Source organism: Halodesulfurarchaeum sp. HSR-GB (assembly GCF_031432215.1).
In the GTDB taxonomy this organism is placed as follows: Archaea; Halobacteriota; Halobacteria; order Halobacteriales; family Halobacteriaceae; genus Halodesulfurarchaeum.
On the sequence record NZ_JAVKGN010000001.1, the window covers coordinates 1,663,081 to 1,883,546 of the forward strand.

235 protein-coding genes, 5 tRNA genes and 2 pseudogenes (2 of these 242 only partly in view) are annotated in these 220,466 nt (G+C 61.9%); 125 read left to right on the top strand and 117 right to left on the bottom strand.

Going from position 1 to position 220,466, the window contains the following annotated elements:
• Window positions 1-438: the 3' portion of a MarR family transcriptional regulator gene (locus RH831_RS08795; protein WP_310553823.1), read on the top strand. Its footprint begins 1,194 nt before the window's first position; the window shows 438 of its 1,632 coding nt (coding positions 1,195-1,632); its start codon lies off the left edge, out of view; its stop codon occupies window positions 436-438.
• A 258-nt stretch (window positions 439-696) separates the two neighbouring features.
• On the opposite strand, the gene RH831_RS08800 is transcribed toward RH831_RS08795, so the two are convergent.
• From RH831_RS08800 to RH831_RS08890, 19 genes are all read right to left on the bottom strand, one after another.
• Window positions 697-1,137 (bottom strand): hypothetical protein, encoded by a 441-nt coding sequence (locus RH831_RS08800; protein ID WP_310553824.1) that lies wholly within the window; start codon window positions 1,135-1,137, stop codon window positions 697-699.
• A 35-nt stretch (window positions 1,138-1,172) separates the two neighbouring features.
• Complete coding sequence (locus RH831_RS08805) at window positions 1,173-1,583, bottom strand: hypothetical protein (RefSeq protein ID WP_310553825.1); 411 nt, start codon at window positions 1,581-1,583, stop codon at window positions 1,173-1,175.
• 67 nt (window positions 1,584-1,650) lie between these two features.
• Window positions 1,651-3,135, bottom strand: coding sequence for a hypothetical protein (locus tag RH831_RS08810; RefSeq protein ID WP_310553826.1), 1,485 nt, complete (start codon window positions 3,133-3,135; stop codon window positions 1,651-1,653).
• Window positions 3,132-3,260: a hypothetical protein gene (locus RH831_RS08815; RefSeq protein ID WP_310553827.1), complete on the bottom strand. Its 129-nt coding sequence runs from the start codon at window positions 3,258-3,260 to the stop codon at window positions 3,132-3,134. The genes RH831_RS08810 and RH831_RS08815 overlap by 4 nt, the downstream gene beginning before the upstream one ends.
• Complete coding sequence (locus RH831_RS08820) at window positions 3,260-3,502, bottom strand: hypothetical protein (RefSeq protein ID WP_310553828.1); 243 nt, start codon at window positions 3,500-3,502, stop codon at window positions 3,260-3,262. The genes RH831_RS08815 and RH831_RS08820 overlap by 1 nt, the downstream gene beginning before the upstream one ends.
• Entirely contained in the window at window positions 3,499-3,750 is a 252-nt protein-coding gene (locus RH831_RS08825) for a hypothetical protein (protein WP_310553829.1), read from the bottom strand. Before RH831_RS08825 ends, RH831_RS08820 begins: the two co-directional genes overlap by 4 nt.
• A 5-nt stretch (window positions 3,751-3,755) precedes the next feature.
• Window positions 3,756-4,517, bottom strand: coding sequence for a hypothetical protein (locus RH831_RS08830; RefSeq protein WP_310553830.1), 762 nt, complete (start codon window positions 4,515-4,517; stop codon window positions 3,756-3,758).
• 386 nt (window positions 4,518-4,903) lie between these two features.
• Complete coding sequence (locus RH831_RS08835; protein WP_310553831.1) at window positions 4,904-5,197, bottom strand: hypothetical protein; 294 nt, start codon at window positions 5,195-5,197, stop codon at window positions 4,904-4,906.
• Between the two features lie 2 nt (window positions 5,198-5,199).
• The gene (locus RH831_RS08840) at window positions 5,200-8,634 is read right to left on the bottom strand and encodes a surface glycoprotein (protein WP_310553832.1); all 3,435 of its coding nucleotides are present in this window, start codon (window positions 8,632-8,634) and stop codon (window positions 5,200-5,202) included.
• Window positions 8,631-8,885: a hypothetical protein gene (locus RH831_RS08845; protein WP_310553833.1), complete on the bottom strand. Its 255-nt coding sequence runs from the start codon at window positions 8,883-8,885 to the stop codon at window positions 8,631-8,633. The genes RH831_RS08840 and RH831_RS08845 overlap by 4 nt, the downstream gene beginning before the upstream one ends.
• Before the next feature lie 207 nt (window positions 8,886-9,092).
• Window positions 9,093-10,451, bottom strand: a complete 1,359-nt coding sequence (locus RH831_RS08850) for a hypothetical protein (protein ID WP_310553834.1) — start codon at window positions 10,449-10,451, stop codon at window positions 9,093-9,095.
• Complete coding sequence (locus RH831_RS08855) at window positions 10,448-11,263, bottom strand: hypothetical protein (protein ID WP_310553835.1); 816 nt, start codon at window positions 11,261-11,263, stop codon at window positions 10,448-10,450. Before RH831_RS08855 ends, RH831_RS08850 begins: the two co-directional genes overlap by 4 nt.
• Window positions 11,256-12,893 (bottom strand): hypothetical protein, encoded by a 1,638-nt coding sequence (locus RH831_RS08860; protein ID WP_310553836.1) that lies wholly within the window; start codon window positions 12,891-12,893, stop codon window positions 11,256-11,258. The genes RH831_RS08855 and RH831_RS08860 overlap by 8 nt, the downstream gene beginning before the upstream one ends.
• The gene (locus RH831_RS08865) at window positions 12,890-13,552 is read right to left on the bottom strand and encodes a hypothetical protein (RefSeq protein ID WP_310553837.1); all 663 of its coding nucleotides are present in this window, start codon (window positions 13,550-13,552) and stop codon (window positions 12,890-12,892) included. The genes RH831_RS08860 and RH831_RS08865 overlap by 4 nt, the downstream gene beginning before the upstream one ends.
• Before the next feature lie 60 nt (window positions 13,553-13,612).
• On the bottom strand, window positions 13,613-13,891 hold the full coding sequence (locus tag RH831_RS08870; protein WP_071932988.1) for a hypothetical protein: 279 nt from the start codon (window positions 13,889-13,891) through the stop codon (window positions 13,613-13,615).
• Window positions 13,888-14,325: a hypothetical protein gene (locus RH831_RS08875; RefSeq protein ID WP_071932987.1), complete on the bottom strand. Its 438-nt coding sequence runs from the start codon at window positions 14,323-14,325 to the stop codon at window positions 13,888-13,890. Before RH831_RS08875 ends, RH831_RS08870 begins: the two co-directional genes overlap by 4 nt.
• Window positions 14,325-14,672, bottom strand: a complete 348-nt coding sequence (locus RH831_RS08880; protein WP_071932986.1) for a hypothetical protein — start codon at window positions 14,670-14,672, stop codon at window positions 14,325-14,327. The genes RH831_RS08875 and RH831_RS08880 overlap by 1 nt, the downstream gene beginning before the upstream one ends.
• A 36-nt stretch (window positions 14,673-14,708) precedes the next feature.
• Entirely contained in the window at window positions 14,709-15,086 is a 378-nt protein-coding gene (locus RH831_RS08885) for a hypothetical protein (RefSeq protein WP_071932985.1), read from the bottom strand.
• Window positions 15,087-15,092: 6 nt separating this feature from the next.
• Window positions 15,093-16,691, bottom strand: coding sequence for a hypothetical protein (locus RH831_RS08890; RefSeq protein ID WP_310553838.1), 1,599 nt, complete (start codon window positions 16,689-16,691; stop codon window positions 15,093-15,095).
• Between the two features lie 365 nt (window positions 16,692-17,056).
• Between RH831_RS08890 and RH831_RS08895 the strand changes: the two genes are divergently transcribed.
• The 4 genes from RH831_RS08895 (at window position 17,057) to RH831_RS08910 (ending at window position 18,609) form a co-directional block, all read left to right on the top strand.
• On the top strand, window positions 17,057-17,278 hold the full coding sequence (locus RH831_RS08895) for a hypothetical protein (protein WP_310553839.1): 222 nt from the start codon (window positions 17,057-17,059) through the stop codon (window positions 17,276-17,278).
• Window positions 17,271-17,699 carry a hypothetical protein gene (locus RH831_RS08900; protein ID WP_310553840.1) on the top strand — a complete coding sequence of 143 codons (429 nt, stop codon included), beginning with the start codon at window positions 17,271-17,273 and terminating at the stop codon, window positions 17,697-17,699. Before RH831_RS08895 ends, RH831_RS08900 begins: the two co-directional genes overlap by 8 nt.
• Window positions 17,700-17,903: 204 nt before the next feature.
• On the top strand, window positions 17,904-18,389 hold the full coding sequence (locus tag RH831_RS08905) for a hypothetical protein (protein ID WP_310553841.1): 486 nt from the start codon (window positions 17,904-17,906) through the stop codon (window positions 18,387-18,389).
• Window positions 18,382-18,609, top strand: coding sequence for a hypothetical protein (locus tag RH831_RS08910; RefSeq protein WP_310553842.1), 228 nt, complete (start codon window positions 18,382-18,384; stop codon window positions 18,607-18,609). The genes RH831_RS08905 and RH831_RS08910 overlap by 8 nt, the downstream gene beginning before the upstream one ends.
• A gap of 264 nt (window positions 18,610-18,873) precedes the next feature.
• On the opposite strand, the gene RH831_RS08915 is transcribed toward RH831_RS08910, so the two are convergent.
• Window positions 18,874-19,101 (bottom strand): hypothetical protein, encoded by a 228-nt coding sequence (locus tag RH831_RS08915; RefSeq protein ID WP_310553843.1) that lies wholly within the window; start codon window positions 19,099-19,101, stop codon window positions 18,874-18,876.
• A 57-nt stretch (window positions 19,102-19,158) separates the two neighbouring features.
• Here RH831_RS08915 and RH831_RS08920 point away from each other — a divergent pair, with 57 nt between their 5' ends.
• Both RH831_RS08920 and RH831_RS08925 read left to right on the top strand, forming a co-directional pair.
• Window positions 19,159-19,416: a hypothetical protein gene (locus RH831_RS08920; RefSeq protein ID WP_310553844.1), complete on the top strand. Its 258-nt coding sequence runs from the start codon at window positions 19,159-19,161 to the stop codon at window positions 19,414-19,416.
• A 59-nt stretch (window positions 19,417-19,475) separates the two neighbouring features.
• Window positions 19,476-21,047, top strand: a complete 1,572-nt coding sequence (locus tag RH831_RS08925; protein WP_310553845.1) for a hypothetical protein — start codon at window positions 19,476-19,478, stop codon at window positions 21,045-21,047.
• Window positions 21,048-21,191: 144 nt separating this feature from the next.
• On the opposite strand, the gene RH831_RS08930 is transcribed toward RH831_RS08925, so the two are convergent.
• Complete coding sequence (locus RH831_RS08930) at window positions 21,192-21,440, bottom strand: winged-helix domain-containing protein (protein WP_396275441.1); 249 nt, start codon at window positions 21,438-21,440, stop codon at window positions 21,192-21,194.
• A 563-nt stretch (window positions 21,441-22,003) separates the two neighbouring features.
• Between RH831_RS08930 and RH831_RS08935 the strand changes: the two genes are divergently transcribed.
• The 5 genes from RH831_RS08935 (at window position 22,004) to RH831_RS08955 (ending at window position 23,967) form a co-directional block, all read left to right on the top strand.
• Window positions 22,004-22,177 (top strand): hypothetical protein, encoded by a 174-nt coding sequence (locus tag RH831_RS08935; protein ID WP_310553847.1) that lies wholly within the window; start codon window positions 22,004-22,006, stop codon window positions 22,175-22,177.
• Window positions 22,174-22,476: a hypothetical protein gene (locus RH831_RS08940; protein WP_310553848.1), complete on the top strand. Its 303-nt coding sequence runs from the start codon at window positions 22,174-22,176 to the stop codon at window positions 22,474-22,476. Before RH831_RS08935 ends, RH831_RS08940 begins: the two co-directional genes overlap by 4 nt.
• 93 nt (window positions 22,477-22,569) lie before the next feature.
• Complete coding sequence (locus RH831_RS08945; protein WP_310553849.1) at window positions 22,570-22,713, top strand: hypothetical protein; 144 nt, start codon at window positions 22,570-22,572, stop codon at window positions 22,711-22,713.
• Window positions 22,706-22,900 (top strand): hypothetical protein, encoded by a 195-nt coding sequence (locus tag RH831_RS08950; protein ID WP_310553850.1) that lies wholly within the window; start codon window positions 22,706-22,708, stop codon window positions 22,898-22,900. The genes RH831_RS08945 and RH831_RS08950 overlap by 8 nt, the downstream gene beginning before the upstream one ends.
• Window positions 22,897-23,967 (top strand): site-specific integrase, encoded by a 1,071-nt coding sequence (locus RH831_RS08955; protein ID WP_310553851.1) that lies wholly within the window; start codon window positions 22,897-22,899, stop codon window positions 23,965-23,967. The genes RH831_RS08950 and RH831_RS08955 overlap by 4 nt, the downstream gene beginning before the upstream one ends.
• 174 nt (window positions 23,968-24,141) lie before the next feature.
• Here RH831_RS08955 and RH831_RS08960 read toward each other — a convergent pair whose 3' ends face one another.
• Together RH831_RS08960 and RH831_RS08965 are read right to left on the bottom strand one after the other, a co-directional pair.
• On the bottom strand, window positions 24,142-27,153 hold the full coding sequence (locus RH831_RS08960) for a PAS domain S-box protein (protein WP_310553852.1): 3,012 nt from the start codon (window positions 27,151-27,153) through the stop codon (window positions 24,142-24,144).
• Window positions 27,146-28,633 (bottom strand): ATPase domain-containing protein, encoded by a 1,488-nt coding sequence (locus RH831_RS08965; protein WP_310553853.1) that lies wholly within the window; start codon window positions 28,631-28,633, stop codon window positions 27,146-27,148. The genes RH831_RS08960 and RH831_RS08965 overlap by 8 nt, the downstream gene beginning before the upstream one ends.
• 353 nt (window positions 28,634-28,986) lie before the next feature.
• Between RH831_RS08965 and RH831_RS08970 the strand changes: the two genes are divergently transcribed.
• The 3 genes from RH831_RS08970 to RH831_RS08980 all read left to right on the top strand — a co-directional run bounded on the left by RH831_RS08970 (window position 28,987) and on the right by RH831_RS08980 (window position 30,655).
• The gene (locus RH831_RS08970) at window positions 28,987-29,841 is read left to right on the top strand and encodes a ZIP family metal transporter (RefSeq protein ID WP_310553854.1); all 855 of its coding nucleotides are present in this window, start codon (window positions 28,987-28,989) and stop codon (window positions 29,839-29,841) included.
• Between the two features lie 212 nt (window positions 29,842-30,053).
• Window positions 30,054-30,308: a hypothetical protein gene (locus RH831_RS08975; protein WP_310553855.1), complete on the top strand. Its 255-nt coding sequence runs from the start codon at window positions 30,054-30,056 to the stop codon at window positions 30,306-30,308.
• A gap of 167 nt (window positions 30,309-30,475) precedes the next feature.
• On the top strand, window positions 30,476-30,655 hold the full coding sequence (locus tag RH831_RS08980; RefSeq protein WP_310553856.1) for a hypothetical protein: 180 nt from the start codon (window positions 30,476-30,478) through the stop codon (window positions 30,653-30,655).
• 12 nt (window positions 30,656-30,667) lie between these two features.
• On the opposite strand, the gene guaB is transcribed toward RH831_RS08980, so the two are convergent.
• Window positions 30,668-32,170: an IMP dehydrogenase gene (guaB, locus tag RH831_RS08985; RefSeq protein WP_310553857.1), complete on the bottom strand. Its 1,503-nt coding sequence runs from the start codon at window positions 32,168-32,170 to the stop codon at window positions 30,668-30,670.
• Window positions 32,171-32,477: 307 nt separating this feature from the next.
• Here guaB and RH831_RS08990 point away from each other — a divergent pair, with 307 nt between their 5' ends.
• The 3 genes from RH831_RS08990 to RH831_RS09000 all read left to right on the top strand — a co-directional run bounded on the left by RH831_RS08990 (window position 32,478) and on the right by RH831_RS09000 (window position 34,171).
• Window positions 32,478-33,353, top strand: coding sequence for a DUF5794 domain-containing protein (locus RH831_RS08990; RefSeq protein WP_310553858.1), 876 nt, complete (start codon window positions 32,478-32,480; stop codon window positions 33,351-33,353).
• A gap of 46 nt (window positions 33,354-33,399) precedes the next feature.
• Window positions 33,400-33,572: transfer RNA gene (locus RH831_RS08995), tRNA-Trp, on the top strand.
• A 227-nt stretch (window positions 33,573-33,799) separates the two neighbouring features.
• Entirely contained in the window at window positions 33,800-34,171 is a 372-nt protein-coding gene (locus RH831_RS09000) for a hypothetical protein (RefSeq protein WP_310553859.1), read from the top strand.
• 193 nt (window positions 34,172-34,364) lie between these two features.
• Here RH831_RS09000 and RH831_RS09005 read toward each other — a convergent pair whose 3' ends face one another.
• On the bottom strand, window positions 34,365-34,649 hold the full coding sequence (locus RH831_RS09005) for a pro-sigmaK processing inhibitor BofA family protein (RefSeq protein ID WP_310553860.1): 285 nt from the start codon (window positions 34,647-34,649) through the stop codon (window positions 34,365-34,367).
• Between the two features lie 76 nt (window positions 34,650-34,725).
• Window positions 34,726-35,562, bottom strand: coding sequence for a hypothetical protein (locus RH831_RS09010; protein WP_310553861.1), 837 nt, complete (start codon window positions 35,560-35,562; stop codon window positions 34,726-34,728).
• A gap of 444 nt (window positions 35,563-36,006) precedes the next feature.
• Between RH831_RS09010 and RH831_RS09015 the strand changes: the two genes are divergently transcribed.
• Window positions 36,007-36,201, top strand: a complete 195-nt coding sequence (locus RH831_RS09015; protein WP_070364829.1) for a cold-shock protein — start codon at window positions 36,007-36,009, stop codon at window positions 36,199-36,201.
• 40 nt (window positions 36,202-36,241) lie between these two features.
• Here RH831_RS09015 and RH831_RS09020 read toward each other — a convergent pair whose 3' ends face one another.
• Window positions 36,242-37,651, bottom strand: a complete 1,410-nt coding sequence (locus RH831_RS09020) for a hypothetical protein (RefSeq protein WP_310553862.1) — start codon at window positions 37,649-37,651, stop codon at window positions 36,242-36,244.
• A 114-nt stretch (window positions 37,652-37,765) separates the two neighbouring features.
• On the bottom strand, window positions 37,766-38,053 hold the full coding sequence (locus RH831_RS09025; protein WP_310553863.1) for an amphi-Trp domain-containing protein: 288 nt from the start codon (window positions 38,051-38,053) through the stop codon (window positions 37,766-37,768).
• 91 nt (window positions 38,054-38,144) lie between these two features.
• On the opposite strand from RH831_RS09025, the gene RH831_RS09030 reads away from it, so the two are divergent.
• Entirely contained in the window at window positions 38,145-38,801 is a 657-nt protein-coding gene (locus RH831_RS09030; RefSeq protein ID WP_310553864.1) for a TrkA family potassium uptake protein, read from the top strand.
• 5 nt (window positions 38,802-38,806) lie between these two features.
• On the opposite strand, the gene RH831_RS09035 is transcribed toward RH831_RS09030, so the two are convergent.
• The 7 genes from RH831_RS09035 to RH831_RS09065 are packed head-to-tail and all read right to left on the bottom strand — an operon-like array spanning window position 38,807 to window position 45,916.
• Window positions 38,807-40,702 carry a molybdopterin biosynthesis protein gene (locus RH831_RS09035; protein WP_310553865.1) on the bottom strand — a complete coding sequence of 632 codons (1,896 nt, stop codon included), beginning with the start codon at window positions 40,700-40,702 and terminating at the stop codon, window positions 38,807-38,809.
• Window positions 40,699-41,922, bottom strand: a complete 1,224-nt coding sequence (gene glp / locus RH831_RS09040) for a gephyrin-like molybdotransferase Glp (protein ID WP_310553866.1) — start codon at window positions 41,920-41,922, stop codon at window positions 40,699-40,701. Before glp ends, RH831_RS09035 begins: the two co-directional genes overlap by 4 nt.
• A gap of 45 nt (window positions 41,923-41,967) precedes the next feature.
• A complete protein-coding gene (tsaA, locus tag RH831_RS09045; protein WP_310553867.1) occupies window positions 41,968-43,005 on the bottom strand; it encodes a tRNA (N6-threonylcarbamoyladenosine(37)-N6)-methyltransferase TrmO in 1,038 nt (345 codons plus the stop codon).
• Window positions 43,002-43,802, bottom strand: coding sequence for an ABC transporter ATP-binding protein (locus RH831_RS09050; RefSeq protein ID WP_310553868.1), 801 nt, complete (start codon window positions 43,800-43,802; stop codon window positions 43,002-43,004). Before RH831_RS09050 ends, tsaA begins: the two co-directional genes overlap by 4 nt.
• Window positions 43,799-44,635 (bottom strand): ABC transporter permease subunit, encoded by an 837-nt coding sequence (locus RH831_RS09055; RefSeq protein ID WP_310553869.1) that lies wholly within the window; start codon window positions 44,633-44,635, stop codon window positions 43,799-43,801. Before RH831_RS09055 ends, RH831_RS09050 begins: the two co-directional genes overlap by 4 nt.
• Entirely contained in the window at window positions 44,628-44,882 is a 255-nt protein-coding gene (locus tag RH831_RS09060; protein WP_310553870.1) for a DUF2061 domain-containing protein, read from the bottom strand. Before RH831_RS09060 ends, RH831_RS09055 begins: the two co-directional genes overlap by 8 nt.
• A 5-nt stretch (window positions 44,883-44,887) precedes the next feature.
• Window positions 44,888-45,916: an ABC transporter substrate-binding protein gene (locus RH831_RS09065; protein WP_310553871.1), complete on the bottom strand. Its 1,029-nt coding sequence runs from the start codon at window positions 45,914-45,916 to the stop codon at window positions 44,888-44,890.
• 199 nt (window positions 45,917-46,115) lie between these two features.
• On the opposite strand from RH831_RS09065, the gene RH831_RS09070 reads away from it, so the two are divergent.
• Together RH831_RS09070 and dinB are read left to right on the top strand one after the other, a co-directional pair.
• The gene (locus tag RH831_RS09070; protein ID WP_310553872.1) at window positions 46,116-46,883 is read left to right on the top strand and encodes a GTP cyclohydrolase IIa; all 768 of its coding nucleotides are present in this window, start codon (window positions 46,116-46,118) and stop codon (window positions 46,881-46,883) included.
• A 47-nt stretch (window positions 46,884-46,930) separates the two neighbouring features.
• A complete protein-coding gene (gene dinB / locus RH831_RS09075; protein WP_310553873.1) occupies window positions 46,931-48,154 on the top strand; it encodes a DNA polymerase IV in 1,224 nt (407 codons plus the stop codon).
• Here dinB and tpiA read toward each other — a convergent pair.
• Genes tpiA through hisC form a run of 5 tightly spaced genes read right to left on the bottom strand, consistent with a single transcriptional unit; the run spans window position 48,144 to window position 51,559 of the window.
• Window positions 48,144-48,782 carry a triose-phosphate isomerase gene (gene tpiA, locus RH831_RS09080; RefSeq protein WP_071932951.1) on the bottom strand — a complete coding sequence of 213 codons (639 nt, stop codon included), beginning with the start codon at window positions 48,780-48,782 and terminating at the stop codon, window positions 48,144-48,146. The genes dinB and tpiA overlap by 11 nt on opposite strands.
• Before the next feature lie 43 nt (window positions 48,783-48,825).
• Window positions 48,826-49,347 (bottom strand): multiprotein bridging factor aMBF1, encoded by a 522-nt coding sequence (locus tag RH831_RS09085; protein WP_071932950.1) that lies wholly within the window; start codon window positions 49,345-49,347, stop codon window positions 48,826-48,828.
• A gap of 42 nt (window positions 49,348-49,389) precedes the next feature.
• Complete coding sequence (locus RH831_RS09090; protein ID WP_310553874.1) at window positions 49,390-49,989, bottom strand: CDP-alcohol phosphatidyltransferase family protein; 600 nt, start codon at window positions 49,987-49,989, stop codon at window positions 49,390-49,392.
• Complete coding sequence (locus RH831_RS09095; RefSeq protein ID WP_310553875.1) at window positions 49,986-50,492, bottom strand: AAA family ATPase; 507 nt, start codon at window positions 50,490-50,492, stop codon at window positions 49,986-49,988. Before RH831_RS09095 ends, RH831_RS09090 begins: the two co-directional genes overlap by 4 nt.
• The gene (hisC, locus tag RH831_RS09100) at window positions 50,489-51,559 is read right to left on the bottom strand and encodes a histidinol-phosphate transaminase (protein WP_310553876.1); all 1,071 of its coding nucleotides are present in this window, start codon (window positions 51,557-51,559) and stop codon (window positions 50,489-50,491) included. Before hisC ends, RH831_RS09095 begins: the two co-directional genes overlap by 4 nt.
• 427 nt (window positions 51,560-51,986) lie before the next feature.
• Here hisC and RH831_RS09105 point away from each other — a divergent pair, with 427 nt between their 5' ends.
• Window positions 51,987-52,586 carry a hypothetical protein gene (locus RH831_RS09105; protein ID WP_310553877.1) on the top strand — a complete coding sequence of 200 codons (600 nt, stop codon included), beginning with the start codon at window positions 51,987-51,989 and terminating at the stop codon, window positions 52,584-52,586.
• A 46-nt stretch (window positions 52,587-52,632) separates the two neighbouring features.
• Here the strand turns inward: RH831_RS09105 and RH831_RS09110 are convergent, their stop codons facing one another.
• From RH831_RS09110 to RH831_RS09150, 9 genes are all read right to left on the bottom strand, one after another.
• The gene (locus RH831_RS09110) at window positions 52,633-52,782 is read right to left on the bottom strand and encodes a hypothetical protein (RefSeq protein ID WP_310553878.1); all 150 of its coding nucleotides are present in this window, start codon (window positions 52,780-52,782) and stop codon (window positions 52,633-52,635) included.
• An 82-nt stretch (window positions 52,783-52,864) separates the two neighbouring features.
• Complete coding sequence (locus tag RH831_RS09115; RefSeq protein WP_310553879.1) at window positions 52,865-54,229, bottom strand: SipW-dependent-type signal peptide-containing protein; 1,365 nt, start codon at window positions 54,227-54,229, stop codon at window positions 52,865-52,867.
• 296 nt (window positions 54,230-54,525) lie between these two features.
• On the bottom strand, window positions 54,526-56,340 hold the full coding sequence (locus tag RH831_RS09120) for a SipW-dependent-type signal peptide-containing protein (protein WP_310553880.1): 1,815 nt from the start codon (window positions 56,338-56,340) through the stop codon (window positions 54,526-54,528).
• Window positions 56,341-56,633: 293 nt separating this feature from the next.
• A complete protein-coding gene (locus RH831_RS09125) occupies window positions 56,634-58,202 on the bottom strand; it encodes a SipW-dependent-type signal peptide-containing protein (protein WP_396275463.1) in 1,569 nt (522 codons plus the stop codon).
• A 406-nt stretch (window positions 58,203-58,608) separates the two neighbouring features.
• Window positions 58,609-60,492: a VWA domain-containing protein gene (locus RH831_RS09130; protein ID WP_310553882.1), complete on the bottom strand. Its 1,884-nt coding sequence runs from the start codon at window positions 60,490-60,492 to the stop codon at window positions 58,609-58,611.
• A gap of 346 nt (window positions 60,493-60,838) precedes the next feature.
• Window positions 60,839-62,089, bottom strand: a complete 1,251-nt coding sequence (locus RH831_RS09135) for a transposase (RefSeq protein ID WP_310553883.1) — start codon at window positions 62,087-62,089, stop codon at window positions 60,839-60,841.
• 203 nt (window positions 62,090-62,292) lie between these two features.
• Window positions 62,293-63,843 carry a SipW-dependent-type signal peptide-containing protein gene (locus tag RH831_RS09140; protein WP_310553884.1) on the bottom strand — a complete coding sequence of 517 codons (1,551 nt, stop codon included), beginning with the start codon at window positions 63,841-63,843 and terminating at the stop codon, window positions 62,293-62,295.
• Between the two features lie 152 nt (window positions 63,844-63,995).
• Window positions 63,996-66,389, bottom strand: a complete 2,394-nt coding sequence (locus tag RH831_RS09145; RefSeq protein ID WP_310553885.1) for a PKD domain-containing protein — start codon at window positions 66,387-66,389, stop codon at window positions 63,996-63,998.
• Between the two features lie 518 nt (window positions 66,390-66,907).
• Window positions 66,908-67,360 (bottom strand): hypothetical protein, encoded by a 453-nt coding sequence (locus RH831_RS09150; protein WP_310553886.1) that lies wholly within the window; start codon window positions 67,358-67,360, stop codon window positions 66,908-66,910.
• 75 nt (window positions 67,361-67,435) lie between these two features.
• Here RH831_RS09150 and RH831_RS09155 point away from each other — a divergent pair, with 75 nt between their 5' ends.
• On the top strand, window positions 67,436-67,987 hold the full coding sequence (locus RH831_RS09155) for a hypothetical protein (protein WP_310553887.1): 552 nt from the start codon (window positions 67,436-67,438) through the stop codon (window positions 67,985-67,987).
• Here RH831_RS09155 and RH831_RS09160 read toward each other — a convergent pair.
• Entirely contained in the window at window positions 67,984-68,781 is a 798-nt protein-coding gene (locus RH831_RS09160; RefSeq protein WP_310553888.1) for a hypothetical protein, read from the bottom strand. The two genes, RH831_RS09155 and RH831_RS09160, sit on opposite strands and share 4 nt — an antisense overlap.
• 193 nt (window positions 68,782-68,974) lie before the next feature.
• Between RH831_RS09160 and RH831_RS09165 the strand changes: the two genes are divergently transcribed.
• On the top strand, window positions 68,975-69,523 hold the full coding sequence (locus RH831_RS09165) for a hypothetical protein (protein ID WP_310553889.1): 549 nt from the start codon (window positions 68,975-68,977) through the stop codon (window positions 69,521-69,523).
• A 39-nt stretch (window positions 69,524-69,562) separates the two neighbouring features.
• Here RH831_RS09165 and RH831_RS09170 read toward each other — a convergent pair whose 3' ends face one another.
• The 4 genes from RH831_RS09170 to RH831_RS09185 all read right to left on the bottom strand — a co-directional run bounded on the left by RH831_RS09170 (window position 69,563) and on the right by RH831_RS09185 (window position 74,122).
• Window positions 69,563-71,170 (bottom strand): hypothetical protein, encoded by a 1,608-nt coding sequence (locus tag RH831_RS09170; protein ID WP_310553890.1) that lies wholly within the window; start codon window positions 71,168-71,170, stop codon window positions 69,563-69,565.
• Window positions 71,167-72,090: a signal peptidase I gene (locus tag RH831_RS09175; RefSeq protein ID WP_310553891.1), complete on the bottom strand. Its 924-nt coding sequence runs from the start codon at window positions 72,088-72,090 to the stop codon at window positions 71,167-71,169. The genes RH831_RS09170 and RH831_RS09175 overlap by 4 nt, the downstream gene beginning before the upstream one ends.
• Complete coding sequence (locus RH831_RS09180) at window positions 72,087-73,061, bottom strand: hypothetical protein (RefSeq protein WP_310553892.1); 975 nt, start codon at window positions 73,059-73,061, stop codon at window positions 72,087-72,089. Before RH831_RS09180 ends, RH831_RS09175 begins: the two co-directional genes overlap by 4 nt.
• A gap of 329 nt (window positions 73,062-73,390) precedes the next feature.
• A complete protein-coding gene (locus RH831_RS09185) occupies window positions 73,391-74,122 on the bottom strand; it encodes a fumarylacetoacetate hydrolase family protein (protein WP_310553893.1) in 732 nt (243 codons plus the stop codon).
• A gap of 107 nt (window positions 74,123-74,229) precedes the next feature.
• Between RH831_RS09185 and RH831_RS09190 the strand changes: the two genes are divergently transcribed.
• From RH831_RS09190 to RH831_RS09200, 3 genes are read left to right on the top strand one after another with little or no spacing between them, the layout of a single operon-like run.
• Window positions 74,230-74,943, top strand: a complete 714-nt coding sequence (locus RH831_RS09190) for a metal-dependent hydrolase (RefSeq protein ID WP_310553894.1) — start codon at window positions 74,230-74,232, stop codon at window positions 74,941-74,943.
• Between the two features lie 42 nt (window positions 74,944-74,985).
• Entirely contained in the window at window positions 74,986-75,288 is a 303-nt protein-coding gene (locus RH831_RS09195; RefSeq protein ID WP_070364798.1) for a DUF5779 family protein, read from the top strand.
• Window positions 75,289-75,338: 50 nt separating this feature from the next.
• On the top strand, window positions 75,339-75,998 hold the full coding sequence (locus RH831_RS09200) for a hypothetical protein (RefSeq protein WP_310553895.1): 660 nt from the start codon (window positions 75,339-75,341) through the stop codon (window positions 75,996-75,998).
• On the opposite strand, the gene aglJ is transcribed toward RH831_RS09200, so the two are convergent.
• The 4 genes from aglJ to RH831_RS09220 form a co-directional block, all read right to left on the bottom strand.
• Window positions 75,987-76,922 carry an S-layer glycoprotein N-glycosyltransferase AglJ gene (aglJ, locus tag RH831_RS09205; RefSeq protein WP_310553896.1) on the bottom strand — a complete coding sequence of 312 codons (936 nt, stop codon included), beginning with the start codon at window positions 76,920-76,922 and terminating at the stop codon, window positions 75,987-75,989. The two genes, RH831_RS09200 and aglJ, sit on opposite strands and share 12 nt — an antisense overlap.
• A gap of 43 nt (window positions 76,923-76,965) precedes the next feature.
• A complete protein-coding gene (gene glmU / locus RH831_RS09210; RefSeq protein ID WP_310553897.1) occupies window positions 76,966-78,153 on the bottom strand; it encodes a bifunctional sugar-1-phosphate nucleotidylyltransferase/acetyltransferase in 1,188 nt (395 codons plus the stop codon).
• Between the two features lie 72 nt (window positions 78,154-78,225).
• Entirely contained in the window at window positions 78,226-78,615 is a 390-nt protein-coding gene (locus RH831_RS09215; protein ID WP_310553898.1) for a PIN domain-containing protein, read from the bottom strand.
• Window positions 78,612-78,821 carry an antitoxin VapB family protein gene (locus RH831_RS09220; protein WP_310553899.1) on the bottom strand — a complete coding sequence of 70 codons (210 nt, stop codon included), beginning with the start codon at window positions 78,819-78,821 and terminating at the stop codon, window positions 78,612-78,614. Before RH831_RS09220 ends, RH831_RS09215 begins: the two co-directional genes overlap by 4 nt.
• 124 nt (window positions 78,822-78,945) lie before the next feature.
• Here RH831_RS09220 and RH831_RS09225 point away from each other — a divergent pair, with 124 nt between their 5' ends.
• From RH831_RS09225 to RH831_RS09235, 3 genes are read left to right on the top strand one after another with little or no spacing between them, the layout of a single operon-like run.
• A complete protein-coding gene (locus tag RH831_RS09225; protein WP_310553900.1) occupies window positions 78,946-80,115 on the top strand; it encodes an NAD-dependent epimerase/dehydratase family protein in 1,170 nt (389 codons plus the stop codon).
• Window position 80,116: 1 nt separating this feature from the next.
• Complete coding sequence (locus RH831_RS09230; RefSeq protein ID WP_310553901.1) at window positions 80,117-81,058, top strand: NAD(P)-dependent oxidoreductase; 942 nt, start codon at window positions 80,117-80,119, stop codon at window positions 81,056-81,058.
• Window positions 81,055-82,050 (top strand): NAD-dependent epimerase/dehydratase family protein, encoded by a 996-nt coding sequence (locus RH831_RS09235; protein ID WP_310553902.1) that lies wholly within the window; start codon window positions 81,055-81,057, stop codon window positions 82,048-82,050. The genes RH831_RS09230 and RH831_RS09235 overlap by 4 nt, the downstream gene beginning before the upstream one ends.
• Window positions 82,051-82,104: 54 nt before the next feature.
• Here the strand turns inward: RH831_RS09235 and RH831_RS09240 are convergent, their stop codons facing one another.
• Window positions 82,105-82,359: an antitoxin VapB family protein gene (locus tag RH831_RS09240; protein ID WP_310553903.1), complete on the bottom strand. Its 255-nt coding sequence runs from the start codon at window positions 82,357-82,359 to the stop codon at window positions 82,105-82,107.
• A 65-nt stretch (window positions 82,360-82,424) separates the two neighbouring features.
• Window positions 82,425-83,264, bottom strand: a complete 840-nt coding sequence (locus RH831_RS09245; protein ID WP_310553904.1) for a helix-turn-helix domain-containing protein — start codon at window positions 83,262-83,264, stop codon at window positions 82,425-82,427.
• 79 nt (window positions 83,265-83,343) lie between these two features.
• Here RH831_RS09245 and RH831_RS09250 point away from each other — a divergent pair, with 79 nt between their 5' ends.
• The 5 genes from RH831_RS09250 to RH831_RS09270 all read left to right on the top strand — a co-directional run bounded on the left by RH831_RS09250 (window position 83,344) and on the right by RH831_RS09270 (window position 87,235).
• On the top strand, window positions 83,344-83,490 hold the full coding sequence (locus tag RH831_RS09250) for a hypothetical protein (protein ID WP_310553905.1): 147 nt from the start codon (window positions 83,344-83,346) through the stop codon (window positions 83,488-83,490).
• Between the two features lie 70 nt (window positions 83,491-83,560).
• Entirely contained in the window at window positions 83,561-84,712 is a 1,152-nt protein-coding gene (locus RH831_RS09255; protein WP_310553906.1) for a sugar phosphate nucleotidyltransferase, read from the top strand.
• Window positions 84,712-86,511 (top strand): glutamine--fructose-6-phosphate transaminase (isomerizing), encoded by a 1,800-nt coding sequence (gene glmS, locus RH831_RS09260; RefSeq protein ID WP_310553907.1) that lies wholly within the window; start codon window positions 84,712-84,714, stop codon window positions 86,509-86,511. Before RH831_RS09255 ends, glmS begins: the two co-directional genes overlap by 1 nt.
• A 95-nt stretch (window positions 86,512-86,606) precedes the next feature.
• Complete coding sequence (locus RH831_RS09265; RefSeq protein WP_310553908.1) at window positions 86,607-86,858, top strand: AbrB/MazE/SpoVT family DNA-binding domain-containing protein; 252 nt, start codon at window positions 86,607-86,609, stop codon at window positions 86,856-86,858.
• Window positions 86,855-87,235 (top strand): PIN domain-containing protein, encoded by a 381-nt coding sequence (locus RH831_RS09270; RefSeq protein WP_310553909.1) that lies wholly within the window; start codon window positions 86,855-86,857, stop codon window positions 87,233-87,235. Before RH831_RS09265 ends, RH831_RS09270 begins: the two co-directional genes overlap by 4 nt.
• Before the next feature lie 21 nt (window positions 87,236-87,256).
• Here RH831_RS09270 and RH831_RS09275 read toward each other — a convergent pair whose 3' ends face one another.
• The 5 genes and pseudogenes from RH831_RS09275 to RH831_RS09295 form a co-directional block, all read right to left on the bottom strand.
• Complete coding sequence (locus RH831_RS09275) at window positions 87,257-89,050, bottom strand: ABC transporter ATP-binding protein (RefSeq protein WP_310553910.1); 1,794 nt, start codon at window positions 89,048-89,050, stop codon at window positions 87,257-87,259.
• 75 nt (window positions 89,051-89,125) lie between these two features.
• Window positions 89,126-90,424: a UDP-glucose 6-dehydrogenase AglM gene (gene aglM, locus RH831_RS09280; RefSeq protein WP_310553911.1), complete on the bottom strand. Its 1,299-nt coding sequence runs from the start codon at window positions 90,422-90,424 to the stop codon at window positions 89,126-89,128.
• Between the two features lie 139 nt (window positions 90,425-90,563).
• Window positions 90,564-90,905: a type II toxin-antitoxin system PemK/MazF family toxin gene (locus RH831_RS09285; RefSeq protein WP_070364784.1), complete on the bottom strand. Its 342-nt coding sequence runs from the start codon at window positions 90,903-90,905 to the stop codon at window positions 90,564-90,566.
• Window positions 90,902-91,261, bottom strand: a complete 360-nt coding sequence (locus tag RH831_RS09290; RefSeq protein WP_070364783.1) for a helix-turn-helix domain-containing protein — start codon at window positions 91,259-91,261, stop codon at window positions 90,902-90,904. The genes RH831_RS09285 and RH831_RS09290 overlap by 4 nt, the downstream gene beginning before the upstream one ends.
• A 140-nt stretch (window positions 91,262-91,401) precedes the next feature.
• Window positions 91,402-91,704 (bottom strand): annotated as a pseudogene (locus tag RH831_RS09295) (hypothetical protein); the annotation flags it as partial.
• A gap of 135 nt (window positions 91,705-91,839) precedes the next feature.
• On the opposite strand from RH831_RS09295, the gene RH831_RS09300 reads away from it, so the two are divergent.
• The 5 genes from RH831_RS09300 (at window position 91,840) to RH831_RS09320 (ending at window position 93,840) form a co-directional block, all read left to right on the top strand.
• Entirely contained in the window at window positions 91,840-92,382 is a 543-nt protein-coding gene (locus tag RH831_RS09300; protein ID WP_310553912.1) for a hypothetical protein, read from the top strand.
• A 3-nt stretch (window positions 92,383-92,385) separates the two neighbouring features.
• Window positions 92,386-92,838 carry a hypothetical protein gene (locus RH831_RS09305; protein ID WP_310553913.1) on the top strand — a complete coding sequence of 151 codons (453 nt, stop codon included), beginning with the start codon at window positions 92,386-92,388 and terminating at the stop codon, window positions 92,836-92,838.
• A 108-nt stretch (window positions 92,839-92,946) separates the two neighbouring features.
• Complete coding sequence (locus RH831_RS09310) at window positions 92,947-93,123, top strand: type II toxin-antitoxin system VapC family toxin (RefSeq protein WP_148661799.1); 177 nt, start codon at window positions 92,947-92,949, stop codon at window positions 93,121-93,123.
• A gap of 31 nt (window positions 93,124-93,154) precedes the next feature.
• Entirely contained in the window at window positions 93,155-93,406 is a 252-nt protein-coding gene (locus RH831_RS09315; RefSeq protein ID WP_310553914.1) for an AbrB/MazE/SpoVT family DNA-binding domain-containing protein, read from the top strand.
• Window positions 93,406-93,840 carry a PIN domain-containing protein gene (locus RH831_RS09320; RefSeq protein WP_310553915.1) on the top strand — a complete coding sequence of 145 codons (435 nt, stop codon included), beginning with the start codon at window positions 93,406-93,408 and terminating at the stop codon, window positions 93,838-93,840. Before RH831_RS09315 ends, RH831_RS09320 begins: the two co-directional genes overlap by 1 nt.
• Window positions 93,841-93,888: 48 nt before the next feature.
• Here RH831_RS09320 and RH831_RS11875 read toward each other — a convergent pair.
• Window positions 93,889-94,257, bottom strand: a pseudogene (locus RH831_RS11875) (hypothetical protein); the annotation flags it as partial.
• A gap of 116 nt (window positions 94,258-94,373) precedes the next feature.
• Between RH831_RS11875 and RH831_RS09330 the strand changes: the two are divergent.
• From RH831_RS09330 to RH831_RS09350, 5 genes are all read left to right on the top strand, one after another.
• Window positions 94,374-94,805: a type VII toxin-antitoxin system MntA family adenylyltransferase antitoxin gene (locus RH831_RS09330; RefSeq protein ID WP_310553916.1), complete on the top strand. Its 432-nt coding sequence runs from the start codon at window positions 94,374-94,376 to the stop codon at window positions 94,803-94,805.
• 54 nt (window positions 94,806-94,859) lie between these two features.
• Window positions 94,860-95,132, top strand: coding sequence for a HepT-like ribonuclease domain-containing protein (locus RH831_RS09335; RefSeq protein WP_396275464.1), 273 nt, complete (start codon window positions 94,860-94,862; stop codon window positions 95,130-95,132).
• 77 nt (window positions 95,133-95,209) lie between these two features.
• A complete protein-coding gene (locus tag RH831_RS09340; RefSeq protein WP_310553918.1) occupies window positions 95,210-96,457 on the top strand; it encodes a transposase in 1,248 nt (415 codons plus the stop codon).
• An 88-nt stretch (window positions 96,458-96,545) separates the two neighbouring features.
• Window positions 96,546-96,749: a hypothetical protein gene (locus RH831_RS09345; RefSeq protein ID WP_310553919.1), complete on the top strand. Its 204-nt coding sequence runs from the start codon at window positions 96,546-96,548 to the stop codon at window positions 96,747-96,749.
• Entirely contained in the window at window positions 96,749-97,219 is a 471-nt protein-coding gene (locus RH831_RS09350; protein ID WP_310553920.1) for a type II toxin-antitoxin system VapC family toxin, read from the top strand. Before RH831_RS09345 ends, RH831_RS09350 begins: the two co-directional genes overlap by 1 nt.
• Window positions 97,220-97,245: 26 nt before the next feature.
• On the opposite strand, the gene aglF is transcribed toward RH831_RS09350, so the two are convergent.
• On the bottom strand, window positions 97,246-97,980 hold the full coding sequence (gene aglF, locus RH831_RS09355) for a UTP--glucose-1-phosphate uridylyltransferase AglF (RefSeq protein ID WP_310553921.1): 735 nt from the start codon (window positions 97,978-97,980) through the stop codon (window positions 97,246-97,248).
• Window positions 97,981-98,136: 156 nt separating this feature from the next.
• Window positions 98,137-99,588: a flippase gene (locus RH831_RS09360; protein ID WP_310553922.1), complete on the bottom strand. Its 1,452-nt coding sequence runs from the start codon at window positions 99,586-99,588 to the stop codon at window positions 98,137-98,139.
• 198 nt (window positions 99,589-99,786) lie between these two features.
• Between RH831_RS09360 and RH831_RS09365 the strand changes: the two genes are divergently transcribed.
• From RH831_RS09365 to RH831_RS09385, 5 genes are all read left to right on the top strand, one after another.
• Window positions 99,787-100,761, top strand: a complete 975-nt coding sequence (locus RH831_RS09365) for a hypothetical protein (protein ID WP_310553923.1) — start codon at window positions 99,787-99,789, stop codon at window positions 100,759-100,761.
• A 136-nt stretch (window positions 100,762-100,897) separates the two neighbouring features.
• Window positions 100,898-101,602, top strand: coding sequence for a CatB-related O-acetyltransferase (locus RH831_RS09370; protein ID WP_310553924.1), 705 nt, complete (start codon window positions 100,898-100,900; stop codon window positions 101,600-101,602).
• A gap of 77 nt (window positions 101,603-101,679) precedes the next feature.
• On the top strand, window positions 101,680-102,540 hold the full coding sequence (locus tag RH831_RS09375) for a hypothetical protein (RefSeq protein ID WP_310553925.1): 861 nt from the start codon (window positions 101,680-101,682) through the stop codon (window positions 102,538-102,540).
• Window positions 102,541-102,604: 64 nt separating this feature from the next.
• On the top strand, window positions 102,605-103,729 hold the full coding sequence (locus RH831_RS09380; protein WP_310553926.1) for a hypothetical protein: 1,125 nt from the start codon (window positions 102,605-102,607) through the stop codon (window positions 103,727-103,729).
• A complete protein-coding gene (locus RH831_RS09385; protein ID WP_310553927.1) occupies window positions 103,729-104,592 on the top strand; it encodes a glycosyltransferase in 864 nt (287 codons plus the stop codon). Before RH831_RS09380 ends, RH831_RS09385 begins: the two co-directional genes overlap by 1 nt.
• Before the next feature lie 147 nt (window positions 104,593-104,739).
• Here RH831_RS09385 and RH831_RS09390 read toward each other — a convergent pair whose 3' ends face one another.
• Window positions 104,740-105,927: a glycosyltransferase gene (locus RH831_RS09390; RefSeq protein ID WP_310553928.1), complete on the bottom strand. Its 1,188-nt coding sequence runs from the start codon at window positions 105,925-105,927 to the stop codon at window positions 104,740-104,742.
• Window positions 105,928-106,121: 194 nt separating this feature from the next.
• Here RH831_RS09390 and RH831_RS09395 point away from each other — a divergent pair, with 194 nt between their 5' ends.
• Window positions 106,122-107,075: a hypothetical protein gene (locus RH831_RS09395; RefSeq protein WP_310553929.1), complete on the top strand. Its 954-nt coding sequence runs from the start codon at window positions 106,122-106,124 to the stop codon at window positions 107,073-107,075.
• A gap of 27 nt (window positions 107,076-107,102) precedes the next feature.
• Here the strand turns inward: RH831_RS09395 and RH831_RS09400 are convergent, their stop codons facing one another.
• Window positions 107,103-107,783: an FkbM family methyltransferase gene (locus RH831_RS09400; RefSeq protein ID WP_310553930.1), complete on the bottom strand. Its 681-nt coding sequence runs from the start codon at window positions 107,781-107,783 to the stop codon at window positions 107,103-107,105.
• Window positions 107,784-108,172: 389 nt separating this feature from the next.
• Between RH831_RS09400 and RH831_RS09405 the strand changes: the two genes are divergently transcribed.
• Window positions 108,173-109,063, top strand: a complete 891-nt coding sequence (locus RH831_RS09405; protein ID WP_310553931.1) for a glycosyltransferase — start codon at window positions 108,173-108,175, stop codon at window positions 109,061-109,063.
• On the opposite strand, the gene aglG is transcribed toward RH831_RS09405, so the two are convergent.
• Entirely contained in the window at window positions 109,053-109,997 is a 945-nt protein-coding gene (gene aglG / locus RH831_RS09410) for a glucosyl-dolichyl phosphate glucuronosyltransferase (RefSeq protein WP_310553932.1), read from the bottom strand. The two genes, RH831_RS09405 and aglG, sit on opposite strands and share 11 nt — an antisense overlap.
• A 116-nt stretch (window positions 109,998-110,113) precedes the next feature.
• Between aglG and RH831_RS09415 the strand changes: the two genes are divergently transcribed.
• Together RH831_RS09415 and RH831_RS09420 are read left to right on the top strand one after the other, a co-directional pair.
• Entirely contained in the window at window positions 110,114-113,245 is a 3,132-nt protein-coding gene (locus RH831_RS09415; protein ID WP_310553933.1) for an oligosaccharyl transferase, archaeosortase A system-associated, read from the top strand.
• Complete coding sequence (locus RH831_RS09420) at window positions 113,245-114,171, top strand: DUF368 domain-containing protein (RefSeq protein WP_310553934.1); 927 nt, start codon at window positions 113,245-113,247, stop codon at window positions 114,169-114,171. Before RH831_RS09415 ends, RH831_RS09420 begins: the two co-directional genes overlap by 1 nt.
• 8 nt (window positions 114,172-114,179) lie before the next feature.
• Here RH831_RS09420 and RH831_RS09425 read toward each other — a convergent pair whose 3' ends face one another.
• Genes RH831_RS09425 through glpA form a run of 3 tightly spaced genes read right to left on the bottom strand, consistent with a single transcriptional unit; the run spans window position 114,180 to window position 119,833 of the window.
• Window positions 114,180-115,565, bottom strand: coding sequence for an ATP-binding protein (locus tag RH831_RS09425; RefSeq protein ID WP_310553935.1), 1,386 nt, complete (start codon window positions 115,563-115,565; stop codon window positions 114,180-114,182).
• Between the two features lie 30 nt (window positions 115,566-115,595).
• Complete coding sequence (locus tag RH831_RS09430; protein WP_310553936.1) at window positions 115,596-116,867, bottom strand: anaerobic glycerol-3-phosphate dehydrogenase subunit C; 1,272 nt, start codon at window positions 116,865-116,867, stop codon at window positions 115,596-115,598.
• Window positions 116,864-119,833 (bottom strand): anaerobic glycerol-3-phosphate dehydrogenase subunit GlpA, encoded by a 2,970-nt coding sequence (gene glpA / locus RH831_RS09435; protein ID WP_396275465.1) that lies wholly within the window; start codon window positions 119,831-119,833, stop codon window positions 116,864-116,866. Before glpA ends, RH831_RS09430 begins: the two co-directional genes overlap by 4 nt.
• Here glpA and RH831_RS09440 point away from each other — a divergent pair.
• The gene (locus tag RH831_RS09440) at window positions 119,832-120,053 is read left to right on the top strand and encodes a hypothetical protein (protein ID WP_310553938.1); all 222 of its coding nucleotides are present in this window, start codon (window positions 119,832-119,834) and stop codon (window positions 120,051-120,053) included. The two genes, glpA and RH831_RS09440, sit on opposite strands and share 2 nt — an antisense overlap.
• 27 nt (window positions 120,054-120,080) lie before the next feature.
• Here the strand turns inward: RH831_RS09440 and RH831_RS09445 are convergent, their stop codons facing one another.
• Window positions 120,081-120,524 (bottom strand): acyl-CoA thioesterase, encoded by a 444-nt coding sequence (locus tag RH831_RS09445; protein ID WP_310553939.1) that lies wholly within the window; start codon window positions 120,522-120,524, stop codon window positions 120,081-120,083.
• 84 nt (window positions 120,525-120,608) lie between these two features.
• On the opposite strand from RH831_RS09445, the gene RH831_RS09450 reads away from it, so the two are divergent.
• Both RH831_RS09450 and RH831_RS09455 read left to right on the top strand, forming a co-directional pair.
• On the top strand, window positions 120,609-121,904 hold the full coding sequence (locus tag RH831_RS09450) for a TraB/GumN family protein (RefSeq protein ID WP_310553940.1): 1,296 nt from the start codon (window positions 120,609-120,611) through the stop codon (window positions 121,902-121,904).
• Window positions 121,901-122,491, top strand: coding sequence for a metalloprotease (locus RH831_RS09455; protein WP_310553941.1), 591 nt, complete (start codon window positions 121,901-121,903; stop codon window positions 122,489-122,491). Before RH831_RS09450 ends, RH831_RS09455 begins: the two co-directional genes overlap by 4 nt.
• A 52-nt stretch (window positions 122,492-122,543) precedes the next feature.
• On the opposite strand, the gene RH831_RS09460 is transcribed toward RH831_RS09455, so the two are convergent.
• Window positions 122,544-123,656 carry a glycosyltransferase family 4 protein gene (locus RH831_RS09460; protein ID WP_310553942.1) on the bottom strand — a complete coding sequence of 371 codons (1,113 nt, stop codon included), beginning with the start codon at window positions 123,654-123,656 and terminating at the stop codon, window positions 122,544-122,546.
• Window positions 123,657-123,818: 162 nt separating this feature from the next.
• Between RH831_RS09460 and RH831_RS09465 the strand changes: the two genes are divergently transcribed.
• From RH831_RS09465 to purM, 8 genes are all read left to right on the top strand, one after another.
• A complete protein-coding gene (locus RH831_RS09465) occupies window positions 123,819-124,220 on the top strand; it encodes a hypothetical protein (protein WP_310553943.1) in 402 nt (133 codons plus the stop codon).
• 102 nt (window positions 124,221-124,322) lie between these two features.
• On the top strand, window positions 124,323-125,093 hold the full coding sequence (locus tag RH831_RS09470) for a CDP-alcohol phosphatidyltransferase family protein (RefSeq protein ID WP_310553944.1): 771 nt from the start codon (window positions 124,323-124,325) through the stop codon (window positions 125,091-125,093).
• A 60-nt stretch (window positions 125,094-125,153) separates the two neighbouring features.
• Window positions 125,154-125,699: a phosphatase PAP2 family protein gene (locus tag RH831_RS09475; RefSeq protein ID WP_310553945.1), complete on the top strand. Its 546-nt coding sequence runs from the start codon at window positions 125,154-125,156 to the stop codon at window positions 125,697-125,699.
• A gap of 240 nt (window positions 125,700-125,939) precedes the next feature.
• Window positions 125,940-126,962, top strand: a complete 1,023-nt coding sequence (locus RH831_RS09480) for a zinc-binding alcohol dehydrogenase (RefSeq protein ID WP_310553946.1) — start codon at window positions 125,940-125,942, stop codon at window positions 126,960-126,962.
• On the top strand, window positions 126,959-127,354 hold the full coding sequence (locus tag RH831_RS09485) for a 6-carboxytetrahydropterin synthase (RefSeq protein WP_310553947.1): 396 nt from the start codon (window positions 126,959-126,961) through the stop codon (window positions 127,352-127,354). Before RH831_RS09480 ends, RH831_RS09485 begins: the two co-directional genes overlap by 4 nt.
• The gene (locus RH831_RS09490) at window positions 127,351-128,202 is read left to right on the top strand and encodes a class I SAM-dependent methyltransferase (protein ID WP_310553948.1); all 852 of its coding nucleotides are present in this window, start codon (window positions 127,351-127,353) and stop codon (window positions 128,200-128,202) included. Before RH831_RS09485 ends, RH831_RS09490 begins: the two co-directional genes overlap by 4 nt.
• Before the next feature lie 75 nt (window positions 128,203-128,277).
• Window positions 128,278-128,457 carry an AbrB/MazE/SpoVT family DNA-binding domain-containing protein gene (locus tag RH831_RS09495; RefSeq protein ID WP_310553949.1) on the top strand — a complete coding sequence of 60 codons (180 nt, stop codon included), beginning with the start codon at window positions 128,278-128,280 and terminating at the stop codon, window positions 128,455-128,457.
• A gap of 55 nt (window positions 128,458-128,512) precedes the next feature.
• On the top strand, window positions 128,513-129,493 hold the full coding sequence (purM, locus tag RH831_RS09500; RefSeq protein WP_310553950.1) for a phosphoribosylformylglycinamidine cyclo-ligase: 981 nt from the start codon (window positions 128,513-128,515) through the stop codon (window positions 129,491-129,493).
• 1 nt (window position 129,494) lies between these two features.
• Here the strand turns inward: purM and RH831_RS09505 are convergent, their stop codons facing one another.
• Window positions 129,495-130,034, bottom strand: a complete 540-nt coding sequence (locus RH831_RS09505) for a CBS domain-containing protein (RefSeq protein WP_310553951.1) — start codon at window positions 130,032-130,034, stop codon at window positions 129,495-129,497.
• Window positions 130,035-130,073: 39 nt separating this feature from the next.
• Window positions 130,074-130,433: a DUF555 domain-containing protein gene (locus RH831_RS09510; protein ID WP_310553952.1), complete on the bottom strand. Its 360-nt coding sequence runs from the start codon at window positions 130,431-130,433 to the stop codon at window positions 130,074-130,076.
• A 249-nt stretch (window positions 130,434-130,682) separates the two neighbouring features.
• Between RH831_RS09510 and RH831_RS09515 the strand changes: the two genes are divergently transcribed.
• Complete coding sequence (locus RH831_RS09515) at window positions 130,683-130,853, top strand: hypothetical protein (RefSeq protein ID WP_310553953.1); 171 nt, start codon at window positions 130,683-130,685, stop codon at window positions 130,851-130,853.
• A gap of 60 nt (window positions 130,854-130,913) precedes the next feature.
• Window positions 130,914-131,702 (top strand): VOC family protein, encoded by a 789-nt coding sequence (locus RH831_RS09520; RefSeq protein WP_310553954.1) that lies wholly within the window; start codon window positions 130,914-130,916, stop codon window positions 131,700-131,702.
• On the opposite strand, the gene RH831_RS09525 is transcribed toward RH831_RS09520, so the two are convergent.
• On the bottom strand, window positions 131,699-132,847 hold the full coding sequence (locus RH831_RS09525; RefSeq protein ID WP_310553955.1) for a PAS domain S-box protein: 1,149 nt from the start codon (window positions 132,845-132,847) through the stop codon (window positions 131,699-131,701). The genes RH831_RS09520 and RH831_RS09525 overlap by 4 nt on opposite strands.
• Before the next feature lie 124 nt (window positions 132,848-132,971).
• On the opposite strand from RH831_RS09525, the gene psmB reads away from it, so the two are divergent.
• Complete coding sequence (gene psmB / locus RH831_RS09530; RefSeq protein ID WP_310553956.1) at window positions 132,972-133,706, top strand: archaeal proteasome endopeptidase complex subunit beta; 735 nt, start codon at window positions 132,972-132,974, stop codon at window positions 133,704-133,706.
• On the opposite strand, the gene RH831_RS09535 is transcribed toward psmB, so the two are convergent.
• From RH831_RS09535 to RH831_RS09550, 4 genes are all read right to left on the bottom strand, one after another.
• Entirely contained in the window at window positions 133,703-135,232 is a 1,530-nt protein-coding gene (locus RH831_RS09535) for a hypothetical protein (RefSeq protein ID WP_310553957.1), read from the bottom strand. The two genes, psmB and RH831_RS09535, sit on opposite strands and share 4 nt — an antisense overlap.
• 46 nt (window positions 135,233-135,278) lie before the next feature.
• On the bottom strand, window positions 135,279-135,929 hold the full coding sequence (locus RH831_RS09540; protein ID WP_310553958.1) for a glycosyltransferase family 2 protein: 651 nt from the start codon (window positions 135,927-135,929) through the stop codon (window positions 135,279-135,281).
• A 61-nt stretch (window positions 135,930-135,990) separates the two neighbouring features.
• Window positions 135,991-137,073, bottom strand: coding sequence for a DNA topoisomerase IV subunit A (locus RH831_RS09545; RefSeq protein ID WP_310553959.1), 1,083 nt, complete (start codon window positions 137,071-137,073; stop codon window positions 135,991-135,993).
• Window positions 137,070-139,457, bottom strand: coding sequence for a DNA topoisomerase VI subunit B (locus RH831_RS09550; RefSeq protein WP_310553960.1), 2,388 nt, complete (start codon window positions 139,455-139,457; stop codon window positions 137,070-137,072). Before RH831_RS09550 ends, RH831_RS09545 begins: the two co-directional genes overlap by 4 nt.
• 139 nt (window positions 139,458-139,596) lie before the next feature.
• Here RH831_RS09550 and gyrB point away from each other — a divergent pair, with 139 nt between their 5' ends.
• The 3 genes from gyrB to RH831_RS09565 all read left to right on the top strand — a co-directional run bounded on the left by gyrB (window position 139,597) and on the right by RH831_RS09565 (window position 144,970).
• On the top strand, window positions 139,597-141,516 hold the full coding sequence (gene gyrB / locus RH831_RS09555) for a DNA topoisomerase (ATP-hydrolyzing) subunit B (protein WP_310553961.1): 1,920 nt from the start codon (window positions 139,597-139,599) through the stop codon (window positions 141,514-141,516).
• A complete protein-coding gene (gyrA, locus tag RH831_RS09560) occupies window positions 141,516-143,978 on the top strand; it encodes a DNA gyrase subunit A (RefSeq protein WP_310553962.1) in 2,463 nt (820 codons plus the stop codon). The genes gyrB and gyrA overlap by 1 nt, the downstream gene beginning before the upstream one ends.
• Before the next feature lie 65 nt (window positions 143,979-144,043).
• Window positions 144,044-144,970, top strand: coding sequence for an ArsA family ATPase (locus tag RH831_RS09565; RefSeq protein ID WP_310553963.1), 927 nt, complete (start codon window positions 144,044-144,046; stop codon window positions 144,968-144,970).
• A 6-nt stretch (window positions 144,971-144,976) separates the two neighbouring features.
• On the opposite strand, the gene RH831_RS09570 is transcribed toward RH831_RS09565, so the two are convergent.
• Window positions 144,977-145,903, bottom strand: coding sequence for an NAD-dependent epimerase/dehydratase family protein (locus tag RH831_RS09570; protein ID WP_310553964.1), 927 nt, complete (start codon window positions 145,901-145,903; stop codon window positions 144,977-144,979).
• A 97-nt stretch (window positions 145,904-146,000) separates the two neighbouring features.
• Between RH831_RS09570 and RH831_RS09575 the strand changes: the two genes are divergently transcribed.
• Genes RH831_RS09575 through RH831_RS09585 form a run of 3 tightly spaced genes read left to right on the top strand, consistent with a single transcriptional unit; the run spans window position 146,001 to window position 147,642 of the window.
• Complete coding sequence (locus RH831_RS09575) at window positions 146,001-146,534, top strand: Rrf2 family transcriptional regulator (RefSeq protein ID WP_070364731.1); 534 nt, start codon at window positions 146,001-146,003, stop codon at window positions 146,532-146,534.
• Between the two features lie 52 nt (window positions 146,535-146,586).
• The gene (locus RH831_RS09580; protein WP_310553965.1) at window positions 146,587-147,060 is read left to right on the top strand and encodes an SRPBCC family protein; all 474 of its coding nucleotides are present in this window, start codon (window positions 146,587-146,589) and stop codon (window positions 147,058-147,060) included.
• A 27-nt stretch (window positions 147,061-147,087) separates the two neighbouring features.
• Window positions 147,088-147,642 carry an FAD-dependent oxidoreductase gene (locus RH831_RS09585; protein ID WP_310553966.1) on the top strand — a complete coding sequence of 185 codons (555 nt, stop codon included), beginning with the start codon at window positions 147,088-147,090 and terminating at the stop codon, window positions 147,640-147,642.
• Window position 147,643: 1 nt separating this feature from the next.
• Here RH831_RS09585 and RH831_RS09590 read toward each other — a convergent pair whose 3' ends face one another.
• The 6 genes from RH831_RS09590 to RH831_RS09615 form a co-directional block, all read right to left on the bottom strand.
• On the bottom strand, window positions 147,644-148,066 hold the full coding sequence (locus RH831_RS09590) for a CBS domain-containing protein (protein WP_310553967.1): 423 nt from the start codon (window positions 148,064-148,066) through the stop codon (window positions 147,644-147,646).
• Between the two features lie 50 nt (window positions 148,067-148,116).
• Window positions 148,117-148,743, bottom strand: coding sequence for an HAD hydrolase-like protein (locus RH831_RS09595; RefSeq protein ID WP_310553968.1), 627 nt, complete (start codon window positions 148,741-148,743; stop codon window positions 148,117-148,119).
• A 41-nt stretch (window positions 148,744-148,784) separates the two neighbouring features.
• On the bottom strand, window positions 148,785-149,780 hold the full coding sequence (locus tag RH831_RS09600) for a cytochrome d ubiquinol oxidase subunit II (RefSeq protein WP_070364726.1): 996 nt from the start codon (window positions 149,778-149,780) through the stop codon (window positions 148,785-148,787).
• Window positions 149,777-151,159, bottom strand: a complete 1,383-nt coding sequence (locus RH831_RS09605) for a cytochrome ubiquinol oxidase subunit I (protein ID WP_310553969.1) — start codon at window positions 151,157-151,159, stop codon at window positions 149,777-149,779. The genes RH831_RS09600 and RH831_RS09605 overlap by 4 nt, the downstream gene beginning before the upstream one ends.
• A gap of 575 nt (window positions 151,160-151,734) precedes the next feature.
• Window positions 151,735-151,807, bottom strand: a tRNA-Arg gene (locus RH831_RS09610).
• Window positions 151,808-151,840: 33 nt separating this feature from the next.
• Window positions 151,841-152,104, bottom strand: coding sequence for a twin-arginine translocase TatA/TatE family subunit (locus RH831_RS09615; protein ID WP_310553970.1), 264 nt, complete (start codon window positions 152,102-152,104; stop codon window positions 151,841-151,843).
• Window positions 152,105-152,201: 97 nt separating this feature from the next.
• Between RH831_RS09615 and RH831_RS09620 the strand changes: the two genes are divergently transcribed.
• Window positions 152,202-152,999, top strand: coding sequence for an HD domain-containing protein (locus RH831_RS09620; RefSeq protein WP_310553971.1), 798 nt, complete (start codon window positions 152,202-152,204; stop codon window positions 152,997-152,999).
• Here RH831_RS09620 and RH831_RS09625 read toward each other — a convergent pair whose 3' ends face one another.
• The 5 genes from RH831_RS09625 to RH831_RS09645 form a co-directional block, all read right to left on the bottom strand.
• The gene (locus RH831_RS09625; RefSeq protein WP_310553972.1) at window positions 153,000-153,749 is read right to left on the bottom strand and encodes a hypothetical protein; all 750 of its coding nucleotides are present in this window, start codon (window positions 153,747-153,749) and stop codon (window positions 153,000-153,002) included. It abuts the gene before it with no gap.
• Between the two features lie 319 nt (window positions 153,750-154,068).
• Window positions 154,069-154,139: transfer RNA gene (locus RH831_RS09630), tRNA-Gly, on the bottom strand.
• Window positions 154,140-154,176: 37 nt separating this feature from the next.
• Window positions 154,177-154,815, bottom strand: coding sequence for a class I SAM-dependent methyltransferase (locus RH831_RS09635; RefSeq protein ID WP_310553973.1), 639 nt, complete (start codon window positions 154,813-154,815; stop codon window positions 154,177-154,179).
• On the bottom strand, window positions 154,812-156,869 hold the full coding sequence (locus RH831_RS09640) for a type II secretion system F family protein (protein ID WP_310553974.1): 2,058 nt from the start codon (window positions 156,867-156,869) through the stop codon (window positions 154,812-154,814). The genes RH831_RS09635 and RH831_RS09640 overlap by 4 nt, the downstream gene beginning before the upstream one ends.
• A 5-nt stretch (window positions 156,870-156,874) precedes the next feature.
• Complete coding sequence (locus RH831_RS09645) at window positions 156,875-158,542, bottom strand: type II/IV secretion system ATPase subunit (RefSeq protein ID WP_310553975.1); 1,668 nt, start codon at window positions 158,540-158,542, stop codon at window positions 156,875-156,877.
• Window positions 158,543-158,642: 100 nt separating this feature from the next.
• Between RH831_RS09645 and RH831_RS09650 the strand changes: the two genes are divergently transcribed.
• The 6 genes from RH831_RS09650 (at window position 158,643) to RH831_RS09675 (ending at window position 165,625) form a co-directional block, all read left to right on the top strand.
• Window positions 158,643-159,113: a DUF5793 family protein gene (locus RH831_RS09650; protein WP_310553976.1), complete on the top strand. Its 471-nt coding sequence runs from the start codon at window positions 158,643-158,645 to the stop codon at window positions 159,111-159,113.
• Window positions 159,114-159,161: 48 nt separating this feature from the next.
• Window positions 159,162-160,553: a phosphomannomutase gene (locus RH831_RS09655; protein ID WP_310554146.1), complete on the top strand. Its 1,392-nt coding sequence runs from the start codon at window positions 159,162-159,164 to the stop codon at window positions 160,551-160,553.
• Window positions 160,554-160,626: 73 nt separating this feature from the next.
• Window positions 160,627-161,730 carry a BMP family protein gene (locus tag RH831_RS09660; RefSeq protein WP_310553977.1) on the top strand — a complete coding sequence of 368 codons (1,104 nt, stop codon included), beginning with the start codon at window positions 160,627-160,629 and terminating at the stop codon, window positions 161,728-161,730.
• A 12-nt stretch (window positions 161,731-161,742) separates the two neighbouring features.
• Window positions 161,743-163,305 (top strand): ABC transporter ATP-binding protein, encoded by a 1,563-nt coding sequence (locus RH831_RS09665; protein ID WP_310553978.1) that lies wholly within the window; start codon window positions 161,743-161,745, stop codon window positions 163,303-163,305.
• A complete protein-coding gene (locus RH831_RS09670) occupies window positions 163,302-164,555 on the top strand; it encodes an ABC transporter permease (RefSeq protein WP_310553979.1) in 1,254 nt (417 codons plus the stop codon). The genes RH831_RS09665 and RH831_RS09670 overlap by 4 nt, the downstream gene beginning before the upstream one ends.
• A 23-nt stretch (window positions 164,556-164,578) precedes the next feature.
• Window positions 164,579-165,625 (top strand): ABC transporter permease, encoded by a 1,047-nt coding sequence (locus RH831_RS09675; protein ID WP_310554147.1) that lies wholly within the window; start codon window positions 164,579-164,581, stop codon window positions 165,623-165,625.
• Here RH831_RS09675 and RH831_RS09680 read toward each other — a convergent pair.
• Window positions 165,604-166,257 (bottom strand): HAMP domain-containing sensor histidine kinase, encoded by a 654-nt coding sequence (locus tag RH831_RS09680; RefSeq protein ID WP_310553980.1) that lies wholly within the window; start codon window positions 166,255-166,257, stop codon window positions 165,604-165,606. The genes RH831_RS09675 and RH831_RS09680 overlap by 22 nt on opposite strands.
• Between RH831_RS09680 and cdd the strand changes: the two genes are divergently transcribed.
• Genes cdd through RH831_RS09695 form a run of 3 tightly spaced genes read left to right on the top strand, consistent with a single transcriptional unit; the run spans window position 166,201 to window position 168,756 of the window.
• Entirely contained in the window at window positions 166,201-166,713 is a 513-nt protein-coding gene (gene cdd / locus RH831_RS09685; RefSeq protein WP_310553981.1) for a cytidine deaminase, read from the top strand. The genes RH831_RS09680 and cdd overlap by 57 nt on opposite strands.
• Before the next feature lie 39 nt (window positions 166,714-166,752).
• Window positions 166,753-167,577 carry a nucleoside phosphorylase gene (locus RH831_RS09690; RefSeq protein ID WP_310553982.1) on the top strand — a complete coding sequence of 275 codons (825 nt, stop codon included), beginning with the start codon at window positions 166,753-166,755 and terminating at the stop codon, window positions 167,575-167,577.
• 42 nt (window positions 167,578-167,619) lie between these two features.
• Window positions 167,620-168,756, top strand: coding sequence for an aminotransferase class I/II-fold pyridoxal phosphate-dependent enzyme (locus tag RH831_RS09695; RefSeq protein ID WP_310553983.1), 1,137 nt, complete (start codon window positions 167,620-167,622; stop codon window positions 168,754-168,756).
• Between the two features lie 35 nt (window positions 168,757-168,791).
• Here the strand turns inward: RH831_RS09695 and lrpA1 are convergent, their stop codons facing one another.
• The 4 genes from lrpA1 to RH831_RS09715 all read right to left on the bottom strand — a co-directional run bounded on the left by lrpA1 (window position 168,792) and on the right by RH831_RS09715 (window position 173,363).
• Window positions 168,792-169,220, bottom strand: coding sequence for an HTH-type transcriptional regulator LrpA1 (lrpA1, locus tag RH831_RS09700; RefSeq protein ID WP_310553984.1), 429 nt, complete (start codon window positions 169,218-169,220; stop codon window positions 168,792-168,794).
• Between the two features lie 64 nt (window positions 169,221-169,284).
• A complete protein-coding gene (locus tag RH831_RS09705; RefSeq protein ID WP_310553985.1) occupies window positions 169,285-170,220 on the bottom strand; it encodes a thiamine pyrophosphate-dependent enzyme in 936 nt (311 codons plus the stop codon).
• Window positions 170,217-172,115: a 2-oxoacid:acceptor oxidoreductase subunit alpha gene (locus RH831_RS09710; RefSeq protein WP_310553986.1), complete on the bottom strand. Its 1,899-nt coding sequence runs from the start codon at window positions 172,113-172,115 to the stop codon at window positions 170,217-170,219. Before RH831_RS09710 ends, RH831_RS09705 begins: the two co-directional genes overlap by 4 nt.
• A 171-nt stretch (window positions 172,116-172,286) precedes the next feature.
• Window positions 172,287-173,363, bottom strand: coding sequence for an Mrp/NBP35 family ATP-binding protein (locus RH831_RS09715; RefSeq protein ID WP_070364702.1), 1,077 nt, complete (start codon window positions 173,361-173,363; stop codon window positions 172,287-172,289).
• A gap of 255 nt (window positions 173,364-173,618) precedes the next feature.
• Here RH831_RS09715 and moaA point away from each other — a divergent pair, with 255 nt between their 5' ends.
• The 19 genes from moaA to RH831_RS09810 all read left to right on the top strand — a co-directional run bounded on the left by moaA (window position 173,619) and on the right by RH831_RS09810 (window position 186,867).
• Complete coding sequence (gene moaA / locus RH831_RS09720; protein ID WP_310553987.1) at window positions 173,619-174,635, top strand: GTP 3',8-cyclase MoaA; 1,017 nt, start codon at window positions 173,619-173,621, stop codon at window positions 174,633-174,635.
• Between the two features lie 119 nt (window positions 174,636-174,754).
• Window positions 174,755-174,837, top strand: a tRNA-Ser gene (locus tag RH831_RS09725).
• Between the two features lie 16 nt (window positions 174,838-174,853).
• Window positions 174,854-175,357, top strand: a complete 504-nt coding sequence (locus RH831_RS09730; protein WP_310553988.1) for a 30S ribosomal protein S13 — start codon at window positions 174,854-174,856, stop codon at window positions 175,355-175,357.
• Window positions 175,357-175,869: a 30S ribosomal protein S4 gene (locus RH831_RS09735; RefSeq protein ID WP_310553989.1), complete on the top strand. Its 513-nt coding sequence runs from the start codon at window positions 175,357-175,359 to the stop codon at window positions 175,867-175,869. Before RH831_RS09730 ends, RH831_RS09735 begins: the two co-directional genes overlap by 1 nt.
• Before the next feature lie 6 nt (window positions 175,870-175,875).
• Window positions 175,876-176,262, top strand: coding sequence for a 30S ribosomal protein S11 (locus tag RH831_RS09740; protein ID WP_070364699.1), 387 nt, complete (start codon window positions 175,876-175,878; stop codon window positions 176,260-176,262).
• A gap of 1 nt (window position 176,263) precedes the next feature.
• Window positions 176,264-177,010, top strand: coding sequence for a DNA-directed RNA polymerase subunit D (locus RH831_RS09745; protein WP_310553990.1), 747 nt, complete (start codon window positions 176,264-176,266; stop codon window positions 177,008-177,010).
• A gap of 128 nt (window positions 177,011-177,138) precedes the next feature.
• A tRNA-Leu gene (locus tag RH831_RS09750) sits at window positions 177,139-177,223 on the top strand.
• Between the two features lie 24 nt (window positions 177,224-177,247).
• On the top strand, window positions 177,248-177,601 hold the full coding sequence (locus RH831_RS09755) for a 50S ribosomal protein L18e (RefSeq protein ID WP_310553991.1): 354 nt from the start codon (window positions 177,248-177,250) through the stop codon (window positions 177,599-177,601).
• Entirely contained in the window at window positions 177,598-178,035 is a 438-nt protein-coding gene (locus RH831_RS09760) for a 50S ribosomal protein L13 (protein ID WP_310553992.1), read from the top strand. Before RH831_RS09755 ends, RH831_RS09760 begins: the two co-directional genes overlap by 4 nt.
• On the top strand, window positions 178,029-178,427 hold the full coding sequence (locus RH831_RS09765) for a 30S ribosomal protein S9 (RefSeq protein ID WP_070364695.1): 399 nt from the start codon (window positions 178,029-178,031) through the stop codon (window positions 178,425-178,427). The genes RH831_RS09760 and RH831_RS09765 overlap by 7 nt, the downstream gene beginning before the upstream one ends.
• Before the next feature lie 7 nt (window positions 178,428-178,434).
• Window positions 178,435-178,635 (top strand): DNA-directed RNA polymerase subunit N, encoded by a 201-nt coding sequence (locus tag RH831_RS09770; RefSeq protein WP_070364694.1) that lies wholly within the window; start codon window positions 178,435-178,437, stop codon window positions 178,633-178,635.
• 1 nt (window position 178,636) lies between these two features.
• The gene (locus RH831_RS09775) at window positions 178,637-178,819 is read left to right on the top strand and encodes a DNA-directed RNA polymerase subunit K (RefSeq protein WP_310553993.1); all 183 of its coding nucleotides are present in this window, start codon (window positions 178,637-178,639) and stop codon (window positions 178,817-178,819) included.
• Window positions 178,816-180,015: a phosphopyruvate hydratase gene (eno, locus tag RH831_RS09780; RefSeq protein ID WP_310553994.1), complete on the top strand. Its 1,200-nt coding sequence runs from the start codon at window positions 178,816-178,818 to the stop codon at window positions 180,013-180,015. The genes RH831_RS09775 and eno overlap by 4 nt, the downstream gene beginning before the upstream one ends.
• Window positions 180,012-180,707 (top strand): 30S ribosomal protein S2, encoded by a 696-nt coding sequence (gene rpsB / locus RH831_RS09785; RefSeq protein WP_310553995.1) that lies wholly within the window; start codon window positions 180,012-180,014, stop codon window positions 180,705-180,707. Before eno ends, rpsB begins: the two co-directional genes overlap by 4 nt.
• A gap of 44 nt (window positions 180,708-180,751) precedes the next feature.
• Window positions 180,752-181,738, top strand: coding sequence for a mevalonate kinase (gene mvk, locus RH831_RS09790; RefSeq protein ID WP_310553996.1), 987 nt, complete (start codon window positions 180,752-180,754; stop codon window positions 181,736-181,738).
• Window positions 181,735-182,496 (top strand): isopentenyl phosphate kinase, encoded by a 762-nt coding sequence (locus RH831_RS09795; RefSeq protein WP_310553997.1) that lies wholly within the window; start codon window positions 181,735-181,737, stop codon window positions 182,494-182,496. The genes mvk and RH831_RS09795 overlap by 4 nt, the downstream gene beginning before the upstream one ends.
• Window positions 182,497-182,666: 170 nt before the next feature.
• Window positions 182,667-184,013, top strand: coding sequence for an RNase J family beta-CASP ribonuclease (locus tag RH831_RS09800; RefSeq protein ID WP_310553998.1), 1,347 nt, complete (start codon window positions 182,667-182,669; stop codon window positions 184,011-184,013).
• Between the two features lies 1 nt (window position 184,014).
• Window positions 184,015-185,067: a polyprenyl synthetase family protein gene (locus tag RH831_RS09805; RefSeq protein ID WP_310553999.1), complete on the top strand. Its 1,053-nt coding sequence runs from the start codon at window positions 184,015-184,017 to the stop codon at window positions 185,065-185,067.
• Window positions 185,068-185,112: 45 nt separating this feature from the next.
• Complete coding sequence (locus RH831_RS09810; protein ID WP_310554000.1) at window positions 185,113-186,867, top strand: glutamate--tRNA ligase; 1,755 nt, start codon at window positions 185,113-185,115, stop codon at window positions 186,865-186,867.
• Here RH831_RS09810 and tmcA read toward each other — a convergent pair.
• Window positions 186,864-189,107, bottom strand: a complete 2,244-nt coding sequence (tmcA, locus tag RH831_RS09815; RefSeq protein ID WP_310554001.1) for a tRNA(Met) cytidine acetyltransferase TmcA — start codon at window positions 189,105-189,107, stop codon at window positions 186,864-186,866. The genes RH831_RS09810 and tmcA overlap by 4 nt on opposite strands.
• Window positions 189,108-189,288: 181 nt before the next feature.
• On the opposite strand from tmcA, the gene rpl7ae reads away from it, so the two are divergent.
• The 10 genes from rpl7ae (at window position 189,289) to RH831_RS09865 (ending at window position 196,751) form a co-directional block, all read left to right on the top strand.
• Window positions 189,289-189,651: a 50S ribosomal protein L7Ae gene (rpl7ae, locus tag RH831_RS09820; RefSeq protein ID WP_070364684.1), complete on the top strand. Its 363-nt coding sequence runs from the start codon at window positions 189,289-189,291 to the stop codon at window positions 189,649-189,651.
• A 2-nt stretch (window positions 189,652-189,653) separates the two neighbouring features.
• Window positions 189,654-189,878, top strand: a complete 225-nt coding sequence (locus RH831_RS09825; RefSeq protein ID WP_070364683.1) for a 30S ribosomal protein S28e — start codon at window positions 189,654-189,656, stop codon at window positions 189,876-189,878.
• Entirely contained in the window at window positions 189,878-190,057 is a 180-nt protein-coding gene (locus RH831_RS09830) for a 50S ribosomal protein L24e (RefSeq protein ID WP_310554002.1), read from the top strand. The genes RH831_RS09825 and RH831_RS09830 overlap by 1 nt, the downstream gene beginning before the upstream one ends.
• Complete coding sequence (ndk, locus tag RH831_RS09835; protein ID WP_310554003.1) at window positions 190,054-190,509, top strand: nucleoside-diphosphate kinase; 456 nt, start codon at window positions 190,054-190,056, stop codon at window positions 190,507-190,509. The genes RH831_RS09830 and ndk overlap by 4 nt, the downstream gene beginning before the upstream one ends.
• A 113-nt stretch (window positions 190,510-190,622) precedes the next feature.
• Window positions 190,623-191,243, top strand: a complete 621-nt coding sequence (locus tag RH831_RS09840; protein WP_310554004.1) for a helix-turn-helix domain-containing protein — start codon at window positions 190,623-190,625, stop codon at window positions 191,241-191,243.
• 108 nt (window positions 191,244-191,351) lie between these two features.
• Entirely contained in the window at window positions 191,352-192,083 is a 732-nt protein-coding gene (locus RH831_RS09845; RefSeq protein WP_310554005.1) for a 4Fe-4S dicluster domain-containing protein, read from the top strand.
• Window positions 192,083-194,149, top strand: coding sequence for an aldehyde ferredoxin oxidoreductase N-terminal domain-containing protein (locus RH831_RS09850; protein WP_070364678.1), 2,067 nt, complete (start codon window positions 192,083-192,085; stop codon window positions 194,147-194,149). Before RH831_RS09845 ends, RH831_RS09850 begins: the two co-directional genes overlap by 1 nt.
• Window positions 194,150-194,152: 3 nt before the next feature.
• Window positions 194,153-194,527, top strand: a complete 375-nt coding sequence (locus RH831_RS09855) for a hypothetical protein (protein WP_070364677.1) — start codon at window positions 194,153-194,155, stop codon at window positions 194,525-194,527.
• 4 nt (window positions 194,528-194,531) lie between these two features.
• On the top strand, window positions 194,532-195,419 hold the full coding sequence (locus RH831_RS09860; RefSeq protein WP_310554006.1) for a cytochrome b/b6 domain-containing protein: 888 nt from the start codon (window positions 194,532-194,534) through the stop codon (window positions 195,417-195,419).
• A 6-nt stretch (window positions 195,420-195,425) separates the two neighbouring features.
• Window positions 195,426-196,751 (top strand): B12-binding domain-containing radical SAM protein, encoded by a 1,326-nt coding sequence (locus RH831_RS09865; RefSeq protein WP_310554007.1) that lies wholly within the window; start codon window positions 195,426-195,428, stop codon window positions 196,749-196,751.
• Here the strand turns inward: RH831_RS09865 and RH831_RS09870 are convergent, their stop codons facing one another.
• The 6 genes from RH831_RS09870 to RH831_RS09895 all read right to left on the bottom strand — a co-directional run bounded on the left by RH831_RS09870 (window position 196,752) and on the right by RH831_RS09895 (window position 199,822).
• A complete protein-coding gene (locus RH831_RS09870) occupies window positions 196,752-197,330 on the bottom strand; it encodes a HemK2/MTQ2 family protein methyltransferase (protein WP_310554008.1) in 579 nt (192 codons plus the stop codon).
• On the bottom strand, window positions 197,323-198,147 hold the full coding sequence (gene rsmA / locus RH831_RS09875) for a 16S rRNA (adenine(1518)-N(6)/adenine(1519)-N(6))-dimethyltransferase RsmA (RefSeq protein WP_310554009.1): 825 nt from the start codon (window positions 198,145-198,147) through the stop codon (window positions 197,323-197,325). Before rsmA ends, RH831_RS09870 begins: the two co-directional genes overlap by 8 nt.
• A gap of 32 nt (window positions 198,148-198,179) precedes the next feature.
• Window positions 198,180-198,749, bottom strand: a complete 570-nt coding sequence (locus RH831_RS09880; RefSeq protein ID WP_310554010.1) for a DUF655 domain-containing protein — start codon at window positions 198,747-198,749, stop codon at window positions 198,180-198,182.
• Window positions 198,750-198,825: 76 nt separating this feature from the next.
• On the bottom strand, window positions 198,826-199,182 hold the full coding sequence (locus RH831_RS09885) for an RNA polymerase Rpb4 family protein (protein WP_310554011.1): 357 nt from the start codon (window positions 199,180-199,182) through the stop codon (window positions 198,826-198,828).
• Window positions 199,182-199,475 carry a 50S ribosomal protein L21e gene (locus RH831_RS09890; protein WP_310554012.1) on the bottom strand — a complete coding sequence of 98 codons (294 nt, stop codon included), beginning with the start codon at window positions 199,473-199,475 and terminating at the stop codon, window positions 199,182-199,184. Before RH831_RS09890 ends, RH831_RS09885 begins: the two co-directional genes overlap by 1 nt.
• Before the next feature lie 50 nt (window positions 199,476-199,525).
• Window positions 199,526-199,822, bottom strand: a complete 297-nt coding sequence (locus RH831_RS09895; RefSeq protein WP_310554013.1) for a DUF357 domain-containing protein — start codon at window positions 199,820-199,822, stop codon at window positions 199,526-199,528.
• A gap of 139 nt (window positions 199,823-199,961) precedes the next feature.
• On the opposite strand from RH831_RS09895, the gene RH831_RS09900 reads away from it, so the two are divergent.
• Window positions 199,962-201,050, top strand: a complete 1,089-nt coding sequence (locus tag RH831_RS09900; protein WP_310554014.1) for an FAD-dependent oxidoreductase — start codon at window positions 199,962-199,964, stop codon at window positions 201,048-201,050.
• A 42-nt stretch (window positions 201,051-201,092) separates the two neighbouring features.
• The gene (locus RH831_RS09905; protein WP_310554015.1) at window positions 201,093-201,380 is read left to right on the top strand and encodes a hypothetical protein; all 288 of its coding nucleotides are present in this window, start codon (window positions 201,093-201,095) and stop codon (window positions 201,378-201,380) included.
• A gap of 9 nt (window positions 201,381-201,389) precedes the next feature.
• Here RH831_RS09905 and RH831_RS09910 read toward each other — a convergent pair whose 3' ends face one another.
• Window positions 201,390-202,040, bottom strand: coding sequence for a 2,5-diamino-6-(ribosylamino)-4(3H)-pyrimidinone 5'-phosphate reductase (locus RH831_RS09910; RefSeq protein WP_310554016.1), 651 nt, complete (start codon window positions 202,038-202,040; stop codon window positions 201,390-201,392).
• A gap of 186 nt (window positions 202,041-202,226) precedes the next feature.
• Between RH831_RS09910 and RH831_RS09915 the strand changes: the two genes are divergently transcribed.
• The 3 genes from RH831_RS09915 to RH831_RS09925 are packed head-to-tail and all read left to right on the top strand — an operon-like array spanning window position 202,227 to window position 207,420.
• On the top strand, window positions 202,227-203,810 hold the full coding sequence (locus RH831_RS09915; protein ID WP_310554017.1) for a hypothetical protein: 1,584 nt from the start codon (window positions 202,227-202,229) through the stop codon (window positions 203,808-203,810).
• Window positions 203,811-204,551 carry a metallophosphoesterase gene (locus RH831_RS09920; protein WP_310554018.1) on the top strand — a complete coding sequence of 247 codons (741 nt, stop codon included), beginning with the start codon at window positions 203,811-203,813 and terminating at the stop codon, window positions 204,549-204,551. It abuts the gene before it with no gap.
• Window positions 204,552-204,594: 43 nt separating this feature from the next.
• Window positions 204,595-207,420, top strand: a complete 2,826-nt coding sequence (locus tag RH831_RS09925; RefSeq protein ID WP_310554019.1) for a DEAD/DEAH box helicase — start codon at window positions 204,595-204,597, stop codon at window positions 207,418-207,420.
• 79 nt (window positions 207,421-207,499) lie between these two features.
• Here RH831_RS09925 and RH831_RS09930 read toward each other — a convergent pair whose 3' ends face one another.
• Both RH831_RS09930 and RH831_RS09935 read right to left on the bottom strand, forming a co-directional pair.
• On the bottom strand, window positions 207,500-208,159 hold the full coding sequence (locus tag RH831_RS09930; protein ID WP_310554020.1) for an HAD family phosphatase: 660 nt from the start codon (window positions 208,157-208,159) through the stop codon (window positions 207,500-207,502).
• Window positions 208,160-208,167: 8 nt separating this feature from the next.
• Window positions 208,168-210,261: an AAA family ATPase gene (locus RH831_RS09935; protein ID WP_310554021.1), complete on the bottom strand. Its 2,094-nt coding sequence runs from the start codon at window positions 210,259-210,261 to the stop codon at window positions 208,168-208,170.
• Window positions 210,262-210,334: 73 nt separating this feature from the next.
• Here RH831_RS09935 and RH831_RS09940 point away from each other — a divergent pair, with 73 nt between their 5' ends.
• Window positions 210,335-210,469 carry a hypothetical protein gene (locus RH831_RS09940; protein ID WP_310554022.1) on the top strand — a complete coding sequence of 45 codons (135 nt, stop codon included), beginning with the start codon at window positions 210,335-210,337 and terminating at the stop codon, window positions 210,467-210,469.
• Here RH831_RS09940 and RH831_RS09945 read toward each other — a convergent pair whose 3' ends face one another.
• Entirely contained in the window at window positions 210,470-210,895 is a 426-nt protein-coding gene (locus tag RH831_RS09945; RefSeq protein WP_310554023.1) for a DUF5796 family protein, read from the bottom strand.
• A gap of 83 nt (window positions 210,896-210,978) precedes the next feature.
• Here RH831_RS09945 and RH831_RS09950 point away from each other — a divergent pair, with 83 nt between their 5' ends.
• Both RH831_RS09950 and RH831_RS09955 read left to right on the top strand, forming a co-directional pair.
• Window positions 210,979-211,827 carry a shikimate kinase gene (locus RH831_RS09950; protein ID WP_310554024.1) on the top strand — a complete coding sequence of 283 codons (849 nt, stop codon included), beginning with the start codon at window positions 210,979-210,981 and terminating at the stop codon, window positions 211,825-211,827.
• Entirely contained in the window at window positions 211,824-212,132 is a 309-nt protein-coding gene (locus RH831_RS09955; protein WP_396275446.1) for a chorismate mutase, read from the top strand. Before RH831_RS09950 ends, RH831_RS09955 begins: the two co-directional genes overlap by 4 nt.
• Before the next feature lie 99 nt (window positions 212,133-212,231).
• Here the strand turns inward: RH831_RS09955 and RH831_RS09960 are convergent, their stop codons facing one another.
• The 6 genes from RH831_RS09960 to RH831_RS09985 form a co-directional block, all read right to left on the bottom strand.
• Window positions 212,232-212,585 carry a type II toxin-antitoxin system PemK/MazF family toxin gene (locus RH831_RS09960; RefSeq protein WP_310554025.1) on the bottom strand — a complete coding sequence of 118 codons (354 nt, stop codon included), beginning with the start codon at window positions 212,583-212,585 and terminating at the stop codon, window positions 212,232-212,234.
• Window positions 212,578-212,820: a hypothetical protein gene (locus tag RH831_RS09965; protein ID WP_310554026.1), complete on the bottom strand. Its 243-nt coding sequence runs from the start codon at window positions 212,818-212,820 to the stop codon at window positions 212,578-212,580. Before RH831_RS09965 ends, RH831_RS09960 begins: the two co-directional genes overlap by 8 nt.
• A gap of 143 nt (window positions 212,821-212,963) precedes the next feature.
• Entirely contained in the window at window positions 212,964-213,734 is a 771-nt protein-coding gene (gene surE / locus RH831_RS09970) for a 5'/3'-nucleotidase SurE (RefSeq protein ID WP_310554027.1), read from the bottom strand.
• A gap of 39 nt (window positions 213,735-213,773) precedes the next feature.
• Window positions 213,774-215,180: a class I SAM-dependent methyltransferase gene (locus RH831_RS09975; RefSeq protein WP_310554028.1), complete on the bottom strand. Its 1,407-nt coding sequence runs from the start codon at window positions 215,178-215,180 to the stop codon at window positions 213,774-213,776.
• On the bottom strand, window positions 215,170-215,895 hold the full coding sequence (locus RH831_RS09980) for a prephenate dehydrogenase/arogenate dehydrogenase family protein (protein WP_310554029.1): 726 nt from the start codon (window positions 215,893-215,895) through the stop codon (window positions 215,170-215,172). Before RH831_RS09980 ends, RH831_RS09975 begins: the two co-directional genes overlap by 11 nt.
• A gap of 44 nt (window positions 215,896-215,939) precedes the next feature.
• Window positions 215,940-217,109, bottom strand: a complete 1,170-nt coding sequence (locus tag RH831_RS09985) for a Xaa-Pro peptidase family protein (protein ID WP_310554030.1) — start codon at window positions 217,107-217,109, stop codon at window positions 215,940-215,942.
• A 71-nt stretch (window positions 217,110-217,180) separates the two neighbouring features.
• On the opposite strand from RH831_RS09985, the gene aroA reads away from it, so the two are divergent.
• The 3 genes from aroA to RH831_RS10000 form a co-directional block, all read left to right on the top strand.
• Window positions 217,181-218,464 (top strand): 3-phosphoshikimate 1-carboxyvinyltransferase, encoded by a 1,284-nt coding sequence (aroA, locus tag RH831_RS09990; RefSeq protein ID WP_310554031.1) that lies wholly within the window; start codon window positions 217,181-217,183, stop codon window positions 218,462-218,464.
• A 44-nt stretch (window positions 218,465-218,508) separates the two neighbouring features.
• Window positions 218,509-219,651, top strand: a complete 1,143-nt coding sequence (aroC, locus tag RH831_RS09995; protein ID WP_310554032.1) for a chorismate synthase — start codon at window positions 218,509-218,511, stop codon at window positions 219,649-219,651.
• An 80-nt stretch (window positions 219,652-219,731) separates the two neighbouring features.
• Window positions 219,732-220,466 carry the 5' portion of a hypothetical protein gene (locus RH831_RS10000; RefSeq protein WP_310554033.1) on the top strand. 12 nt of this gene lie beyond the right edge of the window, so 735 of the gene's 747 nt are visible here — the first part of the coding sequence; its start codon is at window positions 219,732-219,734; its stop codon lies off the right edge, out of view.

Sequence of the window (220,466 nt, forward strand, 5' to 3'; positions counted from 1 at the left end):
GATCGGCACATCAACAGTGTCTATCGGGCGCTGGCCGAGATCGACGACCTCCTCGATCGAGCGTACAATCAGATCGCGCTCAAGAACGAGCACGTTGCCGAGCTGGTTCTCGATGCTGTTCAGCGGGCGAAGCAGACGAACGAACGAGCGTTCGACGCAGTTGCATCCGCGAAGGAAGCTGCCGATCGCGGCCTCGAGGCCGGTCAGAGTGCATTCGTTGCCTGGGCGGCGAAACACGGCATCGACGTTCAGAACCGCGACGAAGCCCGACTCGTGTTGCGGATGGAAGGTTTGTCGAATGAGGAGCAGCGTCGGAAGATCCGCCAGGGCTTCGAACTCTGGACTGAGGCGAACAACGACCCCATTGAATACCTGAACGCGAAGATCGACCTCGGTCCGCGAATGGCATCGACGGCTCGCTACTACATTGAAGCCTGATCGCGAGTAGAGGCATCGCCGCCGATCCCGGCCTGTTTTTCAAGCTCACTTGGGCATTTTGGGCAGTTAGTACAACCTGAGTTTAGTTACCAGCTCCTTTTTGGGTAGCTACCAGTTCGAGAGGTTGCTCCAACTGGTTTTGAACCCTCACCCGAGGGGTTAGGTATCCCGTTAGACGTGTGGCTAAGGCCACGGTCTCAAAACACTCCGTACCGCTAGCGCAAAATTTCCAGGTGATGCAGATGAAAGAGGGGTTCGTTACGGCCGGTCGCCGAACCCTTCTTCGATCTTTGCGAGCTTCTGTCGCCACTCGACGACCTCCAGATGCGCGGCCTTTGCTTCGACGATCAAATCCTCGCTGTCCTCGCGGACCTCCTCGTCTTCGAGGCGCTGCATTCCCAGCTCCGGGTACTCTTGGGCTTCCAGGTTGGCGACGGTCTTAGCGAGCTTCTCAACCTTCTCTCGGTAGTTCGAGAGCGCCCACTCGTGGAGGTCGTTGAGATACTTCTCGTAGCCGAGTTTCTGCTCGTCGTAGTCGTTACGATCCGGTGATCCAGGCTCGTCGATCAGGATCTCGCCGGAGACCTTCTCGAAGATCGCGGCCACGCCGTCGCTCGCCCGTCCGGGTGCGCCTTCGAGTCGTGATTCTTCGACGCCTTCGAGGCGTTCTTCCAGGGTTTCGGGTTCGTTGAAGTACATGATTGTGGGTTGTTGTCGTGGGGTTGAATACCTTCTTACAGTTCTTCCAGGAGTCGGCTCATCAGCTGGTCGTCGCTGTCGAGCATCTTCTGCTTCGCCCGCTTTCGGTGGCTCTTGATTCCGGTCCCGAGTTCGCCGTGGATCTTGCTGTACGTGAGATCCGTCGCGACGAGGTAGGCCGTCGCTTGTGCCTGGCGGGTGGACAGCAGCGTTTCGGCTTCGAGGTGATCGGCGAAGCACTCGGTGCAGCGGACCCCGTCGCCCTCGCGAAGGGGCACTCGGGCCACGTAGTGGCCCGCCTCGGCGTTCGCTGCCCTGCCGCATCGCTCACACAGCTGGGGATTCTCGGCGGGCTCCTGGAGCGATCTGAGCAGCGAGCGGGCTGTCTCGACGGTGGCCCCGGCTGATTCGGCCGCGGATTCGAGCGGTGTTTCGGATTCTGTCATTGTTTGCTGGCGGGTCGAGCCCGCCGAAGCCCCGCCAGGGAGTCGAACCCTGGTGCGCCGACCGGGGTTAGAGGTCGCGAGTGTCGCGGATGTATCGCCGGCGCTTCTCTTCATCGTGGCCGGTCTTCTCGAAGTCCCGGGCGTGATCCGAATCGTTGACGTTGACCATGATGCTCCGCTCGGTCCCTTCGCGCTCTATCTTTAGCCGCGGCCCCTCGGTCGAGGTCAGTTTCTCGATCCTGTAACTCCGCCAGGTTCCGCCCTCGCGTTTTGCTACCTCGAGGCGGTTAACCGTGTGAGTCCCACGGAAGTAGTGGACTCGCGTCACGACGAACTCACCGGAGCGACCCTCGATTATCAGCGTGTCGCCGGTATCGAGTCGCGACAGGTCCCACTTGTCGGGAATCTCGTCGTTCTCTTCTGCTTCCGCGTCGGGGTCGACCGTCTCGCCGCAGCGCTCACACCGTGGCTTCCCGACATCGTACCATCGGCCGGGCTCGCCGCATGCGGGGCAGACAGCCGGCGCGTCGTCGGGCTCGTCGGCGTCCGGCCAGTGGGTCGGCTCGGGCAGATCGCCGATATCGCTTTTCTCGTTCGCGCCGGACTGCGGACCTGGCGCGTAGTTCGAGGATTGGGTGCTTCTGTATCGGCCCGGGGTGTAAATCTCGTACCCCGTCGAGTCGCGGTATTCGGACTCACCGCTAAAGATCGTCTCCGCATCCAGCCGGCGCCGGCCGTGGATGCTATCGGAGTCTTCCGGGATCATGACGGACTTGCCGGAGCTGGACACTTCGGCTTCCAGGATATTCGGCGCCGTCATGCGACCGATCGCGACGTCCTCGATCACGAGCACAGTATCGCCGGCCTCGTATTCGCCGGGCTCTTTCGCCGTCTCGATGGTTTCGCCGCCGTCCGTCGCGACGGCTTGCTCCTCGGCCCCCGCATCCGGGTGGGTGTTTTCGACGCCTCGCGGATCGGCCGCGGCTGCCTTTTCGGCCCATTCCTCGATCCGGTCCTCGCGGTCTTGCTCGCGTTTGTGACTGGACCAGTCCGTAATATCCGACAGCGAAAGCCCCGAGTCGGGGATCTCCCGGCGATCGACGAGCTCGCCGCCGGATTCAAAGAGCGCCCCGAGCTCCGGTTCGGGGAGCGGTTCGTTCATCGTTGGCCCCCAGTCTTCGGGTTCGTCGTTCTGGTTGTCTTGGAGCGCTTCGCCGATCAGAGTCCGGGCAGACCGGAGTTTCTCGGCACGGGCTGAGCCGACCCCAGCGAGCGAGGTTGGCCGTGCGATCGAGTCGAAGACATCCGCAGCGGTCTCCCACTGATATTTCTCGATTAAGTCTCTCGCGAGCATATCCGGGAGCCCGGCCGATCGGAGCAGTGAGGGGAGGTTATCGTGCTTCGCGTGGTGTTTGATCCGGCCGCGCTCCTCGCCGTCGAAGGGGCGGGAGTCCTCGGGTTCGGGCTCCGGTTCGTCCGGTTCGGCGTCGGTTTCGCTGGTTTCCTCGGGCGATTCGGCGAATCGGTCGAAACTCGTTTGCTGGGAGCTCATGCTGGGCAGTTGAAGACGTGCACGTGAACCTGGTCGGCCGGGACGATCTCGCCGCAAGCTTTGTGGATAAACTCGTTCTCCTCCTCGACGTGCCAGCTGTAGCCTTTGGGGGGTTCTTCAAACATCACGCGACCCCCTCCGCGATCCCGATTTGTTCGGCGAATTCCACCAGCGTATTGTAAACCTGGGTGGTCTGCATGCCGTCACCGCGGGCGATTACAGTCCGGCTTTCGTTTTCGTCGACGACCTGAACGACATTCTCCCAGTCGTCGGGAGTGCCCCGGCCGCGAAGGTGGATTTCCTCGCCGGTCGTTAGTTCCTGGAACGCTTCGAGTCGGTCTTGCTGGCGTTCGCTGTTGATACTCATTTGTCCCACCCCGGCGCTTCCCCGGCCGTTTCACCGGATAGATCCATCTGGTTTCCATCGTCGACGGTTTCCACCGTGAGTGCCGCCTGTTCGCTGGTATCCGGGGACTCCTGGATTTCTTGCCGATCGTCGACGAGCTCGTCACTTCCGCCGCGATCGAGCTGGGTTTCCGGTTCCGGCCGATTTGCGACGTTTGGGTCTTTAATTAGCGATTCTTGCTTGGGTCGGTTGTCGACGAAGTCTTTCATGGGTTTCAGTAGGTGCTAAGCGTTTTCTGGGATTTTTCGCCAGTCTGTGCGTTTTTCGAGAATTTCCCGGAGTCTTCCATACCCGCCCTAAACGAGGCTTTGAGAAATTCGCCAAGAAGTCGAAAAGTTCCGAAAACGCCCGAGTAATCCGGTTTTGCCGGCGTTTCGGCTTCGGCCGTAGCTTCGATGGGTTCCGGTTCGGGTTCGGCCTGGATCGAGGGAGTTTCCGGTTCGGCCGGCGTTTCGACGGGTTCCGGTTCGGGTTCGGCCTGGATCGAGGGAGTTTCCGGTTCGGTCGGCGTTTCGACGGGTTCGGGCGCCCGGATATCTTCGGCCGGCGTTTCCAGCGCTTTCGCTTCGGCGATCGCGGCCGAAACGAAGGACTCGCCGAATTCGTCGGCGATATCCCCTCGCAACTTGTCGGCTTCGCCCGACTCGATCCAGTTTTTGCGGTCTTCTTTTATGGTGCTTTCAAGTTCCTTCCCGCCCTTCTGCAGGATTTTCCGAAGGTTTGCACCATAGGAAACGGTCGGATCAATGAGACTTTGCCAGTCGTCGATCCGGCCGTTTTCCCCGCTCGCCCGCCGGGCGAGCTGTTGAAGCATGGAGTCCTGGACCATCGGGGTTTGAGCACCGATCGGATCGCTCGCGCTACCCCAGCCGGAATCAATACCGGCCTTTTGCCGGATTTTTGCCATCCGCCGACGCCGTTTTTCAGCACTGTAGCCCTGGCTGGACCAATAGGACTCGTATGCTTCGAGTCCCATTATGACCACCCGGGCGCCGGGCGATCGGCCGGCGAAGATTTTTCGGTCGTGGGTTCGTTGGGTATCATGCTTCTTGGGGTTCAAGAAGCGCCTGGTCGGCCGCTGCAACGGCCGGCCGGATTTTAACCGGCGAGCGCTTCTTATCTCACCCAATGCACCCCGTTTACTTAAGTCTTTGGTACCGATTTGAAGGATAGTCTAAATATGTACGGGCGCCCGGCAGCGCATTATGCGCCGCTGGGCGAGCGCGCATTCGGGCGTGTGAGCCCGGCAGCGGGCGCTCGTGTGTGCGCCCGGCCCCGGCCGGGGTCGTGCGCACCCGGCCCTGGGTGTGGGTGTGTGCGTGTAGATACGTATGTCCGAGCGTGCCCGAACCGCCCGGGCAGTCAGAACAGGCTCTGGATGAGTTGCTCGACCATCACCAGTCCCTCGTCGAGGCCCCACTTCACGACAGCGCCAACGTCACCCACGAATGTCGAGAGGTGAAGATCGGCGTATCCAAGCGCTGCCGCAGCGCCGAAGCTCACGAGGATCAGCACCGTGTAGGTCACTACCCGTCCGAGGACCGACGTGGCTCGTCGACCGGCTCGAGCGCCCCGGAAGAGATACCATGCGATCACGAACAGCATGGCCCACGTTCCGAGCTCGACGCCGAACGATTCGAGGAAGTCGAAGAACATGGCTATTTGTCTTTCCCGCTGAGTTGAAGCGTCACGCGAGTATCAGGCGAGCGGCGCGTCTGAATCCAGCCGTAGATGAGGTAGGCCCCGCCGCCGATCAAGACGATCCAGAACAGTGGCGAGACCGTCTCGAAGCCCTCCGAGATCGGACCCAGCAGCACACCCGGCTGTAGGGTTTCGAGCAGGTACGTGACCGTCACGACTGCCGCCACGCCCATCAGCCAGGTCGGAATCGATTCCGAAGTGCGCTGGTCGAGATACCAGATCCCCAGGAGTGCGCCCACGCCTGCGATGATCGTGAGCAGCTCTCCGAAGGGTGCCGCTCCGGAACTTACCGCGGAGGTCGCGACTTGGAGGAGAGGCTCTGGCGTCGCAAACTCCATCGCAACGAGCGCGATGATGACCAGCCCGCCGATCACGATCGTCCTCGAGGTCGAGTCTCCGGTTCGGGAGTTCGTCGACTGGAGGGTCGGCAGCGACGGGAGCGACAGTGAGCGGTCGATGAACGGGATCGAGAGGCTGGAAGACCGGCCACGGCTGATTCGCGAACCGCCGACACTTCTGACGACCAGGAGCAGCCCACCGAGTGCCGCCACGACCGCGAGCAGGATCATTACGGGATCAGTCCCGGACTGCTCAGTCTCGACCGGGCCGACTGGCTGCTGAACGCTCGTACTTTCGGCGATGCCGATGATGTAGGTGGCTGCTTGGTCGATCGTTTCGAGATAGACCGGACTCTCGGCCGTGTCCGTGTCGATTTGCCGATCGTAGTCGCCGTCGACTCGACGCAGCTCGTAGGTCTCGCCGGAGACTGTATCAGCGTATTCGAGAGTCACCATGTCGCCCTCAGATTCACCGGGGCCAATCTCGAAGCGGGGCTCGCTTCCGGAGTCAACCGAAATCGCGACGTCGTTTTCCGGTTCGGCCCAGAGCGGAGCCTGTCGGAGTGTGGCTGTCGATCCAACGCCTGCCTCCGGGAATCTCACCGTTTGTGAGCCAGAGGCATCGATCAGCGAGGAGTCGTTCGCCTCAGACCAGGACTTCTCTTCGGCGTAGATCACACGATCGTCGTCGGCGCCCGAGACCAACATCTCGAACTCGGGTCGGTGCTCGGTGATCTCGATCTTCGAGTTCAGATCATCCGCTACCGGCGTGGGCTCCAAGACCTCGATCGCCCCGTTATCGACGGCCACTTTCGTCGCGTTAACCCGAACGTCGACCGTGTCGTTGGCCTGCATGTCCGGCAGCGAGATCTCGCCAGTCGTGTTCTCGACGACCCAGTTATCCGCCGCCTGCCAGTCGCCGCCGTTTTTACTATACTCGGCGTCTCGGATCGAGATCGCCGTGTCGGCGAATGGGATCGTCAGTGTCGGGTTCTGGCGATCACTCGAGTAGGTTTTGCTGACGGAGTACCGCTCGCTGAACTTCTCCGCGGAGTAGTCGACATCCTGGTCGTCTTGGGCGTCGTGGCTGTAGTCAACCTCGACCTGCATCGGTGGGGCGTCGGCCGAGAGCTCCGGCGTCGAGACGTTGATCGTGTTTGTGCCAGATTGAAGTGTCTCTTTACTGAGGGTGGTCTGGACGGTCTCGCCATCGGCCAACGTACCGGTGTGATTGGCCCACTCCGCGCCGTTAAGTTCAACACCGGGGTCTTGCGTCTGGGTGACTTCGGTAAAGGACAGCGCAGCATTCGTGATAGAGGCATTTGCCGCAATCCCGAGGGTGTCGGTTGACGTTGTGAGGCCTGAGAGCGTTGCCGAGTCAGTACCGCCGCCAGGTACGTCAAGCGTTGTATCAACCGTCCCGTCGTCGTCCACGTCAAACTCTACTTTTGCCGGGCCGCCAACATCGTAGTAATCGAGATTGTCACTTGTATCCTGGTAGACGATCTCGGCCATCCCGTCACCGTCAATATCGCCCGTGGATACGGCGTGGGCATCCTGTCCCGTGTCCGTATTCGTCCCGGTGTCGACATCGTAGTAATCGAGATTGCTACTTGTATCTCGGTAGACGATCTCGGCCGTCCCGTCACCGTCAATATCGCCCGTGGATGCGGAGTAGGCATCTCCCCCCGTGTCCGTATTCGTCCCGGTGTCGACATCGTAGTAATCGAGATTGTCACTTGTATCCGGGTAGACGATCTCGGCCGTCCCGTCACCGTCAATATCGCCCGTGGATACGGAGTAGGTATTTTGCCCTGTGTCTGTATTCGTCCCGGTGTCGACATCGTAGTAATCGAGATTGTCACTTGTATCCGGGTAGACGATCTCGGCCGTCCCGTCACCGTCAATATCGCCCGTGGATACGGAGGAGGCACCCTGCCCTGTGTCCGTATTCGTCCCGGTGTCGACATCGTAGTAATGGAGATTGCTACTTGTATCCTGGTAGACGATCTCGGCCGTCCCGTCACCGTCAATATCGCCCGTGGATACGGAGTAGGCATCCTCCCCCGTGTCCGTATTCGTCCCGGTGTCGACATCGTAGTAATCGAGATTGTTACTTGTATCCTGGTAGACGATCTCGGCCGTCCCGTCACCGTCAATATCGCCCGTGGATACGGAGGAGGCACCCTGCCCTGTGTCCGTATTCGTCCCGGTGTCGACATCGTAGTAATCGAGATTGCTACTTGTATCCTGGTAGACGATCTCGGCCGTCCCGTCACCGTCAATATCGCCCGTGGATACGGAGTAGGAGGTATCCTGCCCTGTGTCTGTATTCGATAATGCCGGCGCGGAGGCGTTTACAACCGCGTTTTGAACATTCGTACCACCGACGGAGATGGATTTTGTCCCAGTTGACTGCCACGAATAAGATTCATTTTCGGTGTTCTCCTTGCCCGTCAAGTTGACCACTGGATCGGAGGCTGCATCGAGGTCTGAAATGTCGTAATTGACCGAGCTGCCATCGGTGAACGTATCACCTATTTCGACAGATCCCGCAAAGCTGACCGTATTTGTCGAGAAGTGCGGGATCTCGACGATCAGCCAGCCATCTTCCCGCTCGATCTCCGAGTTCCACGGCGACCCGTCCTCATGAGTGCCGCGGGCCATTTCCGGCTGGTATCCCAGCGCGTCCTCGATCTCTGCGGCAGGGAGGGCGACCGATCGGCCTTCGCTGTGCTCGTCGTCGGTGATGACGATCGAGATCGGGCCGGAGCCATGAATCTCCCCGCCGTCGATCTTGTTTTTGGCTCTCCCAGGCGAGGTCACGACAACCTCGAGGGAGTCAGGATGCGCCGAGGACATCACACCCGCGTCGGCGATGTCTTGGGCTGACTGGCCCATCGGAGTCTGTTCGGGGAGGTCCGAGTAAACCTGCGAGTCGTCGACGGTCACGAAACCACTCGGGGCCGCCGCTGCGCCACCGGCGAGCGCGACCGAGCCCGCGACGACTGAGAGGACCAGCAGCGCCGAGAGGAAAATCGCTCGGGCTTTCATAGCCACACCTCCGGCAGATGGCCGATGACTTCAGGAACGATCGTTCCGGTCGCCTGGCCGGCCATCTCTCGGACGAAGTCGCCCGCGCCGTCCATGGCCTGGTTTGTGTTCTGGATCATCGCCTGTACCATCTCCTGAACCATATTTCGAGCTCGCTCGAGGCCCTGCTTCGCCGCCTCTGGCGCGTTCGCGAGTGCCGTTCCGATGGCATCGCCAGGACCGCTCGGCTGATTGGCTGGCACATCAGACATCGGAATCACCCCGTGCCCGCGAGCGCTCCCACGCACACGGGGGCACCCCCGCCTGTGTGAGTCGAGATACGCGCGCGTGTGAGGGTCGAGAGTTTCCGGAGCTCGACCGGCGGTTTTCCGGCTCTGAACCCCAGGGTCGATGCGGCCGATCGTGGTCGAAGTTTTTTCTTTTTTCTTTTGTTTTCATGATCGATTTGTTCGTGGAGTTCATTTCGACCCCCCGAGAGCCCGCTGCCAGTCGAGAAAGTCGATCGAAACCTCTGCATCCAGCTCGATTTTTCCCTTTAAATCCATCCAAGTCACCGTCGCGAAGTTTGGCGCCTTCCAGATCTCGGCGCCGTCCTCGATCTTCCGCCGGGAGGTGATGTCGGCCTCGAGCGGACAACGGCGATCACCCGGGAGTTTCCGGCCGAGTGGCGGGGAGTTCCCGGGCATCGTCACTCGCCAGCGAATTTTTTGCCGAGCGAATTTGTGAATCTCTGAGAGGGCGTGGGCCTGATAGGCGAAGGTCACGCCCTTCTTTCGGGCGTCGGCGTACTTGTCCCGGAACCAGCGAATCTTCTGGTAGTGCTGGTGAACGTCCTTCGAGGCGTCAGCGTCCAGGATGTTGCCCGCCTCGTCGAGATTGATGAATGTCGGGTGGGGGAACGTGTCGCCGCTGATCCGGTGGGCGATGAACGCGAACCACCACTGGTCGGCGTCAGTCGGCTCATCCGGGCCGTCCTCGCCTTTCGGAGTTACCTGGCGGTAGTTCCAGTAGTTGAAGTGCGAGACTTCCTCGGCACCGCGATGAAGCGGGTCGGGGAACACCACGTAGAACTGACCAGGTATCAGCTGGTCGGTGAGGTCCTGGATGGACTCGTAGCGAATCACATCACGGGCGATCGTCTCGATATCCACCTCGAAGGGCTGAATCGAGACATCCTCCGGGACGATCCGGACACGAGTGTCCAGGCCTGCAGGGATTGCCAGCGTCGCAAATGGCGCGAAGGGCAGCCATTCAGTCCGCTCGTTCGTCCCGGACTCGTCGACTGTCTCCGCCCAGATCACCGTCTCGTTGTTGACCTCCATCCGCCAGGCTGCGAGCGAGAGCGCGAGCGAGCTCTTCCCGCCGCCCGGTTCGCCGTGCATCAGGAAGTCCGTCCCCTTCACTGCCCGAATCGCCTGGGCTCGTGAGGGGTCGTCAGCCAACCACTCGAACACCTTTGCCCGTTCGGGGTGGTAGCGTTCGAGCGCCTCGTGAGACGGGTGTGGGTCCCGGAAGTCGTAGTCGACTTCGCCGGCAAGTTGTCGGAGAAGCGTGCGGTCGCGATCCGTGGTGTAGAGCAGCGGGTCGACGAACGCCTGCGGGAATCGGGCCACGCTGGCGCCATGTCGGTCGGCCTTCGCGAGCCACTTGTGGAACGGCGGGTAGCTGTACCGTTTCCGGATGTGCTGCCCGTCGTTGTGGTTCTGGGCTTCCGGATCGCCGATCGCTTGGGCCGAAGTCTCGTGTGGCTCGGTGACTCGCTCGAGCTGCTGGCGGATCTCGTCTTGGCTATCCGCTTGCGTGCCGATCACGCTCATCGTCCCACCTCCCACGAGGGGGCATCGCCGATCTCATCGCCAGCTGTATCGGCTTCCTCGCCAGCCCGGCCAGCCAGGTCACGCACCCCACGATTGAACGCGGGGAGGAGGAGTTTCGCAGCCAGCCACTCTCGAGCCCGCGTGTGAGTGTCGTCTGATCGAGTGAGCATCGCGGTGTTCGAGGTCTCCGGGAGCACGTCTGCCGCCACGCCCTCGGTGTAGAGCCGAGTCGCGAATCCACCAGGGAGATCCGGCTGGACGGGCTCGCCGTGGGTCGCCAACTGAAGGCGTTCGCCCCAGTTGAGAACGTCCGCCGGTTCGTCGAAGCCATCGAGGAACGCCTCGAGGACTCCTTCCTGGTCGCGATCGATCTCGTCGATCGCCGGGCGCATCGCGATATACCGCATCCGGCTCACGTCTTGGGCCTCTTTTGTCTCGCCGACGTAGCTGCCAGCATCCTTTCGGAGCTGTCTGAGTGCCCGGTGGAACGCCGGGAGCACCGACCACGCCCAGAAGTACCGCCGCACTTCCTGGCTATCGTAGGCCGTGTCGGGCGCGGCATGATCGGCGAGCAGCGCCTCGAGGAACGGCCCTCGATCGTGGCCTGGCGTCGGTGGGAACTCCTCGGCGATCTGTTGATACCGACGCTGGGGGATCTCGCCACGGGTTCGGACTGTCAGGCGCTGGAACCAGGCCAACGCCTCGCGAGGTGAGTCAAAGCCCGCTTCGAGCTCGGTGCGCATCTCCTGCACGTCGATCCGGAGTTTCCGGAGCGACGGGCGTCGGGACTGTTGCACGTCGGTCTTACTCATCGGTATCGTCCTCCGTTTCGTCCGTTTCCCGTTCGGGGAGTGGGTCGATCAGGTCGCCGCTGCGGTCGACATCCTCGGAGAACATCTCCTCGATCAGGGTGGAGTCCTGCTCCTGGAGCGCCTCTTGGACATCTTTCTCCGAGCGGGCCTGGAGCGAGACGATCGTGTCGCGAGCGTCCTCGATCGTGTCTGCGTCTTCGGCCTCGACGCTGAGGTACAGCATCGACGCCCAGGCGGAGCGTAGGTGTGCGGGTGCGGGCTCGACCCGGGCGTGCCCATCCTGCGGGCGGACAGTCGCGACTGTTACGGCACCGAGGAACGCCAGCATCCCGATTCCACCCCCGAAGGTGGCCGACGCCATCTGGGCGATAGCCAGGAGGACGGCGCCACCCACGAGTACCGTGAGCCAGTCGCCTCGAGTCTCCGGTTCGGGGAGTTCCAGGCCCCAGCCTTCCGGCTGATAGTCCAAGATCTCCTCGGCGTCCGGATGCACCCAGACCATCTCGTCGATCGGCGAGTCCGTCAGCTCCATCCGGGTCTTGAGTTCCTCGGAGCGTTCGAGGCGAGCAGCCCCGCCGAAGATTCGTGCCAGGAAGGGGATCAGCCCATCACGAACGACTGCTGTAGAGCCATCGGGCATCTTGACGGTCTTCTCCTCGCGTTCCTCGAGGTCGATGATGTCGACGGCTTCCTCACCACTGGGTGAGGTGGCTTTGTCGAGGACTGGTCGGAAGAACGCCGTATGAGAGACGTTCGTCGTGTAGGTTTCGAGCATCACGATTCCGACGATCGCGACGACCAGCGCCGCCAGGATGCGCGGGGCGTTCACCAGGATTTCCGTCACGCTGGAGAACTGCGTCGCCAGGATCAGTGCCGAGCCGATCGCCAGCGTGAAAGCCCATTTCACGTAGCCCCAGCCCGGTCCTTTTCCCGCCCGCCGTAGCGCTCCGGCCACCAGGCCGCCAACGAGGAACACACCGACGATGATCGGGAGGACGAACTCGAAGCTCGCTCGGGTCAGGTAATCGCCCTCTGTTTGAATCCCGGCTGCCTGACTGGTCGCGACTGATTCATGCGTGAACGTCCATCGCAGGTCGTCTTCGTGGCCTTCCGCCCAGACCGTCACCTGGCGGGGTTTCTGGGACTTCCGGAGGGAGATCTCCTGCATCGCCCACCCTCGCTTGAAGCTGACTTCGTGCGTGTCGACGACGAGGTCCTTGACATAGGCCTCTGTCACCGTTTCGTTGCCCTGCTGAACCTTCCGCTCACCCTCTCGCCAGTAGGCGACTTTGACCGTCATTTCCTCGCTGGCTTCGTCCTGGAGGATGGTCCGGAGGTAGATCGCGTTCCGCTCGACGGTATCACCCGGCGACAGGAACTTCCAGTCGTCGTCTTCCGGGTCACCCGGGTTTGCGAGCAGGGCGTCAGCCGGCCAGTGGACGGCCCAGTACTGTCGGCCATCTGCGGATCTCACCGAGTCCGGGCTGTTCGAGAGTTGCGTTCCTCCCTGCTTCAACTCCGTCAGCGTGTAGTCGTGTTCGTCGTCGCCCTGGGCGACGGCTGGGGCCGCCAGCATCGAGCCGAGCAGCAGGACCGCGAACAGCGCTGCGATGAACGTTCGTGCCTTCATGATTGATAGCGAATGTAGTAGGCCATGGCCGCGATGAACAGGGTCACCCCGACCCACTGCATCGGCTCCAGGCTGGGAATAATCGAGGCGACTGTGCCACCGGCATCTCCACCGAGCTGTACGTAGCCGATGAAGACCGTGAACAGGTAGCCCAACTCGCCCGCGTAGGGCGCGAGCGCGTCCATCATACCGGAGGCAACGGCGAAGCCACCTGTCAGGACGAGGACGCCAATCCCAACGATGAGTTCTGTCCAGCTGGAAATCGAGCGCTTGGCCGTTCGCTGGGTGCGGTTGATAGCCGTCGAAGCGGATGCGACTTGTCGGCGGTGCTGGAGATACCAGTAGGCAAACAGCCCGACGACGATCAGGACGGCGAGCCACCAGTTGGCCTTTGCGACTGTGATCGGGTCCTCGACGTACTCCCAGATCGCCCAGACCGCCAGGACCAACGCGAAGGCCTGGATGATGCTTGCGGTCGATCCGGCGTATCCCGTTGCGGAAACGGAATCACTGCGAGCTGCGGAGTCGCCGAGCAAGGCCAGGACCGAGAGGATCGCTGCTGCTGGGATTAGGACCATCAGGCCCAGGCCGAGGGTTTGCCAGCCGATTACGGTCACCGCCAGGAAGACGGCGGCCGAGAGCGTTACGCGACGGTCCATGACTCACCCCCGTCTGTGATTCCCGGCCTCGAGGACCGGGCTCGATACGGTCGTGTCGTGTTATGCTCTGTCATTTTTCAGTCGTTGTCGGAGTCGGTTGATGAGATGGACGAGGTACAGGATCGCGATCACGACCAGGAGATCAGTCACGAGAGCCTGGTCGAGCCATCCCACGTCCGGGGCGATTCGTGCCAGTACAGCCATCGCGGGGTATAGGAGATCGACCGAGCCCATCACCAGGTCGAAGCTTCCGAAGATCAGGTCGGCGCCGTTCAGCGTCACGTCTGCCAGCACGCCCAAGGCGCCCCCGCCGAGCAGCCCGTCTTTCCAGTCGTTCATAGTTTCCTCACGAATGGGATGCTGTCGACCGGGAGGTACGTCTCGAGGAAGCCCCAGATCATGTACAGCAGCGTGATCGCGATTAGTGCCGGAATTAGCCAGACCCCCACCAACACGATCGGGGCGAAGACGCCGGCTGGTTCTGCTACCTCAACGGCCATCTGCCCGATATCGCGCCACAGTTCTTGCAGTGCGTCTCCGGGCATCCCGAAGGCCGTCAGTACCGGCTCGATGATCGCCACCTGGGGGATGTTCGCGAGCGTCGTCCAGAGCGACTCGATGTAGCCGAGCACCTGGCTCCAGAGGTCGAAGATCCAGCCGACGACGACCGTCGCGAGGAACGCTCGCGGGTCAGTGAGGATCTGGGGCGGGTCGCTGATCCATCCGGGAACCCCACTGATCGCGCCCCATGTGGTTTCAGTATCTTCGGCCATCAGAGTCCCTCCCTTACGCGATCGACCATCCAGTTCACCGCGATGAAGAACACCGCGAGCACGACGACACCGAGAATCCAGTCAAACGGCCCCGCTATCGGGAACTGGTCGGCGACGACTGCCCAAGCTTGCTCGATGGTTCCAGCTGGAACAGTAAAGCCCAGGCCGAGGGTTTCCCCCAACCAGGTCAACGCACTCTCGAGGAGCGTCGCTGGAACCGTGAGGAGCTCGAACAGGAAGTTCGTCAGGCCATCGAGCGCTACCAGGACGTAACTCGAAACCAGCGTCCCGGCGAGAGCTGCCCACTTGATGGAATCCCCGTCGACGTACTCGGCGCTATCCACCACGGGCGATCACCTCCTTGAGCGGGGCGATCATGGTGGCTACCTCCACGGGAGCAGGTTGTCGATGATCGGAATGTCGGGGTCCAGGACGGTCCACACATAGAATCCGAACACGATCGAGGCCACGCCCACGGCCCAGGTTCCTGGTCCGAAGAACGCCCAGTCTCCCTGTGTGAGCGAGAATGCCGTGAAATCTGCCGTCTCGTTAAGGATCGTGATCGGGCTCTGGAAGAAGGCCGCGACGAAGTCCCGGAAGTCGGCCATGACTCCCAGCACCCTGGCGAGGCCGTCCGAGAAGGCCTCCGAGATCGTGATTGCGATCCCGAAAATCGCCAGGATCAGGGCTGAAATACCCTGGCTCGTCGCTTCGGCAGGGTTGAGGCCCTGAGCCCGCTCGATCCAGTCTTCAGCGGCCATCGACGATCACCTCGACCCGCCGATGAATCCCAGGCTCGACAGGCCCAGGTAGCCCACGATCGCCGAGATCGCCATGCCGGGCAGGCTGAACAGGTAGTCCAGCGGGCCGCTCGACTCACCCTCGATCGGGCCTGCCGCCGCCTCGTCTTCCGCGCTGGAACGCTCATCCTCGGTGTATAGGATGTCCATGTAAATCGCATCGAAATCCCCCGGCTGGATGGCCGTGGAGAGTTCGATCTCCTCGTCGAGCGAAGCATCGCCGTAGGCCGAAGTCCGGTCCGTCAGGGAAACCTCGTCGTCGTCGATCTCGGCGAGTTCGACCATGTCACTCTGTCCGGTCGCGAGTCCGGCCTCGACAAACCGCGACGCGGGGAACAGCACTTCATCGTAGAGGCCTTCGAGCGTCCAGTCCAGGTCGTAGGCCGTTAGCTCCTCGAAGTTGTAGACCATCTGGAGCCGATACGGGTGGTCGTAGCGCTCCGCTTCTGACCACTCGTACTCGACATGATCGTCCGGGAGTTTGCTCGCGACCAGCTCGATGTCGTACTCGACGTCGGCGATGGCCGCGGATGCGAGGGGCTCGTTGATCGTGTCCAGGCCGGTGATCGAGAAGGAGCCAGTCGGCTCCGTGATCTCCTGGGTGTCGAGTTCGTCGTCTGCGTTGGTGAACTCCTCAGTTCCGAAAACCCACTCGCTCTCGCGCTCGAGGTTGAAGCCGTAGATCGACAGGTCTGCGTTGGCCTCGGCGACCTCGATCTCGACTTCCGAGAGGTTGTTGTACGTCCCATCGCCGTTATTCGTCTGGGGAAGGTCGCCGAGCCGGATCTGGTAGACCCCGCTCTCGACCGTGGTCGTCGCGATCGTGCCGTCGTTGGCCGTGTCACCGGCCGGATCGATGATGGCCTCGCGAACGTCGCCGTCCTCGTCGATGAATCGGAACGTGACGACCACGCCCGACTCGACTATATTCGCGTCGAAGACCAGCTGGAACAGCTTGCGATCCTCGCCGCTCGTGATGTCGACGTAGGAGCTGTCGAAGGTCGCCACGGCGGTATCGCCCGATCCCTGGCTCGATGTCGAGACGTGGAGTGCCGGGCCGTCTGCCGGGCTGGTGTCGTCTTCGACAGTCATCGAGCCGGCGGTGTTGGCCTCGTCGACGGTCCAGTGAGTTGCATCGAGGGCCGTGACGGCTTCTTCGTCGCCGTCTGCGTTCTCGAACGTCTCCTCGCGAGGGAACGCCTGGTAGTCCTCAGCGTCGAAAGCCGACGCCATGAGGGTGATCGGGTTGTGCGGCGTGTCTTCCTCGTCGCGGGGTGCGATCTCCGCGCCGTAGTTCGAGAGCGAGTCGCGCTCGCCGGAGTCGTCGGTGAAGTCCAGCGGAGCGAAGTCCGATTCGTGATTGGCGACTGTTACCGCCGCCTTGATGAACGGCGCCTGCACGTAGTCGCCGTCGACGTCGAGGCCGGAAACGGCACCGACCGAGCCGGCTCCCGCGCCGATCGCGACCGCTGTCGCCGTGGCAGCTGCGCCGGCTTTCATGACGCCGCGCCGGGTCATCATCTGCTGGTCGATCTCTGTGCTGTTGCTGTCGGGGTTCGTAGACATATTCTGAGTCGTTGAGTTCTCAGTTTTCGCCTGAGAGACGGCGGTGTTATCTGACGGTACCCAGGTCTGCCGGAGATCGCGAACGTATCGCCGAAATTCCTCAGTCGCGACGATGCCCTCGAGGTCTGGAAGGTCGTCGCGGTCGGTCACAAGCAATCCCTCCGACGGCCAGTGTCCCAGGGGTTTGTTTTCATGCGTGTTTGGGAGCGGCTGCGACTCCGCGGCCGGCAGTCCAAGATTTCAGCAGTGCCGCTCACGTACTCAAAAGCCACTTACAGGAGGTTTAAACGCGGAAAAACAGATTGTTTTCAGCTTGTTACCAGCTTGTTGCTATCAATATATAGGCAGTTCTAGAATGTTGATATATGCCACAAGCCCTCGAAAAATCGGGCCGGATGTTGGCTGCCGGGCATCGCTCGCTGCGAGACTTTAGCCGGGGCGATCCCGGGATCTCCATGCCTCGCGAGGCCATGCGAGATCTGGGTCTCCTCGAGGACGGTGAGGTTGACACTACTCAGCAGGTCTTCGTGACCGTCTACGACGACGGCCGCGTCGTGATTGATCTGCAGGTGACTGGCGATGAGTGAGGAAGTTGACGGAGGAGTTGAACAACTATTCGCCGCCTACGAAGCGGCCTTAAACCCTTACGCAGAGGTCGATTGCGCCCTTTCAAAGTGGGAATCTGATAAGGGGACGTTCACCATTGAGATGGGGAATTTTTCCGACGGATTGTGGTTGAACGTGGCTTCGTTCGGCAGCTCCATCTCCGCAACTGATTTCGCGGATAGTTGGCCGAAGGAGATCAAGGATCAGGGCCACGGTTACGTGGTTTTGAAACCCAAGTCGTCGGACCCTGACGGGTTAACTTCTGAAACGCTTCAGGTAGCTTCGTTCGTTGACGGCGATCTGATTGACATCGAAATGAAGAACATCGAAAATCTCCCTGATTGGTTCCCTGAGTCGCTCAAAAAATGGGTCTACAAGGGCCAGCGGGGTGAACAGGCGTGACGCAAAACTCCCCTACCGTCTCTGACAGCGAGGTCGTGACTCGCCACCGAGCAAAGTGCGAGAGCTGTGGCCGTGAGGAGACCGCTGGCGGCTCGATGGAAGAGTACGATCGCCTCGAAAACGAGTTCGCAAACCACATCGATGATGGAACCGCCTGCCACGGATTCTCGATCTGGGCGATCTACAAGGACGGAGGTGAGAAGCGTGTCGTCTGACGAAGGAGACGATGCGGGAGTTGTTCACGGCGGCGTTGAGGAAAAGGCAAGCCAAGCGTTCCGTGAAAAACTGCGGGAGAAAGAGCCGTCAGAGAAGGAGAAAGACGCGCTACTCGACGAACACGATGGGCACTTGATTCGACACACGGACTCACAATTTAGCGAGAAGGAGGACCTTGGCGATGGCGGCGGTATCCAGATGGAACGCACCGCCCAGGTGTCCGATACGTACTGTTTCACCTGTGAGGAGTGGGTTGGATTGTCGGGTGTGGACCTACGGGGAACGCCCCGCTCGAAGGCTGACGCCTTCTATTACGGCGGAATGCCCGTCGAGATACTTCAAGCGAAGAACGGCGCGGCGAAGACGCTGAACGAACTCGCGGAGGCGCTCAAAGACCGTCTCGACAGGATCGAGAACCGTGAGGAGGCTTACGAGTTCATCAGCGACGAATTGGAGGGAATTCGGGATGATTGACGAACAACTTGCCCGCGGAACTGATCGCAGGATCTCCGTTGGCGAGTCGTGGGAAACGTTCGCTGGCTACCTCCAGGGGTTCGGAGTTGGAATGGGTCTGGCGGCGCTAGGATTCCTCGTCTGGCCGTCGCATGCGTCTCCATCGGCCGGAGTTATCGCGATCGTCGCGATCGTCTTCAGTTACGTGATAGAGAAGCGGCTTGCTGGGGGTGCCCAATGACAGACGATCGGGCCCGCGCACTCTGTCACCGGAGAAGCCGATCTCGACGTGACCGGGCCCGGTTTTTCTCGACGAGAATCGAGATCGCCGATATGCACACGAGCACTCGATCGGCCGTGTGTACGAGCGGGCGGTCGCGGTCGCGATCGGGACCCACCCGGATGCGGGTGCGTTCTCGGGGGTATATGAACTTTATATACGGGAGTGGTGTTCAGTCAGTCGAGTTTTGCCACTCTCAGGAGGTCGTGTGAACGATGCTGGGAATCATTCCCAGAAATAGAGCGCTGATATTACAACGAGGAACCCGGTTGGAGCTGCTAGTTTCAGTGCCAAGGACCAAGAATCAATGAATGAGAATAGTGTTGAGTACATTGGATCGCCCGGTCCGATATTTGGACCAGCACTCAGAATTGCTGAAGCGGCGTATATTCCAACGAACAGCATGATTGCGGTTGCGCCCATTCCGACGAGCACCTTTGCAGGATCGCTCATATTTGATTTGGTCGAAGCCTTATCGTTTAAAGAACTCGATAAAACCAACAATAAACTATGAGAATACGTACTGACGGCGATTACAGCCATCGCGAGGACGTGATCGACGCCGCTGCGGAGCGGCTCGACGTGAACAAGACGAGAGCAGTGCTACTGAGTGCGGATGCAGTCGGGTCGCTCCTGGACGAGCTGGAGGACGCACTGGCCCACGAGGAGATTCCGCCGAAGGTCGCCCGGGAGATCGCCGAGCAGGTCGAGACGCGAAAGTGGTCGCTGGAGTACGATCCGCACGAGTTTCGGTTTGAGCAGAAGTAACAACGAATTCTCGATTCTTTATCAATAATTTATTGGATGGTTGAGTGTAACCATCTCTTATGGATCGCCGATCGATAATAGTCATCTCCCTCACGGTGCTCGTAATGTTATCAGGATGTTCGACATTAGGGCTTGGGGGTCCTACTATTACGGAATCCGAGACAGGAGTCACATCTGATGGGATACCGTATTTAGAATTCGAGTATACTACTGACGATTACGCGACTGCACTATTAGAAAATCCAGAAAACCAGATTGTGGACAAACGAGAGCTATCCCCTGAGGAAAACAGATCTGCCCTTGCAATAGGTGAACCTCAATCAGGATCGTACACCCTAGTCCTGCAACAAGGTGGGGAAACTCAGGTGGAGAAAAATCTCGATTATGATGGACCATCGCCGCAAATTGAAAGCGTAGACCCGAAATGGACAGGGTCTACATTGAAGGAAATTTCAATCACTGTGTCCAACTCGGGAGATCTTCCTACTCGTGTTTCTGCAGCTTCATACTCATCGGTTGGTGAAACAGTTGAAGATGACTCGATGTACGAATGGGTCGAAGCAAACAGCAGTAACACAATCACCCTAACAAGTGGGTACCAAGAGGCAGTCCGCGTTGAGGAGCCAGGCGACGCAACGGTTTCAGTTCAGTTGGAAACAACCAACAAAACGCTATCAACATCGTTTACGAAATCATTTGAAGGGCCAAATTTGGAAATTGAATCTGTCAACCCAAACTGGGAAGGTGGCGACCTTGACAGTGCAGAGGTATTAGTTGAAAATATTGGAGATATGTCGACAATAGCAAACGCCTCGATAGAGCACAATGGCGAGACCTTAGCATACAGTGGAAACTCTTCAATTGGCGCAGGAGAGTCTGCTCTGATGGAGATAACAAGCCTAGGAAATATCTACTATGCCGAAAACGCGGGGGACGTCAATCTTGATTTGATTGTGGACGGGGAATCTCAACACCTTAGCCGAACGATTTCACACAAAGTACAGGACGCTAACGTTTCCATTTCATCATTTTTGACCAGTTGGGGTAATGGAGAACTGAATAGTGCCACAGCTGAAGTCACCAATAACGGTGAAGTTGATGGTGATGTCAGAGTTAGTATTCTTGTCGATGGCACTGAAGTTAGTGGGTATGATACCGTCGTAAAAGCGGGGGATTCGCGGTCTTTCGATTTCGATAGTTATGACACACTATATTCTGCCACATCAGGGGGTACTTATGACGTTACTTTTGAAGTAAGCGGGGTAGATGGGGACGATTCAAAGACCCGATCGAAAACATTTGATGGCCTTGATACATCTATTTCCAGTATAGATTCTTCGTTTACTGGGAATTATGACTCTGAAACTTCAGACCTTCTATCTCTGAACTTTAACGTTCGGAATCGTGGCGATGTTGTCTTGGTGTACGATGCGATCGAAGTGGAAATTGGTTCAGATTCTACACAGGAGTCATTATCTTTTGCTTCAGAAGTAGCACCAGGAGGATCAAAGACCGAATACTTTCATGGAGATCTAACTGTAGATAACGGAGAGTACACAATGACAGTAACACTGCTAAACGATGGCGAAGAAGTAGGATCTGCGCAAACCTCAGTTTCGGTATCCGGGTAGCTCTCAAACAGATTTGAGGATTTGCTGGCCAGAGCTTTTGATTTCGACTCTTTGAAAAAAGGTGGGTGAAGGCATCCACGGGTCGGGTGGTCAGGCCCGACTCATCATTACCTGAGGGCGCCGGGTACTTATTGATAGTAACGTTCAGCCTCCGAAGTCTGATTCACTTAATTTCCCTTCCACCCACATTTTCCCTTTGTTTGTAATTTCATAGTATCCGTCGCCATCTCTTGTAACAAAATCGTGTTCAAGCAGTTCGTTTAGTCTGAGTTGGACGGTGGAATATCCAATTTCTTGCCCGTGTCGGTTGAGGTTTCTATACAGAGCTTTTGGCGGAAGCTCGAGGTCTTTCTCGTAGAGGAAATCTAGGATGACGGAATCACTCAATGTCATCCACCTCGGCTTCGGTCGCATTTCCTCGGATATCGAACTCTTCATTAATATTTCCGACTGGTGTGGTAGAATTGTAGGTCATCTAACCTCATAATTAGGTTGTATGGCCTAAACTATAAGTCATTGGGCTCAAAATAGGCTGGTTAACGAAGGCACCCGCGGCTGGTCGTCGCGACGATGATCACTGTGAGAAGGTGCGGACCCCGCTGGCTGTAACAGCGGGCCCGCGTGGGCCTTCGTGGAACCAGCACGAAAGCCATGTGCGAATACGCGCGACGGGATGAAAAAATCCCGCATGCCGATGATGTATCGCTTCGGAAGCCGGACCGGAACCGGTCGAAACGAACGCTCGCCGGAAATGCCGAGCGACTGAGCCATATCGAGAGCGCGGTCCGGAAGTTCCGGAAGGGTCGATTGCCGACTTTTCCCCGTACCGTCACTCGATTCGAGGCACCGATGAATCACGTCGCCACCAAAGGTGATCTCGCATGAGCGTGTGGGAGTCACCCGACGAGGCCACTTGGTGCCCGCAGTGCCAGCGCGAGCGTATAAACTGCGCGCACATGCACGAGGAACAAGCCGTCGCGACGGACGGCGGCCAGGACCTCGGCCGTCACTGGGATTGCGAGGACCATCTCGAGGCCGCGCTTGAGAAGACCGAGAGCAGCGCGGTCCGGAAACACATCCGCGAGGCGCTGCAGATGCCCGCGATCCAGCGAGAAGAGGTGGAGCGATGAGTATCTCTACTGACCCGCTCGCGATCACCTACGACGACACCGTCGAGGACCTCTGCCAACGCATTACGGAGTATCTCGGACTGGAAATGTACGACTACACCCGTCTGGATGCGAGTGTCGTCAAACCCATGGCCGATCGACTCGGTGTCGATTCCTCCGGGTACCGTCGGGAAGTGGTGATTCGGATTCGAAGCGAACACCCAGAACTCGACGAGTCCCGATCACTTCCCGAATTCTCTATTCCCGAGCTTCGCGAGCTGTACGCCAGCCTCGAACGGGGTGAGACGTTCGATGAGTGAGGCCGAACTCACCCAGTCGGAGATCGAGCAGATCGAGGCCGATCCGTTCCTCACCGTCGAGGATGTCCTGGAGTGGCGCAGCGAGGGCGAGGCATGAGTCTGGGGAACGATCCCGACCGGGTCGGTCCGCAGACCGAACCCGAACCCTACGACTGCCGGTTCTGTGACCGGAAAACCTACGATGCCCGGCGGATCTGCCCGGACTGTCGTCACGAGGGGGTTCTGGAGTATGAATAGCGGGCCGCCCACCTGCTGGCGGTGTGGGTTCCGGCCGCTTGTGAATCCAGGGGAGAACCTTCACCGGCTCGGCGTGACGATCGACGGCGAAGACTGGCCGGAGATCCACGTCTGCGAGGACTGCGCCAAAGAGCTCTCCGCAGAACTCGGAGCGCTGCACCTGTACGACAAGGTGACCGAGGCGTGAGTCGCGAGCGACCCTCACCCAAGGAACTCTCTCCGAAGGACGCGATCGAGCGGTACCTTCGTCGTCGACGGCCCGATTCGACCGACCGGAGTATCCAGGGCTGGAAGTACCGGCTCAAGCTGTTTCGTGAGTGGCTCGACGAGGTCGGGATCGAGGAGGTTGGCGAGCTGCGTCGCTACGATCTCGACGAATACTACGAACATCGGAGTGCCGAGATCAAGCCCGTCACACTCGAGGGCGAGATGTGGACGCTACACGGCTTCGTTTCGTTCCTCGAGGACATCGGCGCCGTCGAAGACGGGCTGGCCGACTCGGTTCGGATTCCGGACCTCGACCCCGAGGATCGATCCAGCGACATCAAGCTACACGCGGACGCGGCGCTCGCGCTGTTGGATTACTACCGGAACAACGAGACGCTGTATGGAACCCGACGGCATGCGTTTTTCGAGCTCCTCTGGCATACCGGCGCCAGGCAGGGCGGCATCCGAGGGCTTGATCTCCAGGACGTCGAGCTGCAAGACGACCCGACGGTGAACTTTCGACACCGGCCGGGGAGTGGGACTCCATTGAAGAACAAACGGGCGGGCGAGCGGCCTGTCGGGATCTCCGAGACCGTCGCCGACGTGCTTCGAACCTACGTTCGGGTCCACCGGCACAAGAAGGTCGACGATCACCAGAGATCGCCATTTCTCACGACGACTCGAGGGAGGCCGTCGCCTCAGACGCTTCGGGCCTGGAGTTACCGGGTCACGATTCCCTGCGAGCATCACCCGTGTCCCCACAGTCGGTCGCGGGACACCTGCCCGTTTGTCGACTACCACAAGGCCTCGCAGTGTCCATCGAGCCGGTCACCGCATCAGATCCGGACGGGCGCGATTACCTGGATGCTGAACCGTGGTTGGCCGCCCGAAGACGTCGCTGCACGGGTGAACGCCTCAGTTGAGACCATCGAACAGCACTACGACAAAGCCGACCTCGATCAGCGGCGGAAACGACAGCGCCAGCGGATGGAAAAGCGCCGTCGCCCCCTGCTCGATCAGCTCCAAAACAAGGAGGAAAACCAATGACAACTGACGTTCAAATCGCCCGAAGGCTTCCGAATAATAGAATCGCGCCCGGCCCGCTTTTGTGACGAACTTCAGTGAGGAGCAAAGCGGCAAGGGATTTGAACGCAGAGAGGAGCTCCGCTCCGACCGTGTGTTCACGATCGAACCGACACGTCTGGATGGCTCCCGACGCTTTCAAAGTCCTTGGGAACGCCAGAGCGGCAGCCGGACCGTGATGATACTCCCCCGGGGCTCGTTTTCCTCGAACTCCAGCGACCCGTTCGATTGGGTGACGATGTGTTTGACGAGCCATAATCCCAGGCCGCTCCCGTGCAGGAGCGAGGTTCTGTCAGCGTCGCCTTCGATTATCTGCCGTTCCATTTTGGGGATTCCGGGCCCCTGATCTTTGATGCGAATGATAAGATAATCCCCGTCCCGTTCAGTCGCTACGGTCACGATAGGTCGCCCGTCGTCGTGATGTTTCAGGCCATTCTCCAGCAATTCGGAAAGCGCCTGTTCGATTTCCGGGACTGCCTGGATTGCCGAGTCAAGTGTCCCCTCTACGACGACGGTGCCGTTCGGATATTGATCACTGAGTCGCCGCCGGATCCGAGTCACGACTCGCGAGAGGGCGACCTTCTCTGGCGTCTTCGACCCCGAGAGGATTTCGACGATCTGTCTCTCCTTCTTCGCTAACTCCACTAACCCGGTGCCAGTGTCAATGATCCGCTCTGCAAGCTGGGACACATCCGCTGCGGGGTCCGTTCGGATCTGCTCGGCGTTGCCGAGTATCACGGTCATGTCGTTGTTCAGATTGTGTCTGAGAAGCCGGTCAATGACTCGGAGGTGTTCCTCTCGCGTTTTCAGATCCGTGACGTCCCGGCAGATTGCTATCGTGCCGTCTAACTCCCCGTCGAGATCGTAGTGGGGATAGCGCGTCGTGCTAAAGACGCGCTCGCCCGTCTCCGGTAGCGATACCTCCATCTCGTACTCCGTGGCTGCTTCATGCTTCAGAACCCGGTCTTTCTGCCTCGATATCTCGGTTGCATCCGCCGGTTCCATAAATGCGAACTCGTCTCGGCCGAGGAGTTTTTCCTTCGGGAGATCGGCGTGGCGGGCGACGGCCGGATTGATTACTTCGAATTTCCCGTCGAGGTCCTGCAACATGATCGGATCATCGATCTGCTGGACGATTTCCGCGAAGGTTTGCCGTTCCTCCTCGGTTTCCTTGGCGTGGAGATAGAGCCCGATATCGTCGGCCAGGTCGATCAGCAACTGGATCTCCTCGTCACTCGCGGGTTCGTCCGGGGGAAAGTGAACGGTTAAGACGCCATACGTGTGGTCGTCGTGGGCGATTTCGATACCATAGCCCTCGTGGGACGGCCCTGGCTCGACATGCTGCTGAAACGGCCCCGTGGTAACGTCTTTAAGATGATATACCCCAGCGTCCGTCACCGCTTCGACGTACGCTTCGGTGTGGAACTGTCCGACGGCCGCTCGGTCCAGTTCGGAGCCGGATTCACACCGAAATTCCACCGCGCCCGCGTCAAGTTCGGCAAAAAACGTGCAGCCGAACCGGTCACTCGACGCGATGCTGTCAAGCACCTGGGGGAGAACGTCTTCCCGCGGCCCCATTCTCGCAATGAGTTGATTCACCGCCGAGGAAATTCGCCGCACCTCGGAAAGCTGCCGGATTTCTTCGGCGTTCGCTTTTTGCTCGGTAATGTCCGTCTGGATCGCCACGTACCCCTCGATGTCTCCATCCCGATTCGTCACCGGAGCAATCGTCTGATGTGCAGGATACGTTTCACCACCCTTCGTTTCGTTAAGAACTTCCTCTTCCCAGATTCCGCCCTCGGTCACAGTATTCCAGAGTGCCTCGTAGTAGTCCGCGGACATCTCGCCGGATTTGAGGATGCGTGGATTCCGCCCGATCGCTTCCGTCGGTGAATAACCCGTGATGTCCTCGAAGGCCGCGTTCGCGTACGTAATGTAGCCGTCCGGATCAGTCATATACACGGCATGTCCGGCGGCGTCCACGGCTTGCTTGAACTTGCGGAGTTTCTGTTCTCGATTTTCCCGTTCCGAAATGTCACGTATCGAGGCGAACACGCCGGTTATCTCCTCGGTCTGACCTTCACGAAGGGGGTAATAGTGGACGCTCAGTGTTCGAGGGTCGCCGTTCCGGTCGGGCTGCACGCGATCGTATTTTACGGACTCACCATCTAAGGCCTGCTGGAGGTAGGTTTTAGCCGTCTCGTAGATGTCGTCCCCCAAAAGCTCACGAAGGTGCGTGCCGGCGATGTCGTCGCTCACCCCGAGAAGGTTCCGATACTGTTCGTTCGCAAAGACTACCGCTCCCTCCCGATCCAGCGCGACGAGCATGTCACTCGACCCCTCGACCGCGGCTTCGTACCGTTTCAGTTCGCGTTGCCGTTCCAGGCGCTCCGAGACGTCCCGAATAATCGCGATGTGGCCCTGCCCTGCGCCGAACTCGTCTCGGAGACGTGAGATCCGAGTTTCGCCGGGGAACACCGCCCCGGATTTGGTTTCATACGAAACCGCCGGGACGACACCGGAATCGTCTACTTCCCCCTCGAATTCTGCGACCAGATCCTGGTACTCGCGGGCCTTTTCAAAAATTTGGTGGACGGGTTGGCCCTCGATCTCCGAGAACTGGTAGCCGAACAAGTCGGTAAACGCCTGGTTGCAATTGACTATCTCACGATCAGTATTGACGACGACGATCGCATCGCGGATGCTCTCGAAGAGTCGCCGAAACTTGGTCTGGACGGTCTGAAATTCACTTTGCAGAGCCAGCGACTGGTCGCGGCGTGTGAGAAGATTGTCCAGCCGGCGTTCGATGGTTGCCTTCCCGACTGGCGCCTGAATGGATTCGTCCACGAGGGCCACGCCGTCGGCCCCGGATTCGAAGGTATCCACGTCGATGGACCTGGACGGACGCTGGATCAACAGTGTCGGGAGAAAGGCCGGATCGGCACTGGATTTTCGTTCCCGAAGGGCCTCGGAATAAGTCGGCAACTCGGCGATGTCGACGACGTAGCAATCAGCCGACTGGAGTGTCTCATCGGCGATGACTTCGTACCGGTCTCCCAGGAGGTGGGTCAACGCTTGCTCGTCGCCCCGCTCGTTGACCACCAGTTGAATTGTTGCCCGGCTTTCGTTACTGCCGCCGGCGTCACTCATTGTCCCCGACAGGGGTTGGTCGTCCCTGTAGGATTCCCTGCACGTCGTCGAACGGGGACTCGATGACGACACCCTCGTCCTCGACGATCGAGAACCGGTGAAACCGCCTGTCGAAACTTCCCAATCGCTTCTTCAACACGCCGATCGTCCGGTGCAACTCGCCCTGCAACTCGATGTAGGACAGAAAGAGAATGTTGTCCGCCAGATAGCTGGTGTTTTCGCTCGTCGGGTTGTGATTGCCGGTCAGCTGTTGGTTCTCGTCCGTAATGACCACGGACACCCCCTTGTTCTTCAGTTCGCGAGTGAGTGCGTGGAGCCGACGGACGAGCCGCTGTTTGTCCCCTTGCAGAGAGATCTTGAACCCGGACAACCCGTCGATCAACACCATGTTGGCGTCCATCTCCGTGACGTCCTGCAGCACGATTCTGGTGAATTCCTCGGCGGACAGAACGAGTGGTTCGATTTCCTTGAGGCGGAACTCGTCCTGTTCGAGGTACTCCGACACCGGAATGCCGAGATTGTCCGCCCGATACCTGAATTGGTCGACTGACTCCTCGAAGAGATAGCCCAGCGCGTTGCCCTCACTTCTGAGCGCGCCTTCGAGCAACTGGGCGCCGATCGTGGATTTACCGATGCCTGTCGGCCCGCTAACGAACGTGATGGATCCCTGTTCCAACCCCCCGTCGAGCAACCCGTCCAGGCCGTCGTGGCCGGTGGAGTTCAGTTGCGGGTCGAAGGTCCGCTCGCTATGGTCCGGAATCAGTTGGGGGAACACTTCGATGCCGTGATCCCGGATTTCCAGGCCGTGGGTCCCGTCACGCTGGCCGATTCCCCGGTGTTTCTGGATCCCGATTCGTCGTTCGCCCTCGTCCAGGTGAAGCGAGATGATCCCGTCACTCAGTGATGCGATATCAGTTTGGACCGCCCCTCCCCGGTTCCGATCAGAGCGGATCGTCCGCGTGACGAGGATGGTAATGTCCCGGTCTTTCAAAAATCGAATGAACGACTGGAGGCGTTTCCTGTACTGATACTCGTCACGCTCCACGTACTGCAACTGCGTGATCGGATCGAGCAACACCCGCGAGGGATCCGTTTCCTTGATGGCGTCGTGGATATCCTCGGTGAACCGCTCGGATTCGATCTCGCTCGTCTCGACCAGATCGTAAGCGATGTCATCCGCGAAAAAGTCCGTCCCGGGGCCGATGTCGAGAAACTCCGCCTCCCCGATCTCCAGGCCGACCTGACGCGAATTGGCGAGGATATCGCGTTGAGACTCCTCGCCGTGAATGTAGACGACGGTCTCGTCGTTTTCGAGGCCTGCTTCGAGGAAATGTTGTCCGATCAGCGTTTTTCCCGAGCCGGATACCCCCTGAACAAGATAGACACGGCCGCGTTGATACCCACCTCGCAACAACTCGTCGAGTTCCGGGATGCCCGAGTGGATCAACTCGGCGCTGCTTTGGGTGTTGCTACCATTCATTAGTCTGATTGTCTCGTTTTAGGTCATCGACACTTGGCGACCTATACCTCGTTGTTTCAACTAGTTAGTGGTATTCCACGGCTTTAGGTGTTGCCTGATCTACCAAGTAGTTCTGTTATACTGACGGGCGGAATTAATCACCTGGGGGTTGAACCTTGCTGGCCGCTGGAAAACGTCGCTACGCGCGTGAACGTCTCGGTTGAAACCAACGAACCGCACTCCGACAAAGTCGACCCCGACCAGCGACGGCAACGACTCCGCCATCGAATGGAAAAGCGGCGTCGGCCGTTGCTCGATCAGCTCAAAAACAACGCGTAATCTTAAGCCGTTCGACAGTAACCACCCAGTAGGGAATGGCGATCGAACTCAGCGAGGCCTTCGTCCGACTCGTCGGCCCCTCACCAGTGATTCAGGCGCTCGCTGGCGGCCTCGTCATCGCCTTCATGAACCTGGTCGGGGCGTCACTCGTTCTCGTCTGGCGGAACCCATCCGAGAGAGCCCTCGACGGCATGTTGGGATTCGCGGCCGGCGTGATGCTCGCCGCGGCGTTCACCAGCCTCATCATCCCGGGAATCGAGCAGTATTCCGGTGGCAACCCGATTCCCACACTCATTGGGGTGGGTCTCGGTGCACTCTTCCTCGATCGGGCGGACAGACTGGTCCCCCACGCCCACTACCTGCTGACCGGACGACCGCGAGGGGACGCGGCGAAACAGGGCCAGACCCATCCCATCTCCGAGGACCGACTGTCTGGGTTGGTGCTTTTCATTTTGGCGATTACGTTGCACAACATGCCCGAAGGACTGGCGGTGGGAGTGGGATTCGGGGCCGCTGGAGGAGCGGTCGACCAACTCGGTGGCGCGCTGTCCTTGATGTTCGCGATCGGGCTGCAGAACATCCCCGAAGGGCTAGCCGTGTCGGTCGCGGCGATCAACGCCGGCCTGGATCGCCGACTCTATGCGGCGATTGCGGGAGTTCGTGCCGGAGCGGTCGAGATCCCGCTCGCGGTGCTTGGGGCACTCGCCGTCTCGACTGTAGAGCCCCTGCTCCCCTACGCCATGGGCTTTGCCGCAGGTGCCATGCTGTTCGTGATCTCCGATGAGATCATTCCCGAGACCCACCGGAGCGGGTACGAACGCGTGGCGACCCTCGGACTGCTGGCCGGCGTCATCATCATGATCTATCTGGACATCGCGCTGGCAGGGTGAGTCTGCGGGGAGCGGACACGCTCAGACCAAGGTGTGGAACGCGCAGAAGCGGGAATACCCCCACGTTTCGATGAATTCGACTGAAATCCCGTCGAACGCCACGTACTGGGATAGAACGGCGAAAATCGAGTTCCAAATCGGGAACAATCCGCTCGAAATCAGGTTCAGGGCTTTCCCCCCTTTTGTGTCCCAGTCGAATACGCTCAGTCGCGATGATCGAAGCAGACCCACTCACGATCGTAACGGTCGCGACCGACGCGGGACAGACACTGCTGCAGGCCGGCCCACCGAGTGACCTCCCCGCACAGGTACCCGACTTCGTTGGTGAATTGCTGGACACGGTTCGAAACTCGACGGGCGAGGGTGGACTGGGCGAGACCATCAGCGAACTGACCCCTGGCGGAAGTGACGGTGCTGGCGCGGCGGGCCAGGGTGCTGGCGCTGGTGCCGAGAACGCATCGAAGTAAGCTACAAAAGCGGATCAGGCCGAACGAGCGGCAACACGTTCACGATCCCGAGTTTCGGAACGCCCCACCGGTCACGTATTTTGGGAATCTTGAAGGCCAACAGGAAAGAACGGGTCAGTCAGCAGCATGCACACGAAAGCGTCCAACCGAGACCGGATCCACTCCATATGAAAGACGCAAACCTCCTGGCTGACGTTCTGGTTCCGATCCTGTTTTTCCTGGGTGCCCTCGTCTTCACCGGCGGATGGCTGGAAACAGGCCAGATCACATTCGCCATCGTCGCGCTCCTGCTCGTGCTCGTGACGATATATGGCGTCTACCGGCTCGGAAAGCTGTACCTCAACTGAGATTGACCGAACTCAGTCCCGCTGGGGCTTGTAGTTTGGCGCTTCGTCGGTAATCATCACGTCGTGGGGGTGGCTCTCCTGCTGGCCGGCCTGCGAGACCCGGACGAATCGAGCTTTCTCCTTCAGGTCGGTCACGCTGTGGGCCCCTGCATAACCCATTCCGGACTGGATTCCGCCGACGAGCTGGTGGAGTTCGTTCGCAAGCGGGCCCTTGTACGGGGTCGCGGCTTCGACCCCTTCGGGCACGTAGTCGTCCTCGTCCTCTGTCTCCTCTTTGAGATACCGTTCGCCACCGCCGGACTGCATCGCACCCACACTGCCCATGCCACGGTACTGCTTGTACTTCTTGCCCTTGATCGTAATCACCCGCCCCGGTGCTTCGTCGGTTCCAGCGAAGTACGATCCCAGCATCACTGCATCGGCCCCTGCTGCGAGTGCCTTGGCGGCGTCCCCGGAGTACCGAATACCGCCGTCGGCGATCACCGGCACGTCCTCCTCGGCGGCGACGTCTGCTACCTCGGCGACGGCAGTGACCTGGGGCATCCCCGCCCCGCTGACGACCCGCGTGGTGCAGATGCTCCCCGGGCCGATCCCGACCTTCAGGCCATCAGCGAAGTCCACGATGTCACGGGCCGCCTCTTCGGTTCCGATGTTGCCCACGATGACATCAGCGTCGACCATGTCCTTGATCTCGCGCGCGCTGTCGACAACGTTGAGGTTGTGCGCGTGAGCGGTGTCGATGAAGATGGCGTCGGCTCCGGCCTCGTCCACGGCCACGGCTCGATCCTGTTCGAACGGACCGACGGCCACACCGACCCGGAGCCGGCCGTCGTCGTCACGAACAGCCTGTTCGTGTTCGCGCCGGGCGAGGATGCCCTGCATCGTGACCAGGCCGACCAAGCGGTCGTCCTCGTCCACGATGGGGACCCGCTCGATCTTGTGCTCGTACATGAGCTCCAGCGCTTCCCGCGGAGTGACGTCAGCGCCGGCCGTAATGACCTCGTCGGTCATGGCCTCACGAACTGCGTCGTAGTCCCCGACTTCCAGATACGGACGGATGTCCGTCCCGGAGATGATTCCCAGAACCGAATCGTCCTCGTCGACGACCGGAGCGCCGCTCACGCCTTCGGCACTCATCATCGCATCGACCTCGCTGACCGTCTGGTCGGGAGCTGCGGTGACGACGTTCTCGCGGCGGATGATGGTCTCGTCCGCTCGTTTGACTTGTTCGACCTCCGCGACGGCCTGTTCCGTGCTCATGTTCTGGTGGAGCACGCCGAGACCTCCCTCTCGAGCCATCCCGATCGCCATTTCGGCCTCGGTGACGGTGTCCATCGCCGCCGAGAGGATGGGAATCTGGAGTTCGATGTTCTTCGAAACCCTGGTGCTCACGTCTGCCTCGTCGGGCTCGACGCGGCTCTCGGCCGGTCGGAGCAGTACGTCGTCGAACGTGAGTGCCTCCGGGACCTGCAGCTTCTCGGTGAACGTCCCTGCCGGGGGAGAATCCTTCGCCATGTAGTACGCAGCAACTGCTGGGCCAAAAGGGTTGCGAGAACCGGAAACCGAATGCCGCACGTTCCATGTGGCCGCCTCTCACGCTATATTTATGAGGGAACCCGACCGACATACGTGTATGGACCCCGTCAGTTCCATTGCCGAATGTATCGCCGGCGAACAGCCTCTCGCCACCGGCGACAACACATTTTTCGGCAAACAGAATGTGAACGCGGGGAATTCGGTCTGGCTCATGCGGGCCGACGGTCGCAGGCATCACCGCATACATCGCCAGCACCCACATGGTTATGGGCACCCAGCCTAGTCGATGAGTAGCTCACGCCACCCGATCGCGCTTCGCCTCGAGCAGCAGGTGGGCGGTGCCACCAAGCTCCTGGCGACGGTCATGCTCCTCCCGCTCATCGACGGGATATTTCCGGCGCTAGTCCTCGCAGACGCGCTCTCGAGTACGGTTGGCATCCTCCAGGTTGGACTGCTGGTCTTCGGTGGGAGTGCCACCGTGGCCGTCGTCCTCGTCGAGATGGAGGCCGACCCGGTCCAGCAGTCAAAGGAGGTCCTCATGGTCGGGATCCCGTTGATCCTGATTGCGGGGCTGGAAGCCGCGATGGCCCCGACGATCGCGAGTGTCATCGACGTGGTCATCTTCGAGCGCTTTGCGGCCATCGTCATCGTGGCAATCGCCGCGAAGACCGCCAGTTCGACCATCGGGGAATATCTGCCGCGCGCGAGTGTGATCATCGGCCTGGGTGCCATCGCCAGCCTCAACCCCGGAGCCTTCTCCGTCGCGGTCACGACGGATCTCGAACTCGTGGCCCGGGCGATGGCCGCCGGTGGCACGGGCGTCGGCTTCGCCCTGCTCCTGGTCCTGCTTCGCCCGCGGATCGAGCACATGGTCGATATCGACCGCTTCCGCTTCGGCAGCGCGGTCGCACTGGGGACACTCGCGCTCTCGATCATCGGGCTCGTGCCCACCGAAGCCCCGCTGCCGGTGTTCGCCATGGCCGCGCTCCTGGCGATCGACCCGACGGACGAGTCCGAGGAGTCCGCAACCGAGACGCTCACGCCCCGGACCCCGACCTCGACCGACGGCGGATCGGACGGTGTCACGACCACCGACGAGGAGACCAAGGATCAGTACGGCTACCCGGGGGAGGGCGAGGAAGATCGGGCCCCCTGGGTTTGACTCGAATCGTAACGCCCTTTAGCCGTACCCGACAATCAGGGGGTACGGGGCTGTGGCCAAGCCAGGAATGGCGACTGACTCCAGAGGTTTGCCGACGACGACACTCCAGACTGGTATACCGAGCGTTCGACTGGCCCTCGTTCGCGATGACGACCCTCTGGAGTGCCGAGGCGTACCGGGGATATCAGTCGATCGGGGGTTCAAATCCCTCCGGCCCCATAACCCTTCTTCGTACACACTAAATCGCCACATTGCGTAGTGGCGGCTTCATGGGTAGGACGAAAATGGGGGAGGGATTTTTTGAAGATTTCCCGAAGGATTTGATTCCTAAATGATTCCAAGTTGAGCATGAGTTTGACAATGGTCGGCTTGTAGTATCCGGGAAGGCTAAAAGAGGTGTGTGACCGTGCCAGGGATTTTTCAGGAACTGGCGACTAGCATTCAATGTGACCCGCAGATACCAATACGTCGTCCTGAGTGTTTTTGTGGGGTTGCTTGTCGTCACTGCTGGCTGTTCGGGGCCCCTTAGTGACACTGACACGAGTCGGGAGCTGAAACTCGTCAACCAGGATAATACGGATCACGCGGTCGTCGTGGAGATCTCTGATGAGACTGGACTCGTCTACTCTGACGGACGAACTATTGAGGCAGAATCCGATCTCAATCTGGCACAGTTTAACCAAACTGGCGAATTTGATGTGAAAGTGACTGTCGACGGCAATTCCACCACCATAACCCACACCTTCCAGTCAACAGACGATGCGATCCACGTGACAAATATCGGGATTTCTAATGCCGGAACGGTCCGGATAGAGTAACTTGTCAGAGACAAACACATGAGAGGCCTTCACGAATGGCGATGCGTATTCGCGACGAGTCACCCGGACGTTCCCCTTCACTCCGGGCGTCGTGATGCGTCTACAGCACGGCTCGGGACACATTAATTCCGGTGACACAGTCCGCCCCGACCTGCCACCTCTGACGACGCCAGGTCCAAAGATCCGGGCAGACTCAAACGAGGAATACGGGAACCAGCACGGCCATGAAGGCAATATTGAACTGTGCGAGCAGTATCACCAAGATTGCGCCGGGGATTCCCAAAACCGCACACACCAGAAGTGTAACCAGGGATATTTGGACGCCCAGGCCGATGGCGTTCGCGAGTAACAGGAGGATGAGGCCGACGACCGCGTTGACGGCGAGGGGGCGGAGGAATCCCATGACCGACCGTTCAATCGCCGGCCCCTTAGTTAAGGCTGGTATTACCTGCCGCGCTAGTCTCCAGTCGAGCGACATCACAGGTGAGCCCTACGCTCACGAAGCCATCCGATTCTATCGAACGAATCGATCCCACCTGGCAGAACAGGCGTCACTATGTCTCCCCCACGTCAGGAACGTCAACCACGACCGTCGGCTGGCTCCACGAACCCGCACAATCTGCCCCCCGCTCGATCGCGTATGTCCTCTCGGTCGAGTTGCCCGGCACCGGCGCTCGCACGACGATCTGGTAAGTCTGTGATTCACCCCCAGCGATCCGATCCGGGCGCTCGTAACTTCGTGGGCGATAATCCACGTGAACGTCTCCATCCCCAACGTCGACGCCAGCCAGACAGGCACTCGGCTGTGGCAGGGTCAGCGGCCTGGTGAAGGGGCCCGGGTTTGTCACGGTGATCGTCCCCATCACAGCCTCCCCGGGCGCAGTCGCTCGGTCAGCGGTCCGCTCGGCCGGTGCGGTCACCGTCACCGACTCCTCGAATTCGACGTCACTCGTCAGGTTTACAGTCCCGACATCGGCCCCAACCAGCAAAATCCCGACACCGACAAGTGCGATCATCAGAACGACGCCCGTCCGCCCGGGGACATCTGGTCGATGTTGCCGAAGACCATAGCCGAGAGCGACGAACAACACGGCCGATACCGCGAGGACGAAGAAGGTGTGTGTCGGACCCAACGCGTATCGCGTGACCACGTACCCGAGAAAGACCACGTAAGCAGCCCCGGAAAGGACCATCGAGAGCCAGTCGAGGTCCGCGCGATTCACGGTGAGCCCGCCGAGGAGGGCCACAAGAAAGGCCAGGAGCAAAAGCGCGGCCTTCACCGTGATCGAGAGGGAGAAAACCACGTCCCGGACGAAGTAAGCCAGCGCAGCGAACGCAAAACCGACCCCGAGCACGTAGAGCAACACGCCGCCGTCGATCTCGAGGTCCATACGTCGGCTTGGGACCACCGGACAATCAGTTTTCTGTCCAGGAATTGGAAGTGAGTACAGGAAATCCCGACGCCCCTCGACTGGTCAGGTGCAACGGGACCAGCAAGGTGATTCGGGTGGGTGGTGGCGGTAGTGTGGGCGGCGGGCCGGATTCCCCCCCTCTCCCCCTCTACCCTGAAGGCTCCCCCTTGGTGGGCGGCCTGACCCACCCCCGGGCGGCCTCCAGGGGCACACGTTACTGAACGCGGCGTGCATATGAATGGTGCCGACAGTCAATTCGAATTAAATTCGAGTAATTGCGGATTAACTCGGATTAATCGAGTGCTTCGAGCAGACACGCGGATTATGCGGCACTTTACCACACAATTCGAAGCATTGGCTCCCCCTCGTGGTACCGTGACCCTCGGAAGGGTTATCCGAGTGTCGGGCCTGTGTTAATTTGCAATGGCAAACGGCACGGTTGATTTCTTCAACGACACGGGCGGTTACGGATTCATCGAGACTGAGGACGCGGACGAAGACGTTTTCTTCCACATGGAGGACGTCGGTGGCCCGGACCTCGAGGAAGGACAGGACGTCGACTTCGACATCGAGCAGGCTCCCAAGGGCCCGCGCGCCACGAACGTCGTTCGGAACTAAGCGATTCGTCCGATTTGGACGAACTACGTTTTCACACCACTCAGCGACTGCGTTCGTTCGTGAACAGGTAGAAGGCCTCCCGGGCTTTCTCCGCACGTTCGTGCTGTCGTCGAGCCGCAGCTACGAGGCCATCGGCGACGGCGTCGTACTCCGAACGAGCACTTCTGCCGAGTTCCTCCCGGCGATCGACGTGTCGGTCGAACGTATCGCCGAGATCGTGGTACGTTAGTACGCCTTTAAGGTCGTCCAGTCTCGGCTGCGCGCCGTTGACGAGTTGCTTGGTGACGACGACAAAGGCATCGGAGGCCCGTTTCAGCGACAGTTCGGCCATTTCGGCGTTGCCCCGATCGATCGCAGTCCCGAAGGCAGTGATGGCGGCGGCGATCTGCCGGACGGCCGCCTCGGATCGCTGCAACTCCTCGATAGCCTGATACAGTTCGGCAAACGCATAGACGAGGACCAGTTTCTCGTAGGGCTCCGATTCGTCCGCCGTGACCCGAGAGGCGATACCAAAGTTCCCGTCCCGGAGCGCCACCGAAAACCGCTCCGGGTACGACTCCAGCATGGATTCGAGACGCGCTCGCTGCCGTTTTACTGTGGCCGAGGAAGCGGTGATGGTCGGCCCGTCGATCTCCAGGGTCACCGACTGGATGTCGGCCAGCAGTTCACTCAGTTGTTCGGTAGTCCCTGGGTTAGCGTCCGAGTTTGCGTCGGTCGCCGTCGCGTCAGGGAAGTGACGCCCCTTGGCTGCCGCCCGACGCTGTGTCTCGGAAACGGCCGTCTCGACGTTCACCGTGGCAGCCAGCGTCTCCGCGTCGGGGCCGAGCAACGCATCGACGGTCTGCCAGTCCAGGGACCCCTCATCCCAGGGGATTCGGCCCTGATCGACGGCACTGTTGAACGATCCCAGCATCGCCAGCGAACCCGCATGTGAGACACGGTTCGAACGCTCGCTGTCAGTGCTGGCTTTTCGATTCGCGACGATCTCGGTCAGGAGGAGCGCTGCGACACTCTCCTCGTGGCCGTACTTGCCGTGGGTTGCGATCGCTTCGAGAGAGCTAACCGTCGATTCCGAGGTTGTTCCCACAGGAGTCCGTTCTCGGACATCGACGGCGTAGTGAAACGGGTCCAGGTTCGTGAGTCCGGACTCTTCGGTCCGAGCGAAAGTCGTCTCGATAGTCCAGTCCGGTGACTCCCCCGCAGCGCTGCCACCACGCCGCTGCATCCGCTGGGTGAGTTGGAGTTCGAACTGCGAGTTCTCCCCGACCTGGGCGCGAAGTTCGATAATACCGCCGACGGCCGACTCAGGGAGGACACAGTTCCGAATGGCGCCGGTGCCAGTAAACTGGACCGAGTCGACGTCGCCGATAGTTTTCGGGACTAGCTCGTCGACGTGGGCGCCGACCCGCCGACTCAACACGTCTCCAGAGCCCCAGCCCCGACTAGGCATGCAACCACCTGCGGGCCGACGACGGCACCCAGCGAGCACAGGCCATGTCGTTGGTTGGGCCCGCTACTCCCGCCCCGGCCTTAACTCTTCCAGCCGGTTCGGTGAAAATCCCCGTTATTCGATCTCGAGCTCGCCACCCGATTCGGCCCCGTCACCGCCGTCCTCGGGCCATTCCAGCTCGAACTCCACGCTAAGCTCGCCGGGGCCGTCAACCGGCCCTTCTCGCTCCGCTTTCACTTCGAAGGTGAGCTGGGCCGGCGGATCGGCAGTGTACGAATCGTTGCCCGTCCGGAGGGTCATCGGTTCACCGGCTCGCAACTTCTCCGCGACCGCCGAGAGGGCGTTTGCGATCTGTTCGCGGGTCTGGTGCTGTTCGGATTCGAAGAGAACTTCCTCGGGCATACTACTGTGAAGGCACGCCAGATAGATAAAGCCGCACCCAAGCCGGAATCCGTAATGAACGTTTATGAGGGTCCGTCCGGTATGAAAGCTCATGACGAAAACTGACCATGTGCTCGTCGCCGGTGGCGGTCGAGTCGGACGACGTGTCGCGAAACGATTCGCTGACCGGGGACGGCCTGTCACCGTTATCGAACGGGATCCGGACGAGGCTCACGAGACCGATCGCGATTTCGAACTCGTCGCGGGGGACGCGACCAGGCCCTCGGTTATCGAATCCGCGCTCCGACCCGAAACCGAAACGATTGCCGCGCTGACCGACCGGGAAGACACCAACCTCGCGGTCTGCCTGGTCGCCAGGCAGATCGATCCCGACCTCCGCACGGTGGCCCGGATCGAGGACGAGTGTGGCGACGAATACGCCGACTTCGTCGACCAGGTCTACTTCCCCGAACGTGCGAGCATCAGGGCGGCCGTCAACGCGATCAGTGGAAGCAACGTCCGCACGCTGGAGGACGTGACCGGCGACCTGGAGATCCTGGATATTCAGGTCGGATACGACGCCCCGATCAAGGGCAAGCGTATCTCCGAGATCGAGTTCCCCGAAGGCGTCCAGATCATCTCACAGACCAACGGCCACGTCGCCGCCCAGCCCGATGAGAAAATCGTCGCCGGTCGCCGATATCTGGTGGCTGCCGACAACCCGGTCGTAAACGACGTACTCGACCTGTTCCAGGGAGCCGAGGAGTAGACCCGTTAGGCAGAATAGCCCGGTGTCCCGTCGATAATTCCCGGCAGGTCAGTCTCCAAAACCGACTGGAGCTCCCTGACGCCGGGTTTCTCGACGCGGTCCGGTGCGGCGACGATCGTGAGTGTTTGGGTGCCGAGCGGAACGAAGTCCACGTCGAGTTCACTCGCCGCGAACCGGAGCCCCAGGCCGACCGTCGCCGTTCCCTGGGCGACCCGTCTGGCGGGACTCCGGATCCCGTTCACGGTGCGGTCGTAGCCGGGAATCCGGTCGGCGAGTTCGGCTTCCGAGACGTCCCGTTCTGCGGCCAGATCGGCCAGTGCCTCATCGAGTGCCGAACGCAGGCCAGAGACTGTCGGAAGGTTGTAGAAAGAGTCGGCCGCTAGCAGGTCAGCGAGTTCAGAAACGTTCGCCGGATTGCCCGACGGCACGACCAGTCCCCACTCACGATCGAACGTTCCAAGCACCTCACCGTCGACCGCTTCGGCGTCGGCAGGGGCCAGGAGGGCGAAATCCGGAATTCCGTCCCGGAACCGTCGCCGTCCCTCCCGGCTGCCATGCGGAAGATAGCGTGGGCCATCGATTCGGTCGAGCAACCGGGAGAGGAGCGGGTCGGACTCCCCGATTCCAAGCACCGAAGGGGGCCGAGTATCTCCGGAAAACAGATCCACGGTGACCGACTGGCCGCGTTCGAGGAGTTCGGTCTCCGGGCGCATTTCGACGACTCCGTCGGCCTCGGTGAGACTGGTGATCGCGCCACTGCCCTTGTCGACCGGGTAGACCAGCACGGATCCGGACTCGTCTTCGATGACCGCCACCGGAAGCAGGTAGGTCCGGCCCTCGGTGTAGCGCTTGGGTGCGATCATCTCCCCGTCCAGTGTCGGGGCCGATTCGGGTGGCCGGCCCGCCGCCTCGCGGATCGCCGGCGCGACGAACGTCCGGAAGATGCTCAGGGCCGAGACCGGGTTGCCGGGCAGGCCGATGTAAGCCGTGTCGGCGATCTCGCCGACGATCGTCGGGCGACCTGGCTTGACCGCGACGCCATGGAGATCGAGACTTCCGTGGTCTTCGACCACCCGATAGAGCACGTCGGCGTCGCTCGCACTGGTCGACCCGGAGGAGAGGACCAGATCACACCGCTCGCCAACGGATTCGAGCGTTTCGTGCATTCGATCGTAGTCGTCAGCGATGTGGGGGACGACCTCCGGTTCGCCACCAGCCGCACGGACCGCCGCGGCCAGCGCGTAGGTGTTGAGGTCATAGATCTGGCCACGCTCGTCGTCCAGGGGATCGCCGGGGCGAACGAGTTCGTTCCCGGTCGAGACGATTCCCACTGTCGGCCGTTCCACGACCGGCACTTCCTCGACGCCGATCGCCGCCAGCAGGCCAACGTCCCGGGTCGTGAGTACCGTTCCCGGGCCGATCGCTCGATCGCCTGCGGCCACGTCGTCGCCGCTGTGCATAATGTTATCACCTGGGGCCACGGCAGTCCGGATCTCGATTCGGGACTCGGCCCCTGACTCCAGCCGCGTCGTTCGTTCGACCGGAACAATCGCATCAGCCCCGGGTGGGACCGGTGCCCCGGTCGCAACGCTCGCGACGCCGCCAGACTCGACGTCCGTCTCCGGTTTGTCCCCGGCTTCGACCACTCCCAGAAGGTCGGCCACGAACGGATCCCCCTCCGAGGCGTCGAAGGTGTCCGCGGCCTGGACCGCATAGCCGTCCTTCGTCGAACGGTCGAATCCCGGGACGTCGATCCCGGCGTCGATGCGCTCCGCAGCGACCCGACCGTCGGCCTCGATCAACGGTACTGATTCCGTGCCCGGTTCGATACCGAGGGCGTCGATCGCCGCGTGCAGTGCAGCCGGCTCGGCCAGGTCGCGGAACTGTTTGCGCTCGCTCATGGCAGGGCCTCCCAGAACTCCACCGTCACGGTGTCACCCGCGTCGTATCCCTCGATCGACTCGGGAACCTGGACCCAGCCGTCCGCCAGCGAGACACTCGACAGAATGCTCGCGCCACTCTCGTGGACCGGTTCGGCGACCGGCCCCTCCTCGTCGTATTCGACGGTGACCCGGACACAGCTCCGGATTCCAGGTTCGCTGCGAATCTTCCGATTCAGCGTTGCATCGACCCGGGCCGGTTCGTCCGGTTCCGTGTCAGCAGTCCAGTTGAGAATCGGCCGGACGAACTGCCAGGCGTTGACGATGCAGGCGACGGGATACCCCGGTAACATCAACACCGGCGTCCCCTCGACCTGACCCAGTGCAACGGGATGGCCGGGCTTGAGAGCGACACCGTGGACGAGCAACTCGCCCAGCTCTTCGACGACCGCCGGAAGCAGGTCCCGTTTCCCGATCGAAGAGCCCCCAGTCGTCACGATCAGATCCGCGTCCAGGTCGGCCTCGATAGCCTGGGCGAGCGCCTCACGGTCGTCGGTTACGACCTCGCGATGGGTGGCATCGCCGCCCCAGCGCTCGACCAGCGAGGAGACCATGATCCCGTTGGTTTCGATTGCCTCGCCCGGATCCGGGTCACTCTCGACGAGTTCCTCCCCGGTCGGAATGACGGCCACGTCGGGTCGCTCCCTGACGGTGACAGTCTCGACCTCGACCGAGCGAAGCAGCGCCAAATCGGAGGGTCGAAGGCGGTGCCCGGGATCGAAGAGGTGCTGGCCGGCCTCCAGGTCCTCGCCCACGTCGCTTACGTTCTGGCCGACCGCCGCGGCCCTGCTGATCTCGACCTCCGCGCCGACCTCGCGCGCGTACTCGGTCTTGACGACGGCGTCGGCCGGCTCGGCAACTGGGCTTCCAGTGTGGACCCAGGTGGCCCGCTCGGGCCCGGCTGTGTCCTCATCAACTTGCAGCGTCGCGGGTGAGCGGTCGGCTGCACCGAACGTGTCCTCGGCCCGGACCGCGTAGCCGTCCATGGCCGCGCGCGGAAAGTCCGGGACGTTTCGTGGTGACTCGACGGTTTCGGCGAGGACGCGTCCGTCCGCCGCCTCGAGCGGTACCGTCTCGGTGCCAGTCGAGACTGTCGTCGCCTCACGGAGCGTCGAAAGCGCCTCGCGGACCCGCGTTCGCTCGACAAAGCCCGACCCTCGTACAGACTCGGCGTCTCCCATGTGTGAGAGGAATGCGAGCCGGGAGTAAAAACCCGCGTCTCCCGGTCAGTCGAGGAACCGATCGTCGGCGGTCCGGCGGCGTTCGTTCTCGATCGAGTCCTCCAGCCAGCCGATCCGGGCCGACTCGACCCCGTTGAAATCCGGCACGTAGGGCTTGATGTCGAGCAGCGGCGTGCCGTCGAGCACGTCGATGCCGGAGACGAAGAGGGTTCCATCCGAGACGTTCTCCAGTTCGACGACGCTCATGCCGATCGGATTCGGGCGGCGCGGGGCCCGTGTCGCAAAGACGCCGTGAGTGGTGTCCTCCATGAACGGCTGGGGCTGGAGGTCATAGGACTCGGCCGCGTGGAACTGATAGAGCAGGACGAGATGGGAGAACCCCTCGATGTCGAGCAGGCCGTCGACGTACGCCTCGTCGAGGTCGACGACGCCCATGGCGTCGGAGAAGGCCCCCTGGATCGGCATGCCCGACTCCTCGGAATACGGGGAGTGAATGGTCCCGATTGGCTGGAACGTCGAGCCGGTGGACCGGGTGGGCTCCGGTGACGAAGCGACGGCCCCACCATCGGTCGCAGTTTCGACCACGTCGAGGACGGCTGCGAGCCACTCGGCCACGTCGGAGTAATCCCGGGCCGTAATCAGGTTGCCGTCGACCACACCCGCGTCGTTCACGAAGGTGCCACCGGCGGCCTCGATGTCGTCCTTGATCGACGGGTGACAGGCCAGTCGCCGACCATCGACGACGCCGGCGCTGACGAGCAGTTGCGCGCCGTGACAGACCGACGCGATGGGTTTGCCACGCTCGTCGAACGCCCGGACGATGTCGATGGCCTCGGGGGCCTGCATCCTGATCGCCTCCGAGGAGTACCCGCCAGGGAGGACGAGCAGGTCGTAATCCGCCCCCTCAACCGCCGAAATCGGGGAGTCGGCCTCGAAATCGACGCCGTGGAGGCCCGTCACCGGCCCACCGTCGGGGCTGGCGATGTCGACGGAATGCCCCGCCTCCTGGAGCCGGTAGTAGGGGTAGCTGAGCGAGCGATCGCCGAATCGGTCTGCCGCGAGTGCGAGTACCTGAAGGGTCATGGGTGATCTGTCTGAACCGGTTGGGTGGTTGGCTGAGCGGTTCGAGCGTCCGCACGAATACTGCGTCGAATGGCGTTGACGTAGGGTTTGAAACTGTCCGTCTGGGGGTCTCTCGGCCGGTCGATGTCGACATCGAGGTCCGTGCCGACCTGCCCCGGTTGGCCCTGGATCACGAGGACCCGATCCGAGAGACGAACCGCTTCGCCGACGGTGTGAGTCACCAGGACGACTGTCTTCCCGAGATCACGCCAGAGCGAGAGCAGGTCCGCCTGCAGGGACTCACGGGTCGCCACGTCGAGGTCCGAGAACGGCTCGTCGAGCAGGAGGATCTCGGGATCGGGGGCCAGTGCCCGGGCGATTCCCACTCGCTTTGCCATCCCGCCACTGAGTTCGTCCGGATAGGCCTCCGCCCGGTCCGTCAACCCGACCATCTGGAGCAGGGTTTCGACCCGCCGGTCGGCCGCCGCCGAACTCGTGTCATCGACTTCCAGCGCAAAGCGGACGTTCTCCGCGACGGTCCGCCAGGGATAGAGCGTCGCCGCCTGGAAGACGAGCCCTCGATCCGGACCCGGGCCAGTGACCGGCTCGCCATTCACGAGAATTCGGCCCGTCGTGGGCGATTCGAGGCCGGCGATTAGCCTGAGCAGGGTGGTCTTCCCACAGCCAGAGGGGCCCACGATGCTCACGAACTCGCCGTCCTCGACAGAGAGATCGACCCCCGAGAGGGCGTGCTGGACGCCGGAATCGGTCTCGTAGCGTTTCGAGACGTTCTCGACGGTAATCGATGGGCGGCTCACGGTTCGATCACCCCTCTGAGGTGCCGAAAGCCAAAATCCGAGGCCAGGTACACGAGCCCCAGCGCCAGCATGTAGGCCATGCTCACGTCCATCGAGAGACTCTGGGCCGTGTGGATGATCCGGTAGCCGATTCCGGGCGCGCCGAAGAGTTCCGCCGCGACGACGATCATCCAACTCCGCCCGATGCTCGTGCGGATGCCCGTGAAAATCGACGGGGCGATCCCCGGCACGACGACCTTCCGGAGCATCGTCAAGTCACGTTCCACGCCCAGACTCTCGCCGACTTCGACCCACTCCGTGGGCAACTCGGCGACGCCGTCGTAGGTGCTCAAAAGTGTGATCCAGAACGAGCCGATGGCGACGATGAACGCCGCCCCCGCGTGACCGATGCCGATCCAGACAATCACGAAGCCCATCCACGCGAGCGGCGGGATCGGTCGGAGGAGACTCACGACGGGTGTGACATACTCGTCGAGTCGAGTGGAATATCCCAGCAGAAGCCCCAGCGGGGCCCCCAGTCCAACGCCCATGAGCAGGCCAGGGACGTAGTGCATCAGGCTCTGGATGAGGACCAGGAACAGTTCCGTCACCGGCACCTCGACACCCAGTGCCGTGAGCGTCGCGGGCGTGGTCAACTCGGTGAAGAAGGCTTGCACGACGGCAACGGGGGTCGGAAGCAGATAGCTCGGCATCGTCCCCGCGAGCAGCCACCAGCCGAGGAAAAACACGGCTGCGCCGAGGAGGCCACGTCGTACCCGCCGGGGAACCGAAAGTGAGCCCAGATCCACATCGAAGGCGACCGTCGGAACACTTTGCAGGTCCCGACTAGCCATCGATCAGCCCCCCGAAGCGGAAGCGGTCCCAGAGCCGTTCGTAGGCGTAGTACGTACCGGTCTTGATGACGTTCGTGACGACACCGATCTGCAGGGACGCGGTTGTGTCAGTCGTAACGGCATACGCGACCAGGATCGTGAGCACGATCATGAAAAACCGATAGACCAGTGCCTTTGCGAGGGACTCCCACCAGCGGTGCTGCGGCCCGTTGTATTCGACGTCCGGAAGCCACGATCCCTCGCCCATCCTGATCACTCCACCGCCTGTTCGTAGTAGGACGTATCGAAGAGCTCCGGCACTTCGAGCGTCGAGTCGGTCTTGCCGAGACGCGATGCGTACTCGGCCAGGACTTCGGTCCCATCCATGATCTCCCGGGGGTCGGTGAGGTACTGTGTGGCCGGTGAATCGAGAGCTTTCCGAGCCGTCGAAGTATCCAGGGCACTGTCGCCGCCGTACACCGAACTCATGTACGACGCGGCCTGCTCCCGCTCGTCCCGGATGAACGCCGTCGCTTCGGCGTGTCTGCCGACGAACTCCTCGACGGCCTCGGGGTGGTTTGCAGCGTACTCGTCGCGCACGACGGTCACGCCGGCGGGTTCACCAGGGATGAACGAGCCGACCTGGGTGACACGACGATAGGGGGCGTCGGTCCGCTCCTCGATCAACGTCGGGGTCGGTTCAGGGATCACCGAGCCATCGACCTCGCCCGCGAGGAGTGCCTGGCGGTTCGCGCCGGGGCCATCCAGGTGGACCAGTTCGACGTCCTCGAGAGACGCCCCTCTCACCTCGCTGATCCAGTACCGGGCCGTGATGTCCGAGACGCTGCCTTTGGCGTACGTGCCGAGTTTGAATTTTCGGCCCGTCTCCTGGGCGAACTCGGCGAATCCACCCGAATCGGTCTCGAACAGATCGGCCACGTCCTCCTCGATCAATACCACAAAGGCGTTTTTGGAACTCGCGGAGACGATCGAGATCGGAGTCTCCGAGTCCGCAGCGACCAGGGCCGGGACGATCCCGATCATTCCCACGTCGGCCTTCCCGGAAACGAGTAACTGAACAATGCTCTTACAGCCAGCCGTCTCGGCGTCCACGTCGGCAGTCATCGCGTCGAACCAGCCCTCCTGATCCATCACCACGGCCTGGAAGTGTGGTGGGGCCGCATCGTAGGCCAGTTCCAGGGTGGTGTCCGCTCCGGTGGTCCCGCCCGATGTCGTGCAGCCAGCGACGGCCGCACTTCCCACCGCGCCGAGGCCAGCGAGAAATCCACGCCGTTTCATCATACCCCAAGTTTCGGCCGTTCTCGCCATAAACGTAACGAATATGGGTTCACTCGGGCATGTATGTAACTACTTTTAGTAACTTCAGACCGGGGGCGTGGGCCGGTGTAAACGATTCAGGGTCCGGTCGGTGGCGAAAAGACTGCTGGACGCCGATCGATATCGTACAAGTTAACCCCAATCACGAGTACATGCACGTATTGTGACGAACACGCAGGTCACCCTGATTCAGATCGACAATTACGGCCCGTGGACAGTCACCCCTGCACCCCGGCGGGAGACCGACCTCCAGACCCTTCAGTCACGGCTGTTCGCCGACCTCTCCCAGCAGATCGGGGCCCACGGCGGGTACGCCTTTTTCACCCGATTTGACAACATCATCGCGGTGACCAACGGGATGGACGTCCCGGATCACGCACGCATCCAGGAGTCGATCGGCAATCGCTATCCGGTCACGATCAGTATGGGGATCGGACTGGGCGAAACGCCGGCCGAAGCGCTCGTCGAGGCGACCACTCGCCTTCAGGAGCAGGGAAGCGCCCAGGATCAGGACCGGCGTGAAGTCCTGCTGGGAAGCACCCTCAATCCGACCGAGCGTACCGACGAGGACATACAGATCGCGCATTTCGACGTGATCGACGCGACGGGCAAGTACACCGACCAGCTCGATGCCTTCTCGACGTTCATTCATATCGAGCAGGGCTATGCCACCCTCATGCGCCATCTCCACGACGAGTACGGCGGCCTGGCCTTCTTCGTCGGCGGCGACAACGTCATCGCGGTCTGTCCGGAACTCGAAACCGCGGCGTACGAGGCCATCATCGAACACGTCGAATCGACGGCCAACGTGACACTCCAGGTCGGGGTCGGCGCCGGATCGACCGCCCACGACGCCGGCATGGCGGCAAAACACGGCCTCGAAGTCTGTCGCGAACAGGGAACCCGCGTCGAGGGCACACTGGCCGATTGAGTCGGTCGAAACGGCAAGTTAAGGGGCCGTAGCTCCGAGTGGCTCGTATGCCAGCGGGGCGGCTTCCAGGAACCGAACACGAGGAGCGATCCATTATCCTCCACGTTGATATGGACGCCTTCTACGCCGCCTGCGAGCGACTGCAGAATCCCGAACTGGAAGGCAAGCCCGTCGTGGTCGGGATGGGTTACGAGCCGGGAGAGACGATTGGCGCCGTTGCAACCGCGAGTTACGAGGCCCGTGAGCACGGCATCGAGAGCGCCCAGCCGATCTCGAAAGCGCTTGACTTCCTCCCCCGAGCCGCCATGAACCCCGACACGGAGCCGGTCGGATACTACCGCCCGGTCGATCTAGAGTTCTACGAAGACGTCTCAACGGACGTGAAGGCGATCCTCCACGATCTGGCCGACGCCGTTCGGGAGGTCAGCATCGACGAGGCCTATCTGGACGTGACCGATCGAACCGCCTGGGAGGTCGCCGAGGGATTCGGTCGCCACGTCAAACAGCGGATCGCCCGGGAAGTCGGCGTGCCCGCGAGCGTGGGCGTCGCCCCGAATATGAGCGCCGCCAAGATCGCCTCCGATCACGACAAGCCGGACGGGCTCACCGTGGTTCCGCCAGCGGAGTTGCGTGAATTCCTCGATCCGCTCCCGATCGAGGATCTCCACGGTGTGGGGCCGAAGAGTGCCAGCACGTTTCACGAAATGGGGATCGACACCATCGGCGATCTGGCCGCGGCGGATCTGGAGACGATCACCGATCAGTTCGGCGAACGGGGGCGCGAACTTCACCTCCGGGCCCGGGGAATCGACGAACGGGAGGTCGAGGCTCGTGGCCGGCCAAAGAGCCTCTCCCGGGAGTCCTCGTTCAGCCAGCCAACGGCGGACATCGAGCGGGCACGAACGCGTATCGACGAACTCGCCGGGGCGGTCGCCACCCGTGCCACCGAAAAAGGCGCGCTTTACCGCACGATCGGGATCAAAGTCATCGAGCCGCCCTACGAGTTGCACACCCGGGAGCGCTCGCTCAGTGGCCCAGTCGACGAACCCCCACTGGTCTCGGAGACCGCCCAGGCGCTGTTCGACGAGTTCGAGGGAAATACCGTCCGCAAACTCGGCGTTCGCGTGTCGAATTTGAGCTTCGCGGACAACGACCAGGCCGACCTGGAATCGTGGACGGATCGGACGGACCACGAGTCGGGGGATTCCTCGACCGAAATCCGCGGGCAGGCACGGATCGAATCCTTCGATCGATCTGAGCCTACTGGATGAGTTCCTGGAGGGCCGTCGCCGGATCGTCGGCTTTCGCGACGCCACTCGCCAGCAAGACGCCGTCAGCACCCAGGTCTGCGGCCGCCTCGACGTCCGCTGCCGTGCTGATCCCGGCCCCACAGTACACGTCGATGTCGGGATCGACCGATTCGGCGGCTTCGACGGCGTCGCGGACGATCGCCGGGTCGGCCTGACTGACCGGCGTCCCGGTCCCGATGAGTTCCGGGGGCTCGATGGCGACCGCGTCCGGGCCGAGCGCGGCCACCGCCGCGATCTGATGGGGGTTGTTCGCACAGACGACCGTCTCAAGCCCGGCGCGCTCGGCAGCCGCGATCGCACCGTCGATGTCCGCCAGGGAGAGCCGGCGCTCCGAATGGTTGATGAGCGTCCCGACCGCGCCGTTTCGCGCCAGCCCCTCCGCGAGTGGCTGGCCAGTGTGACTGCCCGATTCGACGGGGCTGGTGTGCTGGGCCCAGGTCTCGGCGCCGGTGTCGGCGACGGCCGCGAGATCTGCTGTCTGGGGCGCAATGGCGACGTCGGTGTCGCTTTCGGCGTCGACGTCGGCTGCTGCGCTGGCTACCTCGACCGGGTCGGCGTCGTAGGCCTTCAGGTTGACGAGGACGAACATACCGGCGGAACTGGTTCGACCGCGAAAAAGATTGCTGGTTGGATCAGTCCTTCCGTTCGACCATGTCACCGAGAGTCAATCCGGAGTCCGCCCCGCCGGAGTCCCAGTCCTCGTCGCTTGCCTCCGCGGCGGCCGTCAGCACAATCCCCAGGTAGCCCTCGAGTTTCGACTGGACGTCGTCGCTGGGGAGGATGTCACCGTGCTCGATCTTCCGGATCAGGCTCACTTTCTCGTTGATCTCATTGGCGAGTTCCTCCTGGGTGAGATCCGCGCCCTCGCGGGCCTTCCGGATGCGGGTGTCGTAATCCTCGGCGAGTTCCTCCATCTCGTCGTAGAGGTCCCGACGGCGACCGCCAGAGCGGCCGGAACTCGTTGATCCGCCCGAACTCGACCCGCTCTTACCCGTCGAGCTGGTCGAGTACTTCGTCGAGGTGCTGCCGGCGTCCTGGGTCGTGACCTCCGTGCCGAACTCGGCACAGTCAGCACAGACCTGCAACTCGGCGCCCTCGATTTTGACCGTCTTCGGACTCGCGGTCTCGGCGCCGCACATCTCGCACTGAACCATACCGTGGCTTACTCGCCACCGGCCTTAAAGGATGCGACCCCGTCACCGGAGCGCGCGCCACGCGCCGTAGAACCGCTGGATGGCGGTCAAATGCCCCACCACGGCAAAGAGCCCGAGCAACAGCGCGACGACCGAGTAACCCCCAACAGTTGGCTGGATGGCCGCCAGAACTCCCACGATTCCAACCAGGGCGAGTCTGTCGGCCCGCCCGAGGAGACCGCCGTATTCGCGTTCGAGCCCCACGGCTTCGATCTGGGTGCCCAGATAGGAGGTGAGCAACACCCCGGTCACCGCCGCAAATCCCAGCGCGTACTGGCCGATGCCGCCAGCCAGGCCCGCGACGATCACCACGTCGGCGTACCGGTCCAGGACGTGATCGAGGAGGTCACCAGCCGGGGAGTCTGTCGATAGTTCCCGTGCGAGCGCGCCATCGAGGAGATCAAGCCAGCCGTTGAGCGCGACGAACAGTGCCCCGACGACGTACCAGGCCGGCCTGGCGAGGAGAAAAGCGAGGCCCGCCGCCACCGCCACGGCGAAGGCGATGGCGCTGATACCGTCGGGGGTGAGCCCCACAGCCTTCGACGTGCGAACGAATGGCTCCAGCAGCCGATCCGCGACCGGTCTGAATCGGTCGAGTGTCATAGATAGTCCGTGTAATCGACCGTTCCGGCACTCGGTTCGCGGTCGCCCGCGATCACTGCCTCGATAGCCCGAGCCGTCTCTTCGGGTGTCTGCTCGGTCGTCTCGATCTCGTAGACGGCGTCCTCGCCGTGGGCGGTGACCGCCTCCGAGAGAATGACATCAAGCGCTTCGCTTTCCGCGTTCTCCCGGGCCGAGGCCTGGGACTCGCCCCGCTCGCGCAGTCTCTCTTCGACCGTCTTCGGATCACACCGAAGGACGACGACCCGGTCCGCGTCGAAGTGATGGGCCAGGTGGGACTCGACCAGGAAGTCCGATTTCCCCGCGAGATACTCGTCGATCGCGTCGAAATCAGCCAGCAGGCTGCCACGGTCGTCGTCCGTGCCTTCGTGAAGGCCTTCGTTCCGAATGACCTCGTTGAGGTGCACGATTTCGAGGTCGGTCTCGACGCGCTTCGTCGCGGTCGTCTTGCCCGTGCCGGGCGTTCCAGTCACGGCCACCTTCATGTTGTTAGGACCTCGTTAAGCGCCGAGACAGCTTGTTTGGTCTCCGATTCGGTTCCGGCGGTGATCCGAACGTACTCGGGCAGGCCGAAACTCGTCAGATCGCGGATGATGATCCCACGCTCGCGAAGTTCGTCCGCGACGGCCGTCCCGTCCCCGACTTCAACCATAACGAAGTTCCCGTGGCTCTCGTGGACTGGTGCGTCGATCTCCGCGCGCATGTACGCCCGCGCCCACTCGACGGTCTCGACCGTTCGGTCGACGTGGCGGTCGTCTTCCAGGGCCGCCAACCCCGCGTGACAGGCGATCGAACTCGCTGCGAAGGGCGTGTTTACCCTGGCGTAGGCCGAGGCCCACGCCTCCGGAACGATAGCATAGCCGAGTCTGAGTCCTGCGAGCCCGTAGGCCTTCGAGAAGGTTCGCAACACGGCGATGTCCTCACGGTCGGTCAAAAGGGTGCGTGCGCTCGTTCCGGTCGCGAACTCGCCGTACGCCTCGTCGACCACCAGGAGTGTGTCCTCGTCAGTTCGGTCCGCGATCTCCCGAATGGCCGCCACCGAGAACCGACTCCCAGTTGGATTGTGTGGGCTCGTCAGGTAGACGATCCGTTCGCCGTCGTAGCCATTCAGTACTGTCTCGGGCGTGAGCGAGAAGTCCTCGCCGTCGATCTCGTACCGGTTAACTGTCCCGTGGTGAAAGCGGGCGGACATCTCGTAGTAAGCAAAGCCCGGATCGGGAACGAGAACGGCATCGCCGGGTTCGAGCATCGCCCGCGCGAGGTAATCGAGGGCCCCGTCACCACCCGGCGACAGCCAGATCTGCGGAGGCTCGACGTCCCACTTCTCGGCCAGTGCCGCGGTGAGATCGGTGTGGGCTGATTTGGGGTAGTGGTGGACCGCCGGCGCGAGGTCCCGGATCGCCTCGACGGCGGCCGGGCTCGGTCCGTGAGGGTTCTCGTTCGACGCGAGTTTGACGAGTTCGTCGGGCTCTCTCCCCAGTTCGCGGGCGACTTCCTCGATGCCCTGTCCCGCGACGTACTCGGTGTGATCGGAGAGATCCCTGGGTTCCATGGGCGTTCGAAGTCGGTCCCGACCCTTAAGAGTGCCCACATCGTGGCCACCCGGATTCGGTCACTTCCAGTCGCGGACCGGGCCCGTAGGCCCGGAACGGAATTCCGGGGCCGACCTCGACATACTATTAGTATGAATTGACGGAAAGCCAGAGTTTAGGCCCTCTATTCCCCGTAAACGCCGAAATAACTGATCGAAGAAAGATTTATTGTACATCCAATAGTTTGTGTAATCGGGGGTTAACCATGAGGGGAGAGAGCAAGCCACTGGTCACGCGCAAGGGGAGGTACTGCACTGGGTACGTGCGACGTCCGTCAGACGGTCCGGGGGAATATCCGGCCGCCGCTGGTACGGACTCATCAGGGTTCCATTTATGTCACCTGGCCGGAACAGAACGAGCGGACTTGGCGGGCCAGGTGATCGGGGCATGACCGCGTCCGAAGCGATCGGTAGCGAGCCTGCGGAAGCAAGCCAGTTGAACGAGCTCGCGGCGGACCAACCGCCACGGTTGGACGAGATTTTCGGCGTGTTGCAGAACCAGCGCCGGCGGTTGATACTCCGCTTCCTGGACGAGGAGGGACCCACGGCCGACATCGGGACGCTGGCCGAACACGTTGCAGCCATCGAGAACGACATCACGCGGGCCGAACTGCGGTCGAAACAGCGCAAGCGGGTGTACATTTCGCTGTACCAGAGTCACCTGCCGAAACTCGACTCCGCGGGTGCGGTGGCCTACGATCAGGGGCGGGGGACCGTCGAGACGGGGCCGGAGATCGAGGAGTTCCTCACGGTTCTCAAGCGCCAGGACTCGGTCGAGCCCGATTCGAAGTACTTCAGAGCGGGGTCCTCGCTCGGGGGATCGATCCTGCTCGCTACCATGCTCACTGTCGGGTCAGCGCCGTCCATCGTCGACCCACTCACGTTCCGGATTCTGGCAGCCGTCTCGATTCTCGTCGTTTTCGTTCTCATGGGCATCGCCGTCTTCGGCGTGCCGTCCAACTCGGGGCTGTTCGGGTTGGTGCCCTAGTCGCGAGTTGGCGTTGTTTCTGGCAGGGCGAAAATAGTGGACCGACTCACCGATCTCTGGTGTCCGTTTCCCAGAGGACTTCGAGTTGCTGTAGGCTTTCCCGTATCTGATACCGTGTCTCTGGCGCCTCGGCTTCTTCGAGTGCCTGCTCGAGCGAGGACTCGATTTCGTCGAGGGAGCGTGTGGTGCTTGGCATTGGTTTGGGTGGAGGTTTGGATCACCGGGAAACGGTCGGGTCGAAGACCACGACCGGTGAACCCGGGTTCGGGCTGGTTCGATTAGTTATTCTGGTCCGAGCTCTCATCCTCACAGCCACACGCCACGCCGCCACAGACCAGCAGCCCGACGGGGTTGTCCCAGCCGGAGCCACCTGCTTGCGCGTTCTCAACCTCGGCGACGAGCGTGTGTTCGCCGGCAGTAATTTCCTTTTCGAAGGTTTCCAGGGCCTTGAAGCCCTTGTCCGGGTCGGAACTCGGGCCAGTGATCTCGCCAAGTTCCTCTTCATCGAGGTAGAATGTCGCGGTGTTGTCGGTCGCGGCATCGAACTTGAGCTTGCAGGGCCCATCGCCGGCTGGGGTCTCCTGCAGATCGACTTCGAAGTCCGTCTCGAAGATGTAGGTCCCCTGCGGATCCTGATCCCCGTTCGCGTCAGTGTTTCCGTCGTCCGGCGGCGCGATCCAGGCACACTCATCGGACGGCTCGATCCACTCTGCATGAGGCGTCTGGACCATAGCCGTACCAGGCTGTGGGCCATCAGTGATCTCCCAGCCACCGTCGCCCGTGTTCAGACCGATGTCACGCGGCGCACAGCCCTGGTTGTGTCGGCACTGCTCGGTGTAAAAGCCCAGGTCGAACTCGAGGGTGTCCCCCTGGATGACGTTCCCGACCGTTTCGGGAATCCACCAGCGAACGCCGATACAGTGCTGTTCATCACCCTCGAAGCAGGTGCGGGAGGCGGCACCGGCCGGAATGTTCCAGCCGTTGAGCCCGTCCCCGCTTAGCACGATCATGCCATCCTCGTACGCGAGTTCCTCCTTCGCCTGCGCGAGCGTGACTGGTTCCTCATGGACGCCATCCCCTTCGCCGAGGATCACAGGTTCTCCATCATTGAACTCGTTGTTGCAGTCCGATTCCTTCCAGATTTCGAGGTAGAGGTTCTCGGCAAGTTCGCCTTCGTCCGGTTCCGGCTCTGGTTCCGGTGTCTCGCCGGGTCCCTGTGCAATGTTCTCCAGAGTCATCCAGAGGTATCCTGGGTTATCACACAGGTGCAGGCTGAACGTGATCTCACCCTCGTCGCCAGGTTTGACGTCGTCGAGTTCGACAAGGTGCTCTTGGTCGCCAAACACACCCTCGGGAAGGTCGTTACCGCTCTCAAGGTCGCTACACTCGAAGTTCATCCCTTCACCGTTCCCCTCGGGGTAGGCGTTGACCAGCTCCGTTCCGTTCGGGCCAGTGTAGGTCTGCCGCCAGTCGACTTTGAGGTCGAGTTCGCCGGCCGTGATCGTGTTACCCTCGAACGTTTCCGTATCACTGAACCAAGCGCTCGTTCCCAGTCCCGCCCCGGCGGAGGCGGCACCGATGGTACCTAACGCGGCGAGTGTCTTTCGCCGCGAAATCTCGAACGTGTTGTTTTCCTCTGACATGGTTTGCATCACCCGGGCGGTGTTCCACCCCAGGTGTCCACTCACACCTACAGCGTGGGAGTCCTTTGCAAAGTGCCGAATAACGGAGAATAACGTGCCAGTAGCCAGGTTTTGAGGAGCGATAACGGTTTTTGAGGGGTGGATAATGAGGAAAATTAGAAAACAACGGCGAGATTTGACGTGACCGGTTTGGGTAGGGGATGGGTGGGTTCGATCACGTCCGTACCGTTGTAGTCAACCGCCCGGAAGGGAACGGGTTCGAAAACCACGCTGGGGACAGCGTGGTTTCGGGTCGATCAGGCCTCGTTCTCGTTCTCCATGCCCGCACCGTCGTTGTGGCGGGCCTGTTCGGTGTAGAAGCCCAGATCGAATTCGACGGCGTCGGTCTGGATCTCGTTGCCGACTTCGGGTGGCACGTACCACGCGAATCCGATGTAGTGGTTCACACCCGGGACGAACGTGTCGCGATCGTCGCTTGCCGGCTCGCCACCGATCTCATCGAACGGCGTGGCACGATTCCCGTCCAGCGGAATGCCGTTGCCGGAACTGAGCGCTGCGAGATCGCCGCCGAGGGTTCCACGGTGGAAGACTTCGCCACAGAACTTGCCCGAAGTCATGTCACCGTAGTCGTAATCGTAGGCCTCGTCCCCCACCTGCATGGGGTAGCTCTCGATGATACTCCCATCAGTCCGGTCGATGGTGACGATCGCGTCGTTCTCACGATCGGAACCGACCAGTTGACCCGTTCCACTCCCTCGGATCGCGAGCCCAGTGATGGTCTCGGTGAAGTCACCAATGTTGGCCTCGTCCACTGGCTCAGCGGTCGTGTCACTTGCCGGGTCATCGACCTTGTAGAGGCCGGCTTCGTCAGTCGCAGCCGTCCAGATGTACATCGTGCCGTCCGCGGCGAACACGAGGTCCGCACCCTGGATATCGATCCCGGTGTCGCCCATCGCAGTCATCGACGGGCCAGACGGATCGATCGTGTACAGGTTGTCGTCGTCCTGAGACGCTGCCCAGAGTGTTCCGGATGGGGAATGTCCAGCGAGGACGATTCCATCAGTTGCCCCGTCGACCTCACCCAGATCATCGAAGGCATCAGAACCGATGTCATACCGCCCGAGGTGGTGTGAGCTCTTGTCGAAGAAGAGGATGGCATCACCATTGAGCGTCGCCGCGATTGCGTCAGTCTGGTTGAAGTTGCCCGTATCGTCCTCGTAGAGCTCAACTAGCTCGGCGTTGCCCTCCGTCAGGGTGACTTCAAAGAGCCTCGTCGAGGTATCCGAACCACTGACACTGTCGGTGAGGTAGAGCGTTTCTTCGCCGCAGTCCTGAATGACGTTGTCCCCGCGCGCGTCGTACCACCAAACAGTCTTGATGGCGTCGGCCAATTCGATGTCCGCTCCGTCCGTGTTGTTTTGCATTGACCCACCAGTCTCACCGTCCGCCTCAGCCTCGGGCTCAGTCGTGTCGTTTTCCCACCATGTGACGTTCCCCGCCTGCATCCACAGGTATCCGGGGTTGTCACACAGATGAAGGCTGAAGGTGAGTTCGCCGAAGTCACCCGGCTTGACGTCGTCCAGGGCGATGAGAGGCTTGTACTCTCCTGCCTCCTCGTCGTACGTATCCCCATTGTCAGTCCGAAGAGCGTTCGCAATCTTGGGGTCGAGGTCTTCCGGCGTATCCGCACCCATTGAACAGGGATCGTAGGTCCACGAACCGTCCATCTGGTCGTACTCCATTTCCTGAATCCCGTCACCATCTGGGTCGGGGAACGCCTCCAGGGCTGTCGCGTCCATGAACTCACCCAACGAATCACGAGGGACCCACACCTGGGGATCCTCCGGATCGGGCAGCGCAACGTTGTCTCCCTCCGAAGGCTCGCTGTAGGAAACGAACTCACCACCACTACTGCCGTCGTAGTAGTGCTCCTCCCAGTCGACCTTGAGGTCGAGTTCGCCGGCCGTGATCGTGTTACCCTCGAATGTTTCCGTATCACTAAACCAAGCGCTTGTTCCCAGTCCCGCCCCTGCGGAGGCGGCACCGATGGTACCTAATGCGGCGAGTGTCTTTCGCCGCGAAATCTCGAACGTGTTGTTTTCATCTGACATGGTTTGCATCACCCGGGGCCCAAATCGGCCACCGAGTGAACAGGTACACCATGGGAAGCCTCCACCTTTGCAAAGGGCCGAATAACGGCGAATAACGTGCTGGTAGACGCGTTTCGTGGGAGCTAACGACTCGTTAGTCGAGGTTCAGGACGAGTCCAAATAAGCTAAAATCTGGACGTGACCGGCCTGGGTAGGGATGGGTGGGGTTCGCCACGTCCGTGCCGTTAAGTAAATCGGCAAGAACAGGAACAGAATTGAGGAACCACGCTAGCTATGGCGTGGACTCCACTCGATCAGTTGGTCTCGTTCACCTCAGTCTCGTTATTCTCAGTAGTCGTGTTGTTGCCCTCGGGAGCGATGCCCGCGCCGTCGTTGTGGCGGGCCTGCTCGGTGTAGAAGCCCAGATCGAAGACGGCACTATCGGTCTGGATTTCGTTCCCGACCTCTTCACCCGGCAGCTCCCACTCGAAGCCAATGCACTGGGTGGTGGAGTTCTCGAAGGGGTCGCGGTTCTCGCTATCCGCGGCGTCCTCGAGTTCGTCGAACGCCGTACTGCGGTCGCCGTCGAGCGGAATGCCAAGGCCTCCATTCTGAGAGAGGGCATCGAGGGCATCCCTGAGAGAGATCCCTTCGGCGATGATCTCTTCCTCTCCCCCGAGTTCGTTGTCACAGTCCGTGTCGTACCAGAGCGTGACTTCGACTTTGTCGAGGAGTTCGACGACGTCTTCCTCTTCGCCCTCCGCCGCAGCCTCGGGTTCGGTCACGCCGTTTTCGGAGGCACTGACGAGCTGGCCGTTCATCCAGATGTACCCAGGGTTGTCACACAGGTGCAGGCTAAAGGTGACTTCGCCCTTGTCGCCAGGCTTGAGGTCGGCGAACTCGATGAGGTGCTCCTGGTCGGGGTAGAGGTCGCTAGTGAAGACATCTTCTGGGAGTTCTTCACCGCTGTCAATACCACAATCCGTACAGACCCAAAGGGGTTCTTCGAGGTCGAGATCGATTTCAGTCTCGGTCTCCCCGTCGAAGACGGTCCAGGATGTGATCTCTCCCGAATCCTCCTCCCAGTACGCTGCATCCTCGTTGAAGCCCGGCGTTACCTCAAGGCAGAATTGGTCTTCAAAACCCTGTAGGATGCCGCCGTCGGTCATCGGCTGGTCCCAAATCCAATCCGCGGTAAGCGTGGAATCGGTTTTCTGGTAGTCATCCCGGCCTTCGATCGGATCGTCTTGCTCCCACCAGTCGAGATCGTCCATCTCTTGTCCAACAACGGAGACTTCCATTGAAGCGACGCCGCCTGTCTCTCCCTCAACACTGTCATGGATGAGAACGAGACTCAGCGGACCGTCGGTCTCCTGATAGAAGAACAAGTGGCTCGTACCGGGGTCCTGAATGTCCAGGTTTTGCGAGTGATAGTCGGCGTAATCGTAGAAATCCTCCACGGACTCTTCGCCTTCAATCGCCGAAACGCAGTACGTCTCCCCACCTTGCCTGATAGCGAACTCATCGTCACCACAGTCACAACACGAGTCGATAATCGTGCGGGCGTCAAATCCTGTATCGCCTCCAGCATATTGGATGCCATTCTGTGACATCCATCCGTCATCGTCGTCATCCGGATACGCGTTGACAGGGTGCCAACCGACCTCACCCGTTTGTGGGTGCGGTCCGTTGTAGGTCTGCTGCCAATCCACTTTCAGATCCAGCGAGCCAGCTGTAATCGTATTGCCCTCGAACGTTTCCGTATCACTGAACCAAGCGCTTGTTCCCAGTCCCGCCCCCGCTGAGGCGGCACCGATGGTACCAAGTGCGGCGAGTGTCTTCCGCCGCGAGATCTCGAACGTATTGTTGTCGTCCTCTGACATTGTTCTCACACCCGGGCGGCTTGCCACCTCGGGTGTCCACTCACACCTACAGTATGGGGGTCCTTTGCAAAGCGCCGAATTACACGGATAACGAGGCGATAGGCAGGGTTTGATAGAGTCTAACGACTCGTTCTTCGGAAGCTACTGACAAATCTGAAACCAAAGTACAACGAGGCCGCTAGGGGACCAGCCCAGGATCGGAGATGGGTGGCCTTGGTCACGTCCTAGCCGTCGTGATCAATCGATCGGAAAAACCAATTACAAAACCACGCTGGGTACAGCGCGAATCTAAGTTGGGTGAACCACCTCGGGATCAAGTGGTTCGAGAGACCGAAGGTCTCTCGTCATCCCGAAAGACTCCGTCTTCCGGCGACCCCGAGACACTCGGCCTGCTCAGCCTGTAGGCCTAGCTGTTGTTCCCTTCAACCGTCGTAGTCCCATTCGGTGCGCTGGTGTTCTCGGGGGGCAGCCCCGCGCCGTCGTTGTGGCGGGCCTGTTCGGTGTAGAAGCCCAGGTTGAATCCGACGGAGTCACCCTGCACTTCGTTGCCGTGGTTGATGGGCAGCCACCACTCCATGGCGATGCAGTCCGTCTCGCCAGCCGCGAAGGGCTCGCGGTCCGGGTCGTCGCCCGGGTCGAAGATTTCGTCGAATGCGGTGTCGAGATTCCCGTCGAGCGGAATGCCGTTCCCCTGTTCGAGGCGTTCGAGCGCCTGTCCGAGCGTGCCGATGAAGAAGACCTCTTCGCTGACGACGATAGACTCGACCAGGTCCGTCGACAGGTCCTCCAGATCCTGGAACGCGGCGGTGAAGGAGAAGCCCGGCGAGGCGACCTCGGCTCCGAGGAATTCCGGAAGCGTTCCGTACATGCTGATGGCGTCTTCAGTCATCGCATCCTGTTCGTCGCCGCCGACGAATATGGTCGCGATACGAGTTCCGGCGTCGCGGACGGTGTCGGCGACGAGACCGGTCTCCTCCATCTCCGGCACGGAGACGGTCGCTTCCTCGGTATCGGCGTTGTCGTAGGTGTTGTTACCGCTTTCAGCGGAGAATGCAGCCGTCTCATCGCGCGGCGCGTCATAGTCACCAGCACTGTACTGCTCGTTTTGGTAGTTCGGACCGCCATCGGTGAAGACCACGACAGCCTTTTCGGCCCCCTCACGGGCGTTGGCGTCGTTACGCACGGCCTGATCTGCGATGTCGATGGCCGCGGGCATCGGGGTGTTTCCAGCGAAATCGGCTCCAGTGAGGTCCACAGTCAGGGATTCCGGGTCGGTCAGGCCCTGCAATCCCGTAATCTCGTTGTTGCCGAAGTTGACCGATCCGACCTGCACGTCGTTCCCTGGGAGCTGGTTGACGAACTCGTTAATCCCTTCCATCATCGCGGTCTGTTCATCAGACTCAATCGAGCCCGAGACGTCGACCGCGATCATCAGGTCCAGTTCGCCCTCCAACTCGTCGAGCTGGTTGTCACAGTCGCCGTCGTACCACATCCGGGTGAGGATCTTATCGAGGAGTTCGCCTTCCATCTCCTCGTCGCCCATCGCGTCATCCTCTTCCGGATCCGCAGCTTCTGGCTCTGTGAGTCCGTTCTCGAGGTTCTCGGTAAGTTCACCGGTCAGCCAGACGTAGCCGGGGTTGTCACACAGGTGGAAGCTCAGCGTGACTTCGCCGAAGTCACCTGGCTTGACGTCACTGATGCTGACGAGTGAATCGCCGGGCTTCGTGGTTTGGGGGTTGGGCCCCTCTCCGATGGTCACGCCATCGTCGAACGCCCCGCCAGTCCGGAACGGATGGCTCAGGACGCCGTCGAGGTCGGCGGGGTACTCACAGATGTCGCCCTCGATCTCGTCCTGCTGCCCGTCGTAATCCCCGGCATCGGGCTCCTCACTTTCCACGTCCGGGAAGGCCTCGATCGCCGTTTCCTCCCAGAACGTATCCAGATCGGAGCCTTCCGTGAAGTTCAGTGCGATCGGCCGAACTCGGGTTCGGGAGGCCAGATTGGCCGTTGCAGACATCTGTCGCGGCTCGACCGCCGGGAGGAAGAAGTCCGCTTCCTCCGGGTTGCTGGCGATTTCTACACTCTCCGCACCGCCGTCGTAGTAGTGTTCCTCCCAGTCGACCTTGAGGTCGAGTTCGCCAGCCGTGATCGTATTGTCTTCGAAGCTTTCCGTATCGCTAAACCAGGCTGATGTTCCCAGTCCCGCCCCGGCCGAGGCGGCACCGATTGTACCAAGTGCGGCGAGTGTCTTTCGCCGCGATATCTCGAACGTGTTGTTGTCCTCTGACATTGTACGTACACCCAGGCAGTTTTCCCACCCCGGGTGTCCACTCTCACCTACACCGTGGGAGACCTTTGCAAAGGGCCGGATTACGGGGATAACGAGTGGATATGTGTAGGTTTGAGGAGGATTTACATCGATCCGCCCCCCTAAAAACTGGCCAAAGACGGCTCGATACGAGTCGCTCGTGACATCCTCCTCGCCGTAAACGGAGAGGGAGCAAAGCTCCCTCAGGCAGTCGGGCGTAGTCGTTCGAAAGGCGCGAACGCCTTTCGTGATGACGAGAGAGCTTCGCTCTCTCGAACCACCCGACGACGGCGGGGCTTCCCGTCCCGCAGTTGGGATATTTGCCGGTCTACGACACGGCCTGTTCTCTCGTGGTGAACGTCCCGCTCTCGCGGTCGAACAAGTATGTCGATGGCTGTGCCACACAGCCGTTACTCCTATCCTCACCGTGAGGACTCGGAGTTATCTTCTGGCGCATATTCTCCGCCCCATTGCAATCTGCGTTTCCGACTAACCCGCATGACGAGCAAACGTACAGGTAACGTTCGACACGGTTCGACTTCGTGTCGTCACCACACCGTGAACACGTCTTTGAGGTGTTCCACTCGTTCTCTTTCAGCACCTCGACACCACGTATCTCGCCTTTGTACGCTAGGTACTGGAAGATGCGGTCGAACGCCCACGAGTGTAGCTTCTTGTTGCCTGTCTTGCCCCAGTCGGACTGGCGCACGTCTTTGGGCCAACTCACCGCGAGCGCACCGACACCGGGCTCGACACACTCGGTAATGATGGTATCCGTCAGCGTGTGGTAGAAGTGTGTCTCGCGCTCTGCAAGCTTCCTGCGTGCCCACATCGATTTCTCTGACGGGCCGTTCTCACCTTCGGTGTCGTACTTTGTGCGGGTGAAGTAGTGCTGGTCTTCTTTGAGCGAGTTGCCGGGGTAGAGGACGTATTCGTCGGGGAACGCGACCGTGGCGATGTTCGTGATGCCGAGGTCGATTCCAGCAACGCCGTCGCCTGACGCGTCGGTGGTTTCGAGTTCGACTTTACAGACGAAGTGTAGTTCCCACTCGTCACCGTTCCAGACAGCTCGAACGTTCTGAACTCGGTTGACTTCGGTCAGGTCAACGTCCGGGCGAGTCTGGTACTCACAGAGGATGAAGTCCGACCAGTTTTCTTTGAGGTTCGAGCCTTTCGAGAGTCGGACGCGGTTGTTTTCGGGGTCATGTTTGAAGCCGTCTGCTTCGAACGTGACCGTACTCTTTGGCCGTATATCGCCGTGTTTGCGGTAGCCGGGCGGATTTGCCTCTGGGTCCTTCTGTCGCAGGTCGAACCACGACTGAAAAGCGTCAGAAAGTTCTTCGATGACTTTCTGACTGGATTGTGCGTTCAAGTCTTTCCAGCACGGTTGGTTCTTCATATACACCTTGAGCGTCCCTTCATCTGGGATTTCGCCGGTTTGGTTCCAGATGCGGTCGGTTGTCCAGCGTGCGACGTTCCAGATTTTCGAGGCAGAGTCTCCGAGCGAGTTGAGGCCATCGCAGACCTGTCGCTGGTTCTGGATCGAACCAACGTAGGTGCGCGTGACCTCAATCGCCATACATAGTCTATATAAGAAATCCTACTTGATAGTGTGAATCAGCGTTGAATATCCAGTCTGCCATCGAGCGGTGGATTGTGTTGGCGAGTGACGCGATTCACGCCCGCCGTGAACAGCGTGGCGTCGAAGACGCCACGAGCAGACGGCGCGAAGCGCCGTCGATGGCGGGATTCTCTCGCTGCTTGTAGATGGTCAGGTAGTTACTACTCTTCACTCGTCACCATTCCCGACCCGTCGTTGTGGCGGCACTGCTCGGTGTAGAAGCCCAGGTCGAAGACGGCCCGGTCCGACTGGATTTCGTTGCCGTGATCGACGGGGACCCACCACTCGAAGCCGATGCACTGGGTCGTGGAATTCTCGAAGCACTCGCCGTTCTCCTCCTCCCCATTGTCACCGTTCCCGTTGGAGCCGGTGTACTCGGGATCGACACAGAAGCTAATGTGACTGATGTCCTGGCCGGTCGGCGTTTCAAGCCACTCGTCGGTCTCCCCGCTGCTCAATTCAGCGTCGGCATCGTCGTCGAAGTTGTCGTTTCCGTTGTCGTTGTCGTAGCTGTAGACGTTGCCGCCCTCCGAACCGCCTTTGACGCCGACCTTGCTCATACAGAAGCCATCCTCCGCTTCGTTGAACTCGCCGTCCGGTGAGGAGTCGGTCCGCCACTGGATCGTCTGACCCTCCTGCGTGATCTGGATGTCCCCGTAGGGTGTGGTGTAGACGTCTGTGTTGCCGTCTCCCGGCAGGTCCTCGGACTCGACCTTGATGGCCGATTCGAGCCCGAGTTCCCCACATTTGGGGTTCCCGGAGATCTCGACTTCCTCGCCGTCCACGGTGACCACATCTCCCGTTGTGTGCAGGGTGTCGTATGTGGATTCCGTGCTGCAGGTTCCCGGTCCCACGAGGGGGTTATCGACCTCGCTATCTGATTCCGAATCGACGAACTGGGGCTTCAGCGGGAGGCCAGGCTCGGCGCCGGCGAGCAAGTCCAGCGCGGAGCGCAACGAGAGGTTCTCGAAAATGACCGTCTCCTCGGCGTCCGCCTGGTTGTCACAGTCCTCGTCGTACCAGAGGGACGTTTTGACCACATCGAGGAGTTCGACGACGTCCGCGACCTCGTCCGGGTCCGCCGCTTCAGGTTCAGTTACCCCATTTTCGTCGGCCTCCAGAAGTTCACCGGTCATCCAGACGTAACCCGGGTTGTCACACAGGTGGAGGCTGAAGGTGACCTCGCCGAAGTCACCTGGCTTGAGGTCCTCGATTTCGATCATCGGGCGCTCGAGCGCGTCCGGGTCCGGGTAGTCCTCACACGCGATGACCTCCCATGGATCGCCCGTGTCGTCGTTCACTTCATCATAGACCCCGCCATCGACGAGGTTGTCCCCATCACTGTCGGGATTGGCCTCGACGGCAGTCGCCTTCATGAACGACGGAACCTCCCCATCGGGAACTGTCGCTCGTCGAATGTCCCCAGTCGCGGTCATGGGGAAGGCCTGTGACCCGTCGGACACGGATTCCTCCGCCCCGATCCAGGTGACGAGGTCCTCACCAGCGGATGCGTCGTAGTAGTGTTCCTCCCAGTCGACCTTGAGATCCAGTGAGCCGGCGGTCAGAGTATTGCCCTGGAACGTTTCTGTATCACTAAACCACGCGCTTGTTCCCAGTCCCGCCCCCGCGGAGGCGGCACCGATGGTCCCCAGTGCGGCGAGTGCCTTGCGCCGCGAGATCTCGAACGTGTTGGTGTCCTCGTTTTCAGTCATGATTTACCCCCCACTCGAGCGCATGCCGAGCGAGCAAGCAGGTAGAGTATCGGCTTGGGAGTCCTTTGCAAAGAACAGGATTACCGGACTAACGAGGGCATATACTGGTTTGAGGGTGTCTAACCCGTCACAAAAATGGAACCGGTGCCGGACTACTCCGCAGTTCCGTTCCCGTCAGCTGCGCCCAATCCGGCCCCGTCGTTATGGCGGGCCTGTTCGGCGTAAAAGCCCAGGTCGAATTTGACGGAGTCGGTCTGGACCTCGTTTGCGTGATCGAGGGGCAGCCACCACTGGAACCCGAGGTAGTGCACCGCGGGTGCACCGGGGAAGGGATCCCGGTCTTCGGAAGCCGGATCACCGCTCTCGTCGAAGTCTGTCTCCGTGGATCCGTCCCCGTCAAGCGGGATGCCGTGCCCACTGTTCATCTTCTCGAGAACCGTTGCGAGACTGCCCTTGCAGAATACCTGCTCCCCCTCGTCCCGGATGTTGTCACCATCGTCGTACCACAGCCGAACCTGAAGGGCCTCCGCCAGCTCACCGTCGCCGGTGATAATCGTCTCCTCGGGTTCGACAGTGACGGTGGTCGTGTCCGTGTCCGTCTCACCTCGATCGTCGTCGACGGTCAACGCGAAGGTCAGCGTCGCTGGTTCGTCCAGCGGCGGAGCGGTGAACGTCGGCGTCTCGCTGTTCGAACCAGAGAGGGACACCGTCGGGCCGCCAGTCTGTGACCAGGCATAGAGCAGCGCGTCACCGTCCGGATCACTCGACCCGGACCCATCCAGCTGGACAGTCGTTCCTTCTTCGACGGTCTGGCTTGCTCCGGCATCGGCCACGGGCGGGTTGTTTTCAGCCGCCGCGGGTTGCACCGCGATCGAGACCGTGTCGGTGTCGCTCCCGCCGCGCCCGTCCTCGACGGTCAACTCGAAGGTGAGTGTCGTCGATTCCGTCACGTCGGGTGCAGTGAAGGAGGGAGTCGAACTTGACGTGTCCGAAAGTGTCACCGTCGGGCCGCCAGTCTGACTCCAGCTGTAGGTAATGTCGTCGCCATCAGCGTCACTCGATCCAGTGCCGTCGAGATCAACGGACGCACCCTCGTCAACAGTCTGGTTCGGTCCCGCATCCGCGACTGGCGGGTTGTTCGGCCCGGCCTCCTGGAGGCGGCTCTCGAACTCTTCGAGGGATTCGGCCGCCACAAAGGCCGTTTCCAGCGTGGTCGATTCGCCAGGTCCCAGAGCACCGAGGTCGTAGCGAAGGGCCAACCCAACGTCCGCACCCCCCGTGTCGGGGAACTGGGCATCGTCGTTCAACGTGGCGCCGGTGTAGACCTTGTTGTACGTGGAGCTGTAGTAATCCAGGTCGTGAGCTGTCGAAAGCTGGTCGGCGGTGAATCCCAGATAGAGATCGTTGTCGCCGATCACGTTCTGTTCGTTCTGTGTGATGTACTCCAGCCCGCGATCATCGTCACGGACGTAGTTGCCGACTTCGCCGGACGGCGAGCCAATATCGTAATCGACGTACTGGGTCCACTGGAGGTCAGTGATGGTCTCGCTGCCCGATCGGTTCTCGAACTCGTAGTCGACGTCGACAACCGGTTCGTCCGCGCGCAAGGAGACAGTCCGGTGGACTCGAACCGTTGTTCCGCCGAGGTCCATCTCCACGATCCCGGTGTACTCCGTTCCGGGAGAGCCGCTGGCAGGCAAGGAGGTGATGACTGGGCCACCATCAGCCGATGGCGCGACGTTGCCGTCCCCGTCCTGCAACGCGTAGTATTCCAGGTACAGCGTATCGATGCTGTCGTCTGCGCCCGGATCAACGTTCCCGCCAGGAGTTCCCGAGAACGAGTAGAACCAGTCATTGTCCGAGGCCCCACCGTTTGCTTCCGCGCCGCCAGCAGAACCGGAATCGAACTCCCCGACAGTCACCTCGTAGATGCCGTTATCGAGGAGAACGTCCGTCGGAGTGTCGTCCTCGTCCGGGTCGGAACGTTCGGGCTCGGTCAGCCCGTTCTCGGCGTTCTCTAGCAATTCGCCGGTCAGCCAGAGATACGCCGGATTCGAACAGGATGCGAGGTCGAAGGTCACCTCCCCAAAGTCACCCGGCTTTACGTCTTCGAGGGCGATAACCGGGGCCTCGAGGTCCTCGGGGACGTTAGCAAGCAGCCCACAAGGGTTCTGTCCGTCCCCGAGACCGCCCTCGGGGAACTGTTCTATCAGGGTCGCGTCCATGAACTGCTCCTGATCGTCGAAGACGAATTCGATCGGATAGCCGTTTTCCGGTCCTGGCAATGCCAGGTCAGGCTCCTCCGCTGGCCCAGGGCGGTGGACGTACTGGGCCGCAGCAGGCGACCCATCGTAGTAGTGTTCCTTCCAGCTGACCTTCAGATCGAGGTCCCCCGCGACGAGTTGGTTGCCACTGAACTCCTCCTGGTCGCTAAACCAGGCCGATGTTCCCAGTCCCGCCCCCGCTGAGGCGGCACCGATGGTTCCGAGTGCGGCGAGCGCTTTGCGCCGCGAGATTTCGAACGTGTTGGGTTCGTCTTGTGACATTGGTATGGTCTCACCCGGGAGCACAGTCCACGAGTGATTATACCACGATTCGTGAAGCACTACCTTTGCAAAGCGCCGAATTACGGGCATAACGGCTGAATAGCGGAAATCTTCAGAATTAAACGCCGTATTTCGACGCTCGAAGCAAATTGGACGAAACCAAAAAAAAGCCCGCCGAGGGGCAATCGGTAGTTCGGTGCGAATTCGCCTGCTCAGCCCACGATCGGTTCCGTTCCGTTTTCGTCGCTTTCGTTGCCGTTGGACACGTTTTCGTCGACTTCCATCGGCAGTCCCGCCCCCGTCGTTATGGCGGGCCTGTTCGGTGTAGAAGCTCAGATCGGACTCCACGGAGTCGCTCTGAATCTCGTTGCCGTGGTCGACCGGGACCCACCACTCGAAGCCGATGAATGCCGTGTCGGAGTTGGTTAAGGGCTGTCGGCCATCCGACCCGAGGTCGCCATCGAGTTCGGCACCCCATTGACATCCTCCCCGCCCTGAAGGGACGGGGATTCCGCTTGCTATCCGTCACGGAGCGACCCGGTGATGATCTCCGTGTCCGTCTCGGAGTCAAATAGGTTGTTCCCGTCGTCGTCGTAGAACACCGAACCCTGCACGGTGTCGGGTAGCTCAACGGCTGCGTCTTCGAGGCTGTCCCCATCCGCAGTGCTTCCCATCTCGTCGGCCGGCCCGGTCTCGTCCTCGTCCGCTCCTTCGGGCTCGGTGGCACCGTTTTCGGCCCAGTCAACGTTCATCGTGTTCGCCCAGACGTAGCCCGGGTTATCACACAGATGGAGGCTGAAGGTGACCTCCCCGAAGTCCCCCGGCTTCAGATCGCCGATGTCAATGAGGGGTGCCGCGACCGCGTCCGGATCGGGGGTAATTGGCCCCTTACCACCCGCATCAAGTATACGGCGATCGGGGAAGGGGCCAATTTCAGAAGTAAACGAATCGATACCAAAGGACATCCCCATCAATTATAGATCTATGCTACCGAGTAGTGGCCCCGAATTCTGGGGTTGGAACACCGCCAGTCGGAGGTGGGAAGCGTGAGCGTCGTCGATCACGTCCCCGCGATCTCGCGAGGGAACCGCCTGCCCGAACCGGAGATCCACGACGTCCTCAGAAACGAGCGCCGACGGGCAGCGTTGCAGTGTCTCCGTGAGCGCGCCGGCGAGGCCCACATCAACGAATTGACGAACGCGATCGTCCATCGCGAGGCCGGCCCGGAAACCGACACCAAGAGCCTCAAACAGAGTGTGTACAGCTCGTTACACCAGACCCACATTCCGAAACTCGAGGCCGCAGACGTGGTAGCCTACGACGAGGACGCGAACGTCGTTCGGCTGACCACGAACTCCAGAGAGGTCGATCGGTACTTCCGTCTCCGACCGGCCCACGGCATCTCCTGGGGGGAGTACTACCAGCTTTTCGCCGTGACGAGTCTGCTCGTGACACTACTCGTCGAAATTGAAGTCGGTGTCTTCGCCGCGATAGACCCGCTGCCAGTTCTCACCCTCGCGCTCGTGGTTCTGGCGCTCTCGGTCGGGTATCAACTCTGGACCCGACGCTGGATCTACGTCCGAAGTCTCTTCTCCTAGGCCGCCAGTTTGGCTGCCGATGCTCGAAGTTCGAACAGCCGCCGGTTGCAGTCCTCGCACGTTCCAACCACGACTTCGACCGTATCACAGCAGGTTTCGACGGTCTCCTGGCCGAGAGCCACACGCCCGTCACAGTACGGGCACCATTCGAGCCAGAGCCGGAGCCCACCCAGGACGGCCGTCCGTTCATCGAAATTAAACGTCTCCCAACCGTCGTATCGCGCTTCGAGTTCCTGCGCGGCGGCCGCATCAGCGATGAAGACGCCCCGTGAGTCCCACCGGGCGATCTGAACGTCGCCTACTGCGGCAATTACTTTCTCGCCCGTCGAGTCGACGCTGGCCTGGGCAAGCTGTTCGGTTTCGAGCCCACCGATTCGTTCTAACAGGGAATCGTCCGTCGCGCCGCGGAGGTCCTGGACACGGGCCCGCCAGGCCTGCTGGAACTCCGGATCGATGTAAAGATCGCCCTCTCCCTCGTGAAGAGCCCCGGATTCGAGCAGGACGGATTCGATGGCCGGCCCGCGACCATCCGTCGCCTTTGGCTGGTGGCCGAACCACCGGAGCACGTTCGAGGGGAGATATCGTTTGGTAAGTGTCGGTGTCCCGGGAATCAGATACCCTCTGAAGTAAATCGAGAGCAGCCCGATTATGAACACGATGGCGGCAGCCAGTAAATTGGCCGTGGCCACGAGGCCGGTCGCAAGGACCGTCAGGACGAGATTGAGAACGGTACACTTCGAGCAGCGGTTCGCGCCAGTGTATCGCGGGTTCTGATACGGCGAGAGAAGCGCCATTGTATGAGCGAGTACCGCCCGGTCGACCTTTGTAATCGATTCGCTAAACGGTCGGTAGGATCACAGAAACGCGAGGAACTGATCGTTATGGCCCGCCATTCGAATGGATCAAACGGCTCGGCTTCGACATAGGTCATCGTTAACACGGACAGGGAATTGTTTACTAACAAATAGGGGGCCGAATGGCTGGGTAATGCCAACAATTACGTCTCGGGCGATGGACCCGGACACTGCCTTTTCGCTTCTGAGCAACCAGCGGCGACGGCACGTGTTGTGTCTTTTGGCCGAACGGGACGAGGAGGTCGCCCTGAGCGAGATCGCCAGGGAGATCGCCGCGAAGATGAACGACGTCGAGCCGGAGGGCGTCGAGGAGGGAGCCTATCGAAGCGTCTACGTCGCACTGTATCAGAACCACGTCCCGCGGCTGGCCGAGGCCGGAGTACTCGAATACGATGCCGAGGAACGAACGGCCCGGATTGCCAAGAATCAGCGGACCTGGGAGCTGTTGCAGTACGCCGGGGTCGATTGTGAGCAATCGTGGGAGCACGAGTATCTCCTCGCAGCCGTCGCGACCATACTCGCTGCACCGCTCCCGCTTTTCCTTCCGGACGGAATCGTTCAGAAGTGGTGGATGTTTCCCGTTCTCGTGTTGATCGCCGCACTCGCCCTGATCGGTGGCGCACAGTACACTGCCTCGTACAAACCGTCAGTATCGGACTGTCACTCGCTGGTAGAGTCGTAAAATTAGGGCCGCACCGTCCGGTGTGACTGTTCTCCGAGACTAGTCGGCCGTCTCGTTCTGGTAAGCGTTTGTCACGGTTGATTCGGCTGCTGTGGGCTCCGTAGCCGTCAGTTCAGTGGTCGACTCAGTGTCCGTCGAGTCGTCGTCCCCGTCCTCCGCTTCGCTTTCCTCGTTCTCAACATCTTCCGCACCCTCATCGCCCTCGTCGTCCTCGTCACCCTCCTCGTCCGCCGCTTCTGCATCTTCGTCATCGCTCTCGTCGTCCTCGTCACCCTCCTCGTCCGCCGCTTCTGCATCTTCGTCATCGCTCTCGTCGTCCTCGTCACCCTCCTCGTCCGCCGCTTCTGCATCTTCGTCATCGCCCTCGTCGTCCTCGTCACCCTCCTCGTCCGCCGCTTCTGCATCTTCGTCATCGCTCTCGTCGTCTTCGTCACCCTCCTCGTCCGCTGCATCCCCCTCAGTTTCAGCGTCGTCGCTATTCGCCACATCATCGGACTCATTAGCGTCGTCCTCACTGCTTTCGGCGTCGTTACCATCCTCGCCATCTACCTCATCATCTGAATCACTCTCCGTATCGCTCCCGTCCGGTCCCCGATCCGACTCCGGACCGTCTGTCGTGGTGTCGGTGGTCGGCCCGTCAGATTCGTTCTCGGCCGAATCAGGCTCAGTCGGTGTCTCGGTCGACGTATCTTCCACGGGCGTCGGGTCGCTCCCGGTCTCGTTCTCGACGGTCTCGTTCGTGTCGTCAGTCGTTTCAGTTGTCTCGTTACCGCTCTCGACCACATCGTCGGTCCCATTGGCCCCAGGCGTCTCGTCCGTGATGTTGTCGTCAGTGTCGGTGGGGTCGGTGTCTTCGGTCTGGTTCGTGTCCGCGGTTTCATTCACCGGGTCATCGTCTTCGGCCGGGCTGGCACCCGTCCCGTTTGTTTCCGCAGGCGCAGTGGATTCGTTTTCGGTCCCGTCTGCTGGCTGGCTCGAGCTGGACCCGGAGCGATCATTCCGATCGTCGTCGGCACCATCGTCCCCGGACGCGTCGGAATCGGACTGGGAGATCGACCCGGTTTCGTTCTCCTCGGTCTCCGCAGTTCCGTTCGGCCCAGCCGTGGAATTCGTGTCGTTGCTGACGGTGTCATTCGATCCTCCGTCCTGGATTCCCGTGTCTTCGGTTCCACTCTCGTCCGGGCCCTGCACGTCGACGGTCAGGAGCGCGGATTCGTTCATCGCCGACGCGTTTTCCGTGGTGTTGGTCGAGTCGAAGACTCCAAACGGGCTGAACCCGGGGACTGTCGCCTTCAGGACGGCCCGGTCGGACTCGGTCCCCGGGTCGACGACACCCGTCTCCAACAGCGTCCAGGTCCCGTTTTTCATGTGACCGATCAACAGTGTCTCGGGATCCTCGAACCCTGGTGGAAGCTTGACGAACAGGTCATAGCCCCCGTCACTGCGGTTTTCGGCCCAGGTGTCCACCGAGCCGTCGATATTGCGCTGCTGGACGGTCAGGGTTGCGTTCACGCTTTCCTCGTCGCTAAACAGGGCGACCGTCTGGGCCGGGCGATCGTCGAATGCAGCGCTCGCTGCGAACGGGGCCCCGACGAGCGCGATCACGACGATCACCGTGCCACCGATCGAACTCCAGGTAGTAGTCATTGGTTCACCTCCCCATCAGGCTGGGGTTGGGCCGCCGGGTCGCCGGAGTCAGGCTCCTGGTTTGCCGGTTCGGCCTGCACCACCAGCATTGCAGCCAGCAGGATTCCACCAACCAGGGCGCCCACGGCGATCGCCGCGATCACTGGCTCCTGATTCTGATACGCGTAATGGGCCCCGAACCCACCTGCGCCAGCCAGGGCGGCCACGGCGACAAAGATCCACGACTGCGGGGCACTGTAGGTCGGCTGTTCGTCCGACTCGGTTGCCGATTCGGGTTCCCGCTTTTCGGCCTCCTCGCGGCTCAAGGTGATGAACCGCCAGAACTCCGAGACCGCGAGTAGGAAGAGCGGAATCCCGACGAGGAGCAGGAATCCCAGTTGGGTCTGAGCGAACTGGGCGACGTAGCCGATGAACGGGATCACGAACAGGTTATGCCCGTTTCCGGGGATGGAAACCGGGAGTTCCATCACTTTCCCCCGCAGCGTTGAAGCCGGTGTGAGTGCAATATCGGCGTTCTCGTTGTTGTCCCCTTTCGTCTCGAAGACCAGCTCCCCATCCTGTTGCTGAATGTCGATCACGCGGTGGGTCGTCGGGGGACTCGTCTGACTCCCACCGTAGGTGATGACATCACCCACTTCGACAGCCGAGGCCGGCACCGCGTTCACGATGACGACATCTCCCGGGCTGACGGCCGGCTCCATGCTGCCACTCAGCACCACGTAGCTCTGCTCGGCCCCGACGACCTGCGGGATAGCGAAGATGACAAAGGGGATGACGATGGCCAGCAGCACGACCAGCGCGAGGAGGTGAACTGCTTCGCGGGGCGTCGACGGAACGAGTTTGGCACGGAGGAATGCACCCAGCCGGGTGAGCCGTCCGGGCTCCGTCCCGTCCGCGGATTCCGTCTCTGACTCGCTCATTGGTCACACCCCGAGATGGATTCGAAACTGTTCGAACCCGCTTCGAGCTTGGCTGTCCAGCAGAAATTCGGGAAGGGCTCGCTGTTGGTGTGGTCGGTCCCCTCGAACCCGTTCCCCTGTTTCTGGAAGGTCTCATCGCCCTCGCCAACGGTGAGCGGCCCAGTATCCGGAACGTCCGCGAACACTTCCAGCGTCTGTCCGTACTTGAGTGCGATCGCCTGGACGGCTGTGGCGGAATCACCGAGGTCGTACTCGAGTGTCGAACCGTCGATCGCCACCGAGGAGAAGTCCTCTACCTCCGCATTCGTTTCGCCGGCAAAGGCGACCCAGCTAATGTCTTTTTGTTCCGTGCCGCTCCCGGAATCATCCGAACAGCGCTCACACTCCCAGTTCGGTGCATTTGCCGCCGGATTCTGCAAGTGACGGCGTTGCACCGCGTGGAAATCGAACCCAAATTCGATACCGTGTTCGCCCGCGACCGACTCGGTGAGCTCCCAGGCAATCGTGAGAGTCCAGGTCTCGCCGGGATTGAGCACCCGTCCGAATCGATGCCCGGTTCCGTATCGCTCACGCTCCTCACGGAGCGTCCCGGATGAGAACTCTTCGAGGCGTGTTCCGTTTTCGCCACGCAGCGTGAATTCGATCTGAATCTGTTCTTCGACGGGAAGACATCGAGGACATCCCGTCCGGAACCACAGCCACGCGGGATTGGAGTCCTCGGAGAGATCGATGATGATCTGTCGCTCGCCACCATCACCCTCATTGCTGACGACCCCCAGGTCAGTCTCGGTTCCTTCGCCCTCCCAGGAGACGTCGAGGTCGAGTTCGCCGGCGCCAAACGTAACCCCCAGTTGCTCAGTGTCCGAGAACTCGGCCACGGTCCGTCCACCACCGGAGACGACCGCCCCCGAGGCCGCAGCGGCAAGCAGGAATTGCCGACGGGATACCCGCAGCCCGTCAGGTTCTGTCATACTCACCCCCCGTTGACGGCCAGCCCGTCACTGCTGGCCCCGACTGGTCGCCGTGGCTCCCGTGGTCCCCACCGCGGAGTGCCGTGCCAAGATGGAACATCGTTGGTTGAGAATGCCACGGAACGGGCATTGCTATGCGTCCATTTCATCCCGGATCAGCGCTAAACGGACAGATAACCTCACACCGAGATGGCGGCTGTCCCGGGGTTTTCGCGGTTAGGAGCGTGGTAACCAGATCGGCGGCGATTTCGAAAGGGCGTAATTGACACTCGAAAACGGGGCGAATGTTCCGGGCCTAACGGTTCACTAGGATGGGATTTGGAGTCCTGTCAGCCCTGGGCGACGTCGTGTTCGAGCGTTCCAACGCCTTCGATCTCGATTGCCACGTGATCACCATCTGAGAGCGGGCCGACTCCAGCCGGTGTTCCGGTACTGATGACATCACCCGGTTCGAGGGTCATGTAAGTCGTGATCTCGGCGACCAGTTCGGGCACGGAGAAGATGAACTCGGCCCGGGAGGAGGATTGTTTCACCTCGCCGTTGACCCGAAGTTCGATCGACGCGTCCGCGGGTACATCCTCGGGGTCAGCGACGACCGGCCCCATCGGGGCTGCGCCGTCGAAGGCCTTCCCCCGTATCCAGTTCTGCTCCCGGTCCTGATCGTCGCGATTCGACACGTCGTTGACGGCCGTAAAGCCCGCGACCACGTCCCAGGCGTCGGCCTCGCTCACGTTGCGGGCTTGCTCACCAATCACTACCCCGAACTCGGCCTCGTAATCGACTCGCTCTTTGTCGGCCGGGAGGGTGATGGTATCACCGTGACTTGCCACGGTGTTCGGCGTTTTGAGGAAGAGCAGCGGGCGATCGGGGATGTCCGAATCGCGTTCGGCGGCGTGATCGGCGTAATTCAATCCGATCGCGATGATCTTCGTCGGCTCGGCCGGCGGGAGCACCTCCACAGTCTCGGGATCGTAGACCTGCCCGGCGGCCTCGATACCCGCATTCGTCCACTCGCCGGTTCGTGTCGCCCCGGCCCGGTCTCGAAAGCGAACTGTTCGCATGCCCCCGGATTCGTTGGCCCCTGGCCTAAGGGTTGCGAGGGCGGAAAAGGCTGCCAACCGCCCGAAATGCCACCATACTTATTGGATATTTGCCCCTACACCCGTCCATGCGTCTAACCTGGCACGGCCATTCGACCTGGGAAGTAACCGTCGACGAGACACACCTGTTGATCGACCCGTTCTTCGATAATCCCCACACCGCACTCGAACCGATCGACGTGCGCACTCCCGATTACGTGCTCCTCACGCACGGCCACGCCGACCATATCGCCCACGTCCCCGAGTTCACCCAGAGCACGATCGTCGCGACGCCGGAACTCGCTGCCTACGTGGCCGACGAATACGGGATCCAGGACACCATCGGGATGAACCTGGGTGGGACAGTCGAACTTGGTGATGCCGCCGTGACCATGCACCGGGCCGACCACTCGAACGGCATCGAGACCGATTACGCCAGCTCCGGCGGCATGCCGGCCGGGTTCGCCATCAGCGACGCGACGCCTACACCCGAAGACGCCGCGGAGTGTACGACCTTCTATCACGCCGGAGACACCGCGCTCATGACCGAGATGCGGGAGGTCATCGGGCCGTACCTGGACCCGGACGCGGCCGCAGTCCCGATCGGCGATCACTACACCATGGGCCCCGAGCAGGCCGCCATCGCGGTCGACTGGCTCGGGGTCGAGCGAGCCTTCCCGATGCACTATGACACCTTCCCCGCCATCGAACAGGACCCGGCGGATTACGAGCGAGCCGTGAAGAAAACGGGCAGTTCGGCGACCGTCGACGTTTTGGACGGCGACGAGACGGTCGAGATCTGATCGGGACGAACGTTTTTATCCGCTGGCGCGTTCGGTTCGCGCATGAGCGACTTCAGCCTGGACCTCCGCAACGCCGAAGAAGAACTCGACATCTCGGCCGCCGAGGAGGGGGATTTCGGCGGTCGAGTCGTCCTGGGGACCCTCGACGGTACCACCCCCGACGAGGAGTGGCTGGCCGAAATCGAGGCGGGCAACGTCCTCTTCCTCGCCATCGAGGGGGATCTCAACGAACTCGCGTCCGGGTTCGCCCGGGACGTAAAGGAAAACGGCGGGTCGCTCACGCACTTCCGGCGGTTTCTGGTCGTGGGCCCACCCGGCGTGCAGGTCGACACCGAGCGACTCTGAGGATTTCCGTCTCCGACAACTGTTAACAGCCATCGCTCGTACCCCAGGGTATGCCTATCAGAGACGACGGTTCGGCGACCGATCCGGCGATCGTGGACCAGTTCGACGGCGGATTCGGCTGGCTCCCACATCCCGAGGAGGCGATGCAACGGGCCAGTCACGCCGTCGATTTCGGTGACGGCGTCTGGATCGTCGATCCCCTCGACGCACCTGGTATCGACGAGCGAATCGAGGAACTCGGCGAGGTTCGGGGTGTCATCGTCCTCCTCGACCGGCACGAGCGGGACGCCGCGGCGTTCGCGAATCGGTTCGACGTCCCCGTCTTTCGACCGCCCTACGTGGACCGGGAGTTCGACGCCCCCGTCGAGTGGCTCGGGTCACATCTCCCCGACTCGGATGTGCAGGTGCTCCAGACAGTCGACCTCCCGTTCTGGAAAGAGGGGGCGCTCTACGACGGAGAGACACTTGTTCTCGCTGACGCCCTGGGGGCGGCCGGCTACTTCGCCGTTGGACCGGAACGACTCGGCGTGCACCCTATGCTCCGGCTCTCCCCGCCTACCAAGTTAGGCGGACTCACGCCAGAGCGGATCTTCGTCGGCCACGGCGAAGGCGTCGGGTATCGTGCTGCAGAAGCACTGGACGTGGCTCTCACTGGCGCTCGGTGGCGGTTGCCCCAGGCCTGGCTGGCCGGGCTTCGATCAATCTTCTAGCTCGGTGAGGCGGTCGGCGATGTCGTCCAGCCGTCGCAGTCGCTCCCGATGCAGACTCGCGAGCATGTCCGCGAGAAAGCCAAAGAGGATCAACTGTCCGCCGAGCAGAATGGCGAGCGTCGCGAGTACGGCGATAATCTCGTGTGAAACGTTCTGCGTGAAGTACTCCACACCGACGTAGCCGCCGAAGAGCAATCCCGCGCCGAAGATGAGCCCACCGACGCTCCCGAAGTAAAAGAGTGGATTCGTCGTCTTCGCCAGGCTGTAGAGGGTCAAAAGGATTCGGCCGCCGTCCGCAATCGGGTTCAGGTTCGGGTCGGAACCCGCGGGTCGGGCGCGGTACGTGATCGGAACGACCGACACGTCGAGTCCACGTTTGACACACTCCACTGCCATCTCGGTCTCGATGCCAAAGCCAGTCGCCGAGAGATGCATCCGCTCGAAGGAGTCCCGGGTGAACGCCCGGTAGCCACTGAGAATGTCGCCGTGGTCCTCGCCGTGGACGCCTCTGAACACCCGATTGAAGAGTCGATTGCCTACCTTGTTGAGCCGGGTCATCGCCCCCGATTCCATGTCGGCAAACCGGTTGCCGACGACGTGGTCCGCCTCGCCCGCCCGGAGGGGTTCGAGCAGGCGGTCGGCCTGACTCGGGACGTAGGTGCCATCGCCGTCGAGCATGAGGACGAACTCGGCTTCGACGTGTTCGATCGCTTCCCTGACCGCCTGGCCCTTGCCGCTGCCGGACTGGGTTATCACCCGAGCCCCGGCGTTCTCCGCGATCTCGACGGTGTCATCCGTCGAGTGACCGTCGACGACCAGCACGTTCTCCAGCCCAGCCTCGTGAAGCCCGGCGATGACGTCGCCGATCGTCTCGGCCTCATCGAGAGTCGGAATCAACACACAGACCTCGCCGTCCTCACCCATTACCACCCTCTCGCGAGGCCATCGCCAAAAGCGTATCCTTCGCTCAGTCTCGCCGGACGACCGCGCCCGGGTTGGTAGTCGCCCCGGCGTCGAGGGTCACACCGACGTTGAGACTCGTGTTGATGCCCGTCTTCGCCCCCGGGCCACAAACACAGCCGAACTTCCGGCGACCCGTATCCACCGATTCGCCTTTGACCGTCGCCCGGACCGTCTGGTCGTCGTGTCGCAGGTTCGCGACGACGGTCCCCGCCCCGAAATTGACGTCCGGCCCGATCACGCTGTCTCCGACATAGGAGAGGTGTGAGATACTCGCTCCGGCCATCACCACGCTGTTTTTGACTTCGACGGCGTGACCGATCTGGGCGTTCCGATCGACCAGAGTGGTCCCTCGAATGTAGGCGTTCGGCCCGACTGTCGCTCCCTCACGGATCATCGCCGGCCCCTCGATGACCACTCCGTGACGGACTGTCGCGCCGGGTTCGACTACCACACGCCCCTGGAGGTCAGCCCCCGGGTGAACGTTCCCCGCGACGGCCCGGGACCGCTCCCCGATCAACCACTCGTTCGCGTCGAGAAGTTCCCAGGGCCGACCCACGTCGAGCCACCGGTCCATCTCGACGGGTGCCACCGTGGTCGATTCACAGGCCCGATCTAGCACGTCGGTGAGTTCCCGCTCGCCGCGCTCGCTTTCGGCCACGTCGAGCCAATCGACGGCCTCGCCCGGGAACACGTAGGCCCCGGTGTTCACCAGATCCGAGGGCGGGTCCGCCGGCTTCTCGATGACGCCGGTCACGCGACTCTCGTCTTCGGAGAGTTCGAGCACGCCGTACTGACTCGGGTTCGGAACGCGCATCGCGCCGACGGCGGGCCCAGCCTCGAAGACCGCGCGAAGCGATTGTGGGTCGTAGAGTCCATCGCCGTTGAGCACGGCAAACGGCTCATCATCGAGTTCCTGGCTCGCTACTTGCAAGGCGTCGGCGGTTCCGTCCTGGGTGGACTGTTCGACGTACTCGATGGGCAGGCCGTCCCAGAAATCGCCGAAGTGATCACGGATAGCTGCCCCTTCGTAGCCGATCACGAGAATGATCCGGTCCGCACCCGCAGACCGGGCTGCCTCGATGGTGTGCTCCAGGAGCGGCCGATCGGCGACGGGCAGCATCGGTTTCGGGCGATCCGCCGTGAGCGGGCGCATTCGAGTGCCCTCGCCCGCGGCGAGAATGACGGTGTCCATGGCTCTATTGGCTGGGCGACGGGGGAAAGATTTGTCGGGTCGACGGCCACGAGGGGCTCCCAGGTCTCGAAACTACGCGTGTCTGTGGTTCTCAATGGACAGTCCGTCGATTGACTCGAAGTGGTCGTCACCAGCAACAAGGGTCGCCCCACGGTTGCGAGCTACCCCTGCGATCATGACGTCGCCGATGGGAATTCGATCCCCCGCTGATTGCAATTCCGCCTGGATACGGGCCCCCTCGATTGCGTCCAGCGTGGAAAACTCGAGGAAGTCCACCCATCGAAGCGACTCCTGAAGTTCGGACAGCTCTCGCTTGGAATCCCAGACCACGCCAAACGCCAGCTCGAACATCGAGACAGTCGATGCGACGAGTGGGACGTGTTCGTTTGCGGCGAAAAAATCTCTGGCTGACGCCCGCCCACGTTCGTAATCGACCAAGTAGCTCGTTTCGAGCAGTTTCATTGATCGAAGTCGCGCTCGAAGAGCTGATCCAACTCGTCCAACCCACCCTCGAAGTCCACATCACCCAGTGCCCCGAACCCGGCTTCGAACTGGGTTCCCCGATCTGTCAATCGCGATAGTAAATCGGAGAAGCTTTCGTCTGGGCGCTTCTGTGCCCGTAGCTGTTCATAGACCTCCTCACGAACCCGAATTGTTTTCGTCCCCATGTGTGTATGTGTACGTCCACGTAGACATATTTGTTCGGGTCACCCCGATGTGTCGCCCAAGATGGCCGCCCAGCAGAAGGGTACGCTTATGTGGATCGGTTAGTAACTCGCGAACTGAGTAACCATGACCATTCTGCTCACCGGCGGCGACGGCTACCTCGGGTGGCCGACCGCCCTGCGGATCGCCAGTCGCACCGACGACCGAGTCGTTCTCGTCGACAATTTCGCCCGCCGCGAGTGGGTCGAGAACGTCGGTTCGCGCAGCGCGACACCCGTCGCCCCGATCTCCGAGCGACTGGACGCCGCCGAGGAAGTCCTGGGAATCACGAACCTCTCCTTCGTCGAGGGTGACCTGGCGGACAAGGAGTTCACGGACGAACTGCTCGGAATCCACGAACCCGAGGTCATCGTCCACGCCGCGGCCCAGCCCTCCGCGCCCTACTCCCAGATCAACGGCGAGCGGGCGAACTACACCCAGCACAACAACATGCAGGCCACGCGGAACCTGCTCTGGGGGCTGGAGGAACAGGACCTCACCGATACTCACTTCATCGAGACCACGACGACCGGGGTCTACGGCGCACCCGAGTTCCCGATCCCAGAGGGTGGCGCGACGATGGAAAACCAGGGCGAAGAAGACGAAGTGCCCTTCCCCGCGATGGCCGGTAGCTGGTATCACCTCACAAAGAGCCACGACGCCGCGAACATGCGGCTGGCCCACCAGCAGTTCGACATCCCGATCTCGGACGTTCGGACCTCGATCATCTACGGGGCGGGAACCGACGAGACCCAGGCCGACGAACGGCTGGCCACCCGGTTTGACTTCGATTACTACTTCGGCGTGGTCGCCCATCGCTTCGCGGCGCAGGCCGTCGCGGGCTACCCGATGACCGTCTACGGCAAGGGCGAGCAGCGAAAGCCCTTCGGCAGCCTCGAAGACGCGGTCGAGGGCCTGGCACGACTGGCGCTCATGGACCCCGAGGAGCGCGAGTCGGGACACACCGTCTACAACCAGGTGACCCGGCCGATCAGCATCGTCGAGGTGGCAGAGACCATCGCCGACGTGGCCGGGGAGTTCGGCTACGACGTCGCCGTCAAGCACTTCGAGAACCCACGTGACGAGGACGAGACCCACGAGATGGAGATCGAGAACGACCGTTACCTCGATCTGATCGACGAACAGCGCGTGACCTTCGAGGAGGGCATGCGCGAGACCATCGGGACCATCAGCGAGTACGAGGAGATCATCACGGCCCACGAGGACCGGTTCCTCCCCGGCGTCCTCGAAGACTGAGATGGAGGTCCTGGTCACCGGCGGTCTGGGGTACATCGGTAGCGCACTGGTCCCACACCTGCTGGACCAGGAGTCAGTGACTGGCGTCAGGATTCTCGACGATCAATCGACCGGCAGCCCGCGGAACCTCTTGGGTTCGGGGCTGAGCAATGGCCAGCCCCTCGACGTGCGAGCCGGCGACGTCCGGGAGTATGGCACCGTCGAGAGCGCGACCCGAGGCGTCGATGCAGTCATCCACCTCGCGGCAATCACCGGCGCGGAGAGCACTCACGACCGCCGCGAAGAGACCTTCGCGGTGAACTACGAGGGCACCGAGAACGTCCTCCAGGCCGCCGAAAAACACGCCGTCGAGACCGTGGTCTTTGCCTCCTCGTGTAATCTTTACGGCCGGGCGGCGGAGACGGAGCTGTCAGAGGACGCCGAGCCGGACCCGCTGAACCCCTACGCCGAGTCCAAATACGAGTCCGAGCAACTCCTTCGGGAGACAGCGGCAGAGAGTGACCTCTCGACGACCGCGCTGCGGATGAGCACCAACTTCGGGTACGCACCCGGAATCCGGTTCAATCTCGTAGTGAACCACTTCGTGTTCCAGGCGCTGACGGGCCGGCCACTGACCGTCTACGGCGACGGCACCAACTGGCGGCCGTTCATCCACGTTCGAGACGCTGCACGGGCCTTCGCTCACGCGGCGCTCAATCCCGAGCAGTACGACCAGCCCGTCTACAACGTGGGCGCGAACGATCAGAACTACCAGATCAAGGAGATCGCGGCGGTGGTCCGTTCGGAGTTGGATCGTGATCTGGAGATCACCTATCTGGAAGATCGCAAACCGGGGCCGTCATACCACGTGAACTTCGATCGGCTCGCGGCGGGGACGGATTACGAGCCGGAAGAAACACTTCGGTCGGGTATTCGAGATCTGGCAGCCCAATTCGAATCATGAGCACCACTGAAACTTCACCAACGATCGCCATCACCGGCGCAGCGGGATTCATCGGCAGTCGTGTCGTGAAAGACCTGCAGGAAGCACACCCTGACTGGGAACTCATCGCGTTGGACAACTTCTACCTGGGTGAGGTGCGACAGATCGGAGAGCTCGTCGTCGAAGAGGTCGACATCCGGGATCGAGATGCCCTGGAGGCGACCCTCTCCGGTGCCGATGTCGTCTTGCACCTGGCCGCGATCAGCGGCGTGGAGGACGCCACGGCGCACCCGGATTTGACCTACGAGGTCAACGTCCAGGGGACGAACAACGTCGCCTGGTTCTGTCGAAAGACCGGTGCGGGGATGGTCTTCCCGTTGAGCATGGCGACCACACTGGGGAATCCCGACGAGTTCCCCATCACGACAGATCACGAACGGGACCCGATGAACTGGTACGGCCGGAGCAAGGTCCTGGGCGAGCAGGCCGTCGAGACCTACGCCGATGGGGCGTTTCCGGCCCACCTGTTCATGAAGTCGAACCTTTATGGGGAGCACGAGATCGGCGACCAGGTGGTCTCGAAGGGGACGGTGATCAACTTCTTCGTCGATCGCGTGTTCACGGACGACCCGCTCACGGTCTACGAGCCGGGAACCCAGGCCCGCAACTACGTTCACGTCACGGACGTGGCCCGTGCCTACGTCAAGAGCGCCGAGAAACTCCTGGAGCAACTCGAGGCCGGCGAGACCGGAGCCAGCGCCTACGAGATCGCGAGCGACGAGGACCCCAGCGTGATGTCCGTCGCGAAGACCGTCCAGGAGATCGCTGCCGAGAAGGGGATCGAGACCGAGGTCACACTGGTCGAGAACCCACGCGAGAGCGAGTCCATGGTGAGCGAGTTCGAAATCGATACGTCGAAAGCAAAGCGAGAGCTTGGTTGGGAGCCCGAGTTGACCATCGAAGCGAGCGTCCGGCGGTTGTTGGAGAAGCGGACCGCACAGCTGGTCAATTGAATTCGGGTCGGTTGGAGGTTCTGCAACCCGACCAGCGGAATTTCGTATCGAGAATCACGAAGCGTCTCCGCTTTGGTCCATTAATCGTCCCAGGCGGCCTTTTTGCTGGGTCGCGTGTTCGCTTCGCCGTGAATCGACTGCTTCAGAGACCGCTTCGGCGGTGTCTTCGGCAAGCAACCCGTGAAAATCCTGCAGTTTGACACCGGCTATCAGCCGGTTCACGACGTCACTGAAGCTCTCGTTCTCCCGTTTTTTGGCCTTCAAGCGCTTGTAGGCGTCTTCGGTGAGGGAAACCGTCTTCCTCGACACATGCCAGATTAGTATCTGTAAATAGTTAGTAATTGGGTCCAGACAAAATCCGAAACCCAAACCGATCAGCCCTCCAGGGATTCATACTCCCAGGTCAGTTCGAACAGCCGGTTCATCCCGGCCACGAAGGATGCGTTCTCGGTGACTGCCGCCTGTCGAAGCGCCAGCGGGATGTCCTCCTCCTCGACCAGGAACAGAGCCTTCCCGGACTCGTACTCCATACTCGGATCGGCCAGCGTGCCGCGGACGGGGAGTTTCGACTCGCTGATTCGATAGTCGACACCCGCGATAGCATCGAGTGTGTCCATTCGCTCAGCCTGGACGGCCTGGTTATCGGGTTCGAGATACTCTTCGTGAACGAAGAGCACCCGCACGTCAACCCCACGATCCGCGGCGGCAGACAGGGCCTCCTTGACGGCCGGGAGATACTCGAAACTCTTCGTGAAGACTCGAATCCGCTCCTCGGCCGCGGCATAGAGCTGGCGGGTCTCCCGTTCGGAGACCTCACCCACGTCGACCACCCAGAAGAGTTCCTCCGTTGGCGTGATGTCCTGGCTGGCCGCCTCGAAGCGACTCTGGAAGGTCTCGAGGAACGCCTCGCGCATCGACTGGATCGACTGACGCTCGGATTCGAAGGTCTGGCGACGGTTCTCGATGGCCCGATCGAGGATCTCCGCGGGGGGCTTTGGCTGGTACTCCTTCGGCCGGCCCGGGATGACCTTGAGGAACCCACGGTCGCTCAGTTCGGAGAGGACGTCGTAGATGCGAGCCTTGGGAATACCCGTAGCCTCCGAGAGTGTGGGAGCGGTCGTCCGGCCGATGGTGAGCAACTCCGTGAGGGCCCGGACCTCGTACTCGCCGAGATCGAGGCGTTCGAGCAGCCACTCGGGATCCGGTTCGTCCATTCGTCCCGTGGATCACGGGGCGCGGGCAAAAAGGGGTCGGTACCTTTTTGCCGCGGGCTCACGATGAGTGACTAAGAAAATGAGTAACCAGCTGTCGGAGCCGGAACCCGACGGGGAGGACCCCGATCGGGCCCATCTGGCGGACGTCGAGAGCGGAGCCGGGTGCACGGAGATCTGGGAAACGCTCAGCGAACAGCGGGCCGAAGCTGAAGCGACTGAGGACTGATGGGTACTTGTGTTTCGCGGGGGTTTGAATACGTAGCCCGACCGATTGCCAATATGCGAGTCCACCACCCATGAAGGCAGTCATCCTGGCCGCTGGCGAGGGTCAGCGGCTCTCCCCCCTGACGAACGTCCGCCCGAAACCGATGCTTCCAGTCGCGAACGAACCGATTCTGGCACGGGTCATCGAGGCCGTCTCCGCGGCCGGCATCGAGGAGATCCTCCTCGTGGTCGGCTACAAGTCCGACCGCATCCAGCAGGCGATCGGCGACGGCGACGACTGGGGTGTCGATGTCACCTACGTAACGCAGGCAAAACAGCTCGGTACTGGAGACGCCGTCCTGCAGGCCGAGCCCCACGTTGCGGAGGACTTCCTGGTGCTGAACGGTGATCGGGTCACCGACAGCCAGGTCCTCACCGACGTCATCGAACGTCGCGAGGCGACCGGCGAGACGGTCATGGCTGTCACACGGGCCGAAGAGCGCTCCCTCTATGGCGTGGTCGAGTTGGACGGCGATCGAGTCATCGACATCATCGAGAAACCCGAGCCACACGAGATCGACTCGGATCTGATCAACGCCGGGGTGTACGCCTTCGGGCCGGAGATCTTCGAGGCCATTCGGGCGACCTCGACACACGGGGAACTCGAACTGACCGACGTGCTCTCGTTCCACCTGGATCGCCAACCGATTCAGGCCGTTCCCGACCGGCAGCCCTGGCTCGACGTCAGCCGCCCCTGGGACCTGCTCTCGGTCAATGCGGCGTTGCTCGACGAGGAGGATACGGGCGATCGGGCGTCGATCGATCCGACGGCCGCCGTCTCCGCTGGCGTGGCACTCGGATCAAACGTCCAGGTCTACCCGAACGCCACCGTCTTGAACGGGACGGCGATCGGCGACAACGTCACGATCGGGCCGAACGCCACGGTCTCGAACTCGATTCTGATGGCCGACGTGACAGTCGAGGCTGGCGCAGTCGTCCGGGACGCCATCGTCGCGGAGAACGTCACGATCGGGCCGAACGCGACCATCGTGGGCGGGAAAGCCGACGTGATCCTGCAGGAGACCGTGCATCGCGACGTGACCCTCGGCGGCGTGATCGGAGACAACGCAATCATGGGGGGTGCGGTGACGGTCCATCCCGGGAGTTTCGTCGGCAACGGAGCAACAGTGGCACACGGCGCACAGATCGACGGCCGCATCGAACCGAACGGAACGGTCCAATAATGTGTGGAATTACCGGCTACGTCGGCGATCGCGACGCGCTCCCGATCGTCTCCTCGACACTGGCGAACCTGGAGTACCGGGGGTACGATTCCGCGGGTGTCGCCCTGGGGAACTCCGAACTGGAGATCTACAAGGCCGAGGGCAAGATCGGGGAATTGACGCTTCCGGACAGTTCCACGGCGCGAAGCGGGATCGGTCACACACGGTGGTCGACTCACGGGCCGCCAACGGACGAGAACGCCCACCCCCACACGGACTGTACGGGGGAAATCGCAGTCGTCCACAACGGCATCATCGAGAACCACGCCGAGTTGCGGGCCGAACTGGGAGCGAACCACACCTTCACGAGCGACACGGACACGGAAGTCGTCCCGCACCTGATCGAGGAACACTGGGATGGCGGGGACTTGCTCGACGCCGTGTCAGCGGTCGTCGATCGGCTTGCGGGGAGTTTCGCCATCGCGGTGCTCGTTGAGGGCCGGAACGAGATCGTGGCCGCACGCCAGGACAGTCCGCTCGTGATCGGTCACGGCGACGGCGAAAACTTCCTGGCGAGTGACGTGCCGGCCTTCGTCGAGCACTCCCGGGACGTGACCTTCCTCGAAGACGGGGACGTCGCCCGGATCGCGCCGGATGGGGTGGAGATCTACCACGACGGCGAGCGAATCGAACGGGAGCGGACAGCAATCGAGTGGGAGGCCGAAGCCGCGGAGAAAGGCGGCTACGAGCACTTCATGCTCAAGGAGATCCACGAGCAGCCCCGGGCGCTGCGCCAGGCGCTAACCGGACGGGTGGACGCGCTTTCCGGAGACGTGGATCTGGACCTGGGACTGCCCGAAGAGTATCTGCAATCCCTGGAGGAGATCCAGATCGTCGCGGCGGGGACCTCCTATCACGCCGGGTTGTACGCCAAACAGTTGCTGGAAGACCTGGCGGACGTTCGCGTGACCACGCACGTCGCAAGCGAGTACGAGGTGGGCGGGGGGCGGGACCCCTGGCAGACGCTGGTCATGGCGATCACCCAGAGTGGGGAAACCGCCGACACCCTGGGGGCCCTCCGAAGGGCCAAAGCGAGCGGTGCGCGCACGCTGGCCATGACGAACACGGTCGGGAGCACGGTCACTCGCGAGGCCGACGAGACCGTTTACATCCACGCCGGGCCGGAGATCGGCGTGGCAGCGACGAAGACCTTCGTCTCGCAAGTGGCGACGGCGACGATGCTGGCAGTCGCGCTTGGGCGGGTTCGAGGAACGCTGAGTCGGGACGAGGCCGGGGCGGTGCTCGACTCGCTCCGTGGGTTGCCCGGCGCGATCCAGCAGGTGCTCGATCGGGAGGCCGAGATCGAGGCGATCGCCCAGGAGTACGCCGACCGCGAGGCCTTCTTCTTCCTCGGGCGTCGGCTAGGGTACCCAGTCGCCCTTGAGGGAGCGCTGAAGCTGAAGGAGATCTCCTACGATCACGCGGAGGGATTCGCGGCCGGTGAGCTGAAACACGGGCCGCTGGCGCTCGTGACCGAGAACGTGCTCGTGCTGTCGGTGTTGACTGACGGCTCCAATCCGGAAGCGACGCTGCACAACGTGGCCGAAGTGGACACCCGCGGGGCGGCGACAGTTGGATTCGGTGAACCAAACGGCGAGCAGAATGTACTAGACCAGTCTTTCCCAGTGCCCGAAGCCGGATTACTAGAGCCGGTTGTCGCGAACGTCTACATGCAGCTGTTCGCGTATCACGTCGCCCGTTCGAAAGGGCGAGCGATCGACAAGCCGCGAAATCTGGCGAAGAGCGTTACCGTGCAGTGAAAGTTGTGTCGGGTTCCCACATAAAGAACGTTTTGTGGGATTGATTTCTGTTGCGGGGGCAAGATTATTGCAAGACCCACGCGTAGGATCTCCTAATGAGTGGAACAGCAAAGACGGATGATCGTGGGCGGATCGTCATTCCCCGAGCGGTACGGGAGAAACACGGCGACCGCTACCGCATCGTCGAACTCGACGATCGAGTGGAACTCATTCCCCTCCGATCCGACCCAATCGAGGGGCTTCAGGACGCGGTCGGGGACGCGTTCGAGGGGAAGACGATCGCAGAAATCAAAGCCGAGGCCCGACAGACCGCTCGCGAGGAGGCCCTTTCCGAGGACACGACATGATCTATGCGGACACGGACTTTTTCATCGCACTGGTCAAAGACGACGACTGGCTCCAATCGCGGGCCGCGGAGATCGCCCGTGAGTACGAGGGCGAAATATACACGTCCCGCAGTACGCTCCTCGAACTACTCGTCATCTCGGACCGATTCGAGTTCGATCGACTGGCCGCACTCAGCTACGCCCTGGATATCGCTCACGTCGAAGAAGACGAATCGGTGCTCTTCCGGGCGGCCGATTACATGGACCAGCACGGGCTCACTGCCTTCGACGCCTATCACGTCGCCTATGCCGATTCCGATCCGATAGTGTCCTCTGACAAACAGATCGAAGCGGTGACTGACCAGCGGATCGCGATCGAATCCGGAGAGCGGGATTGAGTTTCCAGTCGCCAGTTTGGGTTACTCTTTCGACTGAATCGCGTACAGCTCTGCGTACTCCCCATCCGCATCGAGTAACTCCCGGTGCGTGCCGGACTCGATGATCTCACCAGCGTCGACAGTGTGAATCCGATCGGCGTTTTGCACCGTCGAGAGGCGATGGGCGATGGCGATCATCCCGTAATCCCGGTCCATCGACTCGATCGAGCGCTGGACTTGCCGTTCGAGATTGGAGTCCAAATCGCTCGTCGCCTCATCGAGGACGAGGAAATCGGCGTCTTTGAGGAGGGCCCTGGCGAGGGTGACACGCTGGCGCTGGCCCCCGGAGAGACGAACACCGTCGTCACCCAGTTGTGAGTCATACCCCCGCGGGAGTTCGTTCAGGAATTCGTCCACCTTGGCGATCTCACAGACTTCTTTTACTTCTTCGCGAGTGGCGTCCCGATTGCCGATCGTGACGTTGGCTTCGAGGGTGTCGTTAAAGATGTATGGCTGCTGGCGAACCACCGCGATACGTTCGCGCCACTGGTCGATGTCGAACTCCTCGATCGGGGTGCCATCAGCGCGAATTTTGCCTTCGTCGGGGTCGTACATCCGGGCCAGAAGTGAGACGATCGTTGACTTGCCAGCGCCGGACTGGCCCACGAAGGCCACGAACTCGCCCCGCTCGACGTCGAAGGAGATGCCCTGCAGGACTGGTTCGTCTGGCTCGTAGGCGAAGTGAACGTCCTCGAACTCGATCTCATCGACGGACTGGACTGGTTTGTCCCCGTCCGGTTCCTCGTTCTCTGTGAGTCGGTCGAGGAACTCCTGGGTGCGGACGAGATGGGAGATATTCCCCTCCAGATTGTAGAAGAAGCTGTTGAGCGTGCTCACTCGTGGGGCGAGCTGGAACATCGCGATGAGGAAGATCCCGAGTTCGCCAAGGGAGAGCCCGGAGTAGGTAAACCCGACGTAGATGAGGACGAAAATCGTCAGCGCGGCGGCGAGCTGGTAGTAGTTCTGAATTGCGGCCTTGTTCCGGGTCAGATCGACACTCGAATCGGCGTACTGTTCGATCGACTCGCGGAACGAGGAAAAGACCTCATCGGAGAGGCCGAAGAGTTTGACGTCCCGCACACCCTGGGTGCCCGCCTGGACGGCCTCCTGGACTTCCTCGTTTGCCTGGGCGACTCGATTGCCCACAGTTACCGCCGGCTCGATGACGAAGCGCAGGAGGACGGTAATCCCGCCCAAAAGAACGATCGCCAGGCCAGTCATCGTCGGCGTGATGTAGAGCATGACCCCCATGTAGACGGCGACGAGGAAGACGTACTCCATCGTCCGGACGCCATCGCGGATGACCCGGCCGGAATAGCGGGTCTCGGTGATGATGGCGTTGAGGACGTCATCGGAGCCTTCCGCATCGAAGTAGCTGATCCGGGCCCCGAGTGCCCCCTCGAAGGCACGCGTGCGAAGTGACTTCTCGTAGTGTTTCGCGAGGATCGCCCGTAGCCAGGCGACCAGGAAGGAGAACGTGTACCGGATGATCATCACGAGTGCGACGCCGACGATCAGATAGCCCAGCGTGAACGGCAGGCCGACGAAGTCATAGAACGCGAGGAAGGTTTCGAGTACCGGGCCGCCCCCCTCAACTGGGCCCTCAGTCTGGGCGACTTCCAGGATGGGATAGATGAATCCCAGGCCGACGCCCTCGAGGACTGCGGCCAGGCCGCCGAAGAGAACGAGACCGAACGTGAACGTAGGGCGATAGGCGGCCACCCGACGGAGGGCCGCGATCTTTTCCACCCACGAAAGTTCATCTGCAGCAGTCATCGAATTGGCGGGAGTTTCAAGCGTACGGGCATAAGGGTGGTGAATGCTGTCGGGATCGAGTGACGTCGCCGACGCCTACCAGGTGAGCCCTTCGTACACGATGCCGTCGCGACCCTCGATTACTCTGCGGCCGTCGATGACAACTGGCTCGACCATCGACTCGAACTCCGTGTCGAGGGCGGCGAATTCGTCCCAGTCGGTGACTACGAGCGCCGCAAACGCGTCCTCGAGGGCTGTGGCGGCTGAATCGGCGTACTCGATATCGGGGAAGTGGGCCTGCATGTTCGCGGTCGCGACGGGATCGTAGGCCACGACATTTGCATCGCGGTCCAGCAGGCCCTGGATGATCGGAATCGCTCTGGAGTTTCGTGTGTCATCCGTGCCGGGTTTGAACGCCAGGCCGAGCACGGCGACTCGTTTGTCTGCGACGTCGACGTGTTCGTCCAGCAGGTCGAGCATGCGTGTCGGCTGGTGGTCGTTGACCTCCCTGGCGGCTTCGAGCATCGGTGGCTCGTAGCCGGCCTGTGTTGCCGCTGCGATGATGGCATCCACGTCTTTCGGGAAGCAACTGCCGCCCCAGCCGACCCCGCTGCGAAGGAACTGCTCGCTGATGCGGTCGTCCAGCCCGATGGCCTCGGCCACCTCGTAGGCGTCCACGTCGAACTCCTTGCAGATGTTCCCGATGTCGTTGATGAGGCTGATCTTGCTGGCGAGGAAGGCGTTGTTCGCGTACTTGATCATCTCGGCCTCGCGAATCCCCGTGGCGAAGATCGGTGGCTCGCCTGTGGCTTGCTCGCGGAGCGGTTCGTACACGGATTCGAGCGTTTCCCGAGCCGCCGCGTCCTGGGTGCCCAGGACGATCTTGTGTGGTTCGAGGAAGTCCGTGACGGCAGAGCCCTCACGGAGGAATTCCGGGTTCATCGCGACATGGAAATCCTCGCCGGCCGCCTTTCCGGCGGTGGATTCGATGGCGGTGGCGACCAACTCCTCGGTCGTTCCGGGGATGACGGTACTCTTCACGACGACGAGATGTGGTGTCTCCTTCTCGGCGAGGACCTCTCCGACCGACTCGGCGGCGGCCTCGATGGAGGCCGTGTCGATGCTGCCGTCCTCGTTGGAGGGGGTAGGGAGTGCCAGAAACGTGACTTCTGTGTCGTGGATAGCCTCGTAATCGGTCGTTGCACTGAGTTTCGAGCCAGCGTGGGTCGCGATCAAATCGTCCAGGCCGGGTTCGTGGATCGGGGACTCGCCTGAGTTGATCGTCTCGACGATTTCCTCGTCGATATCCACGTTTACTACCTCGTGGCCCAGGTCGGCAAAGCAGCCCGCAATCGTGGTTCCCACGTAGCCCGAACCGACGATACTGAGTTTCATTGCACGCGGGTTTGACGGGGAACGGTTAAGGCGTTCTGAAAGACCGGTCTGCTGTTTGTCGTCTGCGCTCTCTTTCTGGCGTTCGTGATAATCGTTTCCTCGCACCGTTCCGAAAAAAGCGATGTATCCCCCAGATCGATCATTCCCCGGACGAGGGTTCGAGATAAGCTTCGAGAGCGTCGACGACAGTTCGGACGAACGCCTCATCAAGGCGACCTTGCCGCCGAACAATCGCGGCGTGCTTCGGGGACGCCACAGCCCATGGCGAAGCGTAGGACTGCCGAGGCATTCCACCCTCGACCCAATCCGCGTCGTCGAGTGGAATTCCCCCTTCGTGGGGCGTCGTTGTCAGTGTTACCGTCATGTACTCTTCGTCACCGAACGGATGGGTGTCGTTGTTGAGAATCAGCCATGGTCGAGGACTTTCCCCCGACTTGAACGGGTCCGGTCCCCAGACGACATCCCCACGCTGATAGCTCATTCAGAATCCTCGTCCGACACGGCGTGCTTCAGCCATTCGTCCATGTCTTCGTCCCCGAAGCGGTCGTTTGCGGCGCGAGTGCTCTCGGAGAGACTTGTGTAGGCAGCCACCGCATCGGCCTCGCCGACCGCCCAGTAATTGCCCCGGTGGCGGACGAGTCCCCGGTCTTCGAGCCGCGAGAGAACAACACTGATGCTCCCCGCTTTTACGTCGGCCGCGTCCCGAATTTCGCTCTGGGTGAACGCTTTCTCGGGATGCGCGGCGAGGAACCGCATCACGCGGTCGGCATTCGTCTCCCCGCCGTTCCGAAGTTGGTCTTCGGGGGCGGATTCGAAGGTCTCGATGTCGATTGCCATGTGTATTTCTTTGTCAGCCAGTGTATTAGATGTATTGGCGTATTTTCAGCTGTCACGGCCCAAGAGTTAGCTATGAGGTCGAATCAATCGGTAATCGCCGCAATTGTTTCTCCAGGGCCGCATCCAGCTGGCCTAGTTTCTTACTCCGCCGTCGCGTCCTGGCGTTCTTCCTGCAATCGCTTTTCGACTGTATCGCGGTCCTCAGGATACCCCACGTCGATACGCCGAGGGACTTCGTCCCCTCGAGGTCCCTCACTACACTCGCGGGATCGCCAGCCGTCCATGCGAATCGCGGGTCGGTTCCTCCCCGCTCGCTTGTACCGTGGTCGCTACGTTGCCACGCTAATCGCGTCGATGGTGTGTCCGGATTCGATGAGCAGGTCGATGGCGTCACTCAGTTCGTATTCGCCGCGGTCGGAGGGCTGAATCAGTTTGTCCACGTGTCGGCGCGCCATGTAGTGAGCGGTGGTACCACCGTGTTGCTCCTCCCCACTCGTGTCACGATTGAGAACGCCCAGCGTTTCAATATAGAACGAATCGCCCCAATCTATATGGATGCAGAGCAGGGATTAGTAGGTATGGATGAGGACGAACCGCATACTGATCGAGGATATCTGGAACACCAAACGACGGGAGAAGATCGCGTTCGGATGGTCGCACTGCAGCTTTCAGAGCCGCGAACGGCCAACTGGATCGCCGACGAAGCGGGATGGTCCCACGAGCCGACCAAGCGTGTCCTCGAACGACTCGTCGACGACGGGATCGTCCGACGTGACGAATCCGGGACGCACACGACGTATTATCCCGACTATCGCCGTCAGGCGATGCAAGAGGCGATGCGTCTCCGGGACAGCGGTCACACCGTCGAGGAACTGACAGACCGCCTCGCGGATATGAAGGCACAGATCCGGGAGTGGGAGGACGAATTCGACGTCGAGTCGCCGAACCAACTCCGCGGAACGCTTACAGACGACACACTCGACGTCGACGAGGAGGATCGGCGTCGTGAAATCGCTCGGAAGTGGGCGCATCTCGATCGGCGCATCCACATCGTCGGGTTCGCAATTCGTGAATGGGACTTCCTCGCTCCAAGGACGGATCCCGTCGAGGCAAGCGGGTAACGAATGTCGGTCCCACATCCCGGCGGCGATCCGAATGCGAATCTGTATGCCCAACTGAAACGGGACGTACTGGACCGCGTTCCGGAGATCACGCTCGTCGAGTACGAACCGGATCCCATCGAAGCCAGACAATTGCGGGCCGTGTTCGACCCTGATCGCCTACCGCCTGCCACCGGGCCTGAATCACCGGAACTGACTATCAGGTGGTATCGACAGGACCCACACGATTGGTTCCGTGTCGATTACATCGACCCGAACACGGGCATTCGCGCTGGCTGGCACCAGGACGAAGATCACCCGGATCTCGGGCGAGCGCATTTCCAGTACACGATCGATGACGAAACGAATCGACGCGCTTTCTCGTTCGAACACGAGACACCCTCGCTGATCCTGTGGGACATCGTCTCGGATCTCTTCGATCGCGTTCTACCGAAGCACCAGTCCAGCGGTCTGTAACGGCGAGGGCGCAGGACGTGCACGAGTCACTATCGACTTCGCAGGCAAACAGTGACAGATTTCACTTTCAGAACAGGTCGATCGTGACCGTGACGAGCGGATCGAGTGATGGCGCACTACTTTTTCGATACCTCTGCACTCGCGAAACGATATGCCCAGGAACCAGGGACGGATGTCGTCGACGACCTCGTCGAACGCGACGACGACACGATCCAACTCACCTCATTACCCGTCGTCGTACTCGGGGGATCTCTTCTGTTCGTAGCTAGTGTGATGGAACACTAGCCTTTTCAGGGCCCGCAACCTACAGACCGACATGAGCAGCGACAGGGTCGACGCCGAGAGCAAAGTGTCGGGGAACCAGGCGAACATCCCCGCACGGATTCGCCAAGAACTCGACATCGACGACGGAGATCACCTTCGCTGGCAGCTCGAAGCGGACGGGACGATACGCGTCCAAGTCATCCAGCAACGAGCCGGAACGTTCGCCGGCTTCGAGGGCTACGACGGAACGGCGTCGACGGACGTGACCAGCGAGCACGACGACTGGGGCGTCCACGTCGAGTGATGCCTCGAGCACTCCTCGACACGACGGTCCTCTTCGCGGCGGCGTACCGCCGAGATGACGCCCACGAGGTGGCATTGCCGATACTCCAGGGCATCGACGACGGCTCGTTACCGGAGGCGGTGGTGCTGGATTACGTGCTCGCGGAAACGCTCAACGGCCTCCTCACGCACGCCGGGCACGAGTCGGCCGTCGATCTGCTGGACCGGCTCGAGGAGAACGCTCGATTCCACATCGATTCGCTCGGCACGGACGCCCTCGCCACCGGAAAAGCGCTGTTCCGTCGACACGAGCCGCTCTCCTTCGTCGACGCCAGCATCGTCGCCTACATGCAGACTGAGGGGTTGGGCTACCTCTACGCCTTCGACGACGATTTCGATGCGGCCGATGGTGTGTATCGACTCGATACGGCGACGGACCCCTACGACCCGAACTAATTTTGGTGGACTGGATTCGTGTTGGATTGGGAGGAATATCGTGAATCCCTATTCCGACATCGCGTTCTGGCGTTCTTCCTGCAGCCGTTCTTCGGCTTTGTCGCGGTCTTCGGGATAGCCCACGTCGATACACCGAGGGACTGCGTCCCTCGAGATCCCTCTCACTACGTTCGCGGGATCGCCAGCCGTCCATGCGAATCGCGGGTCGATTCCTCCCCGCTCGCTTATACCGTGGTCGCTACGTTGCCACGCTAATCGCGTCGATGGTGCGTCCGGATTCGATCAGTAAGTCAATAGCGTCACTCATCCCTATTCGCCGCGGTCGGAGGGCTGGACGAGATGAGAGGCAAAGAAGTTGGCCGGCGTGAATGTGTCGAAGCCCGTCATGACGTGCTCCGAGGGTGGGTCTTTGGGTTCAACGAAACAGCGGTCGGGCAGATCAGGTACACCATTTGCTCGAGATTACACCGACAGCACTGACACCCAGCACTCCGGCAGAAACACTATTACACAAACGCCGATAACTTGTCATCATGAACGACGAAACCGGGAGCGAACAGTCTCGGGAGGCCGTACTTGAGGACCTTCGAGACGTCCTCGCAGACCATCCGGTTTCGTTCGCGCTGGTGTTCGGATCGACCGCCCGTGGAACGGCGACGGGCGAGAGCGACCTCGACGTAGCCGTCGAATTTCGGGACGTTCGACCGGGTGACGACGGGTACAGTGACACATACCTCAGGACGCACGTCGCCGTCGCCGAGGCCATCTCCGGCGACGTGGACGTCGTCGACGTTCACTCCATGTCGCCGGAGTTCGCCAGTATCGCGTTCGGCGAAGGGACGGTCGTCGTCGGTTCCAAATCGCGTCGCGACGAGCTGGAAGCCGAACTGGCACGAGAACCGTCGCTAAAGCGTGCTCGCGAACGCGTGACAGGCGCGGCACGGCGACTCCGAGATGGGGCTTGAATGACTGACGAGCATACGGCACACGTCTAGCGTATCGCGGACGGGGTCGAAGACATCGAGCGGACCGTCCGTGAGCTACGCTCATTCCAGTCGTTGACGCTGGAGGAGTACCAGTCCCCGGACCATCGACAGACGCGAGCTGCGGTGGAGCGACACTTCGAGACGCTGACTGCGGCGACGGTCGACGTCGCGAAGACGATCTGCCGACTCGAATCTGTAGCGGTTCCGATCCACCGAAAGGACGTGATTCGTGCGGTCGAATCGTGTGGGATCATAGCAGTAACAGCGCGGAAACCCACCCGTTCACGGGTGGAAGGAAGCGCGTAAGCTCTGTGCAACAACCCACCGACAATGGCCGGGCCAACTCCCTAACGTCTTTCAACTATCAAGCACACTTATGGCATATGGAGAAGCGGCGGACTGTTCCCGTCAAACTTGACGTGGACAGTGACGACGCCGCACTCCTCGAAAATACCATAGACGAATTCCTGTGGGCTGCCGACTACGTCACACGCCACGCGTTCGAGGGTGGATACGTCACCACGAGCAAGACCACGCTCCACGACGACACCTACGACGACGTGCGCGACGAGACGGCCTTACACAGCAACCACGTCCAAGCCGCCCGAAACAAGGCCGCCGACGCCTGCAAGAGCGTGGTCGAAAAGTGGAAGCAGGGCAAGAAAGCGTCGATGCCACACTTCACCAGCCCCCATCTCGTCTACGACCACCGCACCGCCACCTTCCACGACGAGTATGTAAGCCTCGCCACGGTCGATGGCCGGATTGAAGCCGACTACGTGCTTCCTGACGATAATCGGGATACGCCTCACGCGGAATACCTGTTCTCAGACGAGTACGAGACTACGGGGGCGGAACTACACTACAGCAACGGCAACTGGATGCTTCACATCCACACAAAGACGGACGTGGAGTCTGACACGCCGGAACAGGCACCCACCGAGAACGGAACGGTTCTCGGGGTTGACCTCGGCGTGAACAATCTGGCCGTCGCTTCAACGGGCACGTTCTGGACGGGCGACGAGTTCGACCACTGGCGGCGCGAATACGAGAAGCGGCGTGGCGACTTGCAGCAATGTGAGACGCGGTGGGCACATGAGAATATGCAGGCAGTCGGTCGCAAAGAAGAAGGTCGGTTCAAGATAGTGCTTCACCGTATCTCGAACGAGTTGGTTGCTGAAGCTCGTGATTACGAGTGTTCGGTGATAGCGTTTGAGGACCTGACCGACATTCGTGACCGCACTGGTGCGTCGTGGGGGCACAATTGGGCGTTCAACCGCCTCTACGAATACGTGGAGTACAAAGCTGAAGAATACGGCATCGAGGTAGCACAGGTTGACCCCGAGAACACGTCGCGGCGGTGTTCACATTGTGGATTCACCCACCCCGACAACCGTCACGACGAGGCCTTCGAGTGCCTGAAATGCGGCTACGAGAATCACGCCGACTACAACGCCGGCAAGAACATCGGTTTGCGGTATCTCCGTCGGAACCAAACTGGCTCCGGTGGAGGCGCACCCGTAGGCGTGCGCTTGAACAGCGGGATGTTGAACGCGAATGGAGAGTATGAGTCTCCTGCCGACGATGAGTCGGCCAGAGCGGGAGTCCACGCTGAAAGCCCACGGCTTTAGCCGTGGGTTAGCTTACCCCATACTGTGGAATAAACTCGACGGAAACCCCACCGGAACGTCTTTGACAATTCACCCACTATTTTCGACCATGAGCGACGCTCGAAACGGCACGCCGGCTCTCGGACGGCTCGCAATTCGGAGTGCTCGACTCGAGGCGATGCGGGAGCGGATGGACTCGTTCGTCCACGAACAGGACGTGCACGAGTCGCTGTCGACGCTTCGCAAGCGGACTGTGACAGACGTCCCACTTTCAGAACAGGTCGATCGTGACCGTGACGAGCGGATCGAGTGATGGCGCACTACTTTTTCGATACCTCTGCACTCGCGAAACGATATGCCCAGGAACCAGGGACGGATGTCGTCGACGACCTCGTCGAACGCGACGACGACACGATCGTAATCACGTCGTTATCTGTCGTCGAACTCGCCTCCGCACTTCGTCGAAAACGAAATCGTGGCTCCCTATCTCCCGACGACGTGGATGGGCTCCTGACGATATTCTTCGAGGAAGCGCTGGAAACGTTCGTGGTCGTTCCACTCGACGAAACCCGATACGAAACAGCACTCGACATCGTTCTTGAAGACGACTTACGAACGCTGGACAGTCTGCAATTGGCCGCTGCACTTGACATCGGCGCGGATCTCGAGTTGACCTTCGTCAGCGCCGATCGTGACCTCAACGAAGTCGCCACACTCCGTGGGCTGGAAACGCTCGACCCAGCAGCCCAGGACAGTCCCACCACTGATTCTGACGATCGCTAAGGTGACCGCTCTTCGACCGGTCGGGTTCACTCCGCCGTCGCGTCCTGGCGTTCTTCCTGCAGCCGTTCTTCGGCTTTGTCGCGGTCTTCGGGATAACCCACGTCGATACGCCAGCCGTCCATGCGAATCGCGTCGATGGTGCGCCCGGATTCGATGAGTAAGTCAATCGCGTCACTCAGTTCGTATTCGCCACGGTCGGAGGGCTGGACGAGATGGCAGGCATGGAAGATCGCGGGCGTGAAGGTGTAGAAGCCGGTCATCACGAGGTTCGAGGGCGGGTCCTCGGGTTTCTCGATCACGTTAACGATCTCGCCGTAGCCATTGGTGTCACAGACGCCATAGCGGGAGGCCTCCTCGTATGGGACTTCCTCGACCAGGAAGGCCGCGTCGGTGCGGTTCTCTCGTTGTCTGTTGATCACGTCCTCGAGGTTGGCCTGGAAGATGTTGTCCCCGAGCATGAGCATGAAGTCATCGTCGATGTGTTCCTCGGCGGTGAGGAGGGCATGCGCGAGGCCGTTCTGTTCACGCTGGTGGGCGTAGGTGATTGGCGTGTCGCGGTACTCGTCGCCGAAGTGACTGATGATGTCCTCCTTCTGGTAGCCGACTATTACTATTAATTCGGAGGCATCGAGTTCGACGAGGCGGTCGAAGACGTGAGCGACGAGTGGTTGGCCGTCGACTTCGACCATGGCCTTGGGTTTGTCGTCGGTGAGGGGGCGAAGGCGGGTGCCCTTGCCGGCGGCGAGGACGACTGCTTGCATTGGGTGTGTCTTACCTGGTGGGGAGCAAATAGGTTTTCGTTGGTGAGGTAGGTGAATAGACCGCGGAAACTTAGGGCTCAATTCCCCGAAAGCCCCCTTTCATTCCCATCCCGTAGATTTTGGGGCATCGTAGCCGCACCAAATTCGATTCGCTCGCTACTGAGAAATGTACGGAAGATCGACTGGAAGATTTCTGTCTACGGTTTCGCGGAACTCTCGTGAAACCACTAGCAGGACCACGAAGTAAACACCAGCCCCTATAGGGACCAGAATCAACACCGTCGCGAAGTTATCTCCAAGGAGGCGGAACGTATTCTCCACCCAGAGGCCACTATACACGAAGCCAGCCATGACGAATGCGGCAAACCACTGTTTGCCAATTTCCCAGTAAGGAACCTGGAAATCGATGATTGCATCGACGTGGTAATACCCGAGAACCAAACTGATTCCGACGGACGTCGCAGTCGCGACTGCGGCACCGACCCACCCGTACAGATAGATGAGTACCACGTTGAGGATCAAATTGGCGACCACGAAGACGGCATTGACTCGAAAGGCGAGGTCGGGGCGATCGATACCATTGAGGGTATTGAGAAATTGCGTCTGGTATCCTTGGATGAGGTTGGCGACGATTAGGATGGCCAAGACTGTGGCACCCTGTGGGAATTCCGGACCGTAAAGACGGAGGATTCGCTCACCGAGGATTGCGCCGCCCAACAGACCGGGAGCAAGGAACAATCCACCAAAGGTGAGAGCCTGTTCAAGAATACGTGATACCGCCTGGGTATCCTGTTTGGCAGAAAGCTCACTGATTTCGGGAAACAGGGTCGCTCTCAGCGAATTACTGAACAGAATGAGAAATTGACCAATATTCCACGCGACTGCATAGATTCCAATCAGCGTCTGGGAAACGAAGAATCCCAACACGATGACATCGGTATAATTGAACATCCGGCCCCGAAGCGATCCCAGCCAGGAGTACTTCGCGAAGTCGAACAAGCTTCTGAAGTGGTCCGTGGAGGGTCTGGATATCCCACCGAGATTGCTGACGACCAAATAGCTACCAATCAGGAGGACGAGAAAATAGCCTGCGACGTGACCCGCCAAGAGTCCCACCGTACTGAGACCCGAAAATATCAGGAACACCTGGAAGAGGCTCCGTCCACTTATTCGAACTGTTGACAAAATACCACGAATGTGGACCATATGCAACCCCGTTAGAATCGACATTATCACTGCGTTCAGCAACACCACGAGCAGTATCAAAACGACGTACCCCGTAGCCGGATATCCGATATAAGAATCAACGTGCGGGCGGAACACGAGGAGAAGACTCGATAGTACAACGAACAGTATCGCGATTACCGAGATCGCTGCTATTGAAAATTCTTCCTTGGCCGTCCCCTCGGAGACGCGTTTTGTAAGCGCACCCGACACACCAATTTTCCCTACGATCGCAAGCCAGGAAACGAGGCCAATTACCAAGTGATAAATACCGAGTGGGTCAGGTCCCACGACCCTCGCAATATACAATGTGGCCACGAAACCAATAATAGAGGCGAGAAAGCGGGAGAGGAAGAAAATGACCGACGTTTGCCCGAGGCGCATGCTATGTACAGAGTGGGATTGGTATTAACCAAGGTCTTTATGGATTGGCCATGACCGTGTCGAGCGAGCCGAACGGTCTGGCTCAAGTCTCAGAAATGAAAGACGGCGTCCCAAGTGATTTTTCTAAAATCGTCAGAGAGAATCTACAGAACCGCGGACCAGCATCGTTTTAGTGCTCTATAGCCCAGACGGAAAATGATGGCCGGTACGTTTCAAGAATGGTTCGCAGAACATCGCGAGCAAATTCGCAAAGAACCAAGCAGTGGGTTGAAACACGCTGCATTTACAACGTACCTCGGACTCTGGTATACCCTCACGTCACGGTGGCCTCTTGGAACTCAAGTATTCGAAGAAGACTGGGATCTCTTGATCGTACTCGACGCCTGCCGAGTAGACGTCCTCGAATCAGTCGCCGACGAGTACGACTTTCTTGAAAATATCGAACGCCGTGTGTCCATCGGGAGTCATTCGAGGGAATGGCTCGCGAAGACCTTCACGCGAGACTGGGCCAACGAAATCAACTCGACGGCGATGATTACGGGCAACCCTCACGTTGAGGCGGTCTTCCACGACAGAAACTACCCGCCGAAGGAAACTGTTCCGTTTGCATTCCCCCGGTGGAATGTGGTCCACGGCGAGGAGTTCGAAACAATCGAAAACCTTTCGCAGTACGATCATGGCGAAGGATACGGCGTCCCACCACGCCCCATTACAGATCGGACAATTACAACTAGCCGAGAGGGATCTGCGGAAAGGATCATTGCTCATTACATGCAACCCCACATTCCCTATATCGCCAAGGCCCTCGAAGCCGACCGCGAGCCGACTTCGAATGAGGCAAGGGGATGGAAAAATCTCAAGACGTCCGACATATCCCGCGCAGATCACTGGTCACTGTATCGTGACAACCTTCGCCTCGTTCTCGATGACATCGGTCTATTGCTGAAGAATATCGACGCGGAGCGAGTCCTTCTCACAGCCGACCATGGAAATGCATTCGGTGAGTGGGGTGCGTACGGACATCCAGAAGGATTCCCACACCCGTCCGTCAAGTACGTGCCCTGGATCGAACTCGACGCGACGGATACCGGGATGTACGATCCAGCGTACACTTTTTCCGAGTCGGGAAAGTCCTCAGTCGAACAAAATTTGCAGGATTTGGGATATTTGTAAATTAATTGCATCTGGGAATTTAATCAGCTTAAAAAAGCAAGTAGACAAGGAATAAACTGTGGTAAATTGAGTAGTATCCAAGTGATAAGAGTCACCGACAAGATTTAATGAAGAGAATGAGTTCATATAGCTTAAGATGAACATAGGGAGATTAGCGTATAATGTATATTCAAAGATTTTTGGACATGACCAGGTACTAAATACCTTCATCAATGCATATTCAGATAACTACAAAAGTATTTCTCGGAAAGCAAATATTGATAGAGGAAATGAAGTATTTGGCAATGTCCAAATGGACGAATTCGTCAAAATAAACAATTCTGGAACCCACATCAACGGAGACGTTAACATCGGGAGATACACCCACTTAAACGGCGAGAACTCATTGGTCGGGGAGATCAACATTGGGCAGTTTAACGCAATCGCAAAGCGGGTCCGGATGAGGACTTATAACCATCCAATGAGGTATGCCTCGGTTCATGGAAAAACGTACGATATTATTGGTGTGACACACGAGCCCGAACAAAAAGGCCCGATAGAAATTGGTAATGATGTTTGGATTGGATCGGATGTCAAAATCCTATCCGGCGTTACCATTGGTGATGGGGCAGTTATAGGGGCCGATTCAGTGGTAGTTGGTGATGTTGAGCCGTATTCAGTCGTAGCGGGGGTCCCTGCCGAACATAAATATTTCAGATTTAGTGAAAAAATTCGCAATGTATTATTGGATATAAAATGGTGGGACTGGCCAATTCAAAAAATGAGAGACAACAGCGATTTCTTTGAGAAGGATCTAACCAAATATGAAAGTAGGGGCGAGATCCTACAACTCATCAACTGATATCCATGTCACTTCAAGAATTTTATACTCAATTCAACCATGCATTAGACAATTATGGTCTCGTCACGGGGACACGTATGACAGCTGAAAAATTAGGCGAGCGAGTCCTCGCTCGATTTGGGTCAAAACTCAATTATGGATACCGACCGCTCGATTACGAGTGGGATGTATTGATTATATTGGATGCGTGCCGGTCAGATCTATTCGACGAATTTGCACCCCAGCATGAGATCTATGAAAGATTTGATAGCGTATCGTCGAAATACTCCTGTGCAAGTACCAGTCGTGAATGGTTCAAGAAGGGATTTGGGGCCGCAGATGATGAGCAGCTTTCAGAAGTTCATTACGTTACGCAGAATCCATTTATATCTAAGGTCGATTTAGATCGCTTTCACCAAGTTGAGGCATTGTGGGAGTTGACAGAAAAAGCGGAGCAAGAGAACCTAGATCCATCAACTGTTACAAATTTCGCTCTAAAAGCATATGCCAAGTCCAACGCACCTCGTTTCGTGGTCCATTATATACCACCACACGCACCGTTCCTTCATTGTGTAGATCGGTACGATTTAAGTAATAAATCGTGGGGTGGGAACACACACGATGTCTGGTTTGGGCTTCAGACAGGAGAGTATGACCACAAAAGTGTATGGAGAGATTACGGGAAAAATCTCTTGCATGTCCTCGACGAAGTTCAACGACTAACCAAACATGTGGAAGGGAACGTTGTAATTTCGGCAGACCACGCGAATGGTATGGGGGAGATGGGAATCTACGGTCATCCTGGATACGTCCCCCACCCAGCGGTCAAGAAGGTTCCGTGGGTAGAGATGCGAGGAGAAGGAATCAACTATGAGATTGATGAACTAGCGGAAGGGATATCTACACAGGAAAGCGAAGGCGGCGTTCAAGGCCGATTGGAGGCACTGGGATACGTATGAACGAACACTGTTAAAGAATAACCTTGAGGCCATTTTTATCAATATCGCCGCTAAGTAAGGAAAGATGACTGGTGCAGAATCTCAAAACAACTCATTGACCGTTAATGAAATACTGGTCCACGCATCCCGGAATGGGTTAAAGAATCAACAAGAAGATGGAGCTTTTCCACCAGGCAGGAATTATACCTATGACGAGCCCGAGACACCTGTTCGGACGACGTCACAGTGGCTTCTCACACTCTCAAAGGTCTACAAGATAACGGATAAGCAAAAGTACGAGAACGCTGCGAATGCTGCGATCGACTATCTCCTCAGTGATGAAGTCAGACCGCAGGGGTACACGTTTCACGCAAGAAGAACAGAAAAAAAGGACCAATGCAACGGACTCGTCGGCCAGGCAGGACCAATCCGAGCTCTAACAAGGGCTGGAATGATGTTCGGTCGGCGTGACGCCATCGAAACTGCGAAGGAGGTATTCGACCTCCATCCGTTCAATGAGGAATTAGGTTTGTGGGAGCGAATTGAAATAGATGGAACCAACCTCTCGTTCGATAGAACGCTCAATCATCAACTCATCTTTGCTGCAGCCGCTCGCGGATTATCCAGCGAATTCTCCACCGTCGATTCAAATCTCCGGAAATTCCTAAACAAGCTCGAATCGAATATAGAGATCCACTCGGATGGCCTCATCAAACACTACGCTCACCCACCGAGAATCCAATCTCTCCGAGAAGTTTTGAGCACTCCTCAATACTATAACCTTATCGTAAACGAGATTGCGTACACCTATTATTCGTTTTCCAGCGAACGTCGAAAAAAAGAACGGGGATACCAGTCAGTTAATCTGTATGCACTGGCACGATTACGACAAACATACCCAGATCACGAGTTCTGGAACAGCAACGTAATCGAGAAAGCAGTAAAATTCGCAAAGTCGAACCGATCAGAACTCGTTGATGGGAAGGATGTCAAACATGGGAGTCCTCTACAAGGAATCTCGATCGCGAAGGTTCTTGCAGAGTTCGAGGGCGAGCCTATGAATAGTTATACACATCTAATAGAACAGGACATTGCCGAGAACCCATCTCAGAGTGAGATGGTATTTGATATTGATGGAATCGACTCGAACACGCAAACGGCTTTAATTGCTTCCCTGGTAGACCTCCCCAACATTCAACTCAGCCCATAATGACACCAACTCTCTCAGTTGTCATCCCAGTTTACAACGACCCTGAAGGCATTCGTGACACACTGCAGTCCTTAGTAAATCAAGACGCATCTGCAGACCAATTCGAAATCCTCGTCGTCGACAACGACTCCACCGACGGGACGCCAGCCGTCATCGAAGAGTTCGAATCACAGTATCCCGACCTCGTCACCGGCCTTGAGGAGACGGAGATCCAGAGTTCCTACGCCGCCCGGAACACCGGCATCGAACACGCCTCTGGCGAGCTGATCGGCTTCCTCGACGCCGACGTGACAGTGGATGAAACGTGGGTCGAAGACGTGATTGAGCGATTTGAGGAGACAGACGTCGATTACCTGGGGTGTAACGTGGAGATGTACATTCCGGAGGGCGAAGATACATTCTGGGCGCGGTACGACAAAGCAATGGGACTACCTGTGGAGCATTATTTGAAGGAGAAAAATTTTGCTCCTACTGCTGCATTGGTAAGTCGATCCGTGATATTCGAGAGCGTAGGGGCGTTCGACACAGGCTTGATTTCTGGAGGAGACAAAGAGTTCGGACAACGGGTGTTCGAGGCAGATTATAACCTATTTTTTGAGAGAGAGGTTATAGCAAACCATCCCACAAGGACGACATTTCAGGACCATAAAAAGAAGTCTATAAGAGTTGGAAGAGGGCAATTCCAATTGTGGAAAAACCATGATGTCGGCAGTCATCCCTTTTCGCCATTAAGGATAATGCCTCCAAATCCTCAACGACTGGTTAAACGAGGTAATGAGAATTTCAAAATCAGATACTACCCTATAGCCTATTTCTTAAAACTTATTCAATTCCTAGGGGGCCTGAAAGAGTATACAATTTGATCGGTGAGATGTCCATTTGAATTTACGGACTAAAATTTAGAAGTTATATCAAGATTTTAGATGATTGCGATCAAATGTCTCAGGTTATTATTGGCCAATATGCTTATAGAAGGGAAGAATTCTACAATTGAATAGTGCGCTTGTTAGTCATGTTATTTGGGTGTTTTTGAAAGCCTTTATAAGTTTAGCTGCCTCATTTTTCATGTTGAAATTCTCAACTATTCTCTGACGGGCATGTTCAGAAAGTACCTGTCGATCAGGCTCATTTTGGAAAATTTTAAGCAATGCTTCGGCAATCGCCCGTTCGTTTCTCGGTTCAACCAGTAACCCATTTTTACCATCATCTATCAATTCAGGAATGCCTGAAACTGTCGTCGATACTGGCGGGGTTTCCATCGCCATTGCCTCCATTAAAGCCACAGGAATTCCATCTCTATCACCCGATTCCGCTATTACACTTGGCAGTAAAAAGCAGGATGCCTCATCAAGTTCAGAAATTAATCGTTTGTCGCTTACATTATCGAGAAAAGTTACATTTTCTTCAATTCCTAACTCAACCACCTTTTCCTTAAGTTTTAACTCTAACTGTCCAGAACCAATAAGATGATAATCAATTTCCGGAAGTTCATCAGCTACAATACCAACAGCATCAATTGCATACTCCAGCCCCTTTTTCTCTACAAAACGAGCTATCGTCAAAATTCTATCTGAAGCGAGGGTGTCTGTTGGTGTGAACTTTTCTGGCCTAATACCTGCTCTAACAATATCTATTGGAATACTTGGAGTGATCTGATCTTGGATATACTTCTTATTGTACTCCGAGATTGTAATTACACGATCTGTACTTTTAATTAACCTGCGGGTATATGCACCAACTGGCTGTTTATAAATATCAAATGCGTGAGTTGTTAATGTGAATGGAATATCATAATAGCTTGCCACGTACTTTCCTCCAAACTTAGGTAAGGTTGCAAAGTGAGAGTGGATGTGATCAGGCTTCCAAGAAAGAGATTTGATGAAGTCGATACACCGTTTTGCTCTTACTAAGTTCGCAGCGTGTTGTTGTGGTGATGCTGGGTAAAAAACATTTTTTGGAGTGAGTGAATATACAACACTTCGAGAAAATAATTCAGCAATATCGTTGTACTGAATGTCTCCTACATATTGAATCGGAATATTGATTTCGTGAAGTTCCTCATGTCGAATATCTTCATTTGGATCCCATAAAGCGCAAACCCCCACATTATGTCCTCTCTGTTTGAGCTCGTAAATTTCGTTGAGAATAAAACTCTTTGATAATTTCGGAAAAGTACCTAGATAATAAACGATATTCATCTGTACGTATCGCGAACACTATCCAGGTACTAAAATGCTTTGTAGCGAGTGAACAACCATAGTAGAAGAGTTAAGCGAATCTCATAGAAAAGTTTAGCACTAAAGTCATCACTATAAAATAATTCATTCAATTAGATTGATTGAAAACCGAAACAAAATAATGCTGAAAGTTAATCTTAGTTATTATGGCATCCATGCAAGAATTGATCTTAAAGGGAGTTTCTCGTCCTCACAGAATACCTCCCTATCTATATAATAAACTGCTAATAAAACTTGGAGTGAAACAATGGGGAAAGAAAGGACCAAGCGTTAAACTCGCCGAATTACGCCACAAACACAGGGACTACCCATATTCGACAACATCTATATGGGATTATGATTGGGATCTACTTGTTGTTCTTGATGCCTGCAGGCCAGAATGGATGAGGGCAGTCAAAGGAGAATATGATTTCATCAATACCATTGAAACTATTCATTCTGTAGGAAGTCACTCAGAAGAGTGGATTTCAAATACATTTGCTAGTGAACATAGTAATCAGATGGCAAAATCTGCGTATGTTACAGGTAATCACTATGCTGAAGATCTTGAACATTCGGCTCTCAAGGAATTTAAGTCTGCGCACGATTTTGGTAGTTGGGCGTACGATTCTGCGTCACCTCCCGCGAATATGATAACCGACCTAGCAATACGAACTGCCCGGCAAAAAGAATGGAGCAAACTTATCGTCCACTATATGCAGCCGCATAAGCCCTTTTTGAAACGTGGAAATACCCGTGAAGAGTATACCGTTGATAAAGAGTCACTCGGCCACCTACTATACCATCGGTACTTTAACGGAGAATTGACAGTTGCCGATCTTCATGCAGCGTTTACTGATAACCTCCGCTATGTCCTTGAGGAGGTGAAATTGTTGCTTGAAAATGTCCATGCTCCAAAGACAGTCATTACAGCAGATCATGGACAAGCGTTCGGCGAGGATGGACTATATGATCACATCCCCGGCGTAAAGCACCCATCGGTCAGGGAAGTTCCGTGGGTGAAGACTTCAGCGAAAGACACAGAATCATTATATCCTAGAGAGTACGAAGCTGCAGATTATGATAATAAAACGGTCCAGGAAAATCTGAAGAAATTAGGATACCTATGAAAGTATTGTTAATATTGAGTTAGCTATCTACCTCAATTTTGCCGTTAACACATAGACTCCGTCGTCATCCGCCTCAATATCTCGATCAATTATTTCATAGCTATTTTCTGATAATATGGCTCGAACTTCGCTTTCAGAAGCCCCATAAACATCATGAACCTCTACAATTATCAACTCCGGCCATGAAGATAAACCTCGTAGTATTTCGATCTCCGCCCCCTCACAATCTAGTTCCAGAACATCACATTCTGGCAATTGGGATGGCTCCATTCCCGTAGCTGTCGAACGACCATAATTGTCTGAGCTATTTTCATGGACAGACGACACAGTAGTGTGCTTTACTGTAACTATGTCATCAACCGCATTTATTTTAACAGTCTCTGAAACTACATCTACCATTGTGTCACTAGCCTCAAAAACAGTAACATTACCTTCCGGACCTACAGCATTTGCCGCTTTTACGGTCGTAACTCCTTTACCCCCTCCTACAATGACAACTGAACTTCCTTTATCAACATACTGTTCAATAGAATTGGAAATACCTCGTTCATATTCTGGAAAATCTGTTTTCAAGTCTAGTATTTTCATTTCTCTCCACGAAGGGACACCATTTTGAAGCACTAGCCGGCATGTATTTGGAATTATTGGACGTACGAATAGGTCATATACGAATTTGCCAAGGGAAAAAACCAACCCTGATTGATTCATAAAAACAGTAATAGCCTTTTGCAAATAAGTATATGGATGTTTCACGTCGACGTAGGGACCGACAATTTCAACCAGTACTTTTTTACCAGGGTTTTCAAGATAGATTCAATGTGATGGAAAACTTCACGACATTTTTCGTTATTATGGGTACCCGAATGTGGAATGTTAAAGAATATATAAAACATGAGCTAGTTGATTAAAGAATATCTATATTTGAAAAGCCATTATCGATTGTTATCTGTACAAACCCGGTTCTAATTGTCCGCCAACCACAGCCATAAATCCATCACGGGTAGTTTATAGTTGACGCAATCCATACTTTATGTTGAGGCGAATGAAATTGAGGAGACGACAGGCCTCAAGGATGTCAAATCCTACCATATTTAAAAATGTCAAATACTAGGAAGGTCGGAACAGTTATTCCAATATATAATGATTCAGTCGAGGCAGATACAACGCTAAACGCTGTAACCCAACTAAGCCATGAGAAATACAACATATTCGTCGTTGATAACAACTCGACGGACGGTACACAGGAGGTAATAGCAAAATACACACGCAGTAATCAACACATCCACCTCCTCGTCGAAGACGAAATCCAATCCTCCTACGCCGCCCGGAACACCGGCATCGCAAACACCGACGCCGACATCCTCGCTTTCCTCGACGCCGACGAAACCGTAGACCCGGACTGGCTCGAAACTGCCATCGAAGCCATGGAATCCCAGAACGTCGACTACCTCGGCTGCAACGTCGAACTCACCCTCCCCGATGACACCCTCGTCGGCCACTACAACCAACGAACGGGCTTCCCCGTGAAAGAGTACCTCGAAAACGAGCACTTCGCCCCAACGTGTGCCCTCCTCGTCCGTCGCGAGGTCTTCGAGGACGTGGGCCTCTTCGACGAACGCCTCATCTCCGGGGGCGACATGGAATTCGGCCAGCGCGTTCACGAAGCCGGCTACGACCAGGGCTACGCCGAGGACGCCACCGTCTACCACCCCGCGCGAACCTCCTTCGAGTCCCTCTGGAAGAAGAACTTCCGCGTCGGCAGAGGGTTCTGCCAGAAGCAACGCTATCACCCCGACCGCTACGGGAATCCGGGAATTCCACCCACACCCACCGGTTCAGGTAGTGGAGACGAGGAGCCACCAGAAGACGTCACCACCAGAGTTGCCTTCGCTCTGCTCTCCATCGCGTTGCTCGTCGCCAAGGGCCTCGGCTACTACTACGAATTCTTCTTCGGTGAGGAGCGAGAACGCCGCGACTTCACGTATTAGCCTTCTCCAGCAGATCCGGCGTCAGAATCGCGTACAGATACCCCAACCCGACAGCCCCAGTAAAGACGAAGATCATTAGCAACTGCAACACCGCCGCCACCGACGGCCGCCGCACCAACCCTCTCACGCGCTTCGGCACGAAGTGCGTCAACAACTGCTCCAGGTACGCGCCCTTGCTGTCCGGCGCGTCGGGATACAGCAGGTCCATCACGCGCTTCGAGTACCCCTGCCAGAACGACCGCGAGACGAGCCACCCGAACTCACCACGGTAGTCGAACAGCGTGTGGTGGACCACCGCGTCCTCGACGAACACCATTCCCCTGCCGTACTCCTCCAGCAATCGTATCCCCACAGGTGCTTCGTGTGCCTGGAGGTGTTTGTCCCCCTTCCGCCCGGTCTTGGGATCGTAACCACCAACCTCCAGAAACGCTTCGCGTCGATAGGAGATATTGGAGCCGTAGACGTTTCGCACCTCTTCGCCGTCCGCCGCGAAACCGGGTTCGACGACGCCCACGAGCCAGTAGAACTCCTCGGGAAACCACGACGGTTTCTCGGTCTGCCAGTTCGGCCGGACGTCACCACCAGCCGCGATGGCATCGGTCGTTTCGTACACTTCGACCAGCGTCTCGATCCAGTCCGGTTCTGCCACGCCATCGTCGTCGATGAACGCGACCACGTCCCCCGAAGCGAGTTCGCCCCCACGCGTGCGGCTGTACGAAATCCCTCTGTTCTCGTCGTTGTTGTAGATGGAGACGTTCTCCACGTCCCCGTAATCCTCGACGGTTCGCTCGTACACCGTTTCGTTTCCGTCGATGACCAGCACGATCTCGATCGGCTCGTAGGTCTGCTCACGAACGCTCTCGATGGCCTCCGAAAAGGCGGGATACCGGTCCATATCGTACGTACAGATGACTACGGAGACCAGGTCGACCATACCCGCCGGTACTTCCATGTGGCTGATAAGAATTCCGTTCCGGGCCAGGAGCCAAAACCCCCCGAGAGGGCGATACTTCACAAGGCTTATTCGCCTCGTCAAAGTCCCTCATTCCAATGAGCGACGACTCGACAGCGAGTGGCTCCACACTTGATATGGAGGCACTCACGGACACGTTCCGGCGCTGGTACCACGTGCCGGCGCTGGTACTGGCCGTCGTGACGATGTTCTTCATCCGGATCCAATCCTGGCAAAATTTCGTCCAGGACGGCAACGTGTACCTCTCAGGCAACGACGCCTGGTACCATCTTCGAATGGTCGAATATAGTGTGGAAAACGGCCTTTCGACGATGCCCTACGAGATCTGGACGGGCTTCGCGACGGGGAAGTACGTTGGTCAGTTCGGCACCCTCTTCGACCAACTGATCGCAACAGGAGCACTAATCCTGGGGCTTGGTGATCCCTCCAGTCAGCAAATCGCCACAGCAGTCCTCTTCGCTCCGGCAGTTTTCGGCGCACTCGTCGCGATTCCAACCTTCCTGATTGCCCGCCGCTTTGGTGGAAATCTCGTGGGGGTCGTCGCAGCGTTTATTCTTGCCTTGCTCCCCGGTCTCTTCCTCCAGCGCGGGACAGTGGGCGCGGCAGACCACAACGTCGCCGAACCGCTGTTCATGTCTCTAGCGGTACTTGGACTCCTCATTGCCATCGCCGTCGGTGATCGGGAACTGCCGGTCTGGGAGCAGCTCCTTGACCGGGATATCGCCGGCCTCCGAACCGTCTTGGGCTGGAGTCTCCTCGCGGGTACGGCCACCGCCGCATACATGTGGGTATGGCCGCCCGGCGTGATTCTCGTCGGGATCTTTGGAATTTTCTTGCTCGTCTCGCTCTCGAGTGATGTCGTCAGTGGCGTGAGTCCCGACCATACTGCCATCCCGGCGACCATCGCCATGGCGACCACGACACTTCTCATGCTAATTCCACTCGATGTTCTGGGCTTCTCCGCATCCGGATTCTCCCTGCTCCAGGTCATTGCCCCGCTGGTGGTCGCGTTCGGTGCCGTCTTCCTCTCGTGGCTAGGCCGCGAGTGGGAGCGTCGAGATATCGAGCCGAACTACTACCCAGGAGCGGTCGGCGGCCTCGTGGTCGTCGGGTTCGTTCTCGCCTCGGTGATCGTTCCCGGGCTGGTCGACATGATCGTGAGCAACTTGATCAGGTACGTGGGCCTTTCAGCTGGCGCAACCACCCGCACCATCAGCGAGGCCCAGCCCTTCCTCCAGTCCCGCGCCGACCAACTCGGCCTGGGGGCCTGGCAGGCCTTCTTCTTCGAGTACGGCGCGGCCTTCTTCCTCGCCCTGCTGGGCGGGCTCTGGATGATCCTCCGGCCACACCTCCTGAGTTCTGACTCCCGCCGCATCAGCATGGCCGCGGGCGTGCTCCTGCTGGGTGGACTCTTCGTCGGCTTCCCGGCCATTCCCACGGCCCTCGGGGGCATCCTCGGCCTCAGCGGGGACCTCTTCGGCCTGCTGGTGCTCAGCCTGGCCGTCGCCGCCGCACTGATCGCCGGGGACTACCCCACCGAGCAGATCCTGCTCGTGGTCTGGGCGGCGTTCATGCTCGCCGCGGCGCTCACCCAGGTCCGGTTCAACTACTACCTCGTCGTCCCGGTCGCCATCCTCGCAGCCTACGCAGTCGGGCGCGTGATCGACGACTTCGGCGTGACCCTGGCGACCCTCTCCCCGCGCTCCATCGACTGGAGTCACGTCATGCTCGTCGTGACCATCGTGCTCTTGCTCTTCGCACCCATGGTCGCCCCGATCAGCTTCGCGAACCAGGACGACCGACAGGTCCAGATGAGCACCGCCGTCCAGACCGGCGCGAACGCCGGGCCCGGGGCCGTCACCGAGTGGGACAGCACCCTGGGCTGGATGCAGAACAACACGCCCGAGGTGGGCAACTACGGGGGTGCGGGCAACGCCGACCAACTGGATTACGACGGCACCTACGCCATTCCCGAAAACGATGACTACGACTACCCCGAGGGATCCTACGGCGTGATGAGCTGGTGGGACTACGGCCACTGGATCACGGTGCTGGGCGAGCGCATCCCGGTCGCGAACCCGTTCCAGCAGCACGCCACCCAGGCCGCGAACTACCTGCTCGCCGGTGACGAGGAAACCGCCAACGAGCGACTCGGGGCCACCGACGAGGACGACGCCGAAACCCAGTACGTGGCCGTCGACTACAAGATGGTCGACACCCAGGGCAAGTTCAGCGCGCCCACGGTCTTCTACAATGCGAACGACAGCTTGAGTTACGATAACATGACCGACGGGCAGATCCTGGGCCCGAACGCCGGGACCTACCTCAACTCGGGCTACCGCCCGCCCGTGACCACGTTGAAGACCCAGCGCTACTACGAGAGTCAGATGGTCCGGCTCTATCACCACCACGGGAGCGCGGTGGATGCCAACACCGTCATCCAGTACGAGAACCGCGAGTACGAGCAGTACGAGAACCCGGTTCCGACCTACGAGACCTCCCGGACCTTCCGGTCCAGTGAAGCCGCCCAGGAGTTCGCCGAAAACGACAGCAACGCGATCGTCGGCGGCGTGGCCGACTTCCCGCGTGAGGACCTCGAAGCGCTGGAACACTACCGCCTGGTGCGAGTCTCCGAGGATTCCACCGCGCCCCGGCAGAAACTCGCGAACCTCGAGTTCCGCGAGGGCGAACAGCCCACCTGGGTCAAGCTCTTCGAGCGTGTGCCCGGCGCGACCATCGAGGGAGAAGGGCCGGCAGACTCGACTGTGACCGCCACCGTCGAGCTAGAGTCGAACGCCCCGTACAACGACAGCACGTTCACCTACACCCAGCACGCCGAGACAGACGCGAACGGCGACTTCGAGATGACCCTGCCCTACGCCTCGACCGACTACGATGAATGGGGCCCCGAAGACGGGTACACCAACACGAGCGTGCGGGCCACCGGCCCCTACGAGTTCAGCACGCCCACGAGTGTGGACCGGGCGAACGAGACGATGACGACCCACAGCGGAACCGTCGACGTGCCTGAAGGAGTCGTGATCGGAGCGAGCGAGGAGCCCATCACGGTGACCCTCGACGAACAGGTGATCGACACGGGCCAGGAGGACAACCAGACCGACACGAACACGACTGACACGACGAACGAGACAGTCCAGTCCGTCGGCACCACCAGCCTGCCCGAAGTCACCGCTCAGCCCACCGAGTAATGGCCGCCCAAGACTGGCTCGCGGTCTACCTCAAGGGCTTCGCGATGGGTACCGCCGACGCCATCCCCGGCGTCTCTGGCGGCACAATCGCGCTCATCGCGGGCATCTACGACCGCCTGGTGACCGCCATCGCCGGCCTCGACGTCGAGGGCGGGCTGGCGCTTCTCGGTGCGCTGCTGGGGAGCCACGAGGCCCAGGGTCGCCGCGAGGCCGTCGATCACGTCGTCGAACTGGACCTGCACTTCCTGGCGGTACTCGGGATCGGGATTGTGACTGCGGCCGTCACCGCGGCGAACGTGATACACCTCGCCGTGGGGTCCTACCCCGGCCCGACCTACGCCTTCTTCTTCGGGCTGATCGCCGCCTCGGTGGTCGTGCTCCGCGAGGCCATGGCGATCGACACCCCGCGAGGCATCGCCATCGCGGTGACTGGCTTCGCCGTCGCCTGGGTGCTCACCGGGGTGACCAGCACCTCGATCGGCGACGGGCTCCTCCTGGTCTTTCTCTCCGGCGCGGTCGCCATCTGCGCGATGATCCTGCCAGGGATCTCCGGCTCGCTCATCCTGCTCGCCCTGGGCCAGTACGAGCGGATCGTGGGGACGGTGAGAGAGCTCACGACCGCGCTGGTCGGTGGTGGGGACCTCCTCGGGCCGGCCACAGTGCTTGCAGTCTTCGCGCTTGGAGCGGGCCTGGGCGTGCTGGCCTTCGCCCGCGTGGTCGCCTGGGCGCTCGAAACCGACCGCAGCGCCACGCTGACCTTCCTCGTGGCGCTCATGGCCGGCGCACTCAGGGCCCCAGGGAGCGAGATCATCGCCGCCACGGAGACCTGGACGCCGGGAGCGACTGCCGCCCTGATGGGAATGGGGATCCTCGGCGGCGGCCTGGTACTCGTCCTCGATCGTGTGACCGCCGGCGTCGAGTACTGAACGGCCCCTCAGGCAAGCAGCCGCTCGACGTCTGACAGATCGAAAAGCGTCCAGTTGTCGGGAAGCGTGCGCGCCAGCCCGTCCTCGAACCCGCTTTTCGAAACGAGGGCAAACGACTCGGTTCGCGTGTCAGGCCCCCAGCGCACGGCATCGGTCTTCCCTCGAAGCGATTCGACGAGGTCGAACCCGACCGGATCGGTCGTCCACTTGACCTCGGTGAAGAGAATCCGCTCGCTGCCGGGCGCGAGACCGACCAGGTCGATCTCCTCGCCGCCGTACCACCAGGGCCCGATCTCCGCGTACTGGTTCAATTCCCCCGTCCGGATTGCAGCCCACAGGAGTTCCCGGGCGATGTCCTCGAACGCCCACGAAACGAATTCTGGCATCGCTGGCTCGATCGCCTCCTCGAAGACGACTGCCGGTGCCTCCTCGATTCCCGATCGATTCGGCTCGACGAACCGGAACCAGAACCTGAGAAAGCCGTCTCCGATTCGATACCGGGATCGCTTTGACTGTTTTGGCGAGGCCGTCACCGGGACGTCCCGGTCGATGAACCGGAGCCGTTTGAGCGTCTGCAGGTACTTCGACAGCGGGCCCGAATCGATTCCAGCCGAGCCGGCGATCTCTTTCGGCGTCGTGTGGCCGGTTGCAATCGCCTCGAGAATGCTCATATATCGGGCCGGATTTCGAAGCTCGGTGCGAAGCAGAAATTCCGGCTCGTTGAACAGTGGTGCCGTCGGCGAGAGGATGTTCGAGAGGACGTTTTCCCTGAGGGACTGCCCGTAATCGAACTGTGTGAGATACAGTGGCGTCCCGCCGGTGATCGAAAACGATCTGATGGCGTCCTCAATCGGATAGGAGATGATTTCGGTCGACTGGCTGAACGAAAAGGGCTGCAGATCTATCTGGCCAGTTCGACGACCGAAAAGCGGACTTTCGTGTCCCAGGACCTCGGACTCCATCGTACTCACACTGGAGCCACAGAGTACCAGCATCGAATCGCTCTCGGCGAGTTGGTGATCGACAAAGGCCTGGACGTAGGAGGGAAGCGAATCGTTCTCCGCGACGAGATATGGGAATTCGTCGATGATGACCAGTAGTTTCTGGTCGGCGATCTTCTCACCGAGGTACGCAAGCGCGTCGTCCCAGGTCTCGATCCGTGGCACACGCTCGTCAAACGTCGCCGCGATCTGGGCGACGAACTTCTCCCGCTGCCGAGTCTCGGCTTCCTGTGAGGCCAGAAAGTAGATGTGCGGGCGGTCCGACGCGAACTCGGTGAGAAGTTCCGTTTTGCCCACCCGTCGTCGTCCGTACACGACAAAGAGTTCGTGCTCGTCGGACTGGAATGCACTCCTGAGGGTAGTGAGTTCGTCCCGCCGGTCGTAGAAGGTCATTACTTAGATAATGATTATCGCGATAATGACTTAGACGTTTCGCCGCCCGTCGAGGCCCGCCGAAAGCACCTCGATCGGGTGGATTGTCTCCTCGTCGGTCCCGTGTTCCAGTTGCATCCCGCAGGTCGGGCACTCGGTGAGCGAGGCCTCGGCCTCGACTGCCTCGGCCGCCGCGAAGAGATCCTCGCCGATCGCCATCGAGTCTTCGTAGCGCTCCTCCTTCCAGCCGTAGGTGCCGCTCATACCCGAGCAGTCGTCCCCGAGATGAGCGACCTCGACACCGGCCGCTCTGAGGGCCGGTAGTGCCGCCCCATCGACGCCCTGATCGCGGGCGTGACAGGGGGCGTGATAGGAGAGGGCGTCCGGGAGCGCGGCCGAATCGAGTTCGAGATCGGCCAGTTCGTCCTGCATCCGCAGGTACTCGACGGCGTCGTAAGTGTTGGCCGCGAGGCGATCCACACCATCGACGTCGAACTCGCGGGGGTTGGTCTCGCGGAGGGTCAGCGAGCAGGAAGTACAGGTGGCGATGACGTCATAGCCCGCCTCGATGTAGGGTTCGAATGACTCGACGTTTTTCCGGGTGACGCGCTCAGCGTCCTCGAGGTGGCCGTTCGCGACCATGGGCGCGCCCGAGCAGCGCTGTTCTGGCACCCGAACCTCATAACCCAGGTGCTCGTAGACCCGCACCAGTGATTTGCCGACCGCGGGCTGGTGGTAGTTGGCGTGATCGCCGTGGAAGTACGCCACGCGCTTTTGCTCGCTCTGGACCCGTGGCCCACCCCGCGCCGCCCACCATTCCCGGAACGTCTCCTGAGCGAATTCGGGGGCCTCCCGTTCGGCCGTGATGCCCAAAGTCGACTCGGCAAGCGAGCGAATTACGCCGTTGTCCATGAGCCAGTTCGAGAGTCGGGGGAACCGACTGCCGATTCGGGCCAGCAGCCCGTAGTTCGCGAGCAGCCGATCTCGGAGCGATCGGAGGCTCAAACCCCGCTCCTCGACGTGCGTGGCCCGCGCCTCGGTGTGCAGCGCCATGAGATCCACGTCGGCGGGGCACGCCCCGTGACACTGCAGACAGTTCGTACACGCCGCGATGGAGTAATCGACCGAAACCCCACCATCTCGGAGTCGCCACTCCTGGGGCCCCTGTGATTTCGGACCCTGAAAGTCCGCATTGACCGGCGTCACTGGACAGACCGAGTCACAGATGTGACAGGAGTGACAGGGATCGGTACGCGAGCGGTTGCGTGGCGGCTCGTGAGTGATTTCGGGAAGCTCCGGAACGCGAGGCGCGGGCGAACTCATCGTATTGCCTCCCGGGCTGCAGCCAGCCCAGCCCGTACGCCAGTCACGATAGCAACCCCCGCTTTCGAGTGCTCCGTCGCGGGATCAAACCCGCCGAGAATCGAGCCCGCAGCGCGGAGGTTCGGGTACACGTGATCGTGGGCCACGAGCGGTCGCCAATCCGAATCGACCTGCAACCCAGCCACGTGCTCGCGCTGATACGCGACCGGCAGGTCGAAGGCAACCTCCCGAACCCCAGCCGGCTCAGCCCGCAATCCACCGGCGGCGACACCACCCGTCGCGAGGACGAACTGGTCGGCCTCGTACCGCGGGCCATCCTGCACGTCGAGGGTCGTCACTCGATCCTCACCCCCGAAAGTCACGTCCCCAGCGCGTCCCCGCACTTCGATCCCATGCGAGCGCACTTCCTTATCCAGCCGATCGGCGAGTCGAATACCGGCAGCACTCGGGGCCGGAATCGGGACTTCGAAGACGGCGACATCGAGTTCGGCTTCCAGGTGGGCCCGGATTTCGGGCGTCTCCGAAATGCCGAGCACCGCCGGGAGCCCGATTCGGGGCTCGCCCTCGTGAACGTCCGCCAGCGCAGCTCCGAGGGCTGTCCGAGCCGACTGCTCCCCGGGCCAGCGTTCGTCACGATCGAGGGCCCGTGCGAGTCGGCGAACCGGACGATCCGGCGCGGTCGAGCAGAGCTCGATCGTGGCCCCACGGACGTCGTACGGGACCCGCTCCGAGAGCGTCCCGCCCAGGAATTCGGCGGATAGATCGGGGACTGATTCGAGGCTGACAACAAGGGTATCTTCCCGTCGCGACAGCAAGCCGGGTTCGAAACTCGGCGGGTAGCGAGCGACGGGAAGCGGTGTGCCCACCGGAGAGGGAACCAGTGCGTTCGTGTCCGAGCCGGCGATCGCTTCGCCCGCGATGACGTCGAAGCGGTCGAGTGCGTCCCGGATTCCGTCGGGACCGGCGATCCGAAGCGGGTGCCCCTCGGGAAGCGAGTCAATGGCTTCGAGCGGATTCGCGAGCGGCCCGGTGCCATCCGGAAGATAGCCCAGGAGGTCCACCATCCCGGAGATTCCATCGGGAGTGAGCGTCTCGGGAGCCACCAGGGCGACCGAGGCACCCGCCTGGCTGGCTGTCAATGCAGCCATTCGCCCGGCGAGTCCACTGCCATAGACGACGACGTCGTGATCGGGGCGCTGGCTGGATGGGCCACGCTCCACTGATCGAGAAGGCTGTTCGGTATCCGAGCCAGTTGCGAAATCCGAGAGCGAAAGCGGGGCAGAAGCGGGGCCAGCAGCCAGATTCAACAACCGGCCTCGCCGAAGCCGGTTCCGCTCGATCTGGGCGTGTTGTTCGGGCGAATCGAGGCGTCGCTGGCCACGATCCCGTTCCGTGACGAGTGCTCCGAGTTCCGCGAAAGCAGTGTCGGCCCCTTCTGTTTCGGCGAGCGAGCCAGCAATACGGTGGGCACAGACCCCGCCCTGGCAGGGGCCCATCGTCGCCCGTGTTCGGGATCGCACCCCACCGAGATCCGCGCCCACCTCGTCGATCGCATCGCGAACTTCGGCGTCGGTCACACCCTCGCACTCACAGACTACCGGGTTCGGCTGGGCGTCCTCGAGCACCTCGGCAGTCCGATCACCCAGACGCGTCGCGGATCGATAGGCGACCGAATTCCGAAGATCAAAGCGAGAGGCGACTGCGTCCCAGTCCGGCTGGCCGGTACTGCCCGGCAGTGGCTCGTCGGCAGTCCGGCACGGCGCGTCGATATCGAGCGTCCCTGCGACCGCGTCAGAGACGGCCTCGGCCATCAGTCGATAGGTGGTGAGCTTCCCCCCGACCACCGTCGTCACCCCGGGCAACTCGTCCCGGGTGCCGTGATCGAGGACCGCAAAGTCTCGCCCCGACTCGCCCCCATCGTCGGGATCGTAGAGCGGACGTACGCCCCAGTAGGTCCGGATGAGTCGAGTATCAGCCAGTTCCGGAACCAGCTTCGCCAGTTCCTCGCGAAGCAGTTCGATCTCGGCACGCGTTTCGCTAATCGCATCCGGCCCGTCGATCGCTCTGTCGGTGGTGCCCAGGATGGCCGTCGTCTCGTGGGGGACGAGGATGTCTCCTTCATCAGTTGGGCGACAGCGATTGATCACCGTCCCGACCGGGCGAGCGTTCGTCACCGCCATTGCCCCCTGGGCCGGGGCGAGCGGGACGTCGACCGCGAGGTCGGCGAGGAGTTGCCCCGCCCAGGGGCCAGCGGCGTTGACCACGTGGTCGGCCCGGATGGTGCGCCCCTCCTCGGTTCGCACCCCAACGACCTGGCCGTCTTCGACCAGCAGCCCGGTGACCGCCGTATCGGTCTCGATTTTCGCACCGTGATTCGCCGCGCTCTTCGCGTTCGCGACGACCAGCCGGAAGGGGTCGATGGCCCCATCCGGAACGCGAAAGGCACGGTCGAGGTCGTTACTCAGAGCAGGTTCGAGTTCACGGGCGGCTTCGGGCGAGAGTTCTTCGGTCGGGATACCCAGCTCGCGGCAGGCGGCCAGCTTCGAGTCGTAATAGTCGGGGTCGTCCTCGGGGAGGGAGACGAAGAGCCCGCCAGTGTCCTCGATACAGTGACTCGCAATCTCCCGGAGGATGGCGTTCTCGTGCAGACACTCCTCGGCGGCATCCGGATCAGAGAGGGCGTATCGGGCCCCGCTGTGGAGCAGACCGTGCATCCGACCCGAGGTGCCGCCAGCCAGTCGATCCCGCTCCAGGAGAGTTACGTCCGCGCCACGCATCGCCAGGTCGCGAGCGACGCCAACCCCGGTGACCCCGCCGCCGACGACCACGACCCGTTTTCCCATTGGCCGTGAGTGGTCGGGGTAGTTCCTTGACTGTACCGCACTTCGAGTATGGAGTTTGCATGGGCCGCCCCGGCCTGTTCCACCTGTAGATTTTTCTGCTGTGGGAAACCCACCATGAGTAATGCCGTCGAGAAGCGCATCTTGGTTTCACGGCTACGTCGCTTGGTATCTTCGGGGCGCTATTTGGTTCGTCCAGACCGCCGTCGTTGGGCTGGCGTTGGTGGCCATTCTCGGTACGAAGGGACTCGCCGGGACGGCCGGCATGATTTTGACGGGGCTTTTCGCTGCACTCCTTCTGTTCAGGCAGGTGGACATGCACGTCAAGCAGGAGATAGCGGATTGAAATCACGGGGTAGCCACAACACACTCCTCAATCGTCCTCCGAATCACTCAACGCCGCCTGTTGCAGTCGTTCACCCTCCTCCGAGTCGATTTGCAGTTCCGGAACGGGGGAAGGCTCTCCGCCCTCGTCGACCGCCACGTAGACGATATCCGCCTCGCTCGCGAGTTCGCCCTCACCGGTTCGCATGTCCTCCTTGAATGCCTCGACGCGTACCTGGACAGAAGTCTCGCCGGCCTCGTAGACGTAGCCCTCCACGCGGACGGCATCATCAACCTCGATCGGTTGGACGAAGTCCACGCTGTCCATGTGGGCGGTCACACACCACTGGCCGGCAAAGCGGACGGCAGCCATCCCACCGACCTCGTCCATCCACTTGACGATCGACCCGCCGTGGGCGGTGCCGAGGTGGTTCGCATGCGAGGAGCGGACGACCCAACGGTTCGTAATTCGAGTCGAGAGCAGATCGGGCATGGAAAGGCGTTTTCTCGGGGCCGAATTGAGTCTGTCGACCAGCGCTCGTCATCCCTTTACGTCCCGACCCCTTCACCCCGTACAATGAGTAACGGGAGCCCAAAGACGGACACAATCGAACAGGGCTCCGTTCGTGTCGTCGGGACGGCCCACGTCTCCGAGGAGAGCGCCGCAGAGGTCGAGTCGGTGATCGAGGCCGAACAGCCTGATGTGGTGGCCGTCGAACTCGACGAGAACCGCTACCGGCAGTTCAAGGGCGAGGACCCCGAAGACATCGACCCCAAGGAACTGCTCCGGGGGAGTGCAGCCTACCAGTTTCTGGCCTACTGGCTACTCTCCTACGTCCAGAAGCGGCTGGGCGACCAGTTCGATGTGGAACCCGGCGCGGACATGCGGGCCGGGATCGAGGCCGCCGAACGAATCGGGGCCGACGTGGCGCTGGTCGACCGGGACATCCAGCTGACGATTCAGCGCTTCTGGGCCGGCATCGGCCTGCGAGAGAAACTGGGCCTGCTCTGGGAGTTGACCCTGGCGATCGCCGGAGTCGGCGGACAGGAGGCCGAGGAGTTCGAACTCGAGGAACTGACGGACAACGACGTGGTCACGGCGATGATCGAGGAGTTCCGACAGTTCAGCCCCACGGCGGCCGAAACGTTGATCGACGAGCGGGACGCCTACATCGCTCACAACCTGCACGACCTTCGGGCCGCGGGCCTGGACGTGGTGGCGGTCGTCGGAGCCGGTCACGAGGCGGGGATTCTGGAGTACCTCGACTCACCCGAGACCCTGCCCCCGAAGGACTCCCTGGAGCAGCGGCAGTCGAAGCGATTCTCGCTCAGGAAGGCCTTCGGCTACGTGCTCACCCTCGGGTTCCTGCTCTTTTTCGCCCTGCTGGCGCTCTCCGGGGCTGATCAGCCCACGCTGCTTGCGGTCTTTGGCGCGTGGTTCCTGTTCAACGGGATCTTCGCGTTCACGCTGGCGAAACTGGCGGGGGCCCACTGGACCTCGGCCGGGGTAGGCGGGCTGGTGGCCTGGCTCACGAGCATCAACCCGCTGCTTGCCCCTGGCTGGTTCGCCGGCTACGTCGAACTGCGCCACACCACCGTCAACGTCTCGGACATCGGCCGGCTCAACGAGATCCTCGACGACGAGGAGTCCCCAATTCGCGATCTGGTCTCGAACATGCTCGACGTGGGGCTCTTTCGGCTGATCGTCATCGTCGCGTTGACCAACGTCGGCAGCATGATCGCGTCGGTGCTCTTTCCCTTCCTCGTCCTGCCACACATGGGCGAGGAGTTCGAGAGTGTCGGGGCCATCTCGAACGCGATGCTCGCGGGGGCCAGAAACGGCGCGGACATCCTCATCCAGGCGTTACTATGAGACTCGACAGTCGGGAAATCCGTGATCTGCTCGTGGCCTGGCTGGCCCTCGGCCTGGCCTTTGCGTTTTTCTTCGAGCGAGTGCGCCCGAACACGATCGTCCCCTTCCTCCTCAGTCCGTCCTTTGTCTCGGCGATGGTCGTAAGCCTGCTCACCGTCGGCGTGGGCTTTCTCCTGCACGAACTCGCGCACAAGGTCGTCGCGATTCACTACGGTCAGTGGGCCCGGTTCCAGGCCGATTACGGCATGCTCCTGGTCGCGATCGCCGGTGGCCTGGCCGGGATCGTCTTTGCGGCCCCCGGCGCAGTCTATCACCGCGGACGGCTCACGGACCGCCAGCACGGCCTCATCGCACTCGCCGGCCCGGTGACGAATCTGGCGCTCGCGGCCCTGTTCGTTCCGGTGAGCCTGTTCGCCCCGCTTTTGGGAAGTCGTGGTGTGACGATCAACCTCCTGCTCGCAGCCTTCAACCTCCTCCCGATCGGAGCACTCGATGGGGCGACCGTCCGGGACTGGAGTACCCCCGTGTACGTGCTCGCCTTCGTCCCGAGTCTCCTGCTCGCTATCTGGGCGATCTTCGGCTTCTAAACAGCCTTCTTTCAACGGTTAGCAGGCTCCCGCTCCCGAAATACAGAACCGATCACTGGTTCAGCGTCGCGTTGACGTGCTCTCTCATCTCCTTTTTGAACCGGTCCCGACCGAATCGATCCCGGGGGAGCGAGGGCCGGGCCCCGGTTTCGATCGCCCGTTCGATCAGGTCAACGGCGCCAGCAATCGAATCGAACAATCGATCGGAGCGGTCGTCCAGGATCTCCCGCTGGCCGCCGTGATTCGGTGCAAAGGCAATCATGCCGGCTGTGACGTACTCTGCAACGGACATGCCGAAGTGTTCGTCCCGTTTGAGGTTGAGCCCGTATCGGTGTGCGCCAAGCAGGGACTCGAGTCGATCTCGCGAGAGGTTTCGTTCAACAGTTACGAAGGACCGGTTTCTCGCTTCCGTCTCGACTCTCTTCACATACGATCGATAGGTCGGTGGCGCCGAGCCGACGATGTGCAAGTGGATATCGATCCCGCGCTCGCGGAGCCGATCGACGATTTCGATCGCCTGGAGGACGTTTTTATCCGGGGCGATCCGTCCCACGACGACGATTCCTTGCTCCCGTTTGTCCCACGGACGCCTGCTATCGATGGCGTCGACTGGTGGGTGAAACACCTGTGGCCGGACTCCGTATATCTCGACCATTCGGTCAGCGGTATACCCTGAATTCGCGAGTACGGTTGCCTGTTGGAGCGATTCCGTCTCAGGGCTACCGAGCCAACTCCACAGCCGGTTTAGTCGCCCCCCGGAAGCACCATCGAGTCTGTTGCGGTGGTACTGTGGATCGTGAACGTACTGGATCGACGGCTCGGGAAGTGCCATCTCGTTTGCAGTGCTCACCGCGAGATCGAACTCCGCGGCGTGGAACTGATAGTACCAGCTGACGAGCACGCTCCGGAGTGCCAATTGGGGGCCGAGACGTGGACCGAGTGCCGTAAAGGCCCGCCCAATCACCGAGTTCAGGGGCGGCCGCTGAACGTCGAGACCGGTTACGTCCGCGTCAAATCGAGCAGCGAGGACGGCCGGGTCCGTTTCACCGATGGTGAACAGGGTGACTTCGTGATCGCGCAGGATCCCTTCACAGGTGACAAGACAGACGACATCGGCCCCACCCTGAAAGTCGAGCGTGTTGTGGACCACGGCGACCCGAGCCATACAATTTCTAGTCAATTCGAGCGGTATATTGCTCCTTCCCTCACCCGTCGGTGGCCAACGTGCCAATCGGGCGGCCGTTTTCGACCGTCACCGTCGAACCTGGCCGCGGCAGGGAGGACCGACGACAGCACGACTATATGTTCTCCAGCCAAGGTATGTTACATGGCAACAAGTACATCGACAGAGGGGGGACTTCGGACAGAACCGTTGACCGGGCTCCACTGGGTCGGAATCGGTGCCGCCCTCGTGAGCGGCGCGATTCACCTCCTGCTCGGAATCAGGTTCTTTCCGTCCGGGTTAGGCATCAGCTTCCTGCTTGCAGGACTCGGATTTCTCGGTGCAATTGGGCTCGTGTTGCGTGGATATCGACGCCGGTTGGTCTATGGGGTCGGCGTTCCCTTCGTGCTGGTCCAACTCGTGCTGTGGTACGTCATCAACTTTGCCAGCGGGCCAAAGAGTTTCCCGGCCGATGTCGGCACCCTCGGGGCCATCGACAAAATCGCCCAGTTCGTGCTGGTAGGGGTTCTCATCGCCCTCTTGCGTTCGTCAGCTACCAACGGCTGAAGCCGGTGGGCTTCCGCGCTGTTACCGCTGTGATTCGATGCAACGCACCCCGACGTTGATCCGGTCGAAACCGTAACGATGTGGGGGCCAGAAGTGAAATTGATGGACCAGTCCCCGAGTCGGTCACTCCCCATCAGTATTGAAGTGGGGATACCGTTTGCGGGTGCCATTCTACTCACCTTCACGCTCCGGACGCTCTATCCACTGGAGCGGGTTGACACCGGCGTCTTGGACCCGGCGATCCTCGCCGGGCTCTTCCTGGCTTTACAATGGACGTACGTCAATCACTCCCTCGTTCCGGAAGCGGCTACTGACCGACTGTTGGGCGGGGTACTCGGGCTTGCGAACACGTTGACGTTGCTCCGCGGGACGCTGTATGCAGTCGTCGCAGGGTTCATCGTCGTTCCACCCAAGCCGCCCCTCGTCTGGGTGCCAGCGGTGGCATACGGGAGCGGCGTCGTCCTCGATAAACTCGACGGCCTGATCGCCCGGTCGGTCGGCGAGGAGACGTCCCTCGGGGAACGACTCGACATGGCATTCGACACGTTCGGATTCGTGGCCGCACCGCTCGTGGCCGTCCTCTGGGAGTTCTTGCCGGTGTGGTATCTCCTTCTTTCAGCTGCCAAATACGTGTATCGCGGCGGGTTGGCCTGGCGACGACAGCGGGGGCAGCCGGTTTTCGATCTGCCCGAAAGCGCTCTTCGAAGGTATCTGGCCGGGATGCAAATGGTATTTCTCACCATTGCGCTCGTGCCGGTGGCACCGAGGAGCTACGTCTTGGCTGGCGCGCCGTTCGCGTTAGCCGCTTCACTGCTGGTTTTCGCGAGGGACTACCTCGTCGTCACCGGTCGGCTCTCCCGAGAGGTCACATAGCAGATTCGGTGTCCCTGGCAGCAAAACCATGTACCTCCGGCCTGAATCAGCGAGTATCCAATGGTGCAGGTCGTCCACGAACTCGTTGAACTCGTGCTGTGGTTCGACGCCCTCGCCGTCGATTTCGTCGTCGCAGTGCGAAGTCCGCTGTTGACGAAAGTCATGAATTCGGTGACGGGGCTCGGGTCGGCGGCCGCCGGGATCGTTTTTCTGGGTCTGTTCTATCTGGCCGACTGGGAGCGAGAATTCGAATTGACGCTGGTTTCACTGACACTCAGCGCGATAATCGTCGCCACGCTGATGGGGACCGTTCAGCGACCATTTCCGCCACACCCGGTCTGTCTGACTGGTAGTGGCGAGACGATTGCGCATTCGTTTCCGTCCGGGCATGCAGCGGCGGTCACAGTCTACGCGATGGTGGCATCTCGGTCGAACATCCTCCCGACACTCATCACGACGGTGTTTGCCGTGACCGTGGCCTTCTCCCGTGTTTACCTCGGGACACATTTCCTGTCGGATACAGTGGCCGGGGTCGTGATCGGAATTGGCACCGTCCTGCTCGCCGAACGAATAGTGGCTTCCGACCGAGTGTTCCTGTTCGACTGACCGATCCACCCTTCGATACGTCTCCCAGTCGAACCCCTCAACAATCCGAACTGTAATTAGGTATCCCGACACACGGTGTAATGGTGCAACGTTGATGCAGGGAAACCGGGGAGCAAGCGACCATGGGGCGTGGCCTGGGAGTATGATAGACCAGTGCATTGCTGACAGGACCTGTCCAGGGACCACAGCGAACCGACCAACCGACGGTCCGATCCTCGGGGCCGGGGTGTGCCCGAACTAATGGACCGAACCTCGCTTTACTTTACCGGCCCCGAAACCGTCGAACTCCGGGAGACGTCGACGACCCGCTCGGATTCGGAAGTCATGGTCGAAACGCAAGTGTCGGCGATCAGCCCGGGGACCGAACTGCTGATCTACCACGGCGAGGCCCCGACGGATCTTCCGGCCGACGAATCACTCGACGCGCTCGATGGCGATCTCTCCTATCCGTTGCGCTACGGCTATGCATCCGTCGGGGAGGTGATCGAGACGGGTTCGGACGTCGACGAAGAGTGGCTGGGACAGACGGTCATGGCATTCAACCCCCACGAGACACGGTTCTGTGCTCGCCCCGCTAACCTCATCCCGGTCCCGGAGGACGTCGACCCCGTGGAAATGGCCATGTACCCGACCGTCGAGACGGCGACGAACTTGATTCTCGACGGCGCCCCAAAGATGGGCGAGCGCGTCGCGGTTTTCGGTGCTGGGGCCGTGGGCCTGAGTACGATCGGGATTCTCGCCGGGTTTCCGCTGTCGGAACTGCTCGTCGTCGACCCGCTCTCCTCGCGTCGTGATCGAGCAGAAAAGATGGGGGCTGACACCACCGTCGCCCCGGCCGAACTCTCGACGAGTCGGTGGAGTGACTTACCGGGTCCCGATGGGGCCGATCTCGTCTACGAGATCTCGGGCAATCCCTCGGCGCTGGACCAGGCCCGGGCACTTGCGGGCTATGACAGTCGCATTATCGTGGGGTCCTGGTACGGGACCAAACCGACCACGCTTGCACTCGGTGGGGAGTTCCATCGGGACCGCATCTCGATCGAATCGAGCCAGGTGAGCACACTGTCACCGACACTTCGCGGCCGGTGGACCTACGACCGCCGCACGGCGGTGGCACTGGACAACCTCGAATCGTTGCCGGTCGAGTCGCTCATAACCCACCACATTCCATTCGAGGAGGCCCCACAGGCGTATCGGCTCCTCGACCAGCACCCGGCTGAAGCCCTCCAGGTCCTGCTCACATATCAGGAAGACCACCAATGACCGACCACACATACGAACTGACCGTCACGCGCTCGTTCGTCGCACAGCATTTCCTCACCGTCCCAGATCCGGGCGCGGAGGGGGACCCACATAGCCACCAGTACACCGTCGAGGTCCAGTTTGGCGGTTCTGAGTTAGGGGAGTACGGCTACCTCGTCGACATCGACGCGGTCGAGGCGATCCTCGATGAGCTGGAGGGTCGCTATCGGGATCAGTTGCTCAACGACCTCCCGGAATTCGAAGGGCGCAACCCGAGCGTCGAGCATTTCGCCCGCCTGTTCGGTGATCGGGTCGAGCAGGCCCTGACGGATCCAAACCCCGATTACCTGCAGGTACGGATGTGGGAGGACGACGTTTCGTGGGCGAGTCATTCCCGACACCTCGAGACATGAATCACGTGGATCCCCGGTATCTAGAAGCCAAACGCTCACTCGATTCCCGTGCCCGATCGCGTCGTGTCCGTGACCAACTGCTTGCCGCACTGCCCGAGGATCCGAGCATTATCGAGATCGGTTGTGGCACGGGAACGCTCCTGCCGCAGTTGCTCCAGTGGGGTGTCGATCGTGGCAGGTATCGGGGTATCGACACGGCCGAACGTCTCATCGCGTTCGCCCGAGACGCTCGAGCGGCCGAATTTCGTCACGAGGGAATTCCAGTTACAGAACAGGAACACGGGTTCACCGTCGGAGACCTTTCAGTTACCTTCGAGCAGGCCGATGGACTCGAAGTCTTGGAAACCACAGCGGATGTGGACCTCGTCATCGGGCACGCGTTTGGGGATCTCGTGGCGGTGCCGAAATTAGTCACAAAACTCGAATCGGCGCTTGCACCCGGGGGACTTGCCTACCTCCCGATTACGTTCGACGGCGGGACGATCTTTCAGCCCGATCATCCCGCAGATCGAGCAGTCGAACAGGCGTACCACGAGGCCATCGACGCCGAGCCCGGACGGGACTCCCGGGCCGGGCGACATCTCGCCGAGGCGTTTCGCCGGGGAAAGGGAGACCTGCTCGGGATGGCTGGCTCGGACTGGATCCTCAGACCCCACGGCGGGACCTATCCCGTCGACGAAGGGTACGTCCTCCGGACAATTCTCGATTTCATCGAATCCGCACTCTCCGAGAGAACATTTAGTGACAGAGCGGACTGGCTCGCCACCCGCCGTGGGCAACTCGCTGCCCGAGAGCTAACATACGTGGCTCATCAATACGATCTGCTGTATCAAATGCCGCGTTCGTGATTGTCGGTTTCACAGCAAAAGCCCCGACACAGCCTTCGAAAACTTATCATCTATTGCGGAATTCAGTACGGACAAATGAGCGACCCTGTCTGTGCCGTGAGCAGCGTGCTGGGGACGAAACTCCCGATTCCGGCCCGAATCAGGGCGGCACTCGACCTCGAAGACGGCGACCAGCTGCGCTGGGAGGTCGAGGACGAAAAGACAGTTCGGCTAACAGTCGTGCCGGAGCCGGATGGAACAGTCGACCTGGACTGAGCCAGCTACCGCTCGGACCGTAGCGCTTTTCGCCCCCGGACACCCCGCTCAGAGCATGACCGAGGACGAGGAGATGACCTACGCCGAGGCGGGCGTCGACATCGAGGAGAGCGAGGCCGCGGTCGGGGCACTCGTGGGGGCGATGACAGACGTCGAGGACACGACCGCCTACGCGGGCCTGATCGACATCGGGGATCGCTATCTCGCGATGACCACCGACGGGGTGGGCACGAAACTCCTGGTCGCCGAGGCCCTAGAGGATTATTCGACCATCGGCATCGACTGCATCGCAATGAACGTGAACGACCTCGTGGCCGCCGGCGTCACGCCGGTCGCCTTCGTGGATTATCTCGCCGTCGACGAACCCTCCGAGACGATGAGCGCGGAGATCGGCACCGGACTGGCCGACGGGGCGAGTCGCGGGGGCGTGAGCCTCGTCGGCGGCGAGACAGCAGTCCTCCCGGAGGTCATCTCCGGATTCGACCTGGCCGGGGCCGCGGCCGGGCTGGCGACTCCGGATCAGTTGCTCGACGGCGAGGCCCAGGTCGGTGACAAACTCGTGGGCATTCCCTCCAGTGGGGTGCACTCGAACGGCCTCACGCTGGCCCGTAAAGCCGCCACGGCCGATCACGAATACGACGACCCTCTCCCAGGTGAGGATCGAACCATCGGCGAAGCGCTGCTGGAGCCCACACGGATCTACACCTACCTGCTGGATTCGATTCACGCCCACGACGTACACGCGGCGGCTCACGTCACCGGCGGTGGCTGGACGAACCTCTTTCGCATGGGCGAGTTCGGCTACGAGATCACCGATCCCCACCCAGTCCAGCCAGTCTTCGAATTCATCCAGGACGCGGGGAACGTCTCCGAGGAGGAGATGCACCGGACCTTCAACATGGGCACGGGCTTCGTGGTCGCCATCGATCCGGCCGACGCCGAGGCATTCGTCGCAGAGACTGACGGGCAGATCATCGGCGACGTGACCGAAGGCTCGACAGTCGAGATTCACGGGTGTCGCTTCGACCCCGAGTAGGTTAGCTGACGCGAGCGGCCACGTCGGCCTGGGTGATGATGCCCACCGTCGTCCCGTCCTCGGTGACCATCACGGCCTTGTAGTACTCCAGCAGACTCCTGATCTCCGAGAGGACGGCATCGGGGGAGATCGTCGGAAAACTCTCGCTCATGATCTCACGGACCTGTTTCTCGCCGACGGCCTCGCCGGCCTGAATGACGTCGGAATCGCTGATCGATCCGACCGGAACCCCCTCCTCGATGACCGGCAACTGGGAGTACCCCGCCTCCTGCATCCGCTCGACTGCCAGACTGACCGGATCGCCGGGGCCCACGCTCACCACGGTCTCGTGCATCAGACTCTCGGCCCGAATCACCTCGCCCGCGGCCGCTTCGAGGGCCTCGACGATGCGCCGGAGCGTCGAGAGCCGCGGGTCGACGTCACCGCCCTCGATCCGGGCGATCAGCGGCTGGGAAACGTCCGCCCGGTCGGCCAGTTCCCGCTGGGTCAAGCCGAGCGTGGTGCGACGTTCCCGCAGGTCCTGGGGCGTCGGTAGATGCATACCGGGCTATAACTGGGAGTTATTGATAAAGGTTCGGGGTTACTCCTCCTCGTCCTCGGCTTCCTCGATGACCTCGATGACCTTCAGCGGAACGTCCCGCAGGGCCCCACCGACCTCGCTTTTGGCGATGCGGGAGGCGTGTTCGTCGCTCTCGGCGTTGAAAACGGTCATCTCAAGCTCCAGTCCGACCAGGGCTGTATCGGCGGCCAAGAAGGCGGCGTCGAGAGGCTCGCCACAGGCGGGACAGCTCGTGAGCCCCGGCTGGACCTCGACGTACTCCAGATCGGCTTCGTTGAGTCGCTTGCCAGCCTCGCTGACGGCCACACCGATCGCGTCGTCGGAGTTCTCCACGTCTCGCACCAACCATGCCGCTTCCATCGCGACCACGAAATTTGCCATGTCAACTGCATCGAGGCGGAGCAAAAGGTGTTTTGCGGTTTGATTCGGTGGCGCACCTTCACCGAAGGTTCCGAATAAGTAATGGAATACCTTCGGATGACCCCGGCGAAGGCCACCCCAGTAATCGGCGATTTGCGAATCTGATTTACCTTCATCCAAGTTCACTTGAACCCGCAGACAGCGTCGGGGTGACGGGCCGGGCGAGGGGCGAACACTTATATACACCCGCAGCGGATCGCCGGGTATCCGATGATCCAACGGGTCACCCGGTTCGCGACGTTGACCGCCTACCAATCGTCCCTCGCCGTGGGAATCGGCCTCATGCCGATCGCCCTGCTGGCGCGGAAACTTGGAGTGACACTCCCGGTCCACCGCCTCGTCGAGCGCACGGAAGCGGCCTACGAAGCGAAAACGAAGTAACGAGACCCGACACCGTTCCCGAGCACCGAGGTTTTCACCGTCCAAGCCCTGCGGACAGGTATGAATGGCACACTCGATCACGTGATGGTTCGCGTGTCGAATCTCGCGGATTCGGTCGACTGGTATCAGACTCACCTCGACTACGAAGAGAAGGGCCGCCACGAGGGCGACGGGTTCACCATCGTGTACCTGGGGCCAGCGGACATGCACCCGGAGAGCGCGATGCTCGAACTGACCCACAACGAGGGCGAGACGCCCACGCTGGGTGACGCCTGGGGACACGTCGCCGTCCGGGTGCCCGAGGGCGAACTCGATTCGGCCTACGAGCAGCTAATGGACGGCGGCGTCTCGGACTACCGCGATCCCGAATCGTGCGGTGGAAAATACGCCTTCGTCAAGGACCCGGACGGCCACGAGATCGAACTCGTCGAGCGGGACCACGGCCGGCTGTGGAGTCTCGATCACACCATGCTCCGCGTCGAGGACGCCGATCAGGCCATCGGGTTCTGGGGCCGGAAATTCGAGTACGAACTGGCCGGTCGGTGGGAGGCAGATACCTTCGCGAACTACTTCCTCGAACCGGCGGGGGCAGCCCCGGAAGCGATGTCCGTGGAGTTGACCTCCAACTACGACGGTCGAACCTACGATCATGGCGACGCGTGGGGTCATCTGGCGATCCGAGCAGACGACCTCCTGGAAGATTGGGAGCAGTTGCTGACTCGCGAGGCACCGGCGTACCGACCGCCCTCGGAGAACGAGAATCGCTATGGGTTCACCAAGACCCCGAGCGGTCACGAGATCGAACTTCTCGAACGAGATCCCGACGCCGACTCGCTGTTCCCCTTCTAGCGGGGAAGCTGAATGCGAACGAGGGCCCCCTCGGCCTGATTTTCGAAGGTCAAATCCCCGCCCAGTTGATCGACGAGCCAGGTCGCCTCCCACAGGCCAAGGCCCATCCCATGTTCGAGTTGTTCTTCCTGAGGACGCTTGAGCGCCTCCAGTTCCGTCTCCGGGATGCCGGGACCGTCGTCCTCGATTTCGATCCAATACTGGGAGTCGGTCCGGTCGGTGCGAACGGTCACGGACGGCTGCTCGGCCTCTGCGTGCCGGATGGCGTTGGTCAACAGTTCGTCGAGGGCGATCTGAACGAACTGCGGGTTCGACGATAGTTCGGCGTCGGCGATCGACTCGACCTCGATCTGTGCGTGTTCATATCGGGATCGAACGTCCTCGATCGCCTCCCGGATAGTCGATCGAATCGATTGGTCGCCCGTTTGCTCGTGGTCGGCGTGAATCGCCTCCTCCAGACGACGGGCCCGATCTGCCAGATCCAGTAGATCAAGTCCCGAGGCCTCGATGGTCTGGAGCCGCTCGCGGGCCGCCGTCGGGAACTCCCGCCAGGCGGTATAGAGGGTGCGCAGTTCCTCGGGGAGCATGGTTGCATCAAACGAGCCGTCGGCCGATCGTTCACGGAGCCGTTGATCGACCGCGTCGAGTTCCGACTCCAGTTCGACCATGCGTTCGAGGACGAGATCCACGTTGCCCTGGATGATGTTGAGCCGGTTGCGGATGTTGTGTCGCAGGATCCGGTTCAGCACGCTGGCCTGTTGCTGGTACTGTACCCGCTCGGAGATATCCCGGACGCTCGCCAGCACCAGGGTCCGGTTGTCGTGTTCGATGGGGGCCAGACTCACCTGGATCGGGAACGTCGATCCGTCGGCCCGCTGCCCCTGCAGTATCAGTTCAGTCCCCATGGGCCGTCGCTCGGGAGCGTCGAGGTAGGAGTCACGAAGCCCAACGTGTTCCTCCTCGTAGCGGTCCGGGACGAGAATCTCGATCGGCTCGCCCAACAACCGGTCGGGCGCGTAGCCAAACATCTCCTCGACCCGTTCGTTGAGGTCTGTCACCTGGCCGGATCCATCGACCAGCAGCAAGCCGTCGGGGATCTCGTCGATAAACTCGGAGAAAGAGAGGGCAGACTGGAACGATTTCATGGGGGGTCATTTGTCCCGGTCGATCATTGTTCTTTGGACGGAGGAATCCGCAAGGGGACAACGGATCCCGGCGGGATCGCCCGAAAGAGTGCATTTATGTGTCGCACGAGGGTACACGGGAGTAATGTTTGACCAGCAGGAGCATGTGACAGCTGGCCCTCGCGGCGAGGTCCCGGATCTGGAGGTCGGAGATCCGTACGCACCGGAACTCGGCTCGTTCCCCGAGAGTGACGTCTCCGAAGCCGATCTGGAGAACGTGACGAAGACCGGCACCACCATCGTCGGCGTGACCACCCCCGAGGGGGTCGTCATGGGTTCGGACATGCGTGCGAGCCTGGGCGGCCGGATCGTCTCGAACAAAGACGTGCAGAAGGTCGAAGAGATCCAGCAGAACGCCGCGCTGTCGATGTCCGGTTCGGTGGGCGGGGCCCAGTCCTACATCCGCTCTTTGCGTGCCGAGGCGAGTCTCTACGAGGCGCGTCGAGGCGAGAACATGTCCATTCACGCCCTGGCGACGATGGCGAGCAACCTCCTTCGTGGCGGTCCCTTCTTCAGAGTCGTCCCGCTGCTGGCCGGGATGGACGAGAAGGGTGCACACGTCTACAGCCTCGATCCCACGGGGAGTTCCCTCGCCGACGATTATTCGGCCCAGGGCAGCGGCATGCCTTACGCGCTGGGGGTCCTCGAACAGGAGTACACGGACGACCTCACGATGGACGAGGCCGTCACGGTCGCCGCCCGCGCCATCGATTCGGCCACGGAACGTGACACGGCCAGCGGCAACGGCATCCACATCACGAAAATCAGCCGCGAAGCCGTCGACATCGTCGGCCACAAGGACGTCAACGACCTGCTCTAGGGACGGGTCGAGCCGTCAGTGTCGAACCAATCGGAGAAGCTTCCCGAAAGCAGCGTCCGTCGCTGGGTCTGAACGTAGGTCTCCTGCATTTTTCCTACAGCCGTCTCGAGGTCGGCCCCGTCCTGGAGGTGTTCACGAACCCGATTTCGCTTCCAGCTGGCCGGCGTGATCTCCTGTCTGACCCGACGACGAAGCGGCCAGAGATATCGAGCGGCCGTCTCGCCCGTGAGCCCGCGGCGGCGGAGTCCCGCCTGAGCCTGCTCCAGGAGGTCACCGAAGATGGTGTCGATCTCCGTGGCCTCGGTCCCGTCGGCCGTAAGGTAGGTAAGATCAGCCCGGAGTCCATCCCGCATCGCGGCATAGAAGTTCTCCCGGGCGACGTCCCACGGGAGGTCATAGAGCGGGTGTTCGTACTGGCGCATCTGTTCGAGCAGCCCCGCAAAGGCTGCCTGAAAGGCCACGCTGTCCCGGACTGTCGGCTGGGCGGGGATCGGCCGGAACTCGATGCGGGCGTTGGCGTCGGTCCGAGAGGCCCCCTCGAAAACCGGCCGAACCCACCGCCAGAAGGTGCCGTGTTTCATCCGGAAGTGGGCGAATTCGTCGTCGAACCGGCCCGTCTTCTCGACGGCCATCGGGACGAGCACGTCGTCCTCGGCGATGGCCGTGATGGCGTCTTCGACTGTCCCGATGTCCTCCGGGAACCGAACCTTGCCGTCCCGGCCGGGGACGTTGAGCACGCTCTCGAAGATGTCGATCCGGTGTTCGTCATAGCCGTCTTCCAGCACGGCATAGGGGTCCACGTCCTCGTAGAGGTCAGGCGGCAGAAACGGCGAGTTGACCCCCAAAGCCAAAAGCGGCCCGGCAACCCGGACCGCATAGCGGAAGTACTCGGGGAGGTCAGTCGCCCGGGGGACCTGGTAGTGTGGCTGGATGGAGGTGATGAGACTCTCCGGCATCACCGTCTCGGCTTCGAGGGAGACGTGGGGGACATCGATGGTCATCCCCGGTTCGATCGCCGTATTCGCCATCGCGTGATACCGGGCGGTATCCGACATGTTCGTGGCCAGCGTGAGCCCCTCGCGTTCCACCTTCCCCGTGAGGTACTCCCGGGTCGACTCCCCGGCCGGCGGCCTGGTCCAGATGCCGTCGCTCACCAGGTGTAGGCCCTCGGCGTCCATCGGCCGGGCCGCGGCGTCGATTCGAGAGCGGACACTCGCCTCCTGGGCCTGGAGACCGGCGTCGTTCAGCGGGTCGGGGAAGGTCTGCATCTCGGCGTTGTGCAGACCCAGTTCCTTCTCGAAGCCCACGTATTCGAGGAGCCGTCGGGGAATCCGCGCCAGTGCCCCGTCGTCGTCCACGGCGTAGAACTCGTACTCCAGGCCGACGATCGCCTGGGGATTGTCGAAGGTTCCGGCCTCGACTTCGGCCGTGATGGTCTTTGCGTCCTCGTGGACCCGATCCTGGAACGTGTCCGGGTCGACGGCGAGCACGTCGCCGACCGCCGTGGCGAGGTCCGGTTCGGACATGAGTCTCCCCTTGGAACAAGGGATACATATACCCGACGGCTGCGCTTCACCGTCTCTCAGCCGAATCGGCCTCTCGCACCCGCCACAACCACCGACCCACCCACACTAGCTGGGGGAGATGCCCCCAGGCAATAGAGCGGGGTTTATCGACCGCAACAGTCGGCGTGGGAACTTCCGCCAGTTTCGCCCCACGGGCCTTCGCTTCGAGGGCGAGCGTGCCACAGGTGCATGCCGTCTCGAGGGCCAATTTCTCGGCCACCGACGTCCGAAGGGCTCGAAAGCCGGTCCCGGTATCCGAGATGTCCACAGCCAATCCGGCGAGCCGATTCAATAGCCGTTCAGAGGGGCGGGGAATTCGATCCCGGGCCCCGAACACCACGTCCGCTTCGCCCGATCGAATCGGCTCGATCAATCGCGGGATATCCGCCGGCCGGTGCTCCCCGTCTGCGTCCATCGTCACGGTCACCGCCCCGCTGGCTGCGCGGAATCCGTCTTTGAGGGCGGCAATGTAGCCCTGATTTTCCGTGTGAGAGATGACGGTCGCACCGGCAGCTTTCGCGACGGCCGCCGTATCGTCAGTCGAGGCGTCATCCACGACCAGAACCTCGTTTGCTTCTGAAAGCGCTTCGACGACCGGCCGGATTCGATCAGCCTCGTTGTAGGCGGGAATGACGACTGAGACGGAGAGATCGCTCACAGAAGAAATTCAAGCTCAGACCGGCTTAGAAATTCGGGTCAGAAAAGCGAGAACCAGACACCTAGATGACGCCCATTTCGTCGAGCCGTTCGGGCAGGTAGGTGTCGGTCACGAAGTCGAGTCCCCGCGAGGCCAGGGCCTGCTGTTCGGCCTTCTTCTCGATGTCGAGTTGGAGTTCGATCTGCTCGGTCCAGAAATCGGTACTAAAGCGGGGGTCCTCCAGTTCGCTCTCCAGGGCGTTCACGTCCGAATCCGAGAGCGGGTCGGTCGGCAGGTCGTACTCCACGATATCGACCGGGCGGATGCCCACGAAGTCGGCCTGTGGCGTCGCGAGGTACTCCGAGAGATGCGCACTCTTGATGGAGCCGTAGGCCACCGACCCGTAGATCCGGTAGGACCACGGGTCACCGTCAGTGAAGACCGTGACCGGGAGGTCGAGGTCGTCGTGCAACCGTTTGGTGATCCGGCGGGTCGCCCGGGCTGGCTGGCCCTTGAGGTGGACGATGATGGCGTTGTACTCGTCATCAAAGCCGTTCTCGATCAGGCGGTCCCGCATCCCGCCGGTCTCCACGGCCATCACGAAGTCCGCGTCGTTGTCCAAGAACTCGATGGTGTCGGGGTTGTTCGGAATCTGATAGCCCCCTTCGCCGACGTCCTCCTGGCAGTGGATCTCACGGTCGCCACGGCGAGTCTGCTCACGGAGCCGGAGCGGGCCCATCAGGGTCGCTCCCGATTCCTCGGGGCGCATGTGGAAGTCCTCACGTTTCACGCCGGAGACGATCTCCAGGTCCTCGACCAGGGAGTTCGACTGGTCCTGTGAGTTGAACTGGGCCTCCTCCTCGTCCCAGGACTCGCTGAGGTAGTACAGTTCCCGCAGGGTCGAGGAGCGGTCCTCGTCGAGCTGGTTGGCGAGGAACTCGATGGTGTAAACCGCCTTGAGGAGCTTCCGTGCCCCGCGGACCGAGTTCGCGCTTCGTGAACTGCTGCGGTCGCCGTAGACCCACACGCCGGCATCTTCGTCGAAGATGATGTTTGACTTCGACCGGGTCGGCACGTCCATGTGGGGGATTTCGCCCAGTTCGAACTGGTCGTAGAACTGTGCCGCCAGGTCGATCAACTTCTCGCGGGCCGCTGTCTCACTCATTGTATCACCGTCAATTTGGCCTCCTCGATGCCAGACACCTGCATGTCGAATTCAGCATCGGCTTCGATCTCGTATTTCAGGGTCGCTTCGCCGCCGCTCTCGACCGCCGGCTTCCAGGTCAGATAGTACTCGCCGTCCATCTCGACCACCTCACCGGCACTGAGGTTCTGCGGTTCGCCGGTGACGATCTCGGTGACCTCGAGGTCCGCGGTGGCCGAGTCGTGGTTCTCGACCTGGAGTCGGACCACGTTGCCCTCCCGCTCGCGCTCGACGAGGACGTTGTTCATGATCCGGGCCAGCGAGTCCGAGACGTCGACCGGCTCGCGCTGGGTGATCGTCGAGACCTTCGCGGCCATCGTGGGGAGGATGTCCGCGATAACGTTCTGTTTCTGCCGGCGTTTTCGCATCGACTTTCGCCTGTTGAGATGGGATTTGAGATCCCGGGCGGCCTCCCGAAGGGCCAACTCGAGTTCGTCCTCGATCTCCGGGACGTTCGCCACGGCGTCCTTGGACTCGCTCGTGAACGGCACGTTCGTGGACGCGACGTGAATCATGATGACGACCGGCCCCTTGGGGATTCCCGATCCCCCCGGCTGGTCGAGCCCGTAATTGCGCCAGTTGATTCCCTTCACGACGTCGGTCATCGCACAGGCCCCGCGCTGGTAGACCAGCGGCACCCGGTTCGCAAACCGCATGAGTTCGGCCGTCTCGCCACCGTCTTCGATATCACCGCCGTAGGCGATCCCGGCCTCGGCGATGAAGGGATCGCCACCGTGGACCCCCGCATCCCGGGTCGCGGCGGTGTAGAAGTCGGCGTCGAACTCGCTTCGGAGTCCGGCCTCGATCTGGTCTTCCGTGATCGGCGAGAGACAGTCCGAGGGCGGGGCCATCACGTCGACCGAGCCCATCCCGTCGAGCAGGTTGCTGGCGGCATCCCGATCGTCGGCGAGTGTCCCGGGCGAGGGCAACTCCTCGTCCACGGGGGCCATCCCGTCCCAGAGCGCCACGAGAATGTTCTCGCGGGCCGTCTCACCGAAGGTTTCGTCGTCCATCTCCTCGGTGAGATCCGCGGCGCGGTCGATAGCCGACCGCAACGCGGCCTGGGTGAACCGGTCCCGATCAGCGTCGGCGATCTGGCTCGCGAGACGCTCTGCCAGCGCGTCGATTGCGGCATCGTCCTTCCGGGTCGTGGTCACCTCGTCGATCGTGCGATAGAGCGCGCCGCGGCGATCGTTGGTGAGTGCCGTCCAGGCCGCTTTTTCGACGTTCGTCCGAACCGTCTCCCCGAAAGCCCGCCCCGACTCCGCGGCCAGGTCGTCGGCGACCTGATCGACGATTTCGGCGAGTTCGGTCCGGCTCACGGGTCGGTGCTCCTCGATGGCCCCCGCGAGCTGATCGCCGAATCGCCGTTCGAGGTCCTGGCCCTTGTTCGAGATGGCGTCGACGACAGCCCGGGCCAGGTTGCGGTCCTCGTGATCCTGTGGCGGGTGCCAGCGGAACTCGCGACCGAACTCCCGGTCACTGAACGCGGCGATGATCGAGTCGGCGGTCTTCTGGCCGACCCGGGTGAACGCCGTCTGGAGGAAGCCCCGAATCGTCCGGGAGTCGGTACTGTCGAGCATCTTGAGCAGCGTCCCGATCTCGACGCCGTGGGGGTGGGGCCGGATCTCCTCGGTTTCGGCCGGCAGGGACGCCCCCTCGGCTCGCTCGGACTTGATGTGGGCATTCGGCTCCCGGAGTTCGATGCGGGCGTGGGGGTTGACGACCGCAGTGTGGCGGATGTAATCGTGAAGCTGAGAGCGGGCCCGCATGTTCGCCTCCATGTCGAGTTCGATGCGGGTGCCGTGACTGCGATCCCAGGTCGTGGTGGTCTCGGTCCGGATCTCGGGTTCGTTGCTGTCGGTGTCGATAACCAGCTCGAAGTAGTGGGCCTCATCCTGGCTGGAGGTTCGGCTCGTGACCTTCGCCGGTTTCCCGGAAGTCAACTGAGAGTACAGTACAGCCGCTGAAATTCCGATTCCTTGCTGGCCCCGACTCTGCTCACGCTTGTGAAACCGGGAGCCATAGAGCAGTTTGCCGAAGACCTTGGGCAGTTCTTCGGCCGTGATGCCCGGGCCGTTGTCCTCGATGATCAGTCGGTAGTGGTCGTCGACCTCCCGGATTTCGACGTAGATGTCCGGGAGATAGCCCGCCTCCTCGGCGGCGTCAAGCGAGTTGTCGACCCCCTCTTTGACGGCGGTCACCAGCGCCCGGGCTTCGCTGTCGAAGCCCAGCATGTGCTTGTTCTTCTCGAAGAACTCGGCGATCGAGATCGACCGCTGGTCGGCCGCCAGGTCATCGGCGATCGCGCCCCCTCCGGATGGTGTCGAATCGAAAGCCGTCATTCGCTTGTTTGGGGTTCCGCGCCCCCACTCAAAAACGTCCCGATACGGGGGACCCGAAAGCGGTAGCCGTGGTGCTTCTACGCGCGCACGCGCATGAGGAGCTTTTTAAGTTAGCACCGACTACCTGGCAGTAGCATTCATGGTAGCGGAATCAAACTACGGAGCCGGGCAGATCCAGGTCCTCGAGGGGCTCGAGGCCGTCCGCAAGCGACCCGCGATGTACATCGGGTCGACCGACGGTCGCGGGCTCCACCATCTCGTCTACGAGGTCGTGGACAACGCCATCGACGAGGCGCTGGCCGGACACTGTTCGCACATCGAGGTCGAGTTACACGACGACGGTTCTGTCAGCGTGCGGGACGACGGCCGGGGCATCCCGGTCGACACCCACGAGGAGTACGACCGCCCCGCGGTGGAGGTAATTCTGACGGTGCTGCACGCAGGCGGCAAGTTCGACAAAGAGTCCTACCAGGTCTCCGGCGGGCTGCACGGCGTCGGCGTGTCGGTCGTCAACGCTCTCTCGGAGTGGCTCACCGTCGAAGTCGACCGGAACGGAAAGCGGTACGAACAGCGCTTCGAGCGAGGTGAACCCGTCACGGAACTGGAGACGGTCACTGATGTTCCCGAGGACCAGACCGGGACCCGGATCCAGTTCAAACCCGACACGGACATCTTCGAAGTGGAGAAATTTAGCTTCTCCACGCTTGAATCCCGACTCCGAGAGCTTGCCTTCCTGAACTCCGGTGTCCGGATCTCCCTGATCGACGACCGGGATCCCGACGCCGACACCGCGACCTTCGAGTACGAGGGCGGCATCAGGGAGTTCGTCGAGTACCTCAACGAGACGAGGACGCCGCTTCACGGGGACGTGATCTATCTGGAGGACGAGTCCGCGGGCGTCCAGGTCGAAATCGCGATGCAGGCCACCGAGGATCTCCAGTCCTCGACACATGCGTTTGCCAACAATATCAACACCCGCGAGGGTGGCACCCACCTCACGGGATTCAAGACGGCACTCACCAGGGTCGTGAACGGCTACGCGAAAGACCACGATCTCCTGAAGGCGATCGACGGCGAGAACCTCAAGGGCGAGGACATCCGGGAGGGCCTGACCGCGGTCATCTCGGTGAAACACCCCGACCCACAGTTCGAGGGTCAGACCAAGACCAAACTGGGCAACAGCGACGTGCGGGGCGTCGTCGAGTCGGCCCTCCACGACGGACTCAACACCTACTTCGAGGAGCACCCGGACACGGCCGAGGCGATCATCTCGAAGGCCATCGAAGCGGCGAAAGCCCGGAAAGCCGCCCAGAAGGCCGAAGAGCTGACCCGGCGGAAGAGCGCCCTGGAGAGTACCTCACTCCCTGGCAAACTCGCCGACTGTCAGACCAAAGAGCCCGAGGACTCGGAGCTTTTCATCGTGGAGGGGGACAGCGCTGGGGGATCGACAAAGCAGGCCCGAGACCGGAAGTTCCAGGCGGTACTGCCGATTCGCGGGAAGATCCTCAACGTCGAGAAACACCGCCTCGATCGGATCCTGGAGAACGAGGAGATCCGGGCGATGATCCGGGCGATCGGGACCGGCATCGGCGAGGAGTTCGACATCGATGAGCTTCGGTACGGCCGCGTGATCCTCGCCACGGACGCCGACGTGGACGGAGCCCACATCAGAACGCTCCTCCTGACCTTTTTCTACCGGCACATGCGCCCGCTCCTCGAAAACGGCCACGTCTATGCCATCAAGCCGCCGCTCTATCGGATCCGGTATCGCGGGGAGACTTACGACGCCATGACCGAGGCCGACCGCGAGCGGATCGTCGAGGAAGAGTGCAACGGAAATCCGACCCAGATCCAGCGGTTCAAGGGTCTGGGCGAGATGAACCCCGAACAGCTCTGGGAGTCGGCGATGAACCCGGAGAACCGGATTCTCAAGCGGATCACCATCGAGGACGCCGCCGAGGCCGACCGGATGTTCTCGGTGCTGATGGGCGATGCGGTGGGGCCGCGAAAACAGTTCATCAAGGAACACGCCACGGACGCCGAATGGGTTGATATCTGATGAGTTCGGAACTGCCAACGCCGGCCGGGCAGGTCGGCGACGAGATCGAGACCGTGCGGGTCGAAGACGAGATGGAACAGTCCTACATCGATTACGCGATGAGCGTGATCGCCGGGCGCGCGCTCCCGGACGTGCGGGACGGTCTGAAGCCGGTCCACCGCCGGATCCTCTATGCCATGCACGAGGCCGGCATCACGAGTAACTCCGGCCACCGGAAGTCCTCCTCGATCGTCGGGGACACGATGGGGAACTTCCACCCCCACGGCGACAGCGCCATCTACGACACGCTCGTGCGAATGGCTCAGGACTTCTCGATGCGCCACCCGCTGGTCGACGGGCAGGGGAACTTCGGCTCGGTCGACGGCGATCCGGCAGCGGCCATGCGGTACACAGAGAGCCGGATGGCTCCCATCGCCGAGGAACTGCTTGAGGACATCGAGAAGGACACTGTCGACTTCGAGCCCAACTACGACGACCGCCTGGAGGAGCCCGCCGTTCTCCCCGCTGCCGTCCCGAACCTGCTCGTCAACGGCTCCTCGGGCATCGCCGTCGGGATGAGCACGAACGTGCCGCCGCACAATCTGAGCGAGGTCATCGACGCGGCGGTCCACCTGCTCGAAAACCCGGATGCGACGGTCACGGACCTGATGGAGTTCGTTCCGGGCCCGGACTTCCCGACCGGGGCTACCATCGTGGGCAAGAACGCGATCAAGCAGGCCTACGAGACGGGCCGCGGTCGACTCAGGGTCCGGGCGAACTACGAGATCGAAGAGCGATCAAAGGGCGATCGGATCATCCTCACGGCACTCCCCTACCAGCAGAACAAATCAAAGCTGGTCGAGCGGATCGCGGACATGGTCAACGACGGTGACCTGGAGGGCGTGCGAGACCTCCGGGACGAGTCCGACCGCGACGGGATCCGTGTGGTCATCGAGTTGAAGCGGGGCGCGAACACCGACATCGTCGAGAACCGCCTGCTGGAGAGCGTGCTCGAACGGACCTTCGGCGTCATCAACCTCGCGCTGGTCGATGGCAACCCCGAGGTACTCACGCTGAAGGAGATGCTCGATCACTACCTCGATCACCGTCGGGAGGTCGTCCGCCGGCGCTCGGAACACGACCTCGCGGAGGCCGAGGACCGGGCCCACATTCTGGAAGGCCGGCTTCTCGCCCTGGAGCACGCCGAGGACGTGGTCGAGTTGATCCGGAACTCCGCGGACCGGGACGCCGCCAAAGCCGCACTGCAGGAGGAGTATGACTTCTCGCAGGCCCAGGCCCAGCACGTCGTGCGTATGCAACTCGGGAGCCTGACCTCCCTTGAGCGCAGCGAGATCGAGTCGGAGTACGAGGACGTCAAAGCCCGGATCGAGCGGCTCCAGACGATTCTGGAGGACGAATCGGAACTCCGCGAGGTCATCAAATCCGAACTTCAGGCCCAGAAGGAGACCTACGGCGACGAGCGGCGCACTTCGATCATCGAGGCCGACGGCGAGGTGACCGACGAGGATCTGATCCCCCAGGAGGACGTGCTCATCACGCTCTCCGAGGAGGATTACATCAAGCGGGTCCCGATGGACGAGTTCTCGGCCCAGCACCGGGGTGGGAAGGGGATCATCGGAGCCGACCTCAAAGAAGGGGATCAGGTCGCGACCGCCTTCCCCGCCCGCACCCACGACACCCTGCTCTGTTTCACCGACGCGGGTCAGGTCTATCGACTCAAGGCCTATCAGGTGCCGGAGATGTCCCGGACCGCCCGGGGCACCTCGGCGATCAACCTGCTCGAACTCGACGGGGACGAGGACATCACCGCCGTCGTGGCAACCCGGGACATCGACGAGGACCAGTATCTCACGATGGTCACCCGGGACGGGTACGTCAAACGGACACCCGTCGAGGACTTCGAGAACATCCTCTCGACTGGCATCATCGCCACGCGACTCGAAGACGGCGACGAACTGGTGGACGTGGTGATCACCGACGACGAGTCACAGATCGTCATCGGCACGCGAGGGGGCCGAGCAATCCGCTTCGCGGAGACCGACGTTCGAGCGATGGGGCGAACCGCCCGAGGGGTTCGGGGCATCACCCTCGAGCCGGGAGACGCCGTGGCTGGCGTGACTGCAGTCCAACCTGACGACGACCGATACCTGCTCACCGTCACCGAGAACGGGTACGGTAAGCGCACCCGACTCTCGGAGTACCGGGCCCAGTCCCGGAACGGAAAGGGTCTCATGGACATCAAGACCGGCGACCGCAACGGCCCCGTGGCGACCCTGCGGACGGTTTCGGAGGGCGATCACGTCATCGCCATGAGCGAGGCCGGCCAGATCACCCGGATGCCCGTCGAAGAGATCTCCGCGATCGGGCGCAACACCAAAGGCGTCCTCGTCATGCGAGTCGAACGGACGGACCGCCTGGCCGGCGTCAGCATCTTCCGCCCGATGACGGAGACCGAAGCGTAAGTCGGGGCAGTATGTGACCGAACCCCACACGAGTTCTATTGTTCGTGGGGTCCAACAGCTGAGTAATGGAGTCACTCTCCCCGCTCGTCGAGTCACACGACCTGATCGCGTTCACTGGCAAGGGCGGCGTCGGAAAGACCACGAGTGCCGCCGCAACCGCACTGCACCTGGCCGAACGAGGCGAACGAACCCTGCTGCTCTCGACCGACCGGTCCCCATCGCTGTCGGACATCCTGGGCACTGACGTGGGCGGGGAGGTGACCGCCGTCCCAGGCGTCGAAAACCTCGACGCGATCGAGATGGACTTCGACGCCGTCGCCGAGCGCTGGAAGGAGGCCTACGGCGAGGAGGTGTATGCCGTCGTCTCCTCGTTTATGCCCGTCGATCGCTGGGTAATCGACTACTTCGCCGAGGCACCGGGCATCTCCACGCAATTTGCGCTGAGCTACCTGCTAGAGTTCTACGAGGGCGAGACCTACGACCGGATCGTCTGGGACACCGCCCCCGCGGGGGCTACAATCGGGCTGATCGAACTCGAAGAGAAACTCTACGAGCACCTGGGGACCGCCCCGAAGTTCTACGCCAAACTCCGGGCCGCGATCAGCCGCGACACCAAAGCCGACCCGAGCAAACTTCTCGATGAGTGGCGTGAGTTGGCCCAGGACTGTCTGGCCATGGTGCGTAGCGACCGGACGACGTTCCTCGTCGTGACAAATCCCGAAAAACTGGCGGTCAACGAAACCCAGCGCATCACGGCGGAACTCGAAGATCGGGGCATTGCAGTTGGTGGGATCGTCGCGAACGGCCTCCTCTCAGAATCGCTCTGTGACTGCTCGTTCCATCAGGACCGGGTCGCAATGCAGCGAGAACACCTCGCAGAACTGGAATCAGTCTACGGCCAGGACCCGGGGCTGGTGTCGGTCCCACAGTTCTCGACCGAAGTGGCCGGCGTCGACTCACTTCGCGAGGTCGGGACCCACCTGTTCACCTGAACTGGGTCAGTCCAGATACGGCTCACAGACTCGTTCGATTCCCGCCTCGAAGGAAATGGACGGCTCCCAGCCGGTCGCCTCCTGCATGCGAGTCGCGTCAGCCAGCGTGTCGTGGACGTAGATGTCCTCGGGGATCGGGTTCTCGACGTATTCCGGGGCGACGTCGGTCCCGAGCGCGTCGTTGAGCATCTCGACGACCGTGTCAAAGGAGTGCTGGGTTTCGGTCCCCACGTTGAAGATGCCCGAGAGGTCGTTTTCCGCGGCGCTGATCGTCGCGTCCACCACGTCTTCGACGTGGGTGAAATCCCGAGTCTGAGTGCCATCACCGTAGATCTTCGGCGAATTGCCGTTCGCGATGTCGTCGGCGAACTGCGCGATGATGTTCGCGAACTCGCCTTTATGAGCCTCCGCGCCGCCGGCCATGCCCTGGTAGACCGAGAAGTATCGCAGTCCGGCCATCGTCACGTCGTCGTAGTAGTTGTCGTAGTACTCGGCGTAGCGTTCGCGGGCGAGTTTCGACGCCTCGTAGCCGGTTCGGGCCTCGACGGACATCGATTCGGGGGAGGGTTCGGTCCGGTCGCCGTAGATCGAGGAGGTGGTCGCGTAGACCACCGTCTCGCCGCCGTCCTGGACGAACTGTTCGACGGTGTTCACGAACCCCTCGACGTTGACCCGCGCGCCTCGCTGCGGGTCGTCCTCGTGCATCTGCATCGAGGAGAGGGCCGCCAGATGGAAGAGCACGTCAACGTCGGTCGGGAGGTCGTCTTCCAGCACGCTCCGCTCGCGGAAATCAACCCGATCGGTAAGGTTCTCCGCAGTCCCGAGGAAGAGATCGTCGACGACGATCACTTCGTTGTCCACGGCCAGCGTGTTGGCCAGATTCGACCCGATGAAGCCGGCCCCGCCGGTGACGAGCACGCGTTGTCCCTGCATACCCGGAGCAAGTCGTGTCCCCCGATTAAGACTCCCGGTTTCGGCGGGTCGACCCAGGCCATGGGTTTTATGAAACGAACCGGTCTATCACGATTTAATGTCCTCTATCGAACTGACCGCGAGCCAGAAGACGATTCTCCGGGCGCTCGTCGATCGTTACAGGCAGGAAGAGACGGCGATCAAGGGGGAGACCATCGCCGAGGAGGTCGATCGCAATCCGGGGACGATCCGAAATCAGATGCAGAGCCTGAAGGCCTTGCAGTTAGTCGAGGGGGTCCCGGGCCCGAAAGGCGGCTATCGACCCACGACGAACGCCTTCGAGGCCCTGGAAATCGAACAGATCGACTCGCCGGCCGCAGTGCCCGTGCGTCGGAACGGCGACCCGGTCGAGGACGTGAACGTGCAGAACATCGACCTGACGACGGTTTTCAATCCGGATCTCTGCCGGGCCGAGATCGAGGTTCGGGGCTCGATCAAGGACTTCCACGAGGGCGACAGTGTCGCCGTGGGCCCGACCCCGATCTCGAAGCTCCGGGTCGACGGAACCGTGGACGCCAAAGACGAGGCCAAAAACGTGGTCATCCTCAAGATCGAGGACATGATCGCACCGGCCGAGGACCCGGCTCACTGACTCCCGGTCAGTTGGGGTCGATACTTTTGCGGATACAGCCTGTACAACTTTCATGGCAATCTTCACCCGCCGGAGTACCGTCGATGCGCCCCTCGAAACAGTGTGGGCGTTTCACTCCACGATCGACGGCCTGCTCGAACTCACCCCGGCAGTGGCCAACCTCCAGGTCGAAGCGATTCGTGTTCCGGACAGGGGCGACGTGCTACGTGAGGGATCAGAGATCGACCTCTCGGTGGGTCCCATTCCGGGTGGGCCACGCCAACATTTTACGTCGGTCATTACCCAGCGCGAGGAACTGGCAGCCGAAGCGTACTTCGTGGACGAAATGAAGGCGGGACCGATGGCGACCTGGCGGCACACCCATCGGTTCCGCAGAGTGGGGGATCGGACCCAACTCATCGACCACGTCGAGTACGAAACTGGCTACGGCGACCTGGTAGATCGAGCCCTCAAGCCCGGATTCGCCCTGGCATTTGCCTACCGCCACCGGAAAACCCGCGAGAAACTCGGCGGGGGCGAAACTTAACTGCGAACTGCCCCTGGTTGTAGTTGCATGACAGACGTTATCGTCGCCGGCGGCGGCCCCGCCGGCCTCGGCGCCGCACTCTACACCGCGAAAAACGGCCTCGAAACCGCAGTCTTCGACACCGACGGGACCTGGATGCACAAGGCCCACCTCTTCAACTACCTCGGGATCGAGAGTGTGGATGGCACCGAGTTCATGGACCGGTCACGCGAACAGGTCGAGGGCTTCGGCGCCGACCTCCGCGAGGAGGAGGTGATCGCAGCCGAAGAAACCGACGACGGGTTCGCCGTCGAAACCGACGCTGGCGAGTACGAAGCCGACTATCTGGTGCTCGCAACCGGCACGGACCGAAGCCTCGCGAAGGAACTGGGCTGTGAGTTGACCGACAGAGCGGTCGTCGACGTCGACGTGACCATGGAGACGAGCGTCGAGAACGTCTACGCGACAGGGGCGATGGGCCGAGTCGAGGAGTGGCAGGCCCAGATCGCGGCCGGTGACGGAGTGGCCGCTGCGCTGAACATCCTCTCGACCGAGGAAGGCGAGAAGTTCCACGACTTCGACACGCCCGAAGACGCGGCCTGAGTTAGAGACTCGGATAGGACTGGGTCCGGTCGATGTCGGTCACTTCCTCGACCAGGTCACTCTGATGGCGAACCAGATCCGTCGTCGTGACGATCCCGAGTAGCTCCTCGTCCTCGGTCACGACGACCTTCTTGATGCCGTAGTTCTGCATTTTCTCCACGGCGTCCTGTGGGCGCTTCTCGGGACCGATCGTCACCAGATTCGGGCTCATCGCCCGGGAGACGGGAATGTCTCCGAAGGGACGTTCGGTTCCGCTGCCAGCAGCCAGAACGTCCGTTTCGGTGATGATGCCCACCGGCCGTTCACCGTCCGTAACGAGCACGCTTCCAACCCGGTTTCCGAGCATTTCGCCCACGGCCGCTTCGAGGGTCGCTCCGAGTGGCACCGTCACCAGGTCCGTCGTCATGAGATCCCTGACAGACATACCTTCCCCTACGCAGTCAGGGGATTCAAAACTTGTGCCATCTTCCCACGTTAATTACCCGCACGGATCAGCTCGATCGCTCCGGACAGGGAGGATACGGTCCCGCCCGGGCGGTCCAGGTGAACGAAATCCATCCCAGTCCGCTGCGCGAAAAGCGCATCCGAGGACGTATCGCCGACGTAGACGTACTCGTCCGGGCCAACCCGATCGACGAGGTCCTCGTAGAACGCGGGATCGGGCTTCATCCGTTCGATCGTTTCCAGATCGTCTCCCCGGCCGATCCAGTGGGTCACCACGGCGTCGAGATCGGCTACCGCCACGAACGTCTCGACGATCGGCTCCGGCGAGTTACTGATAATCGAGACCGGGTACTCCTGGGCTAAATTTCGGACCTGCTCGATGTCCGGAAACGGGACGATTTGCCCGGTCTTCAACGCTCGCTCTTTCTCGCGGACGTAGTTGCGGTGCCGGACCGGCCAGAGCTCCTCGGGCGGGACGCCAAGATCGTTGGCAGCCTGCTCGAAATTCCGAAGATTCGGAGGATAAAGTCGCTCTCGTCGCTCCGGCGTCGGCTCGATGTCGAAGGCTCGCAGGGTCTCGTCGAGGGCGCGGTCGAGCCACCCCAGTTCAGCCTGTGAGTCGAGCAAGACGCCATCCATATCGAAGACGACGTGCATACGCCGGGTAGGAGTCCCGGCAGGTTGAGTGCACCGGTCGACTAGTAGCCCTCACCCGCTTGTACCGGGCCGGCAAAGGCACTGTAAAGGACCGCGAAGTAAAGCAGTACGAGCGGGAGGAAGATGGCCAGGACCACAGTCATCATCTTCAGTTGCAGGGTCGAGACGGCGGCTTCGAACACCGTTAGCCCAGTCACCGGATAGATGACCGGGAAGAGGAGGACGGCGACGAGGGCCACCAGCCCGAAGAGCTGTATTCCGGCCGCAAAGAAGGCAGGCCGGTACTGACCCACTCGGAGCAACCAGATGTATGCGACCCCCAGAATCGCCGTGATCGCAACCAGCCCGAGCACCACTGGGTGGGTCACTTTCGTCGCCATGCCCTCGACAGCCACGTAGAGATAGCCGACCGTCGCCACCGCCAGCACGAGGTAGGCGGCCTGGGCGAGTACCCCGTACCGGGTCACGGTCTCATCGAGGCCGGCCGCCGTCTTCATGCCCAGGAAGCCGGCCCCCTGAGCAGTCGAGATAGCGACCAGCGCGAGACCGACCACGATACCCGGGACCGAAATGATCCCGGATGCACCCACGAGCCAGTTCGCGGCGAACATTCCCAGGAAGAACGGGGCGAGCGTGCTCCCGAGAATGAACGTGCTACTCCAGAGCCGTCGCCAGCCAGCGTCCTCGCGTTGCTCCAGGAACTCGGGGGAGACCCCCCGGATGATGAGCGCACCGAGGATGGCGAACATCAGCAGGTAGTAGCCGCTGAACAGGCCGCCGTAGACGTCCGGGAAGACGGCAAAGAGCGCCCCACCGAAGACGACGAGCCAGACTTCGGCTCCGTCCCAGAGTGGGGCCAGCGCGGTCAAGATCGTCTCTTTGGTCTCGTGGTCGTCCACCAGCCCGTAGAGGACGCCCATGCCGAAGTTCGTCCCGTCGAGCCAGAGAAACATGGCAAGTGTCAGGAACAGGGCCACGAACCAGAGCTCGATTAGTGGAATCCCGAACCAGCTCGGGCCAGCTTGCAGGGGCATCATTCAGCGACCACCTCCTCGGTCGATTCTTTCGGCCCACGGATCACCAGCCGGCGGACGAGATACGCCCAGATGGCCAGGAGGGCCGTGTAGGCCCCCACGAAGCCAAGCAGCGTCAGGAGTGCCTCGCCACCAGTCAAGTTCTGTGAGACACCCTCGGCGACCGTGAGGACTTCCTGAATAGCCCAGGGTTGGCGGCCCACCTCGGTTACCATCCACCCGAATTCGATCGCCAACAGGCCAAGCGGGATGGACAGCATGAGCGCGCCGCTCAGATACTTGTCTTTGAGAAGCCGTCCCTGGTACCACCGGAACCCGGCCCAGAGCGAGAGGAGGATGAACCACATCCCCAGCCCGACCATCGCGCGGAAGGACCAGAAGACGACGGCGACCGGCGGCTCACCCTCGACGCCCTGCAGGCTCTCCATGTCGTCCAAGCCTTGGATGGTGGCGCCAGGATCACCCCCGCTCGCGAGGAAGGACGCACCACCGGGGATTCCGATCGCAAAGAGATCCCGGGCACTCGGGTCAGTGAAGCCCTCGAGGCTGGTCGGAATCGCAAAGAGGTATTCCGGCACGTTCGAGTCGGTCTCGTAGACCGCCTCCATCGCCGCGAACTTCTGGGGCTGGGTCTCGTAGACGTGCCGGCCGTAGGAGTCGCCCTGAATCGCCATGAACGGCGCCGTCAGGAGCATCGCGACGATGGCGAGTTTCAGACTCGTCTTCCAGAACCGACGCCGAGTTTCGGTCGTCGTGAGCTTGTACATCGCGATCCCGGCCATGAAGAGCGCTGCGGCCAGCACGGCCGAGGCCTGCATGTGCGTGAACATGAAGAAGAACCGCGGATTGAGATAGGCCGCGATCGGATCGACGATCACCGCCACCTCCTGGCCGGCACGCATCCCCATTTCGTAGCCACGTGGGAGGTGCATCCAGGAGTTCGCGATGAGAATCCAGACTGCAGAGAGCCAGGAGCCAAGCGCAACCAGGAACGCGGAAAGGAAGTAGAGCCGGTCGCTCACCCGTTCACGGCCAAAGAGCAGTATACCAAGGAACGTCGATTCGAGCATGAAGGCCATCAGACCCTCGGTCGCCAGCGGCCCGCCGAAGATGCCACCGACGGCGGAGGCATAGGCCGCAAAGTTCGTCCCGAACTCGAATTCGAGAACGATGCCAGTCACGGTGCCGATGACGAAGGTCAGGGCGAAGATCTTCACCCAGAACCGTCGCAACGACACCCACGGTTCGCCCGCCCCGCGGATCTCTTTCCAGGTGAAATACACCAGGAAGGGGGCCAAACCCATCGAGATGGCGGGGAAGATGATGTGTATGGCCGTCGTCCACGCGAACTGGAGACGGCTCAGGATTACGGGGTCTAACATGTGTTTTTGAGGTTGCCTACGTATCGAGTCGTTCTCTCGTCACCCACATATTGTCTTCGCAAGGGGTCATGAGTTGCCGGACTATCCATCGACACCTTGCAGTTCACCCACTATAATTTCCGTGGATGATTCCAACCGGCAGAAAAGAAACACCCTCTGTTCGGCCGGCCGCTACGGCACCGGCCCCTGAAATCAAATACCCACGTAAACCACGTTCTGAACAAAATATCCCCCAAATAATGGGTCACTTACCGAAAATATAGCCGTCAACCCGTAATTTGGTTGCCCGAGTGCGACGGGAGTCCCGCGAGGCGGGCGGCGAAGCCGCCAGCTGGGCGAACGGCGTCGCCGTGAGCCAGCGAGAGGGACTACGTCGCGGCCGCGATGTGTTTCGAAGAAACCGGAGCGGGCGCGACGGGATTCGAACCACCTGAAGACTCGCGTTGCTCGTCTTCCGTAATTCGAATCCCGCGTGCCGGTTCGCTCGTTTTACTCGCTGCACGGGCGCGACGGGAGTCCCGCGAGGAACGAGAGGGACTACGTCGCGACCGCGACGTGTTTCGAAGAAACCGGAGCGGGCGCGACGGGATTCGAACCCGCGATCTAGAGGTTAGGAACCTCTCGCCGTATCCTCTTGGCCACGCGCCCCGAAAACCGGTTCGGGCGGGCGGGGAAAAACGGTTACTCTTCGGTCCGCTCTGACTCGGTCTCGGACTCGCTCTCCGCGACGGCGCGGTCGGACTCCTCGGGCCCTTCTTTGATCTCTTCGAGTTCCTGTTCGATCTCCTCGCGACCGCGCTGGAATTCACCCATGGCCTGCCCCGTCGACCGGGCCAGCTTGGGGATCTTGTTCGCCCCGAACAGGAGGACGGCGATCAACAGAATGATGGCCAGCTCCATCCCGCCTGCTGGGAGCCCGAATGCGGGTAACACCTCGATTGTCATTACAAAGTTGTAACTCAGTAGCGATTATAGGCTTTATGCTCCGACCCGGTACTCCCAGTCACTGGGAACTATCTATCGGGCCGGCGTCGGGGCCTGTATGAGCAACGGCACGCTCCCCTACGATCCCGAAGCCGATCACTCGTTCCCGGACGAGCGACTCAACGAGATCCTGGGGGACGTCCTCGACGATCCCGAGGTCCAGGCGTACCTCGAAGCACAGAACGTCAACCCGGTTACCCGGAAGGGCTACAACGACCACGGGGAGAAACACATCGAGATCGTCCGGAACCGGGCCCTCCAGCTCTACGAGCTACTCAAGCGAGCCACCGTCCCGTTCAACGGGGCGACTGACCAGGGTCTCCAGGAGGCCGACGAACCCGTCATCGTCGCGCTCGCCGCAACGCTCCACGACATCGGGCACGTCGTCCACCGGGACGATCACACCTACTACTCGATCATCATCGCTGCGGACCTCCTCGATCGACTCCTCGAGCCGTATTACGACATCGGCGAGCGAGTCCGAATGAAAGGCGAGATCCTCCATGCGATCCTCTGTCACCACTCGGCAGAGGAGCCCCTGACGACCGAGGCGGGAGTGATCCGGGTCGCAGACGCCCTGGACATGGAGCGCGGTCGCTCACGCATCCCCTACGAACGGGGTGGGCGCGGGATCAACACCATCTCCAGCCAGGCCATCGACCGGGTCGAACTCCTGGAGGGAGACACCAAGCCGGTGCTCGTCGAGATCACGATGCGAAACGCGGCCGGCGTCTACCAGGTCGACGGGCTGCTCAAGAACAAACTCGAAGGATCGGGACTGGAAGAACTGGTCAGGATCGTCGCGGTGAACACCACTGGCGGCGACGATCGCCTCGTCGAACGGATCGAGCTCTAGTCAGTCCAAAAACGCCGACAGCGAGGACTCGGTCCGGGGCCGTGTCTCGGAGATCCGCAGCGCGTACACTCCCTGCAAGTCGGTCGACCTGGCCCAGTCCCGGAGTTGTCCCTCCCGTTCGGGATCGAGTGCCAGAGCCTGTTGATCCTCGCCCACTCGACTGACGCCCACAAAGCCTTCGGCCAGTTCCTCGACGAACCGCCCCAACGAGCGCCCGTAGAGGTATTGCTCGATCGACTGACTACTGATCGGTTCGGAGAGTGCCAGCAGACTCTGGGCTGGAATCGCTCGGGTCCCCGCATCGTCCACGACCAGCAGAAAGGCCGCCGACGTCCGCTCGGTGAGGGACGCCATCCGATCCCGTATCGGACCCGGCTCACTAGCGGCGCTCTCGGCCGGAATCTGTGAGGTATGGACGACCGTCGCGAGAACCACGTTCGTTGCCTCGTAGCTGGGGAGGTCGACGTGCACGGAGAAGCCGAGATCGAGCCCGATCGGGTCCGTCCCCGGTGACGAATCGTCGGTCACGCGAACCCCTCGTGCCTCGAACTCGGCTCGGTCGAGACTGAGGCCCGCGGTCTCACGAGCCATCTGACGCAGGAGTTCCTCGCTGACCCGGACCCCCACTCGAGCCGCCGAATCGCTCAGGCCGCCTCGGTGGGCCGAGGTTACGTCCGCTGCGTCTGCCACCTCTCGGCCGGCGGTTTCGACGGCCGATCCAAGCGCGTTTACGAACCGATACGCCCGCATGTCACGCTGTCGAACGGGGACGGCCTTGAAGGATGCGGTCGGGCGGACGGATTTGGGGTCTGCAGGGAAGAATATGGCAGACCCGTGCTGCAGCGGTTGGAGTCACACCCAATTCAACAGCCGCTTGCGGTCTTTTCCCCAAGTTTTTGCGAGGGGCTGCGCAGCAGCCCCTCGGAAAAAGTGGCTCGCCTTCGAGGGACTCAGACCGTTCGTCCCTCGCTATGCGCCGGCCGGGATTCGAACCCGATGGCGAGACTCACGGTGTTCGTCTCGCGTGATTCGAATCCGGCCTGCTCGTTCGCTCGTAAAACTCGCTCACTGCGCCGGCCGGGATTCGAACCCGGGCCATGAGCTTGGAAGGCTCAGGTCCTACCGCTAGACCACCGGCGCGCAGTCGGGTCTATGGAGCCCCGGAATAAGGACGTTTTCATCTGGATCCCCCGACCCGGGCATAGCAATTCCCCTTCGAAACCCACTCACGCTCCAATTCGAGGTCACTGGCCCAGACATCCGCCACGAACTCCTCGCGGTCGTAGATGTGATAGTATCGAGGCACGGTCTCGCCGTCGGGCAGCGTCCAGTCGATAGTCGTATCGAAGCCCGTCTCCCGGTCGAAACGATCGTGGGCCGTACACCAGCTGCTGACCAGGCCGACACCGCCCGGTCGAAGCACCCGTGCCAACTCGTCCAAGCTCTCGATGCGGGCGTCCTGCTCCCGCAGATGATGGATCGCCGCGATGTAGACGGCCACGTCGACCGTCGAGTGCCTGAGTGGCACAGTCGTCGCCGTCCCCTGGAGAAACGTTGCCTCGATCCCCGACTCGGTGACACGCGACCGGGCTTCTTCGAGGAGCGAGCGGCTCAAATCCAATCCGATCGGGGTCTCGACCACCGACGCCATGGCCTCCGTATGGCGACCGTTGCCACAGCCCACATCCAAACCCACAGTCCCCGAGACGGTGTCGAGAAAGTCCGTTACGTCGGTCCAGGGGTACTGGCGAGTCTGTGAGAAGTGTAACCCGATTCGGTCGTAGACCTCCCGGATCGGCGGGGATTCGTCGGTCATGCGAACACCAGGAAAACCACGTAGGCGATGGCGAGCATCGCCGTCGCGTGTTTGGCACCCGCCGCGAGGCGGCCGTCGCTCATCTGCCCGGCCACGAAGCCGGAGACGTAGCCCTGGATGATCCCGGCGTGGAAGAAGACCAGCCCGTAGGCCTCTTTTTTCGCGGGCGTCAACTCACCCAGACTGCCACCGAAGCCGACGCCACCGGCCGCGCCACCGGTCTCAAGTCCCGTCGGGATGCTGGGGATGAACACCTGATCCAGGGCGAGGACGATCCCCAGGAAGACGAAAAAGGCCACGTAGATAACGACCACGTAGGTCAACAGTTCGTTGTGCCGATCACGTTCCAGTCTGCGGGCCGACTTCGCCTCGTCGGCGGCGATTCGCAAGACCGGACCGATGTCGTTCGTCGCGCCCATCGCGTTCGTGGTGAGGGTTACGACCCTGGTGATCGCCGGGGTCTGTACCCGCGCCTGGAAGCGACGAAGGGCCCGCTCCATGGGCGCGCCGGTCTGTACGTCGGCCCAGGTTCGTTGCATCTCCGTCGACAGCGCGCCCAGATCGGACCGGGCGACTCGACCGAAACTCTCGACCAGCGACATCCCCGCCTCGTTCGTCGCCGCGAGCCGATCGAGGAAGTCCGGGATCGCGGCCTCGATCCGTTTGACCCGCCGGTGACCGATCTCGTAGGTAATCGCGTAGGTACCAGTCACGAACAGCGTGGCCCGGATCAACGGATCATCGAGCGCACTCGGCGTGAGCGTTCCGGTCGAGAGCGCCGGCCACCAGCCGCCGATGACCCAGAGGAGAGCGATCGGGACGGTCACCCAGAGAATCGCCGCGGGACGCTCGGTCAAGAGACGGCGGGGATTCATGAGCGAGCGGAGGATCGGTCTGATCTGTCGGGCGATCGAGAGGCGATCGCGGTTTTTCGTCTCGGTCTCGTCGGCCGGGGCCGTCGCGGACTCCACCGGCACGTCCGGGAACTGCAGTTCAGTGGCCCCACTGGTGTCATCCGCGTCCGCATCCACGAGGTCCTCCGTGATGGTATCCAGATAGACGATAAAGCCGATATTCGCCAGTCCGAGGACGAGATAAACGAGCGCGTGGAGGAAGGTCAGTGTCCCACCCAGAAGCAGGCCGACCACGACCAGAATGGTGATGAGAAAGAGCATGCCGGCGACGAACACGGTCACGTACGCCTCGGCGAGCACTCCCAGAAGTTCGATGAACCGTTCCTGCTGGGCGGACTCCTCCTCGCGGAAGTACTCGTACTGCTCCTGAAGAAACCCCGTTAGCGAGCCACCGCTTCGGAGTACACTCGCCAGGTTCTCGGCGAACTCCGAGAGTTCGTCACTCGGCGTCCGCTTGTTGGTCCGCTCGACACCCGTGATGAGGTCCGCACCGAGGAGATCAATATCCTTGACCGTCACCGCGAACTCCCGGGCAGTCTCGCCGTAGACCGTGGCATGATTGCTCAAGGTCCGGAGGACCTGGGTGAACGGCATCCCACTCCGGGAGAGGGCAAAGAGGAAGGCGACGTTCCGCTTCAGCGTCGAGTCGATCCGCCGGGCACGCTCACCGGCCTCGTACTGGGGGAGATACCACCGAAGCCGGTAGGTACCAAAAGCTCCGATCACCCCGAGAGTCGCACTGCTTCCCAGGAGGAGCCCGAAAAGCCCGACAATCCCCATTTCGGCAGGCGGGGTCTGAAGCAGGCCGGACAGCCAGGGGAGCAGAGAGGGGAGTCCGAGAGCGACGAGGGCCTCCCGTGTCCCAAGGAACCCATAGACCCCAGCGACGCTCCCGAGCAGTGCCGCGATGGTCGCGTAGAGGAACGTCTTGGCCGCGTAGGCCCGATAGGTCGCGGGCCGGTGGGCAGCAGCGAGGAGCCCAACCTGCCGGGTGTTCGCGGCCCGACGCTCCCCAACGTACTCACCGAAGGTTGCCAGGGCGACTCGCGTGACCACCCGGTCGAGACGGGACGAAACCGGGACCAGCGCGAGCCCCACCAGCAGAACCGCGATCAGTCCCAGGGGAAGCAGTTCCAGCACCGAGATCACCCCTGCGTGCTGTCAGTGGCGTGGCCGTCTGCCAATTCGGTGTCGCCGACCGACGTCTCGAGTTGTGCCTCGATCCGGTCCATCACGGTGTCCCGATCGGCGTAGTAATCGTTGATCACGGCAGTGAAGCGACGGTAGTCCCGAACGTCCTGTTCCAGCAGATACTGGAGGACTCGCTTTCGATTCCGGAACTCCAGCAACAGTTCCGAGCGCGACCAGCCCCGATCCTGGCGGATCTCCTCGAGAACGATACTGTCGAACTGGTTGAAGGAGTCGGTCTCGGGGTCGTACTCGAAGGCCATCGAGTAGTCCAGATCGCCGGTCCGCTGGTCGATGCCCTCGATCTCCGCGATGGTGTTGGTCCGCCGGACCCGCTGTTCGCCCACGTAGGTCAGAGTCTGGACGGACAGGACATCCAAGGACTGGATCATCGCCCGGGGGACGTTGATCGGTTCGTTCTCCAGGCGATTGATCACCGTCTGGACGCTGTCCGCGTGCATCGTCGAGAAGGTGGTATGACCGGTGTTCATCGCCTGGAAGAGGGTCATCGCCTCCCGCCCCCGGACCTCGCCGACGACGATGTACTCGGGACGGTGGCGCAGCGAACTGCGCAACAGGTCGTACATCGAGATGTCCTCGCCCTCGCCCAGGCTCTCCCGGGTCACGGAGGAGAGCCAGTTATCGTGATGCAGCGTGAGTTCCCGGGTGTCCTCGATCGTCACCACCTTCGCGTTCGGCGGGACGAACATCGAGACCGCGTTCATCGAGGTGGTCTTCCCGGAGGCAGTGCCGCCGGCGAAGATCAGGGACTTGTTGCTCTCGATGGCCAGCCAGAGGTAGGCCATCTGGTCCAGGCTGAAGGTGTCATACTCGATCAGCGTGGCTGGCGTGAACGGCTCCTCGGCGTACTTGCGGATCGTAAACGCCGACCCGCGAGGTGTGACTTCCCGACCGAGCGCGAGTTCCCCGCGGCTGCCATCCGCAAGCGTGGCATTGGTGATGGGGTCGCCGATCGAGATGTGCTGGCCGGAGTTCTGGGCCAGTCGGACGACGAAGTCGTCCAGTTCCGCCTCGCCGAACGAGCGGTTGGTCTGAATATCGGTGTAGGTATCGTGATAGACGAAAAGCGGCAGGTCATAGCCGTCACAGGAAATGTCCTCGATGTGGGGGTCCTTCATGAGGGGGTCGAGCTTGTCAAAGCCCTCGAAGGACCGGTAGAGGTAGTAAAACAGGCGGTAGATCGTGTTCGTGTCCACCTCGACGCCGTACTGCCCGAGGAGTTCGAGGAGGTGTTCGGTGATGACTGCCTCGGCGTCTTCCGGATCGTACTCCGCGCGGAAGATCAGCGACTCGCGGCTGTCCGTGAAGACCTGTTCGAGAAGTTCGTGTTCGAACTCGGTGAGGGTCGGCTCCACGACGAGATACCGATACTCGTTTTCTGCCGCGTTATGGGCGATCACCACGAACGCGAAGGGCGCGTTCACCCAGTAGCGGTCGACTTCCTCGAAGTCCTCGAGCCCAGCGAATTGAACGAGCGGCCCGTCTCGAGCCGGATCGTAGGGGTCGACATCGAGTGCCGAGCCGCGGAGGACCGCCGCGATCTGCGAGAGTCGATAGCGAATCGACCCGACGGCAGTGTCCGACTGGGCTGTGTTCCGGGACATCGATCTGTACGACCACTCTCGAAGGGGGTCTGCTTAAATCCCCACACACCCACCTCGACCGCCGTCACGTTCTTTTCGGAGGAACCCGAACTATCAACTGATGGAACGGGAGGACTTCACGCTGGAGACCCGCTATGTCGAGACCGATTCGGGAGGTGAGACCCAGCCCCTCCCGACACTCCGACTCCGGTATGACGGGCCACAGGCGGAGCTCAAGTCGGCTCTGGAAGGGGCTGACGGATCGATTCTCCAGGCCACGGACATCGACGTGAGCGTCCGGCTACAGGGTGAGATAGACGAGCGGAACCCGGACGGCGTGGTCGCGGTCAGCGACCGACTAACAGGCGATTTCGTGTGTGAGTTCAACGCCCAGGGGCGGGAGGTCTTCGAGTTCCTCGCGGCGGCCAAGCGACGGGCCGAGAGTGTCGAGGGGACGCCCAAATACCGCATTCAACTGTGTGCGGGCGAGACACCCGTCCAGACCTACGAAACCGACACGTTCCTCGTGTACACGAGCGACGGAACCCTCAGGGAATCGGAGAGTCTCATCCCGGCAGGTGTTGAATTGTAGCACACCGGTTTCGACACTATATACTGTCCTCGACGGCAAGCGATGCCCATGGACCTCTTCGGAACGGCGGGCATTCGGGGCCGAGTCGCCGACGAAGTGACACCGGAGCTCGCGCTTCAGGTCGGACAGGCCGTCGGAAAACCGGACCGGAAGTTCGTGGTGGGCCGTGACGGGCGTGTGACCGGCGAGACGCTGGTCGCGGCACTCCGCGCGGGCTTACAGAGCGCTGGGGCGAGTGTGCGCACGGTCGGCATCGTGCCGACACCCACCCTCGCGTTCGCCTCGCAGGGCCGGTATGGGATCCAGGTGACTGCCTCGCACAACCCGCCGGCGGACAACGGAATCAAGCTGTTCGAGGACGGGACCGAGTTCGATCGCCAGGCCGAGCAGGCGGTCTCGGATCGGGTGGCCGATGGCTCTGAGCAGGCCCCCTGGGACCAGTGGGGCGGGACCGAGCGGGTCGACGCCCTCGACGCGTACCAGGAGACAGTCACCGAGTACGTCCGTGGACAGAGACTCCCCGAATCCCATCCGGTCGACGCTGGAGCCGAGATGGATTCGGAAACGCCGCTTGCGGGGACGACCATCGCCGTGGACTGTGGCAACGGAATGGGAGCACTCGGAACGCCACAGCTCCTCGAAGTCCTCGGTGCGAACGTCGTCACGATCAACGGCACCGTCGACGGCCACTTCCCCGGCCGGCCGAGCAAACCCACTCCGGAGACGTTGAGCGAGTTTCGGGACTTCGTTGCCGGCCACCGTTCGGAATTCGGGATCGCTCACGACGGCGACGCCGACCGGGTGGTCCTGGTCGACGGCGACGGCGAAGTCGTCCACGAGGACACGGTCGTCGCCATCTTGGCGGAGTACTACGTCCGGACGAGCGGGGTTGCGGACCCAATCGTCGTCACGACGCCGAACGCATCAGGGCGCATCGACCAGCGGGTCGAAGCCGCCGGGGGGACAATAGAGCGAGTGCGACTCGGTGCGCTCCACGAGGGTATCGCCGCGGCGTCGGGCACGGTCGTGTTCGCGGCCGAGCCCTGGAAGCACATCCATCCCCGACTTGGCCGGTGGATCGACGGCATCGCGAGTGCCGGCCTGCTCTCGGTGCTGATCACCGAAGCCGGTGGCCTCGAAGCGCTTCGCGAGCCGGTGGCAGAACGCCCTTATCGAAAGGTGAGTGTGCCCTGTGCAGAAGACGCGAAGGAGCCGGCGATGGAACAACTCGAAACCACGCTGCCGGAGGCCTTCCCGGCGGCGACGGTCTCGACGGAATACGGCGTGCGACTCGCCTTCGAGGACGGGTCCTGGACGCTGGTCAGGCCGAGTGGAACCGAACCCTACATTCGACTGTACGCCGAGAGCGACGAGGTCGATGACCTCGTGACGGCAGTCCGGTCCACGATTGAAACGGCCATATCGAACGTGTCCGAGTGACACAGGCCCCACAGACAGGGATCTGAACGAGTATTCGACGCCTTTATTTTCGCCGCCGCTTCGGGTATGTGATATGGGTACCTTCGATCGGCGGACGTTTCTCAAGGTGGCCGGTGGCATCGGTGCAACATCCCTGACTGCGCTCGCCGGGTGTTCCGGCGGGGGCGAGACTGACGGGACGACGACTGACGGAGACGGTGGCTCCGGTGACGACGTCACCAACGTCGGGATGGTATACGCCACGGGTGGCCTGGGCGACGGGTCGTTCAACGACCAGGCCCAGTCCGGCATCATGGATGCCACCGAGGACTTCAACGTGGAGTACAACGAGTCCCAGCCGGAGAACACCACCGACTTCTCCTCACATCAGGAGCAGTTCGCCCAGTCGACCGACCCGAACTACGATCTGGTCGCCTCGATCGGCTATCTCCAGGCTGATTCGCTGGCCGACACGGCCGCGAACTACCCCGACCAGCAGTTCATGATCGTCGACGAGACCGTCGACGCAGACAACGTCGCCTCCTATGTCTTCCGGGAGCACGAGGGTTCCTACCTGGTCGGTCAGCTGGCCGGCCTGCTGACTACCCGTGAGTTCAGCGCCGGGGGCGGCGAAACCAAGCCCGACGAGAAGGTCGTCGGCTTCGTGGGCGGTGTCGAGGGCGGCCTCATCGGCAAGTTCGAGGCTGGCTTCACCGCCGGTGTCAAGTCGATCGACAGCGAGATCGAGGTCAAATCCGGGTACGCGGGCTCCTTCACGGACCCCTCGACCGGCACCGAGATCGCGGACGACATGTACAGCGGCGGCGCGGACATCGTCTATCACGCCGCCGGAAACACCGGGACGGGCGTGTTTGAGTCCGCCCAGAGCAACGGCCGCTTTGCGATCGGCGTCGACCGTGACCAGTCGATCACGAAGGACGGCTACGCGGACGTGATCCTCGCGAGCATGGTCAAGCGGGTTGACACGGCCGTCTACACCGCCGTCGAGTCGGTCGTCAACGACGCCTTCGAAGCCGGCACGAACACCCTGGGCCTGGACGACGACGGTGTCGCCACGGTCTACGGCGACCAGATCGGCTCCGAGATCCCCCAGGAGATCAAAGACCAGGTCAGTTCGAGCCGAGAAGAGATCATGGCCGGGGACATCGAGGTCCCGACCGATCCCGAGAACGTCTGAGCAAGGCAGACAATGGAGCCAGCCGTCCGGTTGTCGGGGATCACCAAGCGGTTTCCCGGGGTCCTCGCGAACGACGACGTCGACCTCTCGGTCGAACGCGGGTCGGTACACGCCCTCCTCGGCGAGAACGGGGCCGGCAAGACGACGCTGATGAACATCCTCTACGGTCTCTACGAGCCCACCGACGGGATTGTCACCGTGGGCGGGGAAGAGCGGGACTTCGACTCGCCCCGCGAGGCCATCGACGCGGGCGTCGGGATGATTCATCAGCACTTCATGCTCGTCGACCCGATGACGGTGACCGAGAATATCGTGCTGGGCAACGAACCCCGGAAGTGGGGCGGACTCCTCGTCGATCGGGACCAGGCTCGCCAGGAGGTCCGTGAGCTGAGCGACCGGTACGGCTTCGACGTCGATCCCGACGCGACGATCGAGGAGATCAGCGTGGGGGTCAGACAACGTGTCGAGATCCTCAAGGCCCTCTACCGGGGTGCGGAAGTGCTGATCATGGACGAACCGACGGCGGTCCTGACCCCACAGGAGGTCGAGGACCTCTTTGCGGTCTTCGAGGAGTTGACCGAGCAGGGCAAGACGATCATCTTCATCACGCACAAGCTCGGCGAGGCCATGGAGGCCGCCGACGAGATCACGGTCCTGCGAGACGGGCAGAACGTCGGAACCGTCGAGGCCGACAATGCGGACCGCGAATCCCTGGCCAGAATGATGGTCGGACGGGAAGTCCTCATGGAGGTCGAAAAGCAGGCTGCGAACCCAGGCCCACCGGTCCTGGAGGTGTCAAACCTCGATGTCGAGAACGACCGGGGCGTCCCCGCCGTGCAGGACCTCTCCCTCGCCGTTCGCGAGGGCGAGATCCTCGGTATTGCCGGCGTGGATGGGAATGGCCAGGCCGAACTGGTCGAGGCGATCAGCGGGCTCCGGACGGCGGAATCCGGAACCATCCAGCTTTCGGGTGCGGACATCACCGACGACAGCCGGCTCGAACGCATCGACGCCGGGATGGCCTACATTCCCGAGGACCGCCAGGAACGGGGCCTCGTGATGGACTTTCAGCTCGTCGAGAACGGGATTCTGGGGAGCCAGCACTCCGGCCGCTTCGGCCCCGGGCCCCGCCTCAACTGGAACACTGCCAGGAGCCACGCCGAAGACATCGTCGAGGAGTTCGACGTGCGTCCGGGACAGACGGACGTAACAGCAGTGTCACTCTCCGGCGGGAACCAGCAGAAGTTCATCGTGGGCCGGGAGTTCAAGCGCGACCCACGGCTGATGCTCGCGACCCACCCGACCCGGGGCGTGGACGTGGGCTCGACCGAATACATCCACGACCGACTCATCGACCTGCGAGCGGACGGGACGGGCGTGCTTCTGGTCTCCTCGAAACTGGACGAGGTACAGGCGCTCTCGGATCGGCTCGCAGTGATGTACGAGGGAGAACTCGTCGCCGTGGTCGATCCGGATGCCGTCACCGACGAGGAACTGGGGCTGCTCATGGCCGGCGAACGACCCACTGACTTCGAGGCCGCCGATCGATCGGTGGACGTGGAGGGGAGTGTATGACCCTCCGCGATCGCGTCTACGATCTTCTTGATCGCCTGACCCGAGCCTCGGGATTCGAGCGGGTGCTCATCAGCCTGGCGGCACTCACACTGTCGATGATCGTCGGCACCGGACTGATCCTCTTTGCCGGGCTCCTCGCGGAGTGTTCGAGCCCGGCGATGCGCCTGTTCGGACTGAGTTTCTGTTATGATCCGCTTGCGGTCTTCGACAAGCTCTTTTTGGGTGCGTTCGGCGATCCGATCAACCCGGCGTTCAAGCCGCTCCAGGGCGAGTTCGCTTCGATTATCCGCCCCGGCTTTGACCCGCTGAACGGGCAACTGGCGACGACCCTCTCCGAGACGACGATCCTCATCTTCGCGGGAGTGGCAGTCGCCATCGCGTTCCGGGCCGGCATCTTCAACATTGGAGCCCAGGGGCAACTCGTTGCGGGTGCGCTGGCGACGGCACTGGCGCTCCTGCCGATCGCACCCCACGTGACGGGGGCGGTCGGCACGCTCCTGCTCCTGATCGTGGGACTTCTCGTCGGCGCACTCGCTGGCGGGGCCTTCGCGGCGATTCCGGGGGCGTTGCTGGCCTACTTCGAGGCCAACGAGGTCATCACGACGATCATGTTGAACTTCGTCGCCACCTCGACGGCGCTGTACCTCGTTGCAAACCACTTCAAGGACCCCGAAAGTTTCGCGAACCAGACCGTCGCGCTTCCGGACCACGCCCTTTTCCCGAGTGTGATCTTCGAGGCCCGAGACGACTTTTCGATTCTGGCGTTGCTCTTCGGCATCGCGATGCTCCTCGGGATCTGGTATCTGCTCAATCACACCGCGATCGGCTATGACATCCGCACGAGCGGGATTCAGCCCGACGCAGCGGAGTACGGCGGGGTCAACGCCGAGCGGACGATCCTCACGGGGATGACCCTCTCGGGCGCGCTGGCCGGGATCGGTGGGGCCGTCTACGTCCTGATGATGCTCGGGAACTTCCAGGTGGGGGTCCCGGACTACGGGTTCGACGGCATCACCGTCTCGATTCTCGCCGGGAACAACCCACTGGGGGTTGGCTTTGCTGGCCTGCTCTTTGGCGTGCTCAAGAGCGGGTCGGTGGTCGTCGACGTCGGGACGGACGTCCCGCCCCAACTCGTCGGGGTGTTGCGGGGGTTGATCATCCTCTTCGTCGCCATGCCGGAGTTCTTCCGCATGATCGGCAAGCGCGTGGTGCCAGCCGATCGACACGACCCACGGGGTGAGCAAGAATGACTGCGTTGACCATCTCGACGCTCATGGATCGGATTCGATCGCTCGGCGTCCGCGGGAGCGTCGCAGTCGTGACGTTGTTCCTGCTCGCGGTGATCGGAATCATCGGGGTGTTCCACCCCGAGTCGAACCTCGGACAGCTATTCGACATCCTCACGTCGGCGGACACGCTCTCCTCGGCGCTGCGGCTCTCCGTCCCGATTGCCTTCGCTGCACTCGGTGGCATCTTTGCGGAGAAAAGTGGAGTCATCAACATCGGCCTGGAGGGGCTGCTCATCATCGCCGCCTTCTTCGGGGTGTATGCCACCGAGGTCACCGGGAGCGTCTGGATCGGCATGGGCGCGGGCGTCCTCTCCTCAACGCTTCTCGCGGCCCTTTTCGGCGTGGTCTGTATCGAATTCCGGGCCGACCAGATCATCGCGGGGCTGGCCGTCTGGCTCATCGCGCTGGGACTGGCGCCGTTCCTCTCACAGGTGATCTACAACGGGCCGAACACGGTGAGCGTGAAATCCCTGGAGACGATCACGATTCCCTACCTGTCGGAGATTCCCTTCTTCGGGGCACTCTTCGACGCCTCGCCGGTCGTCTACCTGATGTTCGTCGCGGTCGCGGCCTCCTGGTACACGCTCAACCGGACGTCCTTCGGCCGGTGGGTCATCGCGAGCGGGGAAAACCCCAAGGCCCTCGATACCGCCGGCGTGAGCGTCCGTCGGGTTCGCTATGCCGCCGTGCTGCTCTCGGGCGTGCTCAGCGGCATCGGCGGGGCGGCACTCTCCCTGTCGCTGGGCCAGTTCATCGGCAACGGCGCGACGATGGTCAACGGCAAGGGCTTCATCGCCATCGTGGCCTACCTGTTCGGCAACTACAACCCGGTCGGAGCGATGCTGTCGACGCTGCTCTTTGCCGGCCTCGAAGCCGTGCAGATCGCCCTGCAGGTCGGCAACGTCTTCGCGATCCCACAGTCCCTGGTCCGCACGATCCCGTATCTCACGGTCGTCATCGTGCTGGCGCTGGTCGGGAATACAAGGGTGCCCGAAGCCGCCGGGGACTACTACGAGTCCGGCGAAGAGTAGTTGGCGGGGTTGGGGACCGATTCAACGACTCCCTTCTCACCGGCCAGGAGTAGTTCGACGGCAAAGACGGAACCCGCTGGATCGTTGTCCTCGACCCGGACCGCACCGCCGTACCGAGTGACCAGGTGCTGGACCAGAAAGAGGCCAAGCCCCGTCCCGGCACTGTCGAGTCCTTTTTCCCCTTTTCCAAAAATTTCGTCTTTCTGTTCGTCGGCTATCCCCGGGCCGTTGTCCGCAATCCTGACGACGACCCGCTTCGCATGCGGCTCCACAGACACCGTGATTTCCGGGATGTCCTTGTCGTTGTGCTGGACCGCATTCGTGAGGAGATTGCGGAACACCGAGTGTAGCATCTGGTTGGCCTGGACCTGGAGAGATGGCAGCGAGCCGTCGACGGTCACCTTTGCGTCCGGAAACTCGGAGTCGGCCCTGTCGAGTTCGCGCTCGAGTGTGGCTCGGAGGTCGACCTGATTCGGTTGCGATGTCTTCTCCTGTGAGAGCATCACATCGGCCATATCTCGTGCGGTCTTGGTCAGCTCAATCGCGTGATTGGCACTCTCCTGTAACGTGTCGAGATGCTCCGCCCCCTCCTCGTCGACGTAGTCGGTCAAAAGATCGCTATACGCAGTCACAACCACCAATTGCAACACGACCGGCCCGGTACCATTTTTCCCACGGATCCCCACACCCGAGACATGGACGAGTTATTGAACGCGGCCCGCGAGGCCGTCTCGAAGGCCTACGTTCCCTACTCCGAGTACGCAGTCGGCGCAGCCATCGAGACCACCGCGGGCGCGATCTACACCGGCGCGAACCTCGAAGTATCGAACTACTCGAACAGCCTGCACGCGGAGGAGGTGGCCCTCTCGCGGGCGCTCATGGACGGCCACGAGGAGTTCGAGCGAATCGCCGTGAGCGCCGAGGCGGCCGACGGGCCGACTCCCTGTGGCATGTGTCGACAGACCCTCTCGGAGTTCGCTGGCCCGGACTTCGTCGTAGTCGTCGACGCCCAGGACGGGCCCGAAACCTACCGACTGGGCGAACTCCTCCCCCACGCCTTTTCCGGAGCAAATCTCGGCGTCGAATAGCGGCCGAAAGATTTTGGCCACCGTCCGTCATGGGGGAGTATGGACGGCGACAGCGAGGACCCCAGTGACGAGACCCAGTATCACCTCGGCGTAAAGCCAGCAGACCTGGCCGAGGCCGTGCTCCTGCCGGGGAACCCCGATCGCATCGAGACGATCACGCGGTTCTGGGACCGAGCCGAGCAGCGGGCGCGACACCGTGAGTATCGAACGGTCACCGGTGAGTACGACGGGACGCCGATCTCGGTCACCTCCACGGGAATCGGGAGTCCATCGGCGGCAATAGCCGTCGAGGAACTGGCCCGGGCCGGTGCAGATACCTTGATCCGCGTGGGATCGACCGGCGCGATTCAGCCCGATATGGAGATCGGTGACCTGGTCATTACAACTGGGGGCGTCCGCCAGGAGGGGACGAGTTCGGAGTACGTGCGGGAGGATTACCCCGCCGTGGCCGACCGGGAGGTCACGAGCGCGCTCGTGGCCGCCGCCGAACGGCTCGGCTATGACTATCACCTCGGGCTCACGATGAGCGCCGATAGCTTCTACGCGGGCCAGGGTCGTCCCGGGTTCGAGGGCTTTCGAGCCGCCGGGAGCGAAGATCTGGTCGAGGAACTGCGGGAGGCCAACGTGAAGAACATCGAGATGGAGGCGAGTGCGATCCTCACCCTCTCGAATCTCTACGATCTCCGGGCCGGCGCGATCTGTTCGGTGTACGCCAATCGAGCCACCGGCGAGTTCCGCACGGAGGGTGACAACCGGGCCGCGGAGGTCGCCTCGCTCGCAGTTCACCTGCTGGCCGAGATGGACCGGGTGAAGGAAGCCGCCGGCGTGGAGCACTGGCACCCGGGACTCACACTGGCCGACTGAGCGGACGGCGGAATTTTATACCGCCCGTCCCTCCGGTCGAGTATGCCCTCGAAGCGAGCGTTGGAGACGACCCCTTTTGCGGCCATGGAAGTCTTAGAGAAGGCCGGAAAGCTCGATGACGTCGTTCACCTGGAGGTGGGCGAACCCGACTTCGAACCTCCGGCCGTCGCCAGGGAAGTCGCGAGCGAGTCGGCAGCACATGGAGAGGTGAGCTACACCAACGCCCGCGGCAAAGAATCACTCCGCGAGGCGATCAGTGACTACTACGAGCGGCAGTACGGCGTCGACGTGCCACTGAACCGGATCTTCGTCACGCCCGGCTCGTCGCCAGCGCTCCTGGCCGTGATGCTCGATGTCGTCGATCCCGGCTCGGAGGTCGTCCTCACCGACCCGCATTATGCGCCCTATCCGAACTTCGTCCGACAGGCCGAGGGGACAACGACGACCGTCGAACTGGACCCGGAGACCGGATTCGAGCCCCGCATCGCCGATTTCGAGGCCGCGGTGGGCCCGGAGTCGGCGGGCCTGCTCATCAACTCGCCGGCAAATCCGACCGGGGCCGTCCTCTCGCCGGAGTCGGTCGAGGCGCTGGTCGACCTCGCCGACCGGACCGGGACCCGCTTGATCTCCGACGAGATCTATCACGGCCTGGATTTCGACGCCGAGGCCCACTCGGTGCTTGAGTACACCGACGACGCGTTTGTCCTCGACGGCGTCTCCAAGCGCTATGGGATGACCGGCTGGCGGCTGGGCTGGATCATCGCGCCGCCAGACGAGGAGGAAGCCATCAATCGACTGGTCCAGAACTTCCTGATCTGTGCGCCGAACCACGTCCAGGACGCCGCCGAGGCGGCCATCCGCGAGGGGGCCGGTCTGGACTCGATTCGGGACACCTACCGAGAGCGCCGGGATCTCCTGCTCGAAGCCGCCCGGGATTGGGGGTTGGATATGGGGTATACGCCCGCCGGCGCGTACTACCTCCTGCTCGATGTGAGTTCACTGCCGGGTGATGCCTTCGAGGTGGCCGACCGTATACTCGAAGCGACCGGCGTCGCCATGACGCCGGGCCCGGACTTCGGGACTCAGGCCGAAAACACGTTGCGAGCCTCCTTCGCCACGAGCACGGCGGACATCAAGGAGGCTATCGAGCGGCTGGACGCCTACTTCGAGTCGGCCTGAATCGCCTCCGGGAATGACCGCTGCAGGGCGGCCCTTCACTTGATTCGTTCTTGCAAAAAGGTCGGGTGGGCCTCCTCGACGCCCTCGATCGTGAGCATCGACTCCTGGATGAACCGGGCCAGTCGGTCGCCGTCCTCGGCTCGGACCTCCGCCAGGAGCATGTGGTCGCCACTCGACGTGTAGAGGGTCCGGACCGCATCGAACTCCTTGAGCGACTGGAGCGCGTCGACGTAGCACTCGCTTTTCACGTCCAGGCCGACCCAGGCGATGGAGGTCGAGGCGAGTTTCTTGGGATCGACGTCAGCCGAGTAGCCAACGATGACGCCCTCCTCCTCGAGTTGCGTGATATACTTTCGGACCGTCGGCTTGGAGACCCCCACCCGGTCGGCGATCTCGCCGTACGAGGCCTGGGCGTCTTCTTCGAGGACCGCGAGGATGCGATCCGCAGTCGACTCGTCGTTCACGAAGATTCCTTTGGGTTCGGCGAAAAAATACCTTCCGAATCTGAAAGCAAACTCGCGGTTCCGATCAGGTGTGGCGGTCGAGCCGATCGTAGGACCGTTCCCACTCCTTCTCCTCGTCGAAGTACTGCCCGACGACCGGGGATTCGGGCATCTCGTCGCGAGCCTGTTTCTCCTCCTGGTAGGTCCGGCGGTCCTTCTCGACGTAGTACCGCCCCGTGAGGACCTTCCCGTCGTAGAGTGCCTGTTCGGTCTCGTGCATCATCTCGGCGGCCTCACGCCGGTCGGTCACGTCGAAGTCATACTCGTCGGACTCCTGCACGTCGATGTACGGGACGTACTGTGCGCCGTCCTTGTTCCAGGTCGGACACTGCGTGAGGAAATCCACATGGGCGAACCCGTCGTGTTCGATAGCCTCGACCAGGATCTCCTGGGCCTGCTTCGGGTTCGTCGCCGCCGTGCGGGCGATAAAGGAGGCGCCAGCGGAGAGCGCAAGGGACATCGGTCGGACCGGGTCCTTCGCGACGCCCCTGAGCTGGGTCTTTGATTTGTGACCCTTGGGGCTGGTGGGGGAGGACTGGCCCTTCGTGAGCCCGAAGACCTCGTTGTTGAACACGATGTAAGTCATGTCGTGGTTCTCCCGGGCGGTGTGGGTGAAGTGGTTCCCACCGATACCGTAGCCGTCACCGTCACCGCCGGCAGCCACGACTTCGAGATCCTCGTTGACCATCTTCGCGGCCCGCCCCAGTGGCAGGGTCCGCCCGTGAATGGCATGAAAGCCATACGAGTCGAAGTAACTGTTCAGCTTTCCCGAGCAGCCGATCCCAGTGACCAGCAGCACCTCTTCGGGGTCCCGGCCCAGATCGGACATCGCACCTTTCAGCGCTTTCAGCACCGAGTAGTCACCACACCCGGGACACCAAGTCGCCTGGGGCTCGATCTCGGGGGTGTAGTCGTCGCTCGTGACCTCCTCGCCGGAGTCGATGGCGTCGAACTGGTTCATGATCGGTCACCTGCCGGGGGACGAAGGGTGGTTTCAGACGAGGTGTCCCCGCCCTCGCCGGACTGTTTGATCTCGACGGCCTCGATGATCTCGGCCGGTTCGAAGGGATCGCCGTTGTACTTCAGGAGACTGGAGAGCACGTCGCCGTAGTCCCCGAACTCCTTCTGGAGCAGCCCTTTGAACTGCCCCGTCGCGTTCATCTCGACCACGAGGGCCTCCTCGACGCCCGCGAGGAAGTCCGCGATCTCCTCGGTACGGAGCGGGGCCATCTGACTCACCGAGAGGGCCTTGATCGAGTGGCCCGACTCGGTCAGTCGTCGAACGGCCTCCTCGACGACTCCCTTCTGTGAGCCCCAGGTCAGCAGCGCGAAATCGGCGTCCTCGTCGCCGACGACCGTGTCGGGTGAGGCCTGCTCGGCGAGGGCATCTCGGACGACCTCGACCTTGCTCACGCGGCGGTTCATCTGCTTGATGCGGTTTGCCGTGTCCTCCGCGATCTGGCCGTCCGGCCAGTGCTCGTTGCCCGTCGCGAGGAATCGTCCGTTTCGCATCCCGGGGAGCGAGCGCGGGTTCACGTCCGTGTCGCCCTCGGTGCGGAACCGTTCGTACCGGCCACCCACGTCGTGTGGGAGGTCCTCGAGTTCCGCCTCGGTGGCAACCGAGCCCAGATCGGGGTTGGCTTCGCGGTCGAAGAAGCTCCGCGGAAGGTTGCGGAACTCGCCCGTGAGCATGTCGTCGTAGAGGACGATCGCCGGCAGTTGATACTTGTAGGCCAGTTCGAAGGCGAGCCTGGTTTGCTCGTAGGACTCCCTGACGTTACCCGGGGCGAAGACGACCCGACTCGAATCGCCCTGGCTGGTCGAGAGGACGAACTCCAGGTCGGACTGCTCGGTCTTGGTCGGCATCCCCGTCGAGGGGCCGGCCCGCTGGGCCTCGACCATCACGAGTGGCGTCTCGGTCATCTCCGCGAGCCCGATCGACTCGGACATCAGGGAGAAGCCGCCACCGGAGGACCCGGTGAGGGCCTTGGCCCCGGCGTGGCTCGCACCGATTGCCATCATGGAGGCCGCGATCTCGTCCTCGACCTGTTCGGCGACGCCGCCCAGATCTTCGATCTCACGTTTCAGAATGGTGAATACGTCCGTCCACGGGGTCATCGGGTAGCCCGAGACGAACCGACAGCCCTCGTCGATCGCCCCATACGAGATCCCGTGACTGGCCGAGAGCAGGACCTGCTCTTCGTCGTGGTCGTGTTTCGGGATCCGGAGGTCGTGGGTGGCCTCGAATTCCGCGTTGGTGTGCTCGTAGGCGTCCGAAAGCACGGCGAGGTTGGCGTCGAGGATGTCCCCACCCATCGCCTCGCTCATCAGCTCCTGGATGGGATCGAGGGGCATATCCAGCAGGGCTGCTGTCGCCCCCACACCGGCGGTGTTTCGCATGACGTCCCGACCGTGTTCCCGGGCGATGGCACGGAGGTCGATCGGGTAGAGATGCCAATCGTTTTCCCTGGCCTGGGTCTCCAGGTCACCGACGTCTTCATCCTCGAGAACGCCCGTGTCGTAGATGATGAGCCCGCCCTCGTTGAGTTCGTCGAGGTTCTCGAAGAGAGGTTTGGTCTTCTCGTCGCCGTAGACAGCACCCTCCGAGGGGTTCCGGGCGAAGCTATCACCCAGTGCCAGGAGGACGTTGAAGCCGTCCCCACGGGACGTAACTGGCTCCTCGCTGGCTCGTACTTCGACGTACGTGTGTCCGCCGCGGATGCGGGACGGGTAGTGACGATGCGTGTAGACGTGTAACCCGTAACGCATCAGCGCCTTGGTGAAGTTCTGGCTCGTCGAGTCGATTCCGTCCCCGGAACCGCCCGCGATTCGCCAGATGAGTTCGTCCTGAGTCATAGTAAGGCCTCGGTCCATCTTGGACCGTTAATTCGGGGGTAGGGGGAGCGGCAACTAAACCGTTTGCCTTCAGTCAGCACTCATTAATCATGAAGAAAGGCCCGCGAGACGGCCGTTGCTGATTTGCAGGCAACGCGTCACGGCCCTCAAAAAGTGGGGCCCGGTGACCGATCACTGGGAGTGCTTCTGCCGGTTCAGAATCCCAACCATGTCCGCCGTGGTCGAGACCATGTCCTGGAACGCCTGGACAGTCTCGCCATCCTCGGCCATCACGATCGGTGCGCCTTCGTCCCCGCCGGACCGGATCGCCGGGTCGAGCGGAATCGCGCCGAGGAACGGCATGTCCTTCTCCTCGGCGAAGCGCTCGCCGCCGCCGGAGCCGAAGATGTCGTGTTCGCTGCCACAGTCGGGGCAGACGAAGGTGCTCATGTTCTCGACGATGCCCAGAACCGGCGTCTCGTGCTCCGCGAACATCTGGAGGCCACGGCGGGCGTCTTCGAGAGCGACTTCCTGTGGCGTGGTCACAATGACCGAGCCCGTGATGGGAATCGACTGGAGCAGCGTAAGCTGCGTGTCACCCGTTCCGGGCGGCAGGTCGATCACGAGATAATCCAGGTCGCCCCATTCGACGTCGTCCACGAGCTGGGTGAGCGTGTTGTGAACCATCGCGCCACGCCAGATGACCGGATCGTCCTCACCCAGCATCAGCCCGATACTCATGACGCCCATGCCGTACGCCTCCGGCGGGACGATCTTCTCGTCGCTCGTGGCCTTCGGCGCGCCCTCGACACCCAGCATCCGTGGCACGTTGGGCCCGTACATGTCGGCGTCGAAGATGGCCACCTCGGCACCCCGGTCGGCCAGGCCGGCCGCGAGGTTCACCGAGATCGTACTCTTGCCAACCCCACCCTTCCCGGAGGCGACTGCGATCACGTTCGAAACGCCGGGAAGCGGTTCCGTCTCCGTCTCGGTGTCCGGGCCAATGTTCTCGACGCCGAGACCGTCATCATCGTCATCGTCGGTCGCCGTTTCGATGCTGACGGTCGCGCCTTCGGCCTCCAGGGCCTCCCGGACGCTGGCGCGAATCGACTCTTCGGTCGGCGAGCCGACAGCTTCGAGTGCCAACTCGACGGTAACGGTATCGCCATCCACGTCGATGTTCGTCACGAGATTCTCAGAAACGATGTCAGTACCAAGATCGGGGTCCTCGATCCCCGAGAGGATTTCCCGGACGTCGGCTTCCTGCATGGCCTGATGTAACCGCGAACCGTGAATAAGGGTTGTGTTTGGCAAGGCCTAGAGCCAGGATAGAGTACGCGAACCCGGTCGCCGATACAATACTATTTCCAACAGGTTATCCACTCCTGGCTAGTGCCCTCCCGACAGTCATCGAGGCCCAGTCTCCGGCGTCCGAGCCGAAGGAGTGAGTGACGAACCCATTTTCGGTTACGTGAGCCCGCTCATACCCCTGGAGTTAAGGCCTTACGGATACGATTACCGGCTATGCTCGAGGACGATTTCGGTCGGGAAGTTACCGACGTTCGGGTCTCCCTGACCGATCGTTGCAATTTCGACTGTGTCTACTGTCACAACGAGGGGCTGGGAGACACGCGAGGACCGATGGACCCCCAGGGCGAGGAGATGAGTGCCGACGAGGTGATCCGGTTTCTGGAGGTCGTCCGGGAGTACGGCGTGGAGAAGGTGAAATTCACCGGCGGGGAGCCGATGCTCCGGGAGGACCTAGAGGAGATCATCCGCCGGGTTCCGGACGGAATGGAGGCCTCGCTGACGACCAACGGAAGTTTCCTCCCTGATCGGGCAGCGGACCTCAAGGCGGCGGGGCTCGAACGAGTCAACGTCTCCCAGGACGCCCTGGACGCGGAAGCGTTCAAGCAGATCACGAAAAGTGGGGCCTACGAGCGGGTCCTCGAAGGTGTCCGGGCGGCCGTCGAGGCCGGACTCACCCCGGTCAAACTCAACATGGTGGTCTTCGAGCGGACGGCCCCACACGTCGAGGACATGGTCGACTTCGTGGCCGAGAACGATGGCCTGCGCCTCCAGCTCATCGAGTTCATGCCCGAACTGGTCGAAAAGCCCGAGTGGGCCATCGACATCGACCGGGTTCACGACTGGCTCGAAGCGCGGGCCGACCGCGTCGAAACCCGGGAGATGCACCACCGCAACCGGTACTTCGTGAACGGCGGCATGGTCGAGATCGTCGATCCCGTGGAGAACCGGGAGTTCTGTGAAAATTGTCATCGCGTACGCGTGACTCCGGATGGCCGGCTCAAGGGCTGTCTCAACCGTACTGACGACCTCCGGTCGATGGGCGAGATGACCCGGGAGGAGATCGCGGCAACCTTCGAGGCGACGGTCAAAAATCGAGTGCCCTACTACGGCGCGTACATGGTCCAGAACGAGGACGGCGAGTGGGTTGAAAACGAGGCCTATGCGGTACCCGAATCGGAAGACGCCGGATCGGCGATCCCGGCACCCGCAACGGTCGGCAACGACGACTAGTTTCCTGCCCCGCGGGCCGACGTTCCGAGGGACTTAAGTGACAGAGGGGGATAGAACCCATCGCAGGTACTGTAGGGGTGTATGCCCCGAGTCCGGAAGGGCGACAATACCGAACGCGCGTCGTGGTAGCCTAGCCTGGTCAAGGCGCAGGGTTGCTAACTCTGTGGCGTAAGCCTCCGGGGTTCAAATCCCCGCCACGACGCTTTCGATATCCAACTATGAGCACGGAAGACACAGAGGAAGCGGACGAGGAGATTCGATACTTCGTCCGCATCGGACAGACCGACCTCGACGGGACGAAGTCCGTCGAGCGCGCCCTCACCGAGATGAGTGGCATCGGACGACGGGCGGCCCGAGTCATCGCCGACGTGGCCGACGTCGACCGGCAGGCCACGATTGGGGCCCTCGACGACGACGTGATCGAACAGATCGTCGAGGCAGTCGAGGACTTCGACACACACGTCCCCGACTGGCTCACCAACCGTCAGAAGGACTTCTACACCGGCGAAAGTGCCCACCTTACGGGTTCGGACGTGGCGCTCACCCGCGATGAGGACATCAATCGGATGCGGATGATCCGGTCCTATCGCGGCGTGCGTCACGAGCGAGGCCAGAAGGTACGCGGTCAGCGGACCAAGTCCACTGGCCGGACCGAGGGCACGATCGGCGTGAACGTCGAGGAGATTCGCGAAGAACAGGCAGAAGAGGAGGCAGGTGAATAATGGCACTTCCAGGAGAGAACACCAAATTCTACGAGACGCCGAATCACCCATACCAGGGTGAGCGCATCGCCGAGGAGGGAGACCTCGTCGGCCGGTACGGCCTCAAGAACAAGGAGGAACTCTGGCGAGCCCAGTCCGAGCTGCGCAAGTACCGCCGCGAGGCGCGACGCCTGCTCGGTCGGGTCGACGAGGAGTCCGGCGAGGAGTTCATCGAACGACTCCAGCGCTACGGCGTCCTCGACGCCGACGAGGGCCTCGACGACGTGCTGTCACTCGACGTGACGGACGTCCTCGAACGCCGACTCCAGACGGTGGCCTACCGCAAGGGCCTGGCGAACACGGTGGCCCAGGCACGGCAGTTCGTCAACCACGGACACGTCACCATCGACGGCCGGCGGGTCACCACACCCTCCTACACCGTCGAAGTGGCCGAGGAAGACGCGGTTGCCTTCGACGAGAACAGCGCGCTCGCGGACGAACTACACCCCGAACGCGCATCCGCACAGGAGTGATCATATATGGCAAATGAGGATTCCACGTGGGGTATCGCACACATCCACGCCTCGTTCAACAACACGATCATGACCATCACCGACCAGACCGGGGCCGAGACCCTGGCGAAGTCGAGTGGTGGCGCGGTCGTCAAGCAGAACCGGGACGAGGCCTCCCCCTACGCGGCCATGCAGATGGCCGAGAAGATCGCCGAGACGGTGATGGAACAGGGAGTAGAAGGCGTCCACGTCCGCGTACGTGGACCGGGTGGCAATCAACAGCAGAACCCCGGCCCCGGGGCACAGGCCGCGATTCGAGCGCTCGCACGGGCGGGCCTCGAAATCGGCCGGATCGAGGACGTGACCCCGATCCCGCACGACGGCACCCGGGCACCGAAGAACTCTGGATTCTAACATGGCAGACACCTTCGAGGTCGAGTTCATCGAATCCGGCGATCGGGAAGCCAGGTTCCTCGTCAGGGGAATCACCCCGGACCTGGCAAACGGCATCCGCCGCGCGATGCTGGCCGACGTGCCGACCCTCTCGATCGATACGGTTCGGTTCGTCGAGAACTCCAGTGTGATGTTCGACGAACAGCTCGCACTTCGGCTGGGCCTGGTCCCGCTGACCACCCCCGAAGGCGAGTTCGAGGCGGATGATGTCGTCACGCTGGCCCTCGACGTCGAGGGTCCCGGAACGGCGTACTCGGGCGATCTGGTCTCCAAGGATCCGATGGTCGAACCCGCCGAAGACGGGATTCCGATCATCGAACTCAAAGAGGACCAGCGACTCGAGATCGAAGCCGATGCCGTGCTGGGCAGCGGTCGCGATCACGCCAAACACCAGGGTGGCATCGCCGTGGGCTATCGCCACCTCCAGGAAGTGGAGGTTCTCGGCGAGGCCGACGAGTACGGCGCGGACGAGACACAGATCGTCCGCGGCGTCATCGAGGAAGACGGCGAGTTGATCCCGACCGAGGAGTTCGACAACGACCTCCGGAACCGGTATCCAGAGCAGGAGGTCGCGGTTCGTGACGTACCGAACGCCTTCGTGTTCCACGTCGAGACCGACGGCTCGATGCCGGTCACGGAGCTCGTTTCCCGGGCTGTCGGCTCGCTGTACGACCGAGCCGAGGAACTCGAAACAGCCGTCTCACTGTAGAGCCATGAATACGCCGCCCCAATCCACCGCGACGATCGCCCCGACCCCAGGAGCGACTGCGTCGTGGCGCCCGATCGAAACGGGTTTGAAGGGGCGGCCCCAACCAGGTATCGCGAGCGAAACCGCGTGCAGGGGTAGCCGAGTCAGGCCAAAGGCGCAGCGTTCAGGGCGCTGTCCCGTAGGGGTTCGCAGGTTCAAATCCTGCTCCCTGCACTCACCACACTTTTCCACACCGTAATGAGCAAGACAAGTCCCAGACTCAGCAGCCTCATCGCCGAATGCAAGTCCGCGGCCCGGGAGACGGGCGCGGACATCTGGCGGGACGTGGCCGGCCGGCTCGAGAAGCCGCGCCGCTCTCACGCCGAGGTCAATCTGAGTCGTATCGAACGGTACGCGACGGAGGACGAGACAATCGTCGTCCCGGGCAAGGTGCTCGGGTCCGGCGCGCTGCGGAAGTCGGTCACGGTTGCGGCCGTCGACTTCTCCAGCTCCGCCCGAACGAAAATCGAACACGCGGACGGCGAAGTACTCCACCTCGAACAGGCACTCGAAGAAAACCCAGAGGGCAGTAACGTGCGGGTGATCGCATGAGTCTCGCGGAATTCGACGCCGATCTGGTCGTCGACGCCCGCGATTGCGTGATGGGCCGCGTGGCGACACAGGTCGCCGAACGCGCTCTCGCCGGCGATCGCATCGCAGTCGTCAACGCTGAAGAGGCAGTCATCACGGGCCGGCGCGAGGACATCCTCGAGAAGTACCGGACCCGCGCCCAACTGGGCTCCGACCGGGGCCCAGCCTACCCGCGACGACCGGACCGGATCTTCAAGCGAACCATCCGTGGGATGGTCCCCTACAAGAAGGATCGGGGCCGAACAGCGCTGTCGAACGTCCGGGTCTACGTGGGCAACCCCCACGACAAGGACGCGTCGGTCCTCGATGACACCTCGATCGACCGACTTTCGACCACCCGCTTTATCACCCTCGGAACGGTGGCAGAACACCTCGGAGCGAACGTCACATGGTAACAAACACGAGCGGAAAGAAGAAGACGGCCATCGCGCGGGCGACCGTCAGCGATGGGGAGGGTCGTGTGCGAATCAACTCGACGCCCATCGAACTGGTAGAACCGGAGATGTCGCGGCTGAAGATGCTCGAACCGTTCCGCATCGCGGATGCGGAACTTCGCGAGCAGGTCGACATCGACGTGACCGTGGAGGGCGGCGGCTTCGCCGGCCAGGCAGATGCGGTCCGGACCGCCATCTCGCGTGGCCTCGTGGAGTTCTTCGGCGACGCCGAACTCCGCGACGCGTTCATGGAGTTCGACCGCACCCTGCTGGTCAACGACGTGCGCCAGCCCGAACCCAAGAAGTGGGGCGGCCCCGGTGCCCGGGCGCGCTACCAGAAGTCCTACCGGTGATTCACCCATGATGGTCCCAGTCCGCTGTTTCACGTGCGGCAACACGGTGGGCGAGTACTGGGAGGAGTACGAGGCCCGAGCCTCCACGTTGGACGGCGACGAGGACCCGGAGCAGGTACTTGATGACCTGGGCGTCGAACGCCACTGCTGTCGGCGGATGCTCGTCTCCCACGAGGATCTGGTCGACGTCGTCTCCCCGTACCAGTAACATGTCCACGCAACAACGCTACAACCGCTACGAGAAGGCCCGGATCCTCGGCGCACGGGCGCTGCAGATCTCCTATGGCGCCCCGGTGCTGATCGACACCGATCAGACCGAGCCGATCCTCATCGCCGCCGAGGAGTACGACCAGTCGGCCCTTCCGTTTACGGTCCGGCGGGAGCACACATGACGCTGATCGAATCAGTTCGGCTCCGGCCGATCCTGGACTCCCGTGGCAACAAGACCGTCGAGGCCGATATCGAGACCGCCTCAGGCGGATTCGGTCGCGCGGCCGCCCCGAGCGGCGCGTCGACCGGCGAACACGAGGCCGTCGAGCGACCGGTCGATGAGGCCATCGCCGCGGCCCGGGAGCACGCGATTCCGCGTCTCGAAGGGGCCGCCTACGTCGGCGACCAGCGGGAGATCGACCAGATCCTGCATGCGGCCGACGGCACCGAGGACTTCTCGGAGATCGGTGCCAACAGTGCCGTCGCCATTAGCATGGCCGCCGCGAAGGCTGCGGCGGACGTGCTTGGCGCGCCGCTGTACCAGCATCTCGGCGGCGCATTCCGGGGGCGATCCTTCCCGACGCCGCTTGGCAACGTCATCGGCGGCGGCGAACACGCCGCCGAGGCGACCGCGATCCAGGAGTTCCTGGCCGCCCCGATCGGGGCACCGAGTATACGCGATGCGGTCTTCGCGAACGCTGCCGTGCACCAAAGGGCCGGCGAACTACTTCGGGATCGTGGGTACGCCCCCGCGAAGGGCGACGAAGGGGCCTGGGCCCCGTCGATCACGGAGGAGGTTGCCTTCGAAATTATGGCCGAGGCGACCGACAGCGTCGCGGATTCGTTCGGCTTCGAGATCGGTTTCGGCCTGGACGTGGCCGCCGCGGAACTCTACGAGGACGGCGCGTATCAGTACGGCACAGACAGCAAATCCACCGCCGAACAGATCGAGTACGTCGCGGAGATGGTCCGGGAGTACGATCTGGTCTACGTCGAGGATCCCCTCGACGAGAACGACTTCGATGGCTTTGCCGAGTTGACCGACCAGGTCGGCGATCGAACCCTGATCTGTGGCGATGACCTCTTCGTGACCAACACGACGCGACTCGCCGAGGGTATCGAACGCGGCGCGGCCAACAGCATCCTGATCAAGCCAAACCAGATCGGGACCCTCAGCGACACCGTGGACGCGGTCGAACTGGCCCAGCGGTCGGGCTACGATCCCGTGATTTCCCACCGTTCGGGCGAGACCGAGGACACCACCATCGCACACCTCGCCGTCGCGACCGACGCCCCGTTCATCAAGACGGGGACGGTCGGCGGCGAGCGAACTGCAAAACTCAACGAACTCATTCGAATCGGCGACGGTACATCATGAGCGAACGCGAGACACCTGACGAGACGACCCTCGAGGCCCCCGAGGAGCCCACCGACACAGCGGAGGCCGACGAGGAGGCACAGACCGAGGACGTCATGGCGGCGTCGGACCCCGACCTGCTGATCCCCGTCGAGGAGTACCTCGGCGCGGGGGTGCACATCGGCACCCAGCAGAAGACCAAGGACATGGAGCGGTTCATCCACCGGGTCCGGACCGACGGGCTGTACGTCCTTGACGTGAGCAAGACCGACCAGCGGATCCGCACCGCCGCGGACTTCCTGGACAACTACAACCCCGAGCAGATCCTCGTGACCTCCTCGCGACAGTACGGCCGCTATCCGGCCGAGAAGTTCGCGGAGGCGGTCGGCGCACGGGCCCGTACCGGGCGCTTCATCCCGGGGACGCTGACGAACCCGCAGTACGACGGGTACATCGAGCCCGACGTCGTGGTCGTGACCGACCCCATCGGCGACGCACAGGCCGTCAAGGAGGCCATCACGGTCGGGATTCCGGTCATCGCGATGTGTGACTCGAACAACGCGACCAGCAACGTCGACCTGGTCATCCCGACGAACAACAAGGGTCGTCGGGCCCTCTCGGTCGTCTACTGGTTGCTCGGCAACGAAGTGCTCGACCGCCGCGGCGCGGAGCCGGCCTACGCCCTCGAGGACTTCGAAGAGAGCGAGATCTGACTGGGTACTCAAGCGTTTTTTAGCCCCCGGGACCGAGAAGCAGTATGGCCACATCCAGCGCCCCGGGCAAGGTATACCTCTTCGGGGAGCATGCAGTCGTCTACGGCGAGCCGGCGGTTCCCTGTGCGATCGAACGACGAGCGACAGTGACCGTCGACGAGCGTGCCGACGAGCGACTTCGCGTTCGCGCCCAGGATCTGAGCCTCGAGGGGTTCACCGTCGAGTACGACGGCTCGACGGAGGGCACCCCGGAAGTGGACGTGACCGAGGACCTCGTGGCGGCCGCGATGGGCTACGTCGACGAGGCCATCGCCCAGGCACGGGACGCCGCGGACGCCCCGAACGCGGGGTTCGACGTCCACGTCGAGAGTTCGATCCCGCTGGGGGCCGGCCTGGGCTCCTCGGCGGCCGTCGTCGTCGCGACCATCGACGCCGCCACGCGAGCACTCGGTGTCGAACTCGACCGCGAGGAGATCGCCGACCGGGCCTACCAGGTCGAGCATACCGTCCAGGACGGCCAGGCCTCCAGGGCAGACACCTTTTGCTCCACGATGGGCGGCGCCGTGCTCGTGGAGGGGGACAACTGCGAACGGATCACCGCGCCAGACCTCCCCTTCGTGGTCGGCTACGACGGCGGTGCAGGAGACACGGGCGCGCTCGTCTCGGGCGTGCGCTCGCTTCGCGAGACCTACCCCTTCGCGGCCGACACCGTCGAGTCGATCGGCGATTTGGTCGAGCAGGGCATCGACGCCCTCGAAGCCGAGGACACGGCTGAACTGGGCCGGCTCATGAACTTCAACCACGGCCTCCTCGCCGCACTCGGGGTCTCCGCCCGCTCCCTCGACGCGATGGTCTGGGCCGCACGGGACGCCGGCGCGGCGGGTGCAAAACTCACCGGGGCCGGCGGGGGCGGGTGTATCGTCGCTCTCGACGAGACAGACGCGACCGAGACGGCCCTGAAGTACTCCCCGGCCTGTGCTGAAGCCTTCCGGGCCGAACTCGACACCAAGGGAGTGTGCCGCGAACAATGAGCGAGCACGCCGGACCAGTCGTCCTCAAACTCGGCGGGAGTGTCATCACACAAAAAGAGCAGCCCGAGACGGTGGCTGAGTCGAAACTCGACGCGGTGGCCGCGACGATCGGCGAGGCGGCAGTCGATTCGCTGGTGATCGTCCACGGGGGTGGTTCCTTCGGCCATCCAGCAGCAGCACGGGCTGGAGTCTCACTGGAAGCTGGAACCCGAGACACAACTGCGATCAGCGAAATTCACGCCGCGATGGGCCGACTCAACGAAGCGGTGCTCGACGCACTCCACGAGGCGGGGGTCCCCGCCGTTCCGGTTCGCCCCTTCTCGGCAGGCTACCGGGATGAGTCGGGTGCAGTCGTGCAGCCGACGGAAGCTATCGAGACGATGCTCGGGGAGGGCTTCGTGCCGGTCCTCCATGGGGACGTGTTCACCACCGTCGGAGCCGGGGCGACAATCGTCAGCGGCGACGAACTCGTGGTCAGCCTCGCAGAGGGGCTCGCTGCCCAGTCGGTTGGCCTCTGTACCACCGTTCCGGGAGTGCTGGACGAGGACGAGGAAGTGATTCCGGAGATAGAGCGGTTCGAAACCGTCGAAGGAGTGCTCTCCGGGAGCGACACCACCGACGTGACTGGCGGGATGGCCGGCAAGGTCCGGGCCTTGCTCGACCTGAACACCCCTGCTCGGATCTTTGACCCCGATGGACTGGCCGCCTTCCTCGACTCGGGGGCTCCAGGCACGCGAATCGACGGCGCGTCGACGTAACCCGTCAGGATCAGGTGCTTTATAGGACATGGGAGTATTAGTCCACGTAACTGACGCGTTCGGGTGCAACCCGTCGCCCCGTCACGGCTGCAAGACGCCGGATTGGACGGTGGCGACCCGACGTGTGTTTCAGTACTGAGCGGGCCCATTCGGGCTTTCAGTGATCCACAATGGAAATCGAAATTGCGACAATCGGCGGTTACGAGGAAGTCGGACGGCAGATGACGGCAGTGCGGGCCGGCGACGACGTGGTGATCTTCGACATGGGGCTGAACCTGTCGAAGGTCCTCATCCACGACAACGTCGAGACCGAGCGGATGCACAGCCTGGACCTCATCGACATGGGGGCCATTCCGGACGACCGAGTCATGTCCGAACTCGAGGGCGACGTGAAGGCCATCGTGCCGACACACGGCCACCTCGATCACATCGGTGCGATCTCCAAACTCGCCCACCGCTACGACGCACCGATCGTGGCGTCCCCCTACACCATCGAACTGGTCAAAGGCCAGATCGAGGGCGAGGAGAAGTTCGGGGTCGACAACGAACTGGTGAAGATGTCGGGCGGCGAGTCCATGGAGATCGGAAACGGTCTCGAACTGGAGTTCGTCCACGTCACCCACTCGATCATCGACGCGATCAACCCCGTCCTCCACACGCCCGAGGGCGCGATCGTCTACGGCCTGGACAAGCGCCTGGACCACAACCCGGTCCTCGAGGACCCGATCGACATGCAGCGGTTCCGCGAGATCGGCCGCGAGGGCGAGGGCGTCCTGGCGTACATCGAGGACACCACGAACGCACAGAAGAAGGGCCGGACCCCGAGTGAATCCGTCGCCCGCGCCCAGCTCAAGGACGCGTTGCAGTCCATGGAGGACTACGACGGCGGCATCGTCGCCACGACCTTCTCCAGTCACATCTCCCGGGTGAGCAGCCTCGTCGAGTTCGCCAAGGAGATCGGCCGTCAGCCGATCCTCCTCGGGCGCTCGATGGAGCACTACTCCGGCGCGGCCGAACGGATGGGCTATGTCGACTTCCCCGACGACCTGGGGATGTTCGGCCACCGCAAGTCCGTCGACCGGGCGTTCAAGCGCATCATGAACGAGGGCAAGGATCGGTTCCTGCCGGTCGTCACCGGCCACCAGGGCGAGCCACGCGCGATGCTCACCCGCATGGCCCGCGGCGAGACTCCCTACGAACTCGAATCGGGCGACAAGGTCGTCTTCTCCGCCCGTGTCATCCCCGAGCCGACGAACGTGGGCCAGCGCTACCAGGCCGAGAAGCTCCTGGGGATGCAGGGCGCCCGCATCTACGACGAGATTCACGTCTCGGGCCACCTCAACCAGGAAGGCCACTACCAGATGCTCCAGGCGCTCAACCCCAAACACGTCATTCCGGCCCACCAGGAGATGGAGGGCTACGCGCCCTACGTGAACCTGGCCGAGAGCGAGGGCTACAAGGTCGGGCGGGACCTGCACATCACCCGGAACGGCAACCGGATCCAGCTCGTCGAGTAAGATGAATCCCGAGGCCCGGGCCCAGACGGTCGAGGACGCGATCGAACGCCGTCGGGAGATCGTCAACGCCAACATCGACGAGTACCTCCCGATGGGCGATCCGGAACGGCTCTACCAGGCCTCCCGGCACGTCCTCCTGGCCGGCGGCAAACGCCTGCGTCCGACGATCCTCCTGGTCGCCGGCGAGGCCCTGACCGAGACCGACCCGGGCACGGTTGATTACCGGGAGTTCCCGACACTCGTCGAGAGCGAGGACCGGATCGACCTGCTCGCCGCGGCGGTCAGCGTCGAGGTCATCCAGTCGTTCACGCTCATCCACGATGACATCATGGACGACGACCGGATGCGCCGAGGCGAACCGGCAGTCCACGTCGCGTTCGGTTCGGATACGGCCATCCTGGCGGGCGACACACTGTACTCGAAGGCCTTCGAGATCATGCTCGATACGGGTGCCCCCGCCGACCGGGCACTCGAAGCGGTCGACACGCTGGCCGCGACCTGTACCCGGATCTGTGAGGGCCAATCCCTCGACATCGGATTCGAGGAACGCGAGACGGTCACGAGCGAGGAGTACCTGGACATGATCGACCGAAAGACGGCTGTGCTCTATGCAGCCGCCGCCTCGATCCCAAGTGTACTTCTCGGCGCGGACCCGGCAGTCACGGACGCGCTGACCGAGTACGGCCGCTCGATCGGCCGGGCCTTCCAGATTCAGGACGACGTGCTCGATCTGACGACCCCGAGTGACGTCCTCGGCAAACAGCGGGGCAGTGACCTCATCGAGGGGAAACGTACCCTGATCACCCAGCACGCCCGCGAGCAGGGCGTGGACGTTGATGGCCTGATCGACGCCAGCGACCCCGAAGCGGTCACGGATCGGGAGATCGACGCCGCCGTCGAGACACTCCAAGCCGCGGGTTCGATCGATTACGCCCGAAACATGGCTGCCGACCTGGTTGCAGAGGGGATCGAAGAACTCGACGTGTTGCCCGAGACCGAAGCCCGGACGCGTCTCGCGCAGATCGGCAACTACCTGATCGAGCGGTCCTACTAGGGCAAATCCCAATCACTTTGAGCGACCGTCGAGTTCCTCCGCGTAATGGACGACGAGCTTCGTGCCCGAATCGAACGGGAAATCGAGAAACACGCCCTCCACAACGCACTGAAACACGAGAGCGCAGCCCAGGTCGGCGCGATCATGGGCCCGCTCATGGGAGAGAACCCGGACTTCCGGGAGTACGGCGACGAGATTCCGGCTATCGCGGGTCCGATCCTCGATTCGGTCAACGGCCTCGACCAGGCCGCGAAACGCGACCGCCTCGAAGCCCTCGATCCGGCGGCGATCGCCGAACTCGAGGCCGAGGACGAAACCGACGAACACGCACTCCCGGACCTACCCAACGCCACGGACGGCGAGGTCCGGATGCGGGTCGCGCCGAACCCCAACGGCCCCTGGCATCTGGGGCATGCCCGCATGCCCGCCGTGATCGGCTCGTACAAGGAGCGCTACGACGGGAGTTTCATCTGCCGCTTTGACGACACCGACCCGGAGACCAAGCGACCGGACCTCTCGGCCTACGACCAGATCCTGGCCGACATCGAGTTCCTGGGGTTCGAGCCGGATCAAGTCCTCCGGGCCAGCGACCGGCTCGAAATCTACTACGACCACGCCCGAACGCTCATCGACGCCGGCGGCGCGTACACCTGCTCCTGCGGCGGCGAGGAGTTCTCGGAACTGAAAAACGCTGGCGAAGCCTGCCCACACCGCGGGAAGGATCCCGAGACGGTCCACGAGGAGTTCGAGGCGATGGTCGATGGCGAGTACGACTCCGGTGAGATGGTTCTCCGGGTGAAAACCGACATCACGCACAAGAATCCCGCCTTGCGTGACTGGGTCGCCTTCCGGATGATCGACACGCCACACCCCCGCGAGGCCGCGAGCGAATACCGCTGCTGGCCGATGCTCGACTTCCAGTCCGGCATCGACGACCACCTCACCGAAGTTACCCACATCATCCGGGGGATCGACCTCCAGGATTCGGCCAAACGCCAGCAGTTCGTCTATGACTACTTCGGCTGGGAGTACCCAGAAGTCGTCCACTGGGGACACGTCCAGATCGACGAGTACGACGTGTCGATGAGCACCTCGACGATCAAGGAACGGATCGACGCCGGTGACCTCGACGGCTGGGACGACCCCCGCGCCCCGACGATCCAGAGTGTCAAACGCCGCGGGATCCGGGGGGAGGCCATCGTCTCGGCCATGGTCGATCTGGGGACCTCGACGAGCAACGTCGACCTCTCGATGAGCACCGTGTACGCCCGAAATCGGGAGTTGATCGACGACGAGACCGACCGACGGTTTTTCGTCCGCGAGTCGGTCGATGCGTACCCCGACGGCGACCCGGAGCCGGTCTCGGCGGTCACACTCCCGATCGAGGGGGGTCCGGACACGGCCAAACCGCCACTGCACCCAGACCACGAGGATCGAGGCACCAGGGAGATCCCCGTGGGAGACGCAGTCCGGTTGGAAGAGTCAGATCGCCCCGCCGAGGGCGACCGCGTCTGGCTGAAGGGGTTCGGCGCGGTCCGCAACGAGGGGGACCGACTGGTCGCGACCCGCGACGGGCTCGAAGTCGTCACCGACGGGGACGTGCCCGTCGTCCACTGGGTGCCGGCAGCCGAGTCCGTGCCCGTCCGGATGCAGACGATGGAGGGGGTCGTCCGCGGGTGGGCCGAACCCGGCCTCCGCGAGTACGAGTCCGACGATCTGGTCCAGTTCGAACGAGTCGGCTTCGCCCGCATCGACGGCCGGGAGGGCGAGGAGACGGTTACCTACTTCACACACCCCTAGTTCTCGTAGCGTCGCCGTTCGGACTGAGCCACATCGCTTCCGTACTCACACACGAGCGGCTGTAACGCTCGGCCGAGTGCCCGCATAGCGGCAGCCCGCGAGACGTACCCCAGGTCGGTCGCCACCCGGTCCCAGGAACGACCCTGCAACAATCCCTCGACGAGCAGTCGCTCCGTGGTGTCCGTGAGGTCGACCTCGCCGTCGATCAGCGCGTGAGCGACAAGTTGCCGGAACGGCCCCGGGTCCACGCTGTAGAATCCGGGCCCGAAGGCAGCGCCGGCGATGACCCGCCACTGGTGTGGCGTTATCGAGAGCGGGGGCGGCTGAGCCGTCGCGTCCAGGGTCGCTCGGATCACGTCCGGATCGACCGCGGAGAGTGCGTCACGGAGGACCCCCCGGATGCGGCCGGCGAACCAGTAGCCCTGTGCCGCTGCGATCTCGTGTCCGACTGGCGACGTGCCGCGGATCACCAGCAGGGAGTGTTCGCCACTCCGCTCGTTTCGACCCGTCGAGAGGTGGATCGCACGATACCCATTCTCCCGCCAGAACCTGACGAGTTCCGGGGTCGCGCCGAATCCGGAGCCGAGCCAGTCGACGACTGGGGCGAACTCCGCATCCAGTTCGTCCAGGAGATGGCTTCCGAGCCCCCGTCCCCTGACGGCGTGGTGGGTCGCGATCCGAACCACCCGAATCCCCACCGGTCCGCCAGCGTCCTCGTCTCTGAGCTGACTCATCAACACGTCCGGGAGCATGTTCCCACGAATCCGCTCGCCGTGTGAGACCTGTTCTCGGGTCGCTTTCGGGAGCCCACCTTCCCGGGCCACGAGCGCCACCGACACGACGTGTCCGTCCCGGAGCAGCGCCCGAACGGCCAGGTTCGAGCCATCGAGCAGTCGCGCCAGGTCGTCCGGCTCGGTCCGGTAATGAGCGGAGACGAGCAGGCCGAATACCTCCCGGAGGAGTTGTTCGTCGGAAAGAAGGGTCTCCGAGTCGAGCGAGCGGTACGCGACAGAGTCGGGTGATGCCCCGTCGACAACCGACCCCGGGACTGGGCTGGCCCCGAGCAGTAGCGCCCGGGTGGCCCAGGCCTCGATCGGATCGCCGGCGGCGTATCGAATCGGTTCGACGAGCGAGACCTCCCGCAGGTCGTGGCGGGCCTGCTCGAGGCTGTCCCGGAACCGAACCGCAAATCCACGACCCGAGCCCTCGTAGCCGTGGACGGTCGTCGTGAACACGAGCCGATCGACCGCGAGGGTCGATTCGAGGATCGAAACGGGAAGTGCGGCCGCCTCCTCGACGAAAAGGACGTCTGCGGTCTCCAGGTGCTCCGACAGCGAGGTTGGGGAGACGAACCGAATACACCCCCCTGAAGTCGTCTCGAAGGTTCGATCGCCGGCGTTCGATGGTGCGGATTCCGGATCGAGAACCGGCAGGAGGTCCTCGACACGGTCGAAAAAGGCCTCGGCCGCACGCTCGGTGGGTCCCGTGACGAGGATCCGTTCGCCCTCGGCAGCGAACCAGGCCGCCAGCAGACCGGCGACGCTCGATTTGCCCCGTCCTCGATCGGCCTCCAGTACGGCCGCTCGCGGCCCGGATCGAAGCGCGGCGAGTTCGGCGATGGCATCGACCTGGTCCTGTGTCAAACAGGCGTCCACGATCGCCTGGGGCACGGCCTCGGCCCCGGGTGGTCGCTGAATCGGCTCGGGTGGCAAGCGCGGTGCTGAATTCGTGAGTCCATCCTGCAGAACCGTCTCCGTATCCAGGTCGACGATGCCGATTCCGGGGTGCACACGCAGCGTCTGCACGAGTCGCGAGCGAAAGTGACCGGTCACGTCCTGGAGCGAATCCGGTGGGACAGCCAGCGTCTCGTCGAATTCGTCTCGCCGTGTCGCCCAGTCATCGAGTGGCGGCGTCAGCAGGAGAAGGAGGCCGCCGCCGTCGACGGCACCGACCACGGTTCCAAGAACGTTGGGTCGACAAGCCGTCCGACAGTCGAGGACCACCGCGTCCCGGGTCGTCCCGAGCAGCGAATCCGCCTGGTTGAAAGGCAAGTGCTCACAGGGAAGGTCCGATTCCGGTCCGACGACGGAAGTCTCGGCCATCGAGACGGCTGCGGCCTCCAGGGCCTGTCTGGCCGCCGCCAGTGGCTCCGAATCCGGCCCGCCCGCGAGCACGAGGAGGCGTCGCTCGTCAAAGCGTGCGGCCTCCCCTGCCAGCCCACCGGCCACGCCCCAGTCCATGGGAGAGTGCTGCACGCCCCGCGGCAAGGGCGTTTCCATCCAGGGGCTTCCCGGCTTTGGACACGCTTTTAAGCACGGGGTGCTCACCTTGCAGTACACCTCACAGGGGACGATGATGCTTCCAGCCTCAGGAACGATCGGCGGGGGAGCGAAAGCCCCTCTGTGGGAGCGGTGATACACTATGCCAGTATACGTAGACTACGACGTACCAGGTGACCTTCAGGACCGAGCCCTCGAGGCTCTCGAGGTCGCCCGCGACACCGGACGCATCAAGAAAGGGACAAACGAGACGACCAAGGCTGTCGAGCGCGGGAACGCCGGCCTCGTCTTCGTGGCCGAGGACGTCTCCCCCGAGGAGATCGTCATGCACCTCCCCGAACTCGCCGAGGAGAAGGGCATCGCCTGTGTCTTCGTGGACACCCAGGACGACATCGGGCACGCCTGTGGTCTCGAAGTCGGAAGCGCGGCCGCCGCCATCGTTGATGCCGGCGAGGCCGACGCCGACGTCGAGGACATCGCAACCAAGGTCGAGGACCTGCAATAGCGATGAGCGCCGAGGAATCGACAGAAGGCTCGACACCCGCCGAGGTCATCGAGATCGTCGGGAAGACCGGCATGCACGGTGAGGCCATGCAGGTCAAGTGTCGAATCAAGGAAGGGTCCAACCAGGGCCGCATCATCACGCGGAACGCCCTCGGCCCCGTTCGGGTCGGGGACGTGTTGCAGCTCCGCGAGACGGCCCGCGAAGCCGACTCGATTGGGGGTCAATAATGCCACAGACACGCACCTGTGATTACTGCGGCGACGAGATCGACCAGGGGACGGGCACGATGTACGTCAAGGTCAGCGGCGAGACGATGTACTTCTGCTCCTCGAAGTGTGAGAAGAACGCCGGTCTGGGTCGTGAACCCCGCGACCTCGAGTGGGCCGGCCAGGGCGAAGGCGAATGACCGAGCGCACGTTCGTAATGGTCAAGCCCGACGGCGTCCAGCGGGGCCTCATCGGCGAGATCATCGCCCGATTCGAGGACCGTGGGCTCAAGCTCGTCGGCGCGAAGCTCATGCGGATCGATCAGGCACTCGCCGAAGAGCACTACGCCGAACACACGGACAAGCCGTTCTTCGAGGACCTGACCGACTTCATCACGTCGGGCCCAGTCCTCGCAATGGTCTGGGAAGGCCAGGACGCGATCGCCCAGGTTCGCACGATGATGGGCGCGACCGATCCCGCCGAATCCGCCCCGGGCACCATCCGGGGGGACTTCGGGCTTGACATGGGTCGGAACGTCATCCACGGCTCCGACACCGAACCCGGCTCCGCCGAGCGCGAGATCGAGCTGTTCTTCGACGAGGACGAGCTCGAGGACTACGAGCGCATCGACGAAGCCTGGCTGTACGAGTAATCGGCATCGCTTTTTCGGCGTTCAGTTCGAGATCGAGTAGCGCCTGGTGACTCCACTTCGGAGCAACGCTTAGAAGGCGGCAGCACTTACCGGCAATTGGGACACCACATTCGATGCCAATAAACCATCAGTCACGCCGGTCGATCGAACTGGGAGTCGCCGTCCAGCCACAGGAGAACTGTCCAGTGAGGACACTGAGCGAGGAGGTCACCGACGTCCGCCACCACGCCCACGAGGATGGGCTCCAGTGTGAGATCGTGTTCGCCGATTCCCAGACCGAGAACAGGGAGACCTTTCACGGCTATCACGACGGCCAAGAGCCCTGCCCGGCCCTGACGTTTATGGAACATGACTGTGTGCCGAACATCGAAGGGGTCGAAGACGAGTCGCTTTTGGTCGTCACCCATCCGCCGAATCGGGAGTCGATTTCGGACCTGCTCGCGGGCCTGAATCAAGTCTCCGAAAGCCTCGCCGTGAAGTGGATCTCCGAGACGCCCACGGAGGAAGCCGCCACTCGACGCTCCGTTGACCTGGATGTCTTGACCGACAAGCAGCAAACGGCGATCGAAGACGCCGTGAAGGCCGGCTACTACGAACAGCCTCGAGAGATTTCTATTTCGGAACTCGCAGCGGAGCGGGGAATCAGCCAGTCCGCGATGTCCCAGCGACTGCACGCCGCCGAGCAGAAACTACTCGAAGGCCTCCTCTTTCCCGAACAGTCTGCCGACCGGTAACGGGAGCTTATCGTTTTGAGCCGGGGTAAAGGACAGCTTATCACCTTAAAAAGTACCGTTGTGTATAAGAATTGCAGCTAACCGCCGCAAGCCCCCACATTCGAGTGTATGGGTAAGAACAACACACAAGATGAGGCCGAGCCGTCAGTACCGGACGACGGGACCTCGCGGCGGAACTTCCTGAAAGGGGCCGCCGTCGGGGCCGGGGTCGTCGGCACGGGGGCCACCGCGGGGGTCCTCGCACTGAACAACGAGGACACCGGCGAGTCCGCGAAGGCCATCCCCGCTTCGGAGGGGTATCTGCTCGTGGACCCGGCCAAGTGTACCGGCTGTACGAGTTGTATGATCGCCTGTTCGACCGCCCACGAGGGGAAAGCCAGCCACTCGCTGGCGCGAATCCAGATCACGCAGAATCCCTTCGAGGGGTTCCCGAACGACATCAACCAGGAGCAGTGCCGCCAGTGTACGTATGCGGCCTGTGTCGAGGCCTGTCCGACGGGCGCGCTCGAAGCGGACCCGGAGAACGGCAACGTCCGGATGGTGGACGAGGACAAGTGTGTGGGCTGTCAGCGCTGTCTGGAGGCCTGTCCGTACACGCCCCATCGGAACACCTGGAACCACGAGCGGGAGTACGCGATGAAGTGTGATCTCTGTGCGGACACCCCACACTGGGACCAGGAGGGTGGCCCGGACGGGTCACAGGCCTGTGTCGAGGTCTGTCCGGTCGGCGCGATTCAGTTCACCGACGAGATCCCGACCCAGTACGACGACGAGGGCTACAAGGTGAACCTCCGGGACGAACAGTGGGAACAACTCGGACTCTACGCGGGTGATATCTGATGAAAGGACACATGGGGACGATCCTTCGACTGGACCTGACGAATCGCGAAATTTCGACAATCGACACGAGCGAGTACGAGGAGTGGGTCGGCGGCCACGGCATGGGGTCGGCCATCTTCTTCGACCTGGTGGATGACAAGACGGTAGATGCCTTCTCGGAAGAGAACGTCATCACGATGATGACCTCGCCGCTTGCTGGGACACTGGCCCCGGCCGCAGCGGGACGCACTGAAGTGCAGGGAATCAGCCCGCAGCCGTATCCGACGGAGTGGTTCAACCGGAGCAACTTCGGTGGTCGATTTGCGGGTATGTTGAAGTACGCTGGTTATGACGGGATTGTCATCGAGGGGAAAGCCGATGAACCAGTGTGGGTAAACGTCGTCGACGACGAGGTTACTTTCGAGAGTGCTGAGTCACTGTGGGGATTGAGCACATGGGAGACCCAGACTGAGATCTGGCAGGAAGTTGATCATGAAGCAGGCTGGAACCAGCCGGAAACCAAGCGAGACACCGGTCAAACCACACAACGACCTGCCATCGCGACTATCGGCCCAGCAGGTGAGGCCGAGATACGGTATGGGGCAATAATCCACGACGCCGGTAATGGCGCTGGAAATGCAGGTTTCGGTTCGGTCTGGGGGTTCAAGAACCTCAAAGCCATTAGCGTCCTAGGAACTGGAAGCGTAGAGATTGCCAACCCAAGTGAACTTCTTAAAGTTCGGACGGAGATGGTGGACGAGTATGGATACGATCTCGACGATCATAGAAGTCTGCCAAGTTTTGCTGCGTTCTCAGGATCGCCTGGTGCGGGGGCGATGAACGTTGGCATGGAGGAACCAATCCGCGCCCAGGGATGTCTAGGTTGCCACAAAAACTGTCGAAAACGAACAGCAAGCGGGCAGGGTAATGAAAGTTCGTGTGTCGATGTCCTGTATTACGACGCACACGATCAGGCCAAGCATGGGGAGTATACTGAAGAGACAGCAAAAGCTGCGGATCTAACACAGCGATACGGGATCAACAATTACACACTCGAAGCCGGTATCAAGTGGCTCAAGGATCTGCACAAACGTGGGATCCTCGGGCCCGATGGAGAGATCGAAGGCGATCTTCCATGGTCCGAATTGGGCAATGCGGTCTTTGCCGAACGACTTATCCAGAAAATCATCAACAGAGAGGGAATTGGAGCAGATCTGGCAGAGGGATTGATGCGTGCTGCCGAAAAGTGGGGTCGATTAGAGGAGGACCTAGCCTCCGGGAGTTTGTCCCTGCAATACTGGGGCTATCCGCACCACTACGATGCCAGAACGGAAGTTGAGTGGGGCTACGGTAGCATCCTCGGAGAACGGGATATAAATGAGCACGACTTTAACTGGTCCGTGTATTGGCAACCCTCCACGGCCAAACTTACCGGCAATGATCCCCCAGTCACCGCTGAACGGCTCGCCGAGATAATCCAGAACAGTACCGAGCCATACAATGTGGTGCCGGACTACAGTGACGAAGGGATTTATTCACAAAATATGGTGGAGCTCGTGGCCTGGCACCGCCACTACACACGGTTCTGGAAACAGACTGCGCTCTACTGTGACTGGGCATATGCGGACTTCATAAACCCCTACGGAGATGATATGTCCGGCCTCACCCCAGAAGGTGAGCCCTTAATTTATAATGCAGTCACCGGCGAAAATATCACTTTCGAGGAAGGTATCGAAAAGGGACGCCGCATCTGGAATCTAGACCGTGCGATATGGACACTCCAAGGCCGCCACGCGGATATGGAGGAGTTTGCGGAATACACTTACGAAGTCGGAGCAAAGCCTGGATACACGACATACGAAATCCCCTATTACGTTCCGGTCCAGACAAACGGGAAGTGGGAGTACAAAGACGTATCCGGCAGAACCCTCGATAGAACGAAGTTCAACGACTGGAAACGAAAATTCTACGAGTTCGAGAACTGGGATCCGGAAACCGGACGACCAACCCGGTCCGGATTGGAAGCATATGATCTGGGGTTTGTTGCGGACGAACTGGAAGCAAACGGCTTCCTTCAGGAGGGATAATCCATGGAACTGACACAACCATCAAACACGATCAAAGAGCGGGCCCAGGCAGAAGTTAGCCACGACGATCATCTCGTGGGGTATGAACTTCACGGAATGGCCGGAAATAAAGAAGTACAATTGCACACACTCGAAGAGGTGGCGTCCTTTATCCACACAGCCGATGTTGAGGAGTTATCATATGTCGTCGGGAGTGGTGGAACAGTTGGCTACGTCGATCTCGAAATTCTCGAAGGGTGGGTGCGGGACGTAATTCGAGATGCCGAGCTCGCTGACGAGATCGGGAAAATCAGAGAGGCAAACGACAGCTACGCCGACTGCGTAGAGCCAATATCCACCCTCATCGGCGAGCGTTTGGAACAGGCCAGGGAGGACTAAGCCCATGCGCTGGAAACGACCACTAATCACACTCGGTCTGCTCGTGGCCCTCGTGGGCGGGTACATCCTCGCCGCAGATGCGGCCGAGTTGTACCTCTGGCAGGCCTTCGAGTCCGGGTCGTACATCTACGACGTGCTGTTCGAAACTCTGGCCTGGGTTCTCCCCGCAGCTATCGGCAGTGGACTGCTATTCGGCGCAATCCACGCCGCCTACTCTGAGTCCGAACCCACCATCCGAGAAGGCCTCGTCCGTCGACACGAGGCTTTCGGGGCCTTCTTCGAGCACTGGGCAGCCACCGTCGGAATGCTGCTGCTCATCGGCTCCGGCATCTGGCTTGGCTTCCTCTTCGTACCTCGATTTGCCGGCACAACAGAAGCAGTGGGCTTGGCGATCAACGTTCACTGGGCCGGCGCTGCGATTCTGCTGTTCGCAGCGTCTTACCACGTCGGTGGGCTCCTCATGGGAGACCACCAGGAAATCCTGCCGAAATCGGGCGACCTCACAAACGCTGTCAGAAACGTCGCAAGCTACCTCCGGCTTGGCAACGCGCCCGAGGCTGAGAAGTACCTCCCGATTCAGCGGGTGAGTTACCTCATCTGGGCCGGATTGGTCGGCGTCGTTGCGATAACGGGACTAGTGAAAGCTGCTGACTACCCATGGGAGGTTGGTGGTGGATTGATGTCGGCGATGACACTATTGCACGATGTCTTTGCCCTGTTCACCATCCTGTTCCTGGCGGGGCACATCGGAGCGGTGCTCATGCCTTCGCACCTCCAGCAACTCCGGTCCCAGATTACTGGCTGGATACCAATAGAGTACGTCCGGTCCCACCACTCCCGGTGGCTCCCGGCAGAAAGTACCTCTCGGAGCCACAAGAGCGGAGAGGACTAAGAACGTATGGGATCGGTTCTTCTCGTCAACGCTCCGGTCGGTGAGACGACTGCAGGCACCCATGCGGCCCTCCATCCACCGCTCGGTCTCGGATATATCGGAGCCGTCCTTCGAGAGCGAGGACACACTGTTTCAGCGCGTGACCTGAACGTGACCGGAATGAACCCGGCCGTCATCGAACGGGCAGTCGATCGAAGCGAGGCGGACGTGCTCGGCGTCTCGGCCCACACGGAGACCTATCCAAACGCACTCGAAATTGCTCGCACGGCTACGGAGGTGAACCCTGACCTGACCGTCCTCCTGGGCGGCCCGCACGCCAGTGTGAACGATGCGGAGGCGGCCTCAGTCGACGCGATAGACTACGTCGTTCGAGGCGAAGGAGAACTGACCACAGCTGAACTGGTCACGACGGTCACCGAAGAGGGAGATCCAGAAGCTGTCGACGGAATCACGTTCGAGCGGGACGGGCAACTGATCCAAACACCTGATCGCCCGTATATCCAAGATCCGACCGAACTCCCGTTCCCTGCCCGCGATCTGTTCCCGCTTGAACTGTACCAACATCCAGGCAACATGCTCTTTTCGAGGGGTGGCTGTCCGTTCCAGTGTCATTTCTGTGCGGTCAACAACATTTGGGGCGATGGAACGCGTCGCTACAGAGCTATCGAGGACGTTCTCGAAGAGGTGAGGTTACTCGTGGATGAGTTTGGGGTCCAACAGATCAACTTCGCTGACGACACGTTCACCCTCCGACGAGACAAGACCGAAGAACTCCTCCGAGAGCTTCGGGATCTCGATACCCGGAACCCCTGGGACTTCACGTGCTCGACGCGAGTGGATCTGGTCGACGAGGACCTTCTGGAGACCTTGGCCGATGCCGGGTGTTCCGGGATCCAGTTCGGTGTGGAGGCGGGTTCCCAGGAAATTCTCGATTCGATCGGCAAGAAAATCTCGTTGACGGAAGCCAGAGATGCGATTGAAACCGCAGTCGACCTCGACATGGACGTCTTGGCATCCTTCATGTTCCCCCACCCCGACGATACAGCAGCGACGATCCGCCAGCAGGCTGACTTCATGCGAGAAGTCAAAGACACTGGGGCGGCGATTTCACTGGCATTCACCACGCCGTATCCGGGGACAGTGTACGACGAGTACGTCAAAAACGGAGATATCGAAGTGCGAGCCGAGACCTGGGACGAATATGACGCCAAACACCTCGTTATCGACACGAAAAACCTCTCGTTCGATAAGTTGGAGCGGCTCAAGGACGAGGTCATCGAAAAAAGTGGACTCAAGAAACGCACGTCCACGACGACAGCGACAGGGCCCTGATTAAGTCCACTTCAGTTCCAGCACCAACAATTTCTCGAACGGAAACGACGCCTCGCGAACGGTCTGTACATCGAACCCCGCCGATCGAGCCTGCGATTCGACCGCCTCGGGACCGGTAAGCGTACTCACGACCAGATACACGGCCCCGCCAGGGGCGAGCACGCGCCCGACGGTCTCCACGAAGGGCTCGATCACTTCCCGACCGGTCTCGCCCCCAGTCAGTGCGTCTTCGACCCAATCGTTTCGCGCCGCTAGCTCGACCCGCGGCAGATAGGGCGGATTGAACAGGACCGCGTCGAACACCCCTTCCTGGAAGGGCGCGACCAGATCACCGCACACGGCCTGAATGCCGAGCTCCCGCGCTCGCCGACAGGCGTGTGGATTGATGTCCGAACCGATGACCGTCGCGCCAGTCCCCTCACGAACCTCGCTTGCGACGTAGCCCGATCCCGTCCCAACTTCGAGCACCAGGTCCGCACCCTCGATCTCGGGACGGGCTGCCTCCAGAAGCAGGTGTGAATCCTCGGCCGCCTCGTAAATCTCGGTCTCGATTCCCCGTCGGTCGGCCAGGTCACTCATCGATTCGAGCGGCGGTGACGGCAATTTCGGCGAACTCGGCCGGTTCGAGCGCGTCGGGGCGCTTCCCCACGATCGAGTCTGGAAGCGCGTCGATCACAGCCTCCGGGTGTTCGATCCCGGAGATATGCACGGTGTTTCGGATCGCGTTGCGCACAGTCTTGCGCCGCTGGGTGAAAAGTGCCTTGACGAGATCGAGGAAGGCCTGATCGTTCGGGACCTCGTACTCGGGGGTCCGGGGCGTGACGGTGACGATCGCGCTGTCCACCGCGGGCTGGGGGTCGAAGGCTTCGGGCGGGACGGGTTCGACGATCTCTACGTCGGCGTAGTGCTGGGCCCCGACTGACAGTCGCCCGTAGTCACTCGTCCCGGGCGTGGCGACCAGCCGGTCGGCGACCTCGGCCTGGAACATGAGCACCGCGGGCCGGTGACGGCGGAGCAATCGGAAGGTCACCGGCGTGGAGATGCCGTAGGGGAGATTCGAGATACAGACGGAGTAATCGGGAAGGTCGATCTCCATTCCGTCGCCCTCGAGGATCGTGAGACGGCCGTCGGCCACAGCCTCGGCGAACTCCGTTTCGAGAAACCCGACCAGGGCAGCATCCCGCTCGATGACGGTTACGTGATCGGAAACGGCAAGCAGGCGGTCGGTAAGCGCACCGGCCCCCGGACCGATCTCCAGGACGTGAGACAGGTCGAACGCCGAGGCGTACTCCGGGATTCGGTCGAGGACCCGATCGTCGACGAGGAAGTGCTGGTCCTGGTTCGGGTCGCCGCGGCCGGCGGCGGCCACGAGTCGGTCCGGGTCTCGCGCGGTCATTGGCCGGAGTTGCGGGCCGAGCGCTTTACCCCTTACGAGCCGACGAAGATCCGGTATTTGAGATCCTCGTCGGTGAGTTCAGCCCGGATCCGGTCGACGACGATTGACTTCGGATCGTGGAGACCGGACACCCGCGATTCGAGGTCCTCGAAGGACTCGAAGGGGCCGCGCTTGCGCGCATCCAGAATGTTATCCCGGAGTTTGTCCCCGATTCCGGGGAGCAGGTTGAGCTGGTGCATCCGGAGGCTCACGGGCTGAGCCTCGGTGAAGAAGTCGACGAAACGCCGTTCATCGGCCGTGACGATCTCCTCGATGACGTACTCCAGTTCGGACTGTGCGCCATCGGAGAGGTCCTCGTACTCGACCTGCCGCCCGCGCTCGATGCCCGAGTCGAAATCGGGGCGGAGCTGAATCCGGTCGCCGATCGAGACGTCCGCGTCGTCCCCAAGTGTCAGTTCGTAAAGCGAGAAGTGCTCGGTGCCGACCGCGTAGATCACCGGCGAACGTCGATACTGGGGTTCGTCGGCGTCGCTGCGACCGTGTGGGAGGAAATCGAGTACGACCCCGTGGGCGACGTCCGACTCGGCGCTGTCCTCGGTCATGTCCCGGCCTACGTGAAGGCGGAACTTAAACGGTGGTCTCCACTGGCGGGTGGAGTGACAAAACGGACCCCCAGATTCAGGCGTACTTCGAGACGATGTCGAGAATCGCGTCGAGTTCCTCACCGTCCAGGGCGTACCGCTCCTGGGCGAACACCGAGCGGAGTTCCGTTCGCGTGCGCGGGAGGAGATTAGCGATCTTGTACGCGACCGGGTCCTCGACGTACTCCAGGTCCGAGAGCTCCGCGACCAACTCGCGGGACTCCTCGACGTCGAGCACGGCAAACCGGTTGACGTGGTCGATGGCGCGGGCCAGTTCGTATCGGAGTTCCCGGTCCTCGTCGCCTGCCCGTTCGGCCTCGACATCGGCGAGGAGTTCTTTGGCCTCGGGAATCGTCAGTAGCTCCTCGTCGAGAGTCTCTTTGAACAGAGACATTACTCAGTCTGCTCGTGGAGGTGGGCGGGGCCGACGAGGAGGGTCTTCTCCTTGCCCCGGTCGGAGATCGCGACCTTGTAGGCGGTGCCCTGTTTCCCGACGACCTCACCGGTGAGGCCGTTGAATCGGGCGTGGAAGCGACCGTCCGGGACGCTGGGGTCGATGCGGAGATGGACGGACTGTCCTTCGTCGAACTCCGCGACGGATCGCTGGGGCGGGGACGTCCCGCGCTGGCGTGGTGGGTTCGAGAGTTTGTTCCGGGTGCCTTCGAGGGGTCCATTGGACGACGGCATAGTAGTACGAACCGATAGAGCGGTGACGGTTAAAAAACGCACGTTCCCGTTCAGGAGGTGGGATCGACGGTGAACAGCTCCGTATCCGCGGGAACAGCAAACACGCCGAGTCTGGCTCCGGCGTCGAGCCAGGCGTGACCGTAGGAGAACGCTGCGAGGGCGTTGACCGGATCGTCGGTCGCCCGGAAGTGGCGGCCGTCCTCCAGGTAGGAGACCGCCATCTCCATGAACTCCACCGCGACGGTATCAAGGGGCGTTCCCTGGGCAGGCACTGGTTCGGCCGCCTCGATTGCCGCTTCGAGCAGTGACTCGTACCGATCGGTCTTCTCCTGGAGGTCCGCAGGCATGACCGGGACGAGGTCCGGGACGGCCCTAAACGTGCCGACAGGTCGTGAGAGTGCGTGAAATGGCCACAAACGGCACGGAAACGGACAACTGCGGCCGATGGCGCAAGGTAAATAGGGACTTCAGTCACTTTGATATTGTATGGAAGCCCCACAAACGGATACGTCGTCGATCGGCGAGGAGACCGATGAATCGGCGGCCGAACACCAGCGACTGGTCATCGTGGGCTCGGGCATTGCAGCACTGACAGCGGCCATCTATGCGGGACGGGCCAACAACGACCCGCTCCTGATCGAGGGCGACGAGCCGGGTGGCCAGCTCACGCTCACGACAGAGGTCGACAACTATCCCGGGTTCCCCGACGGCATCAACGGCTCCGAGTTGATCAACCGGATGCGCAAACAGGCCGAGAAGTTCGGCGCGGAGATCGAGCACGGGATCGTCGAGTCCGTTGATGACTCGACCTATCCCTTCGAGCTCACGCTCTCGAATGACACCGTCTACACCGCGGACGCCGTGATCGCCGCGAGCGGAGCCAGCGCCCGACTGCTGGGCATCGAGGGCGAGGACGACCTGATGGGCTATGGCGTCTCGACCTGTGCGACCTGTGACGGCGCGTTCTTCCAGGGCGAGGACATGATCGTCGTCGGCGGCGGCGACGCCGCGATGGAGGAGGCCGATTTCCTGACGAAGTTCGCCGACACCGTCTACCTGGTCCACCGTCGCGAGGAGTTCCGCGCGGAGGACTACTGGATCGATCGCACCATGGAGAACGTCGAGGAAGGGGACATCGAACTCGTGAGGAACACGGAACTCACGGAGATCCACGGGAGTCCCGAGGATGGCGTCGACCACGTTCACGTGGTCTCCCACCCGGATGGTCACCCAAAGGAGAAACTCGAAGCCGGTGAGGATGTCGAGGAGGACACGATGGACGTGGCCGCGGTGTTCGTCGCGATCGGCCACACCCCCAACACGAACTACCTGGTGGACACGGGCGTCGAACTCGACGACGAGGGCTACATCGTCACGCAGGGCGGCCGCGGCGGCAACCAGACCATGACCGACGTCGAGGGGATCTTCGGCGCGGGCGACGTGGTCGACTTCCACTACCAGCAGGCAGTCACGGCCGCCGGGATGGGCAGCCAGGCAGCCCTTGACGTGGACGAATGGCTCGCGAAGGAAGCCCCAGCGACGCCGGAATCCGAGCCAGTCACCGCCGACGACTGACTCGATGGGCAGCTTTACAAGTGGTCTCGGCCAATGCCATCCATGGCCGATTCGATTACGGTAACCGTCGAGACCGAAACTGGTACGGACGAGATCGCTCTCCCCCTGGACGTTATTGATCTCTACCGAGAGGAACCCGATGAGACAGACGCCATGATCGCCGCGGACATGCTCGTGATGGCCTTCACCGAGCGCGCACACGCACTGGCCCACCACAGCGAGGACGAGGCCACTGACGTGGATCTGGAAGCGATCGAGGGCGAGATGCTCGAGGCCTTCGAGGACCGCTTCGGTGTGAGCTACGCCGAGGCGACGGGCCACTCCCACTAAGGTCTTCTCTCAGTCGACTTCGTACTCCAGGAGCACGCCGTCGTCTAGTTCGCTGACCGACTGCAGGTTCACCGACGGGTAGTCCTCGGTGAAGCCCGTGCCATCAGCCAGCGTTGGGGCATCACGGCCGCCGATCAGCATGGAGCCCACAAAGACGCTGAGTTCGTCGACCAGTCCGGCCGCAAAAAGCGAGAAGATGAGTTCGCCCCCGCCCTCGACGAGGAGGCTGTCGATCCCCGTCGCATCGAGACGGTTTAATGCGGCCGTCAGGTCGACCTGGCTCGTCCCGGCTTCCAGAATGGAGACTCCGGCACGTTCCAGGCTATCGACGTGTTCGGTCGGAACAGCTTCGCTGACGAGGACGTACGTCTCGGTCGTGTCATCGAGGACACGTGCGTCGGGCGGGGTCCGTGCCCGTGAATCCGCGACGATCCGGGTCGGGTGGTCAGCAGGCTGCTCGCCGTGCGCGGCAGGGTCATCGAGTGTCAGCGAGGGATCGTCCGCGAGGACCGTTCCGACCCCGACCATGATGGCGTCGTACTCGGCGCGCAAGCGCTCGACCCGGGCGAAGTCCTCGGGTCCGCTGATAGCCAGCTGCTCGCGCTCGCGGGAGGCCAGTTTCCCGTCGACGCTCATGGCGGCGTTCACGGCCACGTGCATGCAAGAGCGATCGCCAGCCGTCGGGGAAACGCTTTCGACTGGGACCGGTCGTCCATACCCTTTTACCGTCGGGCGGCAGTACTCTTCCACGATGACTACCCAGGGACGAACCCCCGGCCCACGCGAGGCAACCACGCCGCGCGAGGACGGCCGAGTCAGTCGAGAACGCACGCCGGAGGTGCCACGATGAGCGGGGCCGCCCCGACCCGCGAGGTCGCCTACCGGGTCTTCGCCGACGAGTTCGAAGCGGCCACGTACACGTACGCCGAGAGCGACGAGGAACGAGCCCCACAGTACCTCGTCACGCCGACGGGCGCACGGGTGAACCGCGTGTTCGTCGTGGGCGCACTCACCGAAACCGAGGAAGTGAGCGATGGGGTACTTCGCGCGCGAATCGTCGATCCCTCCGGGGCGTTCGTCTGCTATGCCGGCCAGTACCAGCCCGACGCCCTGGCCTTCTTCGAGGAAGCCGAACCGCCGATGTTCGTCGCACTCACGGGCAAGGCCCGGACCTTCGAACCGGAGGACTCGGATCGAATCTTCACGTCGCTGCGCCCCGAACGTGTCAACGAGGTCGACGCGGACACCCGGGATAGCTGGGTCGTCCAGACCGCCATGCACACCCTCGAACGAACGGGCCTGATGGGCATGGCCCTCGACGCGGACGAGCGCGGCGACGAACTGGAAGCCCGGTTGATCGATGCGGGGGCCAGTCCGGCACTCGCAGCGGGCATTCCCCGCGCGATTTCGACCTACGAGCCGACGACCGGTTATCTCGAAGCAGTCCAGGAGATGGCCCTTTCCGCCGTCGAGATGGTGGCCGGCGAAACGGATGCCGTCGAAAGCGTCGATTTCGCCCCCGACGAGGGAGGCGACGGAACCGTATTGACCGGATTTACGGACATCACGCTGGACGATTCGGTCGCCGAACCGGTCGAGCAATCGGCGACCGAAGCGGACGAACCAGCCACCCCAGGAGCGGCCGCCACCGGAACAGCCGAGCCAACTGAACCCCCGGCCACCACCAAGACGAGCGAGGACGAACCGACGACCGACTCGGAAACGACCGAGGAGCCCGAAACCGAGCCGACGTCGGAAACGGAGGAACAGGTGGCTGGAACCGAGGAACCGACCGCCTCACCGAAGGAACCGAACTCGGAGGCTCCGGACACCACAGAGCCGGATATGCCCAGCGACGCCGAAATGGAGGCCGTCTCCGAGCCAGCTGACGAGCCAGCGGAGGACGAACTCTACGAGCTCTCTGCGGAAGAGCGAGCCGAAGTCAAGGAGAACTTCGACGTGGGGTTCGAGAGCGGGGCGGAGTTCGAGCCCTCCGAGGGCGCGGAAACGCCCGAAGGGACAGACACGATGGCCGGCAAAGAGGCCGAACCGGCCGCCGAGGATGAGCCCATGGAGGACAAGTCGGAAAAAACAGAGACGGGCCAGGCAGACCCGGAGACTGCGGAGGACACGAACACGGATACGAAGCCGGACGAGACCGACACGCAGGGGACTGACGAGGAGACGGAGGAGGAAACAGAGGCAGAATACCCACAGGCAGCGGACCTCTCCGAGGGCGAAGTGCAGAACCTGGTCGTCAACACGCTCCAGGAACTCGGGGACGGCGACGGGGTCCCTCGTCCCGAGCTGATCGAAACCCTCGAAGACCGCCACGGACTGAGCGAGGACGCCATCGAGGATGCCATCGAGGACGCCTTGCTCGGTGGGCGTTGTTTCGAGTCCGGAGCGGACGCGTTGAAGCCGATCTGAATGCCGGCGATCGAACCGATCGAGGGCGAGCCAGCCGCGGTCGCGGACGGGCCCGAGGGCCCGATCCTGGTAGTCGCCGATTACCACGCAGGCATCGAAGGACGATACCGTCGGGAGGGCGTCGAGGTCGAGAGCCAGGCGGCCGAGCGACGGGAGCGACTCGCCAGCCTGCTCGATCGCGTGGACCCCGTCCAGGTCCTCTTTCTCGGGGATCTGGGCGATCACATCGGGCAGCCGGACGGCGCCGAACTGGAGGAACTCATGGAGCTCGAACACCGCCTGCGCCATCGGGAGGCCCTCCTCGTTCCGGGCAACCACGACGGGCTGCTCGGGGACGCAATCGACGTGACGGTCACGGCGGGGACTGGCGTGCGCATCGGCGAGTTGGGCTTTGCCCACGGGCACACCTGGCCCGACCCGTCGGTGCTCGACGTGTCGATCCTCGCACTCGGCCACGAACACCCCTGTGTCAGACTCGAAGACGAGGTCGGCGGGAGTCGAGTGGAACGAGTCTGGCTGCGGGGCGACGGAGACCCCGCTCCCTTCGAGGATCACTACGACGCCGATATCGACGGGCCGGACGAAATCGTCGTCTTCCCGGCGTTCAACGAACTCGTGGGCGGCACGTGGGTGAACGTCCCCGGCCAGGAGTTCCTCGCACCGTTTCTCCCCGCCGCAGCCCCGACCGCGCAGGCCTACCTCCTCGACGGCACCCGATTGGGTCAGTACGACTCGATCTAGGGCGAGCAACGGGCTTAACCTCACCTCTCCGTTAGACCCGACAATGAGCGAGACGGGGCGTGCTGACGCCTTCGCCGCCCTCGGGCCCGAGGTCCGGGCGGCCCTCTCCGAGCGAGGGTTCTCCACCCCGACCGAGCCACAGCGCCGGGCAATACCACCCATCGCCGCCGGCCAACACACCCTGGTGATCGCGCCGACGGGCACCGGGAAGACCGAGACGGCGATGCTCCCGATCTTCGACGCGCTCGTCGCGGACGATCGGGACGGGTTCGGCGCGCTCTACATCACGCCGCTCCGGGCTCTCAACCGCGACATGCGGGACCGCCTGGAGTGGTGGGGCGAAACCCTCGACCTGGACGTGCAGGTCAGACACGGCGACACCACCCAGTACCAGCGACAGAAACAGGCCGAAGATCCGCCCGACGTGTTGGTGACCACTCCTGAAACCGTGCAGGCGATGCTCACGGGCTCGACGCTCCGCGAGGGACTCGAAGACGTGGGCTATGTCGTGATCGACGAGGTTCACGAACTCGCCGCCTCGAAGCGCGGAGCCCAGTTGACAGTCGCCATGGAGCGACTGCGCGAACTCGCGGGCCCAATCCAGCGGGTCGGCCTCTCGGCAACGGTTGGCGATCCCGGCGAGGTCGGGAAGTTCCTCACGGGCGATCGTGGCTGTGAGATCGTCTCGGTGGACGTGACGAGCAAGATCGACGTCGAAGTGGTCCAGCCGGAGATCACGCCCGCCGATCGCAACCGCTCCTCGGAGCTGATGACCACGGCCACGGTCGCGAGTCACCTGCGATACATCACCGAACTGGTCGAGGCCCACGACTCGACGTTGATATTTGTCAACACCCGCCAGACCGCCGAGGCGCTCGGCTCCCGCTTCAAGGAGATGGGCGCGAACATCGGTGTGCATCACGGGTCACTCTCGAAGAGCGCCCGGATCGAGGTCGAGGACAGCTTCAAGGCGGGCGAACTCGACGCCCTGCTCTGCACCTCCTCGATGGAACTGGGGATCGACGTGGGGCGGATCGACCACGTGGTCCAGTACGCCAGCCCCCGCGAGGTCGCCCGGCTCCTCCAGCGAGTCGGACGGGCGGGCCACCGACACGACACCGTCTCGTCAGGGACCGTCGTCACGGGCCACCCCGACGATACGCTCGAAGCGCTCGCGATCGCTCGTCGGGCGACCGACGGACAGGTCGAGCCAGCCGAGATCCACCACGGGAGTCTGGATGTCGTCGCGAACCAGGTCGTCGGGCTGGCGATGGACGCCGGCGAGATTTCCGCCCGCGGAGCCTACGAGATCGTGACGAACGCCTACCCGTTCCGTGACCTCGAGAAGGAGACGTTCAGGGAGGTGGTCCGGGAGCTCAACTCGAATTACATCATCTGGCTTGACGAGGCCGCAGACCGCATCGAGAAGTCCGGGGGGACCTGGCAGTACTACTACCGGAACCTCTCGATGATCCCAGACGAGGAGACCTACGAGGTCTTCGACATCGCCAGCGGGGCCCAGGTCGGCACCCTCGACGAGCGATTCGTCGTCAACTTCGCCGAACCGGGTGCGACCTTCATCCAGCGGGGAGACATGTGGCGGATCTCCGAGATCGACGAGGACAAGGAGCGGGTCGAGGTCTCGCCGATCGAGGATCCGGCCGGCGAGGTGCCCTCCTGGACCGGTCAGGAGATCCCGGTTCCGTATCCGGTGGCCCAGGAGGTCGGCGAGCTACGGGGGGTCGCCGCGGACCAACTGGAAACCGGCGCGCCGAGTGACGCGGTCGCCGCGGACCTCGCGAGTCGCTACCCGGCCGGGACCGACACCATCGAGGACGCCCTGGGACAGATCGAGCGTCACGTCGAGTCGGGCGCGCCGCTCCCGACCGACGACCGGATCCTGATCGAATCACACGGCCGGACGATCGGCGTGAACGTCGCCGGCGGGCTCAAGGGCAACGAGACGATCGGCCGACTGCTCGCGGCACTGCTGGGCCAACAGACGGGCTCCTCGGTCGGGATCGACGTGGATCCCTACCGGATCGAACTGGAGGTTCCCCGGGGCATCAGGGCCAACGACGTTCGCGAGGTGCTTCGGACGACCGATCCCGAACACGTCGGCCCGCTCCTGGAGTTGAGTCTGAACGGCTCCGAGACGCTGAAGTTCACCCTCTCGCAGGTCGCCGCGAAGTTCGGCGCGCTCAAGCGCTGGAAGGGCGGCGACGGCGTCTCGCTGAATCGGGTGATGGCCGCCCTGGAGGACACCCCAGTCTACGACGAGGCAGTGCGGGAAGTCTTCCACGAGATCCTGGACATCGACCGGGCCAGGGAGATCCTCGCAGCGATCCAGTCCGAGGACGTCGAACTCGCCTCGGTCGGGGAGCGAACCGCCATCGGCACCGGCGGGCGACAGAGCGGGTCGGAGCTTTTGACCCCCGAGAACGCCGACGCGAGCGTGATCGAGACGGTCAGAGAGCGCATCCAGGAGGACGACGTCCGACTCGTTTGCCTGCACTGTCTGGAGTACGACCGCGAAACCACGGTCAAGCGGGTCCGGGACCAGCCCCAGTGCCCACACTGTGAGTCGACCCAGATCGCCGCCCTCAGTCCCTACGCCGAGGATGTCGTCTCGGCCATCAAGGCCCAGGACAAGGACGAGGAACAGCAGCGACGCACCGAGCGGGCCTATCGGAACGCCAGCCTCGTCCAGGGCCACGGCAAGCAGGCGGTCATCGCCCTCTCGGCCCGCGGCGTCGGCCCCGAGAACGCCGCACGGATCATCAACCGGCACCGCGAGTCCGAGAGTGACTTCTACCGGGACATTCTGGAGCGCGAACGGGAGTACGCCCGGACGAAGGCATTCTGGTAACGATTTTCCGAGGGGCGCGCGAAACGCACCCCTCGCTAAAACGATCGTGAAAACCGAAGGGAAGGGGAGCCTGCCGATACTATTCGCCGTCGAGCGACCCTAACACGCGCTCGCTGAGTTCCGTCGGGGTCTCGACCACCTCGTCTGCTGGCGAGCGGTCGGTGCCGTCGTCTGTCCCGTGAGCAGCGTAGGCAACCGTGTAGGCCCCGGCGCTGGCGGCGGCCGCAATGCCGTTCTCGGAGTCCTCCACGACGACTAAATCGGTCGGTTCCCGATCCAGTCGTTCGGCGATCGTCTCGTAGATCAGCGGCTCCGGTTTGCCCGGGCCGTCGAGGTTCGCCGCGCTGAGTACCTCGTCGAAGCGGCCGTCCAGATCGTGGCTCTCGAAGACGATGTCGATCCACCGGGGATACGAGGAGGTCGCGAGCCCGATGGGGACCGAACGCTCCCGGATCGCATCGAGCAGGTCGTGGAAGCCGGTGAGGAGGTCAGCCCGCTCGTAGACGCCCGCCGCCTCCTGATCGAAAAGGTCGAAGTACGCCTCCCGGGAGACCTGCAGGTCATACTCGGCGGCCAGCAGGTCGTACTGATCGTGGACGTTGATCCCGGTGATGTCCAGGGGGTCGACGTCGTGGCCGGCGGGCAGCGCAGTATCCAGGATCTCCACCTCGGCCTCGATCCAGTACTGCTCGGTGTCGACGATCACCCCGTCCATATCGAAGACGACAGCCGAAGTCATACCCGACCTTACGAGTGCTGCGAGGAGAGGGTGTCGCTTCTCGATCTGTCCTCCCGGTCGAGAGTGTCTATCGCCGCTTCGAAGTGTGCACCCGTGATGGTGATCGCCGCCTCCTCGTCGGCCCCGTTCCGGACAGCCCCTCGAATCGCCCGCATTGAGGCCGCACGAACCAGCGCCTCGATGTCCGCGCCCGTGTACCCGGCCAGGTCGTCGGCGAGGGCCGCGAGATCGACGTCCGCGGCCAGCGGTTTGTCCTCGGTTTTGACACGCAGGATCGCCAGGCGAGCGTCCCGGTCCGGTTCTGGCACGAGTAACTGCCGTTCCAGTCGGCCGGGGCGGCGCAGCGCCGGGTCGATCGCTTCGAGCCGGTTGGTCGCGCCGAGGACGATCAGGTTCGGGTCCGCGGCCGCGCCGTCGAGTTCGGTCAAAAGCTGGGAGACGACCCGCTCGGTGACTTCCTGGGTGTCACCCCGTCGCCCCGCGATGGCATCGAGTTCGTCCAGGAAAATCACCGTCGGTGCGGCCTGACGGGCGCGCTCGAAGAGCTCGCGGACCGCCCGTTCTGACTCCCCGACGTAGCGGTCGAAGAGCTCCGGCCCCGCGACCCGGATGAAATTGACCCCGCTCTCGCTCGCGACGGCCCGGGCGAGCATCGTCTTCCCGGTTCCCGGCGGCCCGTAGAGCAGGATACCCGAGGGCGGATCGGTCGACGTGGCTTCGAAGAGTTCGCGGTGGGTGCGTGGCCACTCCACGGCCTCCCGCAGCGCCTGTTTGACGTCATCGAGTCCGCCGATATCCGCAAACGAGGTCGCCGGCATCTCGGCGACGAACTCGCGCATCGCGGAGGGTTCGACCGCCGACAGCGCGGCTTCGAAGTCCTGGCGAGTGACCGAGAGCTCAGCCTCGTCGTCCCGATACCGGCCCATGGCGACCATCGCGGCCTCGACGACCAGCGCCTGCAGATCGGCTCCGACGAATCCGTGGGTCCGTTCGGCCAGCGCCGAGACGTCCACGTCCTCGGTCAGGGGCATCCCCCGGGTGTGAATGTGGAGGATCTCCTCGCGACCCTCCCGGTCAGGCACACCGATCTCCACTTCGCGATCGAAACGCCCCGGGCGTCTGAGTGCGGGGTCGATCGCGTCCACGCGGTTCGTCGCCCCAATGACGACGACCTCACCGCGGGCCGCAAGCCCATCGAGTTCCGAGAGGAGTTGGGCGACGATCCGGTTCTCCATGTCCCCGCCGTCGTCGCGCTTCCCGGCGATGGCATCGAGTTCGTCGAAGAAGATCACGCTCGGGGCCTGCTCGCGAGCCTCCTCGAAGACACTCCGGATCCGCTGTTCGGACTCGCCTTTGTACTTCGTGACAATCTCGGGCCCGGAGATCGAGATGAAATGCGCGTCGGCCTCGTTGGCGACGGCCCGGGCGATTCGGGTCTTGCCAGTTCCCGGCGGCCCGAAGAGGAGCACGCCCTTCGGGGAGTCGATTCCGAGTCGCTGGAACAACTCGGGCTCGGAGAGGGGCGCTTCGATGAGTTCACGCACGGCCGCCAGTTCGTCATCGAGTCCGCCGATGTCCTCGTAGGTGACGCCCACGTCGGAGGCGGCATCGTCGGCTGCCTCGAGGTGGACGACCGTCTCCTCGGTGACCCGGACGGGGCCCGTGGGGTCGGTGGCCGTCACGCGAAACTCGCCCAATGAGTCGACTTTCACCTGCTGGGACGTCCGAAGCGAGCGATTTCTGAGACGCCTGCCCACGGCCCGTTCGAGGGTGGCAGGATCGACGCCGGGGTCGGCGGTTGGGACGAGTGTGACCGAATCGGCTTCAGCGAGTTCGACCGGCGTGATCTCGACTCGGTCGCCGACGGCCACCCCGGCGTTGGCCCGGAGTTCCCCGTCGGCCCGCAGTTCGTTGGGCCCGAGGTCGCTCCGCCCCGGCCAGACCCGTGCCACGGTCGCCTCCTCGCCGACGATCCGGACCGACTCGCCGCTCAACACCCCCAGTTCGCGCATCGCGGCCCGGGAGAGCCTGATCACTCCCTGTCCAGCGTCCCGCGGCTGGGCCTCCCGCAGAACGGCCTCGATGGCCGGTGTCCCGCTCATGTGCGTGCTTCGCGTCCAGCGGTTAAAGGATGGCGGGGGAATGCCTATACTGCCGGGGCATCGATATAGAGATATGGTAACGGAAACCACGAAAGACGGGGTCACGTGGTACGTCTGTGAGAAATGCGGGATGATGTTCGACGATCCAGCGGACGCCCGCCAGCACGAGACGAATTGCGACGCCGAAGATCCGACCTACTTGCAGTGATCAGTTCTCACTCAGTTCGTACATCTGCTCGCCGAGTTCGTCCTCCTCGAAGACGAAGACCCGACCGTCGACGGCATCCATGTCGGCCGTGATCTCGACCGCGAGGCCGTCGACGGACGCGACGACTCCCTCGAAGAGTTCCGTCGATTCCCCCGGGTCGAGGTAGACCCGGCCGACCCCGCTGGATTCGAGAATGTCGTCGGCCGTTTTCAGCTCGTTGACGTAGGTCATCACACCCTCGGTCTCGGACTCGTCGGTGACCAGCACCTGCACGTCCTTTCCGGGTCGGCACCGCAAGGTGCCCGTGACGAGTTCGGGGATGCCGTTGTAGAAGACCCGGCGGTTGTCCTGGTAGCTGACATAAATACCGCCCTCGTCCAGTTCGACGCCGAGCGGCTCGGGTGCCACCTCGCTGCGTTGGCTCATGGGTGAGTTTTCCCATCCGGGATCAAAAGCCCGCCGTTCCGAAAGATCGGCAACCGTAAGTGACCGCTCGCAGAACTGCCGCCATGGACGGACGCGCACGGGCCCCGGCCGCCGGGACGGTGCTCAACGCACTGGCGACGGGGTACGGATCGGCCTTCGCCATCGAGGAGTACGTCACCGCGGAAGTTGCCCTCGAAGGCGAGACGGTCCACGGCGAGATCGCGGGCCACCCCGAGGCGGACACGACGCTGATCGAAGCGGCCGCTCTGGCGGTCCTCGATGAACTGGGGGAGACCGGCGGACTGCGGATTCGAACCGAGAGCGACGTCCCGATGGCCGGCGGGCTCAAGAGTTCGAGTGCGGCGGCGAACGCCACAGTGCTGGCCACGCTTGCCGCACTCGGCCAGGCCGACGCGATGGATCGCGAGGCGGCCGCCCGGCTCGGTGTGCAAGCAGCCCGTGAGGCCGGCGTGACGGTCACCGGGGCGTTCGACGATGCGAGCGCGAGCATGCTCGGTGGCCTGACGATCACGGACAACACCGACGACCGCCTGCTCGAGCGGGACACGGTCGACTGGGACGTCGGCGTCTGGATCCCGCCGGAGCAGGCCTTTAGCGCCGAAGCGGACGTCGATCGCTGTCAGCGAATCGCACCAGTGGCCGACGTAGTCCGGGACCTCGCGGAAGGCGGTCAGTACGCCACCGCGATGACCATAAACGGGTTGGCCTTCGCCCCGGCCCTCCAGCAGCCGACCGAGCCGATGATCGAGGCGCTGCCGGAGGCGGCGGGCGTCTCGCTGTCCGGGACTGGACCGAGTTACGTCGCCGTTGGGGACGAGTCGGCCATCGAGACGGTCCTCGACCGCTGGGAGCAACGAGACGGGCGAACGATTCGGACACGGACCCAATCGACGGGGGCGACAATCGAATGAGTGAATCTAACACACCAGCCGAGACGCCGACCGAGGAGATGTCCCTGGACGACCTCCGCGAGGAGATCCGGATGATCGACCACGACATCGTGGAGTTGATCGCCCGGCGGACCTACGTCGCGGACACGATCGCTGACGTCAAAGCCGAGAAGGGGCTTCCGACGACCGACGAGAGCCAGGAGCAGGCCGTGATGGATCGGGCCGGGGAGAACGCCGAGAAGTACGACGTGGAATCGAATCTGGTCAAGGCGATTTTCAGGCTGTTGATCGAGTTGAACAAGGTCGAACAGCGGGAGAACCGGTAGGCAAAAAGACTGTTCCAGGGCCTCTTACGCGCACCCACAGTCTACAAGGGTTTACGGATAGCGCGACTCACAGATGACCGCAACCCCGAAACCGGTGACTCAACCCAGACCGAGACTCAGTTTCAGTGCCTCATCCACCTTGGCCATTGTCGGCTCGCTCAAACTCCCGACAACCGACTGAATCCGCTTTTCGATGGAGACGACACGGATCTGGTCGAGACGAACCGAGGAGTCCTTCTCGAACGATGACCCATCCGCTTCGACCAGTACTTCGAATGGGTAACCTCGGTGTGTCCCTGTCGTCGGAGCAACGATGGTCGTACTCGAATTGCGATTTCCAATATCGTTTTGCACGACCACCGCAGGTCGAGTCTTTTTCATCTCGTGGCCTTCGGCAGGGGCAAGGCCAACGATAACGATGTCTCCCCGACGAACCGCGAGACCCTCACTCATCCATCGAGTCCGTCCACGCCTCAACAGACGCCCCCTCCCACTCCGTAGCGAGACGGCCGGCGCTCTGGGAAGCCTCGCGGTACGCAGCGGCTAATTTTTCCTCGTCGGGTCGTTCGGACTCGACTTCGACGACAGCGACAGTCACCCGCTTGTTAGCATACTCCGTCCCTAGGTAGATTCGGCCTCGGTCGTCGGTCTCGTTGGTTCGCATGTCCCGCGCATCCACCTTCGGCATGGTACACACTACGGTGCAGTTCTGGATAACTCTTGCCCACCATTACCCACAGCGTTATTTTCCCAAACGCACAATCGATATTGTCTAATGGATTTGAACAAGCAGCGGGAAACCCGCGAGAGGATCCGAAACTGGACTCACGATCAGTACGACGCGACAAGGTCTTCGAGCTTTCCGTAGCCCTCCGGGGTGTGTGGAGCCGTCAGCGGCGAGACGCTTATGTGGCCCTCGACAACGGCCCGACGGTCAGTATCGGAGCCGTCGGCCAGACTCTGGGTCTCCATGCGCTGCCACATCCGGTCTTTCAGGGACACCCACTCGCCGTCGCGTTCGGCGGTCATGTCGTAGGCTCGGGAGGGGCGGGTCACGCGCATCCCCTGCGGTTCCACGTCCGGGTCCGGGGCGTTGAGGTTGAGGTAATCCGCCTCCTCGAACACGCCGCTACCCACGGCGTTCTCGACGAGGTGTCTCGTGGCCCGGGCCGCATGGTCGTAGGCCTCGATATCGAGCGTGCGCTTCCACTTCTCGTCGGGCAAGTACAGCGAGGTCGCGATCGAGGGCACGTCGAAAAACGCCGCCTCGACGGCGGCACTGACTGTCCCCGAGCGTCCGAGGACGTACATCCCGAGGTTCGCGCCTTTGTTGATCCCGGCGACGACCACGTCGGGATACGGAGCAAGCGAACCGATGCCGGCGACGACACAGTCCACGGGGGTCCCCTCGATGGCATACCCCAGGTCGGTCTCCCGGACTCGGACCTCCCGCGAACTGGCCCGTCCGACGGCACTCTTGTTGTCCGCCGGCGCGACGACGGTGACCTCCCCGACCGTCGAGAGTTCCTGGGCGAGCGCTCGAATCCCGGGGCTCTCGATGCCGTCGTCGTTCGTCACGAGGATGTCAAGGGACCCGGACATACGACTGTCGAGGAGGGCCCGGCGCAAAAGCACACCGCCTCAGGCGTCGACGATGGTCTCCTCGTCGACGACCAGGTTGTACGCCCCCTCGTCGTCGTTGTAGAGTGCCAGCACGTTGGTCACCGAGAGCAGATCGCCGTAGCCCGCCCGGCGGAGGGCCTGGTTCAGTTCCGTCTCGTTAACCAGTACGGCGAAGTGATTCTCGGACTCGCTGCCGTCGCTGATCTTGTACAGCGGGTGCCCGTCCTCGGCGAGGTTCCGGGAAAGTTTCGCGACGACCAGGTCGATCCGACTCCCGACGTGTGTTTCCATTTCGCCCAGCATCGCGACGTTCGACCGGGAAAGCGCCAGGTCATAGCGACGCTCGCTGTCGGTCCGAAGGATCGAGTAGGAGTACTTGACGGAGGTGTTCGTCACGGTCGCGGCGCGGTCAGCTTCCTCGGCCAGGGTAGCCTGGACCCCCGGCACCGTGATATCGGGCTGCTGGTCGAAGGACCAGCAGTCCTCCGTGGGCCGTTCGTTCGGCCAGAGCCGGACTGTCGGCCCGTAGACGGTCGCGCCACGCGTTTCGAGTTCGCGCTCCACCTCGCGAAGCTGGATGCTCGTGTTGCGGTCGGCAGGGGCGGTCAAGACGAGCGAGCCGTCTGGAGCGAGTAGATCGAGGTAGCGTTCGGCAGTCTCGACCGGGTTCTCCAGTTCCGAGAGCACGTTGTTGAAGAAGATCAGATCGTAGGTCTCACTCGACTCAAAAGCCTCGGCTGTCTCCCGGGCGATCGAAACCGAGACGTTTCGTGGTCCGCTGCCCAGCAGCGCTTCGAGCACGTCGGCGGCTGTGGATGGCTCGACGGCCTGATAATCCAGCACGGGGAGCGAGTCCGGCTCGCGGTTCGGCACGTCGAAGTAATCCGTGATCGCCAGCGCTGGTCCACCCACACCGGCTCCCACATCCAAAATCCGGGCCTGACTGGGAACGAGCCCCTCTCGTGAGAGTTCGGCGAGCAGGTACTGGGTGCTCGCGTAGTAATCGGCGAGGTGGTAGATAGCATAGGCCAGGGCGATGTCCAGGTCGTAGGAGACCGACCGGCCCGCGAAGTAATCGGCCTTGAGCCGCTCGATCCGCTCCCGGATGGCCGCCCCACTATCGCCCCGATGCCAGTCCGGACCGTACTGCTCGACGAGGAGTGCTTCGAGCTGCCGGTCGTATGCCGCCGGCAGCCCCTCGACGCCGTCGAAGGGCCGCTTGAAAGGACCAGTGGCTGCCGGTCGGAACAGCCCGTCAGGGCCCTCGGCGATCCCCAGTTCCAGGGCCATCTCGCGAAGCAACTGGCGGACAACTCGCGGATCGGGCTGATCGGGCACGTATTCGCTCACTTCGTCCGGATCGATTGGCCGGATCTGCCGGAGGTACTTCGCGGTGTCCCGGACCGCCGCTCGGTCAACGGGCATCGCGGTACAACTCCTCGAATTCCGCCCGGTCGGCGTCGGCCAGTCGGTCCATGGCGTCCTGGAGGGCCTCAACGCCGTCGAATGTCTCCTGAATGTCGGCGTACACGCCGGGCGTGCCGGACGTGACCCGCTCTCGAAGCGCCTGGAGATCCTCGTAAACCGGGGTCGCGAGCTCTTCGGGGACCGGATCGGCGGCAAGCCCGAAGGCAAGGATAGCCGCGTGGACCTGCCCCTGCACGGTTCGCATCGCGTCGTCGTGCACCGAGGGCTCGACCGGAACCACCGTGTTCCCGGCTTCCACGAGCGCCCGGCTCAGTTTGTCGACCACGGGGCCACCCTCCCCGACCGACTTTGCGACCCGACCCGGTGCATGCTCCGGGGCGAAAAGCGGGTGCAGGCTCATTCGTTCGCGCTCCTCGGCGACCGTGGCCATGGCCGCAAGCGGTTCGACCATCGACCCCGTGAGGTCCACCACCGCACGATTCGCTCGGGGTGCCTGCTCGCGGATCACCGTCTCGGCGACTCGCATCGGGACCGCGATCACCACGACATCATACGAGTCGTCCGCAGAGAGCGAGGCCACGGAGCCGGTCTCGAACGCCCCCGCAGCCGCGACGGCCGTCTCGCGATCCGCATCGGCGAAGGCGACTGGGCCGTCGAGAAGGCCCGCAAACCAGCGGCCCACGGCCCCGGCACCGACGATCAACGCGTCCATTGACAGCAGATAATTAGCGGCCGGACAAAAGGATTCGCTCTGGCCTACACGACCAGGGTCTCCGGGTAGTCGGTGAGGTTCTCGTAGCCGTCCTCGGTGACGACCACCAGGTCCTCGATCCGGACGCCGCCGACCGCCGGATCGTAGAGCCCCGGTTCGATCGTGATGACCTGGCCCGGTTCCAGTTGACCGCCGTCCGGGCTGATCTGGGGTTTCTCGTGCACTGCCAGCCCGACTCCATGGCCGGTGCCGTGGATGAACCCAGTCTCGGTCGACTCGTCCTCGCGAAGCGTGGGGTACCCGGCGTTCTCGTAGACATCACAGACGGCGTCGTGAACGTCCGCTCCAGTCACCCCGGCCTCGACGGTCTCCAGGGCGGCCGCTTTGGCCCGCTTGGTGGTCTCGTAGAAGTCCGCCACCTGGGCTGTCGGTTCGCCCTTGAGGAAGGTCCGAGTCATGTCCGCGTGGTACTTCGTGGTCTTCGATTGCGGGAAGATGTCCACAATGATCGGCTCGTCGACGCCGATCGGACCCGAGCCCGAATCGTGGGGGTTCGCGCCGGCCTGTCCGCTCGCGACGATGGTATCGTCGAGGGCGAACCCGCGGTCGAGTAGCGTCCGTTCGATGGTGGCCTTCACGCGCTCGCTGGTCAGGACCTCGCCACCGAGCTGGAGATCGCCGTCGGATCCGACCTCGGCGTCCGCGATCATGGCCTCGGCCGCCTCCATGGCGGCTTCGTTCGCCGACTGGGCCTCCCGGATGTGAGCCAGTTCCGCCTCGGTCTTGGTCGCCCGGATCTCCTCGATCACGTCGTCCGGATCCGCCTGAACGGTGACCTGTCGGTCCCGGAGCGAGTCGGCGGTGAAAAGCGGGAATCGGCGGTTGGTTCCCACGGCGGTCACGTCGAACTCCGCGAGGAATTCTGCGAGAACCATGCTTCTGGCCTGTTCACGGCCGTGTTCGGCCCGCTTCTCGCGGTAATCGTAATCGCCGAGTCGTCGCACCGCGTCGGCTCGACTCTCCGTTTTCGCCCGGGCGTACTCGAGCGGCGAGGTGAGGATCGCGGTCTGTGCGGGTGTGTAGAGAGTGACGAACGGATCCGGGGCGTCAAAGCCCGAGAGGTAGTACTGGCTCGGATCAGTCGAATCCGCATCGAGGAGATAGCCGTCCAGGTCCGCCGCGTCGAGGTGTTCGTCGAGTCGGGAGAGGTCCATATTGAGGGGGTCGGTAGCCGGGCGCAAAACGTCTCCGGAACGATCATGTGAACGGCCCCCGAGTTCCCGATATGCACGCGACGGTGTCACAGTCGACCGTCTCGGGGTCGGTCGTCGCCCCGCCTTCGAAGAGTTACACCCACCGGGCGATCTTCGCCGGCGCGTACGGCGACGAAACCGAGATTCACCGACCGCTCGTGAGTGCGGATACGCGGGCCTCGATGCGGGCCGCCGAGGCCTTCGGGGCCCAAGTCGAACAGGGCGACGGCTCACTCACAGTGACCGGCTTTGGCGACCAGCCAGCGGTCCCGGCCGACGTCATCGACTGTGCGAACAGCGGCACGACGATCCGGCTGGCGATGGGCGTCGCCGGCCTCGTGGACGGGGCGACGGTGCTGACCGGGGACGAATCGCTCCGGTCGCGCCCCCAGGGCCCGATGCTCGACGCGATCGACCAGTTGGGCGGTCACGCGTGGAGTACCCGGGGGACCGACCAGGCCCCGATCGTCGTCGAAGGCTGGGCGGACGGGGGCACGGTCCGGATTCCCGGAGATGTCTCCTCGCAGTTCATCACCTCACTCCTGATGGCGGGCGCCAGGACCGACTCGGGAATCGAGATCGCGCTGCGGTCGGCGCTGAAATCGGGGCCCTACGTGGACATCACGATCGACGTGCTGGCCGCGTTCGGTGTCGCCGTCGAGCGAACGGATCTGGGCTTTGTCGTCCCCGGCGAGCAGGCGTACAAAGCCCCAGCCGACGGCTACACCGTCCCGGGAGACTTCTCCGCGGCCTCGTACCTGCTCGCCGCCGGAGCGATCGCCGGCGGCGAGGTCACGGTCGAAGGGTTGTTCCCGGGCCCGCAGGGCGACAGCGCGATCGTCGAGATTCTGGATCGCATGGGTGCGGACATCGACTGGGACGAGACAAACGGTCAAGTAACCGTCTCGCAGTCGGGTCTCTCCGGTATCACGGTCGACGTGGGTGACACGCCCGATCTGCTACCGACGATCGCTGTACTGGGGGCCGCAGCCGACGGAACGACCACTATCGAGAACTGCGAGCACGTCCGCTACAAGGAGACGGACCGAGTGGCGGCCATGGCCGAATCGCTGGAGCGAATGGGCGTCACGGTGACCGAAGAGCGGGATACGCTCACGATCCACGGCGGGGAGAGCGAACTCACAGGCGCCACGCTCGACGGCCGGGGCGACCACCGTATCGTCATGTCCCTGGCCGTGGCCGGCCTGGTGGCCGAAGGCGAGACTCGGGTCTCCGACGCGGCGGACGTGGCGGTTTCGTTCCCGGCGTTCTTCGACGTGTTGGACAAACTCGGTGCGAACCTGGCGACAGAGTAGGCGCTTTCCAAAGCCTCAAAGCGTGGCCCCCCGAGCAGACAGGCATGAACGGCAATCGCTTCGGCCGGCTCTTCCAGATCAGTACCTACGGGGAGAGCCACGGACCGGGAATGGGCGTCGTAGTCTCCGGGTGCCCGGCGGGCCTCGAACTGGATCGAGCGGCGATTCAGGCGGAACTGGACCGGCGCAAACCCGGCCAGTCACACATCTCGACCAGTCGGGACGAACCGGACAGCGTCGAGATCCAGAGCGGGGTTCAGGACGGCTATACCACCGGCACGCCGATCGGGCTCACCATCCAGAACAAGGACGCCCGCTCGGGGAAGTACGAGCCGTTCATCACGGCGCCGCGACCGAGTCACGGCGATTTCACCTACTCGGCGAAGTTCGGCACCCGGAACTGGGGCGGCGGTGGGCGTTCCTCCGCACGTGAGACGGTCAACTGGGTCGCCGCCGGAGCGATCGCCAAGCAGATACTCGGGACCGAGGACATCGAGGTCCGGGCCCACGTCAGCCGGATCGGCGACATCGAGTCCCCACCGGTCACCTTCGAGGAGATGGGCGAGCACACCGAGGAGACCGACGTTCGCTGTGCGCACCCCGAGACGGCCGCGGAAATGCGGGAGGTAATCGAGGAGTACCAGCGGCAGGGTGATTCGATCGGCGGCGCAGTCAGTTTCGAGATCCAGGGCGTTCCCCGAGGGCTCGGCGCGCCACGTTTCGACGCCGTCGAGGCGCGACTGGGGCAGGCGATGATGGCCGTCCCGGCGACGACCGCCTTCGAGATCGGGTTGGGACGGGGGGCCGGATCGGTCTCCGGGCTGGAGCGCAACGACGAGTGGGCCCTTGAGGATGGGGACCCCACTCCGGTCGAAAACGACCACGGGGGCGTGCAAGGCGGGATCACCACCGGCGAGCCGATTTACGGCGAGGTGACCCTCCACGCGCCGACCTCGATTCCGAGCGAACAGACGACCGTCGATTGGGAGACCGGCGAGGAGAAGACGGTTCAGGTAACCGGCCGCCACGATCCCGTGTTACCCCCGCGTGCCGTGCCCGTCATCGAGGCGATGGCCGCGATCACGATCGTGGACTTCATGCTGCTTTCCGGTCGGATCACCCCGGATCGCCTCGACGGTCGTCCTGGCGAGTACGACACTGACTACCATCCGAGTCGCCCGGAGTGAGTGAGAAAGCCGGCGATCGCGGAGTTTTAGGTGCGGGACCGTCGAACAGCATCTATGACTGCACAGGGAGGGCCGCGACGATGACGACTTTTGTACTCGTCGCCGACCCGCCAGTCGAAGGGATCGCTTGCCAGGGCCTTCTCGAGGAGACGGAACTGACACCGGCGGACGGCCTCGAACTCTACCGGGCACTGTTGGGAGACACGATGGAGACCCTCGCCCGGAGCACCATCGACATCCTGGTCAACTATCCGACGGCCGAGGGCCTGCCAGATGGGGCTGACCCCGAGGCCGACCTGCGCGAGATCGCCGCCGAAGCGATGTCGGCGGATCGGCTGGCCGACGTTCGCTTCGAGCCCCAGGTCGGCTCTAACTTCTCGGCGATCGCCGGGAACGCGATCACCCACCTGGTCCGGGACGAGGGGCGGCAGTCCGCGGCAGCCCTCCGGCCCTGCGTGCCACGCCTGGCCCGGTCGGTGATCGACGAGGCCACGTTGAATCTCCGTCGGGACGATGTGATTCTCGGGCCAACAGCCCGGGGTGACGTGTACTTCGCCGGGTTCGCCGAGCCGATCGACTTCGAGGACGCCTTCGAGACCCGGCCGATCGAGGAGTTGACCCGGCGTGCAACGGAAGCGGGCCTCGATGTTGGGTTCGTCCAGCAGCGGACGGTCCTCGACTCTCCGGCGGATTTCCGAACGGTCCGATCCCGAATCGAGGCCGATCACCTGGCGGGCAAACCCGTCCCGGAGCGATTCTGGAAGGTGGTCCAGGAGCGTGGGATCGAGGTCGAGGGTGGCGTCGTGCGGAGCGCC

Excerpts from the sequence above, each read along its gene's own strand:
- RH831_RS08895 (WP_310553839.1), top strand. The coding sequence starts at position 17,057 with ATGCCACAAGCCCTCGAAAAATCGGGCCGGATGTTGGCTGCCGGGCAT.
- RH831_RS09810 (WP_310554000.1), top strand. The coding sequence starts at position 185,113 with ATGGACGACGAGCTTCGTGCCCGAATCGAACGGGAAATCGAGAAACAC.
- surE (WP_310554027.1), bottom strand. The coding sequence starts at position 213,734 with ATGTCCGGGTCCCTTGACATCCTCGTGACGAACGACGACGGCATCGAG.
- aglG (WP_310553932.1), bottom strand. The coding sequence starts at position 109,997 with ATGGTCGACCTGGTCTCCGTAGTCATCTGTACGTACGATATGGACCGG.
- RH831_RS09445 (WP_310553939.1), bottom strand. The coding sequence starts at position 120,524 with ATGCCCGATCTGCTCTCGACTCGAATTACGAACCGTTGGGTCGTCCGC.
- RH831_RS08875 (WP_071932987.1), bottom strand. The coding sequence starts at position 14,325 with ATGGCCGAAGATACTGAAACCACATGGGGCGCGATCAGTGGGGTTCCC.
- RH831_RS09960 (WP_310554025.1), bottom strand. The coding sequence starts at position 212,585 with ATGAGTGAGGGTCTCGCGGTTCGTCGGGGAGACATCGTTATCGTTGGC.
- RH831_RS08945 (WP_310553849.1), top strand. The coding sequence starts at position 22,570 with ATGAGTCTGGGGAACGATCCCGACCGGGTCGGTCCGCAGACCGAACCC.
- RH831_RS09860 (WP_310554006.1), top strand. The coding sequence starts at position 194,532 with ATGCGCTGGAAACGACCACTAATCACACTCGGTCTGCTCGTGGCCCTC.
- RH831_RS09485 (WP_310553947.1), top strand. The coding sequence starts at position 126,959 with ATGACCGACCACACATACGAACTGACCGTCACGCGCTCGTTCGTCGCA.
- RH831_RS09310 (WP_148661799.1), top strand. The coding sequence starts at position 92,947 with ATGGCGCACTACTTTTTCGATACCTCTGCACTCGCGAAACGATATGCC.
- RH831_RS09550 (WP_310553960.1), bottom strand. The coding sequence starts at position 139,457 with ATGACGGCTTTCGATTCGACACCATCCGGAGGGGGCGCGATCGCCGAT.
- tpiA (WP_071932951.1), bottom strand. The coding sequence starts at position 48,782 with ATGTTCGTCCTCGTCAACCTGAAGGCCTACGACGCCGACCCGGTCGAG.
- RH831_RS09305 (WP_310553913.1), top strand. The coding sequence starts at position 92,386 with ATGTCGGTCCCACATCCCGGCGGCGATCCGAATGCGAATCTGTATGCC.
- RH831_RS09265 (WP_310553908.1), top strand. The coding sequence starts at position 86,607 with ATGAGTGGAACAGCAAAGACGGATGATCGTGGGCGGATCGTCATTCCC.
- RH831_RS09235 (WP_310553902.1), top strand. The coding sequence starts at position 81,055 with ATGAGCACCACTGAAACTTCACCAACGATCGCCATCACCGGCGCAGCG.
- RH831_RS08980 (WP_310553856.1), top strand. The coding sequence starts at position 30,476 with ATGAAAGACGCAAACCTCCTGGCTGACGTTCTGGTTCCGATCCTGTTT.
- RH831_RS09090 (WP_310553874.1), bottom strand. The coding sequence starts at position 49,989 with ATGACACTCGACCGATTCAGACCGGTCGCGGATCGGCTGCTGGAGCCA.
- RH831_RS08850 (WP_310553834.1), bottom strand. The coding sequence starts at position 10,451 with ATGAGCGTGATCGGCACGCAAGCGGATAGCCAAGACGAGATCCGCCAG.
- RH831_RS09025 (WP_310553863.1), bottom strand. The coding sequence starts at position 38,053 with ATGCCCGAGGAAGTTCTCTTCGAATCCGAACAGCACCAGACCCGCGAA.
- RH831_RS09095 (WP_310553875.1), bottom strand. The coding sequence starts at position 50,492 with ATGAAGGTGGCCGTGACTGGAACGCCCGGCACGGGCAAGACGACCGCG.
- RH831_RS09215 (WP_310553898.1), bottom strand. The coding sequence starts at position 78,615 with ATGAAACTGCTCGAAACGAGCTACTTGGTCGATTACGAACGTGGGCGG.
- RH831_RS09490 (WP_310553948.1), top strand. The coding sequence starts at position 127,351 with ATGAATCACGTGGATCCCCGGTATCTAGAAGCCAAACGCTCACTCGAT.
- RH831_RS08835 (WP_310553831.1), bottom strand. The coding sequence starts at position 5,197 with ATGTTCTTCGACTTCCTCGAATCGTTCGGCGTCGAGCTCGGAACGTGG.
- RH831_RS08855 (WP_310553835.1), bottom strand. The coding sequence starts at position 11,263 with ATGAGTAAGACCGACGTGCAACAGTCCCGACGCCCGTCGCTCCGGAAA.
- RH831_RS09290 (WP_070364783.1), bottom strand. The coding sequence starts at position 91,261 with ATGGCAATCGACATCGAGACCTTCGAATCCGCCCCCGAAGACCAACTT.
- RH831_RS09920 (WP_310554018.1), top strand. The coding sequence starts at position 203,811 with ATGCCGGCGATCGAACCGATCGAGGGCGAGCCAGCCGCGGTCGCGGAC.
- RH831_RS08890 (WP_310553838.1), bottom strand. The coding sequence starts at position 16,691 with ATGTCTACGAACCCCGACAGCAACAGCACAGAGATCGACCAGCAGATG.
- RH831_RS09505 (WP_310553951.1), bottom strand. The coding sequence starts at position 130,034 with ATGCATCTACCGACGCCCCAGGACCTGCGGGAACGTCGCACCACGCTC.
- RH831_RS09905 (WP_310554015.1), top strand. The coding sequence starts at position 201,093 with ATGGCCGATTCGATTACGGTAACCGTCGAGACCGAAACTGGTACGGAC.
- RH831_RS09945 (WP_310554023.1), bottom strand. The coding sequence starts at position 210,895 with ATGAGCCAACGCAGCGAGGTGGCACCCGAGCCGCTCGGCGTCGAACTG.
- RH831_RS09175 (WP_310553891.1), bottom strand. The coding sequence starts at position 72,090 with ATGAGCGAGTCAGAGACGGAATCCGCGGACGGGACGGAGCCCGGACGG.
- RH831_RS09120 (WP_310553880.1), bottom strand. The coding sequence starts at position 56,340 with ATGTCAGATGAAAACAACACGTTCGAGATTTCGCGGCGAAAGACACTC.
- RH831_RS08915 (WP_310553843.1), bottom strand. The coding sequence starts at position 19,101 with ATGAGCGATCCTGCAAAGGTGCTCGTCGGAATGGGCGCAACCGCAATC.
- ndk (WP_310554003.1), top strand. The coding sequence starts at position 190,054 with ATGACCGAGCGCACGTTCGTAATGGTCAAGCCCGACGGCGTCCAGCGG.
- RH831_RS08865 (WP_310553837.1), bottom strand. The coding sequence starts at position 13,552 with ATGGACCGTCGCGTAACGCTCTCGGCCGCCGTCTTCCTGGCGGTGACC.
- RH831_RS09855 (WP_070364677.1), top strand. The coding sequence starts at position 194,153 with ATGGAACTGACACAACCATCAAACACGATCAAAGAGCGGGCCCAGGCA.
- RH831_RS09980 (WP_310554029.1), bottom strand. The coding sequence starts at position 215,895 with ATGGACGCGTTGATCGTCGGTGCCGGGGCCGTGGGCCGCTGGTTTGCG.
- rpl7ae (WP_070364684.1), top strand. The coding sequence starts at position 189,289 with ATGCCAGTATACGTAGACTACGACGTACCAGGTGACCTTCAGGACCGA.
- RH831_RS09195 (WP_070364798.1), top strand. The coding sequence starts at position 74,986 with ATGAGCGACTTCAGCCTGGACCTCCGCAACGCCGAAGAAGAACTCGAC.
- gyrB (WP_310553961.1), top strand. The coding sequence starts at position 139,597 with ATGGTAGCGGAATCAAACTACGGAGCCGGGCAGATCCAGGTCCTCGAG.
- mvk (WP_310553996.1), top strand. The coding sequence starts at position 180,752 with ATGGCCACATCCAGCGCCCCGGGCAAGGTATACCTCTTCGGGGAGCAT.
- hisC (WP_310553876.1), bottom strand. The coding sequence starts at position 51,559 with ATGGAACCCAGGGATCTCTCCGATCACACCGAGTACGTCGCGGGACAG.
- RH831_RS09340 (WP_310553918.1), top strand. The coding sequence starts at position 95,210 with ATGGAGAAGCGGCGGACTGTTCCCGTCAAACTTGACGTGGACAGTGAC.
- RH831_RS09795 (WP_310553997.1), top strand. The coding sequence starts at position 181,735 with ATGAGCGAGCACGCCGGACCAGTCGTCCTCAAACTCGGCGGGAGTGTC.
- RH831_RS09140 (WP_310553884.1), bottom strand. The coding sequence starts at position 63,843 with ATGACTGAAAACGAGGACACCAACACGTTCGAGATCTCGCGGCGCAAG.
- RH831_RS09200 (WP_310553895.1), top strand. The coding sequence starts at position 75,339 with ATGCCTATCAGAGACGACGGTTCGGCGACCGATCCGGCGATCGTGGAC.
- RH831_RS09930 (WP_310554020.1), bottom strand. The coding sequence starts at position 208,159 with ATGACTTCGGCTGTCGTCTTCGATATGGACGGGGTGATCGTCGACACC.
- RH831_RS09150 (WP_310553886.1), bottom strand. The coding sequence starts at position 67,360 with ATGGGGATGTCCTTTGGTATCGATTCGTTTACTTCTGAAATTGGCCCC.
- dinB (WP_310553873.1), top strand. The coding sequence starts at position 46,931 with ATGCCAGCGGGGCGGCTTCCAGGAACCGAACACGAGGAGCGATCCATT.
- RH831_RS09375 (WP_310553925.1), top strand. The coding sequence starts at position 101,680 with ATGACAGCTGAAAAATTAGGCGAGCGAGTCCTCGCTCGATTTGGGTCA.
- RH831_RS08910 (WP_310553842.1), top strand. The coding sequence starts at position 18,382 with ATGATTGACGAACAACTTGCCCGCGGAACTGATCGCAGGATCTCCGTT.
- RH831_RS09620 (WP_310553971.1), top strand. The coding sequence starts at position 152,202 with ATGAGCAACGGCACGCTCCCCTACGATCCCGAAGCCGATCACTCGTTC.
- RH831_RS09690 (WP_310553982.1), top strand. The coding sequence starts at position 166,753 with ATGGACGGCGACAGCGAGGACCCCAGTGACGAGACCCAGTATCACCTC.
- RH831_RS09800 (WP_310553998.1), top strand. The coding sequence starts at position 182,667 with ATGGAAATCGAAATTGCGACAATCGGCGGTTACGAGGAAGTCGGACGG.
- RH831_RS08870 (WP_071932988.1), bottom strand. The coding sequence starts at position 13,891 with ATGAACGACTGGAAAGACGGGCTGCTCGGCGGGGGCGCCTTGGGCGTG.
- RH831_RS09015 (WP_070364829.1), top strand. The coding sequence starts at position 36,007 with ATGGCAAACGGCACGGTTGATTTCTTCAACGACACGGGCGGTTACGGA.
- RH831_RS09570 (WP_310553964.1), bottom strand. The coding sequence starts at position 145,903 with ATGCAGGGACAACGCGTGCTCGTCACCGGCGGGGCCGGCTTCATCGGG.
- RH831_RS09655 (WP_310554146.1), top strand. The coding sequence starts at position 159,162 with ATGGACCTCTTCGGAACGGCGGGCATTCGGGGCCGAGTCGCCGACGAA.
- RH831_RS09105 (WP_310553877.1), top strand. The coding sequence starts at position 51,987 with ATGACCGCGTCCGAAGCGATCGGTAGCGAGCCTGCGGAAGCAAGCCAG.
- tmcA (WP_310554001.1), bottom strand. The coding sequence starts at position 189,107 with ATGGACTGGGGCGTGGCCGGTGGGCTGGCAGGGGAGGCCGCACGCTTT.
- tsaA (WP_310553867.1), bottom strand. The coding sequence starts at position 43,005 with ATGACCCTTCAGGTACTCGCACTCGCGGCAGACCGATTCGGCGATCGC.
- RH831_RS09600 (WP_070364726.1), bottom strand. The coding sequence starts at position 149,780 with ATGATGCCCCTGCAAGCTGGCCCGAGCTGGTTCGGGATTCCACTAATC.
- aglM (WP_310553911.1), bottom strand. The coding sequence starts at position 90,424 with ATGAAACTCAGTATCGTCGGTTCGGGCTACGTGGGAACCACGATTGCG.
- RH831_RS09695 (WP_310553983.1), top strand. The coding sequence starts at position 167,620 with ATGCCCTCGAAGCGAGCGTTGGAGACGACCCCTTTTGCGGCCATGGAA.
- RH831_RS09535 (WP_310553957.1), bottom strand. The coding sequence starts at position 135,232 with ATGTCCGAACCGGACCTCGCCACGGCGGTCGGCGACGTGCTCGCCGTC.
- RH831_RS09275 (WP_310553910.1), bottom strand. The coding sequence starts at position 89,050 with ATGACTGCTGCAGATGAACTTTCGTGGGTGGAAAAGATCGCGGCCCTC.
- RH831_RS09580 (WP_310553965.1), top strand. The coding sequence starts at position 146,587 with ATGGCAATCTTCACCCGCCGGAGTACCGTCGATGCGCCCCTCGAAACA.
- RH831_RS09515 (WP_310553953.1), top strand. The coding sequence starts at position 130,683 with ATGATCCAACGGGTCACCCGGTTCGCGACGTTGACCGCCTACCAATCG.
- RH831_RS09465 (WP_310553943.1), top strand. The coding sequence starts at position 123,819 with ATGGCAACAAGTACATCGACAGAGGGGGGACTTCGGACAGAACCGTTG.
- psmB (WP_310553956.1), top strand. The coding sequence starts at position 132,972 with ATGTTTGACCAGCAGGAGCATGTGACAGCTGGCCCTCGCGGCGAGGTC.
- RH831_RS09110 (WP_310553878.1), bottom strand. The coding sequence starts at position 52,782 with ATGCCAAGCACCACACGCTCCCTCGACGAAATCGAGTCCTCGCTCGAG.
- moaA (WP_310553987.1), top strand. The coding sequence starts at position 173,619 with ATGCTCGAGGACGATTTCGGTCGGGAAGTTACCGACGTTCGGGTCTCC.
- RH831_RS09350 (WP_310553920.1), top strand. The coding sequence starts at position 96,749 with ATGGCGCACTACTTTTTCGATACCTCTGCACTCGCGAAACGATATGCC.
- RH831_RS08810 (WP_310553826.1), bottom strand. The coding sequence starts at position 3,135 with ATGAGCTCCCAGCAAACGAGTTTCGACCGATTCGCCGAATCGCCCGAG.
- RH831_RS09030 (WP_310553864.1), top strand. The coding sequence starts at position 38,145 with ATGACGAAAACTGACCATGTGCTCGTCGCCGGTGGCGGTCGAGTCGGA.
- RH831_RS09065 (WP_310553871.1), bottom strand. The coding sequence starts at position 45,916 with ATGATGAAACGGCGTGGATTTCTCGCTGGCCTCGGCGCGGTGGGAAGT.
- RH831_RS09825 (WP_070364683.1), top strand. The coding sequence starts at position 189,654 with ATGAGCGCCGAGGAATCGACAGAAGGCTCGACACCCGCCGAGGTCATC.
- RH831_RS09525 (WP_310553955.1), bottom strand. The coding sequence starts at position 132,847 with ATGAAATCGTTCCAGTCTGCCCTCTCTTTCTCCGAGTTTATCGACGAG.
- RH831_RS09770 (WP_070364694.1), top strand. The coding sequence starts at position 178,435 with ATGATGGTCCCAGTCCGCTGTTTCACGTGCGGCAACACGGTGGGCGAG.
- RH831_RS08920 (WP_310553844.1), top strand. The coding sequence starts at position 19,159 with ATGAGAATACGTACTGACGGCGATTACAGCCATCGCGAGGACGTGATC.
- RH831_RS09010 (WP_310553861.1), bottom strand. The coding sequence starts at position 35,562 with ATGGACCTCGAGATCGACGGCGGCGTGTTGCTCTACGTGCTCGGGGTC.
- RH831_RS08805 (WP_310553825.1), bottom strand. The coding sequence starts at position 1,583 with ATGACAGAATCCGAAACACCGCTCGAATCCGCGGCCGAATCAGCCGGG.
- RH831_RS09740 (WP_070364699.1), top strand. The coding sequence starts at position 175,876 with ATGGCAAATGAGGATTCCACGTGGGGTATCGCACACATCCACGCCTCG.
- RH831_RS09055 (WP_310553869.1), bottom strand. The coding sequence starts at position 44,635 with ATGGCTAGTCGGGACCTGCAAAGTGTTCCGACGGTCGCCTTCGATGTG.
- RH831_RS09925 (WP_310554019.1), top strand. The coding sequence starts at position 204,595 with ATGAGCGAGACGGGGCGTGCTGACGCCTTCGCCGCCCTCGGGCCCGAG.
- RH831_RS09545 (WP_310553959.1), bottom strand. The coding sequence starts at position 137,073 with ATGAGTGAGACAGCGGCCCGCGAGAAGTTGATCGACCTGGCGGCACAG.
- RH831_RS09125 (WP_396275463.1), bottom strand. The coding sequence starts at position 58,202 with ATGTCAGAGGACGACAACAATACGTTCGAGATCTCGCGGCGGAAGACA.
- RH831_RS09115 (WP_310553879.1), bottom strand. The coding sequence starts at position 54,229 with ATGTCAGAGGAAAACAACACGTTCGAGATTTCGCGGCGAAAGACACTC.
- RH831_RS09455 (WP_310553941.1), top strand. The coding sequence starts at position 121,901 with ATGAGACTCGACAGTCGGGAAATCCGTGATCTGCTCGTGGCCTGGCTG.
- RH831_RS09510 (WP_310553952.1), bottom strand. The coding sequence starts at position 130,433 with ATGGCAAATTTCGTGGTCGCGATGGAAGCGGCATGGTTGGTGCGAGAC.
- RH831_RS09400 (WP_310553930.1), bottom strand. The coding sequence starts at position 107,783 with ATGAATCAATCAGGGTTGGTTTTTTCCCTTGGCAAATTCGTATATGAC.
- RH831_RS08925 (WP_310553845.1), top strand. The coding sequence starts at position 19,476 with ATGGATCGCCGATCGATAATAGTCATCTCCCTCACGGTGCTCGTAATG.
- RH831_RS08845 (WP_310553833.1), bottom strand. The coding sequence starts at position 8,885 with ATGTCTGATGTGCCAGCCAATCAGCCGAGCGGTCCTGGCGATGCCATC.
- RH831_RS09160 (WP_310553888.1), bottom strand. The coding sequence starts at position 68,781 with ATGGCGCTTCTCTCGCCGTATCAGAACCCGCGATACACTGGCGCGAAC.
- RH831_RS09190 (WP_310553894.1), top strand. The coding sequence starts at position 74,230 with ATGCGTCTAACCTGGCACGGCCATTCGACCTGGGAAGTAACCGTCGAC.
- RH831_RS09650 (WP_310553976.1), top strand. The coding sequence starts at position 158,643 with ATGGAACGGGAGGACTTCACGCTGGAGACCCGCTATGTCGAGACCGAT.
- RH831_RS09165 (WP_310553889.1), top strand. The coding sequence starts at position 68,975 with ATGCCAACAATTACGTCTCGGGCGATGGACCCGGACACTGCCTTTTCG.
- RH831_RS09845 (WP_310554005.1), top strand. The coding sequence starts at position 191,352 with ATGGGTAAGAACAACACACAAGATGAGGCCGAGCCGTCAGTACCGGAC.
- RH831_RS09645 (WP_310553975.1), bottom strand. The coding sequence starts at position 158,542 with ATGTCCCGGAACACAGCCCAGTCGGACACTGCCGTCGGGTCGATTCGC.
- RH831_RS09130 (WP_310553882.1), bottom strand. The coding sequence starts at position 60,492 with ATGTCAGAGGACAACAACACGTTCGAGATATCGCGGCGAAAGACACTC.
- RH831_RS09380 (WP_310553926.1), top strand. The coding sequence starts at position 102,605 with ATGACTGGTGCAGAATCTCAAAACAACTCATTGACCGTTAATGAAATA.
- RH831_RS09605 (WP_310553969.1), bottom strand. The coding sequence starts at position 151,159 with ATGTTAGACCCCGTAATCCTGAGCCGTCTCCAGTTCGCGTGGACGACG.
- RH831_RS09910 (WP_310554016.1), bottom strand. The coding sequence starts at position 202,040 with ATGCACGTGGCCGTGAACGCCGCCATGAGCGTCGACGGGAAACTGGCC.
- RH831_RS09865 (WP_310554007.1), top strand. The coding sequence starts at position 195,426 with ATGGGATCGGTTCTTCTCGTCAACGCTCCGGTCGGTGAGACGACTGCA.
- RH831_RS09250 (WP_310553905.1), top strand. The coding sequence starts at position 83,344 with ATGAGTAACCAGCTGTCGGAGCCGGAACCCGACGGGGAGGACCCCGAT.
- aglF (WP_310553921.1), bottom strand. The coding sequence starts at position 97,980 with ATGCAAGCAGTCGTCCTCGCCGCCGGCAAGGGCACCCGCCTTCGCCCC.
- RH831_RS09565 (WP_310553963.1), top strand. The coding sequence starts at position 144,044 with ATGGAGTCACTCTCCCCGCTCGTCGAGTCACACGACCTGATCGCGTTC.
- RH831_RS09185 (WP_310553893.1), bottom strand. The coding sequence starts at position 74,122 with ATGCGAACAGTTCGCTTTCGAGACCGGGCCGGGGCGACACGAACCGGC.
- RH831_RS09635 (WP_310553973.1), bottom strand. The coding sequence starts at position 154,815 with ATGACCGACGAATCCCCGCCGATCCGGGAGGTCTACGACCGAATCGGG.
- RH831_RS09615 (WP_310553970.1), bottom strand. The coding sequence starts at position 152,104 with ATGACAATCGAGGTGTTACCCGCATTCGGGCTCCCAGCAGGCGGGATG.
- RH831_RS09895 (WP_310554013.1), bottom strand. The coding sequence starts at position 199,822 with ATGCCTGCGGACCTCCAGGAGAAGACCGATCGGTACGAGTCACTGCTC.
- RH831_RS09300 (WP_310553912.1), top strand. The coding sequence starts at position 91,840 with ATGGATGAGGACGAACCGCATACTGATCGAGGATATCTGGAACACCAA.
- RH831_RS09005 (WP_310553860.1), bottom strand. The coding sequence starts at position 34,649 with ATGTCGCTCGACTGGAGACTAGCGCGGCAGGTAATACCAGCCTTAACT.
- RH831_RS09180 (WP_310553892.1), bottom strand. The coding sequence starts at position 73,061 with ATGACAGAACCTGACGGGCTGCGGGTATCCCGTCGGCAATTCCTGCTT.
- RH831_RS08940 (WP_310553848.1), top strand. The coding sequence starts at position 22,174 with ATGAGTATCTCTACTGACCCGCTCGCGATCACCTACGACGACACCGTC.
- RH831_RS08820 (WP_310553828.1), bottom strand. The coding sequence starts at position 3,502 with ATGAGTATCAACAGCGAACGCCAGCAAGACCGACTCGAAGCGTTCCAG.
- RH831_RS09345 (WP_310553919.1), top strand. The coding sequence starts at position 96,546 with ATGAGCGACGCTCGAAACGGCACGCCGGCTCTCGGACGGCTCGCAATT.
- RH831_RS09145 (WP_310553885.1), bottom strand. The coding sequence starts at position 66,389 with ATGTCACAAGACGAACCCAACACGTTCGAAATCTCGCGGCGCAAAGCG.
- RH831_RS09755 (WP_310553991.1), top strand. The coding sequence starts at position 177,248 with ATGAGCAAGACAAGTCCCAGACTCAGCAGCCTCATCGCCGAATGCAAG.
- RH831_RS08960 (WP_310553852.1), bottom strand. The coding sequence starts at position 27,153 with ATGAGTGACGCCGGCGGCAGTAACGAAAGCCGGGCAACAATTCAACTG.
- RH831_RS09730 (WP_310553988.1), top strand. The coding sequence starts at position 174,854 with ATGAGCACGGAAGACACAGAGGAAGCGGACGAGGAGATTCGATACTTC.
- RH831_RS09390 (WP_310553928.1), bottom strand. The coding sequence starts at position 105,927 with ATGAATATCGTTTATTATCTAGGTACTTTTCCGAAATTATCAAAGAGT.
- RH831_RS09315 (WP_310553914.1), top strand. The coding sequence starts at position 93,155 with ATGAGCAGCGACAGGGTCGACGCCGAGAGCAAAGTGTCGGGGAACCAG.
- RH831_RS09760 (WP_310553992.1), top strand. The coding sequence starts at position 177,598 with ATGAGTCTCGCGGAATTCGACGCCGATCTGGTCGTCGACGCCCGCGAT.
- RH831_RS09360 (WP_310553922.1), bottom strand. The coding sequence starts at position 99,588 with ATGCGCCTCGGGCAAACGTCGGTCATTTTCTTCCTCTCCCGCTTTCTC.
- eno (WP_310553994.1), top strand. The coding sequence starts at position 178,816 with ATGACGCTGATCGAATCAGTTCGGCTCCGGCCGATCCTGGACTCCCGT.
- RH831_RS09870 (WP_310554008.1), bottom strand. The coding sequence starts at position 197,330 with ATGAGTGACCTGGCCGACCGACGGGGAATCGAGACCGAGATTTACGAG.
- RH831_RS09135 (WP_310553883.1), bottom strand. The coding sequence starts at position 62,089 with ATGGCGATTGAGGTCACGCGCACCTACGTTGGTTCGATCCAGAACCAG.
- RH831_RS09440 (WP_310553938.1), top strand. The coding sequence starts at position 119,832 with ATGCCGTCGAGAAGCGCATCTTGGTTTCACGGCTACGTCGCTTGGTAT.
- RH831_RS09775 (WP_310553993.1), top strand. The coding sequence starts at position 178,637 with ATGTCCACGCAACAACGCTACAACCGCTACGAGAAGGCCCGGATCCTC.
- RH831_RS09665 (WP_310553978.1), top strand. The coding sequence starts at position 161,743 with ATGGAGCCAGCCGTCCGGTTGTCGGGGATCACCAAGCGGTTTCCCGGG.
- RH831_RS09590 (WP_310553967.1), bottom strand. The coding sequence starts at position 148,066 with ATGTCTGTCAGGGATCTCATGACGACGGACCTGGTGACGGTGCCACTC.
- RH831_RS09385 (WP_310553927.1), top strand. The coding sequence starts at position 103,729 with ATGACACCAACTCTCTCAGTTGTCATCCCAGTTTACAACGACCCTGAA.
- RH831_RS08885 (WP_071932985.1), bottom strand. The coding sequence starts at position 15,086 with ATGGCCGCTGAAGACTGGATCGAGCGGGCTCAGGGCCTCAACCCTGCC.
- RH831_RS09880 (WP_310554010.1), bottom strand. The coding sequence starts at position 198,749 with ATGACCGAGGACAGCGCCGAGTCGGACGTCGCCCACGGGGTCGTACTC.
- RH831_RS09950 (WP_310554024.1), top strand. The coding sequence starts at position 210,979 with ATGGACGGACGCGCACGGGCCCCGGCCGCCGGGACGGTGCTCAACGCA.
- RH831_RS09710 (WP_310553986.1), bottom strand. The coding sequence starts at position 172,115 with ATGACTCAGGACGAACTCATCTGGCGAATCGCGGGCGGTTCCGGGGAC.
- RH831_RS09805 (WP_310553999.1), top strand. The coding sequence starts at position 184,015 with ATGAATCCCGAGGCCCGGGCCCAGACGGTCGAGGACGCGATCGAACGC.
- RH831_RS08975 (WP_310553855.1), top strand. The coding sequence starts at position 30,054 with ATGATCGAAGCAGACCCACTCACGATCGTAACGGTCGCGACCGACGCG.
- RH831_RS09595 (WP_310553968.1), bottom strand. The coding sequence starts at position 148,743 with ATGCACGTCGTCTTCGATATGGATGGCGTCTTGCTCGACTCACAGGCT.
- cdd (WP_310553981.1), top strand. The coding sequence starts at position 166,201 with ATGCTCCGCCCCCTCCTCGTCGACGTAGTCGGTCAAAAGATCGCTATA.
- RH831_RS09915 (WP_310554017.1), top strand. The coding sequence starts at position 202,227 with ATGAGCGGGGCCGCCCCGACCCGCGAGGTCGCCTACCGGGTCTTCGCC.
- RH831_RS09985 (WP_310554030.1), bottom strand. The coding sequence starts at position 217,109 with ATGGACCTCTCCCGACTCGACGAACACCTCGACGCGGCGGACCTGGAC.
- RH831_RS09520 (WP_310553954.1), top strand. The coding sequence starts at position 130,914 with ATGAATGGCACACTCGATCACGTGATGGTTCGCGTGTCGAATCTCGCG.
- RH831_RS08935 (WP_310553847.1), top strand. The coding sequence starts at position 22,004 with ATGCACGAGGAACAAGCCGTCGCGACGGACGGCGGCCAGGACCTCGGC.
- RH831_RS09020 (WP_310553862.1), bottom strand. The coding sequence starts at position 37,651 with ATGCCTAGTCGGGGCTGGGGCTCTGGAGACGTGTTGAGTCGGCGGGTC.
- RH831_RS09245 (WP_310553904.1), bottom strand. The coding sequence starts at position 83,264 with ATGGACGAACCGGATCCCGAGTGGCTGCTCGAACGCCTCGATCTCGGC.
- RH831_RS09830 (WP_310554002.1), top strand. The coding sequence starts at position 189,878 with ATGCCACAGACACGCACCTGTGATTACTGCGGCGACGAGATCGACCAG.
- RH831_RS09480 (WP_310553946.1), top strand. The coding sequence starts at position 125,940 with ATGGACCGAACCTCGCTTTACTTTACCGGCCCCGAAACCGTCGAACTC.
- RH831_RS09585 (WP_310553966.1), top strand. The coding sequence starts at position 147,088 with ATGACAGACGTTATCGTCGCCGGCGGCGGCCCCGCCGGCCTCGGCGCC.
- RH831_RS09425 (WP_310553935.1), bottom strand. The coding sequence starts at position 115,565 with ATGACCTTCTACGACCGGCGGGACGAACTCACTACCCTCAGGAGTGCA.
- RH831_RS09365 (WP_310553923.1), top strand. The coding sequence starts at position 99,787 with ATGGCCGGTACGTTTCAAGAATGGTTCGCAGAACATCGCGAGCAAATT.
- RH831_RS09625 (WP_310553972.1), bottom strand. The coding sequence starts at position 153,749 with ATGCGGGCGTATCGGTTCGTAAACGCGCTTGGATCGGCCGTCGAAACC.
- RH831_RS09940 (WP_310554022.1), top strand. The coding sequence starts at position 210,335 with ATGGTAACGGAAACCACGAAAGACGGGGTCACGTGGTACGTCTGTGAG.
- RH831_RS09965 (WP_310554026.1), bottom strand. The coding sequence starts at position 212,820 with ATGCCGAAGGTGGATGCGCGGGACATGCGAACCAACGAGACCGACGAC.
- RH831_RS09900 (WP_310554014.1), top strand. The coding sequence starts at position 199,962 with ATGGAAGCCCCACAAACGGATACGTCGTCGATCGGCGAGGAGACCGAT.
- RH831_RS09370 (WP_310553924.1), top strand. The coding sequence starts at position 100,898 with ATGAACATAGGGAGATTAGCGTATAATGTATATTCAAAGATTTTTGGA.
- RH831_RS09935 (WP_310554021.1), bottom strand. The coding sequence starts at position 210,261 with ATGAGCGGGACACCGGCCATCGAGGCCGTTCTGCGGGAGGCCCAGCCG.
- RH831_RS09885 (WP_310554011.1), bottom strand. The coding sequence starts at position 199,182 with ATGTCTCTGTTCAAAGAGACTCTCGACGAGGAGCTACTGACGATTCCC.
- RH831_RS08840 (WP_310553832.1), bottom strand. The coding sequence starts at position 8,634 with ATGAAAGCCCGAGCGATTTTCCTCTCGGCGCTGCTGGTCCTCTCAGTC.
- rpsB (WP_310553995.1), top strand. The coding sequence starts at position 180,012 with ATGAGCGAACGCGAGACACCTGACGAGACGACCCTCGAGGCCCCCGAG.
- RH831_RS09745 (WP_310553990.1), top strand. The coding sequence starts at position 176,264 with ATGGCAGACACCTTCGAGGTCGAGTTCATCGAATCCGGCGATCGGGAA.
- RH831_RS09060 (WP_310553870.1), bottom strand. The coding sequence starts at position 44,882 with ATGGGCGAGGGATCGTGGCTTCCGGACGTCGAATACAACGGGCCGCAG.
- RH831_RS09085 (WP_071932950.1), bottom strand. The coding sequence starts at position 49,347 with ATGGTTCAGTGCGAGATGTGCGGCGCCGAGACCGCGAGTCCGAAGACG.
- aglJ (WP_310553896.1), bottom strand. The coding sequence starts at position 76,922 with ATGGGTGAGGACGGCGAGGTCTGTGTGTTGATTCCGACTCTCGATGAG.
- RH831_RS08825 (WP_310553829.1), bottom strand. The coding sequence starts at position 3,750 with ATGAAAGACTTCGTCGACAACCGACCCAAGCAAGAATCGCTAATTAAA.
- RH831_RS09225 (WP_310553900.1), top strand. The coding sequence starts at position 78,946 with ATGACCATTCTGCTCACCGGCGGCGACGGCTACCTCGGGTGGCCGACC.
- RH831_RS08830 (WP_310553830.1), bottom strand. The coding sequence starts at position 4,517 with ATGGGACTCGAAGCATACGAGTCCTATTGGTCCAGCCAGGGCTACAGT.
- RH831_RS09170 (WP_310553890.1), bottom strand. The coding sequence starts at position 71,170 with ATGACTACTACCTGGAGTTCGATCGGTGGCACGGTGATCGTCGTGATC.
- RH831_RS09475 (WP_310553945.1), top strand. The coding sequence starts at position 125,154 with ATGGTGCAGGTCGTCCACGAACTCGTTGAACTCGTGCTGTGGTTCGAC.
- RH831_RS09460 (WP_310553942.1), bottom strand. The coding sequence starts at position 123,656 with ATGGCTCGGGTCGCCGTGGTCCACAACACGCTCGACTTTCAGGGTGGG.
- RH831_RS08970 (WP_310553854.1), top strand. The coding sequence starts at position 28,987 with ATGGCGATCGAACTCAGCGAGGCCTTCGTCCGACTCGTCGGCCCCTCA.
- RH831_RS09735 (WP_310553989.1), top strand. The coding sequence starts at position 175,357 with ATGGCACTTCCAGGAGAGAACACCAAATTCTACGAGACGCCGAATCAC.
- RH831_RS08800 (WP_310553824.1), bottom strand. The coding sequence starts at position 1,137 with ATGTACTTCAACGAACCCGAAACCCTGGAAGAACGCCTCGAAGGCGTC.
- aroA (WP_310554031.1), top strand. The coding sequence starts at position 217,181 with ATGCACGCGACGGTGTCACAGTCGACCGTCTCGGGGTCGGTCGTCGCC.
- RH831_RS09705 (WP_310553985.1), bottom strand. The coding sequence starts at position 170,220 with ATGAACCAGTTCGACGCCATCGACTCCGGCGAGGAGGTCACGAGCGAC.
- glp (WP_310553866.1), bottom strand. The coding sequence starts at position 41,922 with ATGGGAGACGCCGAGTCTGTACGAGGGTCGGGCTTTGTCGAGCGAACG.
- RH831_RS08815 (WP_310553827.1), bottom strand. The coding sequence starts at position 3,260 with ATGTTTGAAGAACCCCCCAAAGGCTACAGCTGGCACGTCGAGGAGGAG.
- RH831_RS09840 (WP_310554004.1), top strand. The coding sequence starts at position 190,623 with ATGCCAATAAACCATCAGTCACGCCGGTCGATCGAACTGGGAGTCGCC.
- aroC (WP_310554032.1), top strand. The coding sequence starts at position 218,509 with ATGAACGGCAATCGCTTCGGCCGGCTCTTCCAGATCAGTACCTACGGG.
- purM (WP_310553950.1), top strand. The coding sequence starts at position 128,513 with ATGACCGAGGACGAGGAGATGACCTACGCCGAGGCGGGCGTCGACATC.
- RH831_RS09575 (WP_070364731.1), top strand. The coding sequence starts at position 146,001 with ATGTCCTCTATCGAACTGACCGCGAGCCAGAAGACGATTCTCCGGGCG.
- RH831_RS09470 (WP_310553944.1), top strand. The coding sequence starts at position 124,323 with ATGGACCAGTCCCCGAGTCGGTCACTCCCCATCAGTATTGAAGTGGGG.
- RH831_RS09850 (WP_070364678.1), top strand. The coding sequence starts at position 192,083 with ATGAAAGGACACATGGGGACGATCCTTCGACTGGACCTGACGAATCGC.
- RH831_RS08950 (WP_310553850.1), top strand. The coding sequence starts at position 22,706 with ATGAATAGCGGGCCGCCCACCTGCTGGCGGTGTGGGTTCCGGCCGCTT.
- RH831_RS09715 (WP_070364702.1), bottom strand. The coding sequence starts at position 173,363 with ATGCAGGAAGCCGACGTCCGGGAAATCCTCTCGGGGATCGAGGACCCC.
- RH831_RS08965 (WP_310553853.1), bottom strand. The coding sequence starts at position 28,633 with ATGAATGGTAGCAACACCCAAAGCAGCGCCGAGTTGATCCACTCGGGC.
- RH831_RS09320 (WP_310553915.1), top strand. The coding sequence starts at position 93,406 with ATGCCTCGAGCACTCCTCGACACGACGGTCCTCTTCGCGGCGGCGTAC.
- RH831_RS09415 (WP_310553933.1), top strand. The coding sequence starts at position 110,114 with ATGAGCGACGACTCGACAGCGAGTGGCTCCACACTTGATATGGAGGCA.
- RH831_RS09955 (WP_396275446.1), top strand. The coding sequence starts at position 211,824 with ATGAGTGAATCTAACACACCAGCCGAGACGCCGACCGAGGAGATGTCC.
- RH831_RS09975 (WP_310554028.1), bottom strand. The coding sequence starts at position 215,180 with ATGCCCGTTGACCGAGCGGCGGTCCGGGACACCGCGAAGTACCTCCGG.
- RH831_RS09765 (WP_070364695.1), top strand. The coding sequence starts at position 178,029 with ATGGTAACAAACACGAGCGGAAAGAAGAAGACGGCCATCGCGCGGGCG.
- RH831_RS09430 (WP_310553936.1), bottom strand. The coding sequence starts at position 116,867 with ATGAGTTCGCCCGCGCCTCGCGTTCCGGAGCTTCCCGAAATCACTCAC.
- RH831_RS09230 (WP_310553901.1), top strand. The coding sequence starts at position 80,117 with ATGGAGGTCCTGGTCACCGGCGGTCTGGGGTACATCGGTAGCGCACTG.
- guaB (WP_310553857.1), bottom strand. The coding sequence starts at position 32,170 with ATGGCGAAGGATTCTCCCCCGGCAGGGACGTTCACCGAGAAGCTGCAG.
- RH831_RS09405 (WP_310553931.1), top strand. The coding sequence starts at position 108,173 with ATGTCAAATACTAGGAAGGTCGGAACAGTTATTCCAATATATAATGAT.
- RH831_RS09660 (WP_310553977.1), top strand. The coding sequence starts at position 160,627 with ATGGGTACCTTCGATCGGCGGACGTTTCTCAAGGTGGCCGGTGGCATC.
- RH831_RS09890 (WP_310554012.1), bottom strand. The coding sequence starts at position 199,475 with ATGCCGTCGTCCAATGGACCCCTCGAAGGCACCCGGAACAAACTCTCG.
- RH831_RS09675 (WP_310554147.1), top strand. The coding sequence starts at position 164,579 with ATGGATCGGATTCGATCGCTCGGCGTCCGCGGGAGCGTCGCAGTCGTG.
- RH831_RS09420 (WP_310553934.1), top strand. The coding sequence starts at position 113,245 with ATGGCCGCCCAAGACTGGCTCGCGGTCTACCTCAAGGGCTTCGCGATG.
- RH831_RS09670 (WP_310553979.1), top strand. The coding sequence starts at position 163,302 with ATGACCCTCCGCGATCGCGTCTACGATCTTCTTGATCGCCTGACCCGA.
- RH831_RS08930 (WP_396275441.1), bottom strand. The coding sequence starts at position 21,440 with ATGACATTGAGTGATTCCGTCATCCTAGATTTCCTCTACGAGAAAGAC.
- RH831_RS09285 (WP_070364784.1), bottom strand. The coding sequence starts at position 90,905 with ATGAGCTATCAGCGTGGGGATGTCGTCTGGGGACCGGACCCGTTCAAG.
- RH831_RS08860 (WP_310553836.1), bottom strand. The coding sequence starts at position 12,893 with ATGAAGGCACGAACGTTCATCGCAGCGCTGTTCGCGGTCCTGCTGCTC.
- RH831_RS08990 (WP_310553858.1), top strand. The coding sequence starts at position 32,478 with ATGAGTAGCTCACGCCACCCGATCGCGCTTCGCCTCGAGCAGCAGGTG.
- RH831_RS09220 (WP_310553899.1), bottom strand. The coding sequence starts at position 78,821 with ATGGGGACGAAAACAATTCGGGTTCGTGAGGAGGTCTATGAACAGCTA.
- RH831_RS08900 (WP_310553840.1), top strand. The coding sequence starts at position 17,271 with ATGAGTGAGGAAGTTGACGGAGGAGTTGAACAACTATTCGCCGCCTAC.
- glmU (WP_310553897.1), bottom strand. The coding sequence starts at position 78,153 with ATGGACACCGTCATTCTCGCCGCGGGCGAGGGCACTCGAATGCGCCCG.
- RH831_RS09495 (WP_310553949.1), top strand. The coding sequence starts at position 128,278 with ATGAGCGACCCTGTCTGTGCCGTGAGCAGCGTGCTGGGGACGAAACTC.
- rsmA (WP_310554009.1), bottom strand. The coding sequence starts at position 198,147 with ATGACCGCGCGAGACCCGGACCGACTCGTGGCCGCCGCCGGCCGCGGC.
- RH831_RS09255 (WP_310553906.1), top strand. The coding sequence starts at position 83,561 with ATGAAGGCAGTCATCCTGGCCGCTGGCGAGGGTCAGCGGCTCTCCCCC.
- RH831_RS09450 (WP_310553940.1), top strand. The coding sequence starts at position 120,609 with ATGAGTAACGGGAGCCCAAAGACGGACACAATCGAACAGGGCTCCGTT.
- RH831_RS09270 (WP_310553909.1), top strand. The coding sequence starts at position 86,855 with ATGATCTATGCGGACACGGACTTTTTCATCGCACTGGTCAAAGACGAC.
- glmS (WP_310553907.1), top strand. The coding sequence starts at position 84,712 with ATGTGTGGAATTACCGGCTACGTCGGCGATCGCGACGCGCTCCCGATC.
- RH831_RS09330 (WP_310553916.1), top strand. The coding sequence starts at position 94,374 with ATGAACGACGAAACCGGGAGCGAACAGTCTCGGGAGGCCGTACTTGAG.
- RH831_RS09035 (WP_310553865.1), bottom strand. The coding sequence starts at position 40,702 with ATGAGCGAGCGCAAACAGTTCCGCGACCTGGCCGAGCCGGCTGCACTG.
- RH831_RS09395 (WP_310553929.1), top strand. The coding sequence starts at position 106,122 with ATGCAAGAATTGATCTTAAAGGGAGTTTCTCGTCCTCACAGAATACCT.
- gyrA (WP_310553962.1), top strand. The coding sequence starts at position 141,516 with ATGAGTTCGGAACTGCCAACGCCGGCCGGGCAGGTCGGCGACGAGATC.